Raw genomic sequence first — 230,686 nt, forward strand, 5'->3', positions numbered from 1 at the left:
TTAGCAACGATAGATAACTGCATAGAAAGACGCAACGTGGAGAATTCACGCTGGCGGATGTAATAATCACTGATACCAATTCCCAGTGGAGTCAGGCGATAAATGGCATTGCCATCCGCTAATTCACTGGTAAAACGGTTAAGTAACTTCTGGCGAACCATATCGTTAATGGCATTATTCGCCCTGACAGATACCGTTTCTGAAGTCTGCTCAAAACCTTTACAGACTTCACGAAAGGCATCCACCAGCTCCCCTTCACTCATTTCACCATCAAGCCGTTCACTGTTTAATACGGCAATAGCCAACAAAAAAACCAACCGTTCTGGTGGCAACGAAATTGAAAAATCGTTTTTTCTGGCCCAAGACACAAGTTCAGGAACCGACTGGGAATATTCACTCATAATTCGCTCTTTAAGGTAGGCTTGCGTGCCATCACATGAATATAACGCCCCAGGCTGATATAAGGTTCCTGTCTGCAATAACGCTGTTCAAGTTCAAGCAACGCTGGAAAATCTGTGTCTTGTAATTGACGACTTTGCAGGTAATCATGAAAAACTCTCACACCTGTTTTACCTGTTATTTCCATCTTAAATTCAGTTAGCCATTGATATACCTGTTCTGGTATTAATGGATTTTGTGGTGATAGAGAACGTTTTCGACGACGCTGAATATTAGGCGTCGCCAAATGAAAATTACCCAAGATGGCGTTACGCATGACCAACCCATTTGCATTATAAAACATTAATGAAAGTGCACCACCGGGCGTTATCATCTCTTCCAATGTTTCTATTACATCTTTTTGGTCGGTGATCCATTCCAAGACAGCATGAAATAAAATCAGATCAACGGGCTGTTTAATATGCTGGTGAATTTCCTGTACCGGGCTTTGGATAAATTGCATCTGATCGAGAACATCCCGCTCTTCAGCGTTATGTTTCGCTCTCTGAATCATCTCCTTTGATAAATCACAAAGTATGACCTGATGTCCCAATTCAGCTAATTGGCAGGCCATATTACCTTCACCGCCCCCTGCATCCAAAATGCGCAAAGGACGTTGAGGCAAATGATTCAGCAATTCGTTAATATCCTGCCAGACAACGGCTTGCCTGATTTTACCTTTGGTTGTGCCGTAAATATTACGCGAAAATTTGTCTGCAATATCATCGAAATTGCGATCCCGCATGAAAAGCCGCCTCATTTATAAGCTAAGTTTAATTTATCTATTGAGTAATGATGTTATCTACTGCTATTTTTACTACTGTTATTTTGGCACAGTAATCATTTAATTAACTACTTTTAGCCTTAAACTCGCCCTCATAAGATTATAGTTTAACCAACTCAAGGCCAATCAATGTTATTTCTGTTAAAAAAATATATCGGCTCGCTATTAATGCCTTTGCCGTTGATTATTATTGTCTCTTTTGCCGCCCTGCTATTACTATGGTTTACCCGTTGGCAAAAAACAGGGAAAGCCATTTTATCACTCAGTTGGTTGACATTACTTTTATTTAGTTTACAACCTATTGCGGATAAACTCTTACTCCCTGTCGAGGGAAAATATGTTCAGCGCTATGAACCAGACACAACACCTACCACTCCCATAAAATATATTGTGGTTCTTGGCGGCGGTTTTACTTATAACCCCCACTGGGCTCCCAGCGCCAATCTTATTAGTAACAGCTTGCCCAGAGTGACGGAGGGGATTCGGTTATATCGTCTCAATCCTGGCGCTAAAATGATTTTTACTGGCGGTAAAGGCGTTAATGTCATTAGCAGTGCCGAAATTGCTGCTATGGTAGCACAATCTCTGGGAATTCCTGTAGAAGACACGATAGCATTAAAAAAACCCTTAGATACAGAAGAAGAAGCTGCTGAAGTTGAAAAAATCGTCGGACAACAACCTTTCATTCTTGTCACTTCTGCCAACCATATGGAACGATCTCTCAAGTTTTTTGCACAACGAGGCCTGCATCCCATTGCGGGTCCTGCCAATCAATTAGCCGTTACAACACCTCTATATTCGTGGGAAAAATACCTTCCTTCTTCCTACTATTTATCACACACTGAGCGTGCCTGGTATGAGACATTAGGCCACATCTGGCAGGCTATTAAACCGGTAAGTCAGGATATACGTATTGAACAATCAAAAGACCTTCAACCAAAAGAGGGTGAGAAATAACATCAGAATGAGCAGTGAAGTGTGACGAAAAAAGAGAATGCCGTATAAACGTTACGGCATTCTCTTTTAAATTTCACCCGATTTCAGACAAGAAGATCAGAGTGTGGCAAAAACTTTTCTGACGGCTTGTAGATCTTCCGGTGTATCAACCCCTGTACCAGGCGCTTGTAGGGCTTTTGCTACATGGATCTTTTCACCGTACCAAAGCACCCTTAATTGTTCGAGCATTTCGATACTTTCCAAGGGGCTTGGCGACCACTGGATATAACGTCGAATAAACCCCGCCCGATACGCATAAATTCCAATATGGCGCAGGAAATGCTCTCCAATAGACTCTGTTGACTGCATAAAGCGATCACGTTCCCATGGGATCGTAGCGCGAGAAAAATAGAGGGCATAACCTTGCGAATCCATCACAACTTTGACAGCATTGGGATTAAATGCCTCTTCTGCATCCTGGATCTGCACGGCAAGTGTTGCCATTCCTGCATCGCTGTCAGCTAAATTATCAGCCACTTGTTTGATGATCTGTTCTGGGATAAGGGGTTCATCACCCTGAACATTCACAATAATTTCATCATCAGCGAATTGGTATTTATCGATAACCTCAGCCAAACGCTCTGTACCTGAATGGTGATTTTCACGTGTCATGCAAGCCTCACCGCCTGCGGCAATGACTGCATTAAACACTTCTTGATGATCCGTTGCCACAATAACCCGATCAGCACCAGAACGGACAGCCCGTTCCATCACACGCACAACCATTGGCTTACCATGAATATCAGCCAATGGTTTTCCAGGTAAACGGGTTGAGGAAAAACGTGCCGGAATGATAACGGTAAACATGGGTTATTGATTTTCCTCTGTAGGCAAGACACGTGCTTCATTCTCTAGCAACACAGGAATGCCATCACGGAAGGGAAAAGCGAGACGATCAAACTTACAAATCAGTTCAAAGTTTTCTTTATCATAACTGAGCTTGCCATGACATAGCGGACAAGCAATGATTTCGAGTAAACGGTGATCCATATATCCCCCATCAAATTTAATGTGGCTCAGAATACCATAAGCAATGTATCACCGTTAACTTTGTTGCTTTGTTTAATTTACCTTATTTTGCTTAGTATGGTGAGGTGAGAATAGCCTGACATTATTGGTGAGTATTTAATGCTGGCAGTAAAGCACAGATATCATTCAACACCTTTTGCCCTTTTTCCTCGGGCAATTCAGCGTGTACAGGCAAATACCACCAGTTAGGTTGGGCAAATTGGAAACATTTAACCGCATCTTTTTCTGTCATCAATAAATTTTGATCACTATTTGCCAGGGCCAATAGTTGAGATTTTTCGTACGCCTGATGATCAGCAAAAGCGTATGTTTTCTGTAATTTCGCTCCTAATTGCTGCAATGTTGCAAAAAAACGTGGTGGATGACCAATTCCTGCCATCGCAACACCATTGGAAAGATCAGTCACCTTTCGCGTTTCCCCAGTCAGCAAATTAACCACCAAATCGCCCTTTAGAGTCATTGGTAATTCACCCGATTCGGGTGTTCCACCATTAACAATGATGGCATTGACGCTATTCAAGCGTCCCGCCAGTTCTCGCATAGGGCCAGCAGGCAACCAGCAACCATTGCCAAAACGACGAACGCCATCAATGACGACAATCTCATAATCACGCCGCAAGGCATAATGCTGAAGACCATCATCGGTAATGACGATATCAACCGGAGCATGTGCCAATAATGCCTGAACGGCTTCTGCTCGCTTTGGTGCCACTGCAACAGGTACACCAGTACGACGACGAATTAAAACAGGTTCATCCCCTGCTTGTGCCGTTGTCACTTCATCGGTAACCAATAACGGGTAATGTGCCGATTTCCCGCCATAACCACGCGAAACAACGCCAACCCGATAACCTTTTTGCTGCAACTGTTCAACCAGCCAAATAACAACCGGGGTTTTGCCATTTCCTCCTGCCGTCAAATTACCGACAACCACAACAGGCACTGGTGCTTTCCAGGAGCGGCTCAACCCTAGTTTATAGCTTAAACGCCGCAAGCCACTTATCAGCCCATAAAGGGCTGATAATGGCAATAATACGATGTAAAGCCGCGAGCGGCCTGACCATATGCGTTCAATCATTGGCCAAATTGCATCCTATGTAACTGAGCATATGCCCCATCATGTTGCAATAAAATCGCATGGTTGCCCCTTTCTATGATATTCCCATCTTCAATGACGATAATTTCATCGGCATTTTCAATAGTAGAAAGGCGGTGAGCAATGACCAATGAAGTTCTGTTTTTCTGTAATTCATCTAATGCAGCCTGAATTGCTCGTTCAGATTCTGTATCCAATGCAGAAGTGGCTTCATCCAAAATTAAAATCGGAGAATCACGCAATAAAGCACGGGCAATCGCAATACGCTGACGCTGCCCCCCAGAAAGCAAAACACCATTTTCACCGATCATGGTATCAAGGCCATTATCCAGTTTTTTGATAAAGTCCATTGCATAAGCCATTTCTGCCGCCCGCTCTATCTCTTCGCGGCTAAAGCATCCTTCGCTAGCGTAAGCAATATTATTGGCAACCGTATCATTGAATAGATGGACATTTTGCGATACCAACGCGATTTGGTTACGCAGTGAAGCCAGGGTATATTCACGCAGGTCATGACCGTCTAATACTATCTCGCCTTCATTCACGTCATAAAAACGCGTCATGAGATTGGCAATTGTCGATTTACCTGATCCTGAACGACCCACCAATGCAATCGTCTTTCCCGCTGGGATTGTCATTGAAATATTTTTCAATGCAGGATGATCCTTGGTTGGATAACAGAAAGTAACATGACGGAATTCAATATTGCCTTTTGCCTTTTTGATTTCCAATTTACCTTCGTCTTTTTCCTGCTCCATATCCAGGATAGTAAATAAGGTCTGGCATGCAGCCATACCACGTTGGAATTGGGCATTAACGTTAGTTAATGACTTTAATGGGCGCATCAGGGCAATCATAGATGAAAATACAACAGTGATTTTCCCTGCGGTTAAGGCACCCATAATTTCAGGAAAACTGGCTGCATACAGGATAAATGCCAGTGCAAAGGAAGCAATAAGCTGGATAATCGGATCTGAAATGGAATCAGCAGTGACCATTTTCATACCCTGCTGGCGCATATGGTTGCTGACTTTGTTAAAGCGTTCAGTTTCAACTTTTTGACCACCAAAAATTAAAACTTCTTTATGCCCTTTCAGCATCTGTTCAGCGCTGGTTGTTACCATTCCCATGCTGCTTTGCATATTTTTACTGATATTACGAAAACGCACGGAAACAAGACGAATAACCCCCGCAACTATCGGCGCAATGACGATCAAAATAAGCGAGAGTTCCCAACTGTAATAAAACATCAGTATAAACAGGCCAATAATTGATGCGCCTTCCCTGACAACCGTCACTAATGCACCGGAGGAAGAGGAGGCAACCTGTTCTGAATCGTATGTAATACGGGAAAGCAAAGTCCCCGTGGATTGCTGGTCAAAGAAGGAAACAGGCATTCCCATCATATGATTGAACAGGCGGCGACGCATCTGCATGACCACTTTGCCTGATACCCAAGAGAGACAATAACTCGATATAAAACCAGATATGCCACGCAACAACATCAATCCGATAACAACCAGTGGCATCCACTTCAATACGCCAATGTCTGCCTTGCCAAAACCCTCATCAAGCAAAGGCTTCAACAAGGAAAGCATCAATGTATCACCGGCAGCATTAATGACTAACGCAACCGCCGAGACGATCAGCCCGATTTTAAAAGGAGTGATGATCGGCCACAATCGGCGAAAGGTCTGCCAGGTAGAAAGGTCTTTATCATTCATTAGTGAGTTACCAAAACCAAAAGAAATAGCGAATCATTCTACTCATGATCGCCACGAATACCAAACCACTGATGATACCATCGTGAGACTATTTGTTGTCGATAACCTTTTAATTTAATGTCATCGCGATAAACATAGCCGGTTATCTGACCAGAAACCGCTGTGCTATGCCATTTAATGCCAGCATTTTTGTAGCGTTGTTTCACCTTTGCTGAAGGCAATCGCCACGGGCTATAGCGTGCAACTGAAGCCAGAGCATATCGAGGCATAACTCTGCGTATAAACACCGAAGTAGAAGAAGTGTTACTCCCATGATGAGGTACTTGTAGTATTGTTGCACGCAGATGATCCTTCTCAAGCTCCAATAAGCGGTATTCGCCCAGCTTTTCTAGATCTCCTGTTAATAGCAGACTGTATCTACCATCATCAATACGGATCACGCAAGATTGATCATTGCCAACTATAACTGACTTTTCTGGTGGCCAAAGAACGGCAAAATTTAACCCCTGCCATGTCCACTTTTCACCACGGACACAAGGTAAATGAGCCTGATTTAGAGAAGGGCTTCTAATTTGGATATCGGGATACTTTTCAGCTAGATATTCCATTCCTCCCGTATGATCCAAATGATCATGACTCAGGATTATTTGCCCTGGTGTTAACCGATGCCAACGTAAATAGGGTTCAATAACTTTTTCTGCCATGCTGCCCGTTTCCCAACGATTTCCTGTATCAAATACAATCGCTTCCCCTCCCTTATCGATGACCACAGCTAATCCATGCCCCACATCCAGCATGGAAAAACGCCATTGATAATCATTAGAACGTTTGGAATAACACGCAATGATTCCAATGCAAACGCCCAACAACCATTTATAGGAGCGCCACCAACCTAAGCGCCAAATCACAACAAAAAACCAGCCGATTAACGTAATACCTATCGGATAGTACCCTGTTTCAAACCATGAATATGTCAAAATAGGTAAAGGTGCCAAAGCAAATAAAATGCTGTAATCAACAAGCTGCCATAAAAAGGGTTGGATCACCGGAAGAAAGAGACAAACCATCCCCAACATAACCAACGGAACAGATAAAAAAGAGATAATTGGAATAGCCCACAGGTTAGCCACCAATGATGCAATATTAACGCTCTGAAATAACAAAAGCTGTAACGGTAACAACATTAGCAACATGCCCAACTGCATATGCAGTGCGCGCAGCCATGACCACTGCCACCCCTGACGTATCTTTTCTGGCAAAGGCATCCAATAAAACCAAAATAACAGTGCCATTACCGCAGTAAATGAGAGCCAAAAACTGTCAGAAAGTATTGCCAAAGGATCGAAAAATAAAATCAGGGCGGCACTCCATAAAGCCCATTGCCATGAAAAACACAGCCGGCTTTTGCACCGTAAATAAATCCATAAAGTTAACCCTAATATTGCCCGAACGGCTGGAATTCCCCAACCAGATAACCATCCATACAGCATTGCGGTTAACCAGCCCATGATCAATGGAAAGCGAAATCCAATCCATTTTGCAGGAAAAAAAAATTGCGTCATTCTTGCAAAACTCCAGCCAAATAAGCTGGCCATTGCAATATGCAGCCCTGAAATTGCCATCAAATGCGCAATACCTGTCTGCTGTAATAGCAAGCGAGTGGATTTATCCAACCATATCCTTTCACCAAACGAGAGTGCTAATGCAATACCCGCCTGTTTTAATGGCTGAATTTCTGGTAACAAGTTATTAATGAAACTTTGTCGGAGATCACAATTTTTATCGAGTGGCGCTGCCTCTATAATTGTTCCATTCAATGGTTGGCGAATAGAAAGTGAATATCGTTGGCTATCAAAACTACCATGGTTTAATTGAGCATGAACAGGCCTGAGTTTCATTGTCATCTGCCACTTCTGGCCAGCGCATAGCAACTCTTGAGAATTCCATGATACTGACGCATATAAGGCAGGAATAATATATTTCCCATCACTCTCAATCAGCTTAATACGATAACGCGCCTTCTTATCTTCCTTCTTCGTATTATTTTCCAACGATACACTATCAATCATAACGATTGCAGTGCGGGATGTTTCGCTGAAATAAGCCACTTGTGCCAATATATGCTGGCCATGCCAACATCCGAAAATAAATGCCCATAATGCTAATGATACTAGTCGTATAATCTTATAAGGAAAAAATAATAAGCAAAACGCAAGGATAACCAGGTATTGAATGACTTTTTGTTGAGGAAGCTCTGCAAGGAATAATAAGGGAAAAACTCCCAATATAATGGCTAATGCCGCCCAATTTAGACTGATAAGTGGCGTTGGTTTTCGCCAAATGGTAAATAAACAGGTAAAAAGAGAAAATATTATCGGCTGCATCCATTATGCCTCTGTGCTGACATTCCATTCACGCAAGAGAGCTTATGACATAGTAAATCTTACTGCCAGTTAGAGAAATGTTTTCGTGGAATCGCTTCGCAAATTAACTTTTAAACAAAAGAAACGATCTCAAAAAAATACGTCTATTCTCACAAAAATTAGAGATACATTAATACCCATCTCACTTCAAGATGCATATTGTTTATCCCGCTTCGCGGGGAAAAACAATGAGTTACGTTATCTTATAATGAGCAACTTGAAAGGCGATTAGTATATACAAAAAACGGCACCGCAAGGTGCCGTTAGTTTAATTAAGTAATAACTGATATCTTAGCTATCGCTATAGATATTCACGCGGTCACGTAACTCTTTACCGGGTTTAAAGTGGGGAACATATTTACCGTCCAATTCCACTTTTTCACCCGTTTTAGGGTTACGACCCACACGCGGAGCCCGGTAGTGAAGAGAAAAGCTGCCGAATCCGCGAACTTCAATACGTTCACCTGCGGCTAGTGTTTCTGCCATATGATCAAGCATTTCTTTCACTGCATCTTCAACGGCTTTGGCCGGCATGTGAGATTGCTGCTCTGCAAGTCTTTCGATTAATTCAGACTTGGTCATGGTACCTCCCTAAACTACCGTATTCGGGTAACATTCTCATTATAGAGAACATTACCCGCCGTTATTGACTTAGATTATTCGCCTTTAGCTGCTTTGAAAGCTTCAGCCATTGCGTTGTTAGCAAAGTTTGTGTCTTCTTGTTTGTTCACAGAAGCGATAGCGTCTTTTTCATCAGCTTCGTCTTTTGCACGAACAGACAGGTTGATTACGCGGTTTTTGCGATCAACGCCAACATATTTAGCTTCAACTTCATCGCCAACGTTCAGAACTTGAGTTGCATCTTCAACGCGGTCACGAGAAGCTTCTGATGCACGCAGGTAACCTTCAACACCGTCAGCTAATTCAACTGTAGCACCTTTTGCGTCAACTGCAGTGACTTTACCAGTAACAATAACACCTTTCTTGTTTACAGACAGGTAATTGTTGAATGGATCTTCTGCCAGTTGCTTGATGCCCAGAGAGATACGCTCACGCTCTGCATCTACTTGCAGAACTACAGCAGCGATTTCGTCGCCTTTTTTGTATTCACGAACTGCTTCTTCACCTGCAACGTTCCAGGAGATGTCAGACAGGTGAACCAGGCCGTCGATGCCGCCTTCCAGACCAATGAAGATACCGAAGTCAGTGATAGACTTGATTTTACCTTCAACGCGATCGTTCTTGTTGTGAGTCTCAGCAAATTGCTGCCAAGGGTTAGCTTTGCACTGTTTCAGGCCCAGGGAGATACGACGACGTTCTTCATCGATATCCAGAACCATAACTTCCACAACGTCACCAACGTTAACAACTTTGGATGGGTGGATGTTCTTGTTGGTCCAATCCATTTCTGAAACGTGTACCAGACCTTCAACACCTTCTTCGATTTCAACGAAGCAGCCGTAATCAGTCAGGTTAGTTACGCGACCAGTCAGTTTAGTACTTTCTGGATAACGTTTAGCGATTGCTACCCATGGATCTTCACCCAGTTGTTTCAGACCCAGAGATACGCGAGTACGCTCACGGTCGAATTTCAGTACCTTAACTGTGATTTCATCGCCCACATTGACAATTTCGCTTGGGTGCTTAACACGTTTCCAAGCCATATCAGTAATGTGCAGCAAGCCATCAACGCCGCCCAGATCAACGAATGCACCGTAGTCAGTCAGGTTCTTAACGATACCTTTAACTTCCATGCCTTCTTGCAGGTTTTCCAGCAGCTGATCACGTTCTGCGCTGTTTTCAGATTCGATAACTGCACGACGAGAAACAACTACGTTGTTGCGTTTCTGATCCAGCTTGATGACTTTGAACTCAAGCTCTTTGCCTTCAAGGTGAGCAGTGTCACGAACTGGACGAACGTCAACCAGTGAACCTGGCAGGAACGCACGGATGCCGTTCAGTTCTACAGTGAAGCCACCTTTTACTTTGCCATTGATAATACCAGTGACAGTTTCAGCTTCTTCGTATGCTTTTTCCAGCATCAGCCATGCTTCGTGACGTTTCGCTTTCTCACGAGACAAGACAGTTTCACCGAAACCATCTTCTACCGCATCCAAAGCTACGTCGATTTCATCGCCAACCTGGATTTCCAGCTCACCTTGAGCATTTTTGAATTGTTCTACAGGAATTGCAGATTCTGATTTCAGGCCTGCGTCAACCAATACAACGTCTTTATCGATAGCAACCACGACACCACGAACGATGGCGCCTGGACGAGTTTCGATAGCCTGTAGGGATTCTTCAAAGAGTTGAGCAAAGGATTCTGTCATGTTTATGATCTTCAAGATTTTTAATTAACGTCCATTAAGCTTCCAGCCGAATGGGGTTGTTTTACATACCTCACAACTTTTCCCTGTTACAAGGTGTTTTAGTGTACCAGAATATTTCACTACCAATACACTAGAATTCTATATACATCTTCTTGATACGCGACTGCAATAGTCTATTTGCGAAAATTAACGATTATGCGGGTATTTCCAGCGCGTTTTTCACATAAACCAGTGCTTTATCAATCACTTCTTCGATAGACATACTGGTCGAATCCAGGATCAATGCATCTTGTGCAGGCACTAAGGGCGCAACAGCCCGATTGCGATCGCGGAAGTCCCGTTCTTGTATCTCGGACAAAAGATTTTCAAAGTTAACACTAAAACCTTTCTCCTGCAACTGCAACATACGTCTGCGGGCGCGTTCTTCCGCACTTGCATCAAGAAATATTTTCACTGGCGCGTCAGGAAAGACAACTGTTCCCATATCACGGCCATCAGCTATCAGCCCAGGCGCAATGCGGAAAGCCCTCTGCCGACGTAAAAGTGCTTCACGGACACGTGGGAATGTTGCCGCTTGCGAAGCCGTATTTCCAACGGTTTCGGTACGAATTTCATTGCTGACATCTTCGCCTTCCAGAATGACCCGGAGTTTGCCATTTGCAGGCAAAAAACGAACATCCAGGTTTGCAGCCAGAGGAACCAGTGCGTCTTCAGACTGGATATCCACCTGATGATGGATGGCAGCCAGTGCCAATACACGATAAATGGCACCTGAATCAAGCAACTGCCAATCTAACGCTTCAGCCAATGCCTGACATAGTGTTCCCTTGCCAGCACCACTTGGCCCATCAACGGTTATTACTGGGGCTATCACCGCCATCATTATCCTCCTTTTCGCATAACATTCGTATAACAGACAGGTCATTTACCGAATGCAAAAAATTGCTTAATTAGCAAGCAATAAAAACCGATCCTATTATACGCGCTCAGCAGATGAGAGAAACAGGCAAAGCCCATTTATTTCTATCCCTACCGACTTTTGCGTCTCCCTCTACTTTACATATTGACTGAGCTTTTCGAGCTGATTGAAATAGTCTGGGAATGTCTTTGCTGTACAACCTGGATCAAGGATAGTAACTGGAGTATCCGACAGGGCTACCAACGAGAAACACATCGCAATGCGGTGATCATTATAGGTCGCAATTTCAGCATGATTGAGCTTTTCTGGCGGAGAAATTCGAATATAATCATGTCCCTCTTCCACTTCGGCGCCTACTTTTCTCAATTCGGTTGCCATCGCATTTAGTCGATCGGTTTCTTTTACCCGCCAATTGTAGATATTGCGGATAACGGTTTCTCCCTGTGCAAATAACGCCGTTGTCGCAATTGTCATTGCTGCGTCAGGAATAGCATTCATATCCATATCAATGCCCGTCAATGTACCACGCTCACATTCAACAAAATCGTCCCCCCACCGAATCGTTGCCCCCATCTGTTCCAATACATTGGCAAATTGGGTATCCCCTTGCAGGCTATTTCTGCCAATGCCCGTAACACGAACGGTTCCACCTTTAATTGCCGCTGCTGCCAGAAAATAAGATGCCGATGAAGCATCGCCTTCTACCAGATACTGCCCCGGAGACAAATATTGTTGCTGACCTCTAATGTGAAAAACCTGATATTGTTCATTGTCTACTGTTACACCAAAACTTTTCATCAGTGCCAATGTAATATCAATATAAGGTTTAGAGACCAAATCACCTTGTATGTGGATTTCCGTGTCATTTTTTGCCAATGGCGCTGCCATCAACAAAGCGGTCAGAAACTGGCTGGAAACAGTGCCATCAACGGTGACTTTTCCGCCTAGAAATCCCCCTTTGATATGCAAAGGCGGGTAATTTTCCTGTTCAAGATAATCAATTTTTGCCCCACCTTGACGCAATGCATCGACCAAATGACCAATTGGACGTTCTTTCATCCGCGGTTCGCCGGTCAACACTACATTTATGCCGCTGTCTCCTAAACTGCTGTCCCCTAAACATAGAGCCGCGGCCAATGGGCGCATTGCTGTACCGGCATTGCCCAAAAACAGTTCAATATCACTTTTGCCCGTGATACGGCCTCCAATACCATCTACTTCACAGACAGTCCGATTGTCAGAGAGACGATAGGAAATACCCAATGCAGCCAGAGCGTTAAGCATGTACCGGATATCATCGCTGTCCAACAAATTGGTTAATCGGGTTGTTCCCTTAGCAAGTGCAGCGAGTAACAAAGCGCGGTTAGAAACGCTCTTAGAACCAGGCAAATTAATTGTCCCATTAATATGGGAAATAGGTTGTAACGTCAGGGATTGCATAAAGAGAGGAATCTCCAGATATGATTTTAGTTTTTAGGATAGATCGAGGATTTTGAGATCGGGAGGCGTTATCCCTCCCGACGATAAAAAATTATGCGTTGCGGCGTTCAAAATCAGCCATAAATTCAACCAATGCGTTTACGCCTTCATAAGGCATAGCATTATAAATCGAAGCACGAGCGCCACCCGCAACTTTGTGCCCTTTCAATGCATGTAGCCCGTGTGCATAGGCTTCTTCCAAAAACTGACCATCTAATGCGGGGTTAGCCAGTTGGAAAGGAACATTCATGATAGAACGGTTTTGAGGAGCGACACGGTTGATATACAACTTACTGTTATCAACGGCATGATAAAGGTGTTTGGCTTTAGCATGATTACGTTTACTGATCTCTTGTAACCCTCCCTGCTCTTTCAGCCACTTGAATACCATGCCAGACAGATACCATGCAAATGTCGGTGGCGTGTTATACATGGAGTCGTATTGAACCTGCACAGTATAATCCCAAATAGATGGTGTATGTGGGTGTGCTTTACCCAGCAAATTTTCACGGATAATGACGACGGTAATCCCTGCTGGCCCAATATTTTTTTGCGCCCCGGCATAAATAACACCATAACGGCTAACATCAATGGGTGCAGAGAGAATGGTTGAAGAGTAATCGGCAATGACAATTTTATCATCGCCGAAATCAGGCTCTTCAAAAATGGCAACGCCTTCAATCGTTTCATTAGGACAATAATGGACATAGGCAGCATCACTGCTCAAAACCCATTCGCTCATCGGCTTCGCACTTTTGACACCGTTCGTTTCTGTTCTGATATCAATGATGTTTGGCGTGCAATATTTTTCTGCTTCTTTCGCTGCACACTCAGACCAGTAGCCACTAACGATATAATCTGCAGTCGATTTATCACCCAGTAAGTTCAGTGGTAACGCCGAAAATTGCCCACGAGCACCGCCGTGACAAAACAGCACCTTGTAATTCTCAGGTATGGCTAATAAATCTCGGAGATCTTTTTCTGCTTCTGCCGCAACAGCCACAAATTCTTTGCTGCGGTGACTAATTTCCATTACAGATGTCCCCAAGCCGTGCCAGTTGCAAAGTTCCTGCTCTGCACGTCGTAACACTTCCGCTGGCAACATAGCTGGGCCAGCGCTGAAATTATATACCTGACTCATTAACTTCACCCTATCAATGGATACAATAAAATCGGACGCATTGGTTTTATCATTCTCGCCCTGCCACTGCAATAATTATTAAACATTTGTTACAAACGACAGTATCACTTTCTGATAGACCTTCTTATTATAAATAACGCAATGAATTATATACCAATCTAACTTCAAGATACGTGTGATTTCTCCCCCGTTCCGCGGGAAGACATCAGGTTTCATATAGTGTTGTAAATTGTAACTTGAAGTTACATGCATATAATCAAAATAGCGGAAAGTCAGGAAAGATAATCTGGGTAATATCAGTTTTATTTAATACCAAAGGTAAGAAAGGCGATTAGGATGTTAATAATGGGAAAAAGTATACATCTGAAAATAATTACCTTACAAAACCCCAAAAAGTTAAAAATAAATTAATTTCGATATAAAGCCAAAGAATAAAAAGTCATTTAACAGATAATTTATCCAAAAATCACGGATAAAAAAGAATATAAAAAGGCGCATTTAATGCGCCTTTTTATATCGTTAATCAGGAATTAATATTTATTAAACATTTCCTGAATTTTTTCTACATCAGAAGTTTGCGTCAGAGCTAATTGCAGAAGAACGCGCGCTTTCTGCGGGTTCAAACGCTCTGAAGCCACAAACCCATATTTGCTGTCGTTAACTTCCGCATTTTGGGTAGTGTAGCCGAAAGGAATACGGCTGGAGCGAACAACAACAACACCTTCTTTAGCCGCTTTAGCTAATGTGTCAAAAATGGACTTATAGATGTTACCGTTACCTACACCGGCACTGATAATACCTTGATAACCATTTTCAACGAAAGCTTTTGCTGGCAAATCAGACGCATTGGAGTAGTTATAAACGATGCCAACTTTTGGCAATTTATCCAGTGTGCTCACATCAAAAACTTCTTTATTCGCTTTCACTGGTGCCGCAGAATAGTAACGCACTTTGCCATTGTGAACGAAGCCCTGTGCACCAGCATTCACAGCCTGAAATGCCTGAACTGCCGTTGTGCTCAGTTTACTGATATCACGGCCATGAATAACGGAATCATTCATGGCAAGCAGGACACCACGGTTTGCCGAGTTTTTATCCGCAGCAACAACCACGGCGTTGTACAAGTTCAACGGACCGTCAGCACCCAGCGCTGTAGATGGACGCATTGCGCCAACCATCACAATAGGCTTCTGGCATTGGGTAGTCAGATCGAGGAAATAAGCAGTTTCTTCCATGGTATCAGTACCGTGGGTGATCACAAACCCGTCGGTTTTATCACATTCTGCATTGATTTTCTTCGCCAGAGTCAGCCACACCTGATCGTTCATGTCCTGAGAACCGATGCTAACGACCTGCTCACCTTTCAAATCAGCAATATTTTTAATTGCCGGTACAGCATTCAGCAGGGCATCAATGCCTACCTTACCAGCTGTATAATTAGATTGCGTTGCAGATTCACCACCCCCAGCAATCGTGCCCCCTGTGGCCAAAACAGTAACATTTGGCAAAGCGAAAGCAGAACCGCTAACTAAAGCCAGAAAACCGGCTATTGCTGTTATTTTAGTCTTTTTCATTATTCAACCTCTTGTAAAAAAAGCCATTTTATTATGTAAACCAAGAATAAATAAACTCTAATTAACAATAATTTTTTGGAATTGATAGAGTGGATAAAAAAAACGCCGTATGATATGCGCCTTTAACATAAATTGAAGTGAATCACGATGACGCAAACCTATATCCCAGGCAAAGACGCCGCGTTAGAGGACTCCATTAATCGCTTTCAGCACAAATTGAAGTCCCTTGGTTTTAATATTGAAGAAGCCTCATGGCTGAATCCTGTTCCGAATGTTTGGTCAGTACATATTCGCGATCGTGACTGCCCACTGTGCTTTACCAATGGCAAGGGGGCCAGCAAGAAAGCGGCATTGGCTTCTGCTTTGGGTGAGTATTTTGAGCGTCTATCGACAAACTATTTCTTTGCTGATTTTTATCTAGGCAATACCGTTGCCAATGGCGAGTTTGTTCATTATCCAGATGAAAAATGGTTCCCGTTGCCAGAAGATGACTCTCTGCCAGAAGGGATTTTAGACGAGCGTCTGCATCGTTTTTACAATCCAGATAACGCGCTCTGTGCTAGCCAGTTAGTGGATTTGCAGTCTGGTAATGAAGAACGGGGGATCTGCACCCTGCCATTTACTCGCCAGTCAGATAATCAAACGATTTATATTCCAATGAATATTGTCGGAAATTTGTATGTTTCAAACGGCATGTCAGCCGGCAATACCATGAACGAAGCACGTGTGCAGGGATTATCTGAAGTATTCGAGCGCTATGTGAAAAACCGCATTATCGCAGAGTGCATCAGTCTGCCTGAAATTCCACAAGATATTATGGATCGCTACCCAAGCGTCGTTGAATCAGTCAATAAGTTGCAGGAGGAAGGTTTCCCGCTCTATTGTTACGATGCCTCATTGGGTGGGCAGTTCCCGGTCATTTGCGTTGTACTGTTCAATCCTAATAATGGCACCTGTTTTGCCTCCTTTGGTGCCCATCCTGATTTTGGTGTTGCATTGGAGCGTACAGTTACAGAACTGTTGCAAGGCCGGAGCCTGAAAGATCTGGATGTCTTCACGCCACCAAGTTTTGATAATGAAGAAGTTTCTGAACATACCAATCTGGAAACTCACTTTATTGATTCAAGCGGTGTAATCAGTTGGGATCTCTTCAAGCAGGATGCGGACTATGCATTTGTTGACTGGAATTTCAGTGGAACAACAGAAGAAGAGTTCTCCACCTTGATGGGGATCTTCAATAAACTGGATGCTGAAGTTTATATCGCTGATTATGAGCACCTTGGTGTTTACGCCTGCCGCATTCTGGTTCCTGGTATGTCAGATATTTATCCTGTCGAAGATCTGCACATTGCCAATAACATAATGGGAACTCATCTGCGTGATACCATCCTGGCATTGCCGGAGAGTCAATGGCAACCAGAAGAGTATCTGGCTCTTCTCGAACAGTTAGATGATGAAGGCTTGGATGACTTTACCCGTGTCCGTGAGTTATTGGGCATTGCTGTGGGTAAAGATAACGGTTGGAGCAATCTGCGTATCGGTGAATTGAAATCGATGCTGGCACTGGCAGGCAAAGATTTGGAACAAGCCTTGATTTGGGTGGAATGGACACAGGATTTCAATGCTTCCGTTTTCACCACTGAGCGAGCGAACTATTACCGCTGCCTGCAAACGCTGTTACTGTTAACTCAAGAAGAAGATCGCCAACCAGAGCAATATTATCAGGCATTTGTAAAAATGTACGGTCAAGACACTGTCGATGCTGCTTCAGCAGCCATTACCGGAGAAAACAGCTTCTATGGTCTATGGTCTGTTGACTCAGAGTTAAAAGCATTACCAGCCCATCAAGCATTATTAAATGCTTATGAAAAATTGCAAAAAGCCAAGCGTGAATTTTGGAGCAATAAATAACCTGTTGTATATGAAACCTGATTTCTCCCCGTTTCACGGGGGAGAAATCACACGCATCTTAAAGTTAGATTGGTATATTAACGTTTATTAACCGTAAAAAGTAAAATACAGGTTAAATATAATTTATTTTGAAATAACAAATAAATGACAATTTAGCCTGTTATTTTACTTTTAAGATCTAAAAGGCTAAAACTGCTTATATAAAATATTTTTATAAATTTTAAAATATATTTTTCTTTATAAATCATATCATTAATACCATATCACCTCATTTAAACGGCTATATCTCATTAGACTTTCGGTCTAATATGATCCATATCAAATTCAGGTCAATCCCCGTTTGTTACTATCAATGCGTGCTATGATTAATTAAGGATAAAGAGAGTGTTAGGATGAAAACTGACAGCCCTTTCAATTTATTTTCACCTGCTGTAATGGCACAAATCGCTGATGACATTGGTGTATATAAAGTCAATAAACATCCTACAGTGACTTATTTATCGGCAATCATGGCAGGTGTATTTATTTCCATTGCTTTTGTTTTTTATATTACGGCAACAACAGGAACATCTTCCATTCCTTATGGGTTAGCTAAATTAACGGGTGGGATCTGTTTTTCCCTTGGTTTGATGTTGGTCGTTATTTGTGGCGTCGATCTCTTTACTTCCACCGTGTTGACGATCATTTCAAAAGCGACAGGGCGTATTACCTGGTCTCAAATGTTCAAAAATTGGATTAACGTTTATATCGGTAATCTGATTGGCGCTCTGTTTTTCGTCGCTTTGGTTTGGTATTCCGGCCAATATACTGTCGCCAATGGTACTTGGGGGTTAAATGTATTGCAGACAGCCGATCATAAAATGCACCACTCCTTTATTGAGGCAGTATGCCTGGGCATTTTAGCCAATCTGATGGTATGTCTTGCTGTCTGGATGAGCTATGCCGGACGCAGTCTGATAGATAAGTTATTCGCGTTGATCCTGCCAATTGGCATGTTTGTTGCCAGCGGTTTTGAACACAGTATTGCTAACATGTTTTTAATTCCATTCGGGATCATTATCAAAAACTTCGCACCAGATGAATTTTGGCTGAAAACAGGGACAACCCCTGAACGATTTCCACAACTTAATGTTTCAAGCTTTATTACCGATAACCTGATCCCTGTCACGATAGGTAACGTTATTGGTGGTGCGATATTGGTTGGGTTGACTTATTGGTTGATTTATTTACGTGGCAGCAAAAAACATTAATTCGCCGCCAAATCAAGTTTCTTAAAAGTTCCACTGTTAAAAGGTAGAAGTATCATGTCCGAGTTAAACGAAAAATTCTCAGTAGCATGGCAAGGCTTTAACGAGGGTAGCTGGCAGAATGAAGTCAACGTCCGTGATTTCATCCAAAAAAACTACACCCCATATGAAGGAGATGAATCATTCCTTGTGGGTGCCACAAAAGCAACAGACGCTTTGTGGGAAAAAGTCATGGAAGGTATCAAAATCGAAAACCGCACCCATGCACCGCTAGATTTTGATACTGACATTGCGTCTACAATTACCTCTCATGATGCAGGTTATATTGAAAAAGATCTGGAACAAATTGTTGGTCTGCAAACCGAAGCGCCACTGAAACGTGCCATTATTCCATTTGGTGGCATTAAAATGGTTGAAGGTTCTTGTAAAGCCTATAACCGCGAACTAGACCCAAAACTGAAACAAATTTTCACTGAGTATCGTAAGACTCATAATCAGGGGGTATTTGATGTTTACACCCCCGATATCTTGAAATGCCGTAAATCTGGTGTATTAACTGGCTTGCCTGATGCCTATGGCCGTGGACGCATCATCGGCGATTACCGTCGCGTTGCGTTGTATGGTATTGATTTCCTGCGTGATGAGAAATTTGCTCAATTCACTTCCCTACAGGAAAACCTGGAAAATGGCGAAGATTTGGAAGCAACCATTCGCCTGCGCGAAGAACTTGCCGAACAGCATCGTGCTCTTGGTCAAATCAAAGAGATGGCGGCTAAATATGGCTATGATATTGCTAGCCCCGCTACCAATGCCAAAGAAGCCGTACAATGGACTTATTTTGCTTATCTGGCAGCCGTGAAATCCCAAAACGGTGCTGCAATGTCCTTTGGGCGTGTTTCTACCTTCCTGGATATCTACATTGAACGTGATATTCAAGCGGGTAAGTTGACTGAACAACAAGCCCAAGAACTGATAGACCATTTGGTCATGAAACTGCGTATGGTGCGTTTCCTGCGTACTCCAGAATATGATGAGCTGTTCTCTGGTGACCCCATTTGGGCAACTGAATCGCTGGCGGGTATGGGTTTGGATGGCCGTACTCTGGTTACAAAAAACAGTTTCCGTTTCCTACATACGCTATATACCATGGGACCATCCCCAGAGCCTAACATGACCATCCTGTGGTCTGAAAAACTGCCTGTTAACTTTAAAAAGTTCGCAGCAAAAGTTTCGATCGATACTTCATCCCTGCAATATGAAAATGACGATCTGATGCGTCCTGACTTCGACAGCGATGATTACGCTATCGCGTGCTGTGTCAGCCCAATGGTGGTTGGTAAACAAATGCAGTTCTTCGGCGCCCGCGCAAATCTTGCAAAAACTATGCTATATGCCATCAACGGCGGTGTAGATGAAAAAATGAAAATGCAAGTTGGCCCGAAAGAAGAACCAATGAAAGACGCGGTGCTGGATTATGACAAAGTTATGGCGCGTATGGATCACTTCATGGATTGGCTGGCAAAACAGTATGTCACTGCCCTGAATATTATCCACTACATGCATGACAAATACAGCTATGAAGCTTCATTAATGGCACTGCACGATCGTGATGTATACCGTACCATGGCATGTGGTATCGCCGGTCTGTCCGTTGCCGCTGACTCATTATCTGCCATTAAATATGCGAAAGTTTCCCCAATCCGCGATGAAGATGGCCTGGCAATTGATTTCAACATTGAAGGCGAATACCCACAATTTGGTAACAACGATCCGCGGGTCGATGATATCGCGTGTGATCTGGTTGAACGCTTCATGAAGAAAATTCAGAAGCTGCAAACATACCGCAATGCAGTTCCAACCCAGTCTGTACTGACCATTACCTCAAACGTGGTTTATGGCAAAAAAACGGGGAATACTCCAGATGGACGTCGTGCTGGCGCGCCATTCGGACCAGGTGCTAATCCAATGCACGGCCGTGATCAAAAAGGGGCGGTTGCTTCATTAACTTCGGTGGCGAAACTACCATTTGCCTATGCCAAAGATGGTATTTCATACACTTTCTCTATCGTACCGAATGCACTGGGTAAAGATGATGAAGTTCGTAAAGCAAATCTGGCGGGCCTGATGGATGGTTATTTCCATCACGAAGCAGATATCGAAGGTGGTCAGCATCTGAACATTAACGTGATGAACCGCGAAATGCTGTTGGATGCCATGGAAAACCCTGAGAAATATCCGCAATTGACTATTCGCGTATCGGGCTACGCGGTGCGGTTTAATTCTTTGACTAAAGAACAGCAACGAGATGTTATCACCCGTACATTTACTCAAACCATGTAATTATTAAAAATGACAGATAATAAAGGCTCCTTTAATCTTGGAGCCTTTATTAGCTTGCTAGTTTTGGAGAAGTCCTTTCATGTCCGTACTTGGCCGTATCCATTCTTTTGAATCTTGCGGAACCGTAGATGGCCCCGGTATCCGCTTTATCGCGTTTTTCCAAGGTTGCCTGATGCGCTGCCTCTATTGCCATAACCGCGATACTTGGGATACCCATGGCGGAAAAACCGTAACCGTTGAAGAATTAATAAAAGAAGCAACGACCTATCGACATTTTATGAATGCTTCAGGGGGTGGAGTCACCGCTTCCGGTGGTGAAGCCATTCTTCAGGCCGAATTTGTTCGGGACTGGTTCAGGGCTTGTCATGCAGAGGGCATTCATACCTGCCTGGATACTAACGGCTTTGTTCGCCGTTATGATCCGGTGATCGATGAATTATTGGATGCTACCGATTTGGTTATGCTGGATTTAAAACAGCTCAATGATGATATTCACCAAAAATTAATTGGCGTGTCCAATCATCGGACTCTCGAATTTGCCCGTTATCTGGCAAAACGTAATCAAAAAACGTGGATCCGTTATGTTGTTGTTCCCGGTTGGTCTGATGACGATCAATCCGTTCATTTACTTGGTGAATTCACCAAGAATATGAAAAATATTGAAAAAATAGAGCTATTACCTTATCACGAATTGGGTAAACATAAATGGATTGCCATGGGTGAAGATTATAAACTGGAAGGTGTTAAACCGCCTCCAAAAGAAACAATGGAGAGAGTAAAAGGTATTCTAAAAAGTTATGGGCATCATGTGATTTATTAGTCATGAATGACTGCTATCTGCCTTTCAGTTATTAATTTACCCGTAAAAAAAGCGCCGAATAATATTGGCGCTTTTTTTATTAAGAATATACCAATCTCACTTCAAGATGCATGTAATTTCTCCCCGCGAAGCGGGGAGAAATCAGGTTTCATAGCGTGTTATAAATTGCAATTTGAAGTTTAATGCGTATAGATGGCATTAACCAATGTATTCCAACCCATTCATATAAGGGCGCAATACTTCTGGGATTTCAATGCGGCCATCCGCCTGCTGATAGTTTTCCATCACAGCAACCAGGGTACGACCCACCGCAAGACCAGAACCATTCAATGTATGTACCAACTGAGTTTTCTTGTCATCTTTACCACGGAAACGCGCTTGCATACGACGAGCCTGAAAATCCCATGTGTTAGAACAAGAGGAAATTTCACGGTAAGTATTTTGCGCTGGTAGCCAAACTTCCAAATCGTAAGTTTTTCTTGCGCTTGCCCCCATATCACCCGTGCACAGCAGCATTTTACGGTAAGGAAGATTCAGTAACTGTAATACTTTCTCAGCGTGCCCTGTCAATTCTTCCAGGGCTTCCATGGATTTTTCTGGATGAACAATTTGAATCAACTCAACTTTATCAAACTGGTGCATACGGATAAGGCCACGGGTATCACGGCCATAAGAACCTGCTTCAGAACGGAAGCAAGGTGTATGCGCCGTCATCTTCAATGGCAATACGCTTTCATCCAAAATTTCATCACGAACTAAGTTAGTAACCGGGACTTCCGCAGTTGGAATCAAAGCATATTGGCTGCCAGCCTCTTCTTCCAATGGTCTGGTATGGAACAGATCTTCACCAAACTTAGGTAACTGACCTGTACCATATAAAGAATCATGGTTAACCAGATAAGGGACGTAAGTTTCCAGATAGCCATGCTGTTCTGTATGCAGATCCAGCATGAACTGGGTAATGGCACGGTGCAGACGAGCGATCTGTCCTTTCATTACGACAAAACGTGAGCCAGTTAATTTAACCGCAGCCGCAAAATCAAGGCCATCAGTCAGTTCACCTAGTGATACGTGGTCTTTGACTTCAAAGTCATATTGACGTGGTTCACCCCAACGGCTAATTTCCAGGTTATCACTATCATCTTTTCCGTCAGGAGAAGAATCATCAGGAATATTGGGCATGCTTAATGCGATACTACGGATCTCAGCCTGCAAAGTGTCCAGTTCAGCTTTTGCTGAATCCAATTTTTCTCCCAATAGATTCACTTCCTGACGCAGTGGTTCAATATCTTCACCACGGGCTTTCGCTGCACCAATAGCCTTCGATCGGGAATTACGTTCTGCTTGCAGGGTTTCAGTTTCAACTTGTAAAACTTTACGGCGCTCTTCTAATTTGCGCAGCGTCTCCACATCAAGGGTATAACCCCTGCGAGCCAGTTTTTCGGCGACTGCGTCTAGCTCATTACGCAGTATATTTGGATCGAGCATGCTAGTCCTGTGCTTGTTGTTATTGAAAAATGGTTATTGAAAAATCGTCAAAAACTACAGCTTTTAGCTGTAATTTGGCATTGTTGGATATAAACCTTACCGTATCAGGAAAATTAACGATAGCGTTTTATTGGGCTATTTTGATCCTGTTCCAGGAGCCAGTTTAACTTTTCACCTATCTTACCTTCCAGCCCTCTGGCAGTCGGGTAATAATAACGTGTTTGTTGCATTTCTGGCGGAAAATAGACTTCACCGGCAGCATACGCATTCGCTTCATCATGGGCGTAGCGATACTCTTCACCAAACCCAATTTCCTTCATCAGCTTAGTCGGAGCATTACGCAAATGAGCTGGGACGTCATAATCTGGTTTGTTTTGCGCATCCGCCATAGCTGCCTTAAATGCGGTATAAACAGCATTACTTTTCGGGGCACAAGCAAGATAAACAATTGCCTGTGCGATCGCTCTTTCTCCTTCAGCCTCTCCTACACGCGTAAAACACTCCCATGCAGCAATGGCGATCTGCATTGCGCGTGGATCAGCATTACCCACATCTTCAGAAGCAATAGCCAGTAACCGACGAGCAACATAAAGGGGATCACCCCCTGCGGTAATAATTCGAGCGTACCAGTAAAGTGCGGCATCAGGTGCTGAGCCACGGATTGATTTATGCAAAGCAGAAATTAAATCGTAATATCGGTCACCTTTATTATCAAACCTGGCACTCCTCTCCCCACTCACTTCTTTCAGTAATTCCGGCGTCAAAACCCGTTGCCCTTGCACATTGGTTTCTGCCATGTCCGCCATCATTTCCAACAAATTCAGTGAACGGCGTGCGTCTCCCGCCACAAGCTCTGCTATCATTTTGCGAGTATTATCTGGTAATACAATATCTTGCCCGCCAATACCACGCTCTGTATCATTAATAGCCTGAATAAGCACCTGTTCAATTTCTGCCGTCGAAAGCGACTTCAATAAATAGACACGGGTTCGTGACAACAAAGCTGAATTTAATTCGAAGGAAGGATTTTCAGTGGTTGCACCAATAAATGTGATGGTACCGTCTTCAATATGTGGTAAGAACGCATCCTGCTGACTTTTATTAAATCGATGAACTTCATCAACAAATAAAATCGTTCTGCGCCCTGCGTTACGATTTTGTCGCGCCTTTTCTATGGATTCACGAATTTCTTTTATGCCAGAAGTGACTGCCGAAATACGTTCGATATCAGCTTGCGCGTAATAACCAATAATTTCAGCCAGTGTTGTTTTTCCTGTTCCAGGCGGCCCCCATAAGATCATGGAATGAAGGTGACCAGCTCGGATTGCGCGTGGCAAAGGCTTTCCTTCCGCCAGTAAGTGTTGCTGGCCGATATACTGATCTAATGTGGCTGGCCGCATTTTGGCGGCCAGCGGTTGAAATTCATTTTGTGAAAAATCGAGAGAAAGATTGTTCACTTAAACCTCACTGGCGTTGATCATCCAGCGTGACACCTTCTGGTATAGTAAATTTGAATTTCGCCGCATCCACATTTACATTTTGCTGCCCTTTCAATTGGTAAGCACTTTTTTGCCCATCCTGTTCAACGGCAGTGAATTTTTGGATTGTTCCTTCTGGTGTCACGGTAATTGAAAAATGTCTTAAGTTACCACTGGTATTATAGGGAGTCAGCTCGAAATTATTACCGTCTTGCATAACCTTGTACTGTTTCCAGTCGGCAGGATCATTGCGCGCAATCAGCATAAATGGCGTATTCCCCGTTGCTTCTTTTAACCAATTTGCCGTTACCTGTTCAACAAAAGGGTTATAAAACCACAGTGTCTTGCCATCAGAAACCAAAATACCCTCATCCGGTGACGTCATATGCCAGTTAAACAAATTAGGGCGTTTGATCCAAAGCTCCCCTTCCCCTTTTTGAACCGTTGAACCATCATTGCTAGTCACTGTTTGAGTGAAACTGGCATGAAAGCTATTCACCTTTCCCAAGCGCCCTTGCAGATCCTGCGTCGCATCAGCCCAAGCAGAACCTATGCTCACACTCATCATCAGGCAACCAATCAACATCAGTTTTTTCATGTGCGAGATACCTTCAATTCGTTTTATTATCAGCTATTAATTGCCGATACTATTTATATTTTATAGCGATAATCAATGTTCATGCGGTGGAGGTGCCAAAACTTCACGATTGCCATTATGTCCAGGTGCACTCACTATCTGTTGTGCTTCCATTTGTTCGACAATTCGAGCCGCCCGGTTATATCCAATCCGAAATTGACGTTGTACACCAGAAATAGAAACACGGCGTTTTTCGATTACAAATTCAACCGCTTGATCAAACAAGGGATCTAGTTCTTCATCACTATCAAATCCCATGTTGCCTTCACCGTCATCTCCTCCTTTGACAATATTGTCTATATATTGAGGACGACCACGAGCTTTCCAGTCATTGACGACTTCATGCACTTCTTGATCACGTACGAATGCACCATGGACACGTACAGGAATGGAAGAATTTGGCGCCAAATAAAGCATGTCTCCCATACCAAGCAATGATTCTGCACCACCTTGATCAAGGATGGTACGGGAATCTATTTTACTGGATACTGTAAATGCAATACGTGTCGGAATATTGGCCTTAATCAGTCCGGTGATAATATCAACGGAAGGGCGCTGAGTAGCCAATACTAAGTGGATACCTGCCGCTCGTGCTTTCTGGGCCAAACGTGCAATTAATTCTTCCACCTTTTTTCCCACTGTCATCATTAAGTCGGCAAACTCATCAACCATGACAACAATATAAGGCTCTTTTTTCAGCATAGGATGCGTTGCATCCATGCTGTCACCTGGTTTCCAGAACGGATCAGGGATCGGGCGACCCATGTTTTCTGCTTGCTTGATCTTGTCGTTATAACCTGCAATGTTACGTACACCTAAAGCTGACATTAGCTTATAACGTCGTTCCATTTCATTGACACACCAACGCAATGCGTTAGCTGCATCTTTCATATCGGTGACAACTTCGGTCAATAAATGTGGAATACCCTCGTAAACCGATAACTCAAGCATTTTCGGGTCAATCATAATAAAGCGAACATCTTCTGGTTTCGCTTTATATAGGATACTGAGGATCATCGCATTAACCCCTACTGATTTACCCGAACCTGTCGTTCCTGCTACCAGTAAATGAGGCATCTTACCCAGATCAGCCACAACCGGCTGCCCTGCAATGTCCTTTCCTAACACGATAGTTAACGGTGAAGGATTATCACGGAATTTATCACAATCCAAAACTTCCCGCAGATAAACTGTTTGGCGTTTTTTATTGGGTAATTCCAAACCAACATAAGGTTTTCCTGGAATAACTTCCACAATACGGACGGCTACCGCTGAAAGTGAACGAGCCAGGTCACGTGATAAGTTAGAGATACGCGAGGCTTTCACTCCAGGAGCTAAATCCAATTCAAATCGGGTGATGACAGGCCCTGGAGAGAATCCAACAACATCCGCTTTGACACGATAATCATTCAAACGCGCTTCAATTAAACGCGAGGTTTGCTCAAGGGCAAACATATCAACCGGTTCTTCTTCTACCGGTGGTTCAGCCAAAAGATCCAAAGAAGGCATCGGCGTCGTTGGTTTTGGCAATGGTTGATCATTGCGTATCAAAAATGGATGGAATAGGCTGTCTTGCTGCGGTTGCTGCGGTTGCTGCGGTTGCTGCGGTTGCTGCACAAAAGTATGCTGATTTCTCGATTCATGAGAATCAAGAGAAGTCGCTATATTTTTCTCCTGAACGGGTTGAATCTGCGACTCTGTTGGCATAAATACAAATTCGGTAGGTTCAGGTTGATTCAGTTGGTAACGTTCACGTTGCTGTTGCTCAAATGCTATCCGCAACGCTTCTTCCTGTGCTTTTGGCTCATCTACTACTGGCTGATCGTTTACTATTTGTTCGCCTATAAACTGCTTACTTACACGACTTTCCGTAATTGGTTGCTTATGTATCAGCGTACTCTCTTCACGGGACTCTGGTTCTTTGTTTCCTTGCTCAAAATCAGTACCATAACGCTTACGTTGCTGCTCAAGGAATTGCTGGCGCAACATGTCTTGCTGTTGGGCATCCATCCGCTGCTCATTGGCTTCTGCAATCAACTCGTTCTGTCTCTCTTTTTCTTTCCGTTGCATGTGTTCTGCCAAACGGTGAGAAGGCACTTTGATGCCATACAATTCACGACGTGTTGGGATCCTAACTGGATTGGGGCGCGGCATTTCAGGGCCAATACCTTGTTTAACCTGCGGGTTCCTCGCCACAACAGCCGGGCTTGCAATATCCTCTGCCTCATTTTTCGTATTAACATTATCATTTTCAGGCAGAGCAAATGTATCTGTTACTTCATCTTGTAAATGCGTATTTGTGCCCGCAGAACTGTTTGTAGGTAGATTTGAAATAACCCGAGAAAAGTCATCTGATTGTGAATTTGTACCTGATTGGTCATCATCTGGTAGTTCAAAAGAATAGAGAACAGGTTCTTGTTCCTGAGATTGATCCAATGCTGGAGAAGTTGATGCAGGCTGTAACGCTGGATCTGTATTCGCTAATTCGGCTAACGTTGGAGCAGTCAGTAATACATCATCGTCATCTAGCGTTTCAGCAGCAACCGCAGATTTGACCACTTCATGTTTATCTGCCTGTTCCACATGTTTTTGTTCACTGGCTGGATGTTCGGGAACTAGCGCATTCTCGTCATCTCCAGCATTATTGCGACCTCGATTGACGACAAAACTCAGTGAATCAAGAATAACCGCACCAATTTTTTCTGCAATCGCGAGCCATGACCACCCCGTAAACAATGTGAATCCAATAGCCCAAATACCCAACAAAGCCAAGGTGGCTCCCAGGATATTAAACCAAGGCAGAATCGCATTGCTGAATAAATTGCCAATGACTCCGCCAGCAGCAAAATCATTTAAATCATCAATATTGAGTGCAGCCAAACCACATGACGTCAGTATCAGGGCTAAAGCACCAATAACGCGTAATGCAAGTGTGAAAAAATCCGTATATTCTTGCCTATCTTTCTGACGGAAGACATTCCAACAACCTAATAACATAAATGGCGGAACTGCATAAGCAAGTATACCAAATGCCGAGAATAGCGTGTCAGATAACCAAGCACCAACACTGCCTCCCCAATTGTGGACAGGTTCATGCCATGACGTCTGTGACCAACTGGGATCAGATGGATTAAAGCTGATAAGCGCTACCATCAAGTACGCGGCACAGATAGCAATAACCAACAGAACGGCTTCCAGAAGCCGGCGGCCACTGCTTATCTTCTTTAATTTAACACGTTTGTCTTCTGTATATTCCTGGTTCAAGAAAGGCTCTCCAGGTTTTTCTGTTGATTAAAAAAACGGAACAACGCTGAGGGTAGCTCAGCGTTGAAACTGTATGCATAAACAGGAGTGTACCTAAGTTTTTCCTATTTTGCATCTGTACATTTTAGATGAAAGCTTAACGGGTCTTAATCACCAAACGGTTACTTTGTTTCACTTCCTCCATTACAACATAAGTACGGGTGTCGTTAACGCCAGGAAGACGTAACAAAGTTTCGCCAAGCAATTTACGATATGCAGACATATCTGGGACTCGTGTTTTCAGCAGGTAGTCAAAATCACCAGAAACTAAATGACATTCTTGAATTTCTTCTAGTTTCTGAACAGCAGTATTGAATTGTTCAAATACATCTGCTGCACCGCGGTTCAGTGTAATTTCAACAAATACCAGCAATGATGCGTCCAAATAATGAGGATTCAGTAAAGCTGTATAGCCAGAAATAAATCCCTGACGCTCTAAACGACGCACACGTTCCAAACAAGGCGTTGGTGACAAGCCAACTCTTTTGGATAACTCTACATTAGAAATACGGCCATCTTTTTGCAACTCGTTAAGGATATTGCGATCTATACGATCAAGATCTTTTCCTGGACGCTTCTTATTATCTATCATCTTATTGCTCTCTCTTTATATTCCTACACCTAAAACATTTTCCTTATCTCTTTCAATCGGTTGAGCTGGAAAAGATGTCTTCAAAGGTTAAAGCTTAATCTGTAATCAAGGTTTGAGGACTACTACAATTCCTAGAAACAATCTCCCAAAATACAATTTCCTAGACTACAATTTTCCAGAATTCGATTAATTATTCCCTTTTACTTTCCAAGTTGCTGCTATGTTAGCTGTGCTTACTCACCCCAATCACTCAGTTACTCACATGTCAGCCACTCATATTTGTTTCTATGCGCTTGAAGTTTTGTTCCCTTGCCGCCGCACTGCAACTTGAATCCATTAGGGATACAATACGATTTACCAGAATATTGCCTCTCAGAAACATTATTTCCCAGAACACTATCTCTCAAGATACTAGCACCTAAAACACTAGGTTTTTCAGAAACAGCTTAACGGCAATTTTTATATTCTATGAGAAAATCCCCACACTAATTTTGCCTCTTTTATAAAAACAATTGATTAGCGAGGTAGATAATTATCTCTTGCATAGATGTTTTCGCAAATGCACAGCCGATTGTCAAAGTAAATGAACAAAAATCAGAACAACCTACCAAACAAATTTTCGGTAAACCGTTTCGATAGATTGTTTTATGTCTCATATGTATAAATGATGTTCAATTCAGAAAGTTAAACTATCGTCTCTTACAATACGATTACATCATAGTTGCTATCTATCGGTAATATCGTTAATAACATGAATATTTTATCTGATAATTGCTTTTTTTAACTCATTATTTCTCCTACAATCCCTAAATCTGCAATATGCGATAATGAAAATGAGGTATTCATGAGCACAGCTAAACACAGTAAACTTATCATTCTTGGCTCAGGTCCTGCTGGTTATACCGCTGCTGTGTATGCAGCCCGCGCTAATCTAAATCCCGTCCTCATTACTGGGGTTGAAAAAGGTGGCCAATTGACCACCACGACTGAGGTTGAGAACTGGCCCGGTGATCCTGAAGGACTGACTGGCCCAGATTTGATGGAACGCATGTTTCAGCACGCCGAAAAATTTCAAACAGAAATCATTTTTGACCATATTCAGAAAGTTGATTTCTCAAACAGACCGTTCCGTTTATTTGGCGATGACGATCAGGAATATACCTGTGATGCTTTAATCATCGCGACAGGTGCTTCAGCCCGTTATCTCGGATTACCTTCCGAGGAGGCTTTTAAAGGTCGTGGTGTATCTGCCTGTGCAACATGTGATGGGTTTTTCTATCGTAAACAAAAAGTTGCTGTAATCGGTGGGGGTAATACTGCCGTTGAAGAAGCGCTGTATTTGGCAAACATTGCCTCTGAAGTACATCTGATTCACCGTCGTGATACTTTCCGTTCAGAAAAAATCTTGATTGACCGTATGATGGAAAAAGTAAAGAACGGCAATATCATTCTGCATACTGATCATACGTTGGATGAAGTTCTCGGTGATGATATGGGTGTGACTGGTATCCGCATTCGCAATACGAAAAGTGACAATACCGAAGAACTGGATGTTACCGGCGTTTTCATCGCCATCGGCCATAGCCCAAACACGGGCATCTTTGATGGCCAACTGGAACTGGAAAACGGCTATATCAAAGTCCAATCCGGCTTACATGGTAATGCCACCCAGACTTCTATTCCAGGTATCTTTGCCGCTGGAGATGTTATGGATCATGTGTATCGCCAAGCTATTACCTCAGCCGGTACAGGCTGTATGGCAGCTCTGGATGCAGAACGTTTTCTGGACGGGTTGGCAACCCAATAATCTATCTTTCCCCTAAAGCGCTATTCCGATAGCGCTTTTTAACAGGTAACATACAGCTTGTTTTGATATTCCGTATCATCACCCGCTAAACAGAAATTTTTCTTATGGACAAAACAAGACAATCTGAACTTGTTCGATGGCTGAAACAGCAAACTGCACCTGCCCGTCGTTGGCTTCGTTTATCAATGCTACTTGGCTTAATCAGTGGATTGCTGATTATTTCTCAGGCCTGGTTCTTGGCGACAATCCTCCAAGCTCTGATTATTGACAATGTTCCTCGTGAAAATCTTATCAACCAATTTCTAATATTGGCAGCGACTTTTACATTACGGGCTGTTATCAATGCCGTTCGAGAACGTGTTGGATTTATTTGTGGCAAAGTTATACGTCAACAAATTCGCAATATGGTACTGGATAAACTCGAACAACTAGGCCCTGTGTGGGTTAAGGGGAAACCCGCTGGAAGTTGGGCGACCATTATCCTAGAGCAGATAGAAGACATGCAGGATTTCTATTCTCGCTATTTGCCTCAAGTTGCGCTTGCTACAATTATCCCTATCTTAATCCTGGTTACTGTATTTCCAATTAATTGGGCCGCAGGATTGATTTTATTTGTAACCGCACCATTGATTCCGCTGTTTATGGCATTGGTAGGATTAGGTGCCGCAGATGCTAATCGGCGCAATTTTGTAGCTCTCAGCCGTTTAAGTGGTAATTTCCTCGATCGTTTACGAGGTCTGGAAACTTTGCGCCTGTTCCATCGAGGAGAAGCGGAAGTTGAACAAATCACCGAGTCAACAGAAAGTTTTCGCCGCAGAACGATGGAAGTTCTGCGCATGGCATTTTTATCTTCAGCCGTTTTAGAATTTTTTGCCGCAATTTCCATTGCCGTTGTTGCTGTTTATTTTGGCTTTTCCTATTTAGGAGAGTTGCACTTTGGTAGCTATGGTGTAGGTGTTACGTTGTTTGCCGGTTTCCTCGCGTTAATCCTTGCACCTGAGTTTTTTCAACCACTGCGCGATTTAGGTACATTTTATCACGCCAAAGCTCAAGCCGTCGGAGCGGCAGAATCGCTCTTCACTTTACTCAGTAGCAATGGAGAACAAGCCACAAGTAGTGGTGAGAAAACACTATCCGATAACGAACCCGTTACCATTGAGGCCTGCGAACTGGAAATTATGTCCCACGATGGACATCGTCTTGCTGGTCCTTTGAATTTTACCATTGATAGGCGCCAGCGGATTGCTCTGGTTGGAAAAAGCGGTGCGGGCAAAAGTTCGTTAATCAACGTATTGCTGGGATTCTTACCTTATAATGGTTCCGTAAAAATCAATGGTATTGAGTTACGTGAACTCAGTCTCACCAAATGGCGTGAACACTTAAGTTGGGTTGGGCAAAACCCACACCTGCCAGAACAAACTCTGCTCGATAATATTCGCCTTGGTCAATATGACGCAACGCAAGAACAAATCAGTAATGTAATGAAACGAGCTTATGTCAATGAATTTATTAACGACCTTCCAGATGGAATCAATACGGTAATAGGTGACAACGCTGCCCGTCTGTCTGTCGGACAAGCCCAACGGGTTGCAGTAGCGCGAGCGTTGTTAAATCCTTGCCAATTATTGCTCTTAGATGAACCCGCCGCTAGTCTTGATGCCCATAGCGAACAGCGTGTGATGATGGCGTTAAATCAAGCCTCGCATCAACAAACCACATTATTGGTCACTCACTTACTAGAAGAGACATTATCATATGACCAGATTTGGGTAATGGAAAATGGTTTGCTTATCGAACAAGGTGATTATCAAACTTTAAGCCAGTCTCAAGGTGTATTTTCTCGTCTGCTATCTCACCGTAGTGTGGAGCTTTAATCATGCGTGTATTACTCCCATTTCTCGCGCTCTACCGCCGCCATTGGTTTCTCATCAGTTTAGGTATGCTATTGGCGATTGTGACGCTACTCGCCAGTATTGGGTTGCTAACACTCTCTGGTTGGTTCCTTGCTGGCACAGCCCTGGCTGGGTTCGCAGGGTTATATACGTTTAACTACATGCTGCCTGCCGCCGGTGTTCGCGGCGCGGCCATTTTTCGTACTGCTGGTCGCTATGGTGAGCGGCTTGTCAGCCATGATGCAACATTTCGGGTATTAGCACATTTACGTGTTTTTGCGTTTCAAAAAATACTTCCTCTTTCTCCTGGTGGCATTGTTCGTTTTCGTCAAGGTGAGTTGTTAAATAGACTTGTTGCGGATGTCGAAACACTGGATCACTTGTATCTGCGGGTTATTTCCCCTGTCCTCGCGGCATTCGTCGTCATTCTCGTTCTGACATTTGGCCTAGGATTCCTTGATATCACTCTCGCCTATACTATTGGTGGTATTATGTTAGGGCTACTGCTGATATTACCTTGCGTGTTTTACCACGCAGGAAAACCTTATGGCAGAAACATTACCCAACAACGCGGCCAGTATCGTACATTACTTACCAGCGCCTTACAGGGGCAAGCTGAATTAAGCGTGTTTGGTGCACTTAGACGCTTCCGTCAATCCATGACTGAGGTGGAAAACGATTGGTTAAGAAGCCAGCAGAAACAAGCCAATTTGACCGGGCTATCACAAGCCATCATGATTTTTTCCACCGGCATAACAGTGACGCTGATACTATGGCTAGCAGCGGCAGGTGTGGGTGAAAATAGTCAGGCTGGTGCATTAATCGCGCTGTTTACATTCTGCACTCTTGCTGCATTTGAAGCACTTGGACCAGTCACCGTAGCATTTCAGCACATGGGGCAAGTCATTGCATCTGCAACGCGTGTTTCTCAGTTGATGTACCAAAAACCAGAAGTCGCCTTCCCTTCTCATGGGCCACAAGCAAATGGCAATCTCAGTCTTGAAATAAAAAATGTTGATTTCACCTACCCTGGCCAGCCACAGCCAGTATTGAAAAATATCTCTCTGTCCCTGACATCAGGTGAACATATTGCTTTACTGGGAAAAACAGGATGTGGTAAATCAACGCTTTTGCAATTATTGACGCGTGCCTGGGATGTCAATAGCGGCGAAATCCAACTCAATCAGCACCCCATCTCCCACTATGATGAGTCAACATTGCGTTCAATGATGTCTATCGTTCCCCAGCGGATACATGTCTTTAGCCATACTTTGCGTGAAAATCTCTTATTGGCAAAATCAGATGCTAGTGACGATGAATTAACAACCGTACTGAAACAAGTAGGTTTAGGATACTTGCTAGACACTGATAAAAAGCTAAACTGTTGGATGGGTGAGGGTGGGCGTCAGCTTTCTGGTGGAGAGCAACGTCGCTTAGGTATTGCCAGGGCATTATTGCATAATGCCCCTTTAATGCTACTGGATGAACCAACCGAAGGACTTGATGCAGATACAGAACAGCAAATTCTGTCGCTGTTACACAGTAGTTGTCAGCATAAAACTTTAATTGTCGTTACCCATCGCCTCACAGGTTTACAACACATGGATCGAATCTGCGTTATGGATGGAGGGCACATTATCGAGCAAGGTAAGCATAATGCGCTACTAGCTCAACAAGGGCGTTACTATCAATTTTACCAGCGACAACAATTTCATCAGCTACAGAGCTATCCTGAGCAAAGGTGATTTAACTTATGTCGATAGCTCAACTGGGTAATTCCTATGAATTCCCCCATCCCACCAATGCGCTAGTTGAACCCAACGGTTTATTGGCATTTGGAGGAGATCTAAGTGCAGAACGTTTACGAGTAGCGTATCATGAGGGGATTTTTCCGTGGTATTCGCCTGATGAACCGCCTTTATGGTGGTCTCCCGATCCTAGGGCCGTGCTGATTCCAGGAGAATTGCATATTGGCCGAACACTACGTCGATTTATTCGCAAAAAACATACTTACCAGATTACGGTAAATCATGCTTTCGATGAAGTGATATATAATTGCGCCCAACGACTAGAAGGCACTTGGATTGGACCAGATGTTCAAAAAGGTTATCAAACCTTACATAAAGAAGGTCTGGCTCATTCAATAGAAGTTTGGCATGACCATCAACTGGTGGGTGGTTTATACGGCGTTTGTGTCGGTACACTATTTTGTGGTGAATCGATGTTTAGCAAAATGGAGAATGCTTCCAAATGTGCATTTGTCGCATTCTATCACCATTTTTTGTGTCATGGTGGTCAACTATTTGATTGTCAGGTATTAAACCACCATACAGAATCATTGGGGGCTAAAAATATTCCGAGAGAAAAATTTCTCCAGCACCTTTACCAATTAAGAAAGCAGTCATTGCAATCAGGCTGCTGGTCTGTACAAAAGCTGGATTTATAATCATCTCTCAGAAATAAATGCTGTTCATGGTGGGAATGTCATTAGCTATCATATTATCGTATGTAAAATGATGGCTTAAAATACGACATTCCTTTACATAATGATGGTTTTTCGGCATTATCTTGCCGGTTAAAAACTATGGTTGTTACATTTAGAGGATTAGATGGCCAAAGAAGACACGAATTTTGAAATGCAAGGTACTGTTTTAGAAACACTGCCAAACACTGTGTTTCGCGTTGAATTAGACAACGGACACATTGTCACTGCTCATATCTCAGGAAAAATGCGTAAAAACTATATCCGCATCCTGACAGGAGACAAGGTTACAGTTGAGCTAACTACATATGATCCGGAAAAAGGACGCATCACTTTCCGTAGCCGCTGATTAAGATACCTTAGCACCACAGGTGATAGTATTTTCGGAATTCACCTGTGGTGTGGCATTAGCTTTTTACTTTCTTACCTGCCATTACCAGTTTCTATCTCTGATACCGTTTATATTTATAACACGGCATCTTCTGATCTCTTTTTGTTTGACTTTTGTGCGCCCTTAAAATCGTATAACAATACCTGTTTAGTTTTATCAAGTTTAATCTTGACTGAGCCTCCATGCACCAAAGAACCAAACAACAATTCATTCGCCAGTGGTTTTTTGAGGTTGTCTTGGATTATACGAGCCATGGGACGTGCCCCCATCGACCTATCATAACCTTTGTCACATAACCATTGGCGGGCATCTGCACTGACTTCCAGGGAAACACCTTTTTCATCCAGTTGGGCTTGTAACTCGACGATAAATTTATCAACAACTTGCTGAATAACTTCCGAAGAGAGCGCATCAAACCAAATAATGCTATCAAGACGATTGCGGAATTCAGGTGTAAAAATTCGTTTTATCTCTTCCATACCATCCGTGCTGTTATCCTGCTCAGTGAATCCAATGGATTTACGGTGTGTTTCACGCACCCCTGCATTGGTTGTCATTACCAAAATAACATTTCGGAAATCCGCTTTGCGGCCATTATTGTCAGTCAATGTTCCATTATCCATAACCTGTAACAACAGGTTAAAGACATCAGGATGGGCTTTTTCAATCTCATCCAATAACAGTACAGAATGAGGATGTTTGATGATTGCATCGGTCAATAATCCTCCCTGATCATACCCAACATAACCCGGAGGAGCTCCGATTAAACGACTGACAGTATGACGCTCCATATATTCTGACATATCAAATCGCAACAATTTAATATTCAACACGTTAGCAAGTTGAACTGTGACTTCTGTTTTCCCCACCCCCGTCGGTCCTGCAAACAAAAAAGATCCTACTGGCTTATGATCCTGTCCTAACCCCGCACGGCTCATCCTGATGGCCTCTGTCAAGGCAGCAATTGCCTTATCTTGACCAAAAACCAACATTTTCAAACGCTCATCCAGTGTTTTTAGTACATCCTTATCACTAGCTGACACCGTTTTTTCTGGAATACGGGCTATACGAGCAACAACGGATTCAATATCGGCAACATTGATTGTCTTTTTACGGCGGCTAACTGGCACTAATCTGGTCCTTGCTCCAGCCTCATCAATGACATCAATGGCTTTATCCGGTAAATGACGATCAGTAATGTACTTCACAGATAACTCAACTGCCGCCCGAATGGCTTTCGCTGTATAACGAACATCATGGTGTGCTTCATATTTAGTACGCAGCCCATTGATAATTTGTACCGTTTCTTCAGCAGAAGGTTCAAGAATGTCAATTTTCTGAAACCGACGAGTCAAAGCCCGATCTTTTTCAAAAATGTTGCTGAATTCGTGGTAAGTCGTGGAGCCAATTACCCGTATACGCCCACTAGACAACAGCGGTTTAATGAGATTAGCTGCGTCCACTTGCCCACCCGATGCGGCACCGGCTCCAATAATAGTATGAATTTCGTCAATAAAGAGAATACTTTTGCTGTCCTGCTCTAATGTCTTTAACAAAGACTTGAAGCGCTTCTCAAAATCACCGCGATATTTTGTCCCTGCCAACAATGAACCAATATCAAGAGAATAAATGGTACAATCTTGCATCACTTCGGGAACATTTTTTTGTACAATACACCATGCAAGCCCCTCAGCAATGGCTGTCTTACCAACACCCGATTCTCCAACAAACAAAGGGTTATTTTTGCGGCGACGGCAAAGTACCTGAATCGTTCTCTCCAATTCATTCTGACGACCGACAAGCGGATCAATTAACCCTTTCTGTGCCAATTGATTCAAGTTAGTCGTGAAACTTTCCAATCGATCTTCACTAATTACCTGCTCTTCTGGAACCGGATTGATACTGTGATGGGCATCATTATCTGACTCGTCTTTGCGTGTTCCATGAGAAATAAAATTTACAATATCTAAACGGCTAACGTCATGCTTACGCAATAAATAAGCAGCCTGAGACTCTTGCTCACTAAAAATCGCAACTAAAACGTTAGCCCCTGAGACTTCCGAACGCCCCGAAGATTGAACATGAAATACCGCACGTTGCAAAACACGCTGAAAACTTAATGTAGGTTGTGTATCCCTGTCATCATTTTCAGATAATAGGGGGGTGGTTTGTGCAATAAAACTTTCTAACTCTTGGCGTAACATTGCCAAATCGACTTTACAAGCCTCCAGTGCTTCCCGTGCTGATGTATTACTTAACAACGCCAGCAACAGGTGCTCTACGGTCATAAATTCATGTCTGTTATCCTTTGCTTTGGCAAAAGCAATATTGAGACTAAGTTCCAGTTCTTGATTGAGCATAAGCACCTCCTCCTAAGTTTCAGTAAGCCAGATCAGACTTTTTCCAGCGTGCAAAGTAACGGATGCTCGTGCTCCTTAGCATACATGTTCACTTGCGCAGCTTTAGTTTCTGCGACCTCTGCCGTATAAATTCCGCAAATTGCTTTCCCTTTGTAATGGACATCCAGCATTAGTTGCGTTGCTCGTTCAACATCATAAGAAAAGAACTTTCGCAATACGTCAACCACAAACTCCATAGGGGTATAATCGTCATTATTCAGAATAACCTTATACATTGATGGTGGTTGTAGCTTTTGTTTTGCATCATCCTCAATAAATTCTTCAACTTTCAAATTGTTATAAAACTCAGTCATTATTCTTCCGCTGGGTATTAACTGTCCGCTGGATTCTAGTATGAACTAATTCATTCTACTGTTATATATTTTATCACTTCATAAAGCACTCTGCTTACCTCCCTCCTGGATTAGCGGAGCTAAATTTTACCTAAGAATCGGATATCGTTATCTATATCAAACTTTAGCCATTTGAGACAACCTGACGTTGTTTATATGCTTGACGACGTAATGAATTTCACTACAGTATATTTTATGAACACCGCTTTCTGTCTGGGCGTTTGTTCATATTTTAAAATTTTGAGTGACTCCTAAACCCGAAATCGTGATATGAGGGATAGAGAAGTATGGAAACAGGTACTGTTAAATGGTTCAATAATGCAAAGGGCTTTGGATTTATTTGCCCAACCAGCGGAGGTGAAGATATATTCGCTCACTATTCAACCATTCAGATGGATGGTTATAGGACGCTGAAAGCTGGACAAAAAGTGAACTTTAGCGTTCATCAAGGCCCCAAAGGTAACCACGCCAGCCTCATTGTACCTCTGGAAGATGGTTCAAAATCCAAAAAATAGTAGTCCGTTAAATTCGTAATTTTCACGCCACAAGTAGACAATAATCTTATTTGTGGCGTGCTCTGTTTTACTCCCTTGCCAGAGCCTCTATGGGATCGAGATGAGCTGCATTTCTCGCGGGCAGGAAACCAAATATTATCCCTATTGCCGTTGAGCAGCCAAATGCAATGATAAATGCAATGATGTTATAAACGAAATCCCAGCTTGGTAACATCAATTGCGCTATAAAAGAAAGGCTGCATGACAGAATAATTCCCAGTACCCCCCCTATTAGACAAACCAAAACAGCTTCAATAAGGAATTGCTGCATAATATCACTGGTTCTGGCCCCTACTGCCATACGAATACCAATCTCCCTTGTACGCTCGGTAACTGACACCAGCATGATATTCATGACACCAATTCCCCCGACAATTAAGGATATTACCGCAACTAACGTTAAAAATATTTGCATCGTCCGTGTTGTTCTATTCATTATTTTAATAGTCTTATTTACGTTATAAGTGTGAAAATCTTTTTTACCGTGACGGAATATCAGCAATTGATTAAGTTTTGCTTCTGCTTCATTGGATTTATAGCCATCTTTCAACCTGACAACGATAGAATTTAAGTAGCTTTGATTTATCAAACGGCTATTCATCGTACTGTAAGGCACCCAAATTTGTAATGCATCACTACTATAAAGACTTTGCCCATTAGCAATGACACCAATCACCGTCAAGGGCAAATTTGTTAACAGTAACTCCTTGCCTATCACATTATCCTGGTAAGGAAAGAACTTCTTACGTGTATTATCATCAATGATAACCACTTGAGACTGACGCTCAATCATGTCTGAAGTAAAAGGAATGCCTTGAGAAAACTTCATGGCATATACTTGAAAAAAATGACTTCCTACCCCCAATATTTGCGCTTTAGCATCTATATTGCCTTGACGCAAACTCCCGCTATTCACAAATTCGGGAGAAGCCGCCTGAACATAAGGCTGAGATTTTATTGCCAGAATATCAGCGAGTTTCAGTGCTTGCATATCCAAAGCGCCATCACTGCCAAAATCTTTTCCTGGATAAATTGATATAGAGTTAGTGGCAATAGATTTAATATGTGATAACACCATTGATTTTGCCGCATTACCAATCACGATGATCGTTACGACAGAAGCAATGCCTATTATAATTCCAAGCATTGTCAGTAGAGTACGTAGCTTATTCACATTCATGGCGCGCCATGCCATTAATAAAGCTTCATTAAAACGTCCCCATATTTGTCGCACTGAAGAGGTTTTTGCATCTATCGGGGAGAGATGAGGCAATGTTTGATGTTCAAAAGAATGCACCTCACTTATGATACGCCCATCTTTAATTTCAATCACCCTTTGAGCCTGTGCAGCAATATTAGGATCATGTGTAACAATAACGACCGTATGCCCTTGTTGGCAGAGCTTCTTCAAAATATCCATCATTTCCTGGCCGGAAGTACTATCCAAAGCGCCTGTCGGCTCATCAGCAAGAATGACCTGACCACCATTCATAAGTGCCCTGGCAATACTAACCCGTTGTTGCTGCCCACCTGAAAGCTGACTTGGTCGATAATCAATCCGATTTTCCAATCCAAGGCTTTTTAACAATTCAATTGCTCGCTCACGACGTTGTATTTTTGAAACACCGGAATAAATAGCTGGAATTTCAACATTTTGTTCGGCGGTTAAATGAGTCAATAAATGGTAACGCTGAAAGATGAACCCAAAATATTCTCTGCGTAATTCTGCCAACTGATCACTATCCAAGTCAGCAATATTTCTTCCTGCAACCCAATATTCCCCACTACTAGGTTTATCTAAGCAGCCAAATATATTCATTAAAGTAGACTTACCTGAACCAGAGGTGCCAACGATAGCCACCATTTCTCCAGCTTGTATAGACAATGAAATGTCTTCCAGAACAGTGACTTGTCCTTCTCCGGCAGGATAACTACGACTAACGCCTTTTAGTTCCAGTAATGTGCCCATTATTATTCCTCTACACTACTATCACTGAGATTGGTGATCACACGTTCGTTTTCTTTCAGTCCAGAGAGCACCTGGACATTAGTGTTATCAAAGGCTCCTATCGTGATTTTACGTTTTTCTGCTTTGCCATTATGCAAAACACTCACTTCATATTGCGTAGAAGGTACATACTGAGTTGAGGATGTATATTGGTGAGTAGAGACTTCCAAAGCTGAAATTGGGATCATCAAGACATTATGCAGAGTTTGAAGCTCTATTTTTATTTGTGCAGTCATCTGCAAACGCAAAATATGTTCGGGATTAGGTACTTCAAAGCGGGCATAGTAGAAAATAGCGTTATTCACAGCTTGCGGTGTTGGTAGAATGTCTTTCAAAACACTGTGAAATTGCCTTCCTGGTGCTCCTAAGATAGTAAATGAGACTTTCTGACCTGGTTCTAAATTAATAACATCAGCCTCCGATACTTCTGCATTAACAATCATAGTATCGAGATTTGCGAGTGTCAGGATGGTCGGCGCTTGCTGTGCAGCAATCACGGTTTGCCCCTGGAATGTTTTAATATCTGTCACTATGCCCTCTATTGGGGCAGTAATTCTGGTATATTGTAAATTTGTTTTTGCCGTATCAAGTTTGGCTTTATTTTGCTTAATTTGCGCTGCCAAGTCGTCAATTCTGGCAGCCTTAGACTGCATATCTGTTATGTTGGAATCCAATTCTTGATGGGACGTTAAACGTAATTTAAACAAATGTCTCAGGCGATTTACTTTAAGCTGTGCAAGTTTTAATTCAGCCTGCGCCCCACGAAGATTAGCCTCCAGTGATTTTGCTGTTTCCTGAATTTCCTCTACCGCATTTTTCGCAGTCTGTGGATCAATCAAAGCCAATAATTGGCCTTGCTTGACCTTATCCCCTAATTTCACATAGAGCTCTTTCAACTGACCACTAACTTGAGCCCCTACGTCAACTTTACTGACCGCATCCAATTTACCCACTACCAAAACATTTCTTCCAAAATCTCCCTTTATCACTGCACTCGTCTGATATGTGATAGGCTTCGACGGATAGAAAAAATAAGACCATACAGAGGCGATAGCTATGAGAATAAGCCCAGCCCCAATCCAGCGATACTTGGTAGAAAGAAGTTTCATCAACAAATACCCACTATTAAAATATGCTATCTAATTACTTCACTTGCACTTTACTGTATAAGACATAAACAAATCCTATCAATGGGATATTTCTAATAAGAAAACTTTCAGATATTTATTCTCTAAAAAAATCAATGTAGGCAGACAAAATCAAGTTCAATTAACGACCTCTCTCGCCAGCCAAACAACCCTAGAAAATATTCCTTTTGAAGGTGATGGGAGAATTAAAATGCGTTGATTTTCAGTATACTTCCCTTTATCCTACTTGTTATTTTAATGTAAAATTTTTGTTTCCGTATATTTATTAGCCTTTGTGACTAGTTTTTCTTATTAAGATTAGATAAAAGACGTTTTTTTATTGGATAAGGATGTGGATCATGTATTCAGGATTATTAATTATTCTCCTACCTTTGACTCTGGGCTACCTTATTCATCTGAATCATAAATCGATGCTAGTCCTCGTGCACCAGTTACTCAATGTCATGGTCTATATCATTCTCATTTTGATGGGTATCACCCTTGCTATGCTGGAAAACGTGGGCAGTCATTTACTTTCCATCTTGTTGTATGCAATAACATTCTTCCTGTGCACCTTTATAATTAATATGCTAGCGCTTTTCCTCTTGGATAAACGAGATCCGTGGATTATTAATGCACATAAACAAGAAAAACCCCCTTCCCGATTACATATAGCTCTGGATTCCATCAAATTATGTGGCGCATTAGTATTGGGATTTATTATTGGACTAACAGGCTGGTCAGGGTTTCATCTTGCTAGCCGAGCCAGCGAAATTGCCCTGATTTTTTTACTATTTCTAGTTGGCATTCAACTGCGCAATAACGGTATGAGCCTAAAGCAAACCCTGCTGAATCGCCGTGGTATGATTATTGCCATAGTGGTTGCCATAAGTTCTTTGCTAGGTGGCGTACTGGCTGCATTTTTGTTGGAATTACCGATTAAAACGGGTCTTGCTATCGCATCAGGATACGGTTGGTATTCCCTTTCCGGCATTTTAATTTCCGATGCTTATGGGCCTGTGCTTGGGAGTACTGCATTTTTCAATGACTTAGCTCGTGAATTGGCATCCATTATGCTTATTCCCATGCTAATAAATCGCTACCGTTCAACCGCATTGGGTTTAACCGGAGCGGCTTCAATTGATTTTACCTTACCGATCTTACAACGCTGTGGTGGTATCAGTATTGTACCAGCAGCCATCGTTCATGGTTTTATATTGAGTTTATTGACCCCTTTATTCATTGCATTGTTTACTCAGTAAATTGTTTATGCAATAAAGCCTATCCTGGTTTAATGCATAAACTGAATAAAAAAATTTTCAATATAAAAATTAATCTACCCAACGAATATAAAGCGTAAAAAAGATCTAAAAAACACTGAAAAATTGATTAGTTAACTTACCAATTTGATTAAAATAACAATTTTATGCAGACATCATTGCATAGTTATGCTTATGAGATTAATATCATACCAATCAATTAACTATTCATATTTTTCGCATGAGCATTCAATTAAAAAACATAAATTGTTTCTATGGCTCACACCAGGCTCTATTTGACATCAGTTTTGAATGTACATCGGGAGAAACTGTGGTGTTGCTAGGGCCCAGTGGGGCTGGAAAGAGTTCTTTGCTACGTGTTTTGAATTTACTGGAGCAACCTCGTTCCGGGCTACTCAATGTGGCAACACACCAATTTGATTTCAAACAGCAACCTAACCACAAAGAAATTCTCGCATTGCGGCAAAAAGTTGGCATGGTCTTCCAACAATACAATCTGTGGCCACACTTAACTGTGATGGATAATTTGATTGAAGCGCCTTGCCGAGTATTGAAGCAATCCAAACAACAAGCACGGGAAAAAGCGACAAAACTCCTTTCCCGACTTCGTTTAGACGAATTTACCAACCGTTTTCCACTGCACCTTTCCGGCGGGCAACAACAACGAGTTGCCATTGCACGTGCATTAATGATGGAGCCTCAAGTTTTATTGTTTGATGAACCTACTGCTGCACTCGATCCCGAAATCACCTCTCAAGTCATTGGCATTATCAAAGAGCTGGCAGAAACCGGTATCACTCAGGTTATAGTGACTCATGAAGTGGAATTTGCTCGCAAAACAGCAAGTCAAGTTGTATACATGGAACAAGGACGCATTATCGAAAAAGGTGACGCTACTCATTTTATGCGTCCTCAAACAAAAGCCTTTGCTCACTATTTGTCACACTAAAATACCATATTGGATCTGTTAACCTGGTAGATTTCAAGCTACTACATTTCCGTAAGATAGCATTTTCAAAGATGAAGTAGATATATCGATAATCTATTACAAAACAAACATCAAAGCAGTTATCAACCATAAAATTCATCAACAACAGGATATTGCTATGAAAAAAATATTGTTTGCAGCTTTATTGAGTGCAGTGACCTTATCAGCAACCGCAACAGAGAAAGCAACTCTCCGTTTTGCGACGGAAGCAACTTACCCTCCATTTGAATTTATTGATGCAAACAATAAGATTCAAGGATTCGATGTCGATTTAGCAAATGCCATATGTATAAAGCTCAACGCAGAATGTACATTTACCAACCAAGCTTTCGATAGCCTTATTCCCAGCTTAAAATTCCGCCGTGTTGATGTTTTGATGGCGGGTATCGACATCACACCAGACCGCCAAAAACAAGTTGATTTCACCCAAACATATTATGATAACTCTGCCATTTTCGTTGCCATTAAAGGAAAATTTGCTCAGGTTGCCGATCTCAAAGGTAAACAAATAGGTACCCAGAATGGCACTACACACCAGAAATATTTGATGGAGCAACATAAGGAGCTAAAAACCGTACCTTATGACAGCTACCAAAATGCGATCCTTGATTTAAAAAATGGCCGTATTGATGCGTTGTTCGGTGATACTGCCGTCGTCAATGAATGGCTAAAAAAGAATCAAGAACTCAGCACGGTTGGCGAAAAGGTGACAGACAAAAATTACTTTGGTGTCGGTTTAGGTATTGCAGTCCGCAAAGGTAATACTGAGTTGCTAGATAAGCTGAACAGAGCATTAACAGAAGTTAAACAAGACGGTACTTACGATACCATCTACAAAAAATGGTTTAAACAATAAACTCAATCCCAATGAATGAATTTCTCTCTTTAATCAATGCCGCCGGAATTACTGTCGGCCTTGCCATTTCTTCGCTTATCGTCGGCTTAGTTCTGGCGATGTTTTTGGCTGCGTGGGAATCTATTCGCTGGAAACCTATTGCTTTTTTAGGTTCCTGCTGGGTTACCTTAGTTCGGGGATTGCCTGAAATTTTAGTTGTTCTCTTCATCTATTTTGGCAGTTCCCAACTCCTCATTACATTATCGGACGGTTTTGATATCAATCTCATTGTCTGGCACTTTAGAATACAGATGGAAATTGATAACTTTGATGTCAGTCCTTTTCTGTGCGGGGTTATTGCCCTATCTCTGCTCTATTCTGCTTATGCTTCACAAACACTACGGGGAGCACTAAAAGCCGTCCCCATAGGGCAATGGGAAGCTGGGCAAGCGCTGGGGTTAAGCCAAAGTCGCATCTTTTTTCGCTTGATTATGCCTCAAATGTGGCGCCATGCCCTGCCAGGGCTTGGTAATCAATGGCTAGTTTTATTAAAAGATACTGCCCTAGTTTCATTGATCAGCGTTAATGATCTGATGTTACAAACCAAAAGTATCGCAACTCGAACTCAAGAGCCGTTCACATGGTACATAATTGTTGCTGTGATTTATCTGGTAATCACATTAATCAGCCAATTTATTCTCAAACAGCTTGAAATGCGCGCCACCCATTTTGAAGGGAGTGCCTCATGATGATTGAATATATCAAGGAAATTTTACCTGGCTTGCAAACCAGTCTCAGTTTGACTTTCTCAGCATTACTGGCGGCATTCACGCTCTCCATTGTCTTGACCATGATCCTGACAATGAAGTTACCTGTACTTTCTCAATTGGTAAGAGGCTATATCACACTATTTACCGGAACCCCACTCCTTGTTCAGTTTTTCTTGATCTACTATGGGCCGGGGCAATTTCCAACACTCAAAGAATATCCGTGGTTATGGCAACTTATGTCAGAGCCGTGGCTATGTGCAATGGTTACACTTACGTTGAATAGTGCAGCTTACTCAACCCAGCTATTTTATGGGGCTGTCAAAGCAATTCCTGCCGGACAATGGCAATCTTGCCAAGCTCTCGGTATGTCCAAAGTGCACTCTATGCGCATTTTGTTACCTTATGCTTTTAAACGGGCACTTTCTTCCTATTCCAATGAAGTTGTGCTGATTTTCAAAAGCAGCTCACTGGCCAGTACAATCACCTTATTAGACATTATGGGATATAGCCAGCTTCAATTTGGGCGGAGTTATGATGCCACGGTATTTATTGCCGCGGGTATTATTTACCTTTGCATAAATGGCCTTTTGACACTTCTGATGCGTATAATTGAACAGCGGGCCTTATCATTTGAACATCGTCATTAATCAACATTCATACTTAATTATCTGATTTCACCATTCCAGCCCGTGATAACCTATCGTTATCACGGGATAATCACGATAAAAAAGTCACTAATTTACATTGAGAACTAACAGTGCCAAAGTTTCATAATGTTCGGTATGAGGAAACATATCGAATAACTGTACTTTTTCTATTCGATATTGTTTAAGCATAGTAATATCTTTCGCCATCGTCTGAGCATTACAGCTCGAGTAGAGAACAAATTTAGGAGCCATCCGGCTAAGGTATTCACATAACTCTTTACCAATTCCTCTTCGAGGAGGATTTACCAACACTAACTCAGGTAATTGTGATTTATCAAGGGCAAAATGAGTGGAATCCAATGCCTGAAAATCCACCTGTTCTAACCCCAGGCTTTTGGCAGAACTTTTGGCACAACTAATCGCTTCCGCACTGATCTCAATCCCTGTCAGTCGGGTCTTTTTATCTGCACAATGCAAACCAAAACCGCCTGCACCGCAAAACAGATCCCACATACTGTCAATGTTTAGTTCCCTAACCCAGCGCCCCGCTGTTGCATACAGCGCTGAAGCAATCTCTGGATTGGTCTGAAAAAAACTACGCGGGCGAATGTATAACGGAATACCGTTAAAAGTTTCCTGTAACATCTTACGTTCGGTAAAAATGATTTCCTTCTCACCTTCCATGATCGCCATATGGGTTGGCTGAATATTAGCGGAAATCACTGTTGCTTGTGGCAATTGTTCCTTTAGCCAAGGCAAAGCACGCTCTAATTGGGCTAGCTTTGTTTCCGAACGCAAGACAAAACGCAGCATTATTTCGCCATTAGCACGACTTTCCGTCAGAAGAAGATATTTTAACTCCCCTTTCCTACGTTCAACGTTGTACGGAACTAATCCGGCTTTGGCGATAAATGTTTTTATGACTACAAATACTGCCTGAAAGTATTTTGGATACAATGGACAGTCACAAAGATCTACCGTTCTGCCATCACGATGCAACATACCAAGCAATGGACGCTCAACACTGCCACTTACTACCATCTTGGCTTTATTACGGAACTCACTTGTTTTGCTACTTACTGGCGACAACCAATGTACTACTAACCCTTCCTGTAAAAGTTGCTTTAAATGTTGTTGTTTATCATATAATTGCTGTGAATAGGACTTATCGAGCCACTGGCAGGAGTGACAATGCCCCGCGGTATACTGCGCACATTGCATCGTAAAAAACCGTATCAAAAAATATTAGTGCAAAGTAAATGTTGATGTTTTCGTTGAAGTTAAGGACTCGTCATCTTCAACTTCATCTTCAACTTCTCTCTCATTTTCCATATCATGATTGACATAGAGAAGATTATTGCTGTGAATTTCAAAAATCACATTTGCAATTTGCTCTTCACCCTGCTGTATAAAATTGGAAAATTGTCTGAAAGTCATTCCGGCAGCAATAGGGAAAGCCTGACAAACAATCAACTTAGGTAAACTTTCATCCTGAATATCAATAAATGCTTTCACAGTAAGAGAACACGCATTAACCTGACTCAAATTAGCAACCAATGGAATTATCGCAGTTGGCCTGACTTCAGCCAAAGCAGAAAACAATACTACATCACCCAACAGGTCGAGCTTAGCATCAAACAAGCCATCGATATTCTGCATATGAGGCAAATGCAAGACTGAGCCTGAATCATTCTCAAAATAAGAAATTTTGAGCTGTTCAAGCCACGTACGCAAAATTGACAAATCGGGAATAACCATAGAATCCATCGAATTAACCTCATATGACCGAGAAGTTACACATGTGCTACCTAAGAAAACTCTTCAGCAAGTAGCCATGCGTACAATAATTAACCTATTTTGTTTTTTCATCATCAGTGACAATCTGATGGTTTTTATCCGCTTTCTTATGATCAATTCCCAAAAAGGAAAGATTATAGACTGCACGCCAGATAATATGGATAGCTGCTGGAATCAAGCAACCGATACCTAATAAAATCATAGCAATGTGTGCTTCCGTCGTCATTAATAAAGGTGATAAAATTATGCTATCAGTGATTGACAAGTAAGCCAGAATCAATAGCCCGATTCCCAATACTTCCAATAAAATGACTAACTTAGGCATGTCAGCCAATGAGCGCATCTCTTTTGATGGGATCATTTTTATTCTTCTAACCTGTTCAGCCTAAAAACAGACTTTCCGTTACTCAATAAGCCTATCATACCTGAATTCCGTTTATCGGCAGGACTAATTACAACAAAAGGCAATTCCTGCTTTTTTTTGTTAATACTTGCAGGCATAGTAACCCCAGATGACATTTTATGAATGTTCATGATCATTACCACTAAGGAGTTTATATGTACACTGTCATTTTTGGTCGCCCTGGTTGTCCTTACTGCGTTCGAGCTGAAGAACTCGCTGAGAAACTAAAAAAAGAGCGTGACGACTTTGATTATCGCTACGTCGATATCTGGGCTGAAAATATCACCAAAAACGACTTATCAAAAACGGTAGGTAAACCTGTTGAAACTGTTCCCCAGATCTTCATTGACGAAAAACATATTGGTGGCTGTACGGATTTTGAAGCTTATGCCAAAGAAAATCTGGAACTATACAAGTAATTGAACCCTATAATTAGTTAAAAAAATCAGCCGTCAAAAAAACCGCTATCCAGCTGGAAACCCTTCTCCTGCTGAATAGCGGGTGCCTTAACCATACATTGCTCTTCGAAAAAATCCCACCTTCCTGAAAAATTTTTCGATTTTTTTCTCGAGGATGAGAACTTTCACATCATAATGCAGTCTTAATTATTGCCACTGCTTTTCTTTGATGTCCCCATATTGAGGAGCCCGATAGTCATCCACTTTGGTTAAAGACTATCGGGTTTTTTGTTAGTCACTAGTTAGTTACAAGATAGTGGTTATCTTCCATTACTATTATGATCTCTATATTATTTACACATGCAACATCAACGAGCATTAAATAAAATTATGAATCAATGTAATCATTTTTTATGTAAAAAAAATTTGTTAACAATAAGTTGATAAAATAAAATTACCCTGCTTACGTAAATATTTCGCTTGTGAGGCTTACTTTGCTAGAACAACTTAACCACAATCTGTTTACTTTTATCAATGCAACTCCAGATTCATCACCAACAATGATTTCGCTTGCTATCTTTATAGCGAAATATTGCGTACTGATTTATCCCATTACATTGGCCATTTGCTGGCTATGGGGAAAAGAAAGAGCCATCACATCTCAACGCGTCGTTGTCAGTAAATCTTGCATTGCTTTTGCTTTTGGCATGGCGATCTCCTATATCATCGGGGTGATGGTTCCACATGCACGGCCATTTGTTGAAGGTTTTGGCCATAATTTTCTCTACCATGCTCCCACAGAATCCTTTCCCAGTAACCACGGCACAGCCGTCTTTACTTTTGCTCTGGCATTTATATTTTGGCACCGCGTTTGGTCAGGTTTATGCCTGATGGCCATCGCCTGTTCCATTGCTTGGTCTCGTGTCTATGTGGGCGTTCACTGGCCAATTGACATGGTTGGTGCATTTTTAGTAAGCCTATTAGGCTGTGCTTTTTCCCAAATCTTCTGGAGCCAATATGGAGAATATTTACAAAACAAACTCACTCGGCTCTACCAATTCTGCTGCGCATTTTTTATCAGAAAAGGATGGGTAAAAAGTTAATCAAATCTAAATATACACCAGCCATATATTCTATATGGCTGGCCACAATCAATAACCATAAAGAAAATATGGGGTTATTTTGTTCAAGAAATTTTTTAACATTTATTCTACTCTCCATAAGTGGTTTTAAATACCAGAATGAAATCCTTCGTTATATTTAACAATACATAACTATAAAATGATTACCATTTCTTCATTAACACAGAGTTAAAGAACAAATTTCACACACAACACTTGATTATCTATAAAACTCTTATTAAAGCATAATCAATACTAAACACATTTTCATTCAACAAATAAACTCCATATTTTATGCAAAAAATTTATATTATTTATCAAAAAGTTAATGAAAATTAAGCTATAAATAGAGATATATCAAGATAGAAATATTGGCATTTATAGTTCAATTCCAGGCTTATTCAAACACGAAAAAAGAAAACTTTATTAATATGTGAACATTATTAAGGGATAAGTCAGATAGGTATTAGAATTTAAAATAAAAATAATGATATATTCTTTAACAAAAATCGCATTTTATTTTATTTAATATTTATTCAACATTTAGATAAATATCTGTAACAATTTTCCTTTTTTATATAAATCTTGCAATTGCGAGAGTGATCACGGTACATTTCACTGAAAATAACTATATTTCCCCTACCAAAAGTCAGGGGTTAAGTTTTTTGGATTTAGACAAAGCTGATGAGTTGAAGATCCTTTGTTTTAAATGAACATATTTCAGGCAACTTATTATTCATATAAAAATCCAACTCGTGCATTTAATTAATGTACGGGTTTAGTAGTTTTTAAATTTTACTTTACCGCGTTATTTCGGAGATACTTATGGACACATCTCAAGCAGGTTCGATAGCATCCTCTGCTTCCAGCAAAAGCAATCACACTACCTGGCGTAAATCAGACACAGTATGGATGCTCGGATTATATGGCACAGCGATTGGTGCCGGCGTTTTGTTTCTTCCCATCAATGCAGGTATTGGTGGTTTAATTCCACTCATTATCATGGCAATTCTTGCCCTTCCCATGACATTTTTTGCACATCGTGGAATGTGCCGTTTTGTTTTATCTGGTAAAAGCAGTGGTGATGATATCACCGGCGTGGTAGAAGAACATTTTGGTAAAGTTGCTGGCTTTCTGATCACCGTCCTCTATTTTTTTGCTATCTATCCTATTCTGCTCGTGTACAGTGTTGCACTGACCAATACAGTAGAGAGCTTTATTGTCAATCAGCTACAGATAGATGCTCCACCACGTGCATTGCTAGCATTGGTATTGCTTCTGGGTGTGATGAGCATCATCCGTTTTGGTGAGAAAGCCATCGTTAAGGCTATGAGTGTATTGGTATTCCCATTCGTCACCGTTTTGATGCTGTTAGCCTTGTACTTAATCCCTCACTGGAACACTGCTATCTTTGATAGCCTGTCGCAAGATAGTACCTTATCTGCGACAAGCAATAATGGTTTGCTATTTACTCTGTGGTTGGCGATCCCTGTTATGGTCTTCTCCTTTAACCATTCCCCAATCATCTCAGCATTCGCAGTTGCAAAGCGTGAAGAATATGGTGAACACGCAGAGAAAAAATGTTCACGCATTCTGGCCTATGCTCATATCATGATGGTGCTGACAGTCATGTTCTTTGTTTTCAGTTGCGTACTGAGCTTATCACCGGAAAACCTGGCAGAAGCAAAAGCACAGAACATCACTATTCTGTCCTATCTGGCTAACCATTTCCGTGTACCAGTTATTGAATATATTGCTCCGTTTATCGCTTTTATTGCCATTACCAAGTCTTTCCTCGGCCATTACCTGGGTGCCCGTGAAGGTTTTAACGGTATTGTGAACAAAGCAATGATAAACACGAGTGGCAAGACTATTCAGCATAAAACGCTGAATCGTATCACTAGCCTCTTTATGCTGCTAAGTGCTTGGCTTGTCGCTACACTTAACCCAAGCATCCTCAATATCATTGAGTCACTGGGTGGACCTGTTATTGCGATGATCCTGTTTATCATGCCAATGTATGCAATCAAAAAGGTTCCGGCTATGCGCAAATATGCAGGTAAACCAAGCAATATTTTTGTCATTGTGACCGGCTCAATTGCTATTTCAGCGGCAATTTACTCAGTTATGTAATCAAAATCCATGAGCTACTTTCTTCGGCAGTAGCACCTAAAAAATGCCAGTCATCAAAAAATCGACTGGCATTTTTTCATTTTAGATGTTAATCAGTACAGGTTAACCAAAGATCGAGTTAAACCAACCAATAACCGTTTTTACAACGAAATCCCACATACGTCCAAAAAAACCACTTTCTTCCACTGCTTCTTTAACAACCAGCGGACGCTGGTCAATGACTTTATCGTTCAATAGAAAGTTCACCGTACCCACCACTTGGTTCTGAGCTAATGGTGCCTCAAGCGAGGTATTATCTAGGGTAAAGCTCGCTTTCAAATTCCCGACTTGTCCACGAGGAACTATCACGGAAGCATCTTTTTCCACTCCCAATGCAACTTCTGGTCGAGTCCCATACCATACTTTCTCCGTCACCAAAGTATCACTGGCCTTTAACAGTGTCGCTGATTCATAAAAACGAAATCCCCATGACAAAAGTTTTTCACTGTCAGAAAAACGTATGCGATCACTAGGAGCGCCCAATATCACTGAAATCAGACGCATTGGCCCTTCAGTTGCCGATGCAACAAGATTATAGCCTGCACCGCTGGTGTGTCCGGTTTTGACACCATCCACATTCATGTTTTTATTCCACAACAAGCGATTGCGATTAGGCTGTCGGATGTTGTTAAAAGTGAACTCTTTTTCTTTATTCAAGGCATATTCTTCTGGTACATCACGGATCATTGCCTGACTTAAAAGTGCCATATCACGAGCAGTACTATACTGCCCTGCGGCATCCAAACCATGTACTGTCTTGAAATGAGTGTTCGTCAATTTTAGTGTTTCTGAGTACTTATTCATCAAATCAACGAAAACATCTTGGCTGCCTGCGACATAATCCGCGAGTGCAATACTGGCATCATTACCTGATTGGATGACCACACCGCGGTTCAGATCAATCACCTTAACTCTGTCACCCGGTTTCAAAAACATCAACGATGATCCCTGAAGTATTGGATTACCTGTAGCCCAGGCATCTTTACCAACAGTTACCATATCTTCTATGGAAATTTTCCCTGATTTGATTGCCTGCCCGACAACATAACTGGTCATTATTTTTGTCAAACTGGCGGGGTCTAACCGCTCATCTGCGTTATTTGAGGCCAGGATTTTTCCACTGGCATAATCCATCAACACATAGGCTTTTGCATCAATTTCAGGTGTTGTGGGCTGCTCCATTGCGTATACATTGACACTCGCTAACCAAAAAAAACCCAGGCCAAAAGTAAAAGATTTAATTATCGATATCTGCTGTCTTTTTTTCATCATCGTTCGCCCTTTTTCTCTACTAAAGCCCTATTAATATAGGATGTTATGAAAGAAGACTCCAACCCAATAACGTAAAGATTTTTCTGTTATTCAACTAGTTTTATTGTCATATTATCAATCGTTAAAAACATACTGACATTAAGGAAAAAATGATGTTGACAATTTGGGGCCGTAAAAATTCATCAAACGTGAAAAAAGTGCTTTGGTGTCTGGAAGAGCTAAATGTGCCATATCAACAAATGGATGTTGGTGGCAAATTTGGCAAACTCAACGATCCTGAATACCTGCGTATGAATCCCAATGCAGTTATTCCTTGTTTGCAAGAAGGCGATTTTATCTTATGGGAATCCAACGCGATTGTTCGCTATATTGCGGCGAAATTCGGCAAAGACACGCTTTACCCCGCCGATCTTCAAGAAAGAGCCAGTGTTGAAAAATGGATGGATTGGGTTGGTTGCAACTTCTTCCCTCCGATTAAACAATTTATGATCAACTTTGTCAGAACACCGGCAGATCAACGTGACCCTAAAATCATCAGCCAATTGTTAGCAGAGATTGAAAAATGGCTAAGAATTGTCGATGACACTCTAAGCACTCAGCAATACCTTTCCGGCAACAAATTTAGTATGGCTGATATTGCCCTGGCACCACTGGCTTATTTATGGCTAAACGTAGAAATAGAGCGTCCATCCCTGCCAAACTTAGAGCGCTGGTATCAATTGCTGACCGAAAGACCCGCTTTCAGAAAAATTGTTATGATAGAAATAATCTGAGGTTTTACCTGGTATTTCATTAACTCATTGGCATTCTGCCGGGATCTGGGAACTGATACTCAAACCCTAGTTCCCGACAGATGCGGCTACCATCAACGATTTTCTCCGCCTTCATTTCGATTTCTGCGTTTTCTGACTGTAAAAATTCTGGCGGCGTCAGATCGAGCTGGCGACTGGCTGACTGATAAAACTCGGCTCTTTTTGGGTGTATTGGTGCACACAAATTAAAAAGATGCCCGCCTTGTGGTTGTTGAATAAGAAGCTTAATGGCAGAAATAGCATCGTCTTGATGTACCAAATTGACCGCACTTTCTCCTCCACTGAGTGCCTTCCTTCCAGCGAGAAAACGCCCTGCATGACGCCCATTGCCCACCAGTCCGGCAAGACGCAAGATATCGACCGATGTATTAGGTAATTGATGCAGCCAGTTTTCCAATTCAACCAGTGCCTTGGCTGACTCAGTTTCAGGGGACACAGCCTCATCTTCATTGAGATAACCCACAGATGAACCATAAACTGAAGTAGAACTGGTGAAAATAATCCGTGGAACCGAATACGAAAGTGCAGTATCAACAACCAGTTGTACTGCTTTTACATATTCCTTCCCGCCACCAGCAACACCACTAACAGGCAATGTCAAAACCAGCACATCAACAGACATCAGCTGATCAAGATCATCTGCACCGCACACAAGCTGAGGCTCCAAATTTAGTTGGTAACAATCTATTCCACACATACACGCCGCTTCAACACCATCTGGTGTTGTTTTGCTACCAACTACCTGCATTCCCTCGCTTTGTAGTGCTTGTGCCAATGGCATTCCTAACCACCCTAATCCAATAATGGAAACTTTTCTCACCCTACCCTCCCAAAAGCAATGCCATTTTGATTTTTAGGCTATTACATAACCACGGCTAACATTACTCATATATTCGTTTAATAGCAACAAAACACATTTTTATTTAAAAACAATTAGTTATTAAGAAACAAACATCTCCTTTAAAATAAAGTTTGCTTTTTATACACAAGATCGTATAGGTTAAACAACAAGCAACCAATCCTTAGTCACAAACATAACGTTACGTACCGCCATTATTCAGTGCAGCATATTTTTGTATAAAACTTTTTTTGTAAGAAAAATAGAGAATTCGCATATATGAACCGTATTCAGTTTAACCATCATCATCACCATCATCCTGACTAGTCTTTCAGGTTGTTGTGTGCTGGAAGACATTTAACCCGTCTTCCGGTGGAATGAGTACGATAAAAAACCCTCGGAAGATCTTCCGGGGGTTTTTTGTTTCTGATTTTTAAAAATTAATGACTAACTGAACCTTGAAATAGGACAAAACACAATATGCTAGATAAAACACGCTTACGTATCGCTATTCAAAAATCAGGCCGTCTGAGCGATGACTCCAGAACATTGTTGGCGAGTTGCGGTATCAAAATTAACTTACAGCAACAGCGCCTGATCGCATTCGCTGAAAATATGCCTATCGACATTCTACGTGTCCGTGATGATGATATTCCGGGCCTCGTGATGGATGGAGTTGTCGATCTGGGCATTATTGGGGCAAACGTGCTTGAAGAAGAGCTACTGACTCGCCAGGCACAAGGAGAAGATCCTCGCTATCTGATATTACGCCGCCTCGATTTTGGCGATTGCAGGCTTTCCCTGGCAATGCCTTTCGATTGCGATTATACCAACGTGGAATGCCTGCAAGATGCCCGTATCGCAACCTCCTATCCACACTTATTGAAACGCTATTTCGACCAAAAAGGCATTTTCTTTAAACCCTGTCTTCTCAATGGTTCAGTCGAAGTTGCCCCCCGTGCAGGGCTTGCAGACGCTATCTGTGATTTAGTTTCCACAGGTGCCACGTTGGAAGCCAATGGTTTACGGGAAGTTGAGGTTATTTATCGGTCAAAAGCCTGTTTGATCCAACGTGACGGAGAGATATCAGAAGCCAAACAGCAGCTTATTGACAAACTGATGCTCCGTATCCAAGGCGTCATTCAGGCACGAGAATCCAAATACATCATGCTACATGCCCCCAACGATAAGTTGGAAGAGATTATCTCCCTGCTGCCAGGTGCAGAACGTCCCACGATCTTGCCGCTGGCAGGCGCCCAAAATCGCGTAGCCATGCATATGGTCAGTAGTGAAACCCTGTTCTGGGAAACGATGGAGAAACTCAAGGCATTAGGTGCCAGTTCTATTCTGGTGCTGCCAATTGAAAAAATGATGGAGTAACTTTGATGAACACTAATTTTAAAACCATCATTCGCTGGCAAGCATGTACGCCAGAACAACAAAAAATATTGCTAACCCGTCCGGCTATTGCCGCATCCGACGATATTGCCGATACAGTGAAACAGATTTTGGCAACCGTGAAAACACGAGGCGATCAGGCATTACAAGAGTTTAGCCAACGTTTCGACAAAACCATTGTTGAAACCATCCGAATTTCTGCCAACGAAGTAGATGCAGCCGCAGCTCGTCTGCCCCCAGAAATTAAGCAAGCTATGCAACAGGCTATGAACAATATCCGGCAATTCCACGAAGCACAAAAACCGGCAGAAATTGACGTCGAAACATTGCCCGGAGTTCGCTGCCAACAAGTTACACGCCCAATAGATTCGGTTGGACTCTATATTCCTGGCGGATCTGCTCCCCTGCCCTCAACCGTATTAATGTTAGGTACGCCCGCCAACATTGCAGGTTGCCGTAAAGTTATCTTGTGTTCTCCTCCCCCTATTGCCGATGAAATACTCTATGCTGCACAACTCTGTGGGATCAGCGAAATATTTCAAATCGGTGGTGCTCAGGCGATTGCCGCAATGGCATTCGGAACAGGATCCGTTGCCAAAGTAGACAAAATTTTTGGTCCTGGAAATGCGTGGGTAACAGAGGCCAAACGTCAGGTCAGCCAACAGATTGACGGCGCGGCAATCGATATGCCCGCAGGCCCGTCCGAAGTATTGGTTATCGCTGACAGCGGAGCCAATCCCGTATTTACCGCAGCAGATCTACTTTCACAGGCAGAACACGGCCCCGATTCCCAAGTGATATTGCTAACTCCCGATGAAAATTTAGCTAAAAAAGTTATCCATGAAATTGAAACCCAACTCATAGCCTTGCCACGCCAGCAGATCGCAATTCAAGCCTTGCAAACCAGCCGGATAATTATTACGCAAGATCTAGACCAGTGCGTCGCAATCAGCAACCAATATGGTCCAGAACACTTGATCATCCAAACTCGTCAGCCTGAACAACTGGTTGTGCAGATTACCAACGCCGGCTCTATTTTTCTTGGCGACTGGTCGCCTGAATCCGCCGGAGATTACGCTTCCGGCACCAATCACGTTCTGCCTACCTACGGCTATACTTCAACCTATTCCAGTCTCGGTCTGGCTGATTTCCTGAAAAGAATGACCGTCCAACGGATCACGCCGCAAGGATTAAAAAAACTCGCCCCCACAATCGAAACACTGGCACAGGCCGAACAACTTATCGCGCACAAAAATGCCGTTACATTACGTATGGCAGTCTTGAATAATGCAGACTGAGAACCACGGGGTTTGATAGCCATAAAAAATTAAGGAACAATCATGAGTACAGTTTTTGATATCAATTCATTGGCAAGAGAAAACGTTCGCAAATTAGTCCCTTATATGTCTGCCCGCCGTCTGGGTGGTCGTGGTGATGTTTGGTTAAATGCGAATGAGTATCCCATCGCCCCCGATTTCCAACTCACCGAAAATACACTCAATCGCTATCCTGAATGCCAACCAGCAACCGTCATTCAACGTTATGCCGATTATGCTGGCCTGCAACCGGAGCAAGTTCTTGTCAGCCGTGGAGCCGATGAATCTATCGAACTGCTGATCCGCGTTTTCTGCGAGCCAGGGCGCGATGCGGTCCTGTTTTGCCCGCCAACCTACGGTATGTACAGTGTTAGCGCCGAAACTTTCGGTGTAGAACAGAAAAAAATTCCTGCCAGTGCCGACTGGCAACCAGATATTGCCGCTATCAAAAATAATCTGGATCGCGTCAAGCTAATCTATATCTGTAGCCCCAACAATCCGACAGGCAACCTGATTGATCCTGCGGCATTACGCCAGATCCTTGAATTAGCCCGTAACCGCGCCATCGTTGCTATTGATGAAGCCTATATTGAATTTTACCCACAATATACAACTACCCATGCTACCACCCATTGGCTACATGACTATCCTCACTTAGTTATTTTGCGAACTCTCTCGAAAGCTTTTGCTTTGGCTGGATTACGTTGTGGATTTACGCTGGCCTCTGCCGATATCATCGCACTGATGCTAAAAGTGATTGCCCCTTATCCACTGGCGACGCCTGTTGCTGATATCGCGGCACAAGCACTTACGAAAGCAGGTATTGCAACAATGAGAAATCGTGTGGCAGAGATCATCAACAATCGGGCTTATCTCCAGCAAGCCCTCAGTAAACTGGCGTTGGTTGAAAACGTATTTCCAAGTGAAACCAACTATATTTTGGTGAAATTTACCGATGCAGAGCTTGTATTTAAGACGCTATGGGAACAAGGGATCATCTTGCGTGACCAGCGTAAACAACCAGGATTAACAAATTGCCTGCGCATTACCGTCGGCAACCGGAATGAATGTGAACAACTGATTCGTGCCATTAGTGCACTTTCCGACCAACCTCAACAAATCAAGGAAACTGAAAATCCATGAGCCAGAAAATGCTTTTTATTGACCGCGATGGAACATTGATCACCGAACCACCCAGTGATTATCAAGTTGATCGCCTTGATAAATTGGCTTTTGAAGCTGGTGTTATCCCTGCCTTACTTGCCCTGCAAAAAGCCAATTATAAGTTAGTGATGATCACTAATCAGGATGGGTTAGGTACAGCTAGTTTTCCACAAACGGATTTTGAGCCACCTCATGCCTTGATGATGCAAGTTTTCACTTCACAAGGTATCCATTTTGAAGAGGTGTTGATCTGCCCACACAAACCAGAAGATCACTGTCACTGCCGTAAGCCTAAACTTGGGTTGGTACAAAAATATTTGGCAGACAATGCCATTGATACTGACAACAGTTACGTCATCGGTGATCGGGAAACCGATCTACAATTAGCCCAAAATATGGGGATCAAGGGCATTCGCTACCAACCCGAATCACTAGGATGGCCGATCATTTGTCAACAACTGACCCGTAAAGATCGCCATGCCCATGTTGAAAGAAAAACCAAAGAGACCGCTATCAATATTGAAATTTGGTTGGATCGTGAAGGAGAAAGTCGTATCAATACGGGCGTCGGTTTTTTCGACCATATGCTGGATCAGATCGCAACTCATGGCGGCTTCCGCATGAATATCCAAGTCAAGGGTGATCTCTATATTGACGATCATCATACTGTTGAAGATACCGGCCTCGCACTGGGAGAAGCTTTAAAGCAAGCACTGGGGGATAAACGCGGTATTGCCAGATTTGGTTTTATGCTACCAATGGATGAATGCCTTGCTCGCTGTGCCCTGGATATTTCCGGTCGCCCACATCTTGAATATAAAGCTGAATTTAAACACCAACGGGTTGGTGATTTGAGTACAGAAATGATCGAGCATTTTTTCCGTTCTCTCTCTTACACAATGGGATGCACCTTACACCTGAAAACTAAAGGCAAGAATGATCACCATCGGGCAGAAAGCCTGTTTAAAGTGTTTGGCCGAACGTTACGTCAAGCTATTCGCGTAGAGGGCGATATTTTGCCGAGTTCCAAAGGTGTTTTATAGGAAAGGTGTAAAGGAAACTATGATGAACGTTGTTATTCTAGATACAGGCTGCGCTAACCTCGCTTCCGTTGCCTATGCCATCCGCCGGTTAGGTTATGAGCCGACGGTGAGTTTAGATGCGGATATTGTTCAGGCAGCCGATAAACTATTTCTACCGGGAGTGGGTACGGCGACTGCCGCAATGAAACAACTTGAACAACGACAATTAATTCCCTTGATTAATTCGCTTACCCAACCCGTATTAGGTATCTGTCTTGGCATGCAATTGCTGGCCCGAATCAGCGAAGAAGGTGATAACATCCCTCTCTTGCAGCTCATTGACGCCCCCGTCAAAAAAATGGTGACCGCAGATTTGCCATTGCCACATATGGGCTGGAATCAGGTAAAAGCGCAGACAGATAATCCACTGTTTCGTTCTATCGCAAATAATTCCCGTTTCTATTTTGTTCACAGTTATGCCCTGCCTGTCGGTGAATATACGATTGCTCAAACTGAATATGGCAATACATTTAGTAGCGCCATTGCAAAAGATAATTTCTTTGGGGTGCAATTCCACCCTGAACGTTCAGGGGCAGCAGGCGTACAACTACTAAAAAACTTTTTGGAGATGTAACCGCATGATTATACCTGCATTAGATTTAATCGATGGCAATGTGGTGCGTTTGCATCAAGGAGATTATGACCAACGTCGAGATTATGGCAGTTCTCCACTCTCACGCTTACAGCAATATGAACAGGAAGGCGCTAAGTTACTGCATTTAGTCGATCTAACCGGTGCCAAAGATCCTGCCAAACGCCAAATTACCCTCTTAAAAGAGCTACTGGCTGGCGTTACTGTTCCCGTTCAAGTTGGCGGGGGTATTCGTTCAGAGGAAGATATAACAACCCTGCTTGAAGCAGGTGCAAGCCGGGTTGTTATTGGTTCCACAGCAATTACACAGCCTGAATTAGTCAAACAATGGTTGCGAAACTACGGGGCAGAAGCCATTGTGCTGGCACTGGATGTTCGCATCAATGCAGATGGGGTAAAACAAATCGCTATTAGTGGCTGGCAAGAAAACAGCAACGCTACCCTTGAGTATGTCATTGAGCAGTATCTCCCTGTCGGACTAAAACATGTTTTATGTACTGACATTTCCCGTGATGGCACATTAACTGGCTCTAATATTGCGCTTTATCAGGAAATCAGCCACAAATATCCACAAATCCAATTTCAGGCTTCCGGCGGCATTGGCAGTCTCACTGATATCTCTTCCCTACCTGCTTCTGGTGTGGCAGGTGTCATTGTCGGACGCGCACTACTGGAAGGAAAATTTACCCTGACGGAGGCTATCCAATGTTGGCAAAACGCATAATTCCATGCCTGGATGTCCGTGATGGACAAGTCGTCAAAGGCGTACAATTCCGTAACCATGAAATTATTGGTGATATTGTCCCGCTCGCTCAACGCTATGCCCAAGAAGGCGCTGATGAGTTGGTGTTTTACGATATTACCGCCTCTTCCGATGGTCGCGTGGTAGATAAAAGCTGGGTGGCAAAAATTGCTGAAGTTATCGATATCCCTTTCTGCGTAGCAGGTGGCATTAAATCCGTCGAAGAGGCGGGACAAATTTTAGCATTCGGTGCAGATAAAATTTCCATTAACTCCCCAGCCTTGGTTGATCCAAGTTTAATTAGCCGCTTGGCTGATCGCTATGGTGTGCAATGTGTTGTCGTGGGTATTGATACATGGTTTGATGAAAATACCAACAATTACCAAGTCTACCAATTTACCGGGGATGAAAAGCGTACAACCGCAACCCGCTGGCAAACATTGGATTGGATCAAAGAAGTGCAACAACGCGGCGCTGGTGAAATCGTCCTGAATATGATGAATCAAGATGGTGTCCGCAATGGTTATGATCTTACCCAACTAAAATTAGTGCGTGATGTCTGTTCTGTACCACTGATTGCTTCTGGAGGAGCAGGAGCACCAGAACACTTCCGCGATGCTTTTCAGCTTGCAAATGTTGATGGCGCTTTGGCTGCCTCCGTTTTCCACAAACAGATCATTAATATCAACGAACTCAAACAATATCTTGCTACACAGGGCATCGAGGTTAGGACATGTTGACAGAACGACAATTAACAACCCAGGAAATAGAGAAACTGGATTGGAAAAAAGTGGATAATCTGATGCCCGTCATTGTTCAACACGCCATCTCTGGAACCGTGTTAATGCTGGGATACATGGATCAGGAAGCGCTAAATGTCACGCTCAACTCTGGCAAAGTGACCTTTTTTTCCCGTACTAAACAGCGATTATGGACAAAAGGCGAAAGCTCCGGCCATTTTCTGAATTTGGTCGGTATCTATCCCGACTGTGACAACGATACTTTGTTAGCCTTAGTAGAGCCTATTGGTCCTACCTGTCATACAGGCAGTGAAAGCTGTTTTGCGCCTGCACAAACCGAATGGGGTTTTCTCTATGAATTGGAACAATTATTGGCGAGCCGAAAACATGCCTCGCCAGACAGTTCTTATACTGCTCGCTTATATGCCAGTGGCACAAAACGCATCGCCCAAAAGGTTGGCGAAGAAGGCGTCGAAACCGCGTTAGCCGCCACAGTCAATGATCGGGAAGAGCTGACCAACGAAGCCGCAGATTTGCTCTATCATCTGCTGGTTTTACTCCAGGATCAAAAGCTCGACCTCAGTAGTATCATTCGTCAATTGCAGCAACGGCACTCAGCCAAAAAGTAATTTTCAATACTGGAATTGAGATCTTGAAAAGTAGCAGCCACTTCACCACGCTATATGTACATGTACGAAGTGACTGCTAGTTGTCCGATCATACCAATCCAACTTTAAGATGCGTGTCCCGCGCTGCGGGAAAAGAAATATAAGGTCTCGCTTTAGCAACCACAACTGCTTAATGCATATATGGGATCAACTGAGGCGGCAAATTTACTTAGCGTAGTTTTACCGTTAAAAACGCCATAGTGTGTACGACCTCCACCTACCACACTAAACAAGCTGTGGTATCGGCTTTTGCAAATAATATCTGCTGTATTTCGACATATTGGCACCACTTTCCCTGTTTCAAATACCTGTTCTTGATCAAACATAAAATGAGTGGGAGCACCAGGGAGATTACCTTTGTATATGGCAGCTTGACCATAATCTTCACAACTATCTTCTAGCTCAATCTTGAATAACCTGAGAGTCATTGAATACAGCCTTGCATTCCCCAGTTTTTCTTCAATGGATTTGTTACAAATAGTTTTTAAATGACTTGCAACAATTCGTATATCCCGAAAACCTGCATCACGCGCTATTCGTACAAAATCGCCGTAATACAATACATCACCAATACATTCTCCAATCAGCAAGGGATCATTTTTCAATTCTTGGGAAAGTCTACGATCAGAAAAAATATCAGCAAAATAAATTTCTCCACCAGGTTTGAGCAATTGAGCCATTCCCTGAAGCACATCAGATTTTGCAGTCGCCAGGTTAATGACACAATTGGAGACTATGACATCGACACTATTCGGCGGTAAATTGAGTAGATCCAAGGACTCAATATTACCGTGTATAAAATGTACATTACTTTTGTTGTAACCATAGGCTTCTCGGTGATATTCGACGTAACTCTTGGCAAATTCAATTTGCTCAAGAGTCGTATCCACACCAATGACATTTCCTTCTGGCCCTACCAACTTAGATAAAATGAAACAATCTCTCCCACTACCACAACCTAAATCCAACACAGTTGCTCCCGTCAACAAAGGAGGAAAAGGAGTACCGCAGCCATAAAAACGCTGCTGCACATCTGGATGGACTATCTTTAGTATGGCTTTGATCTCATCAGAAGGTGGTTTATCTACAGTACAAACATTAGTTACCAGGTCTTCTTTGCTCGAAAGCGTTGTACCATAATAGTTTTGTACATTTTCAACTCGCTGAGATAATTGTTGTTCTTTGATTTTCATCATTCTATTCCTATAACCTCTAATAAAACCCAATCTTAGTCCTGACATATACGCATTAAGCTTCAAGTTGCAATTTACGACACGATATGAAACCTGATTTCTCCCCGCTTCGCGGGGAGAAATCACACGCATCTTGAAGTTAGGTTGGTATAACTCTAATAATGATCGACCTGATACGTTTATTGGATGAACATTCAGAAAAAGAGTAAAGCTGCGTAACCTGCGATCATTGCCATCGCAAGGATAACTGCGACAAAGGCAGCCAAAAGCTTAAATGTGAATAGGGAACGTAATAAAATCAGCTCAGTCAGGCTGGCGCCAGCACCACCGATAATTAACGCCAGAATCGCGCCAGCACTGACACCTTTTGTCATCAAAGCGGCTGAAAGCGGTATCAAAGCTTCGGCGCGAAGATACAGTGGTATTCCAATTACAGCAGCAACTGGGATAGCAAACGGATTATCCGATCCAGCATGTTTTTCAAGCAGACTAGTCGGAACATAGCCATAGATCACACTGCCTATTGCTATACCAATGAATAAATAAGGTAGTACGTTCTTAAAATCTGCCCAAGCATCCTGCCACAAACCGCTATATTTACTTTTTGGGCGAACCACTTTAGTAGTTTGGCTATCGCAACAACCTGTAGATTGCGAGGTCATTTGGGTAGCAGAACAACAAGGAGCCGTCATTGATTCACAACTGTTTGATATTGTTGGTTTAACGTCGCAACTACTCCCAGAAACTCCACAACCAGATGTCTCTTCGTAGCGTACATAACGTTCAAATCCCAATACTTGTAGCAACCATCCGGCCCCCAATGAGATCAGAAAGGCAGATAGTACGTAAATAGCGGTTAGCCCCAGACCAAAAGTAGCAACAAGCAATACAACGATGATGGGATTCAATAGCGGGGAAGAAAATAAGAATACCATCATTGGACCAAAACCAGCTTTGGCACGGATCAGCCCCTTCAACATAGGAATAGTCGAACAACTACAAAAAGGAGTGATAGCGCCGAGGACAGCGGCAAGAAAATATCCCCTTTTCCGGTTAGCACTCAGTAACGCTTCTACCTTAGATGGAGGTATATGCCGCTGGAGAATACCAACCAACAAACTAATACCAATAAACAAGGCTGATAACTCTATGGCAAGGAAGACAAACATATTTAGGGTTTCTTGTAATTGCGAAGGCATACCTGCTCCTTATATATCTATATTTCTAGTATTATAGAAATAATACGGATGATAGATTGCCATTACAATTCCTGTCAAGTATATTTCTAGAAACATAGAAATTTGGGTTCAGAGACACGTATGAAACACGAAGAAGTCGCAGCAAGTCTGGCGGAACTGGGGAATTATCACCGATTAGCTATATTCCGGTTTTTAGTTAAGGCTGGCCATAAAGGAGCCTCGGTAGGGGATATTCAAAAAGCTCTAGGTATTCCCCCTTCAACGCTGTCACATCATCTCAACCGTATGGTGAATGTCGGGCTAATCCATCAGGAGAAACACAGCCGTACTATCGTATGTATACCTGATTATCAGCATTTGGGTAACCTGATCAACTTCTTACAAGAAGAATGTTGCGTTGGGATTTAACTCGAACATTTCATTAAGAGATTTCAACCCGCTGGCAAATCCCCTGGAAAATAATGGGACTTGTCAGTGGATCGTGATGTGACCAGAACATTCAGTGAATCACATTGCCGCCTTAAAGATAGCAACGATTTCTTCATGCGATGCTTGAATCGGGTTAGTAAATCCACAGGCATCTTTCAACGCATTGGTCGCTAACGTTGGCAGATCTTCCTCTTTTACGTTCAACTCAGCCAAACCAGACGGAATATTCACATCTTTTGCCAATTCACTGATTGCATGGATACAAGCTTCAGCACCTTGCGTATCGTTTAAAGCACTAACTTCAACCCCCATAGCCGCCGCAATCTCTTTCAGGCGTGCAGCAGAAACTTTTGCATTGAATCTCTGTACATGTGGCAATAAAACCGCATTACAGACACCGTGAGGCAAATCATAAAACCCACCTAACTGATGTGCCATGGCGTGGACATATCCCAAAGAGGCATTATTGAACGCCATGCCAGCCAAAAACTGGGCATAAGCCATATTTTCACGCGCTTCCATGTCATTGCCATCTTCAACAGCGCGACGCAAATAATTGCTAATCATTGTCACCGCTTTCAATGCGCAAGCATCTGTAATAGGATTTGCCGCCGTAGAAACATAAGCCTCAATAGCATGAGTCAAGGCATCCATCCCCGTTGCGGCAGTCAATCCTTTTGGCATCCCTGCCATCAATGCAGAATCATTGACTGACAAAATAGGCGTTACATTTTTATCCACAATTGCCATTTTGATATGACGTTCAACATCTGTAATGATACAAAAGCGTGTCATTTCAGAAGCTGTCCCTGCGGTAGTATTGATGGCAATCAAAGGTAACTGTGGTTTAGCTGAACGATCGACGCCTTCATAATCACGAATATCCCCGCCATTCGCTGCCACCAATGCAATACCTTTTGCACAGTCATGCGGTGAACCACCCCCCAAAGAGATCACACAATCACAGTTATGCTGACGCAGAATTGCCAAACCTTCCCCAACATTAATCGTAGTTGGATTTGGATTGGTTCCATCATAAATTGCACTTTTTATTCCAACATCTGCCAGCAAAGCCTGAACTTTTCCAACAACACCAATCTCGTTTAACACGCGGTCAGTGACAATCAAAGCCTGCCTGTAGCCATAATTTTTTATTAATTCGACGGCTTCGGCCATGCATCCCATACCGATTTTATTCACTGGAGGGATAAAGAAAGTTGATGCTGCCATTTGAAACTCCTTAGGTTTTACTGAAATATTCCAGACCTGAATGTAAAAAAATGGAATTACAATGTGACACTTATCTATTTTGGTCATTTTGATCAAAATCAATAAGTGCCGAAGCAAGCATGAAAAAAATAGGTATCATTTACTTTGAACTTATGTAGGAGAATATTTTGCTAAAAAATGACATCTTTACACGCCTCACCACCCTATTAGACACTAACCATGCCCGCTATCGTGTTATGGAACACGCTACTGGCGGCCGCTCAGAAGAAGTAGCAAAAATACGAGGAACCCAGTTAGGACAAGGCGCTAAGGCCCTGGTTTGCCATGTGAAAGGAAAGGGTTACCGACAGTATGTCCTTGCAGTCTTGCCTGCTGACCAACAGGCCGACCTTGCTACTCTTGCTAAACAAGTTGGCGGGAGCCGGGCATCTCTGGCAAGTCCAAAAGAAGTTACTGAATTGACTCGTTGTGTTTTTGGCGCCATCCCCCCATTTAGTTTTCACCCAGACCTGAAATTGGTTGCTGATCCGCTTTTATTCGAACGCTATGAGGAATTGGCATTTAATGCAGCTAGTCTGGAACGTTCGATTATTTTGAATACAAAAGATTACTTTCGCATCGCTATGCCGGAGTTAGTTTCTTTTCGGAAAATAACCGATTAAAGCCAGCTTTAAGAAAATGCCCAATAAATTAAAGACAACTTAAATTTTGCTATAATTTAACCAGATAAAATGGGTGATTATTATATGAATAATATTTTTGTTCTGGTAATACTCAGCCTGACTATCCTCTGCCTTGCCGTATTTCTTTATTTCCACGATGCAGAGATAGCACACTGGTTGGAGAGATTTGCCCAACGATTGCTTAAGTGGCAACCTCCAGATTGAACTTTAATTTTACTTCACGTCATTCCAGAAAAAAGGTGCTGAAAATTCAGCACCTTGCTTTATAAGAAAACTTTATTTCTTATAAAGATATTTAACGATTAGTCCAACCATTCAGTGTGGAAAACACCTTCTTTATCAGTACGTTTGTAAGTGTGCGCACCAAAATAATCGCGCTGTGCCTGAATCAAGTTAGCCGGCAAGACAGCAGAACGATAGCTATCATAATAAGAAATTGCTGCCGAGAATGTTGGCGTTGGGATACCATTGTGCACACCGTAAGAAACAACATCACGCAGAGCTTGCTGATATTCATCTGCGATTTGTTTGAAATAAGGTGCTAAAAGCAAGTTAGCGATAGCTGGGTTTTCATTGTATGCATCGGTGATTTTTTGCAGGAATTGCGCTCGAATAATACAACCCGCACGGAAGATCTTGGCAATTTCGCCATAGTTCAGATCCCAGTTGTACTCATCCGATGCCGCTTTCAACTGCTGGAATCCTTGCGCGTAAGAAACAATCTTACCCAAATACAGGGCACGGCGGACTTTCTCGATAAATTCAGCCTTATCTCCGTTGAACGACTGAATTTCCGGGCCTGACAGAACCTTAGAGGCAGCTACGCGCTGATCTTTCAGGGAAGAGATGTAGCGTGCAAAGACAGATTCCGTGATAAGTGTTACTGGAATGCCCAGATCCAGCGAACTTTGGCTGGTCCATTTACCAGTGCCTTTGTTGGCTGCTTCATCCAGGATCACGTCAACCAGATATTTCCCGTCTTTATCTTGCTTACGGAAAATATCAGCAGTAATTTCGATCAAGTAGCTGCTTAGTTCACCTTGGTTCCAATCATTGAACACTTCAGCCAATGCCTGGTTGCTCAGGTTCAATGCGCTTTTCAACAGAGAATAGGCTTCTGCAATCAGCTGCATATCACCATATTCAATACCATTGTGAACCATCTTCACATAATGACCTGCACCATCAGCGCCAATATAAGTCACACAAGGCTCGCCATCCACTTGAGCGGCGATCTCTTTCAAAATTGGGGCGACTAACTCATAAGCTTCTTTCTGACCACCGGGCATAATTGAAGGGCCTTTCAATGCACCCTCTTCACCACCAGAAACCCCCGTACCGATGAAATTAATACCCTGAGCAGACAACTCACGGTTACGGCGAATAGTATCCTGAAAATAGGTATTGCCACCATCGATCAGAATGTCACCCTTATCCAAATGCGGCATCAGTGATGCAATGGTTTTATCCGTAGCTTCACCAGCCTTAACCATCAACAGAATACGACGTGGCTTTTCCAGCGAATCGACAAACTCTTCAATGGAATAACTTGGAACTAATTTTTTCCCTGGATTTTCAGCAATAACTTCATCTGTTTTATCGCTGGAGCGGTTAAAAATAGATACAGAGTAACCACGGCTTTCAATATTCAACGCCAGGTTGCGCCCCATTACCGCCATACCGACAACACCGATCTGCTGTTTGGACATGAATAACTCCCGTCTAATAATGACTGCCACCCACCCAAGATGCTATACGTGATACAGAGTGGGCAATTTGTTAATGAAGTCACATGTTAACTCAGGAATGGTCATCGGTGATAGTTATTGATGCAATCGATATCATCATGACGTTTTTTTGCTGAAAAAATTTCCAACTAAGATAAATCACCTATTGATATTTCGCATTTCAATACGCATTATTGAATAGTCGGCAAATGCCGTCCCACTAAAAGGCAAAACAAATTATATGGAATGGATCGCTGATCCGACGATATGGGCAGGTCTGGCCACACTTATCGTTTTAGAAATTGTTCTCGGAATAGACAACTTAATATTCATTGCCATTCTGGCAGATAAACTACCTGAAAAAGAGAGAGATAAAGCTCGCCTGACAGGGCTTTCCTGCGCCCTTCTCATGAGGATATTGCTGCTATTTAGCCTATCCTGGCTCATTTCCCTGACTAATCCATTGGTTACTTTATGGGAGCACCATTTCAGTGCCCGTGATTTAATTATGTTGATAGGGGGGATCTTCTTGCTGTTCAAAGCGACCATGGAATTGAATGAACGGTTAGAAGGGAAAACGCTACATACTAATCAACAACGCAAAGGGGCCAGCTTCTGGGCGGTTGTTGTGCAAATTATCGTCTTAGATGCGGTATTCTCTCTGGATTCTGTTATCACCGCCGTAGGAATGGTTAACCACATTGGTATCATGATTGCTGCCGTCACCATTGCCATGATCCTAATGATATGGGCCAGCAAGCCACTGACAAAATTTGTCAATGCACATCCCACAATCGTGATCTTGTGTCTTAGTTTCTTGCTAATGATTGGCTTTAGCCTGGTTGCAGAAGGCTTTGGTTATCATATTCCGAAAGGCTATCTCTATGCTGCTATCGGCTTTTCCATCATGATTGAAGCATTGAACCAATTCGCTCAGTTCAATCGCCGCAAGTTCTTGAGCGCTTCCCGCTCCCTGCGCGAAAGAACCGCAGAAGCGGTTCTTCACATTTTAAATGGCAAACGTGAAAACGCTGCGTTGGATCACCATACTTCTGACCTGATTGCAGATCATGAAGATAACAAAGAAATCTTTGAGCCTCAGGAACGCCAGATGATTGCCCGCGTTCTCAGCATGGCACAACGTACCGTCAGCAGCATCATGACGTCACGCCATGATGTAGTTTATCTTGATGTCCATTCCCCTACAGAAAAATTGACTACGTTACTGAAACAAAAGCCACATACGCGAATTGTGGTTACAGATGAACAGAGTAGTGACGAACCACTTGGCGTCGTGCATGTGATTGATATTCTTAATCAACAACTGACTCACAATACTTTCGATTTAAAGCAATTAGTCCAGCAACCGTTGATTTTCCCGGAGTCTCTTTCCTTACTACAGGCGTTGGAACAATTTCGTAAGGCACAAACTCATTTTGCCTTTGTCGTCGATGAATTCGGCTCTGTCGAAGGGGTGGTTACGGTCACCGATGTGATGGAAACCATTACAGGTAATCTTCCTGTAGGTAGCGGAGAGATCGATGCCCGCCACGATATTCAAGTCATGGAAGAGGGATATTGGATCGCCAATGGATTTATGCCACTGGAAGATTTAGTGCTTTACGTGCCACTGCCATTGGATGAGAAACGGGAATACCAGACACTAGCAGGTTTGTTGATGGAGCATCTGCAACATATTCCACAACAAGGCGAGCAATTGAAGATCAGTGACTATCTGTTTGAAGCACTGGAAATCACTAGCCATCGTATCAATAAAGTGAAAATTACCCCACTGGCCGTTGAAGAAGCGGTAGAAATATAATCCACGATATTAAAACGATATCACCTACTGAGAAAAAACCGGCATAAGGCCGGTTTTTTTTATTCCTATAAGTTTTAACAGTTTCATTTAATTTTTAAAATATTTGTTCATGCTTACCCTAAGTACAATAAACCCGTTCGATGATCGTTAGCGGAGATGTCGCACCGCCTTCATAGGATCCAAGAGACTTACGCAATGTCTCTTGTGACTGAGTTAGCAATACATCTATTTATTGTTGATAAAGTGAGGGTTTATATGAGTACAAAATATTTTGCATTATTAACACAGGCTGGCACAGAAAAACTGGAAAAAGCAGCTTCATCAGGTGTCAAACTTGAAATTACCCATATGGCTGTAGGTGACGGTGGTGGCAGTTCACCCACACCCAATGCCAACCAATCAGGATTGATTAATGAAAAACACCGCGCTGAAATTGATGCCTTACTCGTCAATCCCCAAACACCCGGCCAAATTATTGCCGAACAAATACTTCCTGAAGGTGAAGGTAATTGGTGGGTTCGTGAAATTGGCCTATTTGATAAAGATGGCACATTGATTGCGGTAGGAAATTGTGCCGAACTCTACAAACCAGAATCCCAGGAACAAGCTATCCGTATGGCACTGACGGTGAGCAACAATGGCCTGACCGGGTGGATAAAAGAACTGCTTTCTGGTTTTGCATCTCGCAATTATGTGAGAGAAAAAATAAAAGAACACGCTGAAAGCCGTAATCACCCAAACGCAACCTTAGGAAAAAAAGGATTGGTTGCGTTAAGTAATGAAGTAAGCAGTGACAGCGAAGCTCATGCTGCAACGCCCAAGGCAGTCAAAACAGCATATGAATTAGCCAATCAAGCCAATGAATCGGTTAATTTGGTACTCTCGACAAATAAATATGTACCATCAACACGTAAAGTTAATGGTAAAGAACTTTCCAAAGATATTGAACTGACAACAACAGATATCGGCGCTTATGACAAAATTCAAACCGACACTCTTGTTGATGAAGCCAGACAATCAGCCAAAAAAGCTTTTGAGCTGGCAAAAACTAAGGTTCCATTATCCCGTAAGATAAATGGAAAAGAGCTGTTAACCGATATCGAAATTACCGCACATGATGTGAACGCTTACACCAGACAGGAAGTCAATGGGCTTATCGCAAACGTTGAGAAATCGGCTAACATAGCTAATGAAAATGCCAACGACGCCCTGAAACAATTGGACAAAAAAGTCCCAACAGTTCGCAAGATCAACAACAAAGAGTTGATAGCAGATATACAGTTAACAGCAAATGATGTTGACACTTACGATAAAAAAGAAATTGATGATCGAATCAACACAGTTCAGCAAATAGCTGACACGGCTAATAGCAACGCCAATACGGCTACTCAAGAACTTGGCAAAAAAGTCCCTGAATCCCGCAGGATCAATGGCAAAGAGTTAACAACAGATATTGAATTAAGTACGGCTGATATCGGTACTTATAATAAAGTAGAAATCGATGATCGTATTAGTAATGTTGAGAAGCTAACAGAAACGGCCAATAACAACGCCAATACCGCTATTCAAGAACTTGGCAAAAAAGTCCCTGAATCCCGCAAAATCAATGGCAAAGAGCTATTATCTGACATTGAATTACGTGCAGTTGATGTTGATGCCTATGGTAAAGAAGAAACTGATGCCATCATCAAAGATGTCAAAGTCCAGATCGACAATGTTAATAACTTAGCTGAAAACGCTAATAATAATGCCAATACCGCGACTCAAGAGGCTAAGAACAAGGTTCCCTTAACCCGTAAAGTTAATGACAAAGCGCTGTCAGCAGATATTCACCTGACTGCCGCAGATGTTGATACTTACAACAAAGCAGAGATTGATGACCGCATCGGCAAGGTTGACAAACTGGCAGAAACGGCCAATCAACATGCAAGTGAAGCTCTTCAAGGTGTTAATAACAGCGTCCCATCCATTCGCAAAGTTAATGGCAAAGCACTAACCACTGACATTGAACTAAGTGCAGCGGATGTCGGTACTTACAATACAGTGGAAATTGATGACCGTATCGGTAAGGTTGATAAGCTGGCAGAAACAGCCAATCAACGTGCAAGTGACGCCCTTAATGGGGTTGCTAACAGTGTCCCATTAACTCGCAAAGTTAATGACAAAGCGCTTTCAGCAGATATTCACCTGACTGCCGCAGATGTTGATACTTACAACAAAGCAGAGATTGATGACCGTGTCAGCAAGGTTGACAGACTGGCAGAAACGGCCAATCAACGTGCAAGTGACGCCCTCAGTGGGGTTGCTAACAGCGTCCCAGCAATTCGCAAAGTTAATGGCAAAGCGCTGTTAACGGATATTGAACTGACAGCATCCGATGTCCATGCGTACAACAAGAAGGAAACGGATGACCTTATCAACGGTGTCAAAACACAAATTGATAATGTCCAACAATTGGCTAACACTGCCAATGATAACGCCCATAACGCCATCCAAGAACTTGACCAAAAAGTCCCAAAATCCCGCAAAATCAATGGCAAAGAGCTATCAACAGATATTCAACTGATTGCGGCGGATGTTGATGCCTATAACAAAGGCGAAACTGATGCCCAGATCAAGGATGTTAAGGCACAGGCAGATACTGCCTATCAGCTCGCAAATGAAGCTTTTAAGGAAGCTGTTAATAGCGTCCCATCCACTCGCAAGGTTAATGGTAAAGCGCTGTTAACGGATATTGAGCTAACTGCGGCTGATGTCGGTACTTATAACAAAGTAGAAATCGATGATCGTGTTGGCAAGGTTGATAAGCTGGCAGAATCTGCCTATAACAAAGCGGAGACAGCGAGTAAAGATGCCAATAGCAAAGTGCCATCAACTCGTAAGGTCAACGGCAAAGAGCTGTTAACGGATATTGAGCTGAATGCCGCTGACGTTGGAACTTACAATAAAGCGGAACTCGATGAGAGTATCGGCAAAATTGAAAAACGGGCTGATGCCGCCAATCAGGCAGCGAATTTGGCTGTTCAACTTGCTGACAGCAAAGTGCCATCAACCCGTAAAGTCAATGGCAAAGAACTGTCAACAGACATTGAACTCACCGCAGCCAATGTAGATGCCTATAACAAGGCAGAGATCAACATCCTTATCGATGAAGTCAAGGAGATAGCCAATAATGCCCATAACACCGCGGAGCACAAAGTCCCACTGACTCGCACGGTGAATGGCAAGGCTCTGTTATCCGATATTGATCTGACGGCCTCTGATGTGAGCGCCTATACTAAAGTAGAGGTAGAAAACCGCCTTGAAGATGTTAAGAGTTTGGCAAATAAAGCTAATAACAATGCAGATAGCCGAGTACCACTTACACGTACTGTCAATGGCAAGGCACTATTATCCGATATAAAACTTACTGCTTCTGATGTAGGCGCTTATAGCAAAGTAGCGGTTGATACTCGCATCAGCAAAGTTGAAGTATTAGCGAGCGATGCCAATGCCAATGCGGTGGCAGCCAAATCTGACGCTGATAGCCGACTGGCGAAAAGCAAAAACGGAGCAGATATTCCTGATAAACAAGCCTTTGTAAGAAATTTAGGCTTGGGCAATCTGATTGGATTAAGCATTGAGTCACGTCGAATCACGGACGAGCACACCATCATCAGACTGGGTGAGATATTCATGATAAATGGGGTTGCAATAGGTAGTGAACCCATTGGGGATTCTCATGCAGCCGAGATCGGTGGAGTGACTTACTATACCCACTTCTACGAAATCAAACTGCCCACTGCTTTGCCAAATGGCATCATCTCATGCCAGGCAAGTGTAATCGGAGATAATTTTGATAATCAACGCCCCAGTTACCTGGCTGATGTCAAAACACAACGAAGCACTGCAAACGGGGATGGTTTGTCTAAGGATACCTTAACCATATCCGTCACTACCCCTCAATTAGGTTGGGTTCCAAACTTTTATTACCAGGTTGTAGGGTATTAATAGAAACAGTAAATTTAGTAAATCAGGTGATCGCTTCGGCGATCACCTATTTTTTATTCAGCAGATCATCCAGCGCCTTAATATTTTCATTATCGCTGTTATTTTCTAGCCAATCTTTGATAGATTTATTGACCTTCCGCTGTAATTCATCACGCAGCATGGGTTCCACATTCAACACATATTGCAGATTATCCCAGTCACCATAAACCCGCAGTGGGATTTTTAACTGCGCCAAGCGACGTACAAACTCGTTTTGCGTACCCCATCCATTAGTTAATTGAACCCATAATGAAACATCGGTATTCTGTTTCAGTAAATTGGCTTTTCCCTGCCCTTTAATATTGAACATGCCCGAATTCGCTGCAAGTTCATTGATTTTAATCTCACCGTTCTCCAATTGTGCTTTCACCGACATGCTCTTGGCCTCAGTGAAATCATCTGTATTTGTAGGTTGGCTGACTTTATCTGTTGCCCGTGCAAAAGATTGTTGGATAAGCTGGGGAATATTCAATCCTTCCAGACGCGCGTCTTTTAGATCGATATTCAAATCACCTTGCCAATAATGAGAAATCGCGTATTCATCGTAACCTTCTCCCAAAAGATCACCGTCAACATTAAGCTGACCACTGAATATCGATGGCAATGCCAATGCAGTTAACAAAGGTTGTATCTCAATCCCCTGTAAAAGCGGCTTTGTGTGTAGTTTTGCCGGAATCACCGTAGCATCAATTGAAGTCGGCAGCGCAAAATATCCCCCAAACACGTTACCACTTAATGTTGTGATTTCCGCCAGGCCACTGTGATTGATAGCTTGCAAGCCAAAATGGTCAATACCCATGCCCTGATAAATAAATTTATCTGCCGTGAATGAGATATCAACATCAATCCCTTGCAAAAAGGTAAGGTCATAGTTAGATAATGCCGAAACTGACGTTGCAATCACCGGTTTTAAGGAATTATTTTCAACCCGATAATCATGTTTTGCCTGTGGCGTATTTTTTGGTAAAGCATCCCACCCCAATATGTTATCCAGATTGAACTTTGGCGAACTTAGGTTGATGGAATATTGCGGCTTATCTTGCAAGATAGCAGTAATATCCCCCTTAAGCTCATTCCCATCATTCATCGTCAATGCCATGTCTTGCAAAGAAATTGATTCAGGTACAGCCTGATATTTCACTTTGGCGCTGCCCGTTCCTTGGATACCTGAAGATGGTAACCCAATTCCCTTTAATTGGTATTCAAAAGAATGAATATCGGCCGATAACTGCTGCGGATAATCAGAAATATCTACCAACGAATTGAGTTCAAATGACAGCTCTTGTTGGTTTTTATTGATTTTACTGCGGAGATTAAGGCTAACGTGATCTTGATCACTTCGTTCCAGCAATAAGTTGAGATCACGGACATTTAATTGAGAATGCTCATTGGTTTGCCAGATCAGTAAACTGTCTGCTACCTTGATTCTGGCAATATCTAGTTTCCAAGCCTGACTTCCCGCGACGATGGGATAGTGAGTATCGTTTTCCGGTGCAATTGGCGCTTCTGTCTGCTTTTGCGGCTGGCTATCCGGCGTAAACCGCAAGATAGCCCCTTTCACCATCACCTCTTTTACTGAGAGTTGATGAGACAACAGTGGCAGCAATTCCACATCCAAGCGCATATTTTCTGCCACAATAGTTGGCACCTTAGCATTCCTGGCAGTCAAAGAGACCTCACCGGTAAGAATGCTTAACTTTGGCCAAACATGCCAGCGCAAGTCATCCTGCAACACAAGCTGGTAACCACTCTTCTTTTGCACTTGTTCGACTATGTAGCCACGAAAATCGTTTGGATTAACCAACATAACCAATACAGTTAAACCAGTCACAATGACTACCAACAAAATAACGAGTGTCGTCAACAATCTTTTCATGACTTCCCCAGTCTCATGCTCACAAGAAGACCATTTTTTCACCAGAAAGCCTCACCAGAAAAAATTAATCCTCACTGATTCGGCTACCTACGGCTCCTTGCTGATTTTTATATTTAGCATCCTGACGTCGGTTATAAGGCCGCTCAGCAGAGCCAGAAAGTGGTTCAAAACTTAATGCTCCTATTACCATACCAGGACGCAAAGCTAAAGGCAGTTTGCCTGAATTATAGAATTCTAGAACAATTTGCCCGTGCCAGCCTGGATCAATGCGATGTGCAGTAACATGGACCATCAAACCAAGGCGTGCCAAAGATGAGCGGCCATCCAACCAACCGACTAAATTGTCAGGCAGTGTGACAGATTCCAGCGTCACTGCCAAAGCCAATTCACCGGGATGGAGGAAAAATGCTTCTCCATCCGACAAAGTAATTTCATCGCTCATGACACGATCAAGTGCCGCATTGACTTCCGCTTTAGGGCCACTTAAATCAATATAGGCGGCTGTATGACCACGAAAAACACGAAACTGATTACCAAGGCGCACATCAGCAGTTGCCCCATTAATACGTTCAACAGGAGGACGAGGGGTAATTACCAGCTTACCTTCATCTAGCCATTTAATAATGTCACGGTCACAGAGTCGCATTATTTCCTCTCAAATACGATGTTACTTATGAATGCCTGAACAACAGATCATTCGCAAAATTGGCCAATTTTGGCTTTTAAGATATCAATGGCCACGCGGTTTTTCCCACCACGAGGGACAATAATATCGGCATATTTTTTCGATGGCTCGATAAATTGTAAAAACATTGGACGCACAGTTTGATTGTACTGATCTATCACGGACTCCAATGAACGCCCACGCTCATTGACATCACGTTTAATACGGCGCATCAAACAAATATCCAGTGGCGTATCGACAAAAATGGAGAAATCCAGTTCTTGGCGTAAGCATTTATCTGTTAATAATAGAATACCTTCGAGGATAATAACTCTTTTCGGTGCAAAATGAATGGTTTCAGGTTTGCGGGTGTGCTCAACATAGTCATATTGTGGCAATTCAATGAATTTTCCGGCTTTTAATGCCTGAAGATGATTGAACAGTAAATGATGATCCATTGAAGTTGGGTGATCATAATTAACTTTATGCCGCTCTTCAACCGGGGTGTCAGTTTGGTCTTTATAGTAGCAATCTTCTGGAATAACGCCGATATTATGATCACCAACCTGATCCCGTAATTCTCGATAAATTGTGCTGGCAATAAGGCTTTTGCCTGAGGCGGAGGCACCTGAAATGCCTACGATTGTACACTTATGTGCTTCATCAGCCATACTAAAAATAACCTGGTCAAAAAAAAGAAAAAATAAAGTAGAAATATGGTTTTTTTATAACACCACATTTGGCAGATTATAGGGAGTTAATGGCTTCTATTCCAGAGTAAACAAAATAAGTCTCGTTTTTTTCGCTATGTTTCGAGTAAAAATCCCGCAGTTTTATATATCTAATCAATAATGTTCTATAAATAATTTTTATGCCAATGCGAAATGGAAGCTCGGAAGATGAGGAACTATATTGTGATCAAAATAAAAAATCGAAAACACTGGGAACCGATCAATGACTCTATCCGCATTAAACTTCAAGTTGCAATTTATAACACACTATGAAACCTGACTTCTCCCCACGAAGCGGGGAGAAATCACTCTCATCTTGAAGTCAGATGGGTATATATCAATCGAGCCATTGACCAATATTTTTTATATAACCGCTGATATACGGTTAAATTCATTAATCAAACTGCACGAAAAGAAATTTCAGTTGGGATTTTTTCGCCCTGCCAATACATCTTCGCAGAAATATTGGCCGCAATTTCGCGATAAATATCCGCAAATTCACTGTCAGGCTGGCTACTTACCGTTGGTTCACCACGATCAAGATCTTCACGCAGTGAAATATGCAGTGGGATCTGCCCCAATAACTGGCAATCATATTTTTCTGCCAATTTTGCCGCCCCACCCGTACCGAAAATTGGCTCATGATGACCGCAATTACTGCAAATATGGGTACTCATGTTCTCAACAATACCCAGCACTGGCACATTGACTTTCTGGAACATGACGATACCTTTCATTGCATCGATCAGGGCAATATCTTGCGGTGTTGTGATAACCAACGCACCTGTCACCGGAATATTCTGGGACAGCGTTAACTGGATATCTCCCGTCCCTGGCGGCATATCAATCACCAGATAATCCAGATCCGGCCACAGCGTATCTTGCAACATCTGCATTAAGGCCTTGCTTGCCATCGGGCCACGCCATACCATCGCGTTATCATCGGTAACAAGGTAACCGATGGAGTTGGTGGCCATGTTGTGAACCATGATGGGTGCCATATGTTGCCCGTCAGGGGAAGTCGGGCGCTCTTTGTCTGTACCAAGCATATTGGGTATGGATGGCCCATAAATATCCGCATCCAAAATGCCCACTTTTGCGCCTTCCTGTGCCAGTGCCAGCGCCAAATTCACCGCTGTGCTGGATTTCCCTACACCGCCTTTTCCTGAACTGACTGCCACGATATTGCGCACGCCATTAACACCAGGCAAATTATTGGCACGACGCAACGTACTGATATTGTGGGTTAATCGCCATTCAACGGATCTTGCGCCCGTCACGGATTGCAAAGGTTGGGTGGTTTCTTTTTTTAATATTTCGAAGACACGTTTCCAGACAAACGGCATAGTTAGTTCGATATGTAGTATTCCATCCAGCATAGTGCAATGGTGCAATGCTTTCAGGGCAATCAAATCTCGTTCTAAAGTTGGATGTTTAAATGTTGCTAATATCTTTGCAACATGTTCTTTCAGCAGGTCAGGATTGGTCTGCTCCGGGGATTGTGAGTTCATCCCAGCTCCTTTTGATTTATCTTTCTCAAACCTAAAACTGTTCAGCCATCATAACAGAAGCTGACCACTTCGGATAAAGGCAACAAGTAAAAGTGACGAAGATTTCGCGTTACCCTAGCGACAACGCTCCTTATCAGGTAACATCAAAAACCCTTTTCACTTTACGGAAGTCAGATCCTAACTATGTCTCAAGTCGCGAACAAATTATTGGTGACCTGTGCGTTACCTTATGCTAACGGTCCAATTCATCTCGGTCATATTCTGGAACATATTCAGGCTGATATTTGGGTTCGTTATCATCGAATGCGCGGCAAAGAGGTTCACTTTGTCTGTGCCGACGATGCTCACGGTACACCAATTATGCTGAAAGCCCAGCAAAGTGGTATCTCTCCAGAAGAGATGATTGCCAAGGTGAGCCTAGAGCATCAGCAGGATTTTGCCGGTTTTGCCATCAGCTATGATAATTACCACTCCACGCACAGCGAAGAAAACAGAGCTCTTGCCTCTAAAATTTATCTGGAGCTGAAAAAGAACGGTTACATTAAAAACCGGACAATTTCTCAATTATTTGATCCAGAAAAAAGCATGTTCCTGCCAGACCGTTTCGTCAAAGGTTCCTGCCCAAAATGTAAGGCAGAAGATCAATACGGCGATAACTGTGAAGTCTGTGGCACCACCTATTCCCCAACAGAGTTGCTTAACCCTCGTTCCGTTGTCTCTGGGGCAACGCCAGAAATGCGTGATACGGAGCATTTTTTCTTCGATCTACCTGCTTTCAGCGATATGCTGCAAAAATGGACGCGTTCTGGAACCTTGCAAGAACAAGTAGCTAATAAAATGCAGGAATGGTTCGAAGCGGGACTACAACAATGGGATATTACCCGCGATGCCCCTTATTTTGGTTTTGAGATCCCTGATCAGCCAGGTAAATATTTCTATGTCTGGCTGGATGCCCCAATTGGCTATATGGGCGCGTTCCAAAATCTGTGTGATAAACGTGATGACCTGAATTTCGATGAGTTCTGGACAAAAGATTCAAAAGCCGATCTCTACCATTTTATTGGCAAAGACATCGTTTATTTCCACAGTCTGTTCTGGCCTGCCATGTTAGAAGGCTGTAACTACCGTAAGCCAACCAACCTGTTTGTCCACGGTTATATCACGGTTAACGGCACTAAGATGTCCAAGTCCCGTGGCACCTTTATCAAAGCCAGTACTTATCTGAAACACCTTGATGCAGACTGCCTGCGCTACTACTACGCAGCAAAACTTTCTTCCCGCATTGACGATATTGATCTGAATCTGGAAGATTTTGTTCAGCGTGTAAACAGCGATATCGTTAACAAAGTGGTTAACCTTGCTTCACGCAATGCGGGCTTTATCAACAAGCGCTTTGGCGGCAAACTGGCAGGGCAACTCGCTGATCCTGCGCTATACCAAAAGTTTGTCGAGGCTGCACAAAGTATTGCAGAAGACTTTACCAATCGTGAATTCGGCAAAGCAATCCGCGAAATAATGGCATTGGCCGATCTGGCTAACCGCTATGTTGATGAGCAAGCACCGTGGGTTGTAGCGAAGCAAGAAGGCCGTGATGCTGATCTACAAGCAATCTGTTCAATGGGGATTAACCTGTTCCGCGTGCTAATGACTTACCTGAAACCCGTTCTTCCAGGCTTATCTGCACGAGCAGAAGCTTTCCTGAATACCGAATTGACCTGGGACGGCATCCAGCAACCTCTGTTGAGCCATGACGTTTCACCATTCAAGGCGCTATTCAACCGCATCGAAATGGCAAAAATTGAAGCGATGGTCGCTGATTCCAAAGAGAGCATCGAACCACAAAAAACCGTAACTGGCCCACTGGCAGATGATCCCATTCAGGACACCATTACGTTTGATGACTTTGCCAAGGTTGATCTGCGGATCGCACTGATCAAACAGGCTGATTTTGTCGAAGGTTCAGATAAGTTACTGAAACTCATACTGGATCTCGGTGGTGAAACTCGCCAAGTCTTCTCTGGTATTCGTTCAGCCTATCCTGATCCCAAAGCACTGGAAAATCGCCTGACTGTCATGGTTGCTAACCTTGCACCACGCAAGATGCGCTTCGGTATTTCAGAAGGTATGGTGATGGCGGCAGGCCCTGGTGGCAAAGATATCTTCCTGTTAAGCCCCGATAGTGGCGCCCAACCAGGTATGCAGGTTAAATAACAGTTGCATATTTTTGATAAAAATCATTAACTATCAAATAGATAACAAGGCGGGCTCCAAAAAAGACCCGCTTTTTTATGTGATGTATGGCACATTTATAATGTTAGTCGTATGATGAAACCCTCGTTATATTGAGGAATTATTGATTATGTCTTTCCAAAATGTGCTGATAATAGGTTGGCAATACCTGCGCGCATTTGCGCTGCTTTATTTGTGCCTGATCGCGGGGAATATCATTTCGGCACAACTTCCCTTCTCTCTCCCCGGTAGTATTATTGGCCTACTTCTCTTGTTTGGTTTACTCGCATCTCAAATTATTCCCTCACACTGGGTAAAACCAGGCTGTAGCCTGTTGATGAAAAACATGACACTGCTCTTTTTACCCATCGGGGTAGGGATCATGGATTATTACCCACAACTTAGCCAACAAATGCTTCCTATCCTCCTTTCTTGTATCATTAGCACGGTGATTGTTATGGTCGTCGTTGCTTACAGTTCTCACTATATTCATCGTGAACGTATCATTATTGGTGCTAAACAAATGGATACTAGCCAGACGAATATTGAGCAACAAGAGCCTGCCTCGACACCCCAAAATCCATCACAACAGTTATCACAAGAATCGGAAGGGAAAGAAAAATGTTAAGCCATATTTGGTGGTCACTACCATTAACCCTGATCGTATTTTACTGTGCTAAAAAGCTGTCAGTACGACTCAAATTGCCTGTATTTAATCCCTTATTGATCTCAATGGCGGTGATCATTCCCTTGCTGTTGGTAACACATACACCTTACGAACACTATTTCGCCGGCAGCCGGATACTGAATGATTTGCTACAACCTGCCGTTGTTGCCTTGGCTTTTCCTCTGTATGAACAGCTACATCAAATCCGTGCTCAGTGGAAATCTATTATTAGCATCTGTTTTGTTGGCAGCATTGTCGCAATGGTTACGGGGACAGCCATCGCATTATGGGCAGGTGCTACGCCTGAAATTGCCGCTTCTGTTCTCCCCAAATCCGTGACAACGCCAATTGCTATGGCTGTGGCCGATTCCATTGGAGGGATCCCTGCCATTAGCGCAGCTTGTGTCATTACGGTAGGTATCTTGGGAGCCATCTTTGGCCACAATTTGTTTAACGTTCTAAAAATAAAAAACCAGGCATCACGAGGGCTGGCAATGGGCACAGCATCCCATGCCGTAGGAACAGCTCGCTGTGCAGAGATGGATCATATTGAAGGCGCGTACAGTTCACTGGCTTTAATGACTTGCGGCATTATTACCTCATTGATTGCACCTTTTCTCTTCCCGATATTGCTGCATCTGTTTGGTTAACTCTTTATGGATGACGATGGTTTTATTGGGTAAAAATGAAGCAATCCCCTCTATCCATAGGGTAAAAAAATGACTTTTATCACTAAAATAATTTACTCATTACAAAAATTTCATTAAATATGTGATCAACATCACATTGAAAACCTGAACAAGCGTCCTAGAATGATCTTCAACTGGTTTGGAGATCATCCTATGCAAGCTCGTTTTCATGCTATTTGGTCAGAAATTCCATCTGAACTGCAAGCCGCCTTATTACCTTATATTGGCAACGACGATTTTCCAGCCATGCTGACAGCAGAACAAGTGGAATCAATCGAACAGCTCAGCGGATTTGATGTTCGGGAACTCACCTTGACCTTATTACCACTTGCTGCGGCCTATTCCTTTGCCCCTGTTTCCCATTTTTATGTTGGTGCAATTGTGCGGGGAGAAAGTGGTAACCTCTATTTTGGCGCTAATATGGAATTCGCGGGAGTTCCATTACAGCAAACCATCCACGCTGAACAATCAGCCATCACACATGCCTGGCTACGTGGTGAGAAGAAGCTAGTTTCCATCACAATCAACCACTCACCTTGTGGCCATTGCCGACAATTTATGAATGAACTAAATAGTGGAACACAACTGGAAATTTACCTTCCTCACCGTCCACGATTAACGTTGGCCGACTACCTACCAGAAGCCTTTGGTCCACGTGACTTAGCCAACACCCCATTGCTGCTAGATGAGGTTAATCATGGCCATCAATTGGCTACCAATGATGAAGTGGTACAAGCAGCATTGGATGCGGCGAACCGTAGCCATGCACCTTATAGCCAATCCCATGCAGGAATTGCCCTGTTGGATGAACAAGGAAAAATTTATACCGGCCGTTATGCAGAAAATGCCGCATTCAACCCCAGCTTACCGCCATTACAGGCAGCCCTGATTTTCATGAACATAGCAGGTGGCAATTGTCAATCTATCAAGCGGGCAGTATTGGTAGAAGGTGAAAATAACCATTTATCACAATGGAATGCTACTGAATGCACATTAACCGCTCTTGGCTGTACAAAAATAGAACGGTATACATTTTGAAAAGTACATGATCTAATAACATTTTATTAGCTAATTCTGTATGTTATATCTCATTTTTGCTCATGATAATCATATCTAAGTAACATTTACTGTACTTATTGTTTTTATCTTCTTAGGATCTATACCAATCTAACTTCAAGATGCATGTGATTTCTCCCCGCTTCGCGGGGAGAAATCAGGTTTCATATCATGTTGTAAATTGCAACTTGAAGTTTAATGCGTATATAGCCGATTTTGTTATTGATAAGTTCAAAGAGTAAGCATCATGGAACTGGAACACGAAAGTAAACGTCCTCTCTATATTCCCTACGCTGGCCCTATCTTGTTGGAATTTCCCCTACTGAATAAAGGTAGTGCCTTTACTGAAGAAGAACGCAGTAATTTCAACTTACATGGCTTATTGCCACAGGCCGTTGAAACAATAGAAGAGCAGGCCGAACGCGCCTACCGCCAATATTGCGATTTCAAAAACGATATCGATAGACACATTTATTTAAGGAATATTCAGGACACCAACGAAACACTGTTCTACCGCCTCCTTGATGCTCACTTAAGCGAAATGATGCCTATTATCTACACGCCAACCGTTGGTGCAGCGTGTGAACACTTTTCTGATATTTATCGCCGTGCCCGTGGGTTATTTATCTCCTACCCAAACCGGGCTTACATTGATGACATGCTGCAAAATGCCACCAAGCAAAATGTAAAAGTTATCGTTGTTACCGATGGTGAGCGTATCCTTGGTCTGGGTGATCAGGGGATCGGGGGCATGGGGATCCCGATTGGTAAACTGTCACTGTACACCTCCTGTGGTGGGATCAGCCCTGCTTATACCCTACCTGTGGTTCTGGATGTAGGAACAAATAACCCACAGCTCCTCAATGACCCATTGTATATGGGCTGGCGTCATCCACGCATTACTGGCAAAGAGTATGATGAATTTGTGGATGAATTTATTCAGGCCGTGAAACGTCGCTGGCCTAACGTACTGCTGCAATTTGAAGATTTTGCCCAAAATAACGCTATGCCGCTGTTGAACCGCTATCGCGATGAGCTTTGCTGCTTCAATGATGACATCCAAGGTACTGCCGCTGTTGCCTTGGGTAGCCTGATTGCCGCTAGCCGTGCTGCCGGCCGCCAATTGAAAGATCAAACTGTTGCATTCCTCGGTGCCGGCTCAGCTGGCTGCGGTATTGCAGAACAGATCATTGCCCAAATGAAATCTGAAGGATTGAGTGATGAACAGGCTCGTGCCCGCGTGTTTATGGTTGACCGTTTTGGCCTCCTCACCGACAAGCTACCAAACTTGCTGGATTTCCAAAGTGCATTGGTACAAAAAAGCGCCGCCTTGCAATCGTGGGATGTCACCAGTGATTCTCTCTCATTGACAGACGTAGTTCGCAACGCGAAGCCTACAGTTCTGATTGGTGTTTCTGGTCAATCGGGTTTGTTCAGCGAAGGGATTATCCGTGAAATGCACAAACATTGTGAACGTCCCATCGTGATGCCTTTGTCCAACCCCACTTCACGTGTAGAAGCTCGCCCGGAAGACATCATCAACTGGACGGAAGGCAAAGCGTTAGTCGCTACAGGAAGTCCATTTGCACCAGTAAAATATAACGATCAGGAATATCCAATTGCACAATGCAACAACTCCTATATCTTCCCAGGGATTGGCTTAGGTGTTATTGCTGCCGGCGCCAAACGTGTGACCGATGATATGTTGATGGCTGCCAGCCGCGCATTAGCGGATTGTTCACCACTGGCGCAAACAGGCTCTGGCCCATTGTTGCCACCGATTGATGACATCCAAGATGTTTCCCGCAAAATAGCCAAAGAAGTGGCGAAAAAAGCTCAAATTCAAGGCGTAGCAATTGTTACATCGGAAGATGCGTTGGATGAAGCGATTGAGCGCAATTTCTGGAAACCAGAATATCGCGTATATAAACGCACTTCATTCTGATATTGGTAATAAGCCTGCCAATATGACTGGCAGGCTTGATAAGTCATTAAATAATATCCTGCCAAGCAAATCATAAATAATGGCTTTATCTTTTTAAATTGAATCAGTTTAGTTCCGATATGATCCCTCCCAAAACTTGCTTCGATATTTCAAGTCAAGTAGCCTTTATGGCATTGGCTAATCAGTACATATAAGGCAAATAAAAATCATGTGGAAACGCTTGATTACTGGTTTTATTTTTATCATTGCTGTCCTGATACTGGCAGCCATCATGCTTGACCGTTGGGTTAGCTGGAAAACCGCCCCCTACATTTTTGATGATCTTAGGCAACTGCCTGAGCGGGAAGTCGGTATGGTACTCGGCACATCCAAATATTATAAAATCGGTACATATAACCAATATTATTTCTATCGGATCCAGGGAGCGGCTAATGCTTACAACAGCGGTAAAGTCAAATACCTGTTATTGAGCGGAGATAACGCCCAGCATAGTTATAATGAGCCAATTACCATGCGGAAAGATTTGATCAAGGCAGGCATTCCGGCCAGTAACATTGTGATGGATTTTGCGGGTTTCAGAACATTGGACTCGGTTGTCAGAACCCGCAAGGTATTTGATACCAACGATTTTACTATCATTACTCAACGCTTCCACTGCGAACGAGCCCTGTTTATCGCTATGCATTTTGGCATAGAAGCACAATGTTATGTCGTTCCCTCACCCAAAAATATGATGACAATCCGTCTCAGAGAAGTATTAGCGCGTCTCGGCGCCTTGACTGATCTCTATATTTTAAAACGTGAACCTCGCTTTTTAGGCCCATTATTACCTATCCCCGCGCCACATAACGTATCAACAGGAATTCAAGGTTACCCTGCGGTATCGCCAGAGGAGTTACAGGAATTAGAAAAGAAATCACAGAAGAAATAAGAATGGATAAAGTTGCAGTTTATCGACAAAACTAAAACTGCAACCTATTAGCCTCTAAAAATCGGTCAGAGAAAAAATAGCTGGCAAAATGTTTTCTAAACCTTACCTGCCAATTTTGCTGTTAAGCTGCGCCAGAGCTTTTCCATCGGCCCCTGAGAATAACGTTTCAACCACCAGCAAGCAAACCAAATATTCAATGCCCAGATAAAAGGAATAAATGCCATTAACTCCAAACGGCTAAACTGCCCAAATAAATCAAAACGATAAAAAAGTGTGGTACAAATCAGTGTTTGTAACAAGTAACTGCTCAGTGCCATTTTCCCAACCTGCCGGAGCCAAAACGTAATTTTCCAACGCGAAATGGCAGGCCAAAATCCATAAATCAATGCGATATAAGCTAATGCCAGCAACGGTGTCGCCAACTCAGTGACGGTGTAGCGGACAGTCCAGGATGCAAAATAGCTGTAGGGATATAAATATTGTATCGACAAGGCAATCCCCTGAATCACCATACCAACAGGGATCAGACATAATGCCAATCGGCGATAATGATTACGGCTAAATTCCCCTTTCAACCAACCATTACGCAGTAACATAGCACCACAAAGCATAACCCCTATTATTTGCCAGCCATATTGCACAATCACCACAATCATCGCACCGCTTATCTGACGAATACGGTATTCTAAGGCCAATAATCCATCATGCGTTTTCCAGTAGCTTTCATAAGAAATATCTTCCGGTGTCGGCTGCCAAAATGCATTATTTTCCCCTACAGGAAAGAGTCCTAAAAGGTAAAACATCATTAAGCCGAATAAATAGAAAGTCGCCGCTGTACCAAACAACTTTTGACGGGTATTGATAAAACGCCATGCCAATAAGCCAACAACGCCATATGACAACAAAATGTCGCCATCCCATAGCAAAACACCATGCAGAAAACCAATAACAGCCAAAACCAATAACCGGGAAATATTCCAATCACGTCCCTGTTGCCGAAGCAATTCAAGTGACGCGCCGAACAACAGCGTTAAGATGAACAGGAATTTTCCCTGAGTAAAAGTATTCAATACAGACCATGTCATTACATCAGAGAACGAGACTGAATCTTTATAAAACAAATTCATAGAGGCGGCATATGGCAAAGCAAAACTGGAAATGTTCAGCAATAATATTCCCAAAATGGCAAAACCACGCACACTATCAAGTATCTCAATTCTCTGACACATTACCCCATTACAACTGTGTTTCATGATAATAAAAGTTCATCATGACAAATGCAGGTGACGCACAGCACGCAGGAATTCCTGTCGTGTATTCTGGCTGGTTTTAAATAACCCTCCCAGAGCAGTCGTTGTCGTGGTACTGGTCGCATCGCGAATACCACGCGCTTTCACGCAATAATGGACAGCATCAATGGAAACAGCGACATTGTTTGTACCCAGCAGGGTTTGTAGTGCAATCAGGATCTGCTGTGTTAAACGTTCCTGCACTTGTGGACGCTGGGCAAAAAACTGAACAATGCGATTAATCTTCGACAAACCAATGACTTTATCTTTAGGAATATAAGCAACCGTGGCTTTGCCATCAATAGTGACAAAATGGTGTTCACAAGTGCTGGTCATCGTAATATCACGCACTGTCACCATTTCATCCACTTTCATTTTATTTTCTATCAGCGTAATTTTTGGGAAATTGTTATAGTCCAACCCTGAGAATATCTCATCCACATACATTTTCGCGATACGGGCGGGCGTATCTGCCAAACTGTCATCACTCAAATCGAGATTTAACAGCTTCATAATTTCTGTCATGTGTTCCTTAATGCGTACCTTACGCACCTCTGGTGCCAAATTTTGTCCACGCAATGGGGTTTCAAGACCACGGGCAACCAGTGCCGAATGCACTAGCGCAGCTTCTGTACTTAGGGATGACATCAGTTTCTCCAAGGTAAATATTTCCGTTACTTGACGGGAAATCGGGGCGCTTATTTTACGCAGATATCAGCGAATGTAATACTAGGCAATATCTATTTTATTTATCTCGTGCTACGCATACACGCCTTAAACTTCAAGCTGCAATTTACAACACGATATGAAACCTGATTTCTCCCTGCTTTGCGGGGAGAAATCACATGCATCTTGAAGAGAGATTGGTATATATCGCATACGCGAGCACGTGAATAGGCGCATAACTATACCTGTACATCATCAATGCACCAAATCAGGATGGCTCATGATGCGTATTGGTGCGATAAAATACCAGTATCCCAGCAATGAGCAACCCAATAAATGCGATATACAAAGCAGGTTCCAGTTTGCCTGTCAGCCATGTCGAAATAGCGGATAACATTGGCCCGACCAATTGCCCCAGCGCATAGCCCGTGGTCAGCAATCCCGCCATATAACGGGCATGATTGGGTGCCAATTCACGGCCATACTGCAAAGCAAGCTGTACTACACACATAAATCCACCGCCTATCAGCAATGCCCCAATCATCAAACCACCAATGCCCGGCAACATTTCTGCAATCAGGATGCCTAGCGCCTGAAGCCATAACGTCACCGCCAGACGGATTTGGGATGTTGATACATTACGCAACAAAATTCCTAACATGATGCCAATGACCGAAGCACCGCCAAATATTGGCCAGACAAACTGGGCAAACAAGCTATCAGGAAAACGCACTGTCGCCATTTGGGAAAGAAACGTCGCAGGCAAAATATAGCCAAATCCCGCCAGGCTATAACACCACACCAATCGCTTGATTTCCGGTGTCAAGCTCAGTGTCTGGATTGCCGTCTGCGGACGGTGCAATTCACCGCTGCGGGGCAGATAACGACTGACATAAATACTGAATAACAGCGCCAGGATGCCATATAACATCCACGCACTGGCTGCATTCATCTTCCAAGACTGGAGCCCTATTGCTACCATGCCACTAATAAATATTCCCACCCCGGTTCCTGAGAAAACGGCTGCACTCAACCCCGGACGATTCAATTTTGCCAATTCATCATTCGTCCATGCGGCAACCAATACCAACGTCCAACCACTGGCCCAGCCAATAAAAAAGCGGGCAATACTGTGTAATATCGATCCATCCAACAATGCGGAAAGCAAGGTGATAATGACAGATCCCCACAAACCGCTCCACAAACGGTATTCTACAAAACGTTGCGCCCGCATGGCATCATAAGAACCCGCCAGATAGCCGAGGTAATTGAATGCTGCGACTATCCCCGCACTCGTTAATGTGAGTTGTGACTCAGCGATCATCAATGGAACTTGTGGGGTAAAAGTGAAGCGCCCTATTCCCATTGCAACAACCAAAGCGAGGAAACCGCTTAATGCAATCTGAAAAGCTTGATAGTTACGATTAAGAGACGTGACAGTTTGATTTTTCATAGTGATTAAATAGTAATGAAATTAATTGATTTGGAGGGTATCATCCAGTTATAACAAATCATGAATATAATATACATCTTTTCTTAACAACCCTCTCCCTGTGGCAATCACCATTGCCTGTCATTCCCCAACAATGCAATCTTTGCCATAATGCATCCCATACAAGAATAAACAGTTGCCCGCCATTTGCGGCGTATAGGGAGTTTCTTATGGATCACTGTCATACCTCAGATCTAATCTCACTTGAGCAAGCACTAGAAACATTACTGACACACACTGTTCCCCTCACCGCTACCCCCCTGATCACGACAGAAACCATTAACCTGACCGAATCTGCGAACCGAATTACCGCCACTGATATCATTTCCCCGATCAACGTACCCTCGTTTGATAACTCAGCAATGGACGGTTATGCCATTCGCCTGGCAGATCTGCACAAAAACCACATTTTACCAGTGGCAGGTAAGGCACTGGCTGGTATGCCGTTTCAGCAAGAATGGCCGAACGGCAGTTGCATCCGCATTATGACCGGTGCTCCCATTCCTCCTGGCACTGATGCTGTTGTGATGCAAGAACAAACGGAGGTGACCGAAACAGGCATTCTCTTCACCCATCCGGTAAAACCGGGGCAGAACATTCGCACCATTGGGGAAGATATCAGCCAAAATGCGGTGGTATTGCCAAAAGGGGTCAAACTCTCCACAGCACAATTACCGCTGATTGCTTCGCTAGGTATTGCAACGGTTGATGTGGTTCGCAAACTGAAAGTTGCCATTTTTTCTACCGGTGACGAGTTACAAACCATCGGTAAACCCTTACAGGCAGGCCAAATTTACGATACCAACCGATTTGCTATTCGCCTGATGCTGGAAAAACTGGATTGTGAAATTATCGATCTTGGCGTAATCCGCGATGATCCTGAGGCATTGCGCCAGGCCTTTATTGAAGCAGATAAACAAGCAGATTTAGTGATCAGCAGTGGTGGCGTTTCTGTCGGTGAAGCGGATTACACCAAACAAATTTTAGACGAAATAGGAAAAATTAGTTTTTGGAAACTCGCTATCAAACCGGGAAAACCTTTCGCTTTTGGAAAATTGGAAAATGCCTGGTTCTGCGGCCTGCCAGGTAACCCTGTGTCTGCCGTACTCACGTTCTACCAATTGGTACAACCGTTGATTGCCCATCTATCGGGTTTTACTACATGGCAACCACCTATGCGCCTCACGGCCAGGACGACAACACCTTTGAAAAAATCCCCTGGCAGACTGGATTTCCAACGTGGTATTGCTTCACTTAATGAACAGGGTGAATTAGAAGTACAAACTACAGGGCATCAAGGCTCCCATATCTTTAGTTCATATAACCTCGGCAACTGTTTTATTGTGCTGGAACGGGAACGTGGGCATGTTGCTGCTGGTGAAACGGTACAAATCGAGTTTTTTAACTATTTATTGAAATAACCAGTAATTGAAAAACTAATATACCGATCTAACTTTAAGATGCGTGTGATTTCATAGAGTGTTGCAAATGCAACTTGCAGTTTAATGCGTATAACTAAGAAGATAATGAAACATGGCTGTCGAACTTACTGATGAAGAAACGTTGCGTTATAACCGACAAATTATCTTACGTGGTTTCGGTTTCGACGGGCAGGAAACCTTAAAATCAGCCAAGGTGTTGATAGTGGGAGCTGGAGGGCTGGGTTGCGCTGCTTCCCAATATCTTGCAGCGGCAGGTATTGGAACAATCACCCTGCTGGATTTTGACACGGTTTCCCTTTCCAATTTGCAACGGCAGATCCTCCACCGCGATGAGCGCATTGGTATGGCAAAAGTGCATTCCGCGGCGCTGACCCTGCGGGAGATCAATCCACATATCACCATCAATCCCATTGAAGGGCTATTGGATGAGCCGGCGTTAGATGAGTTAATCAGCCAACATAAAATTGTACTCGACTGTACAGATAACGTTGCCATTCGTGAACAACTCAATCGTCTGTGTTATGGCCGTAAAATAACATTGGTTTCAGGTGCTGCGATCCGCATGGAAGGCCAGCTTTCCGTCTTTACTTACCAACCGGAAACCCCCTGTTACCGTTGCCTGAGTCGTTTGTTTGGCGAAAACAGCCTGACTTGTGTTGAAGCAGGTGTTATGGCGCCATTGGTAGGAACTATCGGCTCATTGCAGGCAATGGAAACAATTAAGCTACTGACCCAATACGGGCAAACCTGTCACGGCAAAGTATTACTTTTTGATGCAATGACAATGCAATTTCGCCAAATAGCGTTGCGGCAAGATCCTTTATGTGAAGTTTGCCGGTCGCAATGAATATGTTGTTTCTGATAAAGAAACATCCAGCCCAATTGAGCCGGATGTTTCTCTGTTAATATCAAAGTCTTATTCGCCAATACCTTGACTTCTCAGATACTCATCATAAGTACCTTTAAAATCAATAACCTTGTCAGATTTAATTTCCAAAACACGGCTAGCCAGTGAACTCACAAAGGCACGGTCATGGGAGACGAAAATCAGCGTTCCCTGGTAGAGTTCCAGCGCAAGGTTCAAAGATTCGATAGATTCCATATCCAGGTGGTTAGTCGGTTCATCCATAACCAGAATGTTCGGCTTGTGCATCATCAGCTTGCCAAACAGCATCCGGCCTTGCTCACCACCGGAAAGCACACCCACTTTCTTTTTGATATCATCCTGCCCAAACAACAAGCGACCAAGAATACTGCGTACTGCCTGTTCATCATCGCCTTCGCGCTTCCATTGGCTCATCCACTCAAACACCGTCATATCACAGTTAAAATCACTGGCATGATCCTGCGCATAATAACCAATCGTGCTATTTTCAGACCATTTAATGGTGCCGCTATTTGGCGTTTCCTCACCAATCAGCGTCTTCAGAAGAGTCGTTTTACCAATACCGTTTTCACCGATTACCGCCATCTTTTCGCCGACTTCCATCAGCAAATTTAGATTTTTAAACAGGGGTTCGTTATCGTATCCCTTGGTTAATCCCTCCAATTCCAGCGCATTACGGAACAATTTCTTCTCTTGCTCAAAGCGGATATAAGGATTCTGACGGCTGGAAGCCTTTACTTCTTCCAACTGGATCTTGTCAATTTGGCGGGCACGGGAAGTTGCCTGTTTAGACTTAGAAGCATTAGCACTAAAACGGCTAACGAACGCCTGCAAGTCAGCAATCTGTGCCTTTTTCTTGGCATTATCGGCCAGCAGACGTTCACGCGCTTGCGTTGCGGCAATCATGTACTCATCATAGTTGCCAGGGAACAGACGCAGTTCGCCATAATCCAGATCGGCCATATGTGTACATACCGTATTCAGGAAATGGCGGTCATGGGAAATAATGATCATGGTGCTGTTACGTTCGTTGAGCACTTGCTCCAACCAACGGATAGTATCGATATCCAGGTTGTTGGTTGGCTCATCGAGCAGCAGAACGTCAGGATTGGAAAACAAGGCTTGTGCCAGCAATACACGCAATTTCCAGCCCGGTGCTACTGCACTCATCAAGCCATAATGCTGCTCAACGGGAATACCGACACCCAGCAACAATTCGCCAGCACGCGCTTCTGCACTGTAACCATCCATCTCACCATAAGCGACTTCCAGATCCGCGACACGATAACCATCTTCTTCGCTCATTTCTGCCATCGCATAAATGCGGTCACGCTCCTGTTTGACTTCCCACAGTTCCTGGTGCCCCATGATGACGGTATCCAACACGGTATATTCTTCGAAAGCAAACTGATCCTGGCGCAACTTACCCATACGCTCGTTAGGGTCAAGGCTGACATTACCGGAAGTTGGGGTTAAATCTCTGCCCAGGATTTTCATGAAAGTAGATTTACCTGCCCCATTCGCCCCAATCAAACCATAGCGGTTACCGTTACCGAATTTGACAGAAATATTTTCAAACAGTGGCTTACTGCCAAACTGCATAGTGATGTTGTTTGTACTTAACACAACTGTTGCTCTTATAAGTGAATAAAAGGGAGATGATAAAACCGATAGCCGCGCATTATGCCACAACAGAAGAAAAGTATCGCCAGAATGCGTTACCCACCTTCAAAATCAGGGCAGCACTTCAAATAACACACTAAATATTAATCATTTTTCCATAAAATAAACTAATCTATTGGACAGAGAAATATAGAATAGAAACCGGTACTGTTATAAACTTTCCGCTATCATTTTACAAATCAATAAATTGATATATCGGAAAAACACAATGCAAAAAGTAAGATGGGGTATTATAGGTTGTGGTGATGTAACAGAAGTAAAAAGTGGCCCAGCTTTTTATAAATTGGAGAATTCAGAATTAGTCGCCGTCATGCGTCGCAATGCGGATTTAGCCAAAGATTTTGCCGAACGGCATAATATCCGAAAATGGTACTCGGATGCCGAATCTTTGATTAATGATCCGGAAGTTGATGCTGTTTATATTGCTACCCCACCTTCTACCCACAAAAAATATACTATTTTAGCAGCACAAGCGGGCAAAAGTGTTTATGTCGAAAAACCCATGGCATTAACCTTTGAAGAATGCAACGAAATGATTGCTATCTGCCGATTTCAAAAAGTTCCCTTGTTCGTCGCTTATTACCGCAGAGCATTACCAAGGTTTATTAAAATAAAAGAATTAATTGATTCTGGCGCAATTGGTACACCACGGATAGTCAATTGTATGCAATTTAGGGAAATGGCCTCTATCTATCAAGATCCCGATAATTTACCCTGGTTTGTACAACCAGAAATATCTGGTGGTGGCTTATTTATTGATTTAGCGTGCCATACACTGGATATATTGGATTTTCTGCTAGGAAAAATTATCTCAGTCAAAGGACATGCCAACTCACAGGCAAAAGCCTATCCCGCCGAAGACTGTGTTTCCATGTCATTTATGTTCGAAAATCATGTTCAGGGAGTTGGCATTTGGAATTTTGTCGCCAGTTCTCGTGAGGATAAAGTCGAAATTATCGGTACAAAAGGCAAAATCGTTTTTGCCACATTTGGTGATTCTCCCATTTCACACTATGACGAAAATAATCAACTACACCAATATCATTTCGAAAATCCAAAACATATCCAAATGCCATTCATTCAGACAATGATTAATAACATACAAGGAAATGGCAATTGTCTATCCACGGGTGAATCTGCCGCCCGCACCAGTTGGGTTATGGATGAAGTATTAAAAGAATATCGGGCTGCTGCAAATATTATTTCCTAAATGGCTTGGTGTTACCGTTTAAAAATATGAAGAGTAAACTTACTCATAACCATCAGAGTATAACCTTTGATGGTTTTAATATATTATTTCTATTCACAAGGTCATTGCCATTGTTCTGCTGGCCTCTTGATACCCTTCTCTGATATAAAAGCGTATCGCATCAACATTCTGGGATAATACACTCAGCTCAAGATGTGAATAATGATTTTCTTGCGCCCACTTTTTCATACCAGCCAGTAACTTCTGACCAACACCAAGATTTCTGGCATCCTGACTTACCATTAAGTCAAAAACATAACCATAAGTTCTCGGAACCAGACAATTGAAAGGAGGTGTTCTTTGCTCCTGAGCAATAGCAAAACCTTTAATATTGCCATTCCCATCCTCCGCAACCAGTAAATGAAACTTATCGTTATTGATGTTGGAAACAATAAAATCTTTGTCTTGTTCAGCCGCCTGCATTCTATCCGGCTGCAACGCCGCCATTTCACTAAACAATATGCTATAAAGAGATAAAATAGCCTCAATATCCTGCACAGTAGCCGTTCTTATTATCATTAGGTTCTCTCGATGACTTTCAGTTAGTATAAATTTTAATCAGAAGGATAATATAATTACTAAAACGGTCAAGTATCAGGTGATAAAACTGGATCTTGTTCAACATTTGCTAACAAACATACAACTGATAATACTGTTGAGTTATATCCATTTCACTGCGAAGATGGCGCCCTTAAATAACACGTTGTAACTGAGGTTTCTTTAAAATGTCTCTTTCCAAGCATCGGGCAGCGTCTTTTTCACTGCTTCCTGTGATTTTATTGTTACTGTCAATGACATCAATTCAAGCCGGGGCTTCTCTGGCTAAAACAATATTTCCTGTTATTGGCGCGCCCGGTGTCACAGCCCTGAGACTTGCATTAGGCACAATTATTCTATTTCTGATTTTCAAACCGTGGCGGTTAAAATTTCAGCGTTCTTCACTGCTCCCGCTTTTCGCCTACGGCATTTCTTTAGGGGCGATGAACTACCTGTTTTATATGTCCTTATCCCGAATTCCGCTCGGCATTGCCGTTGCACTTGAGTTTACCGGACCTTTAGCGGTAGCCATGTTTTCTTCCCGCCGTCCTCTGGATTTTCTCTGGATTGCCTTGGTCATTGCTGGATTAAGCTTCCTGCTGCCAATCGGAAATAGCGTCAATACACTCGATCCTATCGGTATTTTGTATGCACTGGGAGCCGGTGTTTTTTGGGCGCTCTATATTATCTTTGGTCAACGTGCTGGAGCGGGCTATGGTGCCGCGACAGTGTCTATCGGCTCACTTATTGCAGCCTTTATCTTCTTCCCAATCGGATTAATACAGACAGGTCCTGAACTCCTGTTCGATACTTCTCTACTGCCGATATCCCTGGGGATCGCCATTTTATCCACCGCGTTTCCTTACACTCTGGAGATGATTGCCCTTACTCGCCTGCCAGCCAAAACATTCGGGACATTAATGAGCCTTGAACCTGCTTTGGGCGCATTATCAGGCATCATTTTCCTTAATGAGCATTTGGCAATGTCTCAATGGATTGCCCTTTTCTGTATTATTTGTGCTTCCATAGGCTCCACTTCAACCATTAAGAGAAAAACTAAAATAGAAAAAGTAGAATAACGACTTTAAAAATATATCCCCATCTAACTTCAAGATGCGCGTAATTTCATATCGTGTTGTAAATTGCAGCTTGAAGTTTAATGCGTATAAAGATAATTCATTGAAACCGGAGAAATATTTACTCTCCGGTTTTTTTATTTTCACAAATTATCAAAGTGTTACCGACCAACATAATAACTATCAATTCAATAGAGGTAATCAATATGACTTCCGGCAAATGATCAACTAAATTTATTCTATCTAATGAGATAACTCATTACCCAGAATTAAGGGAGCATTATTATGAATACCGCGAAATTACTCAAAACCAAACTTTCTGGCCTGATTTATACCCGAAATAATCTTGATGAAGGTATTAAACAAAGAACGATTACGACCTTAAATCACATGGTGAGCCAATTTATTGACCTATCCATGCTGACCAAACAGGCTCACTGGAATATGCGTGGCCGCAATTTTATTGCCATTCATGAAATGTTGGATGATTTTCGTAATTCCATCACAGAACACCTTGATATATTTGCAGAACGAGCAGTTCAATTAGGTGGAACCGCGTTAGGTACTGTTCAGGAAGTGCATAAACGTACAATCCTGAAAAGCTATCCAACGGATATTCACGAAGTACAGGATCATCTAAGGGCACTGGCAGATCGCTATGCTGTCGTTGCTAATGATATCCGTCAGGCAATCATTGATGCAGAAGATGAAGACACTGCGGATATGTTTACTGCGGCATCCGGTGATCTTGACAAATTTTTATGGTTTATCGAAGCAAACATTGAGCAATAAAATAAAAATATTATTCTTTATTAACTTCAGGCCACATCCGTGGCCTTTTTTACATCAATGTCCATGATTGATAGAAAAAGCCTTAAAAAAAGAAGCTATACCCTTAAAAATCTCACAAACCTTTAAAAAAATCATTTTTCTCTCTATAATCCCTGTTTGATTCAAAATTAAACATGAGGATCCTATAAGATGGATATCGAAGTCAAAGATTCTAACGGCGCATTACTCAATGACGGTGACTCAGTTCAGGTTATCAAAGACCTGAAAGTTAAAGGCACTTCCAAGACACTGAAACGCGGTACACTGATCAAAAACATCCGCCTGACTCACCGCGAAGACGAAATTGAATGTAATGCCGATAAAATTAAGGGATTAGTCTTAAAAACCTGCTTCCTGAAAAAAGTAGATAAATAACAGTTACAACCCTATTTTTACTTAAAGGATAAATAATATTAACTTTTATATTATTTATCCTTTTTATTAATAGAATTAAAAATTGAATAAGATTGATTATATGCAGTCAGACAACTGACGGTTATCCTTGCCAATTCAGCTTTACCACAAAAAACAGCAATACCCATCGTAAAATCAAGCCATTAAATATGTCATTCACAAACCCAGCCCAGAAAAACACCAAATAGGTTGGAATTTCAGATAAGAAAATTTATTATAAATATGTTTTTGTTCTGATATAGAGCAAAGATATTGATAATATTAAAATTGATATAGAGGTTACAAGATGAAAACTTCACTGACTCTATGCACAGCTATTTTGCTATTAGCCTCATGGAATACATTTGCAACAGAAGCACAATTGAATAATAAATCTGAACAATGCAAAGAAGTTGCACGTATCAGATGCGCCAAACATATGAAACACCCTAAAAAATATCAATTTTGCCTTAAAGAGATATATAGCATATGTATGCACCAATAGATACGATATAACTTCAGCTTTGTTGAACAATGATTTCAAGAGGTTGTAAGTTCAAGCCCGGATGTTTGGACATATCCCCGTCATTATTAGGGCACTGATGTCTTCAATAGTGACGGGTATTAGGAGCTGGTTTTAGAATGAAAAAATGAATTTACTTATTGCAGATGTATTGAAATATAAAAGCAAGATAAAACAATTTTCATCAAGGAATAAAAATATTATTTTATTTACCCCAGCAAGAGTTAGCGGGATTATGAGAGCTTCTTGCAAGGGCTAACAGTTAATGATTATTGGATACATAAAAATCAAATCATCACATTGTAATATTGATACAGCGCAATTGAATAAATAACCCATCCATGAGTTATTTATTCCTTTTCCGCTGGCACCTTCGGCCGTTCAATGGGAAATACCGGCAAAGAATTCAATAAACGTGAACCATAACGTTTGGTAAATAACCGAGTGTCATAAATAACCACATCACCATAACACTCATGGCTACGAATTAACCTCCCCACTTGTTGGATCAAGTTAAAGGAAGCGCTGGGTAAACTCTGTACTTCAAATGGATAACGTTTTAAAGATTTCAACCAGGCGCTTTCAGTAATGATCACCGGATTGGTTACGGGAGGAAATGCGATTTTATGGATATGGACTTGTGAAAGATAATCACCTTTTAGATCCAGCCCTTCTGCAAATGACTGTAACCCAACCAGAACGCTAGTTTGTCCTTCATCAATACGCTTGCAATGTGTTTCTACTAATCGATAACGAGGCTGATCACCTTGTACCAATAACATCAACCGCAGGTCTGTAACAAAAGTGAGGAACCCTTCCATTGCTCGTTGACTGCTAAAAAGTACCAACATTCCCCGATGTTTTCCTGCTATCACTTGAGAGCGGAAATAACGCGACATTTCCTCAAGATGCTGCATTTCATTCTGGATAGTCGGTTCTTGTGTCATTTTCGGTATAACCAAACGCCCTTGTCGTACATGTTCAAAAGGTGATGACAAGCTGATAAAACGATCACCATAATTTTTGTGTAATCCGGTAAGTTCCTGAATGCGGGAAAAGCTATTCAGTGAACACAACGTGGCCGATGTCACTACAACATGGGGGATGGTACGCCATAGTATTTGGGTTAATTGTTCACTGACCCGAATTCCAGCACAATGAAAATAAAAGTGCGATTGGTTTTTCTCATCGCGTCGCGTTAACCATTTGGATATTGGCGCATGGGAAGACTCTTCTTGTGAAGCCAAACGCCACAATTTTGTCATATTCTCAAAATAACCCAATGTTCGGCTGACTTGCAAAATAGCACGATGCAAGCGGACAATATCTTGTTTGGCCGTCTGATCACTTAAATCATTCAAAATCGCTTCAGCTAAACTACGTAATCCATCAGTGAGTTTAAATAATTGCTGGCAGCATAGCAGCAGACTATCCGGTAACTTTCCCAGTTCGAACAGATATTCTTCCGCTTCACCACGCTCAGGCAAAAGCGCCTGTGTTATCTCCACCAATTCCTTAAAGTATTCACGGATTATTGCACAATGGTTCTGTAATCGAGGGATATTGGCCAAAGCGGGCGGTTTTGCCGGCCGGAATTGAACCAGGTATTGTTCTACATGGCGGACAAAGGTATCTAATTGCCCATTAAGCTGGAATAAGGTGATTTCCCCTTCAACTTCCAGCGCATCCCTTGCCACTTCGGGAATATGGTGCCCTTCATCCAAAACCAACAACAGATTTTTTGCGTCCGGTAAAACCGATTCGCTTTCCAACGCCGCCATAACCAAAGAGTGATTGGCAACGATGACATCTGCATCTTCAATTTCCCTGCGCGCAAGAAAAAATGGGCAACGGTGGTAAAACTGGCAATTGCGTGCCAGGCAGTTCACCTTATCCGTACTGATTTTTGCCCACAATGAATCCGCCAGTGCCAGTTTATGATGATCACGTAAGCCATCCCAGACAAACGTCGTATAATCACTGCGCAGTCGGCGACACAGTTCCCGCTCTTCACTGTTCGCAATTTCAGTCTGATCTTCGACTAGAAACATCAAGTCAATCTGCTCTCCTTCTGCGGCACAAATGGCCTCCAGGTTGCGTGGGCAGACATAACGCGCTCGACCAAAAGCGCCCGTAAATTTCAGGTCAGGAATAATTTTACGCAGCAGCGGCAAATCTTTGCTATAAATTTGATCTTGTAAGGCAACATTGGCTGTACTGACTACCAATGGTTTCTGTTCTGCCCGGCTAATGGCAATCCCTGGGAGCAGATATGATAACGTTTTTCCTACTCCTGTTGGCGCTTCTATCACCAAATGCCGCCCTTCTTCATTTGCCAATGTCTTTGCAACTTCGGCGATCATTTGACGTTGCGGGGCACGTGGAATAAAACCATCAATATGGGTAGATAATGATTTATACCACTGACTAATCTGACTTTTTACTGAATTAGAAAGAGCCATGAGTTTTACTGCTTAAAAATGGAGGGGCTATTTTTTTCATCATACTTCTGTCTTTACTGTTCAAACGCATAAGCGCAATTTGGTAAGAAATAATTTTCCCATAGAACTGATCTCAAAGCAGCTTTATATGATCATTCCTGCGAAACGGTTTCCAGTCTTTTTACTGTCAATGCAAGAAAACCGGTTATCGCTTGTCTGGAATGTAGAAGCCGATATACTTTTGGATTTTTATAACCGTTATAACTCCCTATTAAAACCTTATTGGATACAAAGATGAAAAAAATCCTGCTCATTATCATCATATTATTTTCCATCGGCTCAATTGGTGGGAACCTTCTGGCAGGGATGAATATATACACCCGCTCAACCACACCAACAGAAGCGCCACAACAGACTCAGCAGGAAAATACTCCAACAGGGCAACAATAAATACGTTGGCTTGTATCGTAACACCAGATGAGGAAGCTCATGAAAAATGAACATTTTGTCAGTCCACAATGGTTAAACGAACATCTTTATGATGAGAATATCGTTGTCGTTGATGCCAGTGCCCCAATGCCTACCCAATCCATCAATTATCACCAACTTTGGTTAGAGAAACATATCCCGGGTGCACAATTTTTTGATCTGGATCAGGTCGCTAATCTACAAATCAACCTGCCTCACATGTTGCCAGAGCCGGAAACTTTCCGTCAGGCTGTTAGCAAAATGGGCATCAGTGAAAATCATCTGGTGGTGATTTACGATCAAGGCAATATGTTTTCCGCCCCACGGGCATGGTGGACATTCAAAATTTTTGGAACCCAGCATATCCGTATTCTTGAAGGTGGCTTACAAGGCTGGCAGCAAGCCGGTTATCCCACCGAATCCGGTAAAGTTATTCGCTCTCCCGAAGTTTTCAATATCCAGTTTACCCCTGAAAAAGTCTGTTCTCAGGCGCAGATCCTTGATGCTCTCCGTAACAATGTAGGGGTACAATTTGTTGATGCCAGAGCAGCAGAGCGTTTTCAGGCAAAAGCACCGGAACCCCGTCCAGGTCTGAGGATGGGACACCTGCCCGGCGCTAAAAATGTTCCGTGGACAGCCCTGATTGATAATGGATGCTATAAGCCACGAGAAGAAATTGCAGCAATATTCCGCAAACAGGGCGTTGATTTAAGCCAACCTATCATTACCAGTTGTGGCTCTGGTATGACAGCCGCAGTTTTAGTTCTGGGGCTTGATATGATTGGTCATGAGGAAACAGGATTATACGATGGCTCCTGGGCTGAATGGGGCGCTGATGATTCACTTCCGTTAGAAAAATAAATAATAACAACAAAGGGCATCAAAATAACATGCCCTTCATTGTACTATTGATTAGAAATTTTATGGTATACAAACAGGACTATTATTGCGCCAATAACGGCAATAACGAAACTCCCCAAATTAAAGCCGTCCACTTTTCCCATACCAAGAAACGTACTAATATATCCACCAACCACAGCCCCCACAATACCCAGAATAATCGTCATTATGATGCCACTGCTGTTATTTCCCGGCATAATCCATTTAGCAAGAATTCCAGCAATTAAACCAAAGAAAATCCATGACAGAATCCCCATACACCACCTCCAAAACTAATTAGGTTATTAGTCCACTGGTTCAATTATTTTTCTCTGTTTTAAGTTAAGACACCAACAAAAAAAATTGCAACCTGAAGTTTAATGCGTACATAAGGCGAATTTTATTTAATCAATATTCTTCTAAATAGCATTTCAACATGATGGGAGTACACCTTATCCCACACACCGAGCGCGATAAGGAGCTATAACACTTGATACTCTCAGTATTATGAACAGGTATATAGACTAAGCGTCCACCAGATAAATTCTAATTTTCTCTCCGTCGTTTTTATGCCGTGGCACGACCTGAAATTTTCCTTTATTTCCATATTGGTCATAGAGGGTAATGAAAAATATACCGACAACATTATCCTTTAATTCAGGAAAAGTCGGATCACCCACCAGCATTATAGTAAAACAGAGACAATTAGGCCGTTGCCTGATTTTTATATCTATAGGAAATGTATAGGTAAGCCACGCCACGTGGTATTACCTATAGAAACTGTTGTTTCTTTTCCTAAGATCCCCCAGAAATAGAGAAACATTCTATCACGGGAGGGAATAAATGCGGCTAACAGAAGATGGAGGATTCTTGGATGGTATATCGCAGTAGACATTCACCTACGGCAGAAGAAATAACTTTGGCAATCTCAGCAGATGTTTTCAATCCTCTGATTTGCATAAATAACTCACCCGCTTCATTATACTCTTTGCGTAAATACCCCAACCATTGTTTGATACGGGCAACATGATAAAGCCCCGTATCTCCTTGCTTTTCCAGATAAGTATATTTTTGCAGTGACTTGAGTACGCCGCTCCACGGCATTTTGGGTTCGTTATATTTAATGACACGACTCAAATTTGGCACATGCAGAGCACCACGGCCCACCATCACGGCATCACATCCTGTCGTTTTGACACACGCCTGAGCGCTTTGCCAATCCCAAATTTCACCGTTGGCAATGACAGGAATAGCAAGGCGACGCCGAATCTCACCTATCGCCTGCCAGTTAATATGCTCAGCTCTATACCCCTCTTCTTTGGTTCGTCCATGCACAACCAATTCGGTTGCCCCCGCTTGTTGAACAGCATCCGCAATCTCAAACTGACGTGAAGCAGAGTCCCATCCCAGACGTACTTTTACTGTTACCGGCAAATGGGCGGGCACCGCTTCACGCATGGCTTTAGCTCCCTGATAAATGAGTTCGGGATCTTTCAATAAGCTAGCACCGCCACCACTGCCATTGACCGCCTTTGACGGACAACCACAGTTTAAATCGACACCCCATGATCCTAACTCAACCGCCCTCGCCGCATTTTCTGCCAACCATTCTGGATATTGGCCAAGAAGCTGGAGCCTGACTGGAGTTCCCGATGGGGTACGGCTCTGATGATGCAGTTCAGGGCACAGCCGGTAAAAAGATTTTACCGGCAGTAAGCTGTCAACCACACGCAGGAATTCAGTAACGCACAGGTCATAGTCATTGATTTCACTCAACAGTTCCCTAACCAAAGAATCCAAAACCCCTTCCATCGGAGCCAGCAAAACGCGCATTAAATTATTCTCCCGCTACCGAAGCACGTGAGGTTTTGGTTGCGCGTTCTTTATTCACCCGATTTTGTTTGGAATGACCTTGTTTGCCATTTCGATGAGGGTTATTGCCGCGAGAATGATTACCGCGCGAGCTGCTATTACTATGAAAGTTATTACCACGGCTATTACGTCCATTTTGGATAGGTTCAGCTTTGATAGAAGGATCAGGCTCATAACCCGAAATGGCAATACGTGGAATTTCTCGCTTCAATAGGCGCTCAATATCTTTCAGGAGCTTGTGTTCATCGACACACACCAGCGATATCGCTTGTCCAGTCGCCTCAGCGCGCCCAGTACGGCCAATTCGATGCACATAATCTTCAGCAACGTTTGGTAATTCGTAGTTGACGACATAAGGCAATTGGTCAATATCCAGCCCACGGGCAGCAATATCCGTTGCCACCAGCGCACGGATTTGCCCTGTCTTGAAATCAGACAGCGCACGGGTTCTTGCTCCCTGACTTTTGTTACCGTGGATGGCAGCCGCAGTCACACCATCTTTATTTAATTGTTCCGCCAGCCGGTTTGCACCATGTTTAGTACGCGTAAATATCAGTACCTGTTGCCAGTTCTGGCTGCCTATCATGTAAGAGAGCAATTCACCCTTGCGCTTTTTGTCAACAAAATGGATGGATTGATCAATTTGCTCAGAGGCCGAGTTACGCCGTGCCACTTCTACGCTGACTGGCTCTTTCAGTAATTTATTGGCGAGGCTCTTAATTTCATCAGAGAATGTCGCCGAAAAGAGTAAGTTTTGGCGTTTTGCTGGCAGTTTGTTCAACACCCGACGAATATCGTGAATAAAACCCATGTCCAACATGCGATCTGCTTCATCCAAAACCAGAATCTCAACGCGTGAAAGATCGACCGCATTTTGGTGCTCCAAATCCAGCAAGCGGCCTGGCGTTGCGACCAGAATATCGACACCACCACGCAGTTTCATCATCTGCGGATTAATGCTGACTCCGCCAAAGACAACAAACGAACGTAATCTAAGATATTTGCTGTAATTACGTACATTTTCTCCCACCTGAGCCGCCAGTTCTCGGGTTGGGGTTAAAACCAACGCCCTGACCGGACGGCGGCCTTTTGCCTGAATCGGGGATTCACTCAAGCGTTGCAGAATAGGCAAAGTAAATCCTGCTGTTTTTCCTGTGCCTGTCTGGGCACTGGCCAGTAGATCTTTGCCGGATAACACAACAGGAATGGCCTGTTGCTGAATAGGGGTAGGTTCCACGTAGCCTTGTTCTTCAACGGCACGCAAAATATCAGCCTTCAAGCCGAGTGACTCAAAATTCATAAATAAGAAATACTCCAGACTTCACCATGCCTGATATCAATTCAGGACTACACAGACTGCAATGCAGCCTATATAAACAGGGCGTGATTATAACAGATATGTCTTTTGGACAATTATTTTTTATGGATGACTATTAAAAAGACAATTTGTGTTAACTTTACATCGAATTACTTTAGTTTTAAAGTTAATCATACGATTGATATATTTTTAGTATTCCCAAAACTCTTTATCACAGGAAATATTTTGACATGGCAGCAAAGAAGGCCCAGACATTACGCGGCGAACAAGCCAAACAACAACTTCTGGAAGCAGCGATAGAGATTTTTGGCAAATCAGGTCTTGATGGTGCGACTACCCGCAATATTGCCCAACATGCACAGCAAAATATCGCAGCTATCGCATACTATTTCGGTTCCAAAGAGGGATTATACCTCGCCGTCGTACAACATATTGCCGATAAACTGAAATCAGAGTTTGCCCCTCTTATTGAAGCCATTGATCATTTTTTTGCTAAAACAGCGAAGCCCTACCCCAAAAACCAAATATTGGCATTTATTCATCAGGGAATGGTTAGCTATAACCGCCTGATTTTCGAAAAAAGCAGTATCAATATCAGCCGGATCATGTCCCATGAACAATTGACGCCAACAGAGGCTTACAGCGTTATGCATGAGCAGGGGCTGGCTCCAATTTATTCTCGGTTGAATAAGCTCATTGCCAATTATATTGGCGCTGATGAACGCCAAATTTCAACCCAAATTCATACCCATGCCCTATTGGGTGAGATCCTCTCTTTCCGACTGGCCAGGGAAGCCTTATTACGCCAAACCGGATGGGACAATATTGGCGCCAAAGAATACGAATTAATCAATCAGGTTTTATCTCAACACATCAATTTGTTACTTGATGGGTTAAGAGAAAAATCAACCAGGTATGCCCAATAGCGCTTAAGCAATGGCATAACCAACGAAGCCACCACTTGAAAGATAGCGGGTATAAATTGAACAAGGCATAAGGGATAGTATGAACAGTAAAAAGTTTGCTCTTGCCCTATTGGCACTCATTGTTGTTATCAGTGCTATTGTCGGTATCTACTATTATCAGGAACAAAATAGCAGGGAGCTTACCCTGTATGGCAATGTTGATGTCAGGACTGTTAACCTAAGTTTTCGGGTTGCAGGTAAGCTGGCTAATTTGCAGGTGGATGAAGGTGATGCCATTACTGTGGGCCAAATGATTGGTCGCCTTGATGATGCCCCCTTTATCAATGCATTGAATCAAGCCAAAGCAGCTCGTGATGTCGCTAAAGCAAATCTTGCCAAAGCTGAAGCGGGTTATCGCAGCGAAGAAATCGCCCAGGTACGTGCTGAAGTCAAGCAAAAAGAGTCAGCATTCCATTTTGCCGATAGTTTCCTGAAACGCCAGCAAGGGTTATGGCAGAGCAAAACAATCTCAGCCAATGATCTGGAAAATGCCAGAACCGGACGCAATCAAGCACTGGCCGCTTACCAGGCAGCAAAAGATAAATTGCGTCAGTTCGAAACTGGTTATCGTATAGAAGAAATTGCAGCGGCAAAAGCCCAACTTATTCAAGCAGAAGCAGCCGTGGCACAGGCTGAACTTAATCTAAAAGATACTCAACTCACTTCTCCCTCGGCAGGGATGATCCTGACCAGAGCCATTGAACCAGGCACCATGCTGGCGGCTGGCAACACGGTTTTTACCCTGTCATTGACCAATCCTGTTTGGATTAGGGCATATATTGATGAGCCTAATCTTAATCAGGCTACCGCCGGACGGGAAGTCTTGATTTATACCGATGGGCGGAAAAACCAGCCTTATCATGGCAAAATCGGTTTCGTTTCTCCAACTGCCGAATTCACCCCAAAAAATGTCGAAACCCCTGACTTAAGAACAGACTTGGTCTATCGCCTGCGCATTATTGTCCTTGATCCCGATGAAGGACTGAAACAAGGAATGCCTGTTACTTTGCGTTTTACTGAAACAAATAAGTAGGCGATAACATGACCAGTTCAGCTTATACGATAAAACTGAACGGCGTGGAGAAAACTTTTCCAGGATTAGAGGTTCCTGCTGTATCTCATCTGCAAGCAGAAATTCAGGGCGGATCAGTGACGGGACTTGTCGGTCCAGATGGTGCCGGAAAAACCACGCTGATAAGAATGTTGGCCGGATTATTGAAACCTGATAGCGGCAATATTGAAATCATGGGGCTTGATCCCATCAAGGACAGTGTTCAAGTCCGTTCTGAGCTCGGTTACATGCCGCAGAAATTTGGCTTGTATGAAGATTTAACCGTAATGGAAAATCTCACTTTATATGCCGATCTGCGCGGTGTTCTTGGTGAAGAGCGCAAAGCCACCTTTCAGAAATTACTCACTTTCACAGACTTAACCCGTTTTACCGGACGGTTAGCCGGAAAATTGTCCGGTGGCATGAAACAAAAACTGGGGCTGGCTTGTACATTACTAGGTAGCCCGAAGGTCTTGCTATTGGATGAGCCTGGTGTGGGCGTTGATCCCATTGCCCGTCGTGAATTATGGCAAATGGTTCATGAGCTCGCTTCTGACGGTATGTTGATCTTATGGAGCACCTCTTATCTGGATGAAGCCGAGTTATGTCGTGATGTTTTGTTGATGAACCGAGGTGAGCTGCTCTATCGCGGCCAGCCACAAGATTTAACCCGCAATATTGCGGGCCGATCTTTTTTGCTTGATGTCAAACAGGATGCACGGCGCAAAATGTTGCAACATGCCCTCACCTTACCGCAAGTGACTGATGGTGTGATTCAGGGAAAATATGTTCGCCTGATCTTAAAAGAAGAGGCAGATAAGAACGCTTTACTCCAACAAATAGGGGGACATGAAACCAATCTCATCGAAGCCGAACCCCGTTTCGAAGACGCATTTATCGATTTATTAGGTGGCGGCCCGTCCCATCGCTCCGAATTAGCGGAGATAATGCCTCAAATCCCACCAAACCCAACCGAAACCGTGATAGAAGCTCGTAGTCTGACTAAAAAATTTGGCGATTTTGCGGCGACTGACCATGTCGATTTTCAGGTGAAACGAGGGGAAATATTCGGCCTATTAGGGCCAAATGGCGCCGGAAAATCAACTACCTTCAAAATGATGTGTGGTTTGATGATCCCCACTTCAGGCAAAGCCTTGGTTCTGGATATGGATTTAAAAACCAGTTCAGGCAAAGCCCGTCAACGCCTTGGTTATATGGCGCAAAAATTCTCACTTTATGGCAACCTGACCGTTGGACAAAACCTTAAATTTTTCTCTGGTGTTTACGGCCTGAAAGGTCGTCATCAACAAGAAAAGATGTCTGACATGATCCGTGCTTTCAATCTTGGGCCAATCTTACACCAAAAGACGGATAGCCTGCCGCTCGGATTTAAGCAACGACTTGCCCTTTCCTGCGCATTGATGCACGAACCTGATATTCTGTTTTTGGATGAACCCACTTCGGGCGTTGATCCATTAACCCGCCGAGAATTTTGGCTACATATCAATGGCATGGTGGATAAAGGGGTAACTGTGATGGTCACAACTCACTTTATGGAAGAAGCAGAGTATTGTGATCGTATCGGGCTGGTATTTCGAGGCAAATTGATAGCAGCCGGAACACCCGATGAACTGAAACAACTGGTCGCTACGGATAACTTCCCTAACCCTTCCATGGAAGATGCTTTTATCGATCTCGTGTTGAACTACGATAAGGAGCCGCAATGAGTCATCCTGAACATACAACACCCCAGAAAGCCATCAGTTTCTCATGGCGTCGATTGAAAGCGCTCTGCATCAAAGAAACTAAGCAGATTGTCCGTGATCCCAGCAGTGCTTTGATTGCCGTAGTTATCCCATTGATGTTGCTGTTTATTTTTGGTTACGGTATTAACCTGGATTCCAGCAAACTTCGCCTCGGCATTCTCATGGAGCAGCAGAGCAAAGACGCCAGAGAGCTAGTGCATGTATTTACGGGATCACCCTATATTGATGCTACCATCAGCGACAACCGCCAGTTCTTAATCAAAAAAATGCAGGAAAACCAAATCCGCGGCATTATCGTCATTCCTGTCAATTTTGATACCCAGCTCGCCCGTACAGGGAGCCATGCTCCGATTCAGGTTATTACCGATGGCAGTGAACCCAATACCGCCAATTTTGTGCAGGGTTATACTAAAGGCATCTGGCAAATTTGGTTACAGCAACGAGGACAAAATCGTGGAATTTCAACGACGCCCTTGATTGATACACAAATCCGCTATTGGTTTAATCCCGCCGCCATTAGTCGACACTTTCTTATTCCCGGTGCGGTTTCAATTATTATGACTGTGGTAGGCGCAATTCTTACCTCACTCGTGGTTGCCCGTGAATGGGAACGCGGAACTATGGAAGCGCTACTTTCAACTCAGGTTACCCGCACCGAATTGTTACTTGCCAAATTATTGCCCTATCAGATGCTGGGATCTTTTGTCATGGTACTTTGTATGCTATTCACGGTGTTTGTGCTGGGGGTACCCTATCGCGGCTCACTCTGGATACTAGCATTAGTCTCCAGCCTTTATCTTGCTACCGCCCTGGGGATGGGGTTACTGATTTCTACCCTGACACGTAATCAATTCAATGCGGCGATGATTTCTCTCAATGCCGCTTTTTTGCCTGCCATTATGTTGTCTGGTTTCGTTTTCGAAATAGACAGTATGCCTGCGCTTATTCAGGCTTCGACTTATATCATACCTGCACGTTACTTCGTCAGCAGCCTACAGACGCTCTTTCTGGCCGGGAACATTGGCACTGTGTTGATGACAAACCTACTCCTGTTGATTGCCAGTTCCATCGTCTTTATCGGCCTGACCGCGTGGAAAACACGTCGACATCTGGATTAAAAAGGAAAGAGCATGTTTTATCGTCTGTACACACTCATTATGAAAGAGTTGCAGTCTCTTCTGAGAGAGCCGCAAACACGGAACATTTTGATTTTGACCGTGATTATACAAATGATCCTGTTCCCGTGGGCAGCAACGCTGGAAGTCAAAAATGCCACCATCGCCATTTATAATGAGGATAATGGACAGGCATCGATTGAATTAACCCAACGACTGGCAAAATCAAAAGCATTTCCTGATGTTATTTTGCTAACCAGTTCGCAAGAGATCCGCCCTACCCTAGATAACCGCAAGGCACTATTGCTGGTACGCTTTCCGCAAAATTTCAGTGCTAATCTCGCCAACCATAACCCGACATCAATTCAAGTTTTGTTGGATGGGCGCAATTCAAACAGCGCCCAAATTGCAGCCAACTATATCCAGCAAATTGTGATGGATTACCAAAAACAACTGTTGGGAAATGCCCCTAATTTCAATAATAGTGAACTCATTGTGCGTAACTGGTATAACGCCAATTTGGATTATAAATGGTTCGTCGTGCCGTCTCTGGTTGCCATGATTACCACGATTGGTGTACTGATTGTCACAGCGTTGTCAGTCGCCCGTGAGCGGGAACAAGGAACGCTGGATCAATTACTGGTTTCTCCACTGGCGACCTGGCAAATTTTCCTTGGCAAGGCCATTCCAGCATTGGTTGTGGCGACGATGCAAGCAAGCATTGTTTTGCTGATTGGAACGCTGTTCTATCAAATTCCTTTCGCGGGTTCATTGCTGCTATTTTATGGCTGTATGTTGATTTATGGCTTATCCCTGGTGGGTTTCGGTTTGCTGATTTCTGCTGTCTGTTCCACCCAGCAACAAGCATTTATTGGTGTATTTGTGTTTATGATGCCCGCTATTCTGCTTTCTGGTTATATCTCTCCGGTCGAGAATATGCCTGTTTGGTTACAAAATATCACCTGGATTAATCCAATCCGACACTTTACTGATATCACCAAGCAGATTTATTTGAAAGGCGCTGATTTATCCGTTATTTGGCCAAATTTATGGCCTTTATTGGTCATTACTGCCACAACTGGGGGAGTCGCTTATCGGCTGTTTCGGAGTAAGATTGCTTGATAAATTTAAAACTGTGAAAAACCACCTTAATTGAATTGTCTGTCATCAAGTGTGGGATAATTTTCTATTATATTTTTTAATTGAAATTGTAACATTGTTTATTATATCCCTACTAGTTAGTACTTTACTTTTTTTCTAATGAATGTTAATTATTTTTAGAAAATCATAAGGAAACTTATTTCTATATTTTAGACAGTTCAAATTGAAATGATTATCAAGCTATACACATTAAACTTCAAGTTGCCATTTACAACACGATATGAAACCTGATTTCTCTCCCGCTTCGCAGGGAGAAATCACACGCATTTTGAAGTTAGATTGGTATATATTTAAATTGTAGTAATATCTGGGAATAAAATATGACAGAGCGTAATTATTTATCGAGTCAAGCACTGACCGATAATGTTGAAGTGATTGGCTGTATTCCTCGTGATGATGGGCGTTATTCCACTTGGTTAAAGTCTACTATATTTCATCCTCAAGGAGGGGGACAACCTAGTGATATAGGCTGGCTTAATGAAGTAGAGGTAGTTCACGTGACTGTGGAAGACGGTGACATCGTCCATTTAACTACAGAACCTGTAGCTCTAGGAAATGCTTTTGCTCGTATTGATATTGAACGACGCCAATTATATTCGCGGCTGCATTCTGCCGGGCATCTTATTGGACATGTCGTTGAAGGTATGATGTGGCACCCAATTAAAGCTCATCATTGGCCGGGTGAAGGGAGAATAGTATTTAAGCCGAGTGTGAATGCTCAAAGTGTGTCGAAAGAGCATATTCAAACGATATGTGAAAATTATATTAAACAGGATCTACCGTGCAAAGTAGTTCAACGAGATGATGGATTTAGAGAAGTGAGTTTCGGTCATTTTACGCCCTACCTTTGTGGTGGTACCCATGTGACATCTCTAGGAGAATTAGGAAATATTAAAGTGCAGGAGATTAAAATAAAGAAGGACAATCTAATAGTAAATTATGATGTAGTCTAACAATTTAATATGTTTTTTATAAAAATCATCAGTAAATAAAAGAAAAAGACATTATGATTATAGAAGTTGATTGCCTTGATGCCGCGTGTTTAAAAAAACTTGCAGAGAAAGAAAGTTTAGTTATACGTGTAAAACAATTTGTGCCTAATTTGTTAGCTGAACAGTTAGGGGAAAAAATATTAGGGCATGGATTTGATAGATATTTAAATGCACCGAGCATAGGGCGAATCGGAATGGCATTTTATGAAGCTGAGAATAAACCACAGCGTGTAGAAGATTATTTTGAAAGTGTATTCCAGAACATTAATGACTTACGACAACGTTGTTCACCTTATTATTCGCCAATAGATAAACTGAGATGCATTTTAGATGAGTTTTGGCCTGCTGGAGCCCAAATTGAAACACTGTATGGCAAGAAAATGTATGTGGGATTGTCGAGGGTAGTTATACCAGGGGTCACTTTTCTTGCACACCATGATATTTTTGCTAAAGATGCTCCTGATAGCTTTAGAGCTAAGAGTCTTCAAGCCCAGTTTGCAGCTAATGTTTATCTTTCTATGCCCAGAGAAGGCGGAGCCTTACAAATTTGGAAAGATGAACTTTCTCCAGAAGAATTTGATGCTATGCGTGGTGATAGTTATGGGATTGAGCCTTCTTTGCTTGGTGAACCAGCACTAGAGATTCGACCAGATGTGGGTGATCTTTTGATCTTTAACTCTCGGTGTATGCATTCTGTGACTGCTGGCGTCGATGATCTACGTTTGAGCCTGTCTTGTTTTATAGGCTATCGTGGAACAGAAAATCCATTGTCATTCTGGAGTTGATATGCTGTCTAACTATTGGGGAGAATTTTTAGGACTGGCTGTGATTCATTTCCTGGCAGTAGTCGCGCCAGGTCCAGATTTTGCGGTAACTATACGGCAGAGTATAAGATTTGGATGTTGGGCAGGTATATGTACGGCAGTAGGTATCGGAGCAGGAATATCAATACATGTTATCTATACACTGGTGGGAGTTAGTGCATTAATGCATGCCACTCCGTGGTTGTTAGAAGTAGCAAAACTCGTTGGTGCAATTTATATCACGTGGCTTGGTATCAAATTTATTAGGACTAAGCCTGCTAATTTGGATACCTTAGAAGGTAAAGAAATTATTTTGACCTCACAGAGTAGATGGAAAGCATTTCTGATGGGGTTTATGACTAATGCCCTTAATCCTAAGGCAACATTGTTCTTTTTGGCTGTTTTCACAACCGTAGTGAGTAGTAATACACCTACTCTGATACAGGTTTTCTATGGTGTATGGATGTGTGTAGTCAATGCTGTATGGTTTGTGTTGGTTAGTATCATTTTCTCGAATGTATTGATTCGTAATAAATTCATACAGAAAGGCTATTGGTTTGAACGAATCATGGGCGTTGTGTTGATTGGGTTCGCTGTTCGATTGTTATCTATGTCTCTATGATGTTTCCACTGTACACTGTAGATAATTAGTCATGTACCAATCTAACTTCAAGATGAGTGTGATTTCATAGAGTGTTGTAAATTGCAACTTAAAGTTTAATGTGTATAAACATTATCAATGTCAATTGTCATAGATAACTGATTAATGACCACTAAAAAACCCTGCCTTGGCAGGGTTTTTTAATTTAATGCATCAGCAATTATCGGCGATCACCCAAAATACGCAACAACATTAAGAACAGGTTAATGAAGTCCAGATACAGAGTCAGCGCACCAGTAATTGAATACCTACGCAGGTTTTCTTTATCGTTAACATCCAATTGTTCACCCATTTCTTTCAGTTTTTGGGTATCGTATGCCGTCAAACCAGCAAAAATCACAACACCGATATAAGTGATTGCCCACATCAATGCCGGGCTTTTCAGCCAGATGTTTATCAAAGAAGCCAGAACGATGCCGATTAGCCCCATAAACAGGAAGCTACCCAAGCCACTCAGACTACGCTTAGTGGTATAACCATAAACGCTCAAGGCACCAAACATCCCCGCTGAAACAACAAATGTGCTGGCAATAGAGCTACTGGTATACACCACAAAGATACTGGAAAGTGCCAAACCCGTTAGCATGGAGTACAGCATAAACAGCCCTGTCGCCAGTGCTCCACTCATTTTATGCACCAAACCAGACAGCACAAAGACTAACGCAAGCTGTGCAATGATTAGGCCATAGAAAACAATAGAACTACTGAAAATGGCGTATAAAATTTCAGGGGTATTTGCCACATACCATGCAACAAATGCAGTTAATAACAAGCCACAAGTCATCCAACCGTAGACTTGTGCCATGTATGTTTGTATACCAGAACCCGCTTTCTGGACAATCGAATCATTAGAACGTTGATATCGATCCATGATGATTACCTTTTCATGACAATGTTTAAGGATTAAGAATGTTTAAAAATAAACAATCTATTCAAAAGTTATACATTAGCATAGAACATTAATAAAACCATCCGCCAATTAATGGCAATTTCAGTGACATATTGTTTATTTGTCCAGTTTTCGAGATAGTCCGCAAAACGATCTACCGAACACTGTTTTGCCAACGATTTGCCGCATTCTGGTCACTTTGCCTTGCTTCTACCCAGCGTTCGCCCTCGACAAGCGATTCCTTTTTCCAAAATGGGGCCTGAGTTTTCAGATAATCCATGATGAATTCAGCCGCCATAAAAGCTACATTGCGGTGAGAGCTGGTAACACCAACAAATACAATCTCATCCCCTGGGTACAATTCGCCAATGCGATGAATAATGCAGGCTCGTTGCAAAGGCCAACGTTGGCGGGCTTCATCAACAATTTTCTGCAACATTTTTTCTGTCATGCCAGCATAATGCTCCAATGTCAGGGAATTAACATTATCTCCCAAGTTATGGTTGCGAACTTTGCCGGTAAAAGTCACAACAGCACCATCTTCATCACATTGTGAGAGCCATTGATATTCTTCCCCAACACTGAATGTCTCCTGCTGGACACTGATCCGTGTATTTTCCATTTTTATCCCCCCGTAACAGGCGGGAAAAAAGCCACTTCATCACCGTCCTTCAAAGCATATTCAGCATGGACAAAAGATTGATTTACGGCAGACAACACCTTACCTTCTTCCAGTGCCAGCGCCCATCGTTCCCCTTTTTCAGTCAGTGCGTGACGAAGATGCGCTACAGTTAAGTAATCATTAGGTAGCTCAAGTGAATCCGTTCCCAACAATTCGCGGACTTGAGCAAAAAACAGTACCTTTATCATGACTCCACCTTAAAATTGCCTGATTTACCACCACTTTTTTCCAACAAACGCACAGGCCCAATGACCATATCTTTTTGTACTGCTTTACACATGTCATAAATGGTCAAAGCGGCCACAGATGCCGCCGTCAAAGCCTCCATTTCTACACCTGTTTTCCCCGCCAGGCGACAACAGGATTCGATTCTAACCCGACTATGTTCCGTTTGTGCTTCCAGCCGGACTTCCACTTTACTCAGCAGCAGCGGATGGCAAAGCGGGATCAATTCCCACGTCCGTTTCGCTGCCTGAATACCTGCAATACGGGCGGTCGCAAAGACATCCCCTTTGTGGTGATCACCTGTGATAATCATGGCCAAGGTTTCAGCCTGCATTTCAACAAAGGCTTCTGCCCGTGCTTCACGCACTGTTTCGGCTTTGGCAGAAATATCCACCATATGAGCTTCACCCGAAGTATTGATATGGGTTAATTGAGACATTCTTTGCTCCTGAAAATAAATCTTGCAACCAAGCTAGCCGCCAATAAAAGAAAGGTTCGGGGTGATCCCGCTATCCCCTTGATGTAAAAAATGAGTCTCGCGCTTATGGCGCAATCCACCTTGAATACGCAATTTCAGGGCACCCAGTGATGCATCATCAGACAATAAATCACGCAATGGAATGCCTTGCTCACCAAACAAACATAAATGGAGATTGCCAATTGCAGATACCCTCAGACGATTGCAGCTTTGGCAAAAGTTTTTTTCATACGGCATGATAAGGCCAATTTCTCCCTGATAATCGGGATGACGAAAAACCTGAGCCGGTCCATCACTACGCGCACGTTGCTGTTGTTGCCATCCCTGTTGTAACAGTTGATGACGGATCACTTCCCCAGAAAGATGATGTCGATGAAAAATGTCACTGCCTTCTCCCGTTTCCATCAGTTCAATAAAACGCAACTGGATAGGACGACGTTTAATCCAATCAAGAAAAGCAGGCAGGTGAGTATCATTCACATTCTTCATCAACACGACATTAACTTTCACTACGTTGAATCCCGCCTCAAAAGCTGCCTCAATACCACGCATAATCTGGAAAAATTTATCTTGTCCGGTAATGGCGTAAAATTGGCGGGGATCCAAACTATCAACACTCACATTAATCGCGGTCAGGCCAGCTGATTTCCATTGGGAGACATCCCGTTCCATGCGGTAACCATTAGTTGTAACAGCAATTTTTTTAATTTGCGGATTTTCATGAACCGCTGCGATGATGTCGCAAAAATCACGGCGCATGGTGGGTTCTCCCCCTGTCAGGCGGATTTTTTCTGTGCCAAGTTCAGCAAATACCCGGCTAATACGACGAATTTCTGGCAGGGAAAGAAATGATTTATGGCCATGAGACTGATATCCATCAGGCAGGCAATAGGTGCAACGGAAGTTACACACATCAGTAATAGACAATCTCAAATAATAGAACTTGCGTGAGAATACATCTACGAGTTGTTCCACAATAACACCTTCCAAATACGGGAGATGCCGGCATTTCTACCTGGCATCCTGGTGACTCAGGAGTCACGGCCAAAGCATCATATCAATCTGGTACAACGACTTAGACACAGAGGCTAGGAGTTAATATCAGTTAAATTTTATATGAACCTAAAATAAAAAGCTAATCCTCGATGTTATATATATCTTATTATACAAAGAGTTAACTAATCACCATACATCAGCTCTCTACGATGTTTCCAGGCAATCATTCGCAATGATCGCATAAAACCACATCAATTTCTGACAGCATCATATTTTGTGATAAATTACATGCGTTTTATTAAAGCCCCTACATTTAGTCAGTAACAGGAATCCTATGCGAAATCGCACATTAGCTGATTTAGATCGCGTTGTCGCCCTTGGCGGCGGCCATGGACTTGGACGTGTTATGTCTTCCCTTTCTTCCCTTGGCGCACGCCTGACAGGCATTGTCACGACAACGGACAATGGGGGTTCAACCGGCAGAATACGACGTTCAGAAGGTGGAATTGCGTGGGGAGATATGCGCAATTGTCTCAATCAGTTAATCACGGAACCTACCATTGCTTCTGCCATGTTTGAATATCGGTTTAGTGGCAACGGCGAATTATCTGGCCACAATTTAGGCAACCTGATGTTGAAAGCCCTGGATCATTTAAGTGTCCGTCCTCTTGAGGCGATTAACTTGCTCCGCAATCTGCTGAAAGTCAATGCACAATTGATTCCGATGTCAGAGCAGTCGGTTGATTTGATGGCTGTCGATGATCAAGGCAATACTGTGTATGGTGAAGTGAATATCGATCAACTGAATTGCGTTCCACAGGAACTATTGCTTTACCCTCATGTCAATGCCACTAAAGAAGCACTGGATGCCATTGAACAAGCAGATTTGATTTTGATCGGCCCTGGCAGCTTCTTCACCAGCCTGATGCCGTTGTTGCTATTGGAAGATTTAACCCAATCCTTACGGCGCAGTAATGCAAACATGATTTATATCGGTAACTTAGGAAAAGAACTCAGCCACGCTGCTGCCAATTTATCATTAAAAGATAAACTGGCAATCATGGAAAATAAGATTGGCCGCAGGATGATTAATGCGCTTATTGTCGGCCCACGTACTGATATCAGCCCTTTCAGTGACCGCGTTGTGACACAACAGGTTTTAGAAGCGCAGGATGTGCCTTACCGTCACGACCGTGAATTATTGCGCCAGGCAATTGAGCATACTCTGCAAAAATTGGGTTAGCATTTCAGTCCACTGACAAACTCTATTTAAAATAATGGAGTTTGTCTTCTTTATGATAGCAGCCATAAACCCTCCCCCAAAGACCTGTTAATCGGTCTGAAAAAGACCAATTAACCAGTCACGATGGCCCACATAAATTTTCAGGAATTAGTAATAAATTGCGTCCGCAATGCCTGAACCTGGTCACGAATATTGGCTGCTTGTTCAAATTCGAGATCCCGTGCATGTTGGTACATTTTCTCTTCCAGTTCACGGATTTTTCTCTCCAGCTCTTTCGCTGACAGGTTGCGGTAATCATCTGTACCTAAAGTAACTTTATTTTTTCCTTTAGCCTTCCCTTTACCATTAACCGGCTGGCCAATTTTCAGGATGTCACCAATTTTTTTCTTTAAACCTTGCGGTACGATGCCGTGTTCTTGGTTAAATGCCTGCTGTTTGGCTCGACGGCGTTCTGTTTCTTCAATAGCTCTTGCCATCGAATCCGTTATTTTGTCGCCATATAAAATGGCCTTACCATGCAGGTGACGTGCTGCACGGCCGATGGTTTGGATTAGGGAACGTTCCGAACGAAGGAAACCCTCTTTATCCGCGTCCAAAATTGCCACCAGGGAAACTTCCGGCATATCCAGGCCTTCGCGCAGCAAGTTGATGCCAACCAAAACATCAAATTCACCGAGACGAAGATCACGAATAATTTCCACCCGTTCTACAGTATCAATGTCAGAATGGAGATAACGCACTCGCTCACCATGCTCTTCCAAATATTCAGTCAGATCTTCCGCCATCCGTTTGGTTAAGGTGGTGACCAACACGCGCTCATTGTTTGCCACACGGATACGGATTTCAGACAGAAGATCATCTACTTGGGTTGCCACTGGGCGAACTTCAACTTCAGGGTCAATGAGTCCCGTTGGACGCACAACTTGTTCAACAACTTCATGACCGGATTTTTCCAATTCATAATTGCCGGGAGTGGCTGAAATATAAATGGTCTGTGGTGCCAGCGCCTCAAACTCTTCAAACCGCAATGGACGGTTATCCAACGCTGACGGCAAACGGAAGCCATATTCCACCAATGTTTCCTTGCGGGAGCGATCCCCTCGGTACATCCCGCCAATCTGTGGGATAGTAACGTGGGATTCATCCACCACCAGCAAGCCATCCGCCGGCAGGTAGTCAAACAGCGTTGGAGGGGGTTCACCGGCAGAGCGGCCGGACAGATAACGGGAGTAGTTTTCAATACCAGAGCAGTAACCCAATTCATTCATCATTTCGAGATCAAATTGGGTTCGCTGGGTAACACGCTGTTCTTCCAATAATTTGTCTGACACCAATAGGATCTTGCGCCGTTGTTCCAACTCAAGTTTGATCTCCTCCATCGCCTGGAGGAGACGTTCACGTGGCGTAACATAGTGGGTTTTGGGATAGATGGTATAACGCGGCACATGGTACTCGACCTGCCCTGTCAGCGGATCAAACAGGGAAAGGCGTTCGACTTCATCATCAAACAATTCTACACGCAAAGCGCGTTCGTCCGACTCTGCGGGAAAAATATCAATGACTTCACCACGTACCCGAAATGTTCCGCGCTGGAATGCCTGATCATTGCGGGTATATTGCAGTTCGGCTAAACGACGCAAGATAGCGCGCTGGTCAATTAACATACCTTCGGTTAAATGCAGCATCATTTTCAAATAGCTATCAGGATCACCTAAACCGTAAATCGCGGAGACAGAAGCCACCACCACAACATCACGGCGTTCCAACAAGGCTTTCGTTGCGGACAGGCGCATCTGTTCGATATGTTCATTCACTGAAGCATCTTTTTCGATAAAGGTATCAGAACTGGGCACATAGGCTTCTGGTTGGTAATAATCGTAATAGGAAACGAAATATTCCACTGCATTCTCAGGGAAAAACGCTTTCATTTCGCTATAAAGCTGAGCTGCCAATGTCTTATTGGGGGCAAGGATCATAGTGGGTCGATTTAAGTTTGCGATAACATTGGCAATGGTGAAAGTTTTACCCGAGCCGGTTACCCCCAGAAGTGTTTGATGGGCTAGTCCATCTTCCAGCCCTTCCTGTAACTGTCTGATAGCCGATGGCTGATCGCCTGCCGGCTTAAAATCAGAATATAACTTAAATACCTTATTTGTTTCTTTGCTCATTTTCCCCACGCCATCCATACATCGACAAAATTCTTTTTATCATACTGGATAAAAAACCAGCTTCAAGTCAGTTTGGCAAAATAATGTTATTGCCCGGATGTTATTAATCTTATGGTATTAACTTTTGTTTAACATCAAGGATGACTATTTTTATCCCCAGATAATGATCTGGCTTTTTCCTATTTTTGTATTAACAACTGAAATGATAAAGCACTGAATAGCAAAGAGATGCAAAAAGGAATTGATTTTATTTAACATATTGATTTTGATTATAAAAAAATACAAGTAGAGAATAACAGCAAATCTGGCGCAAGCCGCGTATGGCCTTGCATGAGGATACTTTTCTAAAACTAATACACAAGGTTATCCACAGGAATAGTGGATAACTCAGCAAAAGCTATTAGGTATGGGCAGTTGCAGAGTTATCCCCACTTATAAATTTTTTCAATAGTGGAATATTTTTATACTGCTTTGAGATTGATTCACGCGATTTCTTGATCAAAAATAGCTCAATGGTTGTCGAAATAAAATATCCTCTGCCTGAGAACAATGACTAAAGAACGACAGTCAGCATTGACTTTAACTAACCCACAGTAAACAATTAGTTAACCAAAGAATCAATAGTAATATATTTTCCTATGTGATTTTTATCACATGATTCACTCAGATGAGGAATAACGCCCAATAAAGGTGCGGGGATCATGTGCTCCAATGTCTCCAGATAAGCAGCCTGACGTTTACCGGCAGGCTCAATTTCATTGGCAACCCAGCCTGCCAGTTTTAACCCCGCATACTGAATAGCCTTTGCGGTTAATGCCGCATGGTTGATACAGCCCAATTTGACACCAACTGTCAAAATTACCGGTAAGTTCTCCTGAATCACCCAATCAGCAAACGTCGTATTTTCCGATAATGGCGTATACCATCCTCCCGCGCCCTCAATCAAAACCCAGTCAGATTTTTTTGCCAAAACGGCCAAGCCTGCTGATAAAACGGAAAAATCGATTGGCTGGTTAAGTTCCGCACTGATAATGTGCGGCGATGTCGGTTCCACAAATACCAGTGGATTCACTTCCTGGTAAGTCAATGGCACCGTACTATTACGTTGCAAGGCCAGTGCATCACCATTGCGAATTCCTTCAATCGTCATTTCACTGCCAGATGCCACAGGTTTATAACCGGCAGTCAAATATCCCTTCTTATTAGCGGCTTGAAGTAAAGCACAACTCACCACTGTTTTACCTACTTCGGTATCGGTTCCTGTAAGAAAATATTTATTTGTCACAATAAATGACTCCAAAAGCAATTTGATAGCTTAATGGGTAATCCCCATTGTTCCGTGGATATGCTTCAGCAAGCGCTGTTAGACGTTTTTTTGTCATTAATCCCTGCTGGCGGCCATAATGCAGATGTGTTGCACCGATCCCTTTTAGAGAATTCAGTAAGGGCAACAGTTGTGGATAGTGCTGGTAATATTGCCGGTTAATGACTTTATGTCGGTAGGGTTGACATGCCTGGGTAATTGCTCGCAATGGCAGAAAATGATTAATATGTCGATAATCATCCACTCGCGCCCAAGCAGTGGCCAATTCATTCAGTGAACCCTGTGCAAGCGTGGAAAATACGATCAATCCACCAGGACGAGTCACACGATAAAATTCGCGCAAGGCGCTTGGCAAATCATTGCACCATTGCACCGCCAGATTGCTGAAACAGAGGTCTACGCTGTTATCCGCTAACCCCAAATGTTCGATATCCCCTTGCAAATAATAATCAGCAACTTGTTGTTCCTTTGCATGGCTCAACATACCGGAAGCCAAATCCAGGGCGATCACTTGTTTCCCCAACTGTTTCCAACGAGCACTAAAAAAACCGGTTCCACACCCCGCATCCAGTACTCGTCCACCAATCTTTTCCGCTTGTGCCAATCCCAGCAAATATTCACCGGTTTGCTGTTGCAATTTAGCCACAGTGTCATATTTGGCAGCCGCGCGTCCAAAAGCACCGGCAATCGCTTGCTTATCAACGGATTTAACAACCAGATCCATGCAATGCCTCCAGTAATGCATCAATGTCGTGCCGTGTATGGTTGGCTGTCAATGTAATACGCAATCGTGCACTGTCAGGGGGAACCGTGGGGGGAAGTATTGCTTTAACCCACACTTTTTTTTGCTTAAGCGCATGAGACAGTGCGGTACAACGTTCATTATCACCCACAATTAATGGCTGGATGGCCGTTTCTGAATTCATCAATGCAAAAGGCAGATGCTGTGCTTCGCGGCGAAAGTAACGAATGTTGTTTCGCAACCGCTGACGCAACTCATCCCCAGCCTTGATTTGCCGTATGGCTTCGGAAAGTGCCACTGCCTGCGCGGGAGGCATTGAGGTACTGTAAATCAGATGCCGGGCATATTGGAGCAAGTATTCCGCAGTTTGTTCATCACATAAAACGGCGGCGCCACTCAATCCAAATGCTTTGCCAAAGGTGACGATTAGAATCTCTGGTTTAACATTTTGCATCCAACAACTGCCACGTCCTTCATCTCCGTGAATGCCGATACCGTGGGCATCATCCACCATCAGCCAACTCGCCGTAGATTTCGCTTGCTGCGCAATAGCGTCAAGCGGTGCATAATCGCCATCCATGCTAAAAACACCTTCCGTGACTACCAGCGTCTTACCAAGACATGCTTTTGCCATATGTTGCTGCAAAGATCCCATATCATTGTGCAGAAAGCGCCGCAGTTGGGCGGGCGAGTGCATTGCTGCTTCGAGCAACGACGCATGGCTTAATCGATCGGCAATAATGCGATCTTCCCTTGCCATCAACGCCGCAATCACCCCTTGATTAGCGGCATAGCCGGAAATAAAAAGCAAAGCACGAGAGTATCCCAACCACTCAGCCAATTGTTGCTCCAGAGTATGATGTGCAGCAGTGTAGCCCGTAACATGCCCTGAACCGCCACTGCCTACACCATATTGCTGGGCACCCTGTTGCCAGGCAGCAATAATCTTGGGATGTTGGCTCAGCCCAAGATAATCGTTACTGGAAAAATTAAGATATTGGCCGTCCGACGTAGATAATAAACGTCCATCAGATCCGTGATGGACTTGCCTGTTACGCCACAGCGGAGTGCCCCGACGTTCGGCCAAACGTCGGGAGAAAAAGTCTGACCAGCTCATCATATTGCCGCATTATAGAATTGTTCGTTATCAGCATTATGAAAGATGGCTTCTGTCAAATTTTGCTGCTGTTGATTGTCACCAAATGCCGTCTTTGTCTGTTGAGGATTGATACCCAAACGGCGGAACAGTTGCAGATCTTTATCTTCATCCGGGTTTGGTGTTGTCAGCAACTTACAGCCGTAGAAAATGGAGTTAGCCCCCGCCATAAAGCACATAGCCTGAGTTTGTTCATTCATCTGTTCACGTCCAGCGGATAAACGGACGTGAGATTTTGGCATCATGATCCGTGCTACCGCAATGGTACGAATAAAATCAAAAGGATCGACATCTTCATTGTTTTCCAGTGGTGTCCCTTTTACTTTTACCAGCATATTGATTGGTACACTTTCCGGTGGCTTAGGCAGGTTTGCTAATTGCACCAATAATGCTGCCCGATCGCGAATTTGCTCTCCCAACCCAACGATACCGCCAGAGCAAACTTTAATGCCCGCATTGCGGACATTATCCAACGTGTCCAGCCTGTCCTGATAACTTCGAGTAGTGATGATATTGCCGTAAAATTCTGGCGAGGTGTCTAAGTTATGGTTGTAATAGTCCAGACCTGCCTCTGCCAAACGCTGTGCCTGAGAATGGTTCAGCATACCCAACGTCATGCAGGTTTCCATTCCCAATGCCTTGACTTCCTTGACCATTTTCTCCAAATACGGCATGTCACGTTCATGGGGGTTTTTCCAGGCCGCCCCCATGCAAAAACGGGTTGAGCCCGCATTTTTCGCTTTATGCGCTGATTCAATGACTTTTTCCACTTCCATCAACCGCTCTTTTTCCAGGCCCGTTTTGTAACGGGAGCTTTGCGGACAATATTTACAGTCTTCTGGGCAAGCGCCCGTCTTGATCGAAAGCAGAGTGCTGACCTGTACTTGTTGTGGGTCAAAATGTTCGCGGTGTACCTGTTGTGCCTGAAATAATAATTCAAAAAAAGGTTTATCAAACAACGCCTGTGTTTGTTTGATAGTCCATTGTTGACGCTCGCTCACAATAACATCTCCGATGTAAAAAATGTTGTCAGTTTAAATAGCTTCGCTATCATGTCAACCAAAATGAACTAAAAAAGGTTTACATTAAAGTTATTATGACTCCTTCAGATCTTGAATTTGACCAGCGCCATATTTGGCATCCATATACCTCAATGACAAATCCACTTCCCACCTATCCGGTCGTATCAGCCACAGGTGTAGAATTGGTTTTATCAGACGGTCGCACATTGATTGATGGTATGTCTTCATGGTGGGCGGCTATCCATGGTTATAATCATCCTGCTCTCAATGAAGCCGCAAAATCACAAATTGATAAGATGTCCCATGTTATGTTTGGTGGCATAACCCACCCTCCTGCAGTTGCACTGTGCAGGCAATTGGTGGCGATGACGCCGGATGCTTTGGAGTGTGTTTTTTTGGCGGATTCAGGCTCTGTCGCCGTCGAAGTCGCCCTAAAAATGGCATTGCAATATTGGCAGGCCAAAGGGAAAAAACGCCATCGTTTCCTGACCCTGCGTCATGGTTATCATGGCGACACTTTCGGGGCTATGTCTGTCTGCGATCCAGACAACTCCATGCATAATCTGTACAAAGGCTATCTCCCCAATCATCTGTTTGCCGATGCTCCGCAATGCCAGTTTGGTGATGAATGGCAAGCAGAAGATATCGCTTCTTTGAAACAATTATTGCTGCAATATCATGATGAAGTAGCCGCTGTGGTTTTAGAACCTATTGTTCAGGGGGCTGGCGGGATGCGAATTTATCATCCTGAATATCTGCGTCAGGTTCGTCAGCTTTGTGATGAATATCAGATCTTGTTAATTGCAGATGAGATTGCTACCGGATTTGGGCGAACTGGCAAGTTATTCGCCTGTGAACATGCGCAGATTGAGCCAGATATATTGTGCTTAGGCAAGGCATTGACGGGGGGATATATGACATTGTCCGCAACACTGACTACCCGCCATATTGCTGAAACTATCAGTCAAGGTGAAGCGGGCTGTTTTATGCATGGCCCAACTTTTATGGGTAATCCTCTGGCTTGCGCCGTCGCCAGTACCAGCCTGAAATTGCTCGCTGACAGCCCATGGCAACAACGTATTCAATCAATTGAAACTCAATTAAAAGCAGAACTATTTCCCCTCAAATCACATAGTTTAGTCAAAGATGTTCGGGTGTTAGGCGCGATAGGTGTGGTTGAAATGAAACAGCCCGTAAATGTCGCTTCATTACAACGCCATTTTGTCCAACATGGGGTATGGATCAGGCCATTTGGCCGGTTAATTTACCTGATGCCGCCTTATATTATTCAAACAGAACAGCTAACAAAGCTGACAAAGGCCATTGCGGGTACAATAAATTAAATAAAAATATATCCGGTCATATAAACAGGTTTTCATAATACTGAAAGTATCAGATGTTGGCGTTCCTTACCCCGCGCGGTGCGCGGGGTAAGGAATACTCCTATCATTTTGAAAGCTATTTATACGCATTAAACTTCAAGTCGCAATTTACAACACGATATGAAACCTAATTTATTTCCGCTTAGCAGAAATAAATCAAAAACATTTTGAAGTTAGATTGGTATATCTCATTATATGACTGAAATAAATAAACCTGATTATTATATCCATAATAAAAAAACATATTAAATGCATTTCCAAACGTCAATCACTGATAAATATTAATGACAAAAACAGAGGTTATTTCGTCACCTAGAAATAAGTTATTTGGTATATTCATGACGTAACCACACTCATTTAAACAAAGAGGAAAATATCATGAATACAGAAAATTTGATCACCCCTTCCAATGAAGAAATGCAGGATGTATTTAAACTATCTAAAAACAGATATGAGCAAGAAATTTCACATTATGAAATTCTGGTAAAAGAAAAACCTGAATTAGCTCCTTTATTTGCAGAAACAGTTAAACCAGATACATTAACCAGCCCTGTCTTGCAACAAACAGAATTTATCAGTGGGCATTTTAACATTAATACATATTATCAATATGGTAATTATCCTTTTATCCAGGTATCATCTAACTCGGCTATTATTGGGCATCAGCCAAATATAGGTAAAAAAACCAATTTCAATGGCTATATTCAGGGAGGAAATAATATACCACTACTGAATTTTAATAATATTCATCTTGGTGGCGTTGTAAAATACCCTTACTCCATTATCAACGCGCCATTAAATATTCAACTTTATATTTACCCAAGAAATATTATATTACGTCTTTTAAAAGGAAATGTTTATTTGGGCGATTTATATTCTGTACAACAGAATCACATATTAATTACATACCCTATTGTGTTATCTGGTATCGGCTCTTTTAATCTAATCCAACAATAAATTGCATTAATTTTTTATCTTAAGTAGCAAAGGCGTATTCTCCAGTCACATAGCTTGCTATGTGACTGGAAGCCCTAGGCTACAATGCTAATACCGTCACCCACATCGGGCCTTTGCCAACCGGATAACGCGCCAGTTGCGTTAATTCCCCCGAATATTTGTCAATACGTGATACAGAAATATGATCTGATTTCTGCCCTGATGCAATCAGGAAACGACCACTGTGATCGATGGCAAAACCACGAGGTTGGGTTTCTGTCGGATAATGACCAACTAATGTCAGGTGATAACCATCTTCTGAAACGCGAAAATGGCTGATCAGGCTTTCTGAACGTTCACTGGTATAAAGATGTCGGCCATCCGGTGTGATATGAATATCTGCCGACCACCGAACGTTGGAAAAATCTGTCGGCAGCGAATCAACTGATTGCACGATACGGTATTTTTCCCATTGACGCAGAACATCAACGGTTGAATCCAACTCATTAATGCAGTAAATAGCCTGTTTTTCCGGATGGAATGCCATATGACGTGGGCCTGCACCTACTGCTGTCGTTATTTCATCTGTCCGGCTTTCTGTCAGATAGCCCTGCTCATCTAAATTGAAAATACGAATGTGATCTTCTTTCAGACAGGGAACCAGCAGTTGACAATTTTCCCGATCAATATTGGCAGAGTGTGGCGCTTGCAAGCCTTCTACAATTTGATGTGGTGCTGTAACGATCCCATTTTGATCAATAGGATGAACGCTTAAGTTATTAAAGCTGTAAGATGCAGAAAATAAAAAACGCCCTGCTCTGTCAATAGATATATGCGTTGGGCTACCTGGCAATGGTGCAATAGCCTGCTGTTCAAGACGTCCATCTGCCCCAATTGCATAGGTGACGATACTAAATTGCGGACGAATTCCTACATATAAGTGTTTACCATCAGGGTTGACAACCATTGGCTGTACTTCACCGGGCACATTTACGGTCTGGAGAAGCACAAGTTCCCCTGCTACATTCAGCGACCACACGTGAATTTGTTGGCTATTTGGGCTGGCTGTATAAACCACCTGTTTCATGTTCTCTCCTTAATACTTCATTACCATTTCATTGATCTGTAACGATTCTTGAAAGATTTTGCCTGCTAAACTATCCATATACCAATCCAACGTCCAATTGCAGTTTGCAAGTCAATATGATTGTTTATATTTTCCCCCGCTACGCGAGGAGATATAAGACGCATCTTGAAAGGCAATTGGTATATGACGGTTTAACTATATTCAACTAACGTATAATATTTTGTTTATATCATGGACAACTTAGAGGACAACTCATGTCGTATCGCGTTATTGCGCTGGATCTCGATGGAACACTGCTCGATCCACAAAAACGTATCCTCCCCGAATCACTGACAGCCCTAAATGAAGCCCGCCAATCAGGTATCAAAGTTTTGATTGTCACTGGACGCCATCATGTCGCCATCCACCCTTTCTATCAAGCGTTACAACTCAATACGCCTGCGATCTGCTGCAATGGGACTTATTCCTATGATTATCATGCAAAGAAAGTATTGGCCTCTAATCCACTCTCTGCCCAAGAAGCTTCCCAAGCACTTTCCTATCTGCAAGGCACGGAAATTCAGCATTTGATGTATGTTGATGATGCCATTTTATATCAATTTCCTCACACTGTAGTCCGAACCCTTGCATGGTCAGATTCTCTGCCTGAACATCAACGCCCTAATATCCAGCAAACAGAGAGTTTTCAAGATGCAATCCACACGGTGAATGCTATTTGGAAGCTCGCTACCAGCTCATCCGATTTAGTGAAACTGCGTGAGATAAGTGAACAAATTGAAGAAAATGTTGGCCTTGAGTGTGAATGGTCATGGTTTGATCAGGTAGATATCGCCAAGAAAGGCAATAGCAAAGGGATGCGATTACAACAATGGGTGGAATCGCAAGGCATGAGTATGAACGATGTGATTGCTTTCGGTGATAATTATAACGATCTCAGTATGCTGGAGAATGTTGGGTTGGGTGTCGCGATGGGTAATGGCGTTGAGGCCGTCAAAGAACGGGCAGATATTGTGACACGGGATAATACTCAACCTGGCATTGCTGAAATTCTGAGAAAATACGTACTGTAATTTAATCCAACGGGAGCAAATCAGTCCACTGCTCTGCTCCCTCTATAATGTTCCAGATAGTTATAAGTGACGATTCAACGAAACACTTTTTATCTGTGCATACAACCATTGCCCTGCCCGCAAATTAAGCTCTTCCCGCGCCCACGGCGTAATTCTTGCCCACAGGCTATGTTCACTCACTGCTAATTTGACATCAACCTGGCCATTATCTTCAAAAAACTCAATGACTTTGACTTGTAAGGTGTTACGGATGCTGCTGGATTTTGGTGGCTCCAAGACTAAAGAAACATCGGATGCATCAATACGGATACGCAGATCCGTTCCTGGAGAAACATTAACTTGTGGCAACCAAAGAAGTTTGTCAGACACCGCGACGGCGGTCATTTGATAACGTTGATGATGTTCCATAACAGAAACGTTTAGTATGCTGCCCAAACTCTCTTTTTGCAGCCATGGACGCAATGCACTGCTCGACCAGACCTCTTCCAAGGTTCCTGTTGCCCTGATTTTTCCGTTGTCCATAACAATAACATTCTCTGCCAAACGTAAAATTTCATCCAAACTGTGACTGACATAAAGGATCGGGATTTTGACGTTTTTGGACAACTTTTCAAGATAAGGTAATAACTCGCGTTTACGCGGTAAATCTAATGATGCCAGTGGCTCATCCATAAGCAGGATTTCAGGGGCAGTCAATAATGCACGGCCAATCGCTACTCTCTGTCTTTCTCCACCAGATAACGTGATGGGGAAACGAGACAGCAAATGTTCAATTCCCAACAAGCCAATGATGCTGTCAAACTGGGGTTTCATCTCTGGTGCCATGCCGTACTGTAAGTTTCCCTTCACGCGATAATGCGGGAAAAGTCGCGCGTCCTGAAAGACATAACCAATTCGACGCTTCTCTGGTGGCACAAAGATATTTTGTTCTGTATCCACTAAAGTAGTGCCGTTTAAAACAATGCGGCCTTTTTGTGGATGGCTCAATCCCGCAATCACATTGATCAATGAAGTTTTTCCTGCTCCCGAAAGACCAAATACAGCGGTAATGCTTTCTGTTGGCAAAGTGGTATTCACTTGCATGTGAAGCTCACCCAAGCGCTGTTCAAAATCCAACTCTAACATGCTGCCCCCAAACGTTTTCTGCCCCAACGTGTCAGCCACTCAGAGAGCATCAATGAAATCAGAGCCAATATAATGGCGATAACACACAAACGGGCAGCGGCAGTTTCAGCACCTGGCGTTTCTATCAAAGTATACATGGCAAGAGGAATGGTTCGGGTTTCCCCCGGAATATTGGAAACAAAGGTGATAGTGGCACCAAATTCACCCAACGAGCGGGCAAACGCCAATACCGCGCCAACGATGATACCGGGTAATGATAATGGCAAGATAAGGGTGAAAAAGACTTTAAGCGAACCTGCCCCCAAAGTACGGGCAGCCTGTTCCAGGCGCCGATCAATACTCTCCAATGACAACCGAATAGCCCTGACCATCAGTGGAAAAGCCACCACAGCCGAAGCTAATGCCGCCCCTGTCCAATTAAACGCAAAGCTGATACCAAGACAGTCATAAAGGAATTCACCAATAACTCCGTGCCGCCCCATACTGATAAGCAACAAATATCCGACTACGACTGGCGGTAATACCAGCGGTAGGTGAATAATGCTGTCAAGCAGGGATTTACCAACAAACTGGCAACGAGCCAGCATCCATGCCATTAAGATCCCAAATGGCAAACTGAATAGCACAGCAATCGCTGAGATTTTTAAGCTCAGTAAAATTGCTTGCCATTCATATTCACTTAACATCTCCAAAAGATCCGTTCCTACAGTGGACTAAAGCCGTAGCGTTTAAAAATAACAGCGGCTTCAGGGGTTTTAAGGTAATCATAAAAATCGCGAACTGCCTGTTTTTCATGACCTTTGACTATCGCCATCGGATATCCCACCGATTTATGGCTTTCAGGTGGGAAAACCCCCACAACTTTCACCTTATTGCTGGCAACAGCATCAGAACCATAAACAATGCCCAGCGGGGCTTCGGCTCGTTCCACCAGCGCCATACCACTACGCACATTGTTAGTGCGTGCCATCAATGGATGAACCGTATCCCATGCATTCAAATATTGCAGTGATTCTTTAGCATAAATACCAACGGGTACATGATCAGGATCGCCAACCGCTAACCGCCCTCCCGCCAGCAAAGACTTCCATTTGGTTTCTTGGTTGATCTCAACTTGATTCAAATGACTCTCTTTCGGCGCAATCAGGACGAGCTGGTTACCCAACAAGGTATGACGAGTATTTTCGGCAATTGATTGTTTGTCAGTCGCGTAATTCATCCACTGCTGATCGGCAGAAATAAAAATATCCGCCGGAGCTCCCTGAGCTATCTGACGTGCCAGCGTCGATGATGAAGCATAAGAGGCTACAATATCGCCCCGTTTCTCTTTTTTATACTGTGCTGTAATATCATCCAATGCATTCGTTAATGAAGCGGCTGCAAAAACCGTCACCTTATCTGCTGCCCAAACGTTTCCAGCAAGCGCAAAAGAAATTACAGCCCCTGTCAGCAACTGATAAACTTTATTTTTCATTTTATACTCACTTACGCTAATCAATATAGTGCGTTGTGTATAACAAGATACAACGTTAAATGAAAACGCTATTCTAAGATTAATCGGCAAGTTTTGAGCCAGTTTTAGCTTTTATATTGATCTCAATGCAAAAAATTACCTATGAAGGGAAGGTTGGAATTGATGATTACCCGGATAACCGGGTAATAGAAATCATAAGGAGAAAGGCTACCGACTGGTATTTTCTGTTTTGGAGATAAGATTGAATAATCCCCCAAGCCCATAAATCAGCACCAAAATAGCAGCCATCACCACGGGGACCATGATCAGCGCAAATCCCATACTTTTAAGCAATTCAAACATGCTAACCTCATATCCTGAGTGACTAACAAATTAACTGTATCATCTCTGAACCTGACATAACACAGACGTTAATTGGGTTATTCTAGACAATAAAACAGTAACAGTAACCGACGAAACGTGCGATTCTTATGGTTTTGTTGTAAGAACTCTCAAATAGTTATCCTAAATAAATCACTATGCAAGCCCAAATATTGTTAACACTAAAATTGCAACAACGCCTGTTCTCTGATCCCCAATGAATTGCGTTGCCTACGCATATTAAAATAACGGGTTCTATCAGCCAAGGCGCAAACAGCCTAGTATCAGCGATAAAATTGAAACATCGATTACAAAAATATTACGCCTCAATGAATAACAAACAGCTACACATTGACATTGAACATTATTCCGCTTATTTCTGATGATCCTTTAATTGATGTTGCTTAAAAAGGAAGAAGAATGTCTGAATTGCAAATAACGCAAGGTAGTTTCCGTTTAAGTGACACCCGTACCCTACGGCTACCGTCACTGAAAATTATTTCTGGGGAAAGTTGGGCTTTTGTTGGCGCAAATGGCAGTGGAAAATCTTCACTGGCGCGTGCACTGTCGGACGAATTAATTCAACTGGCAGGTGACCGTCATTGTTCGTTTCGCACACCAATACGTCTATCTTTCGAACAATTACAAAAACTGATTGATGAAGAGTGGCAACGCAACAATACAGATTTACTCAGTGAAGGAGAAGAAGATACTGGACGTACTGCCGCAGACATCATCCAGCTTCACCATAAAGACAATGAATTGTGTCTTGAACTAAGCAAATATTTTGGTATCAAGGATCTGCTCTCACGACGATTCAAATACCTTTCAACAGGGGAAGTTCGTAAGGTTTTGCTATGTCAGGCATTAATGGTAAACCCGGATCTGCTTATCCTTGACGAACCTTTTGATGGACTAGACAGTTATGCCCGCAATCAACTTACCCAATTATTAAGTTCTCTGGCGGAAAAAGGCATTACTTTAGTTTTAATCTTAACCCGATTCCATGAAATTCCTGATTTTGTCGAACAAATCGGTGTACTGGCAGATTGCCACCTGACGCTGGCTGGAAAGAAAGAACGCATTTTGGCAGAATCTCTCGTGGCACAGTTAGCACACAGCGAAGGGCTGAAAAATATTCGTCTTCCCGAAGCAGATGAATACCGAATTGATGGGCAACTTCCCGCTGATCAACCGTTGGTGTCAATGCGTGATGTTATTGTCCAATACAATGATAAACCCATTTTGCACAGCTTAAGCTGGCAAGTTAACCCTAATGAACACTGGCAAATCATCGGTGAAAATGGCGCGGGTAAATCGACACTTCTTAGCCTGATTACAGGCGATCACCCGCAAGGTTACAGCAATGAGTTAATATTATTTGGCCGTCAACGGGGAAGTGGTGAAACGATTTGGGATATCAAACGTCACATTGGTTATGTCAGTAACAGTGTTCATCTGGAGTATCGTGTCAGTACCGGCGTTCGGAATGTTATCCTGTCAGGTTTCTTCGATTCAATAGGACTCTATCAGGCCGTTTCAGATCGACAGCAACAGTTAGCAGATGAATGGCTGGGTTTATTGGGATTATCTGGAGCAACAGCAAATAGCCCATTTCATAGTTTGTCATGGGGACAACAGCGGCTGGTTTTGATTGCCCGCGCTCTGGTGAAACATCCCGCTTTATTGATCCTGGATGAACCCTTGCAAGGGCTTGATCCTCTAAACCGCCAGTTAGTCCTGCGCTTCATTGACATCATGATTGCTCATGGTGATACACAGCTTCTGTTTGTTTCCCATCATCAAGAAGATGCGCCACAGTGCATTACCCATCGTCTGCGATTTATTCCTGACGGTGATATTTATCGGTATGAAACTGAAAATATTTGCTTAGAATCACTGTAATCTTCTTTTTTGTTCAACGCATGACGATGATCCCTCTCTTGATGGAGAGGGGTTTCTACTACCGTGCAATTTAATCACTCTTTAATAAAATCAAGTCATATTTTTTTGATATTTCTTATTATTATTTTTGAATTTTTTAACCATTACTATAGAATCACCGTTTATTTTTAGATTATTTCATTGGTTTTTTCAAAGATATTAGGGAATTATATGGCTTGGGCATTACTTGCCATTGCATTGGCTCTTTTAGAGAGTCGTCAGAAAATTGCTTTTTTCGTCGTACTCTTCGCTATCATTGCTGGGATCAACACTAACATACTTACCTATCCTGCTATAATCACGCTGATAGTGATCACTCTTTTAGGTATGGCATATCGTTATTGCCAAAAAAACAGCGAAAAACATTTTGTCCCCAAAATCGTTATAGAACTGTTATTGCTCATTGGTGGTATTTTATTGTTTGTACATTACATTCCAGGATTTCATAATCTCAAGTATCTGGATAAAGTGCAGGCAGGCCCGCTCAGCGCACCTTTTTCAATGTATTTCAACTTTGACAAGGCACTGCTACCATTTATCCTGATATTCTGTATGCCTACTTTGTTCATCCGAAAACCGTTGGCTAATGCACCTGCTCATGGATGGGCATTATTGATCGCAGCTATTCCGGCATTATTATGGCTTGCAACCGTACTAGGCGGATTGTCCGTTGAACTCCATCTACCTAATTGGTTCCCGGCCTTTGTTATTGCTAATCTTTTCTTTGTCTCTTTGGCTGAAGAAGCGCTGTTTCGTGGCTATATTCAGCAGAAGCTCAGTCAATGGATGAATCCTTACTTAGCCCTTGTCATTACCTCCCTGCTGTTTGGCGCTGCCCATTTTGCTGGCGGGGGTTTACTGATGATTTTTGCTACGCTGGCAGGGTTAATTTATGGCCTGACCTGGCTGTGGAGTGGGCGTTTATGGGTGGCTGTTGCTTTCCATTTTTCACTCAACTTAATGCATCTGCTATTTTTCACCTACCCAATAAAATCAGTAGTCATGCACTAAACTGAATTCCATTTGATCTGAATTGTCTCTCTCTATTCGGAGACAGTTCAGATCATAAACTCTCCGTTATTTCCCTTCCTCCCAGATATATGATCGCTGTAATTATCACCAATTATGATTTAAAACAGAAGATACGAGACTATTGTTTGCCGTTTTGGCCTGTCGCGCCATATAATGCCCGCAGCGATCTTTTCATTTTGTATTAAAAAGTACTGATAGGAGTTTAAGCTATGGCTGTAACTAAACTGGTTCTTGTAAGGCACGGAGAAAGTGAGTGGAACAAAGAGAACCGTTTTACTGGCTGGACTGATGTTGAATTGTCCGACAAAGGCCGCTCTGAAGCACAACAAGCTGGTCAACTACTGAAAGAAGAAGGTTTTATTTTTGATTTCGCCTACACTTCCGTTCTAAAACGTGCTATTCACACTTTGTGGAATATTCTGGATCAGGTTGATCAGCAATGGCTGCCAGTTGAAAAAAGCTGGAAACTGAATGAACGCCACTACGGTGCATTACAAGGCCTGGATAAAGCAGAAACCGCAGCCAAATACGGTGATGATCAAGTTAAATTGTGGCGTCGCGGCTTTGCTATCACGCCTCCTGATTTGACCAAAGATGATGAACGCTACCCAGGCCATGATCCTCGTTACGCCAGCCTGAAACCAGAAGAACTCCCAGTCACTGAAAGCCTTGCTACGACTATTGAACGTGTTATTCCTTATTGGGAAGAAGTGATCAAGCCACGCGTAGAAAAAGGAGAAAAAGTCATTATCGCCGCTCACGGTAACTCCCTGCGTGCATTGGTGAAGTATCTGGATAATATGAGTGAAGAAGAAATTCTTGAATTGAATATTCCAACCGCTGTACCACTGGTTTATGAGTTTGATGAGAACATGAAACCTATCAAACACTACTATCTGGGCAATGCTGATGAAATCGCAGCAAAGGCAGCAGCAGTTGCAAATCAGGGTAAAGCGAAGTAATCCTCAACTCGCGTAAAAATAACGTTAAAAGCCGGATTGATGTCCGGCTTTTTATGGCATTTTTGCGATAAATTAGCTTCTGCGACTCTGGACAGCCTGAGATAACTGACGCAATAACGTTTCGGTATCTTCCCAACCAATACAACCGTCAGTCACACTTTGACCATAAACCAAAGGCTTGTCACTCTCCAGGCTTTGGTTTCCTTCCACCAAATGACTTTCAACCATAACACCAATGATCGCGTTTTCGCCCCCTGCAATCTGACCGCAGACATCAACACCGACGTCCATTTGTCTTTTGAACTGCTTCGCGCTATTTGCATGGCTAAAATCAACCATTACGCGGGGAGCCAAGCCTGCTTTTTTTAACCCTTCTTTAACGGCACCGACATGTTCTGCACTGTAATTAGGCTCTTTGCCACCACGCAGAATAATGTGGCAATCTTGGTTACCTATTGTATTAACAATCGCGGAGTGACCCCATTTCGTGACAGACAAGAAACAGTGCGATGAACTTGCTGAATTAATCGCATCAATAGCGACTTTAATTGTGCCATCTGTACCATTTTTGAAACCAACCGGACACGACAACCCTGAAGCCAACTCGCGATGAATTTGAGACTCCGTTGTACGTGCCCCTATCGCACCCCAGCTCATGAGATCGGCTAGGTACTGAGGTGTAATCATATCCAGGAATTCACCTGCTGCAGGTAATCCTATGTTATTAATATCGAGCAATAACTTACGGGCAGTACGTAATCCGCCATTGATATCAAAACTGCAATCCATGCCTGGATCGTTAATCAATCCTTTCCAGCCAATAGTCGTGCGGGGCTTTTCAAAGTACACGCGCATGATAATTTCCAAATCGGCTTTCAATTCTTCACGTAATTTATTCAAGCGTTCTGCATATTCTAACGCCGCTTGTGGATCATGAATTGAACATGGACCAATCACTACCAATAGACGATCATCTTCACCAATTAAAATATTATGAATAGATTCACGTGCCTTACGAACAGTAATAATACTCTCTTCTGTGGCTGGAAATTTTTCGAGTAATGCAACTGGTGGCAATAATTCTGTTATTTTTCTTATTCTTATATCGTCGTTCTGGTAATTCATTATCCTTTCACCTAATACGTTTACAGTTATTTAAAATAATTTTGTGATCTCAATCTAACTGTTAGGCGTTGTTCTGTAAATAATCTTTGTGAGTAAAAATAGAATACTTTTTTATGGAAAATACCATTGAGAGTAAAAATGATGTTAATTCAAATAAATAGATGAATAAGAAGAGAATGTCTTGCAGAAAAAGAGCAAATAACAGGCCATAGAACGTTAATTATCTATGGCCGATGATTGCTTTTAATTTACATTTTCTTTGGGTTGTTATCCGCTGGTTTCGCTGCCTTGATCCACAGACGAGTACCATTCAATGCAATACCTGTCAAAATAATATATTGCAGTGACATCGCCAACACGCCTTGACAGTAATAAATCACGACACTAATAACGTCGATGATGACCCAAATCAGCCAATTTTCTACATGTTTACGCGTCATCAGTATCATTGCCACGATGGATAATATTGTCATCACTGAATCCCAGAATGGAAAAGAATCAGGTTGTAAATCAGGCATGATGATATTAAAACCCATTCCCTGTAGGGTGAGCACCACCACTTTTGCCATATAACCAAATATTTGATCGATATTGAATGTCATGATCAATATGGCAAATATGGAAACCGCGGCAATAACAACCATCTGTTTAAGGTTGAGCCACCGAATTTTAAGCTCTATTTGTTTTTGCTCATTAACTCGGCTCCATGCATACCACCCATAGATATTAGCCGCGAAGAAAAAGATTTGCAGAATGAGGCTGGCGTAGAGTTGAATTTGAAAGAAGATAACAGCGAATAGTGAGACATTAATTAATCCAAACAGGTAATTAATGATTTTCTCCTGACTAGCGAGCCAAATACATAACAGCCCTGCTATCGTACCAATCGCTTCAATATATGAAAGGTTATAGCCGCCCGTTCCTAGTGGAATATGCACGAATATGTTATCAATGTTGAAAAAATCCATACTTTTTTATCCTTAACCATAAATAATGTTTAGTATATCAATACAATAAACATGAAATTACGAGACAATTGGGCTATTTTGCGCTTTGTTGTTTTAAATACTAAACAAGATAACGAATTTAAGAAAAAAAGTCTTTAATTATTTTAAAGATTTAAAAACGATAAGGAGAAAATGTGAAGTCAGTAATCAACTTATTAAATTATCTGCTACGATAAATCAATTAAAAGCCAACTGTTCTTTTGAATGAGTTTACAATCTATTTAAGGAATATTTAAAGATGGTGGGTCGTGCAGGATTCGAACCTGCGACCAATTGATTAAAAGTCAACTGCTCTACCGACTGAGCTAACGACCCATCTGAGAAGTATTTGAAGTGAAAGTTTAGATGGTGGGTCGTGCAGGATTCGAACCTGCGACCAATTGATTAAAAGTCAACTGCTCTACCGACTGAGCTAACGACCCATCTAAATTCTAAATCTGTTTGGCAGTTATCCTTGCCAACGGCGGCATATATTACTGATTTCTCAGCGTGGTGCAATGTTTATTTTGGAAAAATTGTTTAAATGCTTATTAAGCAGTCAATTATTCCCCAAAAGACCGATTTCTGACCTTTCGGGGATAATTATTACATCCCGGAAAGCTTTTTTCCGGCCATTTTTGCTGCATTCGAGTCTGGATATTGCTTAACCACCTGCTGATAAACCGCTTTCGCTTTATCCTTTTGCCCCTTTTCCTGCATGATTAGACCAACTTTATACAAGGAATCACTGCTTTTTTGTGACTTAGGATAGTCTTTCACAACAGTGGCAAAATAATAAGCCGCATCGTCTTTCTTGCCTTTGTTGTAATTCAACTGCCCTAACCAATAATTGGCATTCGACAAATATTTAGACTTAGGATAGGTTTTGGCAAAATTTTGAAATGCGACAATCGCTTTATCATATTCTTTGGTATTGATAGCCAAAGAAACAGCGGCATCGTAATCACCTTTTTCACTTCCTGTACTTGCCGGCACAGCAGATTTTTTATTCTCAGCTTGTGCCGAAGGTGCCGCATTACGATTTTCTGGCTCTGAACTCTCTGCACTGGATGGATTGGTGATTTTATCCAATTGCAGGTAAAGATCTTTTTGACGTTCAATGATCTGATTTAATTGATACTGGTTTTCCTGAATTTGACCGCGGAGTGTATCGATATCACGTTGAGAATCAGAAAGCTGTTGCTGAAGCTGGGTTAATAATTGACTGTGAGCGTCAGAAATACGCTCTAATTGGGAGAGGCGCTCATCGGTGGAGCCTGAGCCGACATTACTGATTGGCGCTCGGGCGGTAGCGGCCCAAGGAGCCGCTACGCCAACCAATAACGACAGACCCAACATATAACGTCTGAAGTTACTGTTCATGCATTACTCTTAGTATACGATCACAGCGCGACGGTTTTTCGCATATGCTGCTTCGTCATGGCCAAGTACAGCTGGTTTTTCTTTACCGTAAGAAACGATAGCAAGCTGATCAGCAGAAACACCTTTACCTTGCAGATACATTTTCACTGCATTCGCACGGCGCTCACCCAGAGCAATGTTGTACTCTGGAGTACCACGCTCATCTGCGTGACCTTCGATAGTCACTTTTACAGACGGGTTAGTACGCAAGAAGGCAGCATGTGCATCCAACATCTGAGCAAATTCGCTGTTGATGTCGTATTTATCGAAACCGAAGTATACGATGTTGTTATTTTGCAGCTTTTGCATCTGCTGACGCGCTAATTCTTCAGCAGACAGAGTCTTAGAAGAATTATCAACAGTGCCTACACTAGACTGATCATTATTGCCAGTTTTGTTAGAACTACACGCTGCTACGGCCATGATTGGTAAAGCTAACATCAGCCCTTTTAGCACTTTGTTCAGTTGCATCTCTTTGATCCTTTTATAGTTTGCCATACATATTATTATGCATCACAGATACGGCGACCAGGCAGGGAATTTTACCTGTCCATCGGTAGCCGGAAGACGCGCTTTGAAACGCCCATCAGTCGAAACTAGCTGCAATACAGTTCCCCACCCTTGAGTGGAGCTATAAATCACCATAGTGCCATTAGGTGCGATGCTCGGCGTTTCATCCAGGAACGTATCTGTCAAAATTTGGACAGATCCCGTTGCTAGATCCTGTTTGGCGATATGCTGACTGCCACTCGCTGAGCTAACCATCACAATAAAACTACCGTCAGGGCTAACATCTGCATCTTGGTTTTGTGGTCCTTCCCAAGTTAGGCGTTGTGGAGCACCGCCATTAATATCGATTTTATATAATTGTGGACGCCCACCCTGATCTGAGGTATAGACCAATGTCTGGTTATCTGGCATCCAACTTGGCTCAGTATTGTTACTGCGACCATCAGTGATCTGGCGGATTTGGCCAGACGTTAAATCCATCACGTAAAGATTCAAACTACCGGTTTTAGATAATGCAAAGGCAAGTTTAGTCCCATCCGGAGAAAATGCAGGGGCTCCGTTATGGCGAGGGAACGAAGCTACCTGACGAATAGCACCTGTCGCCAGTGTTTGGATAATCAGCGCAGAGCGACCACCTTCAAATGTAACATAAGCAAGTTTGGAAGCATCTGGCGACCAAGCTGGTGACATCAATGGATCCGGTGAGCTATGTACGGTAAATTGATTATAACCATCATAATCAGAAACACGCAGCTCATTTCGATACTTACCTGAACTGCTATTTTTAACGACATAAGCTATACGGGTAGTAAATGCACCTCTGATGCCCGTCAGTTTTTCAAATACCTGATTACTGGCTGTGTGTGCCGCGAAACGTAACCATTTCTTTTCAACGGTGAATTGTTCTTGTGCCAACACCGTTCCTGGTGCACCAGCAACATCAACAAGTTGATAAGAAACCAAGAACTTACCATCTGCACTGGGTTGAATATGTCCAACAACGACTGAATCGATCCCCAACGCAGCCCATGCCGCAGGCGTTACCTCTGATGCAGTCGTCGGTTGTTGCGGCATACGGGCAGAATCAATCGGATTAAATTTTCCACTGTTTCTCAAGTCCGCAGCAATAATTGAGCCAATATTTTCAGGTGACTCACCTGCCCCAGTCCATTTAAATGGGACAACCCCAATAGGACGGGCAGAATCAACACCCTGTGTAATTTCAATGCGAACCTCTGCATGAGCAAGTGCCGCCCACATAACCAGAAAGCCTAATATGACTTTAAACATCTGTTTAAAAGTTTGCTTCATCATCTCTCCCTTATCGCGATCTTTTACTCGCCGCAATAATCCGCCGGATTCTAACAAACGCCAACAAACAAAACTAGATACCTAAATAAAATCTAATAATTTTGTTTGTATATATAAATTATTCGAAAGTTTATTTAGTGCATAGCAATTATGCACCAAACACTTAAATTACTGCGGTTTAAATTCTAATGTGAAACTCTTAAAATATTCATAAACCTCTTTGCTTGGTGGAGGCGGCATCTTTTTTGCCAAATTAGCTGCAGTAATTGCCGCTCGACATAACGCCGGATCACCCGCTCCTGCTTTGATATCAATCAGTAATCCATCTGGCGCCAGTTTTATATTTAAATCACAAGTACGGCCAATATACAGGTTGGAATCGTAAAATTTACTCTCTATTGCAGCCTGAACTTTTCCCAGATAACTATTAATATCTTGCTGAGAAAGGCCACTTTTCTTACCACCACCTTTTCCTGCCGCAGCCGCACCACCCTGCTTAGGTGTATTAGACGTTAATCCACCTAATAGATCATTAACCGTTTGAGTTTGCTTTGCTGCTTCCACCTTAGCTTTTGCTTCTGCCTTAGCTTTTGCTTCGGCTGCTGCTTTGGCTTTAGCTTCGGCTTCCGCTTTAGCTTTGGCTTCGGCTTTAGCCTTGGCTTCAGCTTCCGCTTTAGCTTTTGCCTCAGCCGCCGCTTTACGTTTTGCCGCTTCTTCTGCCTCTTTCTTCGCCTGGGCTTCCGCTTTCTGGCGGGCTTCAGCTTGCTCTTTTAGAATTCTTTCTTTTTCTGCCAGTGCTTTTGCAGCCGCTTCTTCCGCCTGTTTTTGTTCTTCACGCGCTTTAGCAGCGGCAGCTGCTGCCTGTTCCTGCTCTTCACGCGCTTTAGCGGCAGCAGCCTCAGATTGTTTTTTTTGCACTTCAGCTTCCTGTAGCGCTTTAATTCGTTCTTCTTCAGCCGCTTTCAAGCGTTCCTGTTCTTCCGCCTGCTTTGCCCGCAATTCAGCAGCCTGTTGCTCCGCTTTTTTCTTCCGCTGTTGTTCAGCTAACTTTGCATTGGCCTGTTGCTGTTGTTGTTGGTTATATTGCTGAACGACCGCATTCGGATCAACCATAACAGCATCAATGACAGTACCGCCTTGTCCACCGCCCCCCATTTCTGTTTTTTGCGTCAAAGAACCCCAAATCAGAAACCCGATCAGGATAATATGCAATATTACAGAGATGATAATGGCCCGATTCAGCCTATTATTTTGCTCGCTTGTCTTTCCCACGCTCGACATCCAGAAACTTTAAGTAACAGCCGCTGTCAGGTGCCGATAGGCTGGGTCATTAAACCCACCGATTTTACACCTGCCTGACGAAGCATATTCAACGCCTTGATAATTTCATCATAAGGAACTTCCTTAGAACCACCAATCAGGAAAATTGTTTTCGGATTGGCTTTCATCACGGTTTGAGCTTCTGCAACAACTTGCTGTTCAGGTAATAATTCCAAACGTTCCTGGTTAACAACCATGTTGTACTGTCCTACCCCAGAAACTTCCACAATGACCGGTGGATTATCAGTGCTAGAAACTGTTTTTGAATCCACCGAATCAGGTAAATCGACTTCTACGCTTTGCGTGATAATTGGTGCTGTTGCCATGAAAATAAGTAGCAATACCAGCAACACGTCCAGCAAGGGAACGATATTGATCTCGGATTTTAGCTCACGTCTGCGACTACGAGTACGCGCCATTCACTGATTTCCCCTTACGATTTATTACGACTTAACAGTATTAGAAGCAAATGCCTGACGATGCAAAATCGCCAGAAATTCTTCCATAAAATTATCGTAAACTTGTTCTAATTTATTAACACGCTGGTTCAAACGGTTATAAGCCATCACCGCAGGAATTGCCGCAAATAGGCCAATAGCTGTTGCAATCAGAGCTTCAGCAATACCGGGAGCCACCATTTGCAGAGTTGCTTGTTTAACTGCTCCCAAGGCGATAAAGGCATGCATGATCCCCCAGACCGTACCAAACAAACCAATATAAGGACTGATGGAACCTACTGTACCCAAAAATGGAATGTGATTTTCCAATACTTCCAATTCACGATTTAGTGAAATACGCATGGCACGGGAAGTTCCTGTAATAACAGCTTCTGGTGCAGCGTTATTTGCCTGATGTAAACGAGCAAACTCTTTAAACCCAGAATGGAATATCTGTTCAATACCATTTAATGAATCACGGCGTGACTGACTTTCTTTGTAAAGACGAGATAATTCAATACCAGACCAAAATTTATCTTCAAATGCCTCTGCTTCACGGCTTGCAGCATTAAGGATCTTTGTCCGTTGAATAATAATTGCCCAAGAGACGATAGAAAAACCAATCAAAATCAGCATGATCAGTTGTACTAAAAAACCTGCCTTAAGAAATAAATCAAGGATGTTCATGTCAGTCACTGCTTAAACTCCGCGACAATAGACTTTGGAAGCGCAATCGGCTTCATTTGAGATGAATTCACGTAGACAACCAGGCATTCCGCACTGCTGAAAACTACGCCATTACAATCAACAATTCGTTGAATAAATGTTAGGGAAGCTCCACGGATATTCGTAACTTCACTTTCAACAATCAGTTGATCATCCAGTTTTGCTGGTTTCCGATAGTCAATCGTCATACGACTAACAACAAAACCAACTTGCTCATCCAGCATAGACTGTTGGTGAAAACCTCTTTCACGCAACATCTCTGTACGAGCCCTTTCGTAAAAACCCAAATACCGAGCGTGGTAAACCACACCACTAGCATCTGTGTCTTCGTAGTAAACACGGATAGGCCAACGGAACAACATATTACTCATATAATCCTAATTAGGCGAATTGACGCTGTCACTATACTTAAGACAATAGCGCTTTGGAATGACTTATTAGTAAAAAAAAATTTATAGGCTATCAGCCTATAAAATTACAACTAGTTTATTTAAAGAAATGATATAAGCCAAAAAGAAGAATAAGAAATGCGGGTAATGGGTGAAAAAACAATCGCCAGATAATACTCTTAGGATGAAAACCAACACCAAAAGTAACGCCAGAACAAACTGCCCAAATCAATAAAATACCTTGCCATATTTGTAGTGAACTGGTGCTGGCGGCAAAACGTGCCGGATCCCAAAACACACATGCAGCAAGTGTTAAAGCGATAATGAGGATAAGAGCCCTCAATAGGCCCTTATCCATAAGCTGGTAGCATCTATCAGCCATTATTTTTGTCACTCTCAGAAGCGTTTTGTGATTCGCTATGCTCAAGTGCCAAAGCAGCAATGACCGCAAAACTACAAGCCAAGAGCGTTCCGAGAATCCAAGCAAAATACCACATGCCTATGCTCCTTAGTACAGTGAGTGTTTGTTGTTATCAATATAGTTCTTATCCAAACGCCCGAAAGTTTTGTAGTAACACCAAATGGTGTACAACAACACAGTAGGAACAAAGATAAGCGCAACAACTAACATAACTTGCAACGTCCACTGACTGGATGTCGCATCCCACATAGTCAAACTGACATTCGGGTCAAGGCTTGATGGCATAACAAACGGGAACATAGCAATGCCTGAAGTCAGGATAATGCAAGCCACTGTCAGGGATGAGAACAAGAATGCCCAGGCGCCTTTATCCATCCAAGTAGACAGCATAGTCAGCAGAGGAAGAATCACTCCCAGCACAGGTATCGCCCACAAAAGCGGGTAGTTATTGAAGTTGATCAGCCATGCACCTGCCTGCTGAATGACTTCTTTATGTAACGGATTAGATGCAGCATTAACATCTAGCCCCCCCGTGACAACATAACCATCAATGCCATAAATCAGCCATATTCCTGCTAATAGGAATGCTATTGCCGTTATCGCTGCACAAACATGGGTTGCGGTACGGGAACGTAGGTGCAGTTCACCCGTTGTACGCATTTGCAGATAAGTTGCACCTTGTGTCACAATCATCATCAGACTAATCACCCCTGCCAACAATCCGTAAGGGTTCAGTAATCCAAAGAATGAGCCTTCATAGGAGACACGCAGGTAAGAATCGACTGCTAATGGTACACCTTGCAGCAAGTTACCAAATGCCACCCCGATAACCAATGCAGGTACGAAACTACCGATAGCCAGCCCCCAATCCCACATATTGCGCCATTTGCTGTTTTCCAGTTTTGAACGGTAATCGAAACTCACCGGACGGAAAAACAATGCAGCCAAAACCAGGATCATTGCCACATAAAAGCCAGAGAAAGCGGCGGCATATACCATTGGCCATGCAGCAAACAGAGCACCACCCGCGGTAATTAACCAAACCTGGTTACCATCCCAATGTGGGGCAACTGAGTTAATCATGATACGGCGTTCGGTATCATTTTTACCAATGATCCGCAGCAGGATACCCACCCCCATGTCAAAACCATCAGTCACGGTGAAACCGATCAGTAACACACCAATCAGCAGCCACCATATAAATCGTAATACATCATAATCAAGCATAAGTGGACTCCTGCTTACTCAATATTATTCGCTGAAGACACTGTTTTTTGTTCAAAATGGTAACGACCTGTCTTCAGGCTACTTGGGCCAAGACGAGCAAATTTGAACATCAAAAACATCTCTACGATCAAGAACAAAGTGTACAGACCACAAATCAGCACCATTGAGAAAATCAGATCGCCAACACTGCGTGTTGATGCCGCGACAGCCGTTGGCAACACCTCACCAATCGCCCATGGTTGACGACCATATTCTGCGACAAACCAACCAGACTCAATGGCAATCCATGGCAATGGAATACTGAACAATGCAGCACGCAACAGCCATTTATGTTGACCAATACGGTTACGGAGAACACTCAGGAACGACAGGCCGATAACCAACAGCATAATAAAGCCAGCAGCAACCATGATACGGAATGCAAAGTAGAGCGGCGCTACACGTGGAATAGAGTCTTTCGCAGCAGCTTTGATTTGCTCTTCTGTTGCATCAGTTACGTTTTGGGTATAACGCTTCACGAGCATGCCATAGCCAAGATCTTTCTTACTTTCATTGAATGCACTACGAACACTTGGATCAACATTACCTGCACGCAGTTTTTCCAGTAATTCATAGGCCTTAATACCATTACGGATACGTTGCTCATGCTGGCTCATCAAATCACGCAAGCCAACGACCGGGGTATCTGTTGAGCGGGTAGCAATTAAACCTAAAACGTAAGGAATTTGGATGGCGTATTTATTTTCCATTTTATCCTGATCAGGAAGACCAATCAGCGTGAATGAAGCTGGAGGTGGCTGGGTTTCCCACTCTGCTTCAATTGCTGCTAGTTTGGTTTTCTGCACGTCCCCCATTTCATATCCAGATTCATCACCCAGAACAATAACAGACAGTACCGCTGCCATACCAAAACTCGCTGCAATCGCAAAAGAGCGTTTAGCAAACCCCAAATCACGCCCTTTAAGCAGATAGTAAGAGCTGATACCTAGCACAAAAACAGCCCCTGTCACATAACCCGCTGCAACAGTATGGACAAATTTCACCTGTGCCACTGGGTTAAGTACCAGTTCGCTAAAGCTCACCATCTCCATTCGCATGGTTTCGAAGTTAAAGTCAGACGCAATCGGGTTTTGCATCCAACCATTCGCAATCAAGATCCACAATGCAGAGAAGTTAGAGCCTAATGCAACCAGCCAGGTAACCGCCAAGTGTTGTTTCTTACTCAGTCGATCCCACCCGAAGAAAAACAGGCCAACGAATGTAGATTCGAGGAAGAATGCCATCAGACCTTCGATGGCCAGAGGCGCACCGAAAATATCACCAACATAATGTGAGAAATATGACCAGTTGGTTCCGAATTGGAACTCCATGGTCAAGCCCGTTGTGACACCTAGAGCAAAGTTAATACCAAATAACTTACCCCAGAATTTTGTCATATCTTTATAGATTTGTTTGCCAGAAAGGACATATACCGTTTCCATGATCGCAAGCAAAAACGCCATACCAAGCGTTAATGGTACAAACAGAAAATGGTACATAGCAGTTAAGGCAAACTGTAATCGTGACAGTTCGACAATATCAAACATCTTGACTCCTTGCTCCTAGCAGGAAGACACCGACTTGCGGCAACCCGACTTCGTAAAACGAAAGTCTCGTAACTACCAGCAATAAATGCCTCAAACACAACAATGAATTATTACAAAATGGAAAATTCAATAGATACCACAATAATATTACGCCTATATTCACATACAATAAATAGCTTTTACGTGACTCAGCTTAGAATTCTGAATATAGGTCAACAAAACCATACATTCTCAAGTTAATACCTATATATACTAGATCAATTTAATCAAGTTTAGCGAATACAATATAGAGTAATAAATTGATTTTAGTCAATTTTTTCCTTATTTTGTTAATCTTTACAGTTATTATTTCATTATAGTTTATCTAATGTTAATAAGTTGTTATTTGTAATGGTTCGTAATTTATTTTTTACTGTAAAATTCGTTAGAAAATTAACTTTTCGTTTTCATTCTTTAGAAAAAATATTTTTTCAATTTAATTAATCAAATAAATAGATTTTACTAAAACCTAATTAAATTAAATTGAAAAATAAATCATCTTATAAATGAACTAACCTACTGTTAATATTATGAATAAAAAATAAAAGGCCACCCTAGGGCAGCCTTTTTCTATAAAAATGGTTTATTTTGTGATTGTTATGCTAATAACGCTTTTACAGCATCGCCAATGTCTGCAAGGCTACGGACGGTCTTCACGCCAGCAGCTTCCAGTGCAGCAAATTTCTCATCTGCTGTTCCTTTACCACCTGCGATAATCGCTCCGGCATGACCCATACGCTTACCTTTAGGTGCAGTCACACCCGCAATATAAGCAACAACCGGCTTAGTCACATGCTCTTTGATGTAAGCCGCAGCTTCTTCTTCGGCTGTACCACCAATTTCACCAATCATGACAATCGCTTCTGTCTGTGGATCTTCCTGGAATAGTTGCAGAATATCGATGAAGTTCGAACCCGGGATCGGGTCACCACCGATACCGACACAGGTAGATTGCCCCAACCCAGCATCTGTGGTCTGTTTAACCGCTTCATAAGTCAATGTGCCTGAACGGGAAACAATGCCCACTTTACCTGACTTGTGAATATGACCAGGCATGATGCCGATCTTACATTCGTCAGGAGTAATGACTCCCGGACAGTTAGGACCAATCATACGAACACCAGCTTGATCCAGTTTTTCCTTAACGGTCAACATATCGAGTGTTGGGATGCCTTCTGTAATAGTGATGATCAGTTTAATGCCTGCATCAATCGCTTCCAGAATGGAATCTTTACAAAATGGTGCTGGAACATAGATTACAGAAGCGGTTGCACCCGTTGCTTCAACGGCTTCACGCACGGTGTTGAATACAGGTAACCCTAAATGCTCAGTGCCACCTTTACCCGGTGTTACGCCACCCACCATTTGAGTACCGTAGGCTATCGCCTGTTCGGAGTGAAAAGTCCCCTGGCTGCCAGTAAAACCCTGACAAATCACTTTGGTGTTTTTATCGATCAAAATAGACATTATTTATTCCCCGCTGCGGCTACTGCCTGTTTAGCTGCGTCAGTCAAACTGGTAGCGGCAATGATGTTCAAACCGCTATCCGCCAGCTTTTTAGCACCCAGTTCAGCATTGTTTCCTTCCAGACGAACGACTACCGGTACGTTAACACCCACTTCTTCCACCGCACCAATAATGCCGTCAGCAATCAAGTCACAGCGGACAATACCACCAAAGATATTAACCAAAACGGCTTTAACATTTTCATCTGACAAAATGATTTTAAATGCTTCGGTAACACGTTCTTTTGTAGCACCACCACCGACATCAAGGAAGTTTGCTGGTGCACCACCATGCAATTTGACAATGTCCATCGTTCCCATTGCCAGACCTGCACCATTCACCATACAACCAATATTGCCATCCAGCGCAACATAATTCAGTTCCCACTGTGCAGCCTGTGCTTCACGTGGATCTTCCTGCGAAGGATCGTGCATTTCACGCAATTCAGCCTGACGGAACATCGCATTACCATCAGCACTTAATTTTCCATCCAAACAAACCAGATCACCTTGCGTTGTGATCACTAGAGGGTTGATTTCGACCAATGCCAAATCACGCTCTAAGAACAAGTTAGCCAATCCCAAGAAAATCTTGGTGAATTGACCAACTTGTTTACCCGTCAAACCAAGTTTGAACGCCAATTCACGGCCTTGATACGGCATAGGGCCAGAGAGTGGGTCGATAATGGCTTTATGAATTAACTCAGGCGTTTCTTCTGCCACTTTTTCTATTTCGACGCCACCTTCAGTAGAGGCCATGAACACTACACGACGTGTACCACGATCAACAACAGCCCCAAGATACAGCTCCTTGGCAATATCGGTAGCCCCTTCCACCAAGATCTGATGAACAGGTTGCCCCTGTGCATCTGTCTGGTAAGTTACCAGTCGTTTGCCCAGCCATTGTTCAGCAAAAGTGCGAATATCTTCTTTACTGTTGACGACTTTCACGCCACCCGCCTTACCGCGGCCACCTGCATGAACCTGACATTTAACGACCCAAGGACCTGAACCAATCTTGGATGCTGCTTCTTCTGCTTCGCGCGGTGTGGTACAAGCATAGCCAGCAGGTGCTGGTAAACCATACCGTGCAAAAAGTTGTTTTGCCTGATACTCGTGTAAATTCATGATGTTCTATCCATAATTTAATTTAAGAAAGGTAAATTACCTTCTATTTTGTTGCTCTGGATATGACCAGCCCCAAGGGGCTGGCCTGCATATATTTTTACATCAACGTCGTACTACTTCAGACTTGGCAGAATTAACACTCTCCGCCGACAGTGATGCTATACATCCAGCAACAAACGTGTTGGATCTTCCAGCATTTCTTTGATGGTCACCAGGAAGCCGACTGACTCACGACCGTCAATCAGACGGTGGTCATAGGACAGTGCCAAGTACATCATCGGAAGGATCTCAACCTGACCATTTACCGCCATTGGGCGATCTTTAATGGCATGCATACCAAGGATCGCGCTTTGTGGTGGGTTAATGATCGGGGTGGACATCAGAGAGCCGAAGACACCACCGTTGGTAATAGTGAAATTACCGCCCGTGAGTTCTTCAACAGTCAGTTTACCGTCGCGGCCTTTGATAGCCAGCTCTTTGATGCTTTTCTCAATGTCAGCCATGCTCAATGCATCTGCATCGCGCAATACTGGTGTAACCAGACCACGTGGTGTAGATACAGCAATACTGATATCAAAATAGTTGTGGTAAACCACATCTGTCCCATCAATGGAAGCGTTCACTTCTGGATAACGTTTCAATGCTTCAACAACCGCTTTCACATAGAAAGACATGAAGCCCAGACGCATACCATGGCGTTTCTCAAACGCATCGCCATACTGCTTGCGCAATTCCTGAATTGGCTTCATGTTAACTTCATTGAAAGTTGTCAACATTGCCGTATTGTTCTTCGCTTCAAGCAAACGTTCTGCAACACGCTTACGTAAACGCGTCATTGGGACACGTTTTTCACTGCGGTGTGGCAATAAGGATGGCTGTTCAGCAGATGCAACGGGCTTATCACTCTCTTTTTTATTTGCAGCGATATGCTTTTCTATGTCTTCACGGACAATGCGACCACCAACACCACTGCCTTTAATGGCAGCAGGATCTAAATCATGCTCGGCAATCAGACGACGAACCGCAGGACTTAGTGCATCGTTGCTTTCTTCTTCCAAAGAGGCGGTTTGACGCTGTGCTGGCGTTGTTTCTGTTTTTGCTTTTACTTCAGCAGGGATACCCGTGCTGTCACCCAGACGGATACGACCTAACAGTTGCTTGGACAGTACAGTGGCACCCTCTTCTTCCAAAATAGATTCCAAAACACCGGCTTCACTTGCTGGTACTTCCAAAACCACTTTATCCGTTTCAATTTCAACCAACACTTCATCACGCTCTATGGTGTCACCTGGTTTTTTATGCCATGTTGCCACAGTGGCATCTGCAACAGATTCAGGAAGGTCTGGAACCAGAATTTCTACGCTACTCATTTTCTATCCTTAATTTATTCAACGTTCAGTGCGTCATTAACCAGTGCTTGCTGTTGCTGCTGGTGAACAGACGTATATCCCACAGCTGGGGAAGCAGATGCCGGACGACCTGCATAACGTAAAGAAGCCCCAAATGGGATTGCTTCACGGAAATTATGTTGACTGCAATACCAAGCCCCTTGGTTCAGTGGCTCTTCCTGACACCAGACAAAGTCATGAACATGAGCATATTGCTCAAGCTGAGCTTGCAGATGATGACGTGGGAATGGGTACAGCTGTTCAATACGCACAATAGCAACGTCAGTCTGTTCATTCTTACGACGCTGTTCCAGCAGATCGTAATAAACTTTGCCGGAACAAAGCACAACGCGCTTAACACCTTTTGGATCTAAAGCGTCAATTTCACCAATCACTGGCTCAAATTTGCCATGCGCTAATTCATCCAGAGTAGATACTGCCAATGGATGACGCAGTAATGATTTCGGTGACATCACGATGAGCGGACGGCGCATACCACGCAGAGCCTGACGACGCAACATGTGATAAACCTGAGCTGGAGTAGATGGTACGCAAACTTGCATGTTTTGCTCAGCACACAGTTGCAGATAACGCTCCAGACGTGCCGATGAGTGTTCTGGTCCCTGTCCTTCATAGCCATGTGGCAGCAACATAACCAAGCCACACATTCGGCCCCATTTCTGTTCACCAGAACTGATAAATTGGTCGATCACAACCTGAGCCACGTTGGCAAAGTCACCAAATTGGGCTTCCCAAATCGTCAAAACACGGGGTTCAGTTGTTGCATAACCGTATTCAAATGCCAGTACCGCTTCTTCTGAAAGGACAGAATCCCATACATTAAATACACCTTGGCCATTATGGATATTCGCCAAGGGCACATAAACAGAAGCATTGTTTTGATTGTGAATAACAGCATGACGGTGGAAGAAAGTACCACGTCCCGCATCTTCACCAGAAATACGGACAGGTATACCTTCATCAACCAGGGTCGCGTACGCCAGTGTTTCCGCAGCACCCCAGTCAAACAATTTATTGCCATTAGCCATTTCTGCACGGTCGTTATAGATTTTCGCAACACGTGAATGCATTGCTACTTCGGCAGGAACGGTACTGATGCTTTTGCCAAGATCTTGTAGACGTTTCATATCCATCTGATGTGGATACTCTTCATCCCATTCGTGGTTTAAGTAGGGTTCCCATGTAAACGAGTGCAGCCCCATTGGGCGCCATTCATCGACAACACATTCACCATGATCCAATGCATCACGGTACAGGTTCACCATCTCAGTAACATCATTGGCTTCCAGCAAACCTTCCGCTACCAATTTATCTGCATAGATTTTACGTGCAGTTGGTTGTTTTTTGATTTGCTGGTACATCAGTGGCTGAGTTGCACTTGGCTCATCCGCTTCGTTATGACCGTGGCGACGGTAACAAACCAAGTCGATCATGACGTCACGTTTGAAGGTATTACGGAAGTCAAGTGCCAGACGAGTAACGAATGCCACCGCTTCCGGATCATCGGCATTAACGTGGAAAATTGGTGCCTGAACCATTTTCACAATATCAGTACAATATTGTGTTGAACGAGCATCTTTCGGGTTAGACGTGGTGAAGCCAATCTGGTTGTTCACTACGATACGAACAGTACCGCCAACTTCATAACCACGAGCCTGAGACATGTTCAACGTTTCCTGAACAATCCCCTGCCCTGTGACTGCGGCATCACCGTGGATGGTGACCGGCAGAACCATGTTACTGCGACCTTCATCAAGACGATCACGGCGGGCACGTACAGAACCGATAACAACAGGGCTGACAATCTCAAGGTGAGATGGGTTAAAGGCTAGTGCCAAATGCACCAAACCACCTTCAGTTTCAAAATCAGAAGAAAAACCTTGATGGTATTTTACGTCACCTGTGCCCAGATGCTCTTTATGTTTACCTGCAAATTCGTCAAACAGATCAACCGGTTTTTTACCCAAGAGATTGACCAAAACGTTGAGGCGACCACGATGAGCCATCCCCAATACCACCTCACGGGTATTTTGTTTACCCGCGTGACGGATCAACTCTTTTAACATAGGGATAAGCGCATCACCACCTTCCAGGGAGAAACGTTTCGCCCCTGGGAATTTAGCACCTAAATAGCGTTCCAAACCTTCCGCTGACGTTAATTCTTTCAGGAAACGACGCTTTTCTTCCGCACTAAACTGTGAACTGACTGCCACTGACTCCAGACGTTGCTGGATCCAACGTTTTTCTTCCGTATTGGTGATATGCATATATTCCGCACCAATTGAACCGCAATAAATGCGTTTCAGCGCGTCATACAGATCAGCCAATTTCATTGTCTCTTTACCAATGGCAAAAGAGCCTACATTAAAGGTTTCTTCAAAATCCGCTTTTGTTAAATTATGGAAAGCAGGCTCAAGATCAGGTACAAGTTCCTGTTTCCATAATCCCAATGGATCAAGATTTGCATGTTGGTGCCCGCGGAAGCGGAATGCATTGATGAGCTGCAAAACTTTGACTTGTTTTGCATCCATTGCTGGATCGCTGACTGAAGTGTGATAACGTGTGGCATCTTTTGCCAGACGACGGAAATAATCGCGTGTCTGTGAGTGAAGTTGTTCGCCGCTAAGTCCTGCATCTGGTAATTGTTGGAAAATTTCTCTCCAACTTGCATCAACAGAATTAGGATCGGTTATATAGTCTTCATAGATTTGCTCTATGTAAGACTGGTTTGCACCAGCCAGAAAGCTTGAGTCCAGCCAGTCCTTCATTGCGCCGTTCTGCATTGTGATCCCTTAAGCTTTAAAAGCTTTAGTTTTCGCCGTGGTTAACAAATACCGCTTAATTAGCGGTGTTGATAAAAGGTTCATTTGGACGTGCTTAATGCATGTTCTTCTATGGGTTTTCCTACCCTTCAAGGAACCTTTAAAAACTAACTATCAGTTTTTAAAGATCCCTTTATTTGGAAACATACTTCGTCTTTTTAGCAGCAGGCAATTTATCATTTTTCATTCTTTATGCCCTCCACTGATTTGATATTTATTTCAAAATTGTGGAGGGCAACATTATATGCACTATTTACACACTATTTATGTGTTATTTATGCACAAATTTTTATTTCATTATGCGCTATGTTTCAGCAACATAGATTTAATATGACCAATCGCTTTTGTCGGGTTCAACCCTTTAGGACATACGTTGACGCAATTCATAATTCCATGGCAACGGAAAACACTGAATGCATCATTCAGATTATCCAATCGTGAACTTGTTTCAGTATCACGGCTGTCAATCAGAAAACGGTATGCCGCTAAAAGGCCAGCTGGGCCGATAAATTTATCCGGATTCCACCAAAATGATGGACAAGATGTTGAGCAACAGGCACATAAGATACATTCATACAAACCATCCAGCTTTTCACGCTGGGCTGGTGATTGCAGGTGCTCACGCGCAGGGGGATTTTTACCATCATTAATCAGATAAGGACGGATTTTCTCATATTGCGCGTAGAACTGCCCCATATCAACAACCAAATCACGAACTACAGGCAAACCAGGCAATGGACGAATAACAATTTTCTTATTGCCACGACGCAGCGCTGAAATGGGTGTAATACATGCCAAGCCGTTTTTACCGTTCATATTCACGCCATCAGAGCCACAAACCCCCTCACGACAAGAACGACGGAATGACAAGGTTGGATCTTGCTCTTTTAGCTGGATGAGCGCATCCAGCAACATCATGTCGCGCCCTTCCTCTGCTTCCAGCGTGTAATCCTGCATATGAGGTACATCATCAACATCTGGATTATAACGATAAATTGAGAATTCAAGTTTCATAGTCTATTTCTCCGCAACTGGAACATCAGCAATGCAATTAGTAAGAACGCACTTTCGGCGGGAAAGCTTCACGCAGCGTTGGCTGCATATTTACTTCACGACGAGTCATGCTCTCAGTTTGCGGTAAGTAGAGGCTATGGCACAGCCAGTTAGCATCATCACGCTCTGGATAGTCAAAGCGGCTATGGGCACCACGACTTTCTGTACGGAAATTCGCAGCAACCGCAGTTGAATAAGCCGTTTCCATCAGGTTATCCAATTCCAAACATTCAATGCGTTGGGTATTGAATTCTGATGAAGTATCATCCAGACGAGCATTTTTCAGACGTTCACGGATCACTTTCAGCTCTTCAAGTCCTCTTGCCATCGCATCACCTTCACGGAATACCGAGAAATTATGCTGCATACAAGCTTGCAATGCCTTGCGGATTTCCACTGGATCTTCACCTGAACGGGTATGATTCCAACGATCCAAACGTTGAAGAGCCACATCAACATCAGATTCGCTGGCATCACGGCTAGTGCCTTGTTCCATCAGACATTCTTTCAAATGCAAGCCTGCGGAGCGACCAAATACCACCAGGTCAAGCAGTGAGTTACCCCCCAGACGGTTTGCACCGTGAACAGAGACACAAGCAATTTCACCCACAGCAAACAAACCAGGGATCACTACATCTTCGCCTTTTTCATTGACTGTCAGCGCTTGACCAGTGATCTTAGTTGGGATCCCCCCCATCATATAGTGACAAGTTGGGATAACAGGGATCGGCTCTTTCACCGGATCGACGTGGGCGAAAGTACGGGATAATTCAAGAATACCTGGCAGGCGAGATTCCAATACGTCTTTACCCAGATGGTCCAGTTTCAGTTTAACGTGCGGACCCCACGGGCCTTCACAGCCGCGACCTTCACGGATTTCGATCATCATAGAACGTGCGACTACATCACGGCCAGCAAGGTCTTTAGCATTTGGCGCATAACGCTCCATAAAGCGCTCACCATCTTTATTCAGCAGGTAACCACCTTCACCACGACAACCTTCCGTAACCAGAACACCCGCGCCAGCAATACCCGTTGGGTGGAATTGCCACATTTCCATATCCTGAACAGGAACACCCGCACGTAATGCCATCCCCACACCATCACCGGTATTGATATGCGCATTAGTTGTGGATTGGAAGATACGACCAGCACCACCGGTTGCCAAAATAGTCGCCTTAGCTTTGAAATAGACCACTTCACCGGTTTCGATACAAATCGCGGTACAACCGACAATGGCACCATCCTGATTCTTAACCAGATCCAACGAGTACCATTCGGAGAAAATAGTCGTGTGGTTTTTTAAATTCTGCTGATACAGAGTATGTAATAGTGCGTGGCCAGTTCGGTCGGCAGCAGCGGCAGTACGAGCAGCCTGCTCGCCACCAAAATTCCTGGATTGCCCGCCAAATGGGCGTTGGTAAATACGGCCATCATCCAGACGGGAGAATGGCAACCCCATGTGTTCCAGTTCCAAAATGGCTTCTGGGCCAGTCTTACACATGTACTCGATGGCATCCTGGTCACCAATATAATCGGAACCTTTCACCGTATCATACATGTGCCATTCCCAGTTATCGTCATGGGAATTGCCCAACGCAACAGTGATCCCACCCTGTGCTGATACAGTGTGAGAACGAGTTGGGAACACTTTGGAAATCAAAGCACAGGATAACCCCATTTGTGAAATTTGTAGTGCAGCACGCATACCTGCGCCACCAGCACCAATAACAACAGCGTCAAACTCTCTTACTGGCAGTTTCATTTATGCACCCCACACCACAATTGTTCCGTAAATCAAATAAGTTAACAGCGCCACAATAATCACCAGTTGCAAAACCAGACGCAGTGCGAGCGGTTTGACATAATCTGTCAGTACCTGCCACATTCCAATCCACGCATGAACCAGAATGGAAAGCAGCGTCAACACAGTGAATACTTTAGTGAGGGATGAAGAAAAGAAACCCCGCCAGACTTCATAGGTAATATCCGACGTTGTTGCGACAAAACCGACGAGATAGAGGACGTACAAAACAATAATAATTGCGGATGCGCGCAGTAGCAGCCAATCCTGAATACCCGTACGACCCAAAGCGGATGCGTTGCTTACCATAATAATACCCCAGCCAGAATAGACAGAATAACCGCGATTGCTATTGCTACTTTGGCAGATGCACTACCGGTAGCGAGATTTTCCTCCAGAAAGCCAAAATCCATCAACACATGGCGAATCCCCCCACAGATGTGGTAAGCCAGCGCCGTCAATATCCCCCACAGGATAAATTTGGCGAAGAAGCCAGTCATGATTTCAGATGCCTGTAGGAAGCCCTCTTGCGAAGATAATGACATCCCCAATAACCACAGTAGAATGCCAACTGCGATAAAGGTAATAATGCCTGAGATACGGTGCAAGATCGATGCTATCGCGGAGACGGGTTGGTTAATCGTCCGCAGATCAAGGTTGACAGGTCTTTGTTTTTTCACAATTTTGCCCACAAAGCTTTTTTTATTTTCCATCCTCCGGTTCCGAGCGGGAATCAGACAGCGCGAAGAGGATACAAAGACACAACATAATTAACTTAAACAATCCTTACAGTTCATCAAAAGTTGTGATTTGGTTACGCTGGGCGCTCCTACATCAGGATAATCCGGAGACCTTATGGAAGTATAATTACTTCACATTGTTATTACAATTGCCACACAATACGATTATTAACATTTAGCTTGAACAGTGAGAAAGATCACGCTTCAAACATTTCTCATAAAACCAACAATCTTGTTTGACAAAGATTAAACATTTATCTTACATATATATCGCTATATATTATTTTCCATCATTTTATGATGAAAAATTAATCTTAACGAAAAATAAAAGTTATGTAAAAGTATCATATAAGCACAAAATGATAACATTTAATGTAAATAATACTTTAAATGTAAATAGTACTTTCAACATAACTTCCAAAAACTTTTTAACAACCTGAAAACCATTGTCATCCGTAATGAGATTTCAGCGTTAAATGTGATACCAGCCTGATTTTAAATTCTCTCCGGTAGCACAATGCCTTCGGCACAGTATAAATTGCGCCTATCTGGTTGTTAGGGTTTATAAAAATAAGCGCTAAGGAGATATAAATGGCTGATAAAAAGGCTACGTTGGACATAAATGGTTCAGCTGCTATCGAACTAGACGTGCTAACGCCGACCCTAGGTTCTGAAGTGATTGACGTTCGTACCCTCGGCTCAAAAGGCTTCTATACTTATGATCCAGGTTTTACTTCCACCGCCTCCTGTGAGTCGAAAATCACCTATATTGATGGCAACGAAGGCATTTTGCTACACCGTGGTTTTCCCATCGATCAGCTTGCAACGGAATCGAACTATCTGGAAGTCTGTTACATTCTGCTATATGGCGAACCCCCCACTCCCGAAGAATACGAAAAATTTAAAACTACGGTGACTCGTCATACTATGATCCACGAACAGATCACCCGTCTGTTCCATGGTTTCCGTCGCGATTCCCATCCAATGGCTGTACTTTGTGGTGTGACAGGCGCACTAGCGGCCTTTTATCATGATGCGTTGGATGTCCATAATCCTCGCCATCGTGAAATCACTGCTTATCGCCTGTTGTCCAAAATGCCAACTGTTGCGGCAATGTGTTACAAATATTCAATTGGGCAGCCTTTCGTATACCCACGTAACGATCTGTCTTATGCTGCTAACTTCCTGCACATGATGTTCTCGACACCGTGTGAGGAATATAAGGTTAATCCAGTATTAGAACGCGCTATGGATCGCATTTTCATTCTGCATGCAGATCATGAACAAAATGCTTCAACTTCAACGGTGCGTACTGCGGGTTCTTCTGGTGCCAACCCATTTGCCTGTATTGCTGCGGGCATTGCATCCCTATGGGGACCAGCACATGGCGGAGCAAATGAAGCCTGCTTACGGATGTTGGAAGAGATCCAAACTGTCGAACACATTCCTGAATTCATCGCTCGCGCCAAAGACAAAAATGACTCTTTCCGCTTGATGGGCTTTGGTCACCGTGTTTACAAAAACTATGATCCTCGCGCAACAGTGATGCGTGAAACCTGTCATGAAGTACTCAATGAGCTTGGCCTAAATGACAGTCTACTGGAAGTGGCAATGGAATTAGAACGTATTGCCTTGCATGACCCATACTTCATTGAGAAAAAACTGTATCCAAACGTCGACTTCTATTCAGGCATTATCCTGAAAGCGATGGGTATTCCATCGACCATGTTCACCGTGATTTTCGCCATTGCCCGTACTATTGGCTGGATTGCACACTGGAATGAAATGCATGATGAAGGCTTGAAGATCGCACGTCCGCGCCAACTTTATACTGGCCACGCAAAACGCGATTTCAAAAGCCAGCTGAAAAAGTAATCTAATCAATCTACATCGGACTCATTTTGAGTAATGTATTTCTGCGCCTCTTATGTCAGTTTTTATTCTGATATCAGGGGCGTAGTTTTGTTTTATCTCTTTGAACCCGCCATATATTCTCTTGGCGGTCTCCCCATAACTTTGCGAAAAAATGTCACAAACGCACTATCATTGGCAAAACCGAGTTCCTGTGCAACATAGGATAATGTTTTATTCTGCGCCAATAACTCTATTGCCTTTACCAATCGCCATTGCTGCCGCCACTGTTGATAATTCATTCCTGTTTCACGCTGAAATATCCGGGTAATGGTTTTCTCACTGGCACCGATATAAGTCGCCAGTATGTGTAATGGTGACGGCAATTGATCAAATGACAAATGCGCTAAACGCCGATCAGACGGCAACGGCAATAAAGTTGGTTCCCTACGTGCCTCGCGAATTTCATCAAAAAATAGTACTAACAAATTTACCCCTTTTCCCTGATACCAATCAGAGTCAAAAGAAGATATCGCGATACGCTCTAAAAGAGCCTGCAATAGTTGTGTGGCTTCCAATATTGCACTTTGCGTCGAAAGTGACTCCATTTCAAAAGATTTCAAATAATTAGAATTTAAATAAATAGAACGGTAACCTACAGAACCACGCATTTCTGCCCGATGCCGTGTTCTGGGAGGGATCCAAGCCACTCTACTTGGAGGCAGAACAGAAATCTGGTTTGCCAATGTAATCTTGATACAGCCCCGTTGGGTAAACAGTAATTGCCCCATATCATGTTGGTGAAAGCCAGAATCGTGTTGCCCCATCTCTGCTGCGATCCCTATTACAGGCATATCCAAGCTATCAGGATCAAAATAGTCACTTTGTTGCAGCCATGCCATGTTTATTCCTTCTGATTTCATGTCCGATTAAATAAACAAATAGTCTTTATTATCATAAAAAGACAACAACCATAATGCTAACCTTTCAAGCCATCACTTATCAGCAAAAGAAAAAAAATCATGCAAAATAGACCATCAATCTGGCTCGCTATTGCTTTGATGATGTTCCCACAGATCGTAGAAACCATCTATAGTCCCGCATTAATCAATATTGCCGTTGGATTTTCCGTCAATCCAGAACAAGCCGCCCAAACACTATCACTCTACTTTTTTGCTTTTGCCCTTGGTGTTGTCGTATGGGGACGTATGTGTGATGTCATTGGCAGGCGCCCAACTATTATTACTGGTCTATCACTCTATGGCCTCGCTTCCCTGTTGGCATTATTGACACAACAATTTTGGTTATTGCTCATTGCCCGAATGCTGTCTGCGTTCGGAGCCGCAGTTGGCTCTATTGGCACACAAACCATTATGCGTGATACGTATCGTGGGGAAGAGTTAACACGTGTCTTTTCTGTCATGGGCATTGCCTTAGCCATCAGCCCTGCTATTGGCATGCTCAGTGGTTCAACATTGAACTATTTTGCTGGCTATAAAGCCGTCTTTGCTGGGTTAGCTATTCTGGCAGTTATCCTGATCTGTTGGTCTATTGCCCGATTACCAGAAACCCGGCCAACGGATATAACAAAGGTGGCTTTATTCAGCACAGTAATTATGATGATTAAGGATATTTCAATTTGGCGAAATGCGTTTTTGATCGCACTTTTCAATATTTGTTTGTTTAGCTATTACCAATTAGCGCCATTTCGTTTCCAACAATTCGGATTATCACAGAAAGTATTTGGTTATACTGGTTTGTTATTAACTTTCGGCGTTGGATTAGGTTCACTATTAAACAAATATCTATTAAAGCAACAATCAGGCTCAATCCAAATAGTTACCCTTGCTTCATTAATCAGTTTATTCAGTGGGATCGGTGTATATTTGCTCGAAAATAGCTGGCTCTTTATTTTTCCAATATTGGGAATAGTCATCGCTTATGGGTTGGCGATCCCAAATATTTTAGCTTCTGCATTAACTAACTATTCAGATAGGCGAGGTACAGCCGGGGCTTTACTTGGGTTGTTTTACTATTTGCTGCTGGGGCTTGGTTTGGCATTGGCAGGCTGGGGTCAGGCATTAGGCTGCGTATTAATATGTTGTGGGATCGCAATGATTGTTTTATCTCTCTTTCAAAATAAAAAGCCCCACGTCCCGAAATGGAAATAAAACCCAGGGCTATAGGCCAATCTAACTTCAAGATGCGTGTGATTTCATAGAGTGTTGTAAGTTGCAACTTGAAGTTTAATGCGTATATCGGTGACTAAAAATCAAGCTGGGTTAGGAACATCGATAAAAGTCACATCCAATCCATAATTATTCGCCAGCCATTCACCGAGTACTTTGATACCATAGCGCTCTGTCGCATGGTGCCCTGCCGCAAAAAAATGCAGTCCCATTTCACGGGCAACATGGATCGTTTTTTCTGATACCTCTCCTGTCACAAAGGCATCAACACCAAACTCCGCCGCCTGTTCGATAAAACCTTGACCACCACCTGTACACCACGCCAGTGTGCGGATCTCTTCAGGTGCATTATCACCACAATGCAGTATCTTTCTCTCCAAGTTTTTTTCGAGACGTTCAGTCAATTCTGCCGGTGTAATAGGTTGATCAAAAGCACCATGAGGAAGGAGAGTATCAATCTCACCGATAACTTTCACCCCCATCTGACGGGCCAATTGGATATTGTTACCTAAAACAGGATGAGCATCTAACGGAAGGTGATAACCATACAAGTTGATATCATTACAAAGCAATGTTTGCAAACGGCGACGCTTCATGCCACGGATAACCGGAGACTCATTCTTCCAAAAATATCCATGATGAACGATGACAGCATCCGCCTCAAGGCGAACAGCTTCATCCAACAGTGCCTGGCAGGCTGTCACGCCTGTAATTACCCGTTGAACGTGAGGACGGCCTTCCACCTGTAATCCATTGGGAGCGTAATCTTGAAATTCACGGATCTTCAATTCCGTATTGAGCACATGCTCCAATTCAACATTGTTCATCACATTCCCCTTGTCATTTAGCATTTTCTTCACCATAAAATACATACCAGTCATGGACTAAGTCAAAACAGATTAGTTATAAATCCAATATAAAACAAAACACCTTGCCAGAATAAACCAACAAGGTGCCAAGATGTTATATTCAAAATGCCCGGTTAGGCTCAATCATAATGCTATTTTAGCGATCCCAAATCTCTAAAGTCATTTCTGAACATTCCAGCCATACTGGCTTATCACTGGTTTTTCGCCATACTTTATACAGATAGCTATAAAAACGGGCACGATCACGACGAAATAGCATAACAGGCAGCGCAATGACACCCAGTGATATAGCGCCAATACGCCGCAAGAGAATTTGATGCCAAGAGTATGCACGATATATAGACATTGATACCCCCCTCATGGGCTTAACCTGTAATATGCATAAAATTTTATCCGATAAAATGAAAACTTACTACTCATCCGACCACTTTTAAAATGATATAAATCACATTTTTCTCTGATTTCGTAATTTAATTACAAAATTACACTTAAACAGAAACAAAACAAACAAATTGAAAACAAAAAATTAACTCGACATAGTTTGCTACACTTGATTTATGATGCTTTGTCGATGAATTCCACAGAGCATTTATACTTTTTTACGCTTTCAGGAACCCTTTTAATAACCTCTTTGTATGGTATTTCTATGCTGTAACTGACTATTTCTTGAAGAAATAAGCAAGGAGATACACCACCATGAATATCTTCCTGATCCTTGGCATTTTTCTGGTGACGCTATTACTGAGCTATCTAATTTATGCGTTATTGAATGCGGAGGATTTCTAAATGGCAATATCTGCTTTTTTACTGATTGCCAGTTTCCTGCTCATACTATTTCTATTAAGTAAACCGCTTGGTATCCTGATTGCCCGGCTCGTCGAAGGAGAATTACCTCACTGGCTGACCAAAACAGAAACCATCTTATGGCGTTGTTGTAGCCTGCAAAAACCGGGCAGCCATGTCAAAGAAATGAACTGGTGGCAGTATGCTCTCACCATCCTCATATTCAATATCGCCGGATTATTATTACTGTTTACACTGCTGATCAGCCAAGGTCATTTGCCCCTGAACCCACAACATTTTGCGGGCATGAGATGGGATCTGGCATTTAATACCGCGATCAGTTTTATCACTAATACCAATTGGCAATCTTATAGCGGAGAAAATACCCTCAGTTACCTGAGCCAAATGGCCGGATTGACTGTTCAGAATTTTCTGTCTGCGGCAACGGGAATTGCTGTGGCTTTTGCCTTAATGCGGGCACTTTCCCGTCAAGGCACTAAAACAGTAGGGAATGCGTGGATAGACATTACACGTATCACTGTATATCTCTTACTTCCGCTTGCGATCATTATGGCCTTATTCTTTGTCAGTCAAGGTGTTATCCAAAACTTTTCGCCCTATGTCCCTATCCACTCTCTTGAGGGACAACAACAATGGCTTCCTATGGGGCCAGTCGCTTCCCAAGAAGCGATAAAACTTTTAGGAACTAATGGCGGAGGCTTTTTTGGAGCAAACTCAGCCCATCCATTTGAAAACCCAACTTCACTTAGTAACTTTATTCAAGTTTTGGCTATTTTCTTAATCCCTTGTGCATTATGTTTCGCATTCGGTCTGGTTGTTGGCGACAACCGTCAGGGGTATGCCCTACTGTGGACAATGAGCATTATTTTTATTATTGCCACCAGCGTTGTGATGTATGCCGAAACCACAGGTAATGCTCAGCTCATGCCCCCCAATGTCAGTAACCATTTTAATATGGAAGGCAAAGAAACTCGTTTTGGCATCCTGGCCTCTTCGCTCTATAGCGTTGTGACGACAGCCGCTTCCTGCGGTGCCGTAAATGCGATGCATGATTCCTTTACCGCACTGGGTGGCATGATACCGCTTTGGTTGATGCAAATCGGGGAAGTCATATTCGGTGGGGCGGGTTCTGGTCTTTATGGCATATTGCTGTTCGTTCTGCTTGCCGTATTTATTGCGGGCTTAATGATTGGCCGCGCACCAGAATACTTAGGCAAAAAAATCGATGTCTACGATATGAAAATGGTCGCACTGGCAATTTTAATCACGCCTTCGCTTGTTTTATTAGGCACGGCGTTGGCAATTTCAATCGATGCAGGCCGCAGCGCTATTGCAAATCCCGGAGCTCATGGTTTCACTGAAGTACTTTATGCTTTCTCATCCGCAGCCAACAACAACGGCAGTGCCTTTGCCGGACTCAATACCAATAATATCTTCTACAACCTATTGTTGGGCGTCATCATGTTTCTTGGGCGCTTTGGTATCATTCTGCCTGTTCTGGCAATCGCCGGTTCTATGGTTAACAAAAAACGCCAGCCAATTAGCAGTGGCACCTTACCGACTCACGGCTCGCTCTTCATTGGACTATTAATCCTGGTCATTTTACTGATTGGTGCCCTTACGTTTATTCCTTCTCTGGCTCTTGGCCCTATCGCAGAACATCTACAACTTTGGCCGTAAGAGTGTGAGGTAGCGCATGAAAAATAAACAACAAGCATTATTTGAACCGACTTTAATTCGCAGTGCACTTATCGATTCGTTAAAAAAATGCCATCCGGCTCAACAATGGCACAATCCGGTCATGTTCGTCGTTTATGTGGGAAGTTGCCTGACCACCCTCTTATGGATTGGCATATTAGTGGGACAACTAACGGGCAGCGCACTTTTTACTGGTGCCATTGCTCTCTGGTTATGGTTTACCGTACTTTTTGCCAACTTTGCAGAAGCACTGGCTGAAGGACGTAGTAAGGCTCAAGCCTCCAGTCTGAAAGGGGTAAAAAGAACTAATTGGGCAACCAAACTAGCCTCATCCAGCCGTGAGGCCGCAAAAGAAAAAGTCACTTCTGACACCTTGCGCAAAGGCGATATTGTATTGGTGGAAGCCGGAGAAATTATTCCTTGTGATGGAGAAGTCCTTGAAGGAGGAGCTTCCGTTGATGAAAGTGCTATTACCGGAGAATCAGCGCCAGTTATCCGCGAATCCGGCGGCGATTTTTCCTCTGTCACCGGTGGGACGCGAGTTTTATCAGATTGGTTAATCGTCGAATGCACCGTCAATCCGGGAGAAACCTTTTTAGACAGAATGATCTCAATGGTTGAAGGTGCCAGACGACGTAAAACCCCCAATGAAATCGCCCTCACCATTCTGCTCACTGCACTGACCATTATTTTTCTGCTGGTCTGTGTCAGTCTGCTGCCTTTTTCCTTGTTTAGCGTTCAGGCTAACCAATCTGGTGCGCCTATTACACTTACGGTATTGATTGCTTTACTGGTTTGCCTGATCCCCACCACCATTGGTGGATTACTGTCAGCTATTGGCGTTGCGGGTATGAGCCGGATGTTGGGAGCCAACGTTATTGCTACCAGCGGTCGAGCCGTTGAAGCCGCTGGGGATGTTGATGTTTTGCTACTCGATAAAACGGGCACTATCACACTAGGAAATCGTCAGGCGTCCCAATTTTTACCCGCACCAGGCATAACGGAACGGCAATTGGCTGATGCTGCTCAACTCTCTTCTCTCGCGGATGAAACACCGGAAGGACGCAGTATCGTGATCCTGGCAAAACAACGTTTCAATATGCGTGAACGCGATCTACGGGAATTAAATGCCACATTTGTCCCCTTCTCCGCAATGACGCGCATGAGTGGAGTCAATATTGGTAATCGCATGATCCGCAAAGGCGCTGTCGATGCTATTCGTCGCCATATTGAAGCTAATCACAGCCATTTCCCGGATGTGATTGACCAACTCGTACAGCAAGTTGCACATAAGGGGGAAACCCCCTTAGTTGTTGCTGAGAACCAGCAGGTTTTAGGTGTTGTTGCCTTAAAAGATATTGTGAAAGGCGGAATTAAAGAACGCTTCAGTGAAATGCGCAAAATGGGGATCAAGACTGTCATGATCACGGGTGACAATCATCTCACAGCCGCAGCCATTGCCGCCGAAGCAGGCGTTGATGACTTTTTGGCAGAAGCCACTCCCGAAGCGAAACTTGCCCTTATCCGTCAATATCAATCAGAAGGACGCTTGGTTGCCATGACAGGTGATGGTACAAACGATGCACCAGCGCTGGCACAAGCAGATGTGGCTGTTGCCATGAATTCAGGCACACAAGCAGCGAAAGAGGCTGGCAATATGGTTGATCTGGATTCTAATCCCACCAAGTTGATCGAAGTTGTCCATATTGGCAAACAGATGCTAATGACCCGCGGAGCCTTAACCACATTCAGTATTGCCAATGATATTGCTAAATATTTTGCCATCATTCCCGCGGCTTTTTCCGTAACGTACCCACAACTTAATGTGTTAAACATCATGCACCTGCATTCTCCAGAATCGGCAGTACTGTCTGCGGTTATCTTCAATGCGATAATCATCATCTTTTTACTACCATTGGCCCTAAAGGGCGTCAGTTATCGCCCAATGAATGCATTGTCACTCTTGCGCCGGAATCTATGGCTATATGGACTTGGTGGCCTGCTTGTACCTTTTGTGGGTATCAAAATTATTGACATATTGCTCACTGTCTTAATGTTTAACTAACGATCTTTTCACTACAGCATACTTAAAAATCGGTGCTTCAAATAAGGTGATAAAAATGATCTGGTTACGTTCTTCCATTATTCTGTTGATATTACTTAGCTTCATCACGGGAATAGCCTATCCATTGCTGGTGACGGGAATAGCAGAATTTTTATTTCCCTATCAAGCTAAAGGATCGCTAATAGAGCAGAATGGCAAACTGGTTGGCTCTGAATTAATTGGTCAGAATTTTACCAAATCTATCTATTTTCATGGGCGGCCTTCCATGACAGCTGAAAAACCGTACAACACGCTGTCATCTGGAGGCAGTAACCTCGCAGTAACCAACCCTGAACTAAGCAGCAAAATACACCAAAATATTATCCAGGTACGTTTATTTAACCATCCCGCAACCTATCCAATTCCTGTTGATTTAATCATGGCATCGGGTAGCGGGTTAGATCCCCATATCTCCCCTGAAGCAGCAGAATTCCAGGCACAACGAGTGGCAATAGCCCGTCATATTCCACTTGCGATCATCCATAAACTCATTGAGCAACACATTCAATATCCCCTGCTGGAATATATGGGACAACCCATAGTCAATGTACTGGAACTGAATCTTGCGTTAGATAACCTGGATCAAAAAGGCAGATCAGACTATGGAACACAATGAACCACAGCGTCCTGATCCTGATGAACTGCTGACGCTGGCAAACGAAAAGCCACGCGGCAAACTAAAAATATTTTTCGGTGCTTGTGCGGGTGTTGGCAAAACGTATGCCATGCTGCAAGAGGCTCAACGGCTGCTGGCGCAGGGGCTAGATGTCATTGTCGGTGTTGTTGAAACCCATGATCGATCAGAAACCGCAGCCTTATTGAAAGGGTTACCCCGATTACCCGCAAAATATTTCCGCCATAATGAACGCCGGATAGCGGCATTTGATATTGATGCCGCCCTTGCCCGCCATCCAGCCATTATTCTGATGGATGAACTGGCATTCAGTAACCCTAAAGGTTGCCGCCATCCGAAGCGCTGGCAAGATGTCGAAGAATTACTGGAAGCTGGTATTGATGTACTGACAACTATCAATGTGCAACATTTAGAAAGTTTGAATGATGTTGTCGGCGGCATTACCGGTATTCGCGTGCGGGAAACCGTTCCTGACCATATTTTTGATCAGGCCGATGATGTTGTTCTGGTCGATCTTCCACCTGATGATTTGCGTCAACGGCTCAATGACGGCAAGGTTTATATTTCAGGTCAGGCCGAACGTGCCATTGAACATTTTTTTCGCAAAGGGAACCTGATTGCTCTGCGTGAATTGGCGTTACGCCGCACGGCAGACCGCGTAGATGACCAAATGCGCGCTTTTCGTGATACGCGAGGAAAAGAACCCGTATGGCATACGCAAGAGAATTTACTACTGTGCATTGGCTACAACGCCGGCAATGAAAAACTGGTTCGAAAAGCCGCTCGCCTGGCAGCAAAACTCAACTGTACCTGGCATGCTGTTTACGTTGAAACCCCCAAACTACATCGATTGCCAGAAGGCAAACGACGTACCATTTTGCAAGCCTTAAAGCTGGCACAAGATCTGGGCGCTGAAACCGCAACACTCTCTGATTCCGATGAAGAAAAAGCCGTCCTGCGCTACGCCAGAGAGCATAATCTGGGTAAAATCCTTATTGGCCGCTATTACAATTCACAGGTAAATTTCTTCGGCTTTAAATGGTATCGTGACTTTTCAGAGCGTCTGGGAAAGCTCGGTCCTGATTTAGATTTGATTATTGTTGCGTTGGAAGATAAAAAAAACGGCGACAAAGAGCCAAAAGATAACCGAACCTTCAATGATAAATGGCGAGTCCCGATTCAGGGTTTTTTGATGGCTATCGTACTCTGTGCCCTCATTACCCTCTTTTCCCGCACTTTCTTGCTGACCCTTGACAAAGCCAACCTGGTAGCGCTTTATCTGCTCGGTGTTGTCATTATCGCGCTGTTTTATGGTCGTTGGCCATCTGTCTTTGCTGCTTTTGTCAATGTCATTAGTTTTGATCTTTTCTTTGTCCAACCACGTTGGTCATTGGAAGTCAAAAACATTCAATATCTGCTCACACTGGCCGTCATGCTGATTGTCGGGGCTGTTGTTGGCAACCTTACCGCAGGTATACGCTATCAAGCCAGAGTAGCGCGTTATCGCGAACAAAGAACACGGCACCTATATGAAATAACCCGTACACTGAGCAAGGCCCTGAATGAAGAGGACGTAGCGCGTATCAGCTATTACTTTCTATCCAACAGCTTTCAGGCAAAAACAGGCCTGCTGCTGCCAGATAACAACCAGCATTTATATCAAGTGAAATCCCATAATGGTGGTCAGATGCAAATCGATGAAGCGATTGCCAAATGGTGTTTTGAGAAAAAACAACCAGCCGGAGCGGGTACTGATACATTACCGGGTGTCCCTTATCAATTATTGCCTATCGCTACACCCTCGCAGGTTTTTGCCGTTCTTGCCATTGAATCCCCTAACCAGCGCCAGTTACTAGTACCGGAACAACAGCGGCTATTACAAATCTTCACGGGACTTATTGCCAATGCGCTGGAACGCTTGCACCTGACCCGTAGAGCAGAATCTGCCAGGTTAGAAACTGAGCGGGAACAACTGCGTAATTCATTGCTGGCAGCCCTGTCTCACGACTTACTTACTCCGTTGACTGTACTATTCGGGCAAGCTGAAATACTGATGTTGGATTTATCGACAGAAAATTCGCCCCATACCCAACAAGTTAATCAAATTCGCCAGCAAATTCTCAGCCTTTCTCGACTGGTCAATAACCTGCTTGATATGGCACGACTGCAATCAGGTGGCATTCAACTTAACCTTGAATGGTGTCCACTGGAAGAAATTGTCAGCAGTGCCTTGCGTTCTTTGGAACATACCCTCAATCGCAATACTGTAGCACTTTCTTTACCCAACAATGTATTGCTGCATTGTGATGCCGCCTTACTGGAACGTGTTTTTATCAACCTGCTGGAAAATTCCATTAAATATACCAGTGAGCAGACCCCTTTAGGCATACAAGCTACTATCGAGGAAAAAACTGCTCAAAAACAGGTGCATATTGAAATCTGGGATGCAGGCACAGGAATTCCACCAGAACAAAAAAAACTGATTTTTGATAAATTCTCACGCACCAGTAAAGAATCAGCGATACCTGGTATCGGGCTAGGTCTAGCGATCTGCCAATCCATTATTGAAATCCACGGTGGAAAGATATGGGCAGCTAATAATCAAAAAGGGGGAACCAGTTTTCATTTTCTTCTGCCGTTGCAAGATCCACCAGATTTACATGGGGCATCTACGGCAAAAACCTGAAACCGTTTCGCCCCCTAAGCATCTCGGTATTAAAAGTAATTAAATATTTCTTAACTTCGTTATTTCCTGCGAACAGGCAAACCTGTACCACGAATTCCTTCTTGTGGCAAAACTAACACAGCTGCTGACCATGCAGGCATGGTTACTTCACCATTTTCCGTGATTCGTATTCCCGCAGCCAAAGACGCTTCGCCTAATTCACGTTGAATATCATTTAATTTCAGCCCCACGACATTCAGATCTTTAACAGTCACAGACCAGGGTGCAGCATTAATGACGACGACCAAACCATCAAACCGCAAATCACGATCACCCGATGTCAGATTGCCATCATCAATCGTCATGACGAGTAAACCAGGTTGCTGGTGAGGACCAACATTAATAAAATCAACACGTTCCCTAACAGCCGCACCTTCGCCAAGTGTCATCAGCGGTGAAAATTGACGTAATCTCAGTAGTTCCTGATAAAACGCCATCATCTGCAATAATTCCTTTTGGCCTGGTTTTTCCACCTGATTTTTGACCCGATTAATCAGTGGATAATTTTTGCCGTCATTACCGCGTTCAGGTAACCCTACGTCATAATTATTGTCTTTATAGTCATAACTAACACGATTAAACCAATCACCCGCATTATAAGAATCGCGGGTAAATGATTTTGAACGCAATAACTCTGACCCTTGTTGATCAAAAGCCAGACCTTGCCCAAGGAATACTGTTGCCAGGGAGATCGCCTGCATACGAACCCTAGTCCTCAAATCTGCTTCTTGGGCAGCTTTATAGCTAATAATATCCCACAATGTTTGATTATCGTGTTTAGAGACATAATTCACTACTTCAATCGGCTCCAATGCATAACCCGCAGCTGTGCCCTTATAATCAATTTCCCCGCCGTTTTTCACCTTTCCATCTTTATCGATCATGATGAAAGACGCCAAATTGCCCGCCATACCAAGACGAACCAGATCCCATAAATGACGAGCTTTATCTGCATCTAAGCTAGAAATTTCGTTCGGCAATATTTCGACACCATTTCCTATCCCCTGATTACTGCGAATACTGTCGGCAACATCAAAAGGGCCTCCTCCCCGCACCGCATCTCGCAATCGGTCAGAAAAAGTTCCAATGCCACTTTCCTTAAGATTAACTTGTGATGCGGTTTCAAACCGATCATCTTGCCCTGAATTCCAACCCTCGCCGAAAAAGTAGATCGACGGGTTAATCGCCCGGACTTTTTCCAGTGCTGATATAATTTGCGCTTTGGGGTGATAACCCATTAAATCGAATCGAAACGCATCTATCTTATAATCTTTAACCCAGGTTACCAGCGAGTCTGCAATCAATTTAGCAAACATACGATGTTCAGGCGCAGTGTCAGAACAACAGGTATTATTTTCTACATTGCCTGTTATTTCATCTAAACGGTGGTAATACCAAGGCACGATCTTATCCAATACCGACGTTCGGGACACAGGACCCGCCGCATCGGTATGGTTGTAGACAACATCCATGATCACATTCATACCCAATTGCTGTTTGATAGCCTGTATCATGGAGCGAAACTCTTTTATACGACCGGAACCTTCCGGATCAGTGGCATAAGAGCCTTCCGGTACTGAATAGTGAAACGGATCGTAACCCCAGTTATAGGAATCCGTCTTTGCCACCATCGTATTTAATTCTTGTACCTGCGGATTATTGATATTGTCATCGCGCCGCAATTGCTGCAAAACCTCCCGTACAGTCAATGTGCTATCGCAATAACCCGCAAAACGGCTATTTTTCACCATTGGATTGACTTGGCACAGACGTTTAAAAGAGTGATCAAGATCCGCCACCTGATGGCTAAATTCATTAATGGAGGCGATATCAAACACAGGCAATAACTCCATATGCGTCATTCCCGCCTGACTCAACGCTTTAAGATGTTTGAATATATCGCTGTTCTTGGCGGTTAGTGCCAGATATTTACCACGCCAATCTGCGGATATTGTGCTGTCTGCCACGGAAAGATCACGGATATGCGCTTCATAGATGGTCATGCGGGCAATATCCGTTGGTGTATTTTGCGGATGCGGCATTAACAGGTTATCCCAATTTTGTGGTTTCAGTGACGCATCATCCAAATTGACAACCTGGCTATATTCAGAATTCGTAGACAAGCTATAAGAATAGGGATCGGTCACTTCATAACGTTCCACATTACGGGAATCTGGGTGGTAGACCTTTAAGGCATAACGGTAATAAGCACCAATCAATTTCTCGTTACCTTGCCAGAACCAGGAACCACTTGTGGCATCACGCTGCATTGTATGATTGGCAATAATCTGCTTATCTTGATTATAAATAATTAGGCCAACCTCTTGGGCAGTCGGTGCCCACAAGCGGAAAAGGACGCCTTTATCATCTATCCGTGCCCCATATTCCAGCTTATCAGCGGCATCGGCAAAACGATCATCCAACACACCCGCCGTTTGTACTTGAGTTGCTGATATTAACAAACCTTGCTCATCAGCAGCCAAAGCCACCAAATCACCCGTCAGAAGAAGATCAATATCCGTTTCTTCTGGTAGACGGAACGCCGCCCATTTTGCCAGATGGGGAAACTTCCTTGCCGTCTCCTGGCTTAAGTTTGTCGGGGTTAACGTCAGATAGTTATCGGTAAAATAACCTTGCTCATTAGCTTCTACCTTATTGTTGTGATTGTAATATAGACGAACAATAGGCTGACCTGCCCCACCTGACCATAATAATGTTTGTCGATCAACCCAATGTGCGGAGGCCTGAGAAATTTCTGGCTCAGAATAACAACGATAGATTTGTTCACTGCCGGATATTTGCTTCAAACTATGTGCCATCAGTTCCTCCTGGGTTTTAAACGAATGATTTTTATTTGGGATACAACGCTGTTGTGCGCAACTTGAAAGTAATAAAACAAATAGGCTGCTGAATACAATAAAATAAACTTTTCTCCAAAAGTCAGATTTCATAGCAAAACCTTTTTAATAGAAAGATCACATCAACGCTATTTTTAATAAAAATGAAAATAATGATTAAACATTGTATTAGATAAACTCACCTCATCCTTTATTAATAAATACCAGGAGTAGGATAAAGGATGAGTTACCCTCTGTGATATTAATTAATTATGCTTTCACATAATTAAAAGTTGTAGCAATTTGAAAAATATATACCAATCTAACTTCAAGATGCGTTTGATTTCTCCTCGCTTCGCAGGGGAGAAATCAGGTTTCATATCGTGTTGTAAATTGCAACTTGAAGTTTAATGCGTATAGCGCATAATATTTTTGGCATTATGCATATTCAGAACAACCAAATTAGCCTATGATGCATTCCTCTGATACAGCACGTTAATATCAAACACAAGGTTAATTGAATATGAGTACATGGCTGATTTATGCCTTACTCTCCGCGCTAACGGCAGCACTGGTCGCTATCTTTGGAAAGATTGGGTTGCAAAATTTGGATGCTAATACAGCAACCGCTATTCGGGCTGTTATTATGGCACTGTTTTTGACAGGCGTTGTCATTGTGCAGGGAAAATTGAATCTTATCGGCGAAATTCTCGCCAATCGCAAGGCACTTCTGTTTATCCTATTAAGTGGTATTGCCGGTGCACTCTCCTGGCTATTCTATTTTCTGGCGATCAAACATGGTAACGTTTCCCAGGTTGCTCCTGTCGATAAATTGAGCGTGGTATTTGCAGTCATTCTGGCGGTAATTCTATTTGGCGAGAAAATTTCTCTGGTGACTTGTGGTGGTATCGTGCTAATTACCCTGGGCGCTTTGATGGTCGCTTTGGGATAAACACAAAGAAGCCGCAGCAATCGCTACGGCTTGTATTTTTAACCTGCGGCAAATACCTGATTGACGATTTCCTGAGCCTCTTGCTCAATTTTTTCACGATGCTCCGCACCAAGGAAACTTTCGCAATAGATTTTATAAGCTTCTTCCGTACCAGAAGGACGAGCAGCAAACCAACCATTATCACTCATCACTTTCAAGCCACCAATGGAAGCACCATTCCCCGATGCGGTGGTTAAACGGGCGGTAATCGGATCACCTGCCAATATATCGGCCTTAACCATTTCCGGTGACAGTTTGGACAATAATGCTTTTTGCTGATGCGTCGCCGGAGCCTGAATACGGCTATAGCTTGGTGTGCCAAATTTAGCAGCCAGTTTATCGTAACGTTGCTGTGGGTTCTCACCGGTAATTGCTGTCATTTCAGCCGCTAACAGGCACAGAATAATGCCATCTTTATCGGTTGACCACGGAGTGCCATCAAAGCGCAGGAAAGATGCCCCAGCACTTTCTTCTCCACCAAAGCCCAATTCGCCTTTATAGAGTCCATCCACAAACCATTTAAAACCGACAGGCACTTCCACTAATTCACGCCCCAAGTCAGTTACAACACGATCAATCATGGCGCTGGAAACCAAAGTCTTACCCACCGCAATATTTTTCGACCATTGTGGGCGGTGGCGGAATAGGTAATCGACAGCTGTTGCCAGATAATGGTTCGGATTCATCAAACCTGCCGGCGTAATAATCCCATGACGGTCATAGTCAGGGTCATTCGCAAAGGCTAAATCAAATTTACCACGCAGCTCCAGCAACCCCGCCATTGCCCAACGGGATGAACAATCCATACGGATCACACCGTCATGATCCAGTGTCATAAAACGAAATGTCTGATCGACCTTATCATTAACCAGTGTCAGATCGAGATTGTAATATTCCCCAATCCGCTGCCAATAGGCAATCCCTGAACCGCCCAGCGGATCAATGCCAATTTTTAAGCCTGCTTGCTGGATAGCTGCCATATCCACTACTTCACCCAGTGTAGTGACATAAGGATCGATCAAATCTTGGGAATACAGATATTCACTTTTTAATGCCTGTTCATAAGGCAGGCGCTTGATCCCATTGAGACCAGAAGCCAGTAATTCATTCGCACGCTGTTCAATGATTGCCGTCAAATCAGTATCGGCTGGCCCGCCATTAGGTGGATTATATTTGATACCACCGTCTTCTGGTGGGTTATGGGATGGCGTGATCACGATACCATCAGCCAAACTTTTCCCCTGACGGTTATGGCATAAAATGGCATGAGAAATAGCAGGAGTCGGTGTAAACCCATTATTTTCCTGCACAATGACATCTACTCCATTCGCCGTTAACACTTCCAATACGGAGATAAATGCCGCTTCTGAAAGCGCATGAGTATCTTTACCCACATAACATGGCCCAGTAATCCCATGTTGCGAACGCACTTCCACAATGGCTTGAGAAATAGCCAGAATATGTGTTTCGTTAAAGCTATTGCGTCCAGAACTGCCACGATGGCCGGAAGTACCAAACTTGACCTTATGGGCTGGATTTTCAGGATGGGGTTGTAAGGTGTAATACTGTGAAGTGAGCTGAGCAATATTGATTAAATCATGCTGCTGAGCGAGCTGCCCTGCTCTTGAATGAATGGCCACTTTATTATTTCTCCTAGGAGACCGCACTGGCTTATCGCCAGCGCAGTACTAATAAGCTAATCAATTGTATTAGTAGTAAAATTAAATAGTACCACACACTTTTTCAATCAAATTTGCCGGAAACTTCATATCCTGCATGATATGTTCGATCATGCTGCGTTTACGGTCAGTGTTGGTATTGGTGATTACCCAAAAAGGCGTACCAGGAACATGGCGTGGCTTCGTTTGCTTACCACTCGCCAATAACGTGTGCTCATCACCGGCGAAATAAGTACGGGTACGACCATGCATCGTTTCTGTTGCTTTGGAAAAACCGTCACTGTTCAAGCTATACAGGGTAGACAGAACCAACATAAAGCGTTCAACAGATTTTTTCTTTTCAGCGTACTCATCCGAAAGCAATAATTCACGAATAACGCGAACAGCATCACGGGAACGGGTAACCAGGGTTTTAACAACGGGTGCAGGGTCGTTGGCAGGCTCTGTAATTTGTACTGGCTGCCCGGCGTCTAACTTCAATATGCGCCGTAAAATATCAGATGCACTTTCACCGATATGCAGAGTTTGGCTTGCAATAAAGCGGTAAAGTTCTTCATCAACTTCTATCGTTTTCATTTCTATCCAGTACTGTTCTTAATGAAAAAATTATCCTGCGATTATAAGATATAATGCCACAAAACAAAACAATTAAACTTTCAATAACTTAAAGTGATTCCTTTTAAAATAGAGAATCTTTAGGAAAGCAACTTTCCTTTAAAATAAATCAATTAGTTACAACTATTTCATCTCATTAAGTTTGTCAAAGCTCACGTGTCATGATATTAAGCATCTCAATATTAAACATGGTATAAATGGTATTAAATTCAGGCAAATTATGAAGTCAAATTGTCAATTAAATTATCATCTTCACACTGTAGAAAATCCGCAATCGTCAACGCCCATTGTCTTGATTCATGGACTTTTTGGAGACTTAAATAATTTAGGCGTATTGGGGCGTGAATTACAGCAACATTATCCAGTGATTCAAATTGATGTGCGTAACCACGGTATTTCACCACGCATGGAAAATATGGATTATCGCGATATGGCACAGGATGTCCTGGCATTACTTGATGAGCTAACCGTGTCCAAAGCCATTATTATTGGGCATTCCATGGGTGGCAAAATCGCTATGAGCATGACGGCTATTGCGCCAGAACGGATTGAAAAAATCGTGGTGATTGATATGGCTCCTGTCGCTTATTTGGTTCGCCGTCATGACAGCATTTTCACAGCACTGAACAAAGTCGTAGCAGCCGGTGTACAAACCCGACAAGCAGCGGCAGATATTATGCGTCAGGATATTCGAGAAGAGGGTGTTATTCCGTTTTTATTGAAATCATTCCATCAAGGGGAATGGAAATTCAATCTTCCCATTTTGCAAAAAGAGTACGAAAAGATTATCGGTTGGGAAACTATTCCTGCATGGCACAATCCCGCCTTATTTATCCGTGGTGGAAATTCAGATTATATTAATGAAGAATTTCGAGAAGAGATTATCAGCCAATTTCCACAAGCAACCGCATGGGTTGTGGCCGGTTGTGGGCATTGGGTACATGCAGAAAAGCCTGAAGCTGTACTCCGGGCAATTCATCGCTTTTTAGGCACAAAATAATGACGAATATCAACCCATATTCCGATGGGTTGATAAAAAAAAGAGTCAATATAAAAATAATTATATCTAATTCATTACTGGCGCCTTAATATACAACAAAGGAAACAGTCAGTCATTATTACACCAATATTAAATAATGTATTCTACAAACAAATAAAATATCTTAATTTTAATTAAGGACATCATTATGAAAGATAACATCTTATATAATCCTATTGCTCATCTCTACGAAGATTTTTCAGACTCTAGCCCTCAAATAAAAATAGTGGCTCGTACCCTCCTCAATCTGGCAGGGGATGTAAAAGGAAAATCGGTATTAGATTTAGGATGTGGATATGGCTTATTTAGTCGGGAATTCAGAAACCGTGGCGCTTCAAAAGTAATTGGTATTGATATATCAGATAAGATGATAGAAATTGCTAAACACAAATCGCAACAATATAACGATGGTATAGAATATCATATCAGGGATGTCAGCAAAATGGAGTCATTCGGCAAATTTGACCTGATAGTTGCCGCCTGGCTATTTTGTCATGCGGAATCACTTGAACAACTTGAAAATATGTTTCGTGTAATTGCAGATCATCTTAAACCTTCCGGTAAACTCATCGCTTATACATTTGAACCTGATTATCGTTTAGAAAAAGGGAACTATGAAAATTATTGCATAAAGGTTCTAAGTGAAGAGCCTGTGAAAGATACAACTCTTGTGAGGGCTGAATTTCTTACTACCCCACCCAGCCCTTTTACTATGCATCGTTGGAGCCGTGAACAATATAAAAATGCCATCACTAAGGCGGGATTAAAATTCGAATGGCATAAACCTATGCTATTGGAAAGTGATATTGAGAGCTATCCACCAGGGTTTTGGGATGATTTCCAAAGAAATTGCATTGATGCAGCCTTTGTTTGTCAACACTAACACATATCTCCCCACTATTTTAGTGGGGATTATTATACCCTAATGTATTTTTCTATTGTGTTATTTATACCAATCTAACTTCAAGATGCGTTTGATTTCTCCCCGCTTCGCGGGGAGAAATCAGGTTTCATATCGTATTGTAAATTGAAACTTGAAGTTGCATGCGTATAATCACTATCCGCCCTAAAAATTCTCACTATAAACACAACATAACCTTTTCGTAAAAATAGCCTTATTCATTATTCTCATTAATAAAAATCATTATAACAATATCCTTTCGTATAAGTTTTTTTGTGATTGAAAAATGAACAACACTCTGGTTAATAATATGCTTGAAATAATAAGTAAACTTATATTTCTTTAATTTTTATTTTAATAATTACATAATAAATGAGAATCATATGAACACTTTAAATAATAACACAGCAATTTCTAACTACACATCAGCAGCGTTACATTTACTTAATCAAACAATGGGGTATTCCTATCAAGCGGCGCTTCGTGCTGCTGCAGTTCTGGGTGTAGCCGATCATTTGAGCAATGGGCCAAAAACAGTGAATGAACTTGCCAAAACTGTCGGTGCCCAAGAGCAACAACTACACCGAGTTCTGCGGTTGCTCGCCACACGGAATATCTTTCGTGAAACCGAAGAAAATCGGTTTTCACTCACACCAGCCGCAGAGTTCCTGCGCAAAGACACACACCACTCCCTCCGATCTGCAGTATTGATGCTGACTGACAGGACATTTTGGCAACCTCTTGGTGAGATTGTCGAAAGTGTCCGCGGCAACCCCGCCTTCAAACACCTCTACGGACTTCCTTTCTTTGATTATTGGGCGCAGAAGGATACACAGGCTGATGATTTTCATGCCGGTATGTCCTCAATGTCTAAAGTGGAAAATCTGTTTCTCGTGAACAGTTATGACTTTCCGAAAAACGCGACCGTTGTCGATATCGCTGGCGGATTTGGTGGCCTGTTATTAGGCGTATTACAGGCTAATACCACTCTGCGAGGGATCCTTTTCGACCAACCACACGTACTGGCCAGACATCAACTTGACGCGTTAGGTGACGATACACGTTGGGAGATTACTTCTGGCGACTTTTTCGAGTCATGTCCACAGGGCGATATCTATCTGCTCAAGTACATTATGCACGACTGGCCTGATGAGCAATGTATACGCATCCTACGTAACTGCCGACAAGCGATGTCCCCTGACGGCCGAGTGCTAATCATGGATCCGGTCATCCCTAATGGCAACGTTTCGCACTCAGGTAAGGAAATGGATCTCCTCTGCATGGGGATCTACGAAGGGGGACGCGAACGCACAGAAGATGAGCTACGACAATTGCTGGCTAACGCAGATTTGAAACTCAATCGCGTTATTGATACAGGTTGTTATATTTCGATTGTCGAAGCCATTGCAGGATGAAAGCCTTCGCTTAAGTCAGCCGAATAAAACGTCCTTAATTTCAATATAGTTAAAATATAGGAAATGATGATGTCTTTTCAAAAAAGAAGTCTTGCGATTGTCGGAGGCGGGGCTGCGGGTGTGGCAACATTCATCGCAGCAGTGCAACATCGTGTGGCACAAACCATTTATATTATTGAGCCTGGGGCTGTTGGCCCCGGTATGGCCTTTTTCAATCTGGATGGTGATATCCTCTGCAATACCTCCGTTGATACCATGTCCGTCGTGGCAGATAACCCTCTGGATTTTCTGGATTATCTGCATAAACGTGGGCATACCGTTACACCGGAATCTTTCGTACCGCGCCAATGGGTAGGAAATTATCTGAATGAAAAGTTTCTGGAATTTAACACTATAGCTCTCAAGATCGGAATCGATGTTTTCCATATACCCTATGTATTTAAGGGGTTAAAAATCAATTCACATCGGTGTTATACGCTCTGGTACGGTGATACCTTGACACCTCAATCGCTGGAAGTAACTGATGTCATTTTTTGTACAGGCTTCGGCGCTTCTCGACTCCCTGAAGTGTTGAAACCCCACTTGGCTCATCCAACTTTTATTCACTGTCCCTATCCAGAGCAGGATATGTTAGCCAGAATACCCTCGCAATCGCGGGTATTGGTTATCGGCAGTAAACTTTCAGCCATCGATGCGGCTATTCTTCTCTGCCGTGAAGGCCATCGCGTCACCATGACATCACCATCAGGAGATATTCCCGCTGTGCGTTCGCGGTTTATACGAAGCCCTGGAGCCTTCTTTGAGCATGAAAACATAATGTCGATAATGACCCGTAAGGGAAATCAATCGAACCATTCTTTTCCTGACTCATTGAAACGTGCATATCTAAAATATTTCTACCGCGCACTCAACAAATACACCAAGATACCCTGGCGAGAACAGTTTTCTAATGCCAATAGTTATCGTGAACGCCTGCGTGAAGAAATAGCTATTGCCGAGCAAGGAAAGAGTCAATGGCAAGACATGATAGTCAATTTCATGGATGTCATTAATGAAGTGCATTTAAATGATAAAACCTATTTCGACGGTTCATTTCATCCCAACGTCGAAAAAATGCTTCATCGATATATCACTGCCATAGCTTTGCCCAATGCACGCAAACTTCTGCACTATATGGATGAGGGTTCTCTGCTCATCCAGCAGGGAGAAATTTTAAATGTTGTTATAGAGGAAGGAGAGGCTAATACCTGGTTAGTCAATTTAGGGCAGGATTATCAACCATTTGATGCTGTTGTCGCTGCTGTTGGTTATCACCAACCTGACTTTGTCATTGACGAGGATGGGAAACTTGAGATTAACACTCACGGCCAACGTTCAGAGCGCGCCATATCAATCTCGCCAGAAATGGTCGCCATCCACCCTGACCTTAAGGAAAAGGAAAGCATTTGGTTTGTCGGAACGCCTGCGCATAAGCGGTTATGGGTGCCTAATGCCCTCGTCGTGGTAGCGAATATTGCGACCAGGGTGATTAAGAATATGTTACGCATCGATGTTCAGGTCCCATCTGCTGTTGACAACCACGAAAAAGAGCTAGAAATCAGCACATAATTTTAACCCGTTCGTCTGACATGGATCTTCCTTAAGGTTTTAATACCGAAGAGGAAGATCCATGTTAAGCATAGTTCATACAATCAGTGGCTTTGTTGAATAACAATCCATGAAATAGCTGATATCATCAAATACAAAATCGTTTAATCTAAACTATACCAATCATCTTTCAAGATACGTCTTATATCTCCCCGCTACGCGGGGAGATATAAACAATTACATTGATTTGCAAGCTGGAATTTGAAGTTGGATTGGTATAGATGAATTCATTATCTGTACGACATTATCGAGCAATTTTGGCGTACATGCCGATACCAGGCTACCACCAAATATCACTTTTTCCCGACTGCCATTCAGGGTACAAAAATCACCACCTGCTTCTTTAATACAGGGCAGAATTGCAGCGCAATCCCACGGTTTCATTAAGGTATCAATGGCACAATGCAGGCGACCGGCTGCAACCATGGCATGTTGGTAAGCGTCATTAACAAATGTAAAATCACGTGCTGATTTTACCAGTGAGTCCAAATTATAGGCGACGATCCCATCGGCAAGGTTATAACTCGTACTGTGTATTCCTGAAGCAGTGATCACCGCCTGTTTCACCATTTCCGGTGAATTTTCCGCAATTTTGAGTTGGCGTAGTGGCTTACCTTCGACACTCATCCAGCAACCTTCACCTTTTGCCGCATAAACTACAGTTGAAATCGCCGGAAAACTCATTACCCCAACGACAGGTTCGCCTTGTTCAACAAAGGCAATCAAGGTACTGAACAATGGGATGCCATACAAAAACGCCCTTGTCCCATCAATAGGATCAATAATCCATCCCGATTCAAATTTTTCCGCCCCATTTAATCCAAATTCCTCTCCCCAAACTGGCACCCCCGGACTGCGTTTTTCAAATAGTTCCCGAATTTCTGCTTCCAGCATTAAATCAGTTTGGGTAACAACAGAACGGTCGAATTTATAATCGAACTGACCCGCACCATCAAAAGCATCCTGAGTCTTTTTCCTGATAGTGTTCACCGCTTCAAGGGCAATATTTAACATCAGCTTATAGCTCCTTTTATTCTTTCATGTGGAAGAATAAAAAAACTATCCCAAAGAAATCCTGTAAGGAGATTTTTCTTTTGGCAGTGATTCTTGAAATACCCAATATTTTTCAAGGCATTCATCTTCACTTTTATTTTCTCCCAACTCACCCATATCATCACTATTTCTCCCTTCTGTTTTAAGCGTTACCCCATATTTCACACTCGCCGATGCCTGAATACCATCATGATAAAGGATTAATTCTATACTTTTTTTATGGATTTCTTTTAACCAACCCCGGATTTTGGCACCTTTTTCGGCATAAATCTCTCCAGTAATAGTCAGGTTATTATTTATTTCGTAAGGATTGGTTCTCTTTCTCCAACCATACGAGCCTCTATATCTATGTGGAATTCCATTCTTTCTATTATTTTCTTTTTGCTGTTTTTTTCTTTGCTTATCAGTGAATTCGTATTTTTTATTTATTAATGGCTTTCCTGAGCATTCGTCTGCTCTTATATAAATGGAAAAAAGATGTAAAACTAATTGCAGGCCTTTATTTTAAAAGCCTAAATGGAATTATAGAAGAGCGAATACCAAATAAAATACAATTTGCATCCAATTATCTGCATACAATAGGCGAAAATATTTTTTCTACCCGAATATATGTGTAAATATAAAAAATTAGGATTCATGTGGTTTCAATCCATATGAATCCTATCTTAATACCCCCATCAGCTTGACCAGACACTCTCAGGGCGTCACCGAAGGCGTGGATAAGTCAGCATTGCATTAATCATGGTAATTCACTATAAGGTGGAACCGTGATCCCGCCCTAATGAAATCGGCTGATAATTCGCATTAAAACGTTTAGCCAACCCCTCAAGTCGTTTATCTAGCGTCCAGAGCTTCGCTCCTGGTGTTATCATGGTCGATGCCAGCAACGTAATATCAACAAAGCCACATCCAAGCCCGTACAATTTTTTATTTTCAATAAATGCCATCACTTCAGCAATACTGGCGTGATGACTCTGTGTTAACAGACCTAGATCACCAAGCGTTCGCTGTCTTGGCGCTGGAGAGGTTCCACAGGCTATCTCGGCCAGTATCATCGGGTGAATTAGAACCAGATCCCAGCTCAGCAACTGAACCAACCCGTCATTCCTGTTTTTGAAGTGGTCAACCCAAACGGACGTATCAACCAAAACAGTCATTATGAGGATGGCTCCTCATGGCGGCGGGGAACCATCTGCATTTCAGGCGATGAACCGCCGAGCGCAGCCAATCTTTTTGCCGCCTGCACACGAACAAATGTTTTCACAGCTTCCCGGAAAATATCGGCTTTATCCATGCCAGGCTCGGCCATTTCTAGCGCCTGAGCATATAATACATCATCTATCGTGACGGTAGTTCGCATAATATTACCTCAATGATTCATATATTGATGCTAAGATACATCAAAAATAGAATCAAAACAATTCGACCTATCCGTGCCCATATGGGTTCCTCATCATCCTGAATGATAATGGGACGTATTCACCCGTAATGATGCTCGCCATAAAGGAGGCTAAATAGTGATAAATCCCAATAACACGTTAATTGAAAAATGGCCCATGAATATGGGCCATTTTGTTAATAAGACTATCAGACTAGTTTAGATTTTCCATTAATGGTATCAGACCAAGCCGTTATAACGGTTGATTTCGATTTACTATCCAGCGAATCAATCAAGCTGCTGTCTCCCATATTAGGTGCGAATCCACTCATAGCCTGCACCAGGGAATCAACGGCATTGGCAGAGAGTGTTGTATATTCACGCTCGCCCTGTGCATCTTTATCTCCCATTTGGGTGATGATATCCGCACGGTTGCCATTGAAATAGTCATTGAACGTTACAGAACCCATTGCCTCAAATTCCCCCTGTGCAGAGGTATCTTTGACATTACGCTGGGTCAACAGAACTAAATCGTAACCGCTGCGTTGGAACCACAGGTTTTGCCAATTCATATCGTTGAAAATAATCTTGTCACCTTGCTTGATATCTTCAACCACGTTATCAATCACATCACCACTGACCACAAAGCTATTCACGCCCGTGCCACCCTTGAAGCGGTTTTGGTATCCACCCAATACCAACAGATCATCACCATCGCCACCGTTAAGCTGGCTGAACTTAGAGACCACATCGGCAATCAGGTGATCACTACCTGTCCCCCCATTGATAACAGTGTGATAACCCATCAATTTGATGGCATTGTTACCTTCCTTGCCATCGACTCGGTTATTGTTGCCGAATACCGTCGCAAAGTCGTTACCTTTGCCCAAATCAACCTGATTATTATTGCCAATGGTGACAACGTAATCCTGATCTTCCCCTGCATCAATGCGGTTAAAGTTGCCGGAAGCCACGATATAATCACGTCCCTTGCCGCCATCAATCACGCCACCTTCACCAAAGGCAAAGACCTGATCATCGCCATCTCCCATGTAGGCGTAGTTAATCCGTCCAGCCAATACAGCCACATCATTGCCTGCACCACCAAACATCATGTTTTCACGCCCCATCATGACACCGACATCATTACCCTGGCCACCTGTGAAAATATTCGAGGTGCCTACGGAATAGAAAACGTCATCACCACGGCCGCCCCAGAAGTTATTGTTATCTCCCAGATACGCACCGAGATCTTTACCGTCACCACCCCAGTTAAAGTTGTAGTTACCCAAAGAAACGTGGATGTCACCATCCCCTTGCAGATGACCGCTATTACGCAGGAAGTCGAAGGTTTTATCCTGCATGTTGAGTAAGTCGGCAGTCAGATTCTCTTTTAAGTTAGTGACCAGCGATTTCATCTCGGCCTGCTTATCCTGGTTAAACAGCGTTGCAAACAAGTTTGGCAGGTTCAGGGACGTCAGCCCAAAGGCGCGATCTGCCTGAGTCGTTTCTGGTGCTGGCTTATCCCCTTTACTGATGGAAACACGCCCTTCCTGATTTTCATCCGGTGCTTTGGCTTTCAGGCCGTGGCTTTCAGCAAACGATCTCACGCCATCAGCCCCCATATTCAGGCCGGCTTCCAGGCTATCCAGTAATTTGTCTGGATCAGTGAAGGCGTTCAGTTGATCGCCACTGAATTCACCGATGATTTTCAGCATCTCACGCAAAATAGCGACACCATCAACAGGCTGGCCTGAACGGGAGACAATACCGCCTTCCGGGGTATAATCCACACCAAAGATATCTGCCAGCGTGGTATCCGCACTAACCCCTGCCAGATCCCCCAGCAATTTGTTTTTGATCTGACGTGGCAAGTCCGTTGGGCTAAAGGTAAACGTGGTTTTTGCCACACCCGTTGAGGTATATTCCTGCGTCATCAGACCAAACAGTGAACCCATATTGGTATCCAGAATCGACTGGATATTGTCACCAAACATAAAGTTCCAGTTACCCGCCGTAACCTGAATATCCGCACCTTGTCCACCCACGGCAAAGTTGAAGGCCAGTTTTTCATTCGCTTGACGGAATTTATCCGCCCGACTGATTTTACCCATTTCCGGGGTATTGCCATTTCCACTCAACCATTGGTTGTATTTTTTGTTCAGGGTGCTTTCGAGATCATTTTTCAGGCCACGGCTGCTACGTTCATTTTGTGAGTCGAGATCAGTCAACGTCTTATAATCCACACTGCTGGTCAAATCGAGACCGGACAGATCACTGACATATTTCTTCGCACTTTCCAAGCTCCATTGCTGGTTTTGTGTCGCCAGCCAATCTGGTGAATCAAACGAACCGGCAATGTTTTGCAATACCCCCGAAATACGGGCTGCACCATCAAATGGGTTAACCAACGGTGGGGTTGGAATGGATTTCTCCAACATAACGATCAGATCATTACTGCGTCCCAAGTTGAAGCTGATGTTACGGTTGCCGACAAACAGTTGTGCACCTTCCAATGCCTGATAACCGGCAATATCAACACTGTGTTTGCTGTTACCCTCACCAATGTGAACCATCACATTGTTATCACCGAAGGCCAGAGACTTAAAGCCACCTGTACCAGCCTTGATACCTACATTGGTAGTGCCCCAGTTAATGGCCGTAAACTCACCATCACCAACCTGAACCTGAATATTGCCGGAATAACTCAGTTGGTTATTGGATGATGCCGCCGCTGAATGGTTATCCGCCGCATCGCGTTGTTTCGGTGCATGGAATGCCTCGGTATTATCGGCAATCGCACCTTGCGCTTTTGCATCCACATCTGCCTGCCCCACGCGGGACAAGTTGATGTCATTTTCAGCAATACCAAAGCGGATTCGTTCGGAGTGGCTTTCCACTTCACCGTTGTCATTCCATCCCAAGACGAGCTTATTATCCGTGAGCTTGTGCACCCATTGTTCCTGCGCATCTTTGGTGTATTTGCGGCCAATACTGTCTACCGCGACCTCACTGCTGCGCGCCGATACGGTGGTACGAATACCTTGCTTATCCAGTGCCGAAATAAAGCGATGGGCGAAACCATTACGGTTGTCATCGCCTATCAAAGAACAACCCACGAGACTAATATGGTCTGGTGTGCCGGCCTGTTGGAAATCAGTACGGAACTGTTTCAGTTTCAGAGCCAGTTCATCCGCACTGTAACCGCTCAGGCGTGTATGATTCTGCGCTGCACCTTCACGTCCATGCCCAACAATCTGCCAGCGTAATTTGCCGGACAAGACAGCGGGATCACCATACACCACGCGATATTGACCGTTGGCATCAAGCTGAACGATCAAGCTGGAATCCGGGTGCTTACCTGCCAGGTTTGCAGCGGCTTGCGCAACCACAGGATCATTTTCGGTCTGGATAATAATCTGACCCGCAAAGCGGCTATCGCTACCTTCATGCTGTGGTTTGACCACAATATTTTCCCAGGCATTGACATCCTGGTTATTCACGTGAATATGACTTTCCAGCGAGTCATCACCTAACGGTTTTTTCACACTATGGGTTGCATCAATCTCTGCCGGTTTCTTGATTGGGGTATCATCAAACACAGGCAGTTCTAAGATGTCTCGCATCGTGAAGTTTTCAGCCCATCTTGGACGATAAGTTGCCAGAACCTCACCATCCATGACGACCACACGTTTGAAGAGGCTTTCCCCTGCCGCATTTTTTGGCAACCCATAACTTTTTGCCATGTTTAGACCAGATTTACCGAAGAAACGCGTTATATAAGCGCCAAACTTCTCCGCCGACGAGAACTCAATGATCCCCACGTTTGGATCATAGAAACCATAAACACGGTTTTCACTATGGCCTTTCGCCCAAGCCGCCATGGCATGGTTTGGACCATCCAGCTCAAGCAACACAGGTTTACCTTCTGTAGTGTCGGCGGTAATTTTCTGGACGAGGTCATTGACTGTCAGCGCCTTGGCGTCTTCCAGTTTTTCTTTCCACACTTTGATGGATGTTTCAGACATTGGGTTTCTGGCATGGAGTGCCGCCAGCGATCCCAACAACTTATTGGCGTTAGCGCGCTCGGTGGCAGAATACAGATCTGGATTACTCAATACCGCTGCCGCAGAATACATTTTTTCCAGCAATTGACGAGCAACACCCTCCTGACCCTCATTTTCAAATTGCTTCGCAACCAGAACCAGCTTCGATAGTGGGTCGCAACGTCCGCCAAAACCATCATTTGACAGGTTCAATAATAACAATTGGGGTGCCAGTTGTTCGCTTGCCTTCTTATCTGCGATACCCGTTGAAGCGATATCACGGAACAACCGATTGTATTTTTCAGCTTTTGGTTGGAAAGTCATTTTCCAGGCGCGGCTTTCAATTTCCCAGGCTAAAGCCCCTTTTTGCTCCAGGCTCCAGTTACCTTTAAGTAGCAAATCCACCAGTTGCTTGATATTCATATTTGGACGGAAACCATCCACCACCTGTTCTGCATGGCCTTGTTTGTAACCCGCCAGAAAATCTTTCGTTGTGCGAATATCTTTTGGCCTGCCTGAATCGGTTGGCTGTGGTTTGACTATTTCACTGTAACGTTGCAGGTCGCTAGTGATGCTCTTGAGAACTTCTGGCTCGTCTGGCTGCGGTTTTACGTCAAACAAATCCGTTACAATCTGTTTGACATACCGACTCATCAAACGGCTGCTCTCTTCATGAGCATGAGGAGTCAGTTCACCTGATACCCGATAACCGGTACTCACCAGCTTAATTCGTAATTTTTCCCCTTCCCGGCCTAATCCTTCACTATCGGTCAATAGCATGATTGGCGTCTGTTTCGAGATACCTTGCAGATTTTTCTGCACAGAGAACCGACCATTAAAGAATTTGGCCAAACCTGCTGTGATCCCTGCCGGGTTCCTCATTTCATGGGCGGTAATCGCTTTGGTCATACTTGGCATTGGCCTGTCAAGCAGCAAACCAGAGACGGCTTGGCCGTTGCGCTCAGCATAACGGGCAAGATCTGCCGCAACCGCTCCACCCATAGAATAGCCATGGATGATGATGTTTTCGGGCTTGATACCACGATCATTAACTAAGTATTTGAACATGGTACGGGCATCCTGATAGAGTCCTTTCTCGCTTGGGTGACCATCACTGGTGCCGTAGCCCCGCATGTTCACCGCCAGCACATCAATACCCTGTCTTTGGTAATGGATTTGGACTGTACTGGATTGCTCTTCGGCCGATGATCCGGAACCGTGGATGAAAAGAACGACTTTTTTTGCCGAACTATGTTCATCTTGATCTTTTTGGCCACCATGATGGTAATAACCAGTCAGGCGTCCGGCGTTACCTTGTAGCGTAACTTTATTCGCTTCGCCTTTAGTCACTGCCTCATCTAATATTAATTGAGTGCCGTAATCGACTTTACGACGTTCTTCTTTGTTGCCGAAAAGCTCATTATTAACGAGACGCGTTATGATATTGGCTGGTTCACTGTCACGCGGTGGTGTGCCATCGTGATCAATAGCCACTTTTTCCAGCACCTTATCTTTCTTATCGGCGTGATCCAAAACGTCCAGCTCACCACCGATAACCCGATTTGGCTCATGCAAGATCTTTTCAACCTGCGCTTCCTGCAATGCCTGGGCAAAATTGAATAGTTCGGTTGGCGTCCAGACGCCAAATGTTGGTCGCCATGTATGACCGATAACGTTATCAGCACCTCCCGCCTTAAGCACTCTGGCAACAATGCTTGAACAGTTTTTTGTCAGAAGTTGATAACGCGTATCTGGATTTTCGCTAATTTTCCGCCATTCCGCCCGCATTGCGGCCGTATCTAATCCAGCCAGATTGATGCGGAATACACGCCCATCATCGCCATCACTGTCCTTGAAATCCCGAATACCGTCTAGAAGATAGTTTTGTTCTCGCTCAAGAAACTTCTGGATAGCATTGGCAACGCGTTTTTCTGTCAGTTCAGGGGGTTGAGTGGCAGCCTTGCGCAGAACCTCAGCAAATTGTTTGCCCATTTCAAATACATCCACGCCACCCTCTGCCAATTTGTTGAGGAATGGTCGGGCAAACACTTCTGGTATGCCGAAATTTTTCAGCAGGCGAGGGTTTTCCAGTAAAGTCGTGGCAAACCCTTCGCTGGTATCCGCGAAGGTTTTATCAACGCCTTTCGCAATCTGAAGCTCTTCATCAAGCTGCTTGTAGACAACATACTGCATACCAAAGTTATCTTGTTCTTCAGAATCAACATCCCGTTCTAAAGTTTGATTCTGGGTTGCCGATTGACTCAAATCACGCCAGCGTATATGAGAAAAATTATTTAAAATATGAGCAGGATCAGAAGACTTACCCCATTTCGGCCACCAACTGACGTAATTTTGCTGATTGAATTCATTGGTATTTTCTGTGATCTGGATACGTCCCTGACCAATCTGCAAGGCAGCATGTCCCAATTGACTGTGATCACTTGGTTTCCAGATAAACAACGTTGCGCTCACCGGAGACAGTTGTTGTTCCACCGCCTGATGTATCTTTCTCAAGCCTGAGATATCAATCCCCTTGCCATCTTTCGACAATTCATGGGGTTGCAGGGTTGCAAAGACGTTTTCTGCTACTGACTGACCATATTCATTGCTCACAGCCGCTTTGATCTGTTCAACCGCTTTTTCTGCACTTTCCGCTTTCATCGCAATCTGGAGATTGGATTTACCGCGGGTAACAAAATTCCCTTGTTCATCAATATAAAGATGTTTGGAGTCTTTAAGGTTAGTATTACCCAGTTTGTTATAGAGATCGCTAAAACTACCTTTACCTGAACTTTCGAAGGTCGGTTCAGCCAATGTCAGCGACTCTTCCATGCGCACATTGATCTGTGACAGCAAGTTTTTCAACGCCGGGGTACGTTCTGAATCAGGGTGCCCTAATAGATAACCTTCAACCTGATGACGCAAATAAGCCAGTTTTTCCACCGTTTCCAGTTTATAATCCTGGCTGCCTTGTAGGATATTTTCATAGCTTTTTAATGCTTCCAGGACATTACGATAGCTGTCACCCAGAATTTTGCCTTTAACATAGGCCGCTTCCTGCAACTCCGTTGCAGACATCAGGTCAGTTTGCGGTTTATAGCGCCAGCTGCCATCCGCTTTTTCAGCGATAATGCGAGTACGTCCGTGCTCGTGGGAAACAATGCGATCTTTCACCAAATGCAATTCATCAGGCAGTTGGTCGTAATGGTTATAGTTGGCGAGAATAAAACGCTCAATAGATTTAATCTGAGCGGAATCTTTTGGATTTTCTAACATGATAGTTTTGAAGCTATCACTGTTCTTACCCGGCCAAGGGCGGACTTCAAAACCTTCACCATCAACTTCACTCACCAACAAATTGCGTTCTGTACGCAAACCATAGAATGGTAAGGCTTGATTCAGCAGGTTATCGATGGCACTGGTTTTGATATCCAAATCAACCAATGTATACGGTTTATATTTGTCAGGGTCCAATGCAAGCAGCCTTTCCTGCTCTGCAAGGCTGAGCGAATTAAAACGCACTTTTACAGTCACACCGGCTTCTGTCAATCTGCGGCCAAGGGATTCAGGTGACGCGCCTTTATACTCTGCAGCAGCTTTATCCAGCAGACGAATTTCCCCGACCAAGCCTTCACGCTGTAATTGACGCAATACAGGTAATTCAACATTCCAGAAGTAGTTGCCAAGAGGCAATCCGCCTTCCGAAATGAGATAAACATCATCACGTGAGCCAGTTGCATAGAGGGAACTCCAGAATCCGGTATTGCTGTATGTCGCAGCATTAACGGCCGATTGCAAAGCCTTCTGCTCTGCAATATCAGATTTGAGATGATAAAAAGCCCAATTCATCAGCGATTTGTTCAAGGCAATAGCAAACTCGTTACCTTTTACATCAATATCGTAAACCACTTTCTTGCCATCAGCCTGTGCTGCATCAAGAACTGCACGATATTGCTTGAAGTTTTTGCCAGACCAAAATGAAACGATACTCTTATCACCATGTACAGGTTCGAAGCTATAGCCATAGCTTTCCAGCCTTGAGACGAATTCGACGCGCTTATCCCAATCGTAATCGATGGTTGCATCAACAAATAATTTTGCCAATGAAGTATACTGGTCTTCCGGTACGCTGTTTTCACTATTAGTAAGTTGCAGATAGTTTTCAATAAAGGTTACCATTTCTTGTCTGTGGTCATCCGATATATCTGCATCCACGCGATCAAACCCTGGTACGGGAATATATTTTTCTGTGGCAAGTTTGTTGTCTTTATCTAACCAACGGTAAACATTGGCGACTTTTTGTGCCTTGCTTGCAACAGAATAACCAGTTTCAGCCGGAGCCACTGAATCTTGCTGAACATGTTCTTCACCCAGCGCTTTCAGTCCACTGAGATCCAATCCCGAAATTCTCGGGGTATCCCTGATCCATTCAGTCACCACGGCAGAAGGTTGGCTAATCACCTGATTATCCGACGTTTCGCCATGAACAGACGTTAACACTTTTTTGGCACGTATCCCTGCATTGATCTGCAAGCGGTTTAAGGCAGCTTTTGCATTACCAAGCTCGCTCAGATCCTTATCCAGCTCTTGTAATTGCTCACTGAATCGACCATCAGCCTGAGCAGTCGAATTGGCATTGATATTACTCTTGGATTTTTCTGCTTGTTCAATGTCTTCAGAGTAATTAGCGTTATAAGTTTTACCAGACAAACCACTGCCTGTTGCGCCTGTACGAACCGGTTTATGGCTGTTATCCAGTTTTGAACCCTTGGCATCATGTTGCACTTGCGCAGTTTTATTGTCTGCCGCAGAGACTTCATGCTGACCATGCTGCTCTGCTTGTTGTACGGCCAGATTACCCTCATGTTCTGCCCGCTTAGCTTTTAGCTCACGATCAAGGGCTTCTTTCTCTCTGTTTTTGGCCTGAATGAGCGCTTCTTCAATATCTTGCTCAGCATCTTGTTGATTTTGCTCAGCCTTAAGTACACCCATTTCTGATTTAGCGACAGCATCTTTAGTATCGCCCAAACGTGCTGCTATCACTTCCTGGATATTATCCAATTGATTCTGCGCAGTTTCACCAGACTGATTCAATTCGGTTTGAATACGCTGCTGTAAACCTGCCGCGAACTGATCACGCCATTGTTGGCCTGATTCACCATGATGGCTGGCATGGACATCCAGTGTTTCCAGCCCTTTAACCTGCGCCAGCATCTCATCTGTCACCGCCTGCGCTTCTTCTTTGATGGCATTACGCTGGCTCTGCCCATTAGCGTTCAGGGCATCCAGATCTGTCGCTTCCAGTTGTGACTGGGTGCCAGCAATCGCTGCAAGTTGCTTATCTTTTTCCTGAGCCAGACGTTGGCTATCGGCTTCTGCTGTTTCCTTGTCCTGCAAGGCATTGTGTGCTGCTTTATCCTGTTTCACATGGTCAGCAACTCCACCGTCTTTCAGTTCAGCAGTTGCAACTACATTATCCAGCACATAACCAAAACCATCATTTAAGCCAATTCCAGAAAATGCCAGCCGGTTACTGCCCGCATTGGCGGTTAAGGTCAGAGTCTTGTTTTGCCACTCACTGTCACCATTGGCGGCAGCAAAAACAACCTTGCCATTCCACCACACTTCCAGCCCATTATCCGCAGAGCTGCCAGCACGCCTTGCAAAATCGAACTTAACCGTAATTTCTTCACCCGCCGTCAAGTTCTGGATATCCTGATAGATATTTGTGTTACCACTGACATCAAGCTCACTGACCCGCTTACCATGCCCTTCATCACTCAATCCATATGCCTTGGCTGAATGGTTGGCTTCAATGCCATTGGTGGATTTCCATCCCACAACACCTTGTTCAAAATCACCATTGACGATTAAATTGCGTGGTCGATTCGGGTTCAGACGTTCTTCACTGCCAAGTGTCTTCTCGATCCCTGCAATATCTGGGGTATCCACACCGGTCACAGCCCCTTTCAGATCTTTTGCCAAATCCGATGAGATTTCATTAATTTCTGTCAGTTTGAAACCATTTAGGGAAGAAACTTCCGGCAGGTCAATGGCGCCTCGCCCTTTATGGGTTCCTGATGTCGTGGCTTCATCGCCATTCACCAGATAATTGATACCCTGACTGCCCGCGTGACCCAGTACGGTTTGTTTGAGATTGTCAAACAGTGCATTCAGTTTATTGCTCTGGGTATTGCTTTCCGCCACCGCAAGGCTATAAAAATCACCATTACCCACCTGAATTGCCACGTTGTTACGCGCATAAGAAGCGTTAACGTTCAGGCCATCACCCACACGGATATTGGCATTGCCCTTGCCCTTCATGACGGAAACATTCAGACCGTCACCCACACGGGTATTGACGTTGAATTTACCCCAGGCCACATTGACGGAAACCCCATCGCCGACTTTGGTATTGATGTTCAGGTCGCCATGAACCGCAGTCACGCTAAGGCCATTCCCCACTGTGGTGGTGATATTGCCTTTACCTTTGGCCGCCGTAACTTGCATACCATCACCCACTTTGGTGACGACATTGCCCTGGCTCCATAACACATTGAAGCTATCCCCATGCCCGATTTGGGTGACGATATTAGCCTCACCCTTAGCGAGTACAACGTTACGACCATCACCAACCTTGGTGATGACATTAGCCTTGCCCCACGCACCGGTATAGTCATCACCGTTGCCAACATGGGTTACGATATTGGCTTGCCCTTGGACAACGGTCACTTCCTGACCATCGCCGATTTTGGTAATGATATTTGCATCACCTTTGGCAAAGTTATAGCGATCGCCGTGACCGACCTGAGTCAGGATATTGCCTTTACCCCAGGCGGCATTGATACCCAATCCATCACCGACTTTAGTGATGATATTGCCTTCCCCTTTGGCAAATCCGACCGTTGTGCCGTCACCAACATGGGTCATGATATTGCCGATTTTAGAAACCAGCAGGCCGACCGCACTTCCATCACCGACTTTGGTCAGGATATTGCCTTTGCCCATCAACACGGCTGCCGTTGTGCTATTGCCTTCCTGATTAACATGGGTCACCACATTGGCTTCAGAAGCGGCCACAACGCCCATAAAATCATTGCCGACTTTTGTCACAATGTTGGCTTTGCCTAATGCCAATACACCGGTTAAACCATCACCGACATGGGTCATAATATTGGCTTCGCCAAACATAGCAGACAATGTTGTGCCATCACCCACTTTGGTCATGATGTTGGTTTTACCCGCAAACAAACCAATGCTGGTGCCGTCTCCAACATGGGTATAAATGTTGGCGTTACCCACCATCAATGCTGCGGTCAGATCATCCCCCACTTTGGTCAGCACGTTTGCCCCACCAATCATGGCCGCGAAAGTGGAACCATCACCAATCTGGGTAAAGATATTGCCTTTACCAATCATGGCAGACAGGGCATCGCCATCGCCAACTTTGGTCGCAATATTGCCTTTGGCGATCATCAAAGCAACACTCTTGCCATCACCAACGTGGGTGTATACGTTGCCTAATGCCAGCATCAAGGCCAGTGCATCGCCATCGCCAACTTTCGTGAAGATATTGCCTTTACCGCCCATTAACGCCCAGGCATTGCCTTCACCCACCTGAGTGAAAATATTGCCTGCACCAATCATCGCCGCAATGGTTGTACCATCACCCACCTTGGTGAAAATATTACCCAGCGCACCCATCACACCCAGCGTTTGCCCATCACCAACATGGGTCAAAACGTTACCCAGGCCTAACATAATGCCGGTTGTATCACCCTGGCCAACTTTGGTCAGAATATTAGCACCACCCAACATAACACCGGTCGTTTTGCCATCCCCCATATGGGTCAGGACATTGCCGCCACCGCCCATGACGGCCTGGACATTACCTTTGCCCTTTTTCGTCAGGATGTTGGCTCCGCCCAACGCAATTGCCGATGTATTTGCAGAGCCAGAATTCGACGTTTCATTATGGCTAATATGGGTAATAATATTGGCGCCACCCAGCATGGCTGATTGCAAATCGCCTTCGCCCACTTTGGTCAGAATATTAGTGCCACCTGCCAGTATTGATGCGACATTACCATTCCCCATCTGGGTCAGAACATTGGCACCGCCAATGCCCGTCCAGAACGCATCGCCATGACCAATTTGGGTATGGGTATTGAAACCACCGCCCATTGCAATACGGCTGTTGCCATTGCCTTTGTGAATAGAGATATTGCCAACCGCCAGAAGGTGAGCAAGATAGCGGCCATCGCCAACACGAACCAACACGTTTGCTGCCCCGCCCGCATTGACATTCATTTCACCGCTCCGGCTCTGGTGCAGCAACACGTTGGCAATGCCAGCGCCATCAAAGTTCAGGTTACCTTCTTTGCCTTTTTTGATGATGATGTTTGCGCCACCACCACCTGCGAAGGTGGTATTACCGAATTCAGAGCTATGTTCAATCACGTTCGCAATGCCCGCACCTTTAAAGCTGACATTGCCACGAGTCACGTTGGATTTGATGATGTTGCCACCACCGGCACCAACATAATGAATATCACCAGAACTGTCATTACTGTCAGTTGCCGAGTTGAACAGTTCAAGATCACTATATTCATGCATATCAGGCACACGACTGGAGGTTGTGCGCACAGTATTAACGCTGTAATGCAGATCACTTAGTGAGTAGCTACCGGTTCCCATATAGTGGTAACCATTGGCAAAAGAGATATCGGTGTTCGCCAGATTAGCGGTATGGTTGCCTTCTTTATACCAAGGGCGAGCGATATATCGCAGCACGCCTGTATTGGGATCATTCTTTAGTTCAACTACCACGACCTTGGTATATTCGCCAAGTTGCTTACCATAAATATAGGTGTTCGGCATCCGGTTGGATTTGACGGCTTTTACATCAACGGTGGTTCCATCACGATAAATAGCATAACCGCCCATTTTGGCATCAGACAAAGTAATATCTGCTGCGTTAATCTGGACACCATTACCATAATCTACCCATTGGTTTTCCGTCAGCTTTTTCTCAACCGCATGAATCGTGATCGGTTTCTGTTGTTCAACGATCAGGTTTGACAACGTGTATGCGCCGTCTTCATCGACTGAATTAAAACCACCTTGATCTGAAATATCTTGTTTTTCCAGCCCCTTGAGGTGTTTCCCCGTTTTAAACCAGGCAGTCGAAAAGTACCTCAGCTTGCCCGTTTCGGGATCATTGCGCAGTTGAACCTTGTTGATTTTAGTGTAAGTGCCATCCTCAAATGCAAACAGGTAAGTATTTGGCTCCCGCGCCGATTTAACCCCTGTCACCTGATGGGAGTTGCCAATCCATGCGCCACTCATGGTTGCTGTTGTCAGCACAACCTCTTCAGCTTTGGCGTATTCCATCCCTTCACTGCCGAAGTCATTGGCTTTTCCTTTGCGGATAATTTCGTTATAAGCACCGCCACCTGTGAAATGGATATTACCGTGCGCAACATCAGAGTAAATGCGGTTATAACCACCTACACCTTCAAACCGGATATTCCCACGCGTTTCAGAGTAGATATCAGCCTCCTGACGTATACGCTCGATACGGTTATAAGCCGCACCACCACTGTACGTAATATCACCGACCTTGCCCGTGTGCGTTATCGATACCCCACCAGCAACACCAGAAAATCCGATATTTCCGCTCTCATTTTTGTCAATCTCTGCATAACCAGCACCGCCTTTAACTGTCAGGTTTCCGGTGGTGTCAATGACCTTAAGATAGGCGGCGCCTCCTACAACGGTATCATGTCCAGATCCCGTATACACCGTAGCCCCAATCGATCCCACTGTAATATGGTCATTGCCGCCGTAAGCATATATATTTCCGCCAAATCCAATGGCCTTAATGTTGTTATCACCATCATCGGCGAAGTAATTCCCCGTAACGAAGTATTCAACGCTTCTCCAAAATGGTTTTCCCATATATCAATCTCTGAGTAAAAGTTAAATCGAAAACCACTGTACCCGACGGATACAGCGGTTATTTGAAACATCCAGAGTTCCCCTGACTGTGCAGGCTTTTTGCCCTTTCCATGCGGCGAAGACACGCCGGCGCAGATCGCGGGCAATGTCACGCGCATGTCCGAAAGGCGCAATCATTTCTGGAAAAAAAATATGCTGGCCGGAACGCCAATCTTCCTGTGAAATTTCCCGTTCACCGGCAAGAATGGCATCCCGACTGCTGTCAGACAAAAAAGCCCAATTACAAAAAGCAATTGGGCGTTGATGTTCATCTTCGTAATAGCAAAACTGATTGAGCTGGAATGATGGCAAGATACGTTGTTGCCATTCAGCAACTAAATAACGTTGGTGCAAGGGGGAATGCTGACAAAGCAACATCACCCCACCCATCATTGCCTGTATTTCATGCGCACTCAGTGTTGCTGAATGATGTGTGATCACCATAAGTTAGCAACTGCCTGATAAAATTTTGCTGATACTATTTTGTGGTTTCAGAATTGCGTGTTGAACGTTTTTTCGGCTCTGTAGCGGCTGCTTCCGTCGGTTTTTCGCTTTCGTTGATCTCAGGCATCGGTAAAAAACCTGCGGCAATCAGTTTATTGATTTCGGCTTCCATTCTTGGGTCTTCAAGCATACTTTTGACCATGGAAACCATATACATAAAACCAGAGGCAGGCATATGGATCACTTGTTTTAACTGCAATTCCTGATCATTTTCCGCCAGCGTACCCTTCGCCATTTGGTTAGGCTCCTGGCCGACAAAATAAAGAGAAAATACGCCTTTGTTATAATTAACGCTTGAGATGGTTTGAACAAATTTTTCAGACATAGCATTATCCATTAAATAATTATTAATTTAATGTTAATATTGCATTAAATTAATATGATTTAACCTGATGACTACAGTTCATCAATGTCAACTAAAACCATTTATATTTCCCTTATCTTTCAATCGCGATTTTTGAAAAATGGATCATTTTGAAAGAACTATCCAAAATACAAAATAGCAAGTAAAGTATGGGCCGATTTAAGCATGGCTCTATTATTAGATGGTTTACTGACAATGCATTACCAACTATAGTTTGCCAACGACTTTGGATAAAGATATAACTATTTATTGGCTAAAATCAACATATAAATAGCGCATGTCTATTCAGATACTGCATTTTATTCTAATTACTGACACTCACAGGCTCTTTGATAGCAGATAATATTTTTATCGATTTGTTAAAATCACTTAATACATTAACATTTCACGTATTTTTAGGTTATCTGTTTATATCAAAAATGTGATTTTTTATTTAAAAAGATTTAACTTAATGAATGAAATAGAAAAAACAATAATATCATTAATTAATTTAATAATAATGATATCTAATAGAGATCATACGGCCATATCAAATAAAAATTTAAATGATAGTGATGATTATATTTCTACTCTCAAGCAGCTACAAAAAGAATGTAATATTAAAATCAAAAATAAATACTCTATAAATAAGAAGTTAAGTGCCATATCTCTACCGGCCATTTTGTTTAATAATGATGGGCAACCTTTCATTCTGGCGAAATATGATGAACAGCGGGTTTTAATTCAAAAACCTTATCAAGATACACCGGAGATATTAGGTAAAGAAGAATTTATCAATCTATGGAGTGGCAAGTGGATAAAAATAACACAAAAAAGCAACCAATTTAATATCCGCTGGTTTATTCCTGAATTTGTCAGGCAAAAGAAGAACCTGACGGAGATACTCCTGTTCTCCTTTGTTCTACAGATCCTGGCGCTTATCTCTCCTCTGGTCGTGCAAGTTGTCATGGATAAAGTGCTTGTGCACCAGGCGCTTTCCACATTGGATGTGCTGATTTTTGGGTTGGTGGCGGCCGGGCTGGTTGAAATCATTCTGCGGGGATTGCGTGAATATCAGTATGCCCACACCGCCAACCGGATTGATATCAAACTGGGGTTGAAGCTGGTTAACCACCTGTTTGGCTTGCCATTGCTGTTTTTTAAATCTCGTCAAGTGGGTGCAATTGTGACACGAGTACGGGAGCTGGAAACCGTTCGCGAGTTTTTAACCGGCTCGATGTTCACCTTGTGTATCGACGTTTTGTTCATGTTCGTCTTTATTTATGTCATGAGCTTATTGTCCGGTATGCTGACGCTGATCTTCTTGCTTACCCTGCCCTGTTATGCCCTGCTGGCCTGGTGGGTGACACCGAAAATCGAAAAAGCGGTGGAAAAACAGTTCACCCATGCCGCAATAAATACCTCTTTCTTGACTGAAACCGTTGCCGGTGCCGAGACGCTAAAAAGCCTTGCCGCTGAACCCCGCTTTATTCGCCGCTGGGATAGCCAGACCGAAAAGATGGTCAGCACCAGTTATGATGTACAGCAATGGGATAATCGCTCCGGTCATCTGGTAATGGTGCTACAAAAAGTCACCAGTGCCATCATTATCTGGCTGGGTGCTTCGGAAGTGCTTTCCCTGCACATGACCATTGGTCAACTGATCGCCTTCAACATGATGGTCAGCCACACCCAACAACCTCTGGCTAAGTTAGTGCAACTGTGGGGACAATTTATCCGTTCACGCATTGCCATTGAGAAGCTGGGAGATATGCTGAATCTGCCAACAGAGCAGCAATCAGGTAACGAACAGGTGACCTTAAGAGGGGCAATCTCATTTTCTGATATCGTCTTTCGCTATCAACCCGATCTCCCCCCTACTATCAACCATTTCACCCTAGATATTCGGGCGGGGGAAACTGTAGGCGTTGTCGGCACCTCTGGTTCCGGGAAAAGTACCCTTGCACGTTTGCTGTTACGGCTTTATACCCCAGAAAGTGGGGCTATCACGCTGGATGGCGTTCCCTTGCAAAATTTTAATATTGAATCCATCAGGCAGCAGATCGGTATCGTTCTGCAAGAAAACTTTCTATTTAATAAAACGGTGTATGAGAATTTGTCTCAATCCTGCCCTGATGCCCCGTTATCCGCGATCATCGAAGCAGCAAAGCTGGCTGGGGCACATGATTTTATTCTCAGATTGCCGATGGGATATGACACGGTGATCGCAGAAGGAGGGCAGTCGCTATCAGGCGGCCAGAGACAGCGTTTGGCTATAGCCAGAACCCTGCTGTCAGATCCCAAGATCCTGATCCTGGATGAAGCCACCAGTGCACTGGATGATGAATCACAAGCCATCATTCAATCTAACATGGCTGAGATTGCCCAAGGCAGAACCGTCATCACCATTGCACATCGTCTCTCTACAGTACGCCAATGTGACCGGATTATTGTATTACACCAAGGCCAAATCATCGAACAAGGTAGCCATGAACAGCTTCTGCAACAAGGCAAACACTATCGGAAACTTTGGCAGTTACAACAAGAGCTAAAACAGGAGGAGCCTGCCCATGTTTAAGGCTATCTTTCGGAAAGGAATCAAACCGTTACGTATTGCCAACCCGCATTACGATTTTTTGCCAACCCATTTGGCATTGTCACAACGTCCACCTTCGCCGTTCGCCCGTTATACAGCAATAACCCTAAGCATTAGCATTTTGCTTGCTTTGCTATGGGCTTGCCTGGGGAAACTGGATGTACAGGCAACCGCAACCGGACGTTTGATAGCGTCTGGTCGTTCCCAAATCATTCAGGCTTATGAGCAGAGCCGCCTGATTGCTATCCATGTCACAAATGGTCAGCATGTTGAGAAAGGCGCACCTCTGCTTACACTCAATACGCTGGGCGTCAATCAGGATATTGCCCGTTTAAGCGAGCAACGTGATTATCTGGTGGAAGAGGAAATCCGTTACCAGGCCCTGCTTGAAAAGCAAGATCCCAAATCCCTGCCACTTTTCCAGCAACAATCCGCAGATAGACAGACAAGCATTCTGACGCATTACGCTCACGAAAAGCAGGAATTTGACTCAATCATTACCAGTATCCATACGGAAATGGCAGAGAACCTGACTTCCCAACAGGCACGAAACAGTGATATTCGCTCATTAACCAACCTACGTGAAAATATCAACCAACGTTTACAGGCCAGAAAAACATTGAGCCAAAAGCAGGTCATCAGCAAAGTGGAATATCTGGAGCAAGAAAAGGAATTTCTGGAAACAGAAAGGCTGATCGCCCAACAAAAATCGGAACTCGATATTCTGATAACGAAGTACAAAAGCCTGGAAGAACGCTTAAAAGGCACCAAAATAAAAAAAGAGCGGGAATGGTTTGAGAAAAGAAAACAGGCAGAAATACAGTTGGCGTTAACGCACCAAGAAATTTCGAAAATGCAAGAGCGAGAAGAGCTTGAAGTTGTGCGCTCCCCCGTAACCGGCACCGTTCAACAATTAACTGTCCATACCCTCGGCGCGGTACTGCAACCTGCGCAAAATTTGATGGTGATTGTTCCTGATGAACATGTACAACTTGCCGAAATCCAGATTTTGAATAAAGATGTTGGTTTTGTCCGGCCTGGTCAGCATGTCACCGTCAAAGTCGATGCTTTCCCCTATACCCGCTATGGCACAATTGAGGGAGAGTTACTTAGCATTTCGCGGGATTCCACCACCGATGAACAGTTAGGCCTGGTTTTTCCTGCACAAATCAGCCTCAAACAGAACAATATTATGGTAGAGGGGAAACCTGTCGAAATCACGGCAGGTATGTCTATCGTTACGGAAATCAAGACAGATCAGCGAAGAGTGATTGATTATCTGCTCAGCCCAATCCAGGAATATCAATCTGAAGCATTGAGGGAAAAATAATCATGGCTGATACTTTTACCTTCACCTGTAATACAGATACAGACCAAACAGACGACAATACAATCGGTGAAAATACAAACAATTATGCGCTGGATTGTATCGCCCATTTAGGGAAACAGTTCCACAAGGTGGCTTCTGTCGAACAATTACACCATATTCTGGGTGTGGACTCCCTAACACTGACAGATCCACAGCTACGTGAAGCGGCGGATGCCATTGGGTTACGCAGCAAATTTGAACGCCTGACACCGGATACCGCCGCCACATTACCTTTACCAGCATTGGTTGAATTGGATCAGCGCTGGTGGGTATTGTCAGAAATCCGTCCTGACACATTTACGTTGTTCGATCCTGCCACCGAAAAATATGAAGTGCGTGCATTATTGCACGATGAAAAAACAAGTGGCAGCCAATCTAACCAATACAAGGTGCTATTGGTAGCAGATAAGTCCCTGACCAGGCAGCAGGTTAAATTTGGACTAAGCTGGTTTTATCCCTCTATTTTCAGGCAGAAAAACCAGTTACGGGATATTTTCCTGTTTGCCATCGTGTTACAACTTTTTGCCCTGGCTGCCCCCTTGCTATTTGAAAATGTCATCGACAAGGTATTGGTTGGACGGAGCATTTCCAGCCTGCATGTATTAGGGATGGCGATGCTGGCACTGGCATTGGCAGAACCCCTGTATGGGTTTTTGCGCAATACCGTGTTTGGCCATACGGCCAGCCAAATCAATGCTGAACTCTCCGGCAAGCTGTATCGTCATCTCGTAGGATTGCCCTTACCCTATTTCAAACAACGGCAAACAGGGCAAATTATCGCCAGAGTTCGGGAAATGGCGCAGATCCGCCAGTTTTTGACCGGCTCTACCCTTATGCTGTTGCTTGACCTGATTTTCATCATTCTGTTTCTGGGCGTGATGTTCCACTACTCTTCCCTGTTGACATGGCTCGTCATCAGTTCGTTGGTGCTCTATTTCTTGCTCTGGATCTCCGTCGGCCCCATTATTCGGCGCAAGGTAGAAAAAGAGTATGAAGCCGATGCCAATGCCACCAGCTTCCTGACAGAAGCGGTCACGGGTATTGAAACCATCAAAACCACAGCGACAGAAAAACGTTTTTTGTCCCAATGGCAAAAGGTGTTGAGCCAGCAGTTAATCCAACGCTTTACCGCCCAAAAAAGTGGGCTTGCAGCGGGGCAAGGGATTGAGCTGATCCAAAAAGTGGTTGCTGCCTTGCTGTTGTGGTGGGGAGTCCGAAGCGTACTTGATGGAGATTTGTCCCCAGGTGAGTTAATTGCTTTTAATATGCTGGCAGGGCACGTTACTCAGCCCATCCTAAGACTGGCGCAAGTCTGGCAAGACTTCCAGCACACCCTGATCGCCCTGCGGCGGGTGGGGGATATTCTTGATGAGCCAATGGAAAACAGTAAACAAGGGCTGGCATCAGCCCCCGAACTGGCAGGCCAGATTGAATTCCGCAATATACGCTTCCGCTATCATGCAGATACGCCAGAAGTGCTGGCAAATCTGTCACTGGAAATTAAGGCCGGAGAATTTATTGGTATTACAGGGCCATCGGGTTCCGGCAAAAGTACATTAACCCGCTTGTTACAGCGCCTATATGTGCCACAACACGGTCAGGTTTTGGTGGATGGAATGGATTTAGCGATTGCCGACCCAGTATCATTGCGCCGTAATATGAGTGTGGTTTTGCAGGAAAGCATTCTGTTTTCCGGCAGCATTGCGGACAATATCCGCCTGTGCAAACCCAATGCCAGTGATGAAGAGGTCTATCGGGCGGCAACCTTAGCAGGCGCGGTCGATTTCATTAACGCGTTCCCCCATAAATTTGCGCATCCGGTTGGCGAAAAAGGGGGAAATCTTTCTGGCGGACAACGGCAGCGCATCGCATTGGCAAGGGCGCTACTGAGTGATCCCAAGATCTTGATCCTGGATGAAGCCACGTCTGCTCTGGATTATGAATCTGAAGCGGCCATCATGAGCAACATGGCTGAAATATGCCGAAACAGAACAGTAATCAGTATTGCTCACCGGCTAAATACTCTCCGTCATGCCGATAAGATTTTCGTTTTGGATTTGGGAAAAATCGCTGAATCAGGTTCACATGATGCCTTAGTGCAGCAAGATGGCTTATATGCACAGCTTTGGTATCAACAAACTCAGTGATGATTGAAAATATGAGACTTGTTTCACCTCTGCGTTCATTTCATTATGAAACAAGTCTCTTTCCTTCTTTCAACTCAGAAAAGTAACATGAAAATTATCTAATAAATTTATATCATCGTGGCTAATAGGCCACTATTTCTGTAACATATTTTTAATACTGTCAGTAATCATTCTCTGCTGTGACATAAACTGAAACTCACTAAAACGTTTTCTAGATAATTCATAGCTTCTGGTTTCCTTGACCATTTGCATACATTTATCTGTATCAATCTGGCCTGCCCTGGAAAAGATTTCTTCATAGATTCTATGTATGGTATCAATACTAAATTCTTGCTGCCCCAAGGCCTTACATAACTCATTATTATTTAATGATTTTAAGTTATCAGTCGGAATACCATATGTTGAACAACCAGAAAGAATGGCTGCAGATAATAGTAATATTTTTTTCATAATTATTTGTGTGCTGTGTAAGAAGAAATGCGAGTATACCTTTGTCTCCCTCAGAAAAACCATGTTAAATCCATTAACTCAGCTTGTAGGCACACACTCTGGTCTAACTGCCAAAATTGCTGGGTATGAAGACAATAACGAACGCTTTGCCGAATTTAACAATAAAGTCTGATCTCTTTCTCTGAAAAGGATATTCCGTGGCCGTCTACATTTAAAATATCGATTCTAAATGTAAATGTCATTTGAGCCATCCCAACAATCTCTCCTATCAACTAGTAGCGACACGCGTCCAGCTAAGGTATTATTGCCCGCTATATTATTGGTACACGCCCATTATCAATTGAATTTATGGCAAAAGAACAAACTGATCGCACCACACTGGATTTGTTCGCAGATGAACGCAGGCCTGGGCGACCTAAAACAAATCCACTGTCCAGGGATGAACAGCTTAGGATCAATAAACGCAACCAGTTGCGACGAGATAAAGTCAGAGGATTGCGTCGAGTGGAACTCAAACTTAATGAAGATGCCGTCGCAGCACTAAATCATCTGGCAAAACAGCGCAACATTAGCCGCAGTGAATTGATTGAACAAATGCTATTAGCCCAACTGACAGAAAAAAATCACCTTGCCGATTAACGGCTTTTATTAAACACAACGAAGCGGTGTCACCACACAAATCTGACAGATTTGTCATGGATGTTTGGTCAAAATAACGCTTTTCATGTTACTGAAACTGACATTTTTCTAGCTGATTTCAGCGTGATGTGTATAGATTTAATACACAAATAAAACAAGAGGTTAACCCATTTTATGGCAATAATAGGTATATTCTTCGGCAGTGATACAGGCAACACAGAGAACATCGCCAAAATGATCCAAGAAAAATTGGGCGGTGCTGATGTTGCTGAAGTCCACGATATTGCCAAAAGCAGCAAAGAAGACATTGAAGCCTTCGATATTCTGCTGCTTGGCATCCCAACCTGGTATTACGGTGAAGCTCAATGTGACTGGGATGATTTCTTCCCAACACTGGAAGAGATCAACTTCGACGGAAAACTGGTTGCTTTGTTCGGCTGTGGTGATCAGGAAGATTATGCAGAATACTTCTGTGACGCTATGGGCACCATTCGCGATATTATTGAACCTCGTGGTGCCATTATTGTAGGTCACTGGCCAACCGAAGGATATCATTTTGAAGCGTCTAAAGGTATGGCAGACGATAACCATTTTATTGGCCTGGCCATTGATGAAGATCGTCAACCTGAATTGACAGATGAGCGCGTTGAAAACTGGGTGCAGCAGATCAAGGCTGAAATGAGCCTGTCAGAGATCCTAGGCGCTTAAGCTTAATAAGAAGAGAAAAGCCCTTTCAGGCAGGATTATTCTTGCATAATGTGTCATGATATATGAATAGGCATGGTTTTCATTTTTAATATCCATGCCTATAATCAGCAACATGAAACTCCCTCACGATACCCCCAAGTATCATAAGTGCACTTAACTCAAGTTACAGGACTGAATCCGCATGACCGACAACAATAAAGCATTGAAAAATGCTGGACTTAAAGTAACACTTCCGCGACTGAAAATTCTGGAAGTGCTACAGGACCCAGAATGCCATCATGTCAGTGCGGAGGATCTCTACAAAAAACTGATTGATATCGGTGAAGAGATTGGCCTCGCCACTGTCTATCGCGTGTTGAACCAGTTCGATGATGCTGGCATTGTCACACGCCACAATTTTGAAGGCGGTAAATCGGTTTTTGAACTCACTCAGCAACATCACCATGACCATCTGATTTGTCTCGACTGCGGTAAAGTCATTGAATTTAATGATGAGTTCATTGAAGAGCGTCAGAAAAACATTGCTGAACGTTATGGAATCAAGCTCTCAAACCACAGTCTTTATTTATACGGCCACTGTGCTGATGGTGATTGCCGCAAAGATAGCGCGCTTCATGATGAAAAAGCATGATAAACAAGCGCTGACAATGAAATAATTGCAACCATTTGCTTCTGCAATTTATTCACCTAAATAAGCAACCTGCCGATTAATTATCAAGTTAATCGGCAGGTTGCTTATTCAATTTATTGCCCTCACATCTCCAGACAACCGTTAGAGCTTAACTTCATCTATACGGCTAAAACGGCTTCTATCAGTATTGACAGAGCGAATTTTCACATTGCCGCTGACATGAGGCCGTTGTCTGTCATTATAATCCTGCCATGTTCTTCCATTATCCAATGAGTATTGGATAACCACCCCTGGTAATGCGATATTCGCTTCTAGTATTCCAGAAACAATTCTGCCGCCCGGCACAGGCAAACGATATGTGATTTTAGCCCTGTCCAGCCTAGCCAGCTCACGCTGTCCTATCAGATTGGCAAAGCGTTCCCAATCTTGTTGCAAGAGAGCAATATCAACATAATGCGTTATTCCACCTTTATATTCCCTGCCCTGTTGATAATTCTGCTCCCATTCAGCTTGGTGCCATGCCCGTTCCGCCAGCGGCAATAAGCGTGGATAGATCATATATTCCATTTGTTCATCGGTACGCACGGTTTCACTCCATGATTGTCCCGATATGCCATAAGCTCCCGGCCAGCGTTTATTACTATGGGTATTAAAGTGATAGCCATCACGATCCACCGAAGTCTCAGCATTTTGTGGCATATTGTTCGGGGCAAAGCTGAAAATTTTCGCCTCATCATTAAAGCGCGTTGCCCAATAGTAGCCCCGCTCTTTCGGATGAACTTCATATGGCATATCCAGATAAACATAATCAGGACTGGAAACAACAACCCGATAACCCTTATTCGCCCAGTCATTGGCAGAATCGTAGCCTCCCCAATACAGGGTATCCCAGAAGTTCACTGCTACATGTTTAGTCGCGAAATCTTTTGCCGATTTGGCATATTTTAGGCCATCCTGCCATGCCTGCATGGTGCTGATACCGTGGGCATTGACGATTTTGCTGACTTCAATGGCAAAATAACTGGCAAGTTCATCAACATCTTTAATGACGCCTTGCGCTATCATCTTCTGACAAGCCTGAGATTTTGCCCACGGCTTGTCTTCAATTTTCTGGTTGATAATCCCCTTACCTGGCACAATCGGTTCATCTTTATCCTGATATCCAGCACCCAAACGAATATTTTTTGCCTCATCCCCACCAAAATGCCATGTATTCAACGGCAGGCCGGCCGCTTTATGCATGGCAACAACTTCGCTAATTACTTTATCGACAAACCGTTTTGAAGAGTCCATACACGGGTTAAGATAACTGTGACGATCATAGAACTGCACTGAGGTTGTATTCGAGGTATCTGTCGGATCAAGCAGACGATACTCATTAGCTTCCTGCTCTTTGCCCTGTGCCATAAGCCGCTTATAGCGTGCTTCCATCGACATCACTGCGGCACGAGCATGGGCGGGGATATCAATTTCTGGGATCACTTCTATCTGGTGGGCTTTGGCATAATGCAAAATATCAATGTAATCCTGGCGGCTAAAATAACCACTTCCCATGTTGTTGCTATCTGGCCCTGATCCCAACTGCGGCAATAAGCATTGAGTCTCACTTAGATCATGACAGCGTTGACTACCGATTTCTGTCAATTCCGGTAAACCAGGGATCTCCAAACGCCAGCCTTCATCGTCACTTAAATGGAAATGGAATTTATTCAGTTTATAGCGGGACATTTGATCAAGCAGACGCAGGACAGCTTCTTTACTATGAAAATTTCGTCCAACATCAAGGAACACTCCACGATATTCAAACCGTGGTGCATCTTTTGCCGTCAGTGTCGCAATCTTTGGCATACCATTGGCAGGAAGTAAGAAAAACAGTGACTGCAAGCCATAGAATACGCCAGATTGATCAAACGCGACGATTTGTGTTCCTTTGGTAGTAATCTCCAATGAATACGCACCGTTTACTCTCCAGGACTTGGTAAATTGGTTTGCGTTGATCTGGGTCGCTATTCGATAACCGTTATCTGTTAAAGGAATATCACGGGCTTTGAAATACTCCTTGATCACGTTAATAGATTCGCCACTCAACCCACCCAACTCTAATTTCACGCCACGAGATAAATCCACGTCCTGGGAATGAACGGAAAGGACTTTCGGTGTCGGAATAATCTGTCCTCGCAGCTTATCTTCACTGATTATTGCCACCTGTTGGTTTTTTGCAAAGCGGTTTTCAGGTGTCATCAGGATATTGTTATCCGCGGTGGTTCGTTTCCACTGTTCACCTTCCAGATCGGATAAAAATTGGCTGATGTTCTCCGTATCAGTATTTACCAAGACCTTGAGCCTTGCATCACCGGAAGTCGCATACCAACGCGGCATAAAATCCGTACTGTAAATTTGCCAATATTCACCAATAATCGGTAACACGACCTTTTCATTGGCTTTGATGCCCGTAAATTTTTTCGTCGGTTCCAGTTTATGTAAGTCACCCGTAACATGAGTGATTTTATATTGATCATTATCCAGTTTCAGTATTTGGCGAATACTGTGAAAATAGGGCGCCCAATCAGAAGAGTTGATTGCCTGCTCACCATTGCTCAAGATGATATTGACTCGATTACAGGCCGCCGAATCAGCGCCAAGAATGGCACAATCTGTACCATGTGAACCCGCCTGATTATCAATGACGTTGAAATTGACTTTTAACTGGCTCAGCAAATCCACGATCTGCTGTGATGACATTGATTGCGACGGTGACATTGGTGATATCATTTCTGTATGAGCGTTACCTATAAATCCAACTACCGTGATGAATACTGCCAAAGTACGTAATTTAATAGGTTTCATAAATTACCTCGTCCGAACTTATTATTTTTCGATGGGTAAATTTTGGGGCAAAATTTTTGGGTAAATAGCGTACAAATTTGGTCAGGCAATAACCCTATATAATATGGGACTATAAGGCAATTTCTAATCTTAGCTGAAGGAGTTAATTTTCATTACGAGGCTATCAGGCACAAAAAAGCGTGAAAATAATCACGCTTTTTTGTGTACGAGGTCACATTATCTTGGTGAGATGATTACTCTTGTGAGATTTTTGCCCAAGTATCACGCAGGCCAACTGTACGGTTAAAGACCAGATGTTCCGCACTTGACAAGCGGCTGTCAGCACAAAAATAACCTTCACGCTCAAACTGATAGGTTGTTTCTGGCAATGCATTTGCCAACCCTGGTTCGACAAATCCTTTACGGATCACCAGCGATCCTGGATTGATAGTAGACAAGAAGTCATCTTCTGCCCCTGGATTTGCCACGCTGAACAGACGGTCATACTGATAGAAGTCCGCTGCTACACCGTGTGCAGCACTGACCCAATGAATGACGCCCTTAACCTTGCGACCATCAGCAGGATCTTTGTTCAGGGTTTGCTCGTCATACTGGCAATAAATCGTAGTGATATTACCTTCTGCATCTTTCTCAACCCGCTCTGCTTTAATCACATAAGCATTGCGCAGACGAACTTCTTTGCCCAGAACCAGACGCTTATATTGGCGGTTTGCTTCTTCGCGGAAATCCGCACGGTCAATATACAGTTCGCGGCTGAACGGCACTTCACGGCTGCCCATTTCTGGCTTATTCGGATGGTTAGGCATTGTCAGAATGACTTCACCTTCTGGCATGTTCTCAATCACCAGTTTCACCGGATCAAGCACCGCCATCGCGCGTGGGGCATTTTCGTTCAAATCATCACGAATGCAGGATTCCAGTGCCGCCATTTCAACATTGTTATCCTGTTTAGTCACACCAATGCGGCGGCAGAATTCACGAATAGCAGCCGCAGTATAACCACGACGACGCAACCCAGAGATCGTTGGCATACGTGGATCATCCCAACCATCAACAATCTTTTCTGTCACCAGCTGGTTAAGCTTACGCTTGGACATCACCGTATATTCCAGGTTCAGGCGAGAAAACTCGTACTGACGTGGATGGCAATCAATCGTAATGTTATCCAATACCCAATCGTACAAACGGCGGTTATCCTGGAATTCCAGCGTACAGATGGAATGTGTGATCCCTTCCAGCGCATCGGAAATGCAGTGCGTGAAATCATACATCGGATAGATGCACCATTTATTACCTGACTGATGATGCTCTGCGAATTTGATACGGTAGATGACCGGATCACGCATAACAATAAACGGGGATGCCATATCAATTTTGGCACGCAAACATGCCTTACCTTCAGCAAATTCACCGGCACGCATTTTTTCAAACAGGGCCAGGTTTTCTTCTACGCTGCGATCACGATACGGGCTGTTTTTACCTGGCTCTTTTAAAGTACCGCGATATTCACGGATCTCTTCAGGACTCAGTTCATCGACATACGCCAGGCCTTTATTGATTAATTCAATGGCATATTGATACAGGGTATCAAAATAGTCAGAAGAGTAGCGAATATCTCCACTCCACTGGAATCCCAGCCACTGAACGTCAGTTTTAATCGACTCAACGTACTCGATATCTTCCTTGACGGGGTTTGTGTCGTCAAAACGTAGGTTGCATTGTCCCTGATAGTCTTGAGCGATGCCGAAATTCAGGCAGATCGACTTGGCATGGCCGATATGCAGATAACCGTTAGGTTCAGGTGGGAAACGGGTATGTACGGATGTATGTTTACCAGTTGCCAGATCTTCGTCAATAATCTGACGAATAAAGTTTGTCGGGCGGGCATCTGCCTCACTCATCGTTTTTTTCCTCAATGCAAAAAGCGCTTTAACATAACCCTCTATAATCTAATAAGCTGAACCGAGAAACAATACTTTGTTCGTGGGAAATGGCGGAATGGGTAAAGTTAGTACGGAAAAGCGAGAATAACCCCAGATGACGACTCCCAGAAACATATTTAGCTATGTTCCCGGGAAATTGTTTATTTATGTCTCAACTCAGTTTGTTAACTCTTTATGACATAAAATATTATGTGCATTCACTTATTGCATTACTTGAAATAAGTCTGACTTATTAGCGATTACATTTCCTTTAGCCAGAATTTTCACACCAGCATAATCATCAATATTGCTGATAATCACAGGACTGACCATCGATTTGGCATGTGCATTTAAGTAATCAAGATCTAACTTCAATAGAGGATGCCCTATTTTCACTTGTTCCCCTTCTTCCACCAAACGCTCAAATCCTGTGCCATTCAGTGAGACTGTATCTATGCCGATATGAATAATGATCTCAATACCGCTATCCGTTTCAATACATACCGCATGGTTGGTATCAAATATCTTCACAACCTTACCCGCAACAGGAGCAAAAACCGTATCCGATGTGGGTTTTATGGCAATCCCATCACCGACTAATTTGCTGGAAAAGGCTTCATCAGGAACATCTTCCAATTTGACCAATTCACCTGTGACAGGAGCAACTAAAGTCAAAATAGGTTTACCTGCTTGTTTGTCCTCTTTTTCCACCAAAACATCGGTCTCAGACTTGAGAGTGACTTCTGCCGCTGCAACATAACCTTTTTCCAGAATTTCTTTCATCATACTGGATATCAATTCTGCACGTGTACCAATAATAATCTGGACACTCTGCTTATTCAGGCGGATAACACCTGTGGCACCAAGATGTTTTACCCATTGTTCATTGACCAGGCTAGAATCGTTCACTGATAAACGTAAGCGAGTAATACAAGAGTCAACACTCGTCAAGTTGTCTGAACCACCAACAGCAGCAATGTATTGATGAGCCATTTCATGAATACTCCCCGCTGAATGGCTCTCTTTTTTCGCCATATCGGTATCATAACCATCAGTTTCATCCGTGGCCGATAATTCACGTCCCGGCGTCATCAAATTAAACTTTTTGATGGTGAAACGGAAAACCACATAATAAAGGCAGAAGAATACCAAACCCTGCGGGATCAACATGTACCAATGAACCGCCAACGGGTTACGGGAGGAAAGTAACATATCGACAAGCCCAGCACTAAAGCCAAAACCGGCAATCCAATGCATGGTAGCCGCGATGTAAACCGAAATCCCAGTCATGACCGCATGTAACACATAAAGTACTGGTGCAACAAACATGAACGAAAATTCAAGTGGCTCAGTTACGCCTGCAAAGAAAGACGCAAATGCCCCAGCCATCATAATACCGGCAACCTTGGCTCTATTCTCCGGACGAGCACAGTGGTAAATCGCTAATGCTGCCCCTGGCAAACCGAACATCATTATCGGGAAGAAACCCGCCTGATAACGACCAGTAATCCCCATGACAGCAGTGCCTGCTTCAATGGATTTCTGTCCACCAAGAAAGTTAGGAATATCATTGATACCAGCGACATCAAACCAAAATACGGAGTTCAGAGCATGGTGCAAACCAATCAGTATCAACAGACGATTGAAGAAGGCATACAAACCTGCCCCAACAGACCCCAGATTGGTGATGCTTTCACCGAATGCTACCAACCAGCCATAAACTACTGGCCAAATAAACATCAAGATGAAAGACACAACAATCATCAGGAAGGAGTTCAAGATAGGGACTAAACGACGACCACTAAAGAAAGACAGTGCTTGTGGTAGCTCCACATTACTGTAACGATTATACAACTCAGCAGAGAAGACACCCACCAAGATCCCAACAAATTGGTTATTAATCTTACCAAATGCTTTTGGGACTTCCTCAATCGGAATCCCCTTAATCATTGCCACCGCGGCCGGAGAACATAGTTGCATGACAACAATAAATCCGATAAGACCTGACAGTGCAGCAGCGCCATCTTTATCTTTCGACATTCCATAGGCTATCCCAATCGCAAACAACATTCCCATATTGTTGAGAATGGAAGTACCTGACGTGATAAACAGTGCCGCCAACTCATTATCAGCCCCCCATCCCGTTGGATCAATCCAATAACCTACACCAACCAATATTGCCGCTGCGGGCAATGTTGCCACCGGCACCATTAATGCCCGGCCAATCCGTTGTAAGTAGCTCAGAATATTCACTTATGCCCCCTTAAAGCTCTGTTGATGGAGTCTTTTAGTTAATTAATGACGTTGTGCCATCACTTATGTATTTATTGTTAAAACGTTTTTAGTCTAAAAAAAATATTTTTCATCGCAAATTAAATCCGTCTGATATGTGATTAAAGTCACTTGATTTGATAAATTTTTAATCAAAAATCTAGCTATCACGCAAAACTTATTTTATTATTAAAAATATGTATATTGCATTAGATGCGACAAAACCCTACTTAGAGAAAGGGCTATGTGTCGTCTTGTCACATTGCTATCACGCACCACTTTGATATCTCAAAATCATGTGTATCGTGCATAATTCTCATAATTAATTTATTGAATGTTTTTAAGAGGTAATCATGAGGCTTATCCCCCTAACTACGGCAAGTGATGTTGGTCGATGGTCTGCTCACTATATTGTAAGTAGGATAAATGAGTTCAATCCTACTGCGGAGCGCCCTTTCGTACTCGGGCTTCCCACAGGCAGTACCCCATTGGCAACCTACAAAGAACTTATTTCCCTGTACCAAGCCGGAAAAGTGAGCTTCAAGCATGTTGTGACATTTAATATGGATGAATATGTTGGCCTGCCAGAAGATCATCCTCAAAGCTACCACTCATTCATGTATCAAAATTTCTTTAATCACATTGATATCCCCAAAGAGAACATCAATTTGTTAAATGGAAATGCGAAAGATATTGATATTGAGTGCCAACGTTACGAAAATAAAATCAAATCCTATGGCAAAATACATTTATTTATGGGAGGTGTTGGTAATGATGGACATATTGCCTTTAATGAACCGGCCTCTTCTCTTTCTTCACGCACACGAATTAAAACACTGACCATTGAAACGCGGACTGCCAATTCCCGTTTTTTCAACCATGATATAAAACAAGTCCCCCAATATGCATTAACTGTTGGAGTGGGAACTTTAATGGATGCCGAAGAAATTATGATTTTGGCAACTGGAATGAATAAAGCGCAAGCCTTACAAGCCGCGGTAGAAGGGAATATCAACCATATGTGGACTATCAGTTGCCTCCAGATGCATCCAAAATCACTGATTGTCTGTGATGAACCTGCCACCATGGAACTGAAGGTAAAGACAGTGAAGTATTTTCACCAGTTAGAGGCCGATATCGTTAATGAATTTGCCAGCTAAACTGATTTAGGAGTCAAAATATCAATGTACGCGTTAACCAATGGCATTATTTATACCGGATATGACAGGCTCGATAACCATGCAGTTGTCATTGCAGATGGTTTAATTAAACAAGTCTGTCCGGTAAACGAGCTGCCAGAAGAGATAGAAAAACACAATTTACATGGCGCAAATCTCGCACCAGGATTTATTGACCTACAAGTGAATGGTTGTGGGGGAGTCCAGTTTAATGAGCGGTTGGAAAATCTTTCAGAAGAAACTCTGCATACTATGCAGAAAACCAACCAGCTCTACGGTTGTACCAGTTTTTTACCTACCCTCATCACCAGCCCCGATGAATTAATGATAAAAGCCATTGAAGTCATGCGCGCTTATCTACAAAAAAATCCTCATCAGGCACTAGGGCTGCATCTGGAAGGGCCTTATATTAATCCAATAAAAAAAGGAACTCATAATACAGCTTATATCCGCAAACCCACCCCTGAAATGGTTAATTACCTATGCCAGAATGCTGATGTAATTACCAAAATCACTCTCGCTCCTGAAATGGTAGAAAGCCAATATATTCAGCAATTCGCCGAAGCCGGTATTATCGTTTCTGCTGGCCATTCTAATGCGACTTATGAAGAAGCTCGTCATGGCTTCCAACAGGGTATTACTTTTTCTACCCATTTATACAATGCCATGCCTGCAATTTCTGGCCGCCAGCCTGGGCTGGTGAGTGCCATTTATGATTCCCCAGATGTCTATGCCGGCATAATCTGTGATGGAATGCATGTATCATGGCCAAATGTCCGCAATTCCAAGAGATTAAAAAATGAAAAGCTTATCTTGGTAACGGATGCCATCGTTCCTGCGGGGCTTGCTCCCGATGCCATGGATCAATTTACCTTTGCTAATAAAACAATATATTATCGAAATGGTTTATGTGTTGATGAAAATGGAACACTGAGCGGCTCATCAATCACAATGATTGATTGTGTCAAAAATAGTGTGGAGCATGTTGGTATTGCTTTGGATGAAACGTTGCGAATGGTAACGCTTTACCCAGCCCGCGCAATCGGTATTGATAAACACCTCGGTACGATTGAATCCGGCAAGGTAGCGAACCTGACCGCATTTACTCACGATTTCAAAATCTGCAAAACCATTGTTAACGGAAACGAAATCAAACTACCGTGAGTATAAAGACTGATGAGTAACGAAAACGCACAGAAGCAAATTGGCAATATTGATCTAGTCAAACAATTAAATAGCGCAGTGGTCTACCGGCTGATTGATCAGCATGGGCCAATATCACGCATCCAAATTGCAGAAGAGAGCCAACTTGCTCCTGCTAGTGTAACTAAAATTACTCGTCAGTTATTGGAGCGTGGCCTGATAAAAGAAGTCGAACATCAGGCTTCCACTGGCGGAAGACGTGCAATCTCCATTATTAGCGAAACACGCCATTTCCATACGATCGGAGTCCGGCTTGGGCGCCATGATGCAACTGTGGCACTGTTCGATATGAGTGGCAAGACGTTAGCGGAAGCACATTACCCTGTACGGGAAAATATTCAGCAGGAAGTCGAGAAACGAATTATTTACGCCATTGAAAGTTTCATCAACAAAAACCAGCGCCGGATCCGTGAGTTGATCGCAATTTCAATTATTCTTCCCGGTCTGGTTGATCCTGAGCTGGGTATTATCCGCTATATGCCACACATTAAGGTAGATAACTGGCCTCTGGTGAAGAATATCAAAACACATTTCAACACCTTCTGCTTTATTGGTCATGATATTCGCAGCCTGGCATTGGCAGAAAATTATTTCGGGGCAACACGCGATTGTGAAGATGCCATTCTGGTGCGTGTCCATCGTGGTACAGGGGCTGGTGTCATTGTTAACAACAACATTTTGCTCAACAAACGCGGTAATCTGGGTGAAATAGGCCATATTCAAATCGATCCTCTCGGTGAACGCTGCCATTGCGGTAATTTTGGTTGTCTGGAAACTATCGCTGCCAATTCAGCAATTGAAGCTAAAGTGCAACAACAATTACGCCAAGGGTTCCCAAGTCAGCTTGCCTTGAATAATTGCAATATCCATGCAATTTGCCTTGCAGCCAATGCGGGCGATCCCCTTGCCACAGAAGTCATCAGACATGTAGGGCTCTACCTTGGCAAGGCTATCTCAATCGCGATTAACCTGTTTAACCCTCAGAAGGTGGTGATTGCCGGAGAAATCACTGAAGCAGAACAGGTATTGTTGCCAACCATCAAGAGCAGCATCAATACCCAAGTATTAAAAGCATTCCGTGAAGACCTCCCTATAGTGATTTCTGAGTTAAATCACTGTTCAGCAATTGGGGCATTCGCCCTAACGAAACGCGCAATGCTTAATGGTGTACTGTTGCAACATCTTCTTGGCGGATAATTTCAACCGTTTTAGCCGACTTTGTCGACAAAACGTTTATAAGACAAACAAACAAACGATTTTGTGCATATTTCTTTAAAAAAGCAGTTGACGCATCTGTCTGATATACGCATAATGCGCCCCGCACCGCCGATGAAGGCAAAGCGAAAAAAGATGGCTACGTAGCTCAGCTGGTTAGAGCACAGCACTCATAATGCTGGGGTCACAGGTTCGATTCCCGTCGTAGCCACCATCTTTGCGGGAGTGGCGAAATTGGTAGACGCACCAGATTTAGGTTCTGGCGCCGCAAGGTGTGCGAGTTCAAGTCTCGCCTCCCGCACCATTTTCTTTATCGGGTTGTACTTAGAATGTGTTTTAGTAACGATTTTAAGTTTTAGTGTGTTGTTTCAGGTGGGGTATCGCCAAGCGGTAAGGCACCAGGTTTTGATCCTGGCATACCCTGGTTCGAATCCAGGTACCCCAGCCATTTAACTGGAACAATGAGTTAAAACGGCATAAGGTTAACAGCACATTCTGGGGATAACAAAGGCTGCATTGATAACACTCAGGTGGGGTATCGCCAAGCGGTAAGGCACCAGGTTTTGATCCTGGCATTCCCTGGTTCGAATCCAGGTACCCCAGCCATATTACTGAGGTTTATCACAACTCTTACGTTTATCGTAAATGGCTACGTAGCTCAGCTGGTTAGAGCACAGCACTCATAATGCTGGGGTCACAGGTTCGATTCCCGTCGTAGCCACCATTTAAAAATTCAGTTGGGGTATCGCCAAGCGGTAAGGCACCGGATTCTGATTCCGGCATTCCCAGGTTCGAATCCTGGTACCCCAGCCAATATTTTCAATGAGTTACATGATATAGCGAATTGAAAAAGAGCAGAGAAAGAATATACAGAATATTCTTTGATATAGAAACCGCCATTAAGGGTGGTTTTTTCGCATTTATCTCATAAAGATAAACTTTCCCACCCTCTCACCAATTAGATAATCTAATAAATTTAGGTTTGTAATTTTATACAATTGAAATTATAGATCTACCTCCCCCTGCCTCAAATTCCACACCGAATCTTCCAGCATCTGAACACAGATGTCTAATCTACAATGTCAGAAAGGGGCGTGATGCCCCTGAACCTTATTTGGTATACGATCTTGGATTAAATTTGCGCGTGCGAATGCGCAGTGAAAATAAAAATGCCACCAACCCGTGTGCGTTAGGTACGCGATAGAAACGGGTGGCAGCATGGGTTATTTCTGTAGCCACTCAGGGAATGGATACAAAAATATTGGGTTTAGTTTCAGAGGGTAACTAATTGTTAAACATTATTCGCTTGTTATTGGGTGAAAATAGGTTTACAGGGTAAATTAGTTTTTGTTGTTGTCAGTGAAATGGGGTGAGTAAAATGAAAAAGTTCATTCTTCTTTGCCTGCTAGCAGGCACGACACTTTTAGCTTCAATGCAAACTTATGCTGTGGTCTGCTCGATTTGGGTAATCCCTCAAATACGTGAAAAATGTATTGCGCAGTGCGAAGCTACACACCCAGGATGGTTAGGCAAAATAGCCTGTGAATAATCATAACCACCCGCATAGCGGGTGGTTTGCTCTAGCCCTATAAGGGCATGTTACCGACTGCGCCTAAATGACGCGGCTTTCTCTTCGTTCAAGCTAAGTGTCTTTGCTTCTTTGGCTTACCCCTTGAAGGGGTCGTTATACTCTCGTGTACTTAATTTATCTTGAAGTAAATCTGACTTTTCTTGCTCTCTGATATAGTTACGGATTGTGGCTTCATTCAGCCCCACTGTGCTGACGTAGTATCCTTCCGACCAAAACTTCCGGTTGCCAAATTTGTATTTTAAATTGGCATGTTTATCAAATATCATCAACGAGCTTTTACCTTTTAAGTACCCCATAAAACTGGAAACACTTATTTTCGGGGGGATACTCACCAGCATATGAACATGATCTGGCATTAAATGCCCTTCGATTATTTCGACTCCTTTGTACTTACAAAGGTTTCGTAGAATCTCACCTATACTTGAACGGATACTATTGAAGATGACTTTTCGTCTATATTTCGGCGAAAAGACGATATGGTATTTACACAGCCACTTTGTATGCGCTGAGCTTTGTGCTTTAATTCCCATAAACACCTTTCCTTATTTAAGTTACGGATATTAGCTTGAACATCTATATCGTAACGGAAAGGTGTTTTTCTTGGTATAACCCTTGAACTCCACCCGCATAGCGGGTGGTTTTATGTTTAAGCAGCTGATGCTACTTAAACTGGCTAAAGCCATAATAAAACCAAATTAGCCCCATAAGGGGCTAATAGGCAACAATATCCATCACAACCCCAATGCATATTTCAGAGCAAGATTTTTCATGCCTCCTGCACGTTGCGCAGCCATTAATGCCAGATTTCGTACCGTTTTTAACCCCGGCAAATCATTACTGAATGTAGTATGGAAAAAATCCATTCCTGCCTGCATCACCAAATTATCCGGCATCCTGCGACGTTGATAACGCATCAAAACTGGCAAAGAATCCCACTCTTGCAACAATTCCTTAGCATTGGTTAGTACCTTGAGTAACACATCAACATCCCGATAACCTAAATTCACTCCCTGCCCTGCCAACGGATTGATGGTATGAGCCGCATCTCCCAGCAGAACCAACCCTTCTTGTACGTAATGGCTGGCATGATGACGAGTCAGTGGAAATGAACCCGCAGCAATTGGGATAACTTTACCTAAGCGGGCAGGAAATGCCTGAAAAATTTCTCGTTCAAGTTGTGCCATCGTCATTGACTGCAATTGGCGAATACGGGCAGGAGAATCATACCAAACCAACGAAGCCCATTGATCAAACAACGGCAGAAAGGCCCTGGGACCAGAAGGAAAAAATTGTTGCCAGGTTATATCTTGTTGAGGCTGGTCAGTCTTGACCGTTATCAGCATACATGACTGGCGATATTGCCACCCGTTACTGCCAATACCCGCCAATTGACGGACTTGAGAACGGGCACCGTCTGCACCAATAATCAGTCGTGTGTTAATTTCCGTGCCATCTTCCAACGTCACCCGCCACGTTTTATTCTCATGCTGACGCTGCATAGATTGCAAAACAGTGGGACAAATCAATGTCAGGTTTGGATAACGTGCAAATTCTTGCCACAATGCCAGCTGCAAGACTCGATTTTCAACCATATGCCCTAACTCTGGCAGTCCCAAACTTGCAGCATCGAAAATGACATTCGAATCATTTTGCTCCCATGTTTCCAGCTTTCGATAAGGAGCACTGCGCATTTGCAAGACGTTTTCCCATGCTCCCAATTGTTTCAATAAATCCACCGAAGCACAGCTGATCGCAGATATACGAACATCAGGTTCACACTCTGCATCATAAAGTGCAGGAGGCTGGTGCTCCAATAATGCAACACGCCAACCTTCCTGCGCCAATCCCAATGCTGTCGCTGCACCAATCATACCTGCGCCAACGACAACGATATCGAATTTTTGTTGTGGATTATTCATATTCATCACGTCATTAACTTATTGATTAAAACAGTCTACCGGAATTTTCCCTTTCCGGCTGAGAATATCCGCTATTACAGTCTGGTCACTGGTGCCTCAAATGACTACAATAGCTAACAATATTATGCTAAATACACTACGTGCAATATATTGCGCTTTTCAGTGTTGAAGCATCATTCCACTGGAAACACCGGATACACAAAATGTCGACGATAAAAAAACTGTATATCAAAACCTGGGGCTGTCAGATGAACGAATACGATTCATCCAAGATGGCCGACTTGCTGGAAACCACTCACGGTTATCAGTTAACCGATGTCGCCGAAGAAGCAGATATCTTACTCCTGAATACTTGTTCAATCCGTGAAAAGGCTCAGGAAAAAGTCTTTCACCAACTTGGCCGCTGGAAAGGCCTGAAAGATAAAAATCCTGAAATCATTATCGGTGTGGGGGGTTGTGTCGCTTCCCAGGAAGGGGATTACATTCGCCAACGTTCACCCAGCGTCGATATTATTTTTGGGCCACAAACCCTGCACCGCCTGCCCGAAATGATTAATCATGTCAAAGGCACCCGCAGCCCGGTTGTTGACATCAGTTTCCCTGAAATTGAAAAATTTGACCGTCTGCCAGAGCCTCGTGCCGAAGGCCCAACGGCATTCGTTTCCATCATGGAAGGCTGCAATAAGTACTGCACATTCTGCGTTGTACCTTACACCCGTGGGGAAGAAGTCAGCCGTCCTTGTGATGATATTTTATTCGAAATTGCCCAACTTGCTGCGCAAGGTGTACGTGAAGTTAATCTGCTTGGTCAAAACGTTAATGCCTATCGCGGCGCAACGTTTGATGGCGGTATCTGCACATTTGCCGAGCTGTTGCGTCTGGTTGCGGCTATTGACGGTATCGACCGCATTCGCTTCACAACCAGCCATCCAATCGAGTTTACTGACGATATTATTGCAGTCTACGAAGATACCCCTGAATTAGTGAGCTTCCTGCACCTGCCAGTCCAGAGTGGTTCTGATCGCATTCTTACCCTGATGAAACGCGCCCATACTGCGCTAGAATACAAAGGCATCATTCGCCGTTTACGTAAAGCACGCCCTGACATTCTGATCAGTTCTGACTTCATCATCGGTTTCCCAGGTGAAACACAGGATGATTTTGAAAAAACCATGAAACTGATTGCCGATGTTAACTTCGACATGAGTTTTAGCTTTATCTATTCAGCGCGCCCAGGTACACCCGCAGCCGATTTGCCAGATGACGTTAGCGAAGAAGAAAAGAAACAGCGCTTGTACCTGCTCCAGCAGCGCATTAACCAGCAGGCTATGAGCTACAGCCGCGCAATGCTTGGCAGTACGCAGCGCATTCTGGTTGAAGGCCCATCACGCAAAAATATCATGGAACTCTCTGGCCGTACCGAGAATAACCGCGTGGTTAATTTCGAGGGAACGCCTGACATGATTGGTAAATTTGTTGATGTCGAAATTGTTGACGTATACGCCAACTCCCTGCGAGGTAAAGTCATTCGTACTGAAGATGAGATGGATCTGCGCATTCATGAGTCACCTGAATCAGTCATTGCCCGTACTCGCAAGGAAGATGAGCTCGGCGTTGGCTTTTATCAGCCTTAACAGGCCCTAACATAGAGATAATCAGTGACACAAATAAACCCACAAGTAGCAACCCAAGAAATCTTTCTGGAGCCTGCTGACAATCAACGTCTGATGAGTCTGTGTGGACCACTTGATGATAATCTGAAACAACTTGAACGTCGTTTGGGTATTGAAATCAATCGCCGTGATAACCGTTTCAAACTGGCTGGTAAGCCATTGTGTGTTAATGCGGCCGCAGGGATCTTGCGCCACCTTTATGTCGAAACCGCGCCTATACGCGGCGTCATACCTGATCTTGAGCCTGAACAGGTGCATCTCGCTATTACCGAGAGCCGGGTACTGGAACAAGCAGCAGAAAACGTCCCTGAATATGGTAAGGCTGTCAACATCAAAACGAAACGGGGTGTTGTAAAACCCCGTACTCCCAATCAGGCGCAATATATTGCTAACATCCTTGATCACGATATCACGTTCGGGGTGGGGCCTGCAGGTACAGGGAAAACGTATTTGGCCGTCGCTGCGGCGGTTGATGCACTGGAACGCCAGGAAGTCCGCCGTATCCTGCTGACCCGTCCTGCGGTTGAAGCCGGAGAAAAACTGGGCTTTCTGCCTGGTGATCTTAGCCAGAAAGTCGACCCTTATCTGCGTCCGCTTTATGATGCCCTGTTTGAAATGATGGGATTTGAAAAAGTTGAGAAGCTTATCGAAAGAAACGTTATTGAAGTGGCGCCACTGGCTTATATGCGTGGACGTACCCTCAATGATGCCTTTATTATTCTCGACGAAAGCCAAAATACGACCATTGAACAGATGAAAATGTTCCTGACTCGCATTGGTTTTAATTCCAAGGCCGTCATTACCGGTGACGTAACCCAGATTGACTTGCCAAGAGGGCAAAAATCAGGCCTGAGTCATGCAATAGAAGTATTATCTGATGTTGATGACCTGAGTTTTAACTTCTTACATAGTGAAGATGTTGTTCGCCATCCCGTGGTGGCAAAAGTGGTTATCGCTTATGAAGTATGGGAAGCAGCGGAACAAGAACGCAAAAAAGCGCTCAATGAGAAACGCAGACAGGAAGCACAATGAGTTCAGTCATATTAGATTTACAAATTGCATGTGAAAATCCCGAAGGGCTACCCGAGGAAGCCCTTTTCCAACGCTGGTTGGAAGGTGTTCTGCCACAATTTCAGACCGAAAGTGAAGTGACTATTCGCCTGGTCGATGAGGCAGAAAGCCACGATTTAAACCTCACTTATCGTGGGAAAGATAAACCAACTAATGTGCTATCTTTCCCATTTGAAGCGCCACCTGAAGTTGAATTACCTTTACTCGGTGATTTAATTATCTGTCGTCAAGTTGTTGAACAAGAGGCAGAAGAGCAACAAAAAACGGTCGAAGAACACTGGGCACATATGGTGGTTCACGGCAGCCTTCATCTTCTGGGATATGATCATATAGAAGACGATGAAGCGGAAGAAATGGAAGCGCTGGAAACAGAGCTCCTAAAAAAAATGGGTTATACTGATCCCTATCTCGCGGAAAAAGAATAACCACTGTCAACATTTTTATGTTAAACATAATAGTCTACGATTTTATATGGGGAATTTTCATTAAAACGCCATGAGCGACGACCATCCTTCAAGTAACGATAACCCTGGCCCTAAGAAAGGCTTTTTTGCACTTCTTAATCAGCTTTTCCACGGTGAACCGAAAAACCGTGATGATTTGGTTGAACTGATCCGTGATTCTGAACAGAATGACCTAATCGATCCCGACACCCGCGAGATGCTCGAAGGTGTCATAGATATTGCTGATCAACGCGTGCGTGACATTATGATCCCACGCTCACAGATCGTTACCTTAAAACGCAACCAATCTCTGGACGAATGTCTGGATGTTATTATCGACTCGGCTCACTCACGCTTTCCTGTGATCAGCGAAGACAAAGATCATATCGAAGGCATATTAATGGCGAAAGATCTGCTACCTTTCATGCGTACAAATGCAGAACCTTTCAGCATTGATAAAGTCCTTCGTCAGGCTGTTGTCGTGCCGGAAAGTAAACGTGTTGACCGCCTGCTGAAAGAATTCCGTTCCCAACGCTACCATATGGCGATTGTGATCGACGAATTTGGCGGCGTTTCGGGGCTGGTCACCATTGAGGATATTCTTGAACTGATTGTGGGTGAAATAGAAGACGAATACGATGATGATGAAGATAACGATATTCGTGCCTTAAGTCGCCATTCCTATTCAGTGCGGGCATTGACTCAAATTGAGGATTTTAATGACATTTTTGGCACTAATTTCAGCGATGAAGAGGTTGATACTATTGGTGGGTTAGTCATGCAGGCATTTGGGCATCTGCCTTCACGTGGGGAATCCATCACCATTGATGGCTACCTTTTCAAAGTGGCAATGTCTGATAGCCGTAAAATCATTCAGGTTCATGTAAAAATACCGGATGATGCTGATGTTCCTAGCCTTGATAAACAATAAATAGGATCTGGATGAACAAAGCCTCATTAATGAGTTGCCAGCGGTTACGTGCCGTGCTGGCACTTTTCTTCGGAGCCAGTGGAACGCTGGCTTTTTCACCTTTTGATTTCTGGCCTGCTGCTCTTGTTTCCCTTTTTGGCTTGCAAATCCTTTCTTTAAACAGAACAACCCGCCAGGCTTGCTTGATTGGTTTATGCTGGGGCCTTGGCTTATTCGGCAGTGGCGCAAACTGGGTTTATGTCAGTATCGCTGACTTTGGTGGCATGCCAACCGCTATCAATATCTTTTTGGTGATCTTGCTATCTGCCTATCTTGCCCTTTATCCCGCTTTATTTACTGGTGTATTGAACCGCTTTTTTCCGGCTTCTAATAGCATCAGGCTGGTTATAGCCAGTCCAGCGCTGTGGCAATTGACAGAATTCTTGCGTGGTTGGGTGTTATCTGGGTTTCCATGGTTACAATTTGGTTACAGCCAAATTGATGGCCCGATGAAAGCCATTGCGCCTATTCTGGGTGTAGAAGGTATTACCTTCTTACTGATGATGATCAGCGGATTGCTGGTTGTTTCTGTTACCCAGAAAAAAATTTCCGCAGCTATTTTCGCCATTATCCTGCTACTGTTGCCGTGGTCAATGAGGCATTACCAGTGGTATACCCTACAACCAGAAAAAGCCACTGATATTGCTTTGGTTCAAGGTAATATTCCCCAAGCCATTAAGTGGGAGTCCAGCGCTCTTGGGAAAACACTGGATATCTATTTGGATAACAGTCGCCCCTTCATCGGTAAAACGCCAATCATCATCTGGCCGGAATCTGCTATTCCTGATTATGAATATAACCAGAGTGATTTTCTGACTAAACTGGATACCGTGCTGAGAAAACATAATACCAGCTTGATCACTGGCATTGTGGACGCCCGACCGACGTTGGAAGGCTATAAATTCTATAACAGCATCATCGTATTAGGGGATAAGATACCTTACCAATACCCAGCACCAACCCGCTACGATAAACATCACCTGGTACCGTTTGGTGAGTTCGTGCCATTGGCATCAATACTGCGGCCACTAGCACCTTTATTCAATTTGCCGATGTCTTCTTTTAGCCAAGGTAATTACATCCAGCCTCAACTTTCTGTTGCCGGGCACAACATTACTGCCGCTATCTGCTACGAAATTATTTTGGGTGAACAGGTGCGTGATAATTTCAAACCTGACACCGAGTTCCTCTTGACCGTTTCTAATGATGCCTGGTTTGGACGTTCCATTGGCCCTTGGCAACATTTCCAAATGGCACGGATGCGTGCTCTTGAACTAGGCCGTCCTCTGCTAAGAGGAACAAATAATGGTGTTACAGCAGTAATTAACCCGGATGGCTCCATTCAGGCTGAACTTCCACAATTTACCCGACAGGTATTGGAAACCAAAGTAACCCCAGCCACAGGGATAACACCTTATTTTCGCTTCGGCAATTGGCCAATATGGGGAACAAGTGCCCTGTTTTTTATCTTTGCTTTGATAAAAAAACGCCGCAAAGCTTGAGTTTCTATTTTCCTGTAATTAAACGTTAATAGTGATCAGGGCATATTACTTATGTCCTGATTTCATTTAACTATCGATTTCATCACCGAAATAACAATAATTCCTCACATATATCACCATAAAATACCCTCTAAAACAGAATATTATTTCAAATAGTACAAAGTGTGAACACTATTCAATATTATTCTCTTTTTAACCACACATAAATGAAATTGTTTATTTATAGTGCGATGCAGGTCGCGAAATAGAAACATTATGGTTTCAAAAAAGTAACATTTTGAATTATTTTTTTACGACATATAAACAAAATGACACGAAAAATCGTTTCGACAGTCTTATTTATGTAGAAACATGCAAAAACACAATTATTTGTAAGCAAATTCAATTTCACAAAAAATAACCAGATAAAGGAGCTGTATATGCGTAAGTTGATGTTAACTATGATGTTGCTTAGCGCAGTCGGGACTGCCCATGCTGAGGAATTGACAGGAACACTGAAAAAAATCAAAGATAACGGCATCATCGTTGTTGGACACCGAGAATCGTCGGTTCCATTCTCTTACTACGATAATCAACAAAATGTCGTTGGTTATTCCCAAGATTATTCCAACCTGATCGTTGATGCCGTCAAGAAAAAGCTCGATATGCCTAATTTGCAAATTAAGCTGATCCCGATTACCTCCCAGAACCGTATTCCTCTGCTACAAAACGGTACTTTCGATTTTGAATGTGGCTCTACCACCAACAACGTTGAACGACAGAAACAAGCGGCATTCTCCAATACCATCTTTTCCGT

Annotated in this window: 189 protein-coding genes, 8 tRNA genes, 1 riboswitch and 1 other annotated feature (2 of these 199 cut by a window edge); of the genes, 96 read left to right on the plus strand and 101 right to left on the minus strand. The window is 43.4% G+C overall.

Annotated features, from left to right (window positions below; genetic code table 11):
* Together mukF and cmoM are read right to left on the minus strand one after the other, a co-directional pair.
* Nucleotides 1-401 carry the start of a chromosome partition protein MukF gene (gene mukF / locus WDV74_RS10525; protein WP_338882720.1) on the minus strand. The gene continues 922 nt to the left of window position 1, outside the view, so 401 of the gene's 1,323 nt are visible here — the first part of the coding sequence; it begins with the start codon at nt 399-401; its stop codon lies beyond the left edge, outside the window.
* Nucleotides 398-1,183, minus strand: coding sequence for a tRNA uridine 5-oxyacetic acid(34) methyltransferase CmoM (gene cmoM / locus WDV74_RS10530; protein WP_338882721.1), 786 nt, complete (start codon nt 1,181-1,183; stop codon nt 398-400). The genes mukF and cmoM overlap by 4 nt, the downstream gene beginning before the upstream one ends.
* A gap of 168 nt (nt 1,184-1,351) precedes the next feature.
* On the opposite strand from cmoM, the gene elyC reads away from it, so the two are divergent.
* Nucleotides 1,352-2,179, plus strand: a complete 828-nt coding sequence (gene elyC, locus WDV74_RS10535) for an envelope biogenesis factor ElyC (protein WP_338882722.1) — start codon at nt 1,352-1,354, stop codon at nt 2,177-2,179.
* Nucleotides 2,180-2,275: 96 nt separating this feature from the next.
* Here the strand turns inward: elyC and kdsB are convergent, their stop codons facing one another.
* The 11 genes from kdsB to ansB all read right to left on the minus strand — a co-directional run bounded on the left by kdsB (nt 2,276) and on the right by ansB (nt 15,933).
* The gene (gene kdsB, locus WDV74_RS10540; protein WP_338882724.1) at nt 2,276-3,025 is read right to left on the minus strand and encodes a 3-deoxy-manno-octulosonate cytidylyltransferase; all 750 of its coding nucleotides are present in this window, start codon (nt 3,023-3,025) and stop codon (nt 2,276-2,278) included.
* Between the two features lie 3 nt (nt 3,026-3,028).
* Nucleotides 3,029-3,208 (minus strand): Trm112 family protein, encoded by a 180-nt coding sequence (locus WDV74_RS10545; protein WP_099133267.1) that lies wholly within the window; start codon nt 3,206-3,208, stop codon nt 3,029-3,031.
* 121 nt (nt 3,209-3,329) lie between these two features.
* Nucleotides 3,330-4,325, minus strand: a complete 996-nt coding sequence (gene lpxK / locus WDV74_RS10550) for a tetraacyldisaccharide 4'-kinase (protein ID WP_338882725.1) — start codon at nt 4,323-4,325, stop codon at nt 3,330-3,332.
* Nucleotides 4,322-6,067 carry a lipid A ABC transporter ATP-binding protein/permease MsbA gene (gene msbA, locus WDV74_RS10555; RefSeq protein WP_338882726.1) on the minus strand — a complete coding sequence of 582 codons (1,746 nt, stop codon included), beginning with the start codon at nt 6,065-6,067 and terminating at the stop codon, nt 4,322-4,324. The genes lpxK and msbA overlap by 4 nt, the downstream gene beginning before the upstream one ends.
* A 38-nt stretch (nt 6,068-6,105) precedes the next feature.
* Nucleotides 6,106-8,451, minus strand: coding sequence for a ComEC family protein (locus WDV74_RS10560; protein ID WP_338882727.1), 2,346 nt, complete (start codon nt 8,449-8,451; stop codon nt 6,106-6,108).
* Nucleotides 8,452-8,781: 330 nt separating this feature from the next.
* Entirely contained in the window at nt 8,782-9,072 is a 291-nt protein-coding gene (gene ihfB, locus WDV74_RS10565; RefSeq protein WP_047767557.1) for an integration host factor subunit beta, read from the minus strand.
* A 74-nt stretch (nt 9,073-9,146) separates the two neighbouring features.
* On the minus strand, nt 9,147-10,820 hold the full coding sequence (gene rpsA / locus WDV74_RS10570; RefSeq protein WP_099133860.1) for a 30S ribosomal protein S1: 1,674 nt from the start codon (nt 10,818-10,820) through the stop codon (nt 9,147-9,149).
* Between the two features lie 193 nt (nt 10,821-11,013).
* Nucleotides 11,014-11,700: a (d)CMP kinase gene (gene cmk / locus WDV74_RS10575; protein WP_338882728.1), complete on the minus strand. Its 687-nt coding sequence runs from the start codon at nt 11,698-11,700 to the stop codon at nt 11,014-11,016.
* 171 nt (nt 11,701-11,871) lie between these two features.
* Nucleotides 11,872-13,179, minus strand: coding sequence for a 3-phosphoshikimate 1-carboxyvinyltransferase (aroA, locus tag WDV74_RS10580; protein WP_338882729.1), 1,308 nt, complete (start codon nt 13,177-13,179; stop codon nt 11,872-11,874).
* A 91-nt stretch (nt 13,180-13,270) separates the two neighbouring features.
* Nucleotides 13,271-14,359, minus strand: a complete 1,089-nt coding sequence (serC, locus tag WDV74_RS10585) for a 3-phosphoserine/phosphohydroxythreonine transaminase (RefSeq protein ID WP_338882730.1) — start codon at nt 14,357-14,359, stop codon at nt 13,271-13,273.
* A 530-nt stretch (nt 14,360-14,889) separates the two neighbouring features.
* Nucleotides 14,890-15,933 (minus strand): L-asparaginase 2, encoded by a 1,044-nt coding sequence (gene ansB, locus WDV74_RS10590; RefSeq protein ID WP_338882731.1) that lies wholly within the window; start codon nt 15,931-15,933, stop codon nt 14,890-14,892.
* A gap of 147 nt (nt 15,934-16,080) precedes the next feature.
* Between ansB and ycaO the strand changes: the two genes are divergently transcribed.
* The 4 genes from ycaO (at nt 16,081) to pflA (ending at nt 22,251) form a co-directional block, all read left to right on the plus strand.
* The gene (ycaO, locus tag WDV74_RS10595; protein WP_338882732.1) at nt 16,081-17,844 is read left to right on the plus strand and encodes a 30S ribosomal protein S12 methylthiotransferase accessory factor YcaO; all 1,764 of its coding nucleotides are present in this window, start codon (nt 16,081-16,083) and stop codon (nt 17,842-17,844) included.
* Nucleotides 17,845-18,236: 392 nt separating this feature from the next.
* Complete coding sequence (gene focA, locus WDV74_RS10600) at nt 18,237-19,094, plus strand: formate transporter FocA (protein ID WP_338882733.1); 858 nt, start codon at nt 18,237-18,239, stop codon at nt 19,092-19,094.
* Nucleotides 19,095-19,148: 54 nt separating this feature from the next.
* A complete protein-coding gene (gene pflB / locus WDV74_RS10605) occupies nt 19,149-21,431 on the plus strand; it encodes a formate C-acetyltransferase (protein WP_338882734.1) in 2,283 nt (760 codons plus the stop codon).
* A gap of 79 nt (nt 21,432-21,510) precedes the next feature.
* Nucleotides 21,511-22,251: a pyruvate formate lyase 1-activating protein gene (pflA, locus tag WDV74_RS10610; protein ID WP_338882735.1), complete on the plus strand. Its 741-nt coding sequence runs from the start codon at nt 21,511-21,513 to the stop codon at nt 22,249-22,251.
* Between the two features lie 198 nt (nt 22,252-22,449).
* Here pflA and serS read toward each other — a convergent pair whose 3' ends face one another.
* The 5 genes from serS to lrp all read right to left on the minus strand — a co-directional run bounded on the left by serS (nt 22,450) and on the right by lrp (nt 29,749).
* On the minus strand, nt 22,450-23,739 hold the full coding sequence (gene serS, locus WDV74_RS10615; RefSeq protein WP_338882736.1) for a serine--tRNA ligase: 1,290 nt from the start codon (nt 23,737-23,739) through the stop codon (nt 22,450-22,452).
* A gap of 113 nt (nt 23,740-23,852) precedes the next feature.
* On the minus strand, nt 23,853-25,196 hold the full coding sequence (locus WDV74_RS10620; RefSeq protein ID WP_338882737.1) for a replication-associated recombination protein A: 1,344 nt from the start codon (nt 25,194-25,196) through the stop codon (nt 23,853-23,855).
* Between the two features lie 7 nt (nt 25,197-25,203).
* The gene (gene lolA, locus WDV74_RS10625; RefSeq protein WP_338882738.1) at nt 25,204-25,815 is read right to left on the minus strand and encodes an outer membrane lipoprotein chaperone LolA; all 612 of its coding nucleotides are present in this window, start codon (nt 25,813-25,815) and stop codon (nt 25,204-25,206) included.
* Between the two features lie 72 nt (nt 25,816-25,887).
* The gene (locus WDV74_RS10630; RefSeq protein ID WP_338882739.1) at nt 25,888-29,118 is read right to left on the minus strand and encodes a DNA translocase FtsK 4TM domain-containing protein; all 3,231 of its coding nucleotides are present in this window, start codon (nt 29,116-29,118) and stop codon (nt 25,888-25,890) included.
* A gap of 136 nt (nt 29,119-29,254) precedes the next feature.
* Nucleotides 29,255-29,749 carry a leucine-responsive transcriptional regulator Lrp gene (lrp, locus tag WDV74_RS10635; protein WP_004256338.1) on the minus strand — a complete coding sequence of 165 codons (495 nt, stop codon included), beginning with the start codon at nt 29,747-29,749 and terminating at the stop codon, nt 29,255-29,257.
* Between the two features lie 844 nt (nt 29,750-30,593).
* Between lrp and trxB the strand changes: the two genes are divergently transcribed.
* The 5 genes from trxB to infA all read left to right on the plus strand — a co-directional run bounded on the left by trxB (nt 30,594) and on the right by infA (nt 36,279).
* Nucleotides 30,594-31,556: a thioredoxin-disulfide reductase gene (gene trxB / locus WDV74_RS10640; protein ID WP_338882740.1), complete on the plus strand. Its 963-nt coding sequence runs from the start codon at nt 30,594-30,596 to the stop codon at nt 31,554-31,556.
* A gap of 104 nt (nt 31,557-31,660) precedes the next feature.
* The gene (gene cydD / locus WDV74_RS10645) at nt 31,661-33,430 is read left to right on the plus strand and encodes a cysteine/glutathione ABC transporter permease/ATP-binding protein CydD (protein WP_338882741.1); all 1,770 of its coding nucleotides are present in this window, start codon (nt 31,661-31,663) and stop codon (nt 33,428-33,430) included.
* A 2-nt stretch (nt 33,431-33,432) separates the two neighbouring features.
* Nucleotides 33,433-35,193: a cysteine/glutathione ABC transporter ATP-binding protein/permease CydC gene (gene cydC / locus WDV74_RS10650; protein ID WP_338882743.1), complete on the plus strand. Its 1,761-nt coding sequence runs from the start codon at nt 33,433-33,435 to the stop codon at nt 35,191-35,193.
* An 8-nt stretch (nt 35,194-35,201) separates the two neighbouring features.
* Nucleotides 35,202-35,894 (plus strand): leucyl/phenylalanyl-tRNA--protein transferase, encoded by a 693-nt coding sequence (gene aat / locus WDV74_RS10655; RefSeq protein ID WP_338882745.1) that lies wholly within the window; start codon nt 35,202-35,204, stop codon nt 35,892-35,894.
* Nucleotides 35,895-36,057: 163 nt separating this feature from the next.
* Nucleotides 36,058-36,279 carry a translation initiation factor IF-1 gene (gene infA, locus WDV74_RS10660; protein WP_047767507.1) on the plus strand — a complete coding sequence of 74 codons (222 nt, stop codon included), beginning with the start codon at nt 36,058-36,060 and terminating at the stop codon, nt 36,277-36,279.
* A 116-nt stretch (nt 36,280-36,395) separates the two neighbouring features.
* Here infA and clpA read toward each other — a convergent pair whose 3' ends face one another.
* Together clpA and clpS are read right to left on the minus strand one after the other, a co-directional pair.
* A complete protein-coding gene (clpA, locus tag WDV74_RS10665; protein ID WP_338882747.1) occupies nt 36,396-38,681 on the minus strand; it encodes an ATP-dependent Clp protease ATP-binding subunit ClpA in 2,286 nt (761 codons plus the stop codon).
* 32 nt (nt 38,682-38,713) lie between these two features.
* Nucleotides 38,714-39,034 (minus strand): ATP-dependent Clp protease adapter ClpS, encoded by a 321-nt coding sequence (gene clpS, locus WDV74_RS10670; RefSeq protein WP_074018307.1) that lies wholly within the window; start codon nt 39,032-39,034, stop codon nt 38,714-38,716.
* Nucleotides 39,035-39,360: 326 nt separating this feature from the next.
* On the opposite strand from clpS, the gene cspD reads away from it, so the two are divergent.
* Complete coding sequence (gene cspD, locus WDV74_RS10675; RefSeq protein ID WP_338882750.1) at nt 39,361-39,588, plus strand: cold shock-like protein CspD; 228 nt, start codon at nt 39,361-39,363, stop codon at nt 39,586-39,588.
* A gap of 67 nt (nt 39,589-39,655) precedes the next feature.
* Here cspD and macB read toward each other — a convergent pair whose 3' ends face one another.
* Both macB and macA read right to left on the minus strand, forming a co-directional pair.
* On the minus strand, nt 39,656-41,596 hold the full coding sequence (gene macB, locus WDV74_RS10680) for a macrolide ABC transporter ATP-binding protein/permease MacB (protein WP_338882751.1): 1,941 nt from the start codon (nt 41,594-41,596) through the stop codon (nt 39,656-39,658).
* 2 nt (nt 41,597-41,598) lie between these two features.
* The gene (macA, locus tag WDV74_RS10685) at nt 41,599-42,744 is read right to left on the minus strand and encodes a macrolide transporter subunit MacA (RefSeq protein WP_338882753.1); all 1,146 of its coding nucleotides are present in this window, start codon (nt 42,742-42,744) and stop codon (nt 41,599-41,601) included.
* A gap of 377 nt (nt 42,745-43,121) precedes the next feature.
* On the opposite strand from macA, the gene WDV74_RS10690 reads away from it, so the two are divergent.
* The 5 genes from WDV74_RS10690 to artM all read left to right on the plus strand — a co-directional run bounded on the left by WDV74_RS10690 (nt 43,122) and on the right by artM (nt 47,282).
* Entirely contained in the window at nt 43,122-44,024 is a 903-nt protein-coding gene (locus WDV74_RS10690; RefSeq protein ID WP_338882754.1) for a lysine exporter LysO family protein, read from the plus strand.
* Between the two features lie 238 nt (nt 44,025-44,262).
* Nucleotides 44,263-44,991, plus strand: a complete 729-nt coding sequence (gene artP / locus WDV74_RS10695; protein ID WP_338882756.1) for an arginine ABC transporter ATP-binding protein ArtP — start codon at nt 44,263-44,265, stop codon at nt 44,989-44,991.
* A gap of 157 nt (nt 44,992-45,148) precedes the next feature.
* Nucleotides 45,149-45,886 carry an arginine ABC transporter substrate-binding protein gene (gene artJ / locus WDV74_RS10700; RefSeq protein ID WP_338882758.1) on the plus strand — a complete coding sequence of 246 codons (738 nt, stop codon included), beginning with the start codon at nt 45,149-45,151 and terminating at the stop codon, nt 45,884-45,886.
* Between the two features lie 11 nt (nt 45,887-45,897).
* Complete coding sequence (artQ, locus tag WDV74_RS10705; RefSeq protein ID WP_338882760.1) at nt 45,898-46,614, plus strand: arginine ABC transporter permease ArtQ; 717 nt, start codon at nt 45,898-45,900, stop codon at nt 46,612-46,614.
* Complete coding sequence (artM, locus tag WDV74_RS10710) at nt 46,614-47,282, plus strand: arginine ABC transporter permease ArtM (RefSeq protein WP_338885588.1); 669 nt, start codon at nt 46,614-46,616, stop codon at nt 47,280-47,282. Before artQ ends, artM begins: the two co-directional genes overlap by 1 nt.
* An 87-nt stretch (nt 47,283-47,369) precedes the next feature.
* On the opposite strand, the gene rlmC is transcribed toward artM, so the two are convergent.
* The 3 genes from rlmC to WDV74_RS10725 all read right to left on the minus strand — a co-directional run bounded on the left by rlmC (nt 47,370) and on the right by WDV74_RS10725 (nt 49,440).
* On the minus strand, nt 47,370-48,503 hold the full coding sequence (gene rlmC, locus WDV74_RS10715) for a 23S rRNA (uracil(747)-C(5))-methyltransferase RlmC (protein WP_338882762.1): 1,134 nt from the start codon (nt 48,501-48,503) through the stop codon (nt 47,370-47,372).
* A gap of 24 nt (nt 48,504-48,527) precedes the next feature.
* Complete coding sequence (locus tag WDV74_RS10720; protein WP_338882763.1) at nt 48,528-49,049, minus strand: YbjN domain-containing protein; 522 nt, start codon at nt 49,047-49,049, stop codon at nt 48,528-48,530.
* A gap of 85 nt (nt 49,050-49,134) precedes the next feature.
* Nucleotides 49,135-49,440, minus strand: coding sequence for a YbjC family protein (locus WDV74_RS10725; RefSeq protein ID WP_338882764.1), 306 nt, complete (start codon nt 49,438-49,440; stop codon nt 49,135-49,137).
* Nucleotides 49,441-49,637: 197 nt separating this feature from the next.
* Here WDV74_RS10725 and WDV74_RS10730 point away from each other — a divergent pair, with 197 nt between their 5' ends.
* The 3 genes from WDV74_RS10730 to WDV74_RS10740 all read left to right on the plus strand — a co-directional run bounded on the left by WDV74_RS10730 (nt 49,638) and on the right by WDV74_RS10740 (nt 53,134).
* On the plus strand, nt 49,638-49,901 hold the full coding sequence (locus WDV74_RS10730) for a GrxA family glutaredoxin (protein ID WP_338882765.1): 264 nt from the start codon (nt 49,638-49,640) through the stop codon (nt 49,899-49,901).
* A 473-nt stretch (nt 49,902-50,374) separates the two neighbouring features.
* Nucleotides 50,375-50,983: an undecaprenyl-diphosphate phosphatase gene (ybjG, locus tag WDV74_RS10735; protein WP_338882766.1), complete on the plus strand. Its 609-nt coding sequence runs from the start codon at nt 50,375-50,377 to the stop codon at nt 50,981-50,983.
* An 843-nt stretch (nt 50,984-51,826) separates the two neighbouring features.
* Nucleotides 51,827-53,134: an HAAAP family serine/threonine permease gene (locus WDV74_RS10740; protein ID WP_338882767.1), complete on the plus strand. Its 1,308-nt coding sequence runs from the start codon at nt 51,827-51,829 to the stop codon at nt 53,132-53,134.
* A 102-nt stretch (nt 53,135-53,236) separates the two neighbouring features.
* On the opposite strand, the gene WDV74_RS10745 is transcribed toward WDV74_RS10740, so the two are convergent.
* Nucleotides 53,237-54,445 (minus strand): serine hydrolase, encoded by a 1,209-nt coding sequence (locus WDV74_RS10745; protein WP_338882769.1) that lies wholly within the window; start codon nt 54,443-54,445, stop codon nt 53,237-53,239.
* Nucleotides 54,446-54,597: 152 nt separating this feature from the next.
* Between WDV74_RS10745 and WDV74_RS10750 the strand changes: the two genes are divergently transcribed.
* On the plus strand, nt 54,598-55,218 hold the full coding sequence (locus WDV74_RS10750; protein ID WP_338882771.1) for a glutathione S-transferase: 621 nt from the start codon (nt 54,598-54,600) through the stop codon (nt 55,216-55,218).
* A gap of 19 nt (nt 55,219-55,237) precedes the next feature.
* Here WDV74_RS10750 and WDV74_RS10755 read toward each other — a convergent pair whose 3' ends face one another.
* On the minus strand, nt 55,238-56,077 hold the full coding sequence (locus WDV74_RS10755; RefSeq protein WP_338882773.1) for an SDR family oxidoreductase: 840 nt from the start codon (nt 56,075-56,077) through the stop codon (nt 55,238-55,240).
* A gap of 297 nt (nt 56,078-56,374) precedes the next feature.
* Here WDV74_RS10755 and hisL point away from each other — a divergent pair, with 297 nt between their 5' ends.
* The 9 genes from hisL (at nt 56,375) to hisIE (ending at nt 63,758) form a co-directional block, all read left to right on the plus strand.
* Nucleotides 56,375-56,422 (plus strand): his operon leader peptide, encoded by a 48-nt coding sequence (gene hisL / locus WDV74_RS10760; RefSeq protein ID WP_113967449.1) that lies wholly within the window; start codon nt 56,375-56,377, stop codon nt 56,420-56,422.
* Nucleotides 56,398-56,520, plus strand: a sequence feature (His leader region). Its footprint overlaps the gene before it by 25 nt.
* A gap of 55 nt (nt 56,521-56,575) precedes the next feature.
* Complete coding sequence (hisG, locus tag WDV74_RS10765; RefSeq protein ID WP_338882774.1) at nt 56,576-57,475, plus strand: ATP phosphoribosyltransferase; 900 nt, start codon at nt 56,576-56,578, stop codon at nt 57,473-57,475.
* A gap of 2 nt (nt 57,476-57,477) precedes the next feature.
* Nucleotides 57,478-58,791 (plus strand): histidinol dehydrogenase, encoded by a 1,314-nt coding sequence (gene hisD, locus WDV74_RS10770; protein ID WP_338882775.1) that lies wholly within the window; start codon nt 57,478-57,480, stop codon nt 58,789-58,791.
* A 42-nt stretch (nt 58,792-58,833) separates the two neighbouring features.
* Entirely contained in the window at nt 58,834-59,952 is a 1,119-nt protein-coding gene (gene hisC / locus WDV74_RS10775; RefSeq protein ID WP_338882777.1) for a histidinol-phosphate transaminase, read from the plus strand.
* Entirely contained in the window at nt 59,949-61,016 is a 1,068-nt protein-coding gene (hisB, locus tag WDV74_RS10780; protein ID WP_338882778.1) for a bifunctional histidinol-phosphatase/imidazoleglycerol-phosphate dehydratase HisB, read from the plus strand. Before hisC ends, hisB begins: the two co-directional genes overlap by 4 nt.
* A 22-nt stretch (nt 61,017-61,038) precedes the next feature.
* Nucleotides 61,039-61,629, plus strand: coding sequence for an imidazole glycerol phosphate synthase subunit HisH (hisH, locus tag WDV74_RS10785; RefSeq protein WP_338882779.1), 591 nt, complete (start codon nt 61,039-61,041; stop codon nt 61,627-61,629).
* Between the two features lie 4 nt (nt 61,630-61,633).
* Nucleotides 61,634-62,371: a 1-(5-phosphoribosyl)-5-[(5-phosphoribosylamino)methylideneamino]imidazole-4-carboxamide isomerase gene (gene hisA / locus WDV74_RS10790; protein ID WP_338882780.1), complete on the plus strand. Its 738-nt coding sequence runs from the start codon at nt 61,634-61,636 to the stop codon at nt 62,369-62,371.
* Nucleotides 62,353-63,129: an imidazole glycerol phosphate synthase subunit HisF gene (gene hisF / locus WDV74_RS10795; protein WP_338803184.1), complete on the plus strand. Its 777-nt coding sequence runs from the start codon at nt 62,353-62,355 to the stop codon at nt 63,127-63,129. Before hisA ends, hisF begins: the two co-directional genes overlap by 19 nt.
* Nucleotides 63,123-63,758 (plus strand): bifunctional phosphoribosyl-AMP cyclohydrolase/phosphoribosyl-ATP diphosphatase HisIE, encoded by a 636-nt coding sequence (gene hisIE, locus WDV74_RS10800; protein WP_338882781.1) that lies wholly within the window; start codon nt 63,123-63,125, stop codon nt 63,756-63,758. The genes hisF and hisIE overlap by 7 nt, the downstream gene beginning before the upstream one ends.
* Before the next feature lie 152 nt (nt 63,759-63,910).
* Here hisIE and WDV74_RS10805 read toward each other — a convergent pair whose 3' ends face one another.
* Nucleotides 63,911-64,993, minus strand: a complete 1,083-nt coding sequence (locus tag WDV74_RS10805) for a methyltransferase domain-containing protein (protein ID WP_338882782.1) — start codon at nt 64,991-64,993, stop codon at nt 63,911-63,913.
* Between the two features lie 191 nt (nt 64,994-65,184).
* Entirely contained in the window at nt 65,185-66,189 is a 1,005-nt protein-coding gene (locus tag WDV74_RS10810) for a permease (protein WP_338882783.1), read from the minus strand.
* A 120-nt stretch (nt 66,190-66,309) separates the two neighbouring features.
* Here WDV74_RS10810 and WDV74_RS10815 point away from each other — a divergent pair, with 120 nt between their 5' ends.
* Nucleotides 66,310-66,597: a winged helix-turn-helix domain-containing protein gene (locus tag WDV74_RS10815; RefSeq protein ID WP_273558348.1), complete on the plus strand. Its 288-nt coding sequence runs from the start codon at nt 66,310-66,312 to the stop codon at nt 66,595-66,597.
* A 99-nt stretch (nt 66,598-66,696) separates the two neighbouring features.
* On the opposite strand, the gene yiaY is transcribed toward WDV74_RS10815, so the two are convergent.
* The gene (yiaY, locus tag WDV74_RS10820; RefSeq protein WP_338882784.1) at nt 66,697-67,848 is read right to left on the minus strand and encodes an L-threonine dehydrogenase; all 1,152 of its coding nucleotides are present in this window, start codon (nt 67,846-67,848) and stop codon (nt 66,697-66,699) included.
* Nucleotides 67,849-68,015: 167 nt separating this feature from the next.
* On the opposite strand from yiaY, the gene WDV74_RS10825 reads away from it, so the two are divergent.
* Together WDV74_RS10825 and WDV74_RS10830 are read left to right on the plus strand one after the other, a co-directional pair.
* The gene (locus WDV74_RS10825) at nt 68,016-68,510 is read left to right on the plus strand and encodes a YbaK/prolyl-tRNA synthetase associated domain-containing protein (RefSeq protein ID WP_338882785.1); all 495 of its coding nucleotides are present in this window, start codon (nt 68,016-68,018) and stop codon (nt 68,508-68,510) included.
* An 84-nt stretch (nt 68,511-68,594) separates the two neighbouring features.
* Nucleotides 68,595-68,735, plus strand: a complete 141-nt coding sequence (locus tag WDV74_RS10830; RefSeq protein WP_338882786.1) for a hypothetical protein — start codon at nt 68,595-68,597, stop codon at nt 68,733-68,735.
* A 98-nt stretch (nt 68,736-68,833) separates the two neighbouring features.
* On the opposite strand, the gene gndA is transcribed toward WDV74_RS10830, so the two are convergent.
* Nucleotides 68,834-70,240 carry an NADP-dependent phosphogluconate dehydrogenase gene (gene gndA / locus WDV74_RS10835; RefSeq protein ID WP_338882788.1) on the minus strand — a complete coding sequence of 469 codons (1,407 nt, stop codon included), beginning with the start codon at nt 70,238-70,240 and terminating at the stop codon, nt 68,834-68,836.
* Between the two features lie 259 nt (nt 70,241-70,499).
* Between gndA and WDV74_RS10840 the strand changes: the two genes are divergently transcribed.
* Both WDV74_RS10840 and WDV74_RS10845 read left to right on the plus strand, forming a co-directional pair.
* A complete protein-coding gene (locus WDV74_RS10840) occupies nt 70,500-72,080 on the plus strand; it encodes a TerC family protein (RefSeq protein WP_338882789.1) in 1,581 nt (526 codons plus the stop codon).
* Nucleotides 72,081-72,335: 255 nt separating this feature from the next.
* Nucleotides 72,336-76,070: a phage tail protein gene (locus tag WDV74_RS10845; protein ID WP_338882791.1), complete on the plus strand. Its 3,735-nt coding sequence runs from the start codon at nt 72,336-72,338 to the stop codon at nt 76,068-76,070.
* 46 nt (nt 76,071-76,116) lie between these two features.
* On the opposite strand, the gene asmA is transcribed toward WDV74_RS10845, so the two are convergent.
* The 4 genes from asmA to apbC form a co-directional block, all read right to left on the minus strand.
* Nucleotides 76,117-77,985: an outer membrane assembly protein AsmA gene (gene asmA / locus WDV74_RS10850; protein ID WP_338882792.1), complete on the minus strand. Its 1,869-nt coding sequence runs from the start codon at nt 77,983-77,985 to the stop codon at nt 76,117-76,119.
* 64 nt (nt 77,986-78,049) lie between these two features.
* A complete protein-coding gene (gene dcd / locus WDV74_RS10855; protein ID WP_338882793.1) occupies nt 78,050-78,631 on the minus strand; it encodes a dCTP deaminase in 582 nt (193 codons plus the stop codon).
* A 47-nt stretch (nt 78,632-78,678) separates the two neighbouring features.
* Nucleotides 78,679-79,320 carry a uridine kinase gene (gene udk, locus WDV74_RS10860; RefSeq protein WP_338882795.1) on the minus strand — a complete coding sequence of 214 codons (642 nt, stop codon included), beginning with the start codon at nt 79,318-79,320 and terminating at the stop codon, nt 78,679-78,681.
* 458 nt (nt 79,321-79,778) lie between these two features.
* Nucleotides 79,779-80,891 (minus strand): iron-sulfur cluster carrier protein ApbC, encoded by a 1,113-nt coding sequence (apbC, locus tag WDV74_RS10865; RefSeq protein WP_338882796.1) that lies wholly within the window; start codon nt 80,889-80,891, stop codon nt 79,779-79,781.
* A 183-nt stretch (nt 80,892-81,074) separates the two neighbouring features.
* Between apbC and metG the strand changes: the two genes are divergently transcribed.
* From metG to sanA, 6 genes are all read left to right on the plus strand, one after another.
* Nucleotides 81,075-83,102 carry a methionine--tRNA ligase gene (gene metG / locus WDV74_RS10870; protein WP_338882797.1) on the plus strand — a complete coding sequence of 676 codons (2,028 nt, stop codon included), beginning with the start codon at nt 81,075-81,077 and terminating at the stop codon, nt 83,100-83,102.
* Between the two features lie 148 nt (nt 83,103-83,250).
* Complete coding sequence (locus WDV74_RS10875) at nt 83,251-83,748, plus strand: CidA/LrgA family protein (protein ID WP_338882798.1); 498 nt, start codon at nt 83,251-83,253, stop codon at nt 83,746-83,748.
* Complete coding sequence (locus tag WDV74_RS10880; RefSeq protein WP_338882799.1) at nt 83,742-84,437, plus strand: CidB/LrgB family autolysis modulator; 696 nt, start codon at nt 83,742-83,744, stop codon at nt 84,435-84,437. The genes WDV74_RS10875 and WDV74_RS10880 overlap by 7 nt, the downstream gene beginning before the upstream one ends.
* 192 nt (nt 84,438-84,629) lie before the next feature.
* Nucleotides 84,630-85,514: a cytidine deaminase gene (gene cdd / locus WDV74_RS10885; RefSeq protein WP_338882801.1), complete on the plus strand. Its 885-nt coding sequence runs from the start codon at nt 84,630-84,632 to the stop codon at nt 85,512-85,514.
* A gap of 265 nt (nt 85,515-85,779) precedes the next feature.
* Nucleotides 85,780-87,477 carry an NAD-dependent malic enzyme gene (locus WDV74_RS10890; RefSeq protein WP_338882803.1) on the plus strand — a complete coding sequence of 566 codons (1,698 nt, stop codon included), beginning with the start codon at nt 85,780-85,782 and terminating at the stop codon, nt 87,475-87,477.
* Nucleotides 87,478-87,685: 208 nt separating this feature from the next.
* The gene (gene sanA, locus WDV74_RS10895) at nt 87,686-88,408 is read left to right on the plus strand and encodes an outer membrane permeability protein SanA (protein WP_338882804.1); all 723 of its coding nucleotides are present in this window, start codon (nt 87,686-87,688) and stop codon (nt 88,406-88,408) included.
* A 95-nt stretch (nt 88,409-88,503) separates the two neighbouring features.
* On the opposite strand, the gene yeiB is transcribed toward sanA, so the two are convergent.
* From yeiB to WDV74_RS10910, 3 genes are all read right to left on the minus strand, one after another.
* Complete coding sequence (yeiB, locus tag WDV74_RS10900) at nt 88,504-89,637, minus strand: DUF418 domain-containing protein YeiB (protein WP_338882806.1); 1,134 nt, start codon at nt 89,635-89,637, stop codon at nt 88,504-88,506.
* Between the two features lie 39 nt (nt 89,638-89,676).
* Nucleotides 89,677-90,345, minus strand: coding sequence for a GTP cyclohydrolase I FolE (folE, locus tag WDV74_RS10905; RefSeq protein WP_338882807.1), 669 nt, complete (start codon nt 90,343-90,345; stop codon nt 89,677-89,679).
* Nucleotides 90,346-90,631: 286 nt separating this feature from the next.
* Complete coding sequence (locus WDV74_RS10910) at nt 90,632-91,816, minus strand: YbfB/YjiJ family MFS transporter (RefSeq protein WP_338882808.1); 1,185 nt, start codon at nt 91,814-91,816, stop codon at nt 90,632-90,634.
* A 209-nt stretch (nt 91,817-92,025) separates the two neighbouring features.
* Between WDV74_RS10910 and moeA the strand changes: the two genes are divergently transcribed.
* Nucleotides 92,026-93,276 carry a molybdopterin molybdotransferase MoeA gene (gene moeA / locus WDV74_RS10915; protein ID WP_338882809.1) on the plus strand — a complete coding sequence of 417 codons (1,251 nt, stop codon included), beginning with the start codon at nt 92,026-92,028 and terminating at the stop codon, nt 93,274-93,276.
* 112 nt (nt 93,277-93,388) lie between these two features.
* Complete coding sequence (gene moeB / locus WDV74_RS10920) at nt 93,389-94,144, plus strand: molybdopterin-synthase adenylyltransferase MoeB (RefSeq protein WP_338882810.1); 756 nt, start codon at nt 93,389-93,391, stop codon at nt 94,142-94,144.
* Nucleotides 94,145-94,213: 69 nt separating this feature from the next.
* Here moeB and WDV74_RS10925 read toward each other — a convergent pair whose 3' ends face one another.
* Complete coding sequence (locus WDV74_RS10925) at nt 94,214-95,809, minus strand: ABC-F family ATPase (protein WP_338882812.1); 1,596 nt, start codon at nt 95,807-95,809, stop codon at nt 94,214-94,216.
* 265 nt (nt 95,810-96,074) lie between these two features.
* Between WDV74_RS10925 and WDV74_RS10930 the strand changes: the two genes are divergently transcribed.
* Entirely contained in the window at nt 96,075-97,076 is a 1,002-nt protein-coding gene (locus tag WDV74_RS10930; protein ID WP_338882813.1) for a Gfo/Idh/MocA family oxidoreductase, read from the plus strand.
* 93 nt (nt 97,077-97,169) lie between these two features.
* Here the strand turns inward: WDV74_RS10930 and WDV74_RS10935 are convergent, their stop codons facing one another.
* A complete protein-coding gene (locus WDV74_RS10935; protein WP_338882814.1) occupies nt 97,170-97,634 on the minus strand; it encodes a GNAT family N-acetyltransferase in 465 nt (154 codons plus the stop codon).
* A gap of 206 nt (nt 97,635-97,840) precedes the next feature.
* Here WDV74_RS10935 and rhtA point away from each other — a divergent pair, with 206 nt between their 5' ends.
* The 3 genes from rhtA (at nt 97,841) to WDV74_RS10950 (ending at nt 99,934) form a co-directional block, all read left to right on the plus strand.
* A complete protein-coding gene (gene rhtA / locus WDV74_RS10940; protein WP_338882815.1) occupies nt 97,841-98,731 on the plus strand; it encodes a threonine/homoserine exporter RhtA in 891 nt (296 codons plus the stop codon).
* Between the two features lie 282 nt (nt 98,732-99,013).
* Nucleotides 99,014-99,520, plus strand: a complete 507-nt coding sequence (gene dps / locus WDV74_RS10945; protein ID WP_338882817.1) for a DNA starvation/stationary phase protection protein Dps — start codon at nt 99,014-99,016, stop codon at nt 99,518-99,520.
* Between the two features lie 189 nt (nt 99,521-99,709).
* Nucleotides 99,710-99,934: an alkylphosphonate utilization protein gene (locus tag WDV74_RS10950; RefSeq protein ID WP_189761427.1), complete on the plus strand. Its 225-nt coding sequence runs from the start codon at nt 99,710-99,712 to the stop codon at nt 99,932-99,934.
* Nucleotides 99,935-100,825: 891 nt separating this feature from the next.
* Here the strand turns inward: WDV74_RS10950 and dinG are convergent.
* Nucleotides 100,826-102,937 (minus strand): ATP-dependent DNA helicase DinG, encoded by a 2,112-nt coding sequence (dinG, locus tag WDV74_RS10955; protein ID WP_338882818.1) that lies wholly within the window; start codon nt 102,935-102,937, stop codon nt 100,826-100,828.
* Between the two features lie 273 nt (nt 102,938-103,210).
* Here dinG and WDV74_RS10960 point away from each other — a divergent pair, with 273 nt between their 5' ends.
* Together WDV74_RS10960 and sseA are read left to right on the plus strand one after the other, a co-directional pair.
* Entirely contained in the window at nt 103,211-103,366 is a 156-nt protein-coding gene (locus WDV74_RS10960) for a hypothetical protein (RefSeq protein WP_189758165.1), read from the plus strand.
* A 39-nt stretch (nt 103,367-103,405) separates the two neighbouring features.
* Nucleotides 103,406-104,245, plus strand: coding sequence for a 3-mercaptopyruvate sulfurtransferase (gene sseA, locus WDV74_RS10965; RefSeq protein WP_338882820.1), 840 nt, complete (start codon nt 103,406-103,408; stop codon nt 104,243-104,245).
* Between the two features lie 44 nt (nt 104,246-104,289).
* Here the strand turns inward: sseA and WDV74_RS10970 are convergent, their stop codons facing one another.
* The 3 genes from WDV74_RS10970 to rhlE form a co-directional block, all read right to left on the minus strand.
* Nucleotides 104,290-104,541, minus strand: a complete 252-nt coding sequence (locus tag WDV74_RS10970) for a GlsB/YeaQ/YmgE family stress response membrane protein (RefSeq protein ID WP_338882822.1) — start codon at nt 104,539-104,541, stop codon at nt 104,290-104,292.
* Nucleotides 104,542-105,112: 571 nt separating this feature from the next.
* On the minus strand, nt 105,113-106,096 hold the full coding sequence (gene dusC, locus WDV74_RS10975) for a tRNA dihydrouridine(16) synthase DusC (RefSeq protein ID WP_338882824.1): 984 nt from the start codon (nt 106,094-106,096) through the stop codon (nt 105,113-105,115).
* A 4-nt stretch (nt 106,097-106,100) separates the two neighbouring features.
* Complete coding sequence (gene rhlE, locus WDV74_RS10980) at nt 106,101-107,435, minus strand: ATP-dependent RNA helicase RhlE (RefSeq protein WP_273558376.1); 1,335 nt, start codon at nt 107,433-107,435, stop codon at nt 106,101-106,103.
* 248 nt (nt 107,436-107,683) lie between these two features.
* Between rhlE and cecR the strand changes: the two genes are divergently transcribed.
* From cecR to WDV74_RS11020, 8 genes are all read left to right on the plus strand, one after another.
* The gene (gene cecR / locus WDV74_RS10985) at nt 107,684-108,379 is read left to right on the plus strand and encodes a transcriptional regulator CecR (protein WP_338882825.1); all 696 of its coding nucleotides are present in this window, start codon (nt 107,684-107,686) and stop codon (nt 108,377-108,379) included.
* A 79-nt stretch (nt 108,380-108,458) separates the two neighbouring features.
* Nucleotides 108,459-109,451, plus strand: a complete 993-nt coding sequence (hlyD, locus tag WDV74_RS10990) for a secretion protein HlyD (protein ID WP_338882826.1) — start codon at nt 108,459-108,461, stop codon at nt 109,449-109,451.
* 8 nt (nt 109,452-109,459) lie between these two features.
* Nucleotides 109,460-111,196, plus strand: a complete 1,737-nt coding sequence (locus tag WDV74_RS10995) for an ATP-binding cassette domain-containing protein (RefSeq protein ID WP_273558378.1) — start codon at nt 109,460-109,462, stop codon at nt 111,194-111,196.
* The gene (locus WDV74_RS11000; protein WP_338882828.1) at nt 111,193-112,353 is read left to right on the plus strand and encodes an ABC transporter permease; all 1,161 of its coding nucleotides are present in this window, start codon (nt 111,193-111,195) and stop codon (nt 112,351-112,353) included. Before WDV74_RS10995 ends, WDV74_RS11000 begins: the two co-directional genes overlap by 4 nt.
* A gap of 12 nt (nt 112,354-112,365) precedes the next feature.
* Complete coding sequence (locus WDV74_RS11005) at nt 112,366-113,472, plus strand: ABC transporter permease (RefSeq protein WP_338882829.1); 1,107 nt, start codon at nt 112,366-112,368, stop codon at nt 113,470-113,472.
* A 359-nt stretch (nt 113,473-113,831) separates the two neighbouring features.
* A complete protein-coding gene (locus WDV74_RS11010) occupies nt 113,832-114,464 on the plus strand; it encodes an alanyl-tRNA editing protein (RefSeq protein WP_338882830.1) in 633 nt (210 codons plus the stop codon).
* 53 nt (nt 114,465-114,517) lie between these two features.
* The gene (locus tag WDV74_RS11015; RefSeq protein ID WP_338882832.1) at nt 114,518-115,288 is read left to right on the plus strand and encodes a 2OG-Fe(II) oxygenase; all 771 of its coding nucleotides are present in this window, start codon (nt 114,518-114,520) and stop codon (nt 115,286-115,288) included.
* A gap of 1 nt (nt 115,289) precedes the next feature.
* Nucleotides 115,290-115,928, plus strand: a complete 639-nt coding sequence (locus WDV74_RS11020) for a LysE family translocator (protein ID WP_338882834.1) — start codon at nt 115,290-115,292, stop codon at nt 115,926-115,928.
* Between the two features lie 199 nt (nt 115,929-116,127).
* Here WDV74_RS11020 and WDV74_RS11025 read toward each other — a convergent pair whose 3' ends face one another.
* The 5 genes from WDV74_RS11025 to moaA all read right to left on the minus strand — a co-directional run bounded on the left by WDV74_RS11025 (nt 116,128) and on the right by moaA (nt 119,219).
* A complete protein-coding gene (locus WDV74_RS11025) occupies nt 116,128-116,838 on the minus strand; it encodes a Bax inhibitor-1/YccA family protein (RefSeq protein WP_338882835.1) in 711 nt (236 codons plus the stop codon).
* 172 nt (nt 116,839-117,010) lie between these two features.
* Nucleotides 117,011-117,478: a molybdopterin synthase catalytic subunit MoaE gene (moaE, locus tag WDV74_RS11030; protein ID WP_338882836.1), complete on the minus strand. Its 468-nt coding sequence runs from the start codon at nt 117,476-117,478 to the stop codon at nt 117,011-117,013.
* Between the two features lie 2 nt (nt 117,479-117,480).
* Nucleotides 117,481-117,726, minus strand: coding sequence for a molybdopterin synthase sulfur carrier subunit (gene moaD, locus WDV74_RS11035; RefSeq protein WP_338882837.1), 246 nt, complete (start codon nt 117,724-117,726; stop codon nt 117,481-117,483).
* A complete protein-coding gene (gene moaC, locus WDV74_RS11040) occupies nt 117,723-118,202 on the minus strand; it encodes a cyclic pyranopterin monophosphate synthase MoaC (protein WP_338882839.1) in 480 nt (159 codons plus the stop codon). The genes moaD and moaC overlap by 4 nt, the downstream gene beginning before the upstream one ends.
* 33 nt (nt 118,203-118,235) lie before the next feature.
* Entirely contained in the window at nt 118,236-119,219 is a 984-nt protein-coding gene (gene moaA, locus WDV74_RS11045) for a GTP 3',8-cyclase MoaA (RefSeq protein ID WP_338885589.1), read from the minus strand.
* A riboswitch (molybdenum cofactor riboswitch) is annotated at nt 119,206-119,348 on the minus strand. Its footprint overlaps the gene before it by 14 nt.
* Nucleotides 119,349-119,571: 223 nt before the next feature.
* On the opposite strand from moaA, the gene yvcK reads away from it, so the two are divergent.
* The gene (yvcK, locus tag WDV74_RS11050) at nt 119,572-120,480 is read left to right on the plus strand and encodes a uridine diphosphate-N-acetylglucosamine-binding protein YvcK (RefSeq protein ID WP_338803215.1); all 909 of its coding nucleotides are present in this window, start codon (nt 119,572-119,574) and stop codon (nt 120,478-120,480) included.
* A gap of 140 nt (nt 120,481-120,620) precedes the next feature.
* On the opposite strand, the gene uvrB is transcribed toward yvcK, so the two are convergent.
* The 5 genes from uvrB to bioB all read right to left on the minus strand — a co-directional run bounded on the left by uvrB (nt 120,621) and on the right by bioB (nt 126,871).
* Nucleotides 120,621-122,648: an excinuclease ABC subunit UvrB gene (uvrB, locus tag WDV74_RS11055; RefSeq protein WP_338882840.1), complete on the minus strand. Its 2,028-nt coding sequence runs from the start codon at nt 122,646-122,648 to the stop codon at nt 120,621-120,623.
* A 601-nt stretch (nt 122,649-123,249) separates the two neighbouring features.
* Nucleotides 123,250-123,933: a dethiobiotin synthase gene (bioD, locus tag WDV74_RS11060; RefSeq protein ID WP_338882841.1), complete on the minus strand. Its 684-nt coding sequence runs from the start codon at nt 123,931-123,933 to the stop codon at nt 123,250-123,252.
* A complete protein-coding gene (gene bioC / locus WDV74_RS11065) occupies nt 123,923-124,696 on the minus strand; it encodes a malonyl-ACP O-methyltransferase BioC (protein ID WP_338882842.1) in 774 nt (257 codons plus the stop codon). Before bioC ends, bioD begins: the two co-directional genes overlap by 11 nt.
* The gene (gene bioF / locus WDV74_RS11070) at nt 124,680-125,831 is read right to left on the minus strand and encodes an 8-amino-7-oxononanoate synthase (protein WP_338885590.1); all 1,152 of its coding nucleotides are present in this window, start codon (nt 125,829-125,831) and stop codon (nt 124,680-124,682) included. Before bioF ends, bioC begins: the two co-directional genes overlap by 17 nt.
* Complete coding sequence (gene bioB / locus WDV74_RS11075; protein ID WP_338882843.1) at nt 125,831-126,871, minus strand: biotin synthase BioB; 1,041 nt, start codon at nt 126,869-126,871, stop codon at nt 125,831-125,833. Before bioB ends, bioF begins: the two co-directional genes overlap by 1 nt.
* A 95-nt stretch (nt 126,872-126,966) precedes the next feature.
* On the opposite strand from bioB, the gene bioA reads away from it, so the two are divergent.
* Together bioA and WDV74_RS11085 are read left to right on the plus strand one after the other, a co-directional pair.
* Nucleotides 126,967-128,235, plus strand: a complete 1,269-nt coding sequence (gene bioA, locus WDV74_RS11080; protein WP_338882844.1) for an adenosylmethionine--8-amino-7-oxononanoate transaminase — start codon at nt 126,967-126,969, stop codon at nt 128,233-128,235.
* Between the two features lie 417 nt (nt 128,236-128,652).
* Nucleotides 128,653-129,231 (plus strand): hypothetical protein, encoded by a 579-nt coding sequence (locus tag WDV74_RS11085; RefSeq protein WP_338882846.1) that lies wholly within the window; start codon nt 128,653-128,655, stop codon nt 129,229-129,231.
* Between the two features lie 79 nt (nt 129,232-129,310).
* Here the strand turns inward: WDV74_RS11085 and pgl are convergent, their stop codons facing one another.
* The gene (gene pgl, locus WDV74_RS11090) at nt 129,311-130,297 is read right to left on the minus strand and encodes a 6-phosphogluconolactonase (protein ID WP_338882848.1); all 987 of its coding nucleotides are present in this window, start codon (nt 130,295-130,297) and stop codon (nt 129,311-129,313) included.
* Between the two features lie 254 nt (nt 130,298-130,551).
* On the opposite strand from pgl, the gene WDV74_RS11095 reads away from it, so the two are divergent.
* Nucleotides 130,552-131,367 carry a pyridoxal phosphatase gene (locus WDV74_RS11095; protein ID WP_338882850.1) on the plus strand — a complete coding sequence of 272 codons (816 nt, stop codon included), beginning with the start codon at nt 130,552-130,554 and terminating at the stop codon, nt 131,365-131,367.
* A 60-nt stretch (nt 131,368-131,427) separates the two neighbouring features.
* Here the strand turns inward: WDV74_RS11095 and modC are convergent, their stop codons facing one another.
* The 4 genes from modC to WDV74_RS11115 form a co-directional block, all read right to left on the minus strand.
* A complete protein-coding gene (gene modC / locus WDV74_RS11100) occupies nt 131,428-132,492 on the minus strand; it encodes a molybdenum ABC transporter ATP-binding protein ModC (RefSeq protein ID WP_338882852.1) in 1,065 nt (354 codons plus the stop codon).
* A complete protein-coding gene (gene modB, locus WDV74_RS11105) occupies nt 132,486-133,178 on the minus strand; it encodes a molybdate ABC transporter permease subunit (RefSeq protein WP_338882854.1) in 693 nt (230 codons plus the stop codon). The genes modC and modB overlap by 7 nt, the downstream gene beginning before the upstream one ends.
* 17 nt (nt 133,179-133,195) lie before the next feature.
* Nucleotides 133,196-133,966, minus strand: a complete 771-nt coding sequence (gene modA / locus WDV74_RS11110) for a molybdate ABC transporter substrate-binding protein (protein ID WP_338882855.1) — start codon at nt 133,964-133,966, stop codon at nt 133,196-133,198.
* Nucleotides 133,967-134,173: 207 nt separating this feature from the next.
* Nucleotides 134,174-134,308 (minus strand): AcrZ family multidrug efflux pump-associated protein, encoded by a 135-nt coding sequence (locus WDV74_RS11115; RefSeq protein WP_338882856.1) that lies wholly within the window; start codon nt 134,306-134,308, stop codon nt 134,174-134,176.
* A gap of 438 nt (nt 134,309-134,746) precedes the next feature.
* On the opposite strand from WDV74_RS11115, the gene modF reads away from it, so the two are divergent.
* The 3 genes from modF to gpmA all read left to right on the plus strand — a co-directional run bounded on the left by modF (nt 134,747) and on the right by gpmA (nt 138,264).
* The gene (gene modF, locus WDV74_RS11120) at nt 134,747-136,231 is read left to right on the plus strand and encodes a molybdate ABC transporter ATP-binding protein ModF (RefSeq protein ID WP_338882857.1); all 1,485 of its coding nucleotides are present in this window, start codon (nt 134,747-134,749) and stop codon (nt 136,229-136,231) included.
* A gap of 210 nt (nt 136,232-136,441) precedes the next feature.
* Nucleotides 136,442-137,281 (plus strand): CPBP family intramembrane glutamic endopeptidase, encoded by an 840-nt coding sequence (locus WDV74_RS11125; protein WP_338882859.1) that lies wholly within the window; start codon nt 136,442-136,444, stop codon nt 137,279-137,281.
* Between the two features lie 230 nt (nt 137,282-137,511).
* Nucleotides 137,512-138,264, plus strand: a complete 753-nt coding sequence (gpmA, locus tag WDV74_RS11130) for a 2,3-diphosphoglycerate-dependent phosphoglycerate mutase (protein ID WP_338882860.1) — start codon at nt 137,512-137,514, stop codon at nt 138,262-138,264.
* Between the two features lie 72 nt (nt 138,265-138,336).
* On the opposite strand, the gene aroG is transcribed toward gpmA, so the two are convergent.
* From aroG to sdhC, 23 genes are all read right to left on the minus strand, one after another.
* Nucleotides 138,337-139,389: a 3-deoxy-7-phosphoheptulonate synthase AroG gene (gene aroG, locus WDV74_RS11135; RefSeq protein WP_338882861.1), complete on the minus strand. Its 1,053-nt coding sequence runs from the start codon at nt 139,387-139,389 to the stop codon at nt 138,337-138,339.
* Between the two features lie 248 nt (nt 139,390-139,637).
* Nucleotides 139,638-140,357 carry a nicotinamide riboside transporter PnuC gene (gene pnuC, locus WDV74_RS11140; protein ID WP_338882862.1) on the minus strand — a complete coding sequence of 240 codons (720 nt, stop codon included), beginning with the start codon at nt 140,355-140,357 and terminating at the stop codon, nt 139,638-139,640.
* A gap of 278 nt (nt 140,358-140,635) precedes the next feature.
* Nucleotides 140,636-140,711: transfer RNA gene (locus WDV74_RS11145), tRNA-Lys, on the minus strand.
* Between the two features lie 31 nt (nt 140,712-140,742).
* Nucleotides 140,743-140,818: transfer RNA gene (locus tag WDV74_RS11150), tRNA-Lys, on the minus strand.
* 163 nt (nt 140,819-140,981) lie between these two features.
* On the minus strand, nt 140,982-141,758 hold the full coding sequence (cpoB, locus tag WDV74_RS11155; protein WP_338882863.1) for a cell division protein CpoB: 777 nt from the start codon (nt 141,756-141,758) through the stop codon (nt 140,982-140,984).
* Between the two features lie 9 nt (nt 141,759-141,767).
* On the minus strand, nt 141,768-142,268 hold the full coding sequence (gene pal, locus WDV74_RS11160; protein ID WP_338885591.1) for a peptidoglycan-associated lipoprotein Pal: 501 nt from the start codon (nt 142,266-142,268) through the stop codon (nt 141,768-141,770).
* 42 nt (nt 142,269-142,310) lie between these two features.
* A complete protein-coding gene (tolB, locus tag WDV74_RS11165; RefSeq protein WP_338885592.1) occupies nt 142,311-143,618 on the minus strand; it encodes a Tol-Pal system beta propeller repeat protein TolB in 1,308 nt (435 codons plus the stop codon).
* Between the two features lie 168 nt (nt 143,619-143,786).
* Nucleotides 143,787-144,890: a cell envelope integrity protein TolA gene (tolA, locus tag WDV74_RS11170; RefSeq protein WP_338882864.1), complete on the minus strand. Its 1,104-nt coding sequence runs from the start codon at nt 144,888-144,890 to the stop codon at nt 143,787-143,789.
* Nucleotides 144,891-144,925: 35 nt separating this feature from the next.
* Nucleotides 144,926-145,357: a colicin uptake protein TolR gene (tolR, locus tag WDV74_RS11175; RefSeq protein WP_338882865.1), complete on the minus strand. Its 432-nt coding sequence runs from the start codon at nt 145,355-145,357 to the stop codon at nt 144,926-144,928.
* Nucleotides 145,358-145,381: 24 nt separating this feature from the next.
* Nucleotides 145,382-146,071 carry a Tol-Pal system protein TolQ gene (gene tolQ, locus WDV74_RS11180; protein WP_338882867.1) on the minus strand — a complete coding sequence of 230 codons (690 nt, stop codon included), beginning with the start codon at nt 146,069-146,071 and terminating at the stop codon, nt 145,382-145,384.
* Complete coding sequence (gene ybgC, locus WDV74_RS11185) at nt 146,068-146,472, minus strand: tol-pal system-associated acyl-CoA thioesterase (RefSeq protein ID WP_338882869.1); 405 nt, start codon at nt 146,470-146,472, stop codon at nt 146,068-146,070. Before ybgC ends, tolQ begins: the two co-directional genes overlap by 4 nt.
* A gap of 115 nt (nt 146,473-146,587) precedes the next feature.
* Complete coding sequence (gene ybgE / locus WDV74_RS11190) at nt 146,588-146,848, minus strand: cyd operon protein YbgE (protein WP_338882871.1); 261 nt, start codon at nt 146,846-146,848, stop codon at nt 146,588-146,590.
* 16 nt (nt 146,849-146,864) lie between these two features.
* On the minus strand, nt 146,865-146,987 hold the full coding sequence (gene cydX, locus WDV74_RS11195; RefSeq protein WP_338882873.1) for a cytochrome bd-I oxidase subunit CydX: 123 nt from the start codon (nt 146,985-146,987) through the stop codon (nt 146,865-146,867).
* 11 nt (nt 146,988-146,998) lie between these two features.
* Complete coding sequence (cydB, locus tag WDV74_RS11200) at nt 146,999-148,138, minus strand: cytochrome d ubiquinol oxidase subunit II (protein WP_338882874.1); 1,140 nt, start codon at nt 148,136-148,138, stop codon at nt 146,999-147,001.
* 14 nt (nt 148,139-148,152) lie between these two features.
* Nucleotides 148,153-149,724 carry a cytochrome ubiquinol oxidase subunit I gene (gene cydA, locus WDV74_RS11205; RefSeq protein WP_338882875.1) on the minus strand — a complete coding sequence of 524 codons (1,572 nt, stop codon included), beginning with the start codon at nt 149,722-149,724 and terminating at the stop codon, nt 148,153-148,155.
* Between the two features lie 636 nt (nt 149,725-150,360).
* Nucleotides 150,361-151,230: a succinate--CoA ligase subunit alpha gene (gene sucD / locus WDV74_RS11210; protein ID WP_193848991.1), complete on the minus strand. Its 870-nt coding sequence runs from the start codon at nt 151,228-151,230 to the stop codon at nt 150,361-150,363.
* The gene (gene sucC, locus WDV74_RS11215; RefSeq protein ID WP_074022389.1) at nt 151,230-152,396 is read right to left on the minus strand and encodes an ADP-forming succinate--CoA ligase subunit beta; all 1,167 of its coding nucleotides are present in this window, start codon (nt 152,394-152,396) and stop codon (nt 151,230-151,232) included. The genes sucD and sucC overlap by 1 nt, the downstream gene beginning before the upstream one ends.
* Before the next feature lie 158 nt (nt 152,397-152,554).
* A complete protein-coding gene (gene odhB / locus WDV74_RS11220; protein WP_338882876.1) occupies nt 152,555-153,766 on the minus strand; it encodes a 2-oxoglutarate dehydrogenase complex dihydrolipoyllysine-residue succinyltransferase in 1,212 nt (403 codons plus the stop codon).
* Between the two features lie 14 nt (nt 153,767-153,780).
* Nucleotides 153,781-156,588: a 2-oxoglutarate dehydrogenase E1 component gene (gene sucA, locus WDV74_RS11225; RefSeq protein ID WP_338882877.1), complete on the minus strand. Its 2,808-nt coding sequence runs from the start codon at nt 156,586-156,588 to the stop codon at nt 153,781-153,783.
* A 336-nt stretch (nt 156,589-156,924) separates the two neighbouring features.
* A complete protein-coding gene (locus tag WDV74_RS11230) occupies nt 156,925-157,641 on the minus strand; it encodes a succinate dehydrogenase iron-sulfur subunit (RefSeq protein WP_338882878.1) in 717 nt (238 codons plus the stop codon).
* A 37-nt stretch (nt 157,642-157,678) separates the two neighbouring features.
* Nucleotides 157,679-159,445 (minus strand): succinate dehydrogenase flavoprotein subunit, encoded by a 1,767-nt coding sequence (sdhA, locus tag WDV74_RS11235; protein WP_338882879.1) that lies wholly within the window; start codon nt 159,443-159,445, stop codon nt 157,679-157,681.
* Nucleotides 159,446-159,793 (minus strand): succinate dehydrogenase membrane anchor subunit, encoded by a 348-nt coding sequence (sdhD, locus tag WDV74_RS11240; protein WP_047770308.1) that lies wholly within the window; start codon nt 159,791-159,793, stop codon nt 159,446-159,448. It lies immediately after the preceding gene.
* Complete coding sequence (gene sdhC, locus WDV74_RS11245) at nt 159,787-160,176, minus strand: succinate dehydrogenase cytochrome b556 subunit (protein WP_193848979.1); 390 nt, start codon at nt 160,174-160,176, stop codon at nt 159,787-159,789. The genes sdhD and sdhC overlap by 7 nt, the downstream gene beginning before the upstream one ends.
* Before the next feature lie 639 nt (nt 160,177-160,815).
* Here sdhC and WDV74_RS11250 point away from each other — a divergent pair.
* Nucleotides 160,816-162,099, plus strand: a complete 1,284-nt coding sequence (locus WDV74_RS11250; protein WP_338882880.1) for a citrate synthase — start codon at nt 160,816-160,818, stop codon at nt 162,097-162,099.
* Nucleotides 162,100-162,191: 92 nt separating this feature from the next.
* Here the strand turns inward: WDV74_RS11250 and WDV74_RS11255 are convergent, their stop codons facing one another.
* A complete protein-coding gene (locus tag WDV74_RS11255; RefSeq protein WP_338882881.1) occupies nt 162,192-162,977 on the minus strand; it encodes a helix-turn-helix transcriptional regulator in 786 nt (261 codons plus the stop codon).
* Between the two features lie 120 nt (nt 162,978-163,097).
* On the opposite strand from WDV74_RS11255, the gene WDV74_RS11260 reads away from it, so the two are divergent.
* Complete coding sequence (locus WDV74_RS11260) at nt 163,098-164,246, plus strand: multidrug effflux MFS transporter (RefSeq protein ID WP_338882883.1); 1,149 nt, start codon at nt 163,098-163,100, stop codon at nt 164,244-164,246.
* A 101-nt stretch (nt 164,247-164,347) separates the two neighbouring features.
* Here WDV74_RS11260 and WDV74_RS11265 read toward each other — a convergent pair whose 3' ends face one another.
* Nucleotides 164,348-165,091 (minus strand): type 2 GTP cyclohydrolase I, encoded by a 744-nt coding sequence (locus tag WDV74_RS11265; RefSeq protein ID WP_338882884.1) that lies wholly within the window; start codon nt 165,089-165,091, stop codon nt 164,348-164,350.
* A 178-nt stretch (nt 165,092-165,269) separates the two neighbouring features.
* Nucleotides 165,270-165,479 carry a YbfA family protein gene (locus WDV74_RS11270; protein ID WP_338882885.1) on the minus strand — a complete coding sequence of 70 codons (210 nt, stop codon included), beginning with the start codon at nt 165,477-165,479 and terminating at the stop codon, nt 165,270-165,272.
* 350 nt (nt 165,480-165,829) lie between these two features.
* On the opposite strand from WDV74_RS11270, the gene WDV74_RS11275 reads away from it, so the two are divergent.
* Genes WDV74_RS11275 through kdpD form a run of 5 tightly spaced genes read left to right on the plus strand, consistent with a single transcriptional unit; the run spans nt 165,830 to nt 173,059 of the window.
* The gene (locus tag WDV74_RS11275) at nt 165,830-165,919 is read left to right on the plus strand and encodes a potassium-transporting ATPase subunit F (RefSeq protein ID WP_338882886.1); all 90 of its coding nucleotides are present in this window, start codon (nt 165,830-165,832) and stop codon (nt 165,917-165,919) included.
* Nucleotides 165,920-167,617 (plus strand): potassium-transporting ATPase subunit KdpA, encoded by a 1,698-nt coding sequence (gene kdpA, locus WDV74_RS11280; RefSeq protein WP_338882887.1) that lies wholly within the window; start codon nt 165,920-165,922, stop codon nt 167,615-167,617.
* Nucleotides 167,618-167,633: 16 nt separating this feature from the next.
* On the plus strand, nt 167,634-169,700 hold the full coding sequence (gene kdpB, locus WDV74_RS11285) for a potassium-transporting ATPase subunit KdpB (protein WP_338882888.1): 2,067 nt from the start codon (nt 167,634-167,636) through the stop codon (nt 169,698-169,700).
* Between the two features lie 55 nt (nt 169,701-169,755).
* On the plus strand, nt 169,756-170,355 hold the full coding sequence (gene kdpC / locus WDV74_RS11290) for a potassium-transporting ATPase subunit KdpC (RefSeq protein ID WP_338882889.1): 600 nt from the start codon (nt 169,756-169,758) through the stop codon (nt 170,353-170,355).
* Nucleotides 170,342-173,059 carry a two-component system sensor histidine kinase KdpD gene (kdpD, locus tag WDV74_RS11295; RefSeq protein WP_338882890.1) on the plus strand — a complete coding sequence of 906 codons (2,718 nt, stop codon included), beginning with the start codon at nt 170,342-170,344 and terminating at the stop codon, nt 173,057-173,059. The genes kdpC and kdpD overlap by 14 nt, the downstream gene beginning before the upstream one ends.
* A gap of 59 nt (nt 173,060-173,118) precedes the next feature.
* On the opposite strand, the gene pulA is transcribed toward kdpD, so the two are convergent.
* A complete protein-coding gene (pulA, locus tag WDV74_RS11300; RefSeq protein WP_338882891.1) occupies nt 173,119-175,917 on the minus strand; it encodes a pullulanase-type alpha-1,6-glucosidase in 2,799 nt (932 codons plus the stop codon).
* Between the two features lie 541 nt (nt 175,918-176,458).
* Here pulA and WDV74_RS11305 point away from each other — a divergent pair.
* Complete coding sequence (locus WDV74_RS11305) at nt 176,459-176,887, plus strand: EamA family transporter (protein ID WP_338882893.1); 429 nt, start codon at nt 176,459-176,461, stop codon at nt 176,885-176,887.
* 38 nt (nt 176,888-176,925) lie between these two features.
* Here WDV74_RS11305 and pgm read toward each other — a convergent pair whose 3' ends face one another.
* Nucleotides 176,926-178,566, minus strand: a complete 1,641-nt coding sequence (pgm, locus tag WDV74_RS11310) for a phosphoglucomutase (alpha-D-glucose-1,6-bisphosphate-dependent) (RefSeq protein WP_338882894.1) — start codon at nt 178,564-178,566, stop codon at nt 176,926-176,928.
* An 81-nt stretch (nt 178,567-178,647) separates the two neighbouring features.
* Nucleotides 178,648-179,181, minus strand: coding sequence for a replication initiation negative regulator SeqA (seqA, locus tag WDV74_RS11315; RefSeq protein ID WP_338882895.1), 534 nt, complete (start codon nt 179,179-179,181; stop codon nt 178,648-178,650).
* 259 nt (nt 179,182-179,440) lie between these two features.
* On the opposite strand from seqA, the gene ybfF reads away from it, so the two are divergent.
* The 4 genes from ybfF (at nt 179,441) to WDV74_RS11335 (ending at nt 184,183) form a co-directional block, all read left to right on the plus strand.
* On the plus strand, nt 179,441-180,220 hold the full coding sequence (ybfF, locus tag WDV74_RS11320; protein ID WP_338882896.1) for an esterase: 780 nt from the start codon (nt 179,441-179,443) through the stop codon (nt 180,218-180,220).
* A 187-nt stretch (nt 180,221-180,407) separates the two neighbouring features.
* On the plus strand, nt 180,408-181,142 hold the full coding sequence (locus WDV74_RS11325) for a class I SAM-dependent methyltransferase (protein ID WP_338882898.1): 735 nt from the start codon (nt 180,408-180,410) through the stop codon (nt 181,140-181,142).
* Nucleotides 181,143-181,615: 473 nt separating this feature from the next.
* Nucleotides 181,616-182,575 (plus strand): methyltransferase, encoded by a 960-nt coding sequence (locus tag WDV74_RS11330; protein WP_338885593.1) that lies wholly within the window; start codon nt 181,616-181,618, stop codon nt 182,573-182,575.
* Between the two features lie 69 nt (nt 182,576-182,644).
* Nucleotides 182,645-184,183, plus strand: coding sequence for an FAD/NAD(P)-binding protein (locus tag WDV74_RS11335; protein ID WP_338882900.1), 1,539 nt, complete (start codon nt 182,645-182,647; stop codon nt 184,181-184,183).
* Between the two features lie 216 nt (nt 184,184-184,399).
* Here WDV74_RS11335 and WDV74_RS11340 read toward each other — a convergent pair whose 3' ends face one another.
* The 7 genes from WDV74_RS11340 to WDV74_RS11370 all read right to left on the minus strand — a co-directional run bounded on the left by WDV74_RS11340 (nt 184,400) and on the right by WDV74_RS11370 (nt 201,527).
* Complete coding sequence (locus WDV74_RS11340; protein ID WP_338882902.1) at nt 184,400-185,236, minus strand: inositol monophosphatase family protein; 837 nt, start codon at nt 185,234-185,236, stop codon at nt 184,400-184,402.
* Nucleotides 185,237-185,281: 45 nt separating this feature from the next.
* Entirely contained in the window at nt 185,282-185,440 is a 159-nt protein-coding gene (locus tag WDV74_RS11345; protein WP_338882904.1) for a hypothetical protein, read from the minus strand.
* 587 nt (nt 185,441-186,027) lie between these two features.
* Nucleotides 186,028-186,432: a VapC toxin family PIN domain ribonuclease gene (locus WDV74_RS11350; RefSeq protein ID WP_338882906.1), complete on the minus strand. Its 405-nt coding sequence runs from the start codon at nt 186,430-186,432 to the stop codon at nt 186,028-186,030.
* Nucleotides 186,432-186,635: a type II toxin-antitoxin system VapB family antitoxin gene (locus tag WDV74_RS11355; RefSeq protein WP_338882908.1), complete on the minus strand. Its 204-nt coding sequence runs from the start codon at nt 186,633-186,635 to the stop codon at nt 186,432-186,434. Before WDV74_RS11355 ends, WDV74_RS11350 begins: the two co-directional genes overlap by 1 nt.
* Before the next feature lie 227 nt (nt 186,636-186,862).
* Nucleotides 186,863-200,659 (minus strand): MARTX multifunctional-autoprocessing repeats-in-toxin holotoxin RtxA, encoded by a 13,797-nt coding sequence (rtxA, locus tag WDV74_RS11360; protein ID WP_338882910.1) that lies wholly within the window; start codon nt 200,657-200,659, stop codon nt 186,863-186,865.
* A gap of 21 nt (nt 200,660-200,680) precedes the next feature.
* The gene (gene rtxC / locus WDV74_RS11365) at nt 200,681-201,142 is read right to left on the minus strand and encodes an RTX toxin-activating lysine-acyltransferase RtxC (protein WP_273558233.1); all 462 of its coding nucleotides are present in this window, start codon (nt 201,140-201,142) and stop codon (nt 200,681-200,683) included.
* Between the two features lie 34 nt (nt 201,143-201,176).
* Nucleotides 201,177-201,527, minus strand: a complete 351-nt coding sequence (locus WDV74_RS11370; RefSeq protein ID WP_189758091.1) for a peptide chain release factor 1 — start codon at nt 201,525-201,527, stop codon at nt 201,177-201,179.
* A 490-nt stretch (nt 201,528-202,017) separates the two neighbouring features.
* On the opposite strand from WDV74_RS11370, the gene WDV74_RS11375 reads away from it, so the two are divergent.
* Genes WDV74_RS11375 through WDV74_RS11385 form a run of 3 tightly spaced genes read left to right on the plus strand, consistent with a single transcriptional unit; the run spans nt 202,018 to nt 207,657 of the window.
* The gene (locus WDV74_RS11375; RefSeq protein WP_338882912.1) at nt 202,018-204,123 is read left to right on the plus strand and encodes a type I secretion system permease/ATPase; all 2,106 of its coding nucleotides are present in this window, start codon (nt 202,018-202,020) and stop codon (nt 204,121-204,123) included.
* Complete coding sequence (locus WDV74_RS11380) at nt 204,116-205,471, plus strand: HlyD family type I secretion periplasmic adaptor subunit (protein ID WP_338882914.1); 1,356 nt, start codon at nt 204,116-204,118, stop codon at nt 205,469-205,471. Before WDV74_RS11375 ends, WDV74_RS11380 begins: the two co-directional genes overlap by 8 nt.
* A gap of 2 nt (nt 205,472-205,473) precedes the next feature.
* Nucleotides 205,474-207,657, plus strand: a complete 2,184-nt coding sequence (locus tag WDV74_RS11385) for a type I secretion system permease/ATPase (RefSeq protein ID WP_338882916.1) — start codon at nt 205,474-205,476, stop codon at nt 207,655-207,657.
* A 132-nt stretch (nt 207,658-207,789) separates the two neighbouring features.
* Here the strand turns inward: WDV74_RS11385 and WDV74_RS11390 are convergent, their stop codons facing one another.
* Complete coding sequence (locus WDV74_RS11390) at nt 207,790-208,107, minus strand: hypothetical protein (protein ID WP_338882918.1); 318 nt, start codon at nt 208,105-208,107, stop codon at nt 207,790-207,792.
* 348 nt (nt 208,108-208,455) lie between these two features.
* Between WDV74_RS11390 and ybfE the strand changes: the two genes are divergently transcribed.
* The 3 genes from ybfE to fur all read left to right on the plus strand — a co-directional run bounded on the left by ybfE (nt 208,456) and on the right by fur (nt 210,085).
* Nucleotides 208,456-208,746 carry a LexA regulated protein gene (gene ybfE / locus WDV74_RS11395; protein WP_189758086.1) on the plus strand — a complete coding sequence of 97 codons (291 nt, stop codon included), beginning with the start codon at nt 208,456-208,458 and terminating at the stop codon, nt 208,744-208,746.
* A 174-nt stretch (nt 208,747-208,920) separates the two neighbouring features.
* Nucleotides 208,921-209,454: a flavodoxin FldA gene (gene fldA, locus WDV74_RS11400; RefSeq protein WP_273558227.1), complete on the plus strand. Its 534-nt coding sequence runs from the start codon at nt 208,921-208,923 to the stop codon at nt 209,452-209,454.
* Between the two features lie 181 nt (nt 209,455-209,635).
* Nucleotides 209,636-210,085 carry a ferric iron uptake transcriptional regulator gene (gene fur / locus WDV74_RS11405; RefSeq protein ID WP_193848931.1) on the plus strand — a complete coding sequence of 150 codons (450 nt, stop codon included), beginning with the start codon at nt 209,636-209,638 and terminating at the stop codon, nt 210,083-210,085.
* A gap of 141 nt (nt 210,086-210,226) precedes the next feature.
* Here fur and WDV74_RS11410 read toward each other — a convergent pair whose 3' ends face one another.
* The 3 genes from WDV74_RS11410 to nagE all read right to left on the minus strand — a co-directional run bounded on the left by WDV74_RS11410 (nt 210,227) and on the right by nagE (nt 217,107).
* Nucleotides 210,227-212,857 carry a beta-N-acetylhexosaminidase gene (locus WDV74_RS11410; protein ID WP_338885594.1) on the minus strand — a complete coding sequence of 877 codons (2,631 nt, stop codon included), beginning with the start codon at nt 212,855-212,857 and terminating at the stop codon, nt 210,227-210,229.
* Between the two features lie 308 nt (nt 212,858-213,165).
* Nucleotides 213,166-214,833, minus strand: a complete 1,668-nt coding sequence (gene glnS / locus WDV74_RS11415; RefSeq protein WP_338882921.1) for a glutamine--tRNA ligase — start codon at nt 214,831-214,833, stop codon at nt 213,166-213,168.
* 243 nt (nt 214,834-215,076) lie between these two features.
* The gene (nagE, locus tag WDV74_RS11420; RefSeq protein ID WP_338882923.1) at nt 215,077-217,107 is read right to left on the minus strand and encodes an N-acetylglucosamine-specific PTS transporter subunit IIBC; all 2,031 of its coding nucleotides are present in this window, start codon (nt 217,105-217,107) and stop codon (nt 215,077-215,079) included.
* A gap of 371 nt (nt 217,108-217,478) precedes the next feature.
* On the opposite strand from nagE, the gene nagB reads away from it, so the two are divergent.
* The 9 genes from nagB (at nt 217,479) to WDV74_RS11465 (ending at nt 221,534) form a co-directional block, all read left to right on the plus strand.
* Complete coding sequence (gene nagB, locus WDV74_RS11425; RefSeq protein ID WP_338882925.1) at nt 217,479-218,285, plus strand: glucosamine-6-phosphate deaminase; 807 nt, start codon at nt 217,479-217,481, stop codon at nt 218,283-218,285.
* A gap of 24 nt (nt 218,286-218,309) precedes the next feature.
* The gene (gene nagA, locus WDV74_RS11430; RefSeq protein WP_338882926.1) at nt 218,310-219,467 is read left to right on the plus strand and encodes an N-acetylglucosamine-6-phosphate deacetylase; all 1,158 of its coding nucleotides are present in this window, start codon (nt 218,310-218,312) and stop codon (nt 219,465-219,467) included.
* A 12-nt stretch (nt 219,468-219,479) separates the two neighbouring features.
* Nucleotides 219,480-220,703 (plus strand): ROK family protein, encoded by a 1,224-nt coding sequence (locus tag WDV74_RS11435; protein WP_338882927.1) that lies wholly within the window; start codon nt 219,480-219,482, stop codon nt 220,701-220,703.
* Between the two features lie 155 nt (nt 220,704-220,858).
* Nucleotides 220,859-220,935, plus strand: a tRNA-Met gene (locus tag WDV74_RS11440).
* 5 nt (nt 220,936-220,940) lie between these two features.
* Nucleotides 220,941-221,025: transfer RNA gene (locus WDV74_RS11445), tRNA-Leu, on the plus strand.
* Nucleotides 221,026-221,094: 69 nt separating this feature from the next.
* Nucleotides 221,095-221,169, plus strand: a tRNA-Gln gene (locus tag WDV74_RS11450).
* Between the two features lie 83 nt (nt 221,170-221,252).
* Nucleotides 221,253-221,327, plus strand: a tRNA-Gln gene (locus WDV74_RS11455).
* Nucleotides 221,328-221,368: 41 nt separating this feature from the next.
* Nucleotides 221,369-221,445, plus strand: a tRNA-Met gene (locus tag WDV74_RS11460).
* A gap of 14 nt (nt 221,446-221,459) precedes the next feature.
* Nucleotides 221,460-221,534 (plus strand) — tRNA-Gln (locus WDV74_RS11465).
* An 852-nt stretch (nt 221,535-222,386) separates the two neighbouring features.
* Here WDV74_RS11465 and tnpA read toward each other — a convergent pair.
* Both tnpA and ubiF read right to left on the minus strand, forming a co-directional pair.
* Nucleotides 222,387-222,842 (minus strand): IS200/IS605 family transposase, encoded by a 456-nt coding sequence (tnpA, locus tag WDV74_RS11470; RefSeq protein ID WP_338882928.1) that lies wholly within the window; start codon nt 222,840-222,842, stop codon nt 222,387-222,389.
* Between the two features lie 201 nt (nt 222,843-223,043).
* Complete coding sequence (ubiF, locus tag WDV74_RS11475; protein ID WP_338882929.1) at nt 223,044-224,231, minus strand: 3-demethoxyubiquinol 3-hydroxylase; 1,188 nt, start codon at nt 224,229-224,231, stop codon at nt 223,044-223,046.
* Between the two features lie 203 nt (nt 224,232-224,434).
* Between ubiF and miaB the strand changes: the two genes are divergently transcribed.
* The 6 genes from miaB to WDV74_RS11505 form a co-directional block, all read left to right on the plus strand.
* The gene (miaB, locus tag WDV74_RS11480) at nt 224,435-225,865 is read left to right on the plus strand and encodes a tRNA (N6-isopentenyl adenosine(37)-C2)-methylthiotransferase MiaB (RefSeq protein ID WP_338882931.1); all 1,431 of its coding nucleotides are present in this window, start codon (nt 224,435-224,437) and stop codon (nt 225,863-225,865) included.
* A gap of 24 nt (nt 225,866-225,889) precedes the next feature.
* Complete coding sequence (locus WDV74_RS11485) at nt 225,890-226,936, plus strand: PhoH family protein (RefSeq protein ID WP_338882932.1); 1,047 nt, start codon at nt 225,890-225,892, stop codon at nt 226,934-226,936.
* Entirely contained in the window at nt 226,933-227,400 is a 468-nt protein-coding gene (ybeY, locus tag WDV74_RS11490; protein WP_338882934.1) for an rRNA maturation RNase YbeY, read from the plus strand. The genes WDV74_RS11485 and ybeY overlap by 4 nt, the downstream gene beginning before the upstream one ends.
* A gap of 70 nt (nt 227,401-227,470) precedes the next feature.
* A complete protein-coding gene (gene corC / locus WDV74_RS11495; protein ID WP_338882935.1) occupies nt 227,471-228,349 on the plus strand; it encodes a CNNM family magnesium/cobalt transport protein CorC in 879 nt (292 codons plus the stop codon).
* A gap of 11 nt (nt 228,350-228,360) precedes the next feature.
* Nucleotides 228,361-229,890, plus strand: coding sequence for an apolipoprotein N-acyltransferase (lnt, locus tag WDV74_RS11500; protein ID WP_338882936.1), 1,530 nt, complete (start codon nt 228,361-228,363; stop codon nt 229,888-229,890).
* Between the two features lie 413 nt (nt 229,891-230,303).
* A protein-coding gene (locus WDV74_RS11505) for an amino acid ABC transporter substrate-binding protein (protein ID WP_338885596.1) crosses the window boundary here: on the plus strand, nt 230,304-230,686 show its beginning. 511 nt of this gene lie beyond the right edge of the window; the window shows 383 of its 894 coding nt (coding positions 1-383); its start codon is at nt 230,304-230,306; its stop codon lies off the right edge, out of view.

Source organism: Xenorhabdus sp. TH1 (assembly GCF_037260955.1).
GTDB lineage: Bacteria > Pseudomonadota > Gammaproteobacteria > Enterobacterales > Enterobacteriaceae > Xenorhabdus > Xenorhabdus griffiniae.

Bases quoted from the DNA above. Each gene is read 5' to 3' on its own strand.
- cmoM (WP_338882721.1), bottom strand. From the start codon at position 1,183: ATGCGGGATCGCAATTTCGATGATATTGCAGACAAATTTTCGCGTAAT.
- elyC (WP_338882722.1), top strand. From the start codon at position 1,352: ATGTTATTTCTGTTAAAAAAATATATCGGCTCGCTATTAATGCCTTTG.
- kdsB (WP_338882724.1), bottom strand. From the start codon at position 3,025: ATGTTTACCGTTATCATTCCGGCACGTTTTTCCTCAACCCGTTTACCT.
- WDV74_RS10545 (WP_099133267.1), bottom strand. From the start codon at position 3,208: ATGGATCACCGTTTACTCGAAATCATTGCTTGTCCGCTATGTCATGGC.
- lpxK (WP_338882725.1), bottom strand. From the start codon at position 4,325: ATGATTGAACGCATATGGTCAGGCCGCTCGCGGCTTTACATCGTATTA.
- msbA (WP_338882726.1), bottom strand. From the start codon at position 6,067: ATGAATGATAAAGACCTTTCTACCTGGCAGACCTTTCGCCGATTGTGG.
- WDV74_RS10560 (WP_338882727.1), bottom strand. From the start codon at position 8,451: ATGCAGCCGATAATATTTTCTCTTTTTACCTGTTTATTTACCATTTGG.
- ihfB (WP_047767557.1), bottom strand. From the start codon at position 9,072: ATGACCAAGTCTGAATTAATCGAAAGACTTGCAGAGCAGCAATCTCAC.
- rpsA (WP_099133860.1), bottom strand. From the start codon at position 10,820: ATGACAGAATCCTTTGCTCAACTCTTTGAAGAATCCCTACAGGCTATC.
- cmk (WP_338882728.1), bottom strand. From the start codon at position 11,700: ATGGCGGTGATAGCCCCAGTAATAACCGTTGATGGGCCAAGTGGTGCT.
- aroA (WP_338882729.1), bottom strand. From the start codon at position 13,179: ATGCAATCCCTGACGTTACAACCTATTTCCCATATTAATGGGACAATT.
- serC (WP_338882730.1), bottom strand. From the start codon at position 14,359: ATGAGTCAGGTATATAATTTCAGCGCTGGCCCAGCTATGTTGCCAGCG.
- ansB (WP_338882731.1), bottom strand. From the start codon at position 15,933: ATGAAAAAGACTAAAATAACAGCAATAGCCGGTTTTCTGGCTTTAGTT.
- ycaO (WP_338882732.1), top strand. From the start codon at position 16,081: ATGACGCAAACCTATATCCCAGGCAAAGACGCCGCGTTAGAGGACTCC.
- focA (WP_338882733.1), top strand. From the start codon at position 18,237: ATGAAAACTGACAGCCCTTTCAATTTATTTTCACCTGCTGTAATGGCA.
- pflB (WP_338882734.1), top strand. From the start codon at position 19,149: ATGTCCGAGTTAAACGAAAAATTCTCAGTAGCATGGCAAGGCTTTAAC.
- pflA (WP_338882735.1), top strand. From the start codon at position 21,511: ATGTCCGTACTTGGCCGTATCCATTCTTTTGAATCTTGCGGAACCGTA.
- serS (WP_338882736.1), bottom strand. From the start codon at position 23,739: ATGCTCGATCCAAATATACTGCGTAATGAGCTAGACGCAGTCGCCGAA.
- lolA (WP_338882738.1), bottom strand. From the start codon at position 25,815: ATGAAAAAACTGATGTTGATTGGTTGCCTGATGATGAGTGTGAGCATA.
- lrp (WP_004256338.1), bottom strand. From the start codon at position 29,749: ATGATAGATAATAAGAAGCGTCCAGGAAAAGATCTTGATCGTATAGAT.
- trxB (WP_338882740.1), top strand. From the start codon at position 30,594: ATGAGCACAGCTAAACACAGTAAACTTATCATTCTTGGCTCAGGTCCT.
- cydD (WP_338882741.1), top strand. From the start codon at position 31,661: ATGGACAAAACAAGACAATCTGAACTTGTTCGATGGCTGAAACAGCAA.
- cydC (WP_338882743.1), top strand. From the start codon at position 33,433: ATGCGTGTATTACTCCCATTTCTCGCGCTCTACCGCCGCCATTGGTTT.
- aat (WP_338882745.1), top strand. From the start codon at position 35,202: ATGTCGATAGCTCAACTGGGTAATTCCTATGAATTCCCCCATCCCACC.
- infA (WP_047767507.1), top strand. From the start codon at position 36,058: ATGGCCAAAGAAGACACGAATTTTGAAATGCAAGGTACTGTTTTAGAA.
- clpA (WP_338882747.1), bottom strand. From the start codon at position 38,681: ATGCTCAATCAAGAACTGGAACTTAGTCTCAATATTGCTTTTGCCAAA.
- clpS (WP_074018307.1), bottom strand. From the start codon at position 39,034: ATGACTGAGTTTTATAACAATTTGAAAGTTGAAGAATTTATTGAGGAT.
- cspD (WP_338882750.1), top strand. From the start codon at position 39,361: ATGGAAACAGGTACTGTTAAATGGTTCAATAATGCAAAGGGCTTTGGA.
- macB (WP_338882751.1), bottom strand. From the start codon at position 41,596: ATGGGCACATTACTGGAACTAAAAGGCGTTAGTCGTAGTTATCCTGCC.
- macA (WP_338882753.1), bottom strand. From the start codon at position 42,744: ATGAAACTTCTTTCTACCAAGTATCGCTGGATTGGGGCTGGGCTTATT.
- WDV74_RS10690 (WP_338882754.1), top strand. From the start codon at position 43,122: ATGTATTCAGGATTATTAATTATTCTCCTACCTTTGACTCTGGGCTAC.
- artP (WP_338882756.1), top strand. From the start codon at position 44,263: ATGAGCATTCAATTAAAAAACATAAATTGTTTCTATGGCTCACACCAG.
- artJ (WP_338882758.1), top strand. From the start codon at position 45,149: ATGAAAAAAATATTGTTTGCAGCTTTATTGAGTGCAGTGACCTTATCA.
- artQ (WP_338882760.1), top strand. From the start codon at position 45,898: ATGAATGAATTTCTCTCTTTAATCAATGCCGCCGGAATTACTGTCGGC.
- artM (WP_338885588.1), top strand. From the start codon at position 46,614: ATGATTGAATATATCAAGGAAATTTTACCTGGCTTGCAAACCAGTCTC.
- rlmC (WP_338882762.1), bottom strand. From the start codon at position 48,503: ATGCAATGTGCGCAGTATACCGCGGGGCATTGTCACTCCTGCCAGTGG.
- WDV74_RS10720 (WP_338882763.1), bottom strand. From the start codon at position 49,049: ATGGATTCTATGGTTATTCCCGATTTGTCAATTTTGCGTACGTGGCTT.
- WDV74_RS10725 (WP_338882764.1), bottom strand. From the start codon at position 49,440: ATGATCCCATCAAAAGAGATGCGCTCATTGGCTGACATGCCTAAGTTA.
- WDV74_RS10730 (WP_338882765.1), top strand. From the start codon at position 49,638: ATGTACACTGTCATTTTTGGTCGCCCTGGTTGTCCTTACTGCGTTCGA.
- WDV74_RS10740 (WP_338882767.1), top strand. From the start codon at position 51,827: ATGGACACATCTCAAGCAGGTTCGATAGCATCCTCTGCTTCCAGCAAA.
- WDV74_RS10745 (WP_338882769.1), bottom strand. From the start codon at position 54,445: ATGATGAAAAAAAGACAGCAGATATCGATAATTAAATCTTTTACTTTT.
- WDV74_RS10750 (WP_338882771.1), top strand. From the start codon at position 54,598: ATGTTGACAATTTGGGGCCGTAAAAATTCATCAAACGTGAAAAAAGTG.
- hisG (WP_338882774.1), top strand. From the start codon at position 56,576: ATGCTAGATAAAACACGCTTACGTATCGCTATTCAAAAATCAGGCCGT.
- hisC (WP_338882777.1), top strand. From the start codon at position 58,834: ATGAGTACAGTTTTTGATATCAATTCATTGGCAAGAGAAAACGTTCGC.
- hisB (WP_338882778.1), top strand. From the start codon at position 59,949: ATGAGCCAGAAAATGCTTTTTATTGACCGCGATGGAACATTGATCACC.
- hisH (WP_338882779.1), top strand. From the start codon at position 61,039: ATGAACGTTGTTATTCTAGATACAGGCTGCGCTAACCTCGCTTCCGTT.
- hisA (WP_338882780.1), top strand. From the start codon at position 61,634: ATGATTATACCTGCATTAGATTTAATCGATGGCAATGTGGTGCGTTTG.
- hisF (WP_338803184.1), top strand. From the start codon at position 62,353: ATGTTGGCAAAACGCATAATTCCATGCCTGGATGTCCGTGATGGACAA.
- hisIE (WP_338882781.1), top strand. From the start codon at position 63,123: ATGTTGACAGAACGACAATTAACAACCCAGGAAATAGAGAAACTGGAT.
- WDV74_RS10805 (WP_338882782.1), bottom strand. From the start codon at position 64,993: ATGATGAAAATCAAAGAACAACAATTATCTCAGCGAGTTGAAAATGTA.
- WDV74_RS10810 (WP_338882783.1), bottom strand. From the start codon at position 66,189: ATGCCTTCGCAATTACAAGAAACCCTAAATATGTTTGTCTTCCTTGCC.
- WDV74_RS10815 (WP_273558348.1), top strand. From the start codon at position 66,310: ATGAAACACGAAGAAGTCGCAGCAAGTCTGGCGGAACTGGGGAATTAT.
- yiaY (WP_338882784.1), bottom strand. From the start codon at position 67,848: ATGGCAGCATCAACTTTCTTTATCCCTCCAGTGAATAAAATCGGTATG.
- WDV74_RS10830 (WP_338882786.1), top strand. From the start codon at position 68,595: ATGAATAATATTTTTGTTCTGGTAATACTCAGCCTGACTATCCTCTGC.
- gndA (WP_338882788.1), bottom strand. From the start codon at position 70,240: ATGTCCAAACAGCAGATCGGTGTTGTCGGTATGGCGGTAATGGGGCGC.
- WDV74_RS10840 (WP_338882789.1), top strand. From the start codon at position 70,500: ATGGAATGGATCGCTGATCCGACGATATGGGCAGGTCTGGCCACACTT.
- WDV74_RS10845 (WP_338882791.1), top strand. From the start codon at position 72,336: ATGAGTACAAAATATTTTGCATTATTAACACAGGCTGGCACAGAAAAA.
- asmA (WP_338882792.1), bottom strand. From the start codon at position 77,985: ATGAAAAGATTGTTGACGACACTCGTTATTTTGTTGGTAGTCATTGTG.
- dcd (WP_338882793.1), bottom strand. From the start codon at position 78,631: ATGCGACTCTGTGACCGTGACATTATTAAATGGCTAGATGAAGGTAAG.
- udk (WP_338882795.1), bottom strand. From the start codon at position 79,320: ATGGCTGATGAAGCACATAAGTGTACAATCGTAGGCATTTCAGGTGCC.
- apbC (WP_338882796.1), bottom strand. From the start codon at position 80,891: ATGAACTCACAATCCCCGGAGCAGACCAATCCTGACCTGCTGAAAGAA.
- metG (WP_338882797.1), top strand. From the start codon at position 81,075: ATGTCTCAAGTCGCGAACAAATTATTGGTGACCTGTGCGTTACCTTAT.
- WDV74_RS10875 (WP_338882798.1), top strand. From the start codon at position 83,251: ATGTCTTTCCAAAATGTGCTGATAATAGGTTGGCAATACCTGCGCGCA.
- WDV74_RS10880 (WP_338882799.1), top strand. From the start codon at position 83,742: ATGTTAAGCCATATTTGGTGGTCACTACCATTAACCCTGATCGTATTT.
- cdd (WP_338882801.1), top strand. From the start codon at position 84,630: ATGCAAGCTCGTTTTCATGCTATTTGGTCAGAAATTCCATCTGAACTG.
- WDV74_RS10890 (WP_338882803.1), top strand. From the start codon at position 85,780: ATGGAACTGGAACACGAAAGTAAACGTCCTCTCTATATTCCCTACGCT.
- sanA (WP_338882804.1), top strand. From the start codon at position 87,686: ATGTGGAAACGCTTGATTACTGGTTTTATTTTTATCATTGCTGTCCTG.
- yeiB (WP_338882806.1), bottom strand. From the start codon at position 89,637: ATGTGTCAGAGAATTGAGATACTTGATAGTGTGCGTGGTTTTGCCATT.
- folE (WP_338882807.1), bottom strand. From the start codon at position 90,345: ATGTCATCCCTAAGTACAGAAGCTGCGCTAGTGCATTCGGCACTGGTT.
- WDV74_RS10910 (WP_338882808.1), bottom strand. From the start codon at position 91,816: ATGAAAAATCAAACTGTCACGTCTCTTAATCGTAACTATCAAGCTTTT.
- moeA (WP_338882809.1), top strand. From the start codon at position 92,026: ATGGATCACTGTCATACCTCAGATCTAATCTCACTTGAGCAAGCACTA.
- moeB (WP_338882810.1), top strand. From the start codon at position 93,389: ATGGCTGTCGAACTTACTGATGAAGAAACGTTGCGTTATAACCGACAA.
- WDV74_RS10930 (WP_338882813.1), top strand. From the start codon at position 96,075: ATGCAAAAAGTAAGATGGGGTATTATAGGTTGTGGTGATGTAACAGAA.
- WDV74_RS10935 (WP_338882814.1), bottom strand. From the start codon at position 97,634: ATGATAATAAGAACGGCTACTGTGCAGGATATTGAGGCTATTTTATCT.
- rhtA (WP_338882815.1), top strand. From the start codon at position 97,841: ATGTCTCTTTCCAAGCATCGGGCAGCGTCTTTTTCACTGCTTCCTGTG.
- dps (WP_338882817.1), top strand. From the start codon at position 99,014: ATGAATACCGCGAAATTACTCAAAACCAAACTTTCTGGCCTGATTTAT.
- WDV74_RS10950 (WP_189761427.1), top strand. From the start codon at position 99,710: ATGGATATCGAAGTCAAAGATTCTAACGGCGCATTACTCAATGACGGT.
- dinG (WP_338882818.1), bottom strand. From the start codon at position 102,937: ATGGCTCTTTCTAATTCAGTAAAAAGTCAGATTAGTCAGTGGTATAAA.
- WDV74_RS10960 (WP_189758165.1), top strand. From the start codon at position 103,211: ATGAAAAAAATCCTGCTCATTATCATCATATTATTTTCCATCGGCTCA.
- sseA (WP_338882820.1), top strand. From the start codon at position 103,406: ATGAAAAATGAACATTTTGTCAGTCCACAATGGTTAAACGAACATCTT.
- WDV74_RS10970 (WP_338882822.1), bottom strand. From the start codon at position 104,541: ATGGGGATTCTGTCATGGATTTTCTTTGGTTTAATTGCTGGAATTCTT.
- dusC (WP_338882824.1), bottom strand. From the start codon at position 106,096: ATGCGCGTTTTGCTGGCTCCGATGGAAGGGGTTTTGGATTCTTTGGTT.
- rhlE (WP_273558376.1), bottom strand. From the start codon at position 107,435: ATGAATTTTGAGTCACTCGGCTTGAAGGCTGATATTTTGCGTGCCGTT.
- cecR (WP_338882825.1), top strand. From the start codon at position 107,684: ATGGCAGCAAAGAAGGCCCAGACATTACGCGGCGAACAAGCCAAACAA.
- hlyD (WP_338882826.1), top strand. From the start codon at position 108,459: ATGAACAGTAAAAAGTTTGCTCTTGCCCTATTGGCACTCATTGTTGTT.
- WDV74_RS10995 (WP_273558378.1), top strand. From the start codon at position 109,460: ATGACCAGTTCAGCTTATACGATAAAACTGAACGGCGTGGAGAAAACT.
- WDV74_RS11000 (WP_338882828.1), top strand. From the start codon at position 111,193: ATGAGTCATCCTGAACATACAACACCCCAGAAAGCCATCAGTTTCTCA.
- WDV74_RS11005 (WP_338882829.1), top strand. From the start codon at position 112,366: ATGTTTTATCGTCTGTACACACTCATTATGAAAGAGTTGCAGTCTCTT.
- WDV74_RS11010 (WP_338882830.1), top strand. From the start codon at position 113,832: ATGACAGAGCGTAATTATTTATCGAGTCAAGCACTGACCGATAATGTT.
- WDV74_RS11015 (WP_338882832.1), top strand. From the start codon at position 114,518: ATGATTATAGAAGTTGATTGCCTTGATGCCGCGTGTTTAAAAAAACTT.
- WDV74_RS11020 (WP_338882834.1), top strand. From the start codon at position 115,290: ATGCTGTCTAACTATTGGGGAGAATTTTTAGGACTGGCTGTGATTCAT.
- WDV74_RS11025 (WP_338882835.1), bottom strand. From the start codon at position 116,838: ATGGATCGATATCAACGTTCTAATGATTCGATTGTCCAGAAAGCGGGT.
- moaE (WP_338882836.1), bottom strand. From the start codon at position 117,478: ATGGAAAATACACGGATCAGTGTCCAGCAGGAGACATTCAGTGTTGGG.
- moaD (WP_338882837.1), bottom strand. From the start codon at position 117,726: ATGATAAAGGTACTGTTTTTTGCTCAAGTCCGCGAATTGTTGGGAACG.
- moaC (WP_338882839.1), bottom strand. From the start codon at position 118,202: ATGTCTCAATTAACCCATATCAATACTTCGGGTGAAGCTCATATGGTG.
- yvcK (WP_338803215.1), top strand. From the start codon at position 119,572: ATGCGAAATCGCACATTAGCTGATTTAGATCGCGTTGTCGCCCTTGGC.
- uvrB (WP_338882840.1), bottom strand. From the start codon at position 122,648: ATGAGCAAAGAAACAAATAAGGTATTTAAGTTATATTCTGATTTTAAG.
- bioC (WP_338882842.1), bottom strand. From the start codon at position 124,696: ATGGATCTGGTTGTTAAATCCGTTGATAAGCAAGCGATTGCCGGTGCT.
- bioF (WP_338885590.1), bottom strand. From the start codon at position 125,831: ATGAGCTGGTCAGACTTTTTCTCCCGACGTTTGGCCGAACGTCGGGGC.
- bioA (WP_338882844.1), top strand. From the start codon at position 126,967: ATGACTCCTTCAGATCTTGAATTTGACCAGCGCCATATTTGGCATCCA.
- WDV74_RS11085 (WP_338882846.1), top strand. From the start codon at position 128,653: ATGAATACAGAAAATTTGATCACCCCTTCCAATGAAGAAATGCAGGAT.
- pgl (WP_338882848.1), bottom strand. From the start codon at position 130,297: ATGAAACAGGTGGTTTATACAGCCAGCCCAAATAGCCAACAAATTCAC.
- WDV74_RS11095 (WP_338882850.1), top strand. From the start codon at position 130,552: ATGTCGTATCGCGTTATTGCGCTGGATCTCGATGGAACACTGCTCGAT.
- modC (WP_338882852.1), bottom strand. From the start codon at position 132,492: ATGTTAGAGTTGGATTTTGAACAGCGCTTGGGTGAGCTTCACATGCAA.
- modB (WP_338882854.1), bottom strand. From the start codon at position 133,178: ATGTTAAGTGAATATGAATGGCAAGCAATTTTACTGAGCTTAAAAATC.
- modA (WP_338882855.1), bottom strand. From the start codon at position 133,966: ATGAAAAATAAAGTTTATCAGTTGCTGACAGGGGCTGTAATTTCTTTT.
- WDV74_RS11115 (WP_338882856.1), bottom strand. From the start codon at position 134,308: ATGTTTGAATTGCTTAAAAGTATGGGATTTGCGCTGATCATGGTCCCC.
- modF (WP_338882857.1), top strand. From the start codon at position 134,747: ATGTCTGAATTGCAAATAACGCAAGGTAGTTTCCGTTTAAGTGACACC.
- WDV74_RS11125 (WP_338882859.1), top strand. From the start codon at position 136,442: ATGGCTTGGGCATTACTTGCCATTGCATTGGCTCTTTTAGAGAGTCGT.
- gpmA (WP_338882860.1), top strand. From the start codon at position 137,512: ATGGCTGTAACTAAACTGGTTCTTGTAAGGCACGGAGAAAGTGAGTGG.
- aroG (WP_338882861.1), bottom strand. From the start codon at position 139,389: ATGAATTACCAGAACGACGATATAAGAATAAGAAAAATAACAGAATTA.
- pnuC (WP_338882862.1), bottom strand. From the start codon at position 140,357: ATGGATTTTTTCAACATTGATAACATATTCGTGCATATTCCACTAGGA.
- cpoB (WP_338882863.1), bottom strand. From the start codon at position 141,758: ATGAACAGTAACTTCAGACGTTATATGTTGGGTCTGTCGTTATTGGTT.
- pal (WP_338885591.1), bottom strand. From the start codon at position 142,268: ATGCAACTGAACAAAGTGCTAAAAGGGCTGATGTTAGCTTTACCAATC.
- tolB (WP_338885592.1), bottom strand. From the start codon at position 143,618: ATGAAGCAAACTTTTAAACAGATGTTTAAAGTCATATTAGGCTTTCTG.
- tolR (WP_338882865.1), bottom strand. From the start codon at position 145,357: ATGGCGCGTACTCGTAGTCGCAGACGTGAGCTAAAATCCGAGATCAAT.
- ybgC (WP_338882869.1), bottom strand. From the start codon at position 146,472: ATGAGTAATATGTTGTTCCGTTGGCCTATCCGTGTTTACTACGAAGAC.
- ybgE (WP_338882871.1), bottom strand. From the start codon at position 146,848: ATGGATAAGGGCCTATTGAGGGCTCTTATCCTCATTATCGCTTTAACA.
- cydX (WP_338882873.1), bottom strand. From the start codon at position 146,987: ATGTGGTATTTTGCTTGGATTCTCGGAACGCTCTTGGCTTGTAGTTTT.
- cydB (WP_338882874.1), bottom strand. From the start codon at position 148,138: ATGCTTGATTATGATGTATTACGATTTATATGGTGGCTGCTGATTGGT.
- cydA (WP_338882875.1), bottom strand. From the start codon at position 149,724: ATGTTTGATATTGTCGAACTGTCACGATTACAGTTTGCCTTAACTGCT.
- sucD (WP_193848991.1), bottom strand. From the start codon at position 151,230: ATGTCTATTTTGATCGATAAAAACACCAAAGTGATTTGTCAGGGTTTT.
- sucC (WP_074022389.1), bottom strand. From the start codon at position 152,396: ATGAATTTACACGAGTATCAGGCAAAACAACTTTTTGCACGGTATGGT.
- odhB (WP_338882876.1), bottom strand. From the start codon at position 153,766: ATGAGTAGCGTAGAAATTCTGGTTCCAGACCTTCCTGAATCTGTTGCA.
- sucA (WP_338882877.1), bottom strand. From the start codon at position 156,588: ATGCAGAACGGCGCAATGAAGGACTGGCTGGACTCAAGCTTTCTGGCT.
- WDV74_RS11230 (WP_338882878.1), bottom strand. From the start codon at position 157,641: ATGAAACTTGAATTCTCAATTTATCGTTATAATCCAGATGTTGATGAT.
- sdhA (WP_338882879.1), bottom strand. From the start codon at position 159,445: ATGAAACTGCCAGTAAGAGAGTTTGACGCTGTTGTTATTGGTGCTGGT.
- sdhD (WP_047770308.1), bottom strand. From the start codon at position 159,793: ATGGTAAGCAACGCATCCGCTTTGGGTCGTACGGGTATTCAGGATTGG.
- WDV74_RS11250 (WP_338882880.1), top strand. From the start codon at position 160,816: ATGGCTGATAAAAAGGCTACGTTGGACATAAATGGTTCAGCTGCTATC.
- WDV74_RS11255 (WP_338882881.1), bottom strand. From the start codon at position 162,977: ATGGCATGGCTGCAACAAAGTGACTATTTTGATCCTGATAGCTTGGAT.
- WDV74_RS11260 (WP_338882883.1), top strand. From the start codon at position 163,098: ATGCAAAATAGACCATCAATCTGGCTCGCTATTGCTTTGATGATGTTC.
- WDV74_RS11265 (WP_338882884.1), bottom strand. From the start codon at position 165,091: ATGAACAATGTTGAATTGGAGCATGTGCTCAATACGGAATTGAAGATC.
- WDV74_RS11270 (WP_338882885.1), bottom strand. From the start codon at position 165,479: ATGTCTATATATCGTGCATACTCTTGGCATCAAATTCTCTTGCGGCGT.
- WDV74_RS11275 (WP_338882886.1), top strand. From the start codon at position 165,830: ATGAATATCTTCCTGATCCTTGGCATTTTTCTGGTGACGCTATTACTG.
- kdpA (WP_338882887.1), top strand. From the start codon at position 165,920: ATGGCAATATCTGCTTTTTTACTGATTGCCAGTTTCCTGCTCATACTA.
- kdpB (WP_338882888.1), top strand. From the start codon at position 167,634: ATGAAAAATAAACAACAAGCATTATTTGAACCGACTTTAATTCGCAGT.
- kdpC (WP_338882889.1), top strand. From the start codon at position 169,756: ATGATCTGGTTACGTTCTTCCATTATTCTGTTGATATTACTTAGCTTC.
- kdpD (WP_338882890.1), top strand. From the start codon at position 170,342: ATGGAACACAATGAACCACAGCGTCCTGATCCTGATGAACTGCTGACG.
- pulA (WP_338882891.1), bottom strand. From the start codon at position 175,917: ATGGCACATAGTTTGAAGCAAATATCCGGCAGTGAACAAATCTATCGT.
- WDV74_RS11305 (WP_338882893.1), top strand. From the start codon at position 176,459: ATGAGTACATGGCTGATTTATGCCTTACTCTCCGCGCTAACGGCAGCA.
- seqA (WP_338882895.1), bottom strand. From the start codon at position 179,181: ATGAAAACGATAGAAGTTGATGAAGAACTTTACCGCTTTATTGCAAGC.
- ybfF (WP_338882896.1), top strand. From the start codon at position 179,441: ATGAAGTCAAATTGTCAATTAAATTATCATCTTCACACTGTAGAAAAT.
- WDV74_RS11325 (WP_338882898.1), top strand. From the start codon at position 180,408: ATGAAAGATAACATCTTATATAATCCTATTGCTCATCTCTACGAAGAT.
- WDV74_RS11330 (WP_338885593.1), top strand. From the start codon at position 181,616: ATGGGGTATTCCTATCAAGCGGCGCTTCGTGCTGCTGCAGTTCTGGGT.
- WDV74_RS11335 (WP_338882900.1), top strand. From the start codon at position 182,645: ATGTCTTTTCAAAAAAGAAGTCTTGCGATTGTCGGAGGCGGGGCTGCG.
- WDV74_RS11340 (WP_338882902.1), bottom strand. From the start codon at position 185,236: ATGTTAAATATTGCCCTTGAAGCGGTGAACACTATCAGGAAAAAGACT.
- WDV74_RS11350 (WP_338882906.1), bottom strand. From the start codon at position 186,432: ATGACTGTTTTGGTTGATACGTCCGTTTGGGTTGACCACTTCAAAAAC.
- WDV74_RS11355 (WP_338882908.1), bottom strand. From the start codon at position 186,635: ATGCGAACTACCGTCACGATAGATGATGTATTATATGCTCAGGCGCTA.
- rtxA (WP_338882910.1), bottom strand. From the start codon at position 200,659: ATGGGAAAACCATTTTGGAGAAGCGTTGAATACTTCGTTACGGGGAAT.
- rtxC (WP_273558233.1), bottom strand. From the start codon at position 201,142: ATGGTGATCACACATCATTCAGCAACACTGAGTGCGCATGAAATACAG.
- WDV74_RS11370 (WP_189758091.1), bottom strand. From the start codon at position 201,527: ATGTCTGAAAAATTTGTTCAAACCATCTCAAGCGTTAATTATAACAAA.
- WDV74_RS11375 (WP_338882912.1), top strand. From the start codon at position 202,018: ATGAATGAAATAGAAAAAACAATAATATCATTAATTAATTTAATAATA.
- WDV74_RS11380 (WP_338882914.1), top strand. From the start codon at position 204,116: ATGTTTAAGGCTATCTTTCGGAAAGGAATCAAACCGTTACGTATTGCC.
- WDV74_RS11385 (WP_338882916.1), top strand. From the start codon at position 205,474: ATGGCTGATACTTTTACCTTCACCTGTAATACAGATACAGACCAAACA.
- WDV74_RS11390 (WP_338882918.1), bottom strand. From the start codon at position 208,107: ATGAAAAAAATATTACTATTATCTGCAGCCATTCTTTCTGGTTGTTCA.
- ybfE (WP_189758086.1), top strand. From the start codon at position 208,456: ATGGCAAAAGAACAAACTGATCGCACCACACTGGATTTGTTCGCAGAT.
- fldA (WP_273558227.1), top strand. From the start codon at position 208,921: ATGGCAATAATAGGTATATTCTTCGGCAGTGATACAGGCAACACAGAG.
- fur (WP_193848931.1), top strand. From the start codon at position 209,636: ATGACCGACAACAATAAAGCATTGAAAAATGCTGGACTTAAAGTAACA.
- WDV74_RS11410 (WP_338885594.1), bottom strand. From the start codon at position 212,857: ATGATATCACCAATGTCACCGTCGCAATCAATGTCATCACAGCAGATC.
- glnS (WP_338882921.1), bottom strand. From the start codon at position 214,833: ATGAGTGAGGCAGATGCCCGCCCGACAAACTTTATTCGTCAGATTATT.
- nagB (WP_338882925.1), top strand. From the start codon at position 217,479: ATGAGGCTTATCCCCCTAACTACGGCAAGTGATGTTGGTCGATGGTCT.
- nagA (WP_338882926.1), top strand. From the start codon at position 218,310: ATGTACGCGTTAACCAATGGCATTATTTATACCGGATATGACAGGCTC.
- WDV74_RS11435 (WP_338882927.1), top strand. From the start codon at position 219,480: ATGAGTAACGAAAACGCACAGAAGCAAATTGGCAATATTGATCTAGTC.
- tnpA (WP_338882928.1), bottom strand. From the start codon at position 222,842: ATGGGAATTAAAGCACAAAGCTCAGCGCATACAAAGTGGCTGTGTAAA.
- ubiF (WP_338882929.1), bottom strand. From the start codon at position 224,231: ATGAATAATCCACAACAAAAATTCGATATCGTTGTCGTTGGCGCAGGT.
- miaB (WP_338882931.1), top strand. From the start codon at position 224,435: ATGTCGACGATAAAAAAACTGTATATCAAAACCTGGGGCTGTCAGATG.
- ybeY (WP_338882934.1), top strand. From the start codon at position 226,933: ATGAGTTCAGTCATATTAGATTTACAAATTGCATGTGAAAATCCCGAA.
- corC (WP_338882935.1), top strand. From the start codon at position 227,471: ATGAGCGACGACCATCCTTCAAGTAACGATAACCCTGGCCCTAAGAAA.
- lnt (WP_338882936.1), top strand. From the start codon at position 228,361: ATGAACAAAGCCTCATTAATGAGTTGCCAGCGGTTACGTGCCGTGCTG.